Origin of the sequence: Lysinibacillus sp. OL1 (genome assembly GCF_004332175.1) — a bacterium.
GTDB classification, from domain to species: Bacteria; Bacillota; Bacilli; order Bacillales_A; family Planococcaceae; genus Lysinibacillus; species Lysinibacillus capsici.
On the sequence record NZ_SJDS01000001.1, the window covers coordinates 115343 to 346028 of the forward strand.

228 protein-coding genes, 3 pseudogenes and 3 riboswitches (1 of these 234 only partly in view) are annotated in these 230686 nt (G+C 37.6%); of the genes and pseudogenes, 154 read left to right on the forward strand and 77 right to left on the reverse strand.

Features of this window, described 5'->3' with window-relative positions:
- Nucleotides 1-20 precede the first annotated feature (20 nt).
- On the forward strand, nt 21-902 hold the full coding sequence (locus EW028_RS00615) for a glutathionylspermidine synthase family protein (RefSeq protein WP_250783422.1): 882 nt from the start codon (nt 21-23) through the stop codon (nt 900-902).
- Nucleotides 903-1425: 523 nt separating this feature from the next.
- Here the strand turns inward: EW028_RS00615 and EW028_RS00620 are convergent.
- Nucleotides 1426-1899 (reverse strand): YbaK/EbsC family protein, encoded by a 474-nt coding sequence (locus tag EW028_RS00620; RefSeq protein ID WP_131519560.1) that lies wholly within the window; start codon nt 1897-1899, stop codon nt 1426-1428.
- A gap of 204 nt (nt 1900-2103) precedes the next feature.
- Between EW028_RS00620 and EW028_RS00625 the strand changes: the two genes are divergently transcribed.
- From EW028_RS00625 to EW028_RS00635, 3 genes are all read left to right on the forward strand, one after another.
- Nucleotides 2104-3246 (forward strand): PstS family phosphate ABC transporter substrate-binding protein, encoded by a 1143-nt coding sequence (locus EW028_RS00625; protein ID WP_131519561.1) that lies wholly within the window; start codon nt 2104-2106, stop codon nt 3244-3246.
- Between the two features lie 30 nt (nt 3247-3276).
- Nucleotides 3277-3373: riboswitch (guanidine-I (ykkC/yxkD leader) on the forward strand.
- A 126-nt stretch (nt 3374-3499) separates the two neighbouring features.
- The gene (locus EW028_RS00630) at nt 3500-3841 is read left to right on the forward strand and encodes a DMT family transporter (RefSeq protein ID WP_131519562.1); all 342 of its coding nucleotides are present in this window, start codon (nt 3500-3502) and stop codon (nt 3839-3841) included.
- On the forward strand, nt 3841-4155 hold the full coding sequence (locus EW028_RS00635; protein ID WP_131519563.1) for a DMT family transporter: 315 nt from the start codon (nt 3841-3843) through the stop codon (nt 4153-4155). Before EW028_RS00630 ends, EW028_RS00635 begins: the two co-directional genes overlap by 1 nt.
- 42 nt (nt 4156-4197) lie before the next feature.
- Here EW028_RS00635 and EW028_RS00640 read toward each other — a convergent pair whose 3' ends face one another.
- The 4 genes from EW028_RS00640 to EW028_RS00655 all read right to left on the reverse strand — a co-directional run bounded on the left by EW028_RS00640 (nt 4198) and on the right by EW028_RS00655 (nt 8002).
- Nucleotides 4198-5082 (reverse strand): glycine betaine ABC transporter substrate-binding protein, encoded by an 885-nt coding sequence (locus tag EW028_RS00640; RefSeq protein WP_131519564.1) that lies wholly within the window; start codon nt 5080-5082, stop codon nt 4198-4200.
- A 79-nt stretch (nt 5083-5161) separates the two neighbouring features.
- Entirely contained in the window at nt 5162-6016 is an 855-nt protein-coding gene (locus EW028_RS00645) for an ABC transporter permease (RefSeq protein WP_016991840.1), read from the reverse strand.
- Nucleotides 6009-7208 (reverse strand): quaternary amine ABC transporter ATP-binding protein, encoded by a 1200-nt coding sequence (locus tag EW028_RS00650; protein WP_004232299.1) that lies wholly within the window; start codon nt 7206-7208, stop codon nt 6009-6011. Before EW028_RS00650 ends, EW028_RS00645 begins: the two co-directional genes overlap by 8 nt.
- A 158-nt stretch (nt 7209-7366) precedes the next feature.
- Nucleotides 7367-8002, reverse strand: coding sequence for a GntR family transcriptional regulator (locus EW028_RS00655; RefSeq protein ID WP_131519565.1), 636 nt, complete (start codon nt 8000-8002; stop codon nt 7367-7369).
- A gap of 269 nt (nt 8003-8271) precedes the next feature.
- Here EW028_RS00655 and EW028_RS00660 point away from each other — a divergent pair, with 269 nt between their 5' ends.
- From EW028_RS00660 to EW028_RS00675, 4 genes are read left to right on the forward strand one after another with little or no spacing between them, the layout of a single operon-like run.
- Nucleotides 8272-9000 carry a GTP cyclohydrolase II gene (locus EW028_RS00660; protein ID WP_131519566.1) on the forward strand — a complete coding sequence of 243 codons (729 nt, stop codon included), beginning with the start codon at nt 8272-8274 and terminating at the stop codon, nt 8998-9000.
- Nucleotides 9001-9015: 15 nt separating this feature from the next.
- Nucleotides 9016-10128, forward strand: a complete 1113-nt coding sequence (gene ribD, locus EW028_RS00665) for a bifunctional diaminohydroxyphosphoribosylaminopyrimidine deaminase/5-amino-6-(5-phosphoribosylamino)uracil reductase RibD (protein WP_131519567.1) — start codon at nt 9016-9018, stop codon at nt 10126-10128.
- A complete protein-coding gene (locus tag EW028_RS00670; protein ID WP_131519568.1) occupies nt 10125-11210 on the forward strand; it encodes an FAD-dependent monooxygenase in 1086 nt (361 codons plus the stop codon). Before ribD ends, EW028_RS00670 begins: the two co-directional genes overlap by 4 nt.
- Before the next feature lie 16 nt (nt 11211-11226).
- Nucleotides 11227-11790, forward strand: coding sequence for a 5' nucleotidase, NT5C type (locus EW028_RS00675; protein WP_131519569.1), 564 nt, complete (start codon nt 11227-11229; stop codon nt 11788-11790).
- Nucleotides 11791-11833: 43 nt separating this feature from the next.
- Here the strand turns inward: EW028_RS00675 and solA are convergent, their stop codons facing one another.
- The 4 genes from solA to EW028_RS00695 all read right to left on the reverse strand — a co-directional run bounded on the left by solA (nt 11834) and on the right by EW028_RS00695 (nt 16930).
- Nucleotides 11834-12949, reverse strand: a complete 1116-nt coding sequence (gene solA, locus EW028_RS00680; protein ID WP_131519570.1) for an N-methyl-L-tryptophan oxidase — start codon at nt 12947-12949, stop codon at nt 11834-11836.
- A gap of 127 nt (nt 12950-13076) precedes the next feature.
- On the reverse strand, nt 13077-14426 hold the full coding sequence (locus EW028_RS00685; RefSeq protein ID WP_131519571.1) for a uracil-xanthine permease family protein: 1350 nt from the start codon (nt 14424-14426) through the stop codon (nt 13077-13079).
- A 51-nt stretch (nt 14427-14477) separates the two neighbouring features.
- Nucleotides 14478-15845, reverse strand: coding sequence for a guanine deaminase (guaD, locus tag EW028_RS00690; RefSeq protein WP_131519572.1), 1368 nt, complete (start codon nt 15843-15845; stop codon nt 14478-14480).
- 194 nt (nt 15846-16039) lie between these two features.
- Nucleotides 16040-16930 (reverse strand): LysR family transcriptional regulator, encoded by an 891-nt coding sequence (locus tag EW028_RS00695; protein ID WP_131519573.1) that lies wholly within the window; start codon nt 16928-16930, stop codon nt 16040-16042.
- Between the two features lie 117 nt (nt 16931-17047).
- On the opposite strand from EW028_RS00695, the gene EW028_RS00700 reads away from it, so the two are divergent.
- The 3 genes from EW028_RS00700 (at nt 17048) to EW028_RS00710 (ending at nt 19687) form a co-directional block, all read left to right on the forward strand.
- A complete protein-coding gene (locus tag EW028_RS00700) occupies nt 17048-18232 on the forward strand; it encodes a YbfB/YjiJ family MFS transporter (protein WP_048391235.1) in 1185 nt (394 codons plus the stop codon).
- Nucleotides 18233-18417: 185 nt separating this feature from the next.
- Nucleotides 18418-19158 (forward strand): class I SAM-dependent methyltransferase, encoded by a 741-nt coding sequence (locus EW028_RS00705; protein WP_131519574.1) that lies wholly within the window; start codon nt 18418-18420, stop codon nt 19156-19158.
- A gap of 13 nt (nt 19159-19171) precedes the next feature.
- Entirely contained in the window at nt 19172-19687 is a 516-nt protein-coding gene (locus tag EW028_RS00710; protein WP_131519575.1) for a DUF6886 family protein, read from the forward strand.
- A 48-nt stretch (nt 19688-19735) separates the two neighbouring features.
- On the opposite strand, the gene EW028_RS00715 is transcribed toward EW028_RS00710, so the two are convergent.
- Nucleotides 19736-20221, reverse strand: a complete 486-nt coding sequence (locus EW028_RS00715; RefSeq protein ID WP_131519576.1) for an NUDIX hydrolase — start codon at nt 20219-20221, stop codon at nt 19736-19738.
- Between the two features lie 104 nt (nt 20222-20325).
- Nucleotides 20326-20757: a GrpB family protein gene (locus EW028_RS00720; RefSeq protein ID WP_227744824.1), complete on the reverse strand. Its 432-nt coding sequence runs from the start codon at nt 20755-20757 to the stop codon at nt 20326-20328.
- 84 nt (nt 20758-20841) lie between these two features.
- On the opposite strand from EW028_RS00720, the gene EW028_RS00725 reads away from it, so the two are divergent.
- Entirely contained in the window at nt 20842-21291 is a 450-nt protein-coding gene (locus EW028_RS00725; RefSeq protein ID WP_066036629.1) for a 2-thiouracil desulfurase family protein, read from the forward strand.
- 36 nt (nt 21292-21327) lie between these two features.
- Here EW028_RS00725 and EW028_RS00730 read toward each other — a convergent pair whose 3' ends face one another.
- Complete coding sequence (locus EW028_RS00730; RefSeq protein ID WP_131519577.1) at nt 21328-23712, reverse strand: ABC transporter permease; 2385 nt, start codon at nt 23710-23712, stop codon at nt 21328-21330.
- 3 nt (nt 23713-23715) lie between these two features.
- Nucleotides 23716-24474 (reverse strand): ABC transporter ATP-binding protein, encoded by a 759-nt coding sequence (locus EW028_RS00735; RefSeq protein ID WP_131519578.1) that lies wholly within the window; start codon nt 24472-24474, stop codon nt 23716-23718.
- Between the two features lie 159 nt (nt 24475-24633).
- On the opposite strand from EW028_RS00735, the gene EW028_RS00740 reads away from it, so the two are divergent.
- Entirely contained in the window at nt 24634-25392 is a 759-nt protein-coding gene (locus EW028_RS00740; RefSeq protein WP_131519579.1) for a DUF4184 family protein, read from the forward strand.
- 13 nt (nt 25393-25405) lie between these two features.
- On the opposite strand, the gene EW028_RS00745 is transcribed toward EW028_RS00740, so the two are convergent.
- The 6 genes from EW028_RS00745 to EW028_RS00770 form a co-directional block, all read right to left on the reverse strand.
- On the reverse strand, nt 25406-26830 hold the full coding sequence (locus EW028_RS00745) for a sensor histidine kinase (RefSeq protein WP_227744825.1): 1425 nt from the start codon (nt 26828-26830) through the stop codon (nt 25406-25408).
- A 27-nt stretch (nt 26831-26857) separates the two neighbouring features.
- Nucleotides 26858-27577, reverse strand: a complete 720-nt coding sequence (locus tag EW028_RS00750) for a response regulator transcription factor (protein WP_115673491.1) — start codon at nt 27575-27577, stop codon at nt 26858-26860.
- A 32-nt stretch (nt 27578-27609) separates the two neighbouring features.
- Nucleotides 27610-28308 carry an ABC transporter permease gene (locus tag EW028_RS00755; RefSeq protein ID WP_112117598.1) on the reverse strand — a complete coding sequence of 233 codons (699 nt, stop codon included), beginning with the start codon at nt 28306-28308 and terminating at the stop codon, nt 27610-27612.
- Nucleotides 28309-28326: 18 nt separating this feature from the next.
- On the reverse strand, nt 28327-29199 hold the full coding sequence (locus tag EW028_RS00760; protein ID WP_131519581.1) for an ABC transporter ATP-binding protein: 873 nt from the start codon (nt 29197-29199) through the stop codon (nt 28327-28329).
- 159 nt (nt 29200-29358) lie between these two features.
- Nucleotides 29359-30375, reverse strand: a complete 1017-nt coding sequence (locus tag EW028_RS00765; protein WP_131519582.1) for an ABC transporter permease — start codon at nt 30373-30375, stop codon at nt 29359-29361.
- Nucleotides 30372-31100, reverse strand: a complete 729-nt coding sequence (locus EW028_RS00770) for an ABC transporter ATP-binding protein (RefSeq protein WP_131519583.1) — start codon at nt 31098-31100, stop codon at nt 30372-30374. The genes EW028_RS00765 and EW028_RS00770 overlap by 4 nt, the downstream gene beginning before the upstream one ends.
- A 116-nt stretch (nt 31101-31216) precedes the next feature.
- On the opposite strand from EW028_RS00770, the gene EW028_RS00775 reads away from it, so the two are divergent.
- Nucleotides 31217-31813: a TetR/AcrR family transcriptional regulator gene (locus EW028_RS00775; RefSeq protein WP_131519584.1), complete on the forward strand. Its 597-nt coding sequence runs from the start codon at nt 31217-31219 to the stop codon at nt 31811-31813.
- Between the two features lie 39 nt (nt 31814-31852).
- Here EW028_RS00775 and EW028_RS00780 read toward each other — a convergent pair whose 3' ends face one another.
- The 4 genes from EW028_RS00780 to EW028_RS00795 all read right to left on the reverse strand — a co-directional run bounded on the left by EW028_RS00780 (nt 31853) and on the right by EW028_RS00795 (nt 35228).
- Nucleotides 31853-32650, reverse strand: a complete 798-nt coding sequence (locus EW028_RS00780; RefSeq protein WP_193767296.1) for an ABC transporter permease subunit — start codon at nt 32648-32650, stop codon at nt 31853-31855.
- A 2-nt stretch (nt 32651-32652) separates the two neighbouring features.
- Nucleotides 32653-33540 carry an ABC transporter ATP-binding protein gene (locus EW028_RS00785; protein WP_131519586.1) on the reverse strand — a complete coding sequence of 296 codons (888 nt, stop codon included), beginning with the start codon at nt 33538-33540 and terminating at the stop codon, nt 32653-32655.
- Nucleotides 33541-33555: 15 nt separating this feature from the next.
- Nucleotides 33556-34191, reverse strand: coding sequence for a TetR/AcrR family transcriptional regulator (locus EW028_RS00790; RefSeq protein WP_131519587.1), 636 nt, complete (start codon nt 34189-34191; stop codon nt 33556-33558).
- 137 nt (nt 34192-34328) lie between these two features.
- Nucleotides 34329-35228, reverse strand: a complete 900-nt coding sequence (locus tag EW028_RS00795) for a hypothetical protein (RefSeq protein WP_131519588.1) — start codon at nt 35226-35228, stop codon at nt 34329-34331.
- 1104 nt (nt 35229-36332) lie between these two features.
- Between EW028_RS00795 and EW028_RS00805 the strand changes: the two genes are divergently transcribed.
- The 4 genes from EW028_RS00805 to EW028_RS00820 are packed head-to-tail and all read left to right on the forward strand — an operon-like array spanning nt 36333 to nt 39742.
- The gene (locus EW028_RS00805) at nt 36333-36905 is read left to right on the forward strand and encodes a class I SAM-dependent methyltransferase (protein ID WP_131519589.1); all 573 of its coding nucleotides are present in this window, start codon (nt 36333-36335) and stop codon (nt 36903-36905) included.
- The gene (locus EW028_RS00810; protein ID WP_131519590.1) at nt 36905-37492 is read left to right on the forward strand and encodes a DedA family protein; all 588 of its coding nucleotides are present in this window, start codon (nt 36905-36907) and stop codon (nt 37490-37492) included. Before EW028_RS00805 ends, EW028_RS00810 begins: the two co-directional genes overlap by 1 nt.
- A 53-nt stretch (nt 37493-37545) precedes the next feature.
- Complete coding sequence (locus EW028_RS00815; RefSeq protein WP_131519591.1) at nt 37546-38247, forward strand: response regulator transcription factor; 702 nt, start codon at nt 37546-37548, stop codon at nt 38245-38247.
- Nucleotides 38231-39742: a sensor histidine kinase gene (locus EW028_RS00820; RefSeq protein ID WP_131519592.1), complete on the forward strand. Its 1512-nt coding sequence runs from the start codon at nt 38231-38233 to the stop codon at nt 39740-39742. Before EW028_RS00815 ends, EW028_RS00820 begins: the two co-directional genes overlap by 17 nt.
- Before the next feature lie 4 nt (nt 39743-39746).
- On the opposite strand, the gene EW028_RS00825 is transcribed toward EW028_RS00820, so the two are convergent.
- The gene (locus EW028_RS00825; protein ID WP_131519593.1) at nt 39747-40052 is read right to left on the reverse strand and encodes a hypothetical protein; all 306 of its coding nucleotides are present in this window, start codon (nt 40050-40052) and stop codon (nt 39747-39749) included.
- A gap of 278 nt (nt 40053-40330) precedes the next feature.
- Here EW028_RS00825 and EW028_RS00830 point away from each other — a divergent pair, with 278 nt between their 5' ends.
- Complete coding sequence (locus EW028_RS00830; RefSeq protein WP_193767297.1) at nt 40331-41932, forward strand: Na/Pi cotransporter family protein; 1602 nt, start codon at nt 40331-40333, stop codon at nt 41930-41932.
- 85 nt (nt 41933-42017) lie between these two features.
- Here EW028_RS00830 and EW028_RS00835 read toward each other — a convergent pair whose 3' ends face one another.
- The gene (locus EW028_RS00835) at nt 42018-42896 is read right to left on the reverse strand and encodes a LysR family transcriptional regulator (RefSeq protein WP_131519595.1); all 879 of its coding nucleotides are present in this window, start codon (nt 42894-42896) and stop codon (nt 42018-42020) included.
- 100 nt (nt 42897-42996) lie between these two features.
- Here EW028_RS00835 and EW028_RS00840 point away from each other — a divergent pair, with 100 nt between their 5' ends.
- The gene (locus tag EW028_RS00840) at nt 42997-44163 is read left to right on the forward strand and encodes a YbfB/YjiJ family MFS transporter (protein WP_131519596.1); all 1167 of its coding nucleotides are present in this window, start codon (nt 42997-42999) and stop codon (nt 44161-44163) included.
- Between the two features lie 40 nt (nt 44164-44203).
- Here EW028_RS00840 and EW028_RS00845 read toward each other — a convergent pair whose 3' ends face one another.
- Both EW028_RS00845 and EW028_RS00850 read right to left on the reverse strand, forming a co-directional pair.
- Entirely contained in the window at nt 44204-45064 is an 861-nt protein-coding gene (locus tag EW028_RS00845) for a YitT family protein (RefSeq protein ID WP_004232402.1), read from the reverse strand.
- Between the two features lie 32 nt (nt 45065-45096).
- Nucleotides 45097-45636, reverse strand: coding sequence for a transcriptional regulator (locus EW028_RS00850; RefSeq protein WP_048391183.1), 540 nt, complete (start codon nt 45634-45636; stop codon nt 45097-45099).
- Nucleotides 45637-45820: 184 nt separating this feature from the next.
- Between EW028_RS00850 and EW028_RS00855 the strand changes: the two genes are divergently transcribed.
- Genes EW028_RS00855 through EW028_RS00870 form a run of 4 tightly spaced genes read left to right on the forward strand, consistent with a single transcriptional unit; the run spans nt 45821 to nt 48164 of the window.
- Nucleotides 45821-46072 carry a PLD nuclease N-terminal domain-containing protein gene (locus EW028_RS00855; RefSeq protein WP_131519597.1) on the forward strand — a complete coding sequence of 84 codons (252 nt, stop codon included), beginning with the start codon at nt 45821-45823 and terminating at the stop codon, nt 46070-46072.
- The gene (locus EW028_RS00860) at nt 46056-46958 is read left to right on the forward strand and encodes an ABC transporter ATP-binding protein (protein ID WP_131519598.1); all 903 of its coding nucleotides are present in this window, start codon (nt 46056-46058) and stop codon (nt 46956-46958) included. Before EW028_RS00855 ends, EW028_RS00860 begins: the two co-directional genes overlap by 17 nt.
- Nucleotides 46959-46964: 6 nt before the next feature.
- Nucleotides 46965-47744 (forward strand): ABC transporter permease, encoded by a 780-nt coding sequence (locus EW028_RS00865; RefSeq protein ID WP_131519599.1) that lies wholly within the window; start codon nt 46965-46967, stop codon nt 47742-47744.
- Between the two features lie 21 nt (nt 47745-47765).
- Nucleotides 47766-48164 carry a GntR family transcriptional regulator gene (locus tag EW028_RS00870; protein WP_131519600.1) on the forward strand — a complete coding sequence of 133 codons (399 nt, stop codon included), beginning with the start codon at nt 47766-47768 and terminating at the stop codon, nt 48162-48164.
- A 35-nt stretch (nt 48165-48199) separates the two neighbouring features.
- On the opposite strand, the pseudogene EW028_RS00875 reads toward EW028_RS00870, so the two are convergent.
- Nucleotides 48200-49123: pseudogene (locus EW028_RS00875) on the reverse strand (hypothetical protein); the annotation flags it as partial.
- Nucleotides 49124-49480: 357 nt separating this feature from the next.
- On the opposite strand from EW028_RS00875, the gene EW028_RS00880 reads away from it, so the two are divergent.
- Complete coding sequence (locus tag EW028_RS00880) at nt 49481-51070, forward strand: hypothetical protein (protein WP_131519601.1); 1590 nt, start codon at nt 49481-49483, stop codon at nt 51068-51070.
- Nucleotides 51071-51547: 477 nt separating this feature from the next.
- Here the strand turns inward: EW028_RS00880 and EW028_RS00885 are convergent, their stop codons facing one another.
- Nucleotides 51548-53068 (reverse strand): recombinase family protein, encoded by a 1521-nt coding sequence (locus EW028_RS00885; protein ID WP_131519602.1) that lies wholly within the window; start codon nt 53066-53068, stop codon nt 51548-51550.
- Between the two features lie 64 nt (nt 53069-53132).
- Nucleotides 53133-53624, reverse strand: a pseudogene (locus tag EW028_RS00890) (hypothetical protein); the annotation flags it as partial.
- A 294-nt stretch (nt 53625-53918) separates the two neighbouring features.
- Here EW028_RS00890 and EW028_RS00895 point away from each other — a divergent pair.
- From EW028_RS00895 to EW028_RS00910, 4 genes are all read left to right on the forward strand, one after another.
- Nucleotides 53919-54500 (forward strand): TetR/AcrR family transcriptional regulator, encoded by a 582-nt coding sequence (locus EW028_RS00895; RefSeq protein ID WP_131520012.1) that lies wholly within the window; start codon nt 53919-53921, stop codon nt 54498-54500.
- Between the two features lie 91 nt (nt 54501-54591).
- Nucleotides 54592-55569, forward strand: coding sequence for a serine hydrolase domain-containing protein (locus EW028_RS00900; protein ID WP_131519603.1), 978 nt, complete (start codon nt 54592-54594; stop codon nt 55567-55569).
- 665 nt (nt 55570-56234) lie between these two features.
- Nucleotides 56235-56873 carry a GntR family transcriptional regulator gene (locus tag EW028_RS00905; protein ID WP_048391171.1) on the forward strand — a complete coding sequence of 213 codons (639 nt, stop codon included), beginning with the start codon at nt 56235-56237 and terminating at the stop codon, nt 56871-56873.
- 19 nt (nt 56874-56892) lie between these two features.
- Entirely contained in the window at nt 56893-57942 is a 1050-nt protein-coding gene (locus EW028_RS00910; RefSeq protein WP_131519604.1) for a 2,3-butanediol dehydrogenase, read from the forward strand.
- A gap of 119 nt (nt 57943-58061) precedes the next feature.
- Here EW028_RS00910 and yiaA read toward each other — a convergent pair whose 3' ends face one another.
- Nucleotides 58062-58532 carry an inner membrane protein YiaA gene (gene yiaA, locus EW028_RS00915; RefSeq protein ID WP_131519605.1) on the reverse strand — a complete coding sequence of 157 codons (471 nt, stop codon included), beginning with the start codon at nt 58530-58532 and terminating at the stop codon, nt 58062-58064.
- Nucleotides 58533-58963: 431 nt separating this feature from the next.
- Nucleotides 58964-60382 carry an aminotransferase-like domain-containing protein gene (locus EW028_RS00920; protein WP_131519606.1) on the reverse strand — a complete coding sequence of 473 codons (1419 nt, stop codon included), beginning with the start codon at nt 60380-60382 and terminating at the stop codon, nt 58964-58966.
- Between the two features lie 113 nt (nt 60383-60495).
- Here EW028_RS00920 and EW028_RS00925 point away from each other — a divergent pair, with 113 nt between their 5' ends.
- The 5 genes from EW028_RS00925 to EW028_RS00945 all read left to right on the forward strand — a co-directional run bounded on the left by EW028_RS00925 (nt 60496) and on the right by EW028_RS00945 (nt 65065).
- Nucleotides 60496-61419: a DMT family transporter gene (locus EW028_RS00925; protein WP_131519607.1), complete on the forward strand. Its 924-nt coding sequence runs from the start codon at nt 60496-60498 to the stop codon at nt 61417-61419.
- A 29-nt stretch (nt 61420-61448) separates the two neighbouring features.
- Entirely contained in the window at nt 61449-62102 is a 654-nt protein-coding gene (locus EW028_RS00930; protein WP_131520013.1) for an MBL fold metallo-hydrolase, read from the forward strand.
- Nucleotides 62103-62325: 223 nt separating this feature from the next.
- Nucleotides 62326-62535 (forward strand): hypothetical protein, encoded by a 210-nt coding sequence (locus tag EW028_RS00935; RefSeq protein ID WP_131519608.1) that lies wholly within the window; start codon nt 62326-62328, stop codon nt 62533-62535.
- Between the two features lie 383 nt (nt 62536-62918).
- Nucleotides 62919-63851, forward strand: coding sequence for an EamA family transporter (locus EW028_RS00940; protein ID WP_131519609.1), 933 nt, complete (start codon nt 62919-62921; stop codon nt 63849-63851).
- Nucleotides 63852-64060: 209 nt separating this feature from the next.
- The gene (locus tag EW028_RS00945) at nt 64061-65065 is read left to right on the forward strand and encodes an alpha/beta fold hydrolase (RefSeq protein ID WP_131519610.1); all 1005 of its coding nucleotides are present in this window, start codon (nt 64061-64063) and stop codon (nt 65063-65065) included.
- A gap of 189 nt (nt 65066-65254) precedes the next feature.
- Here the strand turns inward: EW028_RS00945 and EW028_RS00950 are convergent, their stop codons facing one another.
- Nucleotides 65255-65875: a flavin reductase family protein gene (locus EW028_RS00950; protein WP_131519611.1), complete on the reverse strand. Its 621-nt coding sequence runs from the start codon at nt 65873-65875 to the stop codon at nt 65255-65257.
- A gap of 72 nt (nt 65876-65947) precedes the next feature.
- Between EW028_RS00950 and EW028_RS00955 the strand changes: the two genes are divergently transcribed.
- The 5 genes from EW028_RS00955 to EW028_RS00975 all read left to right on the forward strand — a co-directional run bounded on the left by EW028_RS00955 (nt 65948) and on the right by EW028_RS00975 (nt 71859).
- A complete protein-coding gene (locus EW028_RS00955; protein WP_227744826.1) occupies nt 65948-66211 on the forward strand; it encodes an opine metallophore biosynthesis dehydrogenase in 264 nt (87 codons plus the stop codon).
- Nucleotides 66212-66481: 270 nt separating this feature from the next.
- Nucleotides 66482-67309: a helix-turn-helix transcriptional regulator gene (locus EW028_RS00960; RefSeq protein WP_131519612.1), complete on the forward strand. Its 828-nt coding sequence runs from the start codon at nt 66482-66484 to the stop codon at nt 67307-67309.
- An 82-nt stretch (nt 67310-67391) separates the two neighbouring features.
- Complete coding sequence (locus EW028_RS00965) at nt 67392-68378, forward strand: ABC transporter substrate-binding protein (protein WP_131519613.1); 987 nt, start codon at nt 67392-67394, stop codon at nt 68376-68378.
- A gap of 41 nt (nt 68379-68419) precedes the next feature.
- Nucleotides 68420-68758 carry a cupin domain-containing protein gene (locus EW028_RS00970; RefSeq protein WP_131519614.1) on the forward strand — a complete coding sequence of 113 codons (339 nt, stop codon included), beginning with the start codon at nt 68420-68422 and terminating at the stop codon, nt 68756-68758.
- 629 nt (nt 68759-69387) lie between these two features.
- Nucleotides 69388-71859 (forward strand): S-layer homology domain-containing protein, encoded by a 2472-nt coding sequence (locus tag EW028_RS00975; RefSeq protein ID WP_131519615.1) that lies wholly within the window; start codon nt 69388-69390, stop codon nt 71857-71859.
- A gap of 189 nt (nt 71860-72048) precedes the next feature.
- Here EW028_RS00975 and EW028_RS00980 read toward each other — a convergent pair whose 3' ends face one another.
- Together EW028_RS00980 and EW028_RS00985 are read right to left on the reverse strand one after the other, a co-directional pair.
- The gene (locus tag EW028_RS00980) at nt 72049-73176 is read right to left on the reverse strand and encodes an acyltransferase (protein ID WP_131519616.1); all 1128 of its coding nucleotides are present in this window, start codon (nt 73174-73176) and stop codon (nt 72049-72051) included.
- 287 nt (nt 73177-73463) lie between these two features.
- On the reverse strand, nt 73464-74456 hold the full coding sequence (locus EW028_RS00985) for an NADPH:quinone oxidoreductase family protein (protein WP_131519617.1): 993 nt from the start codon (nt 74454-74456) through the stop codon (nt 73464-73466).
- A gap of 126 nt (nt 74457-74582) precedes the next feature.
- Between EW028_RS00985 and EW028_RS00990 the strand changes: the two genes are divergently transcribed.
- From EW028_RS00990 to EW028_RS01035, 10 genes are all read left to right on the forward strand, one after another.
- Nucleotides 74583-75170: a TetR/AcrR family transcriptional regulator gene (locus EW028_RS00990; protein WP_131519618.1), complete on the forward strand. Its 588-nt coding sequence runs from the start codon at nt 74583-74585 to the stop codon at nt 75168-75170.
- Between the two features lie 376 nt (nt 75171-75546).
- Nucleotides 75547-76452, forward strand: coding sequence for an arginase (gene rocF / locus EW028_RS00995; RefSeq protein WP_131519619.1), 906 nt, complete (start codon nt 75547-75549; stop codon nt 76450-76452).
- Nucleotides 76453-76720: 268 nt separating this feature from the next.
- Nucleotides 76721-78148, forward strand: a complete 1428-nt coding sequence (locus EW028_RS01000) for an amino acid permease (protein ID WP_131519620.1) — start codon at nt 76721-76723, stop codon at nt 78146-78148.
- A gap of 203 nt (nt 78149-78351) precedes the next feature.
- Nucleotides 78352-79152, forward strand: a complete 801-nt coding sequence (locus tag EW028_RS01005) for a DUF817 domain-containing protein (RefSeq protein ID WP_054550667.1) — start codon at nt 78352-78354, stop codon at nt 79150-79152.
- Between the two features lie 159 nt (nt 79153-79311).
- Nucleotides 79312-79851, forward strand: coding sequence for a pyridoxamine 5'-phosphate oxidase family protein (locus EW028_RS01010; RefSeq protein WP_131519621.1), 540 nt, complete (start codon nt 79312-79314; stop codon nt 79849-79851).
- 268 nt (nt 79852-80119) lie between these two features.
- On the forward strand, nt 80120-80812 hold the full coding sequence (vanR, locus tag EW028_RS01015) for a VanR-ABDEGLN family response regulator transcription factor (protein WP_199768326.1): 693 nt from the start codon (nt 80120-80122) through the stop codon (nt 80810-80812).
- Nucleotides 80748-81929 carry a sensor histidine kinase gene (locus EW028_RS01020; RefSeq protein WP_227744827.1) on the forward strand — a complete coding sequence of 394 codons (1182 nt, stop codon included), beginning with the start codon at nt 80748-80750 and terminating at the stop codon, nt 81927-81929. The genes vanR and EW028_RS01020 overlap by 65 nt, the downstream gene beginning before the upstream one ends.
- 88 nt (nt 81930-82017) lie before the next feature.
- Nucleotides 82018-82935, forward strand: a complete 918-nt coding sequence (locus EW028_RS01025; protein WP_131519623.1) for a D-alanyl-D-alanine carboxypeptidase family protein — start codon at nt 82018-82020, stop codon at nt 82933-82935.
- A 219-nt stretch (nt 82936-83154) separates the two neighbouring features.
- The gene (locus tag EW028_RS01030; RefSeq protein WP_131519624.1) at nt 83155-83550 is read left to right on the forward strand and encodes a VOC family protein; all 396 of its coding nucleotides are present in this window, start codon (nt 83155-83157) and stop codon (nt 83548-83550) included.
- Between the two features lie 281 nt (nt 83551-83831).
- On the forward strand, nt 83832-84962 hold the full coding sequence (locus tag EW028_RS01035) for a CamS family sex pheromone protein (RefSeq protein WP_131519625.1): 1131 nt from the start codon (nt 83832-83834) through the stop codon (nt 84960-84962).
- A gap of 31 nt (nt 84963-84993) precedes the next feature.
- Here the strand turns inward: EW028_RS01035 and EW028_RS01040 are convergent, their stop codons facing one another.
- On the reverse strand, nt 84994-85464 hold the full coding sequence (locus tag EW028_RS01040) for a hypothetical protein (protein WP_131519626.1): 471 nt from the start codon (nt 85462-85464) through the stop codon (nt 84994-84996).
- Nucleotides 85465-85683: 219 nt separating this feature from the next.
- Between EW028_RS01040 and EW028_RS01045 the strand changes: the two genes are divergently transcribed.
- The gene (locus EW028_RS01045) at nt 85684-86946 is read left to right on the forward strand and encodes an NtaA/DmoA family FMN-dependent monooxygenase (RefSeq protein WP_227744858.1); all 1263 of its coding nucleotides are present in this window, start codon (nt 85684-85686) and stop codon (nt 86944-86946) included.
- Nucleotides 86947-86980: 34 nt separating this feature from the next.
- On the opposite strand, the gene EW028_RS01050 is transcribed toward EW028_RS01045, so the two are convergent.
- The 3 genes from EW028_RS01050 to EW028_RS01060 all read right to left on the reverse strand — a co-directional run bounded on the left by EW028_RS01050 (nt 86981) and on the right by EW028_RS01060 (nt 90233).
- Entirely contained in the window at nt 86981-87907 is a 927-nt protein-coding gene (locus EW028_RS01050; RefSeq protein ID WP_131519628.1) for a TIGR03943 family putative permease subunit, read from the reverse strand.
- 11 nt (nt 87908-87918) lie between these two features.
- Complete coding sequence (locus tag EW028_RS01055) at nt 87919-88917, reverse strand: permease (protein WP_131519629.1); 999 nt, start codon at nt 88915-88917, stop codon at nt 87919-87921.
- 134 nt (nt 88918-89051) lie between these two features.
- On the reverse strand, nt 89052-90233 hold the full coding sequence (locus EW028_RS01060) for an AraC family transcriptional regulator (protein WP_048389681.1): 1182 nt from the start codon (nt 90231-90233) through the stop codon (nt 89052-89054).
- A 164-nt stretch (nt 90234-90397) separates the two neighbouring features.
- On the opposite strand from EW028_RS01060, the gene EW028_RS01065 reads away from it, so the two are divergent.
- Complete coding sequence (locus tag EW028_RS01065; protein WP_103117696.1) at nt 90398-91156, forward strand: SDR family NAD(P)-dependent oxidoreductase; 759 nt, start codon at nt 90398-90400, stop codon at nt 91154-91156.
- A 598-nt stretch (nt 91157-91754) separates the two neighbouring features.
- On the opposite strand, the gene EW028_RS01075 is transcribed toward EW028_RS01065, so the two are convergent.
- The 6 genes from EW028_RS01075 to EW028_RS01100 form a co-directional block, all read right to left on the reverse strand.
- Nucleotides 91755-93416 carry a methyl-accepting chemotaxis protein gene (locus EW028_RS01075; RefSeq protein ID WP_131519630.1) on the reverse strand — a complete coding sequence of 554 codons (1662 nt, stop codon included), beginning with the start codon at nt 93414-93416 and terminating at the stop codon, nt 91755-91757.
- Nucleotides 93413-94399 carry a BMP family lipoprotein gene (locus tag EW028_RS01080; protein WP_131519631.1) on the reverse strand — a complete coding sequence of 329 codons (987 nt, stop codon included), beginning with the start codon at nt 94397-94399 and terminating at the stop codon, nt 93413-93415. Before EW028_RS01080 ends, EW028_RS01075 begins: the two co-directional genes overlap by 4 nt.
- 251 nt (nt 94400-94650) lie before the next feature.
- A complete protein-coding gene (locus EW028_RS01085; protein WP_066037585.1) occupies nt 94651-95919 on the reverse strand; it encodes a PTS ascorbate transporter subunit IIC in 1269 nt (422 codons plus the stop codon).
- A 33-nt stretch (nt 95920-95952) separates the two neighbouring features.
- Complete coding sequence (locus tag EW028_RS01090) at nt 95953-96216, reverse strand: PTS sugar transporter subunit IIB (RefSeq protein WP_004232490.1); 264 nt, start codon at nt 96214-96216, stop codon at nt 95953-95955.
- Nucleotides 96213-96671, reverse strand: a complete 459-nt coding sequence (locus EW028_RS01095) for a PTS sugar transporter subunit IIA (RefSeq protein ID WP_131519632.1) — start codon at nt 96669-96671, stop codon at nt 96213-96215. The genes EW028_RS01090 and EW028_RS01095 overlap by 4 nt, the downstream gene beginning before the upstream one ends.
- A gap of 61 nt (nt 96672-96732) precedes the next feature.
- Entirely contained in the window at nt 96733-97644 is a 912-nt protein-coding gene (locus EW028_RS01100; RefSeq protein ID WP_131519633.1) for a LysR family transcriptional regulator, read from the reverse strand.
- 138 nt (nt 97645-97782) lie between these two features.
- Between EW028_RS01100 and EW028_RS01105 the strand changes: the two genes are divergently transcribed.
- From EW028_RS01105 to EW028_RS01140, 8 genes are all read left to right on the forward strand, one after another.
- Complete coding sequence (locus EW028_RS01105) at nt 97783-98748, forward strand: ABC transporter ATP-binding protein (protein WP_131519634.1); 966 nt, start codon at nt 97783-97785, stop codon at nt 98746-98748.
- Complete coding sequence (locus EW028_RS01110; RefSeq protein ID WP_131519635.1) at nt 98745-99770, forward strand: ABC transporter substrate-binding protein; 1026 nt, start codon at nt 98745-98747, stop codon at nt 99768-99770. Before EW028_RS01105 ends, EW028_RS01110 begins: the two co-directional genes overlap by 4 nt.
- A 57-nt stretch (nt 99771-99827) precedes the next feature.
- Nucleotides 99828-101489, forward strand: a complete 1662-nt coding sequence (locus EW028_RS01115) for an ABC transporter permease (RefSeq protein WP_131519636.1) — start codon at nt 99828-99830, stop codon at nt 101487-101489.
- On the forward strand, nt 101482-102552 hold the full coding sequence (locus EW028_RS01120) for an MBL fold metallo-hydrolase (protein ID WP_131519637.1): 1071 nt from the start codon (nt 101482-101484) through the stop codon (nt 102550-102552). Before EW028_RS01115 ends, EW028_RS01120 begins: the two co-directional genes overlap by 8 nt.
- Nucleotides 102545-103351, forward strand: coding sequence for a hypothetical protein (locus tag EW028_RS01125; RefSeq protein WP_131519638.1), 807 nt, complete (start codon nt 102545-102547; stop codon nt 103349-103351). Before EW028_RS01120 ends, EW028_RS01125 begins: the two co-directional genes overlap by 8 nt.
- Before the next feature lie 157 nt (nt 103352-103508).
- Nucleotides 103509-104807, forward strand: coding sequence for a M48 family metallopeptidase (locus EW028_RS01130; protein ID WP_305036168.1), 1299 nt, complete (start codon nt 103509-103511; stop codon nt 104805-104807).
- An 87-nt stretch (nt 104808-104894) separates the two neighbouring features.
- Nucleotides 104895-105713 (forward strand): YitT family protein, encoded by an 819-nt coding sequence (locus EW028_RS01135; RefSeq protein ID WP_004232517.1) that lies wholly within the window; start codon nt 104895-104897, stop codon nt 105711-105713.
- 81 nt (nt 105714-105794) lie between these two features.
- Nucleotides 105795-106175: an MmcQ/YjbR family DNA-binding protein gene (locus EW028_RS01140; protein ID WP_131519640.1), complete on the forward strand. Its 381-nt coding sequence runs from the start codon at nt 105795-105797 to the stop codon at nt 106173-106175.
- Between the two features lie 39 nt (nt 106176-106214).
- Here EW028_RS01140 and EW028_RS01145 read toward each other — a convergent pair whose 3' ends face one another.
- From EW028_RS01145 to EW028_RS01170, 6 genes are all read right to left on the reverse strand, one after another.
- Nucleotides 106215-106556, reverse strand: a complete 342-nt coding sequence (locus tag EW028_RS01145) for a GIY-YIG nuclease family protein (RefSeq protein ID WP_131519641.1) — start codon at nt 106554-106556, stop codon at nt 106215-106217.
- Between the two features lie 18 nt (nt 106557-106574).
- Nucleotides 106575-107330, reverse strand: a complete 756-nt coding sequence (locus EW028_RS01150; protein WP_131519642.1) for a DUF2087 domain-containing protein — start codon at nt 107328-107330, stop codon at nt 106575-106577.
- A gap of 135 nt (nt 107331-107465) precedes the next feature.
- Nucleotides 107466-108341 (reverse strand): ABC transporter permease, encoded by an 876-nt coding sequence (locus tag EW028_RS01155; protein WP_131519643.1) that lies wholly within the window; start codon nt 108339-108341, stop codon nt 107466-107468.
- Nucleotides 108341-109261, reverse strand: coding sequence for an ABC transporter ATP-binding protein (locus EW028_RS01160; protein WP_131519644.1), 921 nt, complete (start codon nt 109259-109261; stop codon nt 108341-108343). The genes EW028_RS01155 and EW028_RS01160 overlap by 1 nt, the downstream gene beginning before the upstream one ends.
- Nucleotides 109262-109267: 6 nt before the next feature.
- The gene (locus tag EW028_RS01165) at nt 109268-109669 is read right to left on the reverse strand and encodes a DUF3021 domain-containing protein (protein WP_131519645.1); all 402 of its coding nucleotides are present in this window, start codon (nt 109667-109669) and stop codon (nt 109268-109270) included.
- Between the two features lies 1 nt (nt 109670).
- Entirely contained in the window at nt 109671-110120 is a 450-nt protein-coding gene (locus EW028_RS01170; RefSeq protein ID WP_131519646.1) for a LytTR family DNA-binding domain-containing protein, read from the reverse strand.
- 205 nt (nt 110121-110325) lie between these two features.
- Between EW028_RS01170 and EW028_RS01175 the strand changes: the two genes are divergently transcribed.
- From EW028_RS01175 to EW028_RS01190, 5 genes are all read left to right on the forward strand, one after another.
- The gene (locus EW028_RS01175; RefSeq protein WP_131519647.1) at nt 110326-111354 is read left to right on the forward strand and encodes an AbrB family transcriptional regulator; all 1029 of its coding nucleotides are present in this window, start codon (nt 110326-110328) and stop codon (nt 111352-111354) included.
- 155 nt (nt 111355-111509) lie between these two features.
- Nucleotides 111510-111650: an RAxF-45 family protein gene (locus tag EW028_RS25060; protein WP_004232534.1), complete on the forward strand. Its 141-nt coding sequence runs from the start codon at nt 111510-111512 to the stop codon at nt 111648-111650.
- 104 nt (nt 111651-111754) lie between these two features.
- A complete protein-coding gene (abc-f, locus tag EW028_RS01180) occupies nt 111755-113554 on the forward strand; it encodes a ribosomal protection-like ABC-F family protein (RefSeq protein WP_131519648.1) in 1800 nt (599 codons plus the stop codon).
- Nucleotides 113547-114338 carry a GNAT family N-acetyltransferase gene (locus EW028_RS01185; protein ID WP_131519649.1) on the forward strand — a complete coding sequence of 264 codons (792 nt, stop codon included), beginning with the start codon at nt 113547-113549 and terminating at the stop codon, nt 114336-114338. The genes abc-f and EW028_RS01185 overlap by 8 nt, the downstream gene beginning before the upstream one ends.
- A 571-nt stretch (nt 114339-114909) precedes the next feature.
- The gene (locus EW028_RS01190) at nt 114910-115644 is read left to right on the forward strand and encodes a hypothetical protein (protein ID WP_131519650.1); all 735 of its coding nucleotides are present in this window, start codon (nt 114910-114912) and stop codon (nt 115642-115644) included.
- Nucleotides 115645-115770: 126 nt separating this feature from the next.
- Here the strand turns inward: EW028_RS01190 and EW028_RS01195 are convergent, their stop codons facing one another.
- Nucleotides 115771-116148, reverse strand: a complete 378-nt coding sequence (locus tag EW028_RS01195) for a hypothetical protein (RefSeq protein ID WP_131519651.1) — start codon at nt 116146-116148, stop codon at nt 115771-115773.
- A gap of 154 nt (nt 116149-116302) precedes the next feature.
- On the opposite strand from EW028_RS01195, the gene EW028_RS01200 reads away from it, so the two are divergent.
- Both EW028_RS01200 and EW028_RS01205 read left to right on the forward strand, forming a co-directional pair.
- Nucleotides 116303-116833, forward strand: a complete 531-nt coding sequence (locus EW028_RS01200; protein ID WP_131519652.1) for an NfeD family membrane protein — start codon at nt 116303-116305, stop codon at nt 116831-116833.
- A 15-nt stretch (nt 116834-116848) separates the two neighbouring features.
- Nucleotides 116849-118393, forward strand: a complete 1545-nt coding sequence (locus EW028_RS01205) for a flotillin lipid rafts scaffold protein FloT (protein ID WP_004232547.1) — start codon at nt 116849-116851, stop codon at nt 118391-118393.
- Between the two features lie 36 nt (nt 118394-118429).
- Here EW028_RS01205 and EW028_RS01210 read toward each other — a convergent pair whose 3' ends face one another.
- Together EW028_RS01210 and EW028_RS01215 are read right to left on the reverse strand one after the other, a co-directional pair.
- Entirely contained in the window at nt 118430-118975 is a 546-nt protein-coding gene (locus EW028_RS01210; protein ID WP_131519653.1) for a GNAT family N-acetyltransferase, read from the reverse strand.
- Nucleotides 118976-118992: 17 nt separating this feature from the next.
- Nucleotides 118993-119817 (reverse strand): methyl-accepting chemotaxis protein, encoded by an 825-nt coding sequence (locus tag EW028_RS01215; RefSeq protein ID WP_048389774.1) that lies wholly within the window; start codon nt 119815-119817, stop codon nt 118993-118995.
- 299 nt (nt 119818-120116) lie between these two features.
- On the opposite strand from EW028_RS01215, the gene EW028_RS01220 reads away from it, so the two are divergent.
- Together EW028_RS01220 and EW028_RS01225 are read left to right on the forward strand one after the other, a co-directional pair.
- Nucleotides 120117-121316 (forward strand): MFS transporter, encoded by a 1200-nt coding sequence (locus EW028_RS01220; protein ID WP_131519654.1) that lies wholly within the window; start codon nt 120117-120119, stop codon nt 121314-121316.
- A 14-nt stretch (nt 121317-121330) separates the two neighbouring features.
- Nucleotides 121331-122059: a sulfite exporter TauE/SafE family protein gene (locus EW028_RS01225; RefSeq protein ID WP_048389779.1), complete on the forward strand. Its 729-nt coding sequence runs from the start codon at nt 121331-121333 to the stop codon at nt 122057-122059.
- Between the two features lie 52 nt (nt 122060-122111).
- Here EW028_RS01225 and EW028_RS01230 read toward each other — a convergent pair whose 3' ends face one another.
- The 3 genes from EW028_RS01230 to EW028_RS01240 all read right to left on the reverse strand — a co-directional run bounded on the left by EW028_RS01230 (nt 122112) and on the right by EW028_RS01240 (nt 124038).
- A complete protein-coding gene (locus EW028_RS01230) occupies nt 122112-122894 on the reverse strand; it encodes an enoyl-ACP reductase FabI (protein WP_004232559.1) in 783 nt (260 codons plus the stop codon).
- Between the two features lie 164 nt (nt 122895-123058).
- Nucleotides 123059-123652 carry a hypothetical protein gene (locus EW028_RS01235; protein ID WP_048389781.1) on the reverse strand — a complete coding sequence of 198 codons (594 nt, stop codon included), beginning with the start codon at nt 123650-123652 and terminating at the stop codon, nt 123059-123061.
- Nucleotides 123653-123789: 137 nt separating this feature from the next.
- A complete protein-coding gene (locus EW028_RS01240; protein ID WP_004232564.1) occupies nt 123790-124038 on the reverse strand; it encodes a ferredoxin in 249 nt (82 codons plus the stop codon).
- A gap of 106 nt (nt 124039-124144) precedes the next feature.
- On the opposite strand from EW028_RS01240, the gene EW028_RS01245 reads away from it, so the two are divergent.
- The 7 genes from EW028_RS01245 to EW028_RS01275 all read left to right on the forward strand — a co-directional run bounded on the left by EW028_RS01245 (nt 124145) and on the right by EW028_RS01275 (nt 131614).
- Nucleotides 124145-125176: a YpbB family protein gene (locus EW028_RS01245; RefSeq protein ID WP_048389783.1), complete on the forward strand. Its 1032-nt coding sequence runs from the start codon at nt 124145-124147 to the stop codon at nt 125174-125176.
- Nucleotides 125177-126619 carry a RecQ family ATP-dependent DNA helicase gene (locus EW028_RS01250; protein ID WP_131519655.1) on the forward strand — a complete coding sequence of 481 codons (1443 nt, stop codon included), beginning with the start codon at nt 125177-125179 and terminating at the stop codon, nt 126617-126619.
- An 86-nt stretch (nt 126620-126705) separates the two neighbouring features.
- Entirely contained in the window at nt 126706-127443 is a 738-nt protein-coding gene (locus tag EW028_RS01255; protein ID WP_131519656.1) for a LysM peptidoglycan-binding domain-containing protein, read from the forward strand.
- Nucleotides 127444-127586: 143 nt separating this feature from the next.
- Complete coding sequence (locus EW028_RS01260; RefSeq protein ID WP_131519657.1) at nt 127587-128345, forward strand: metallophosphoesterase; 759 nt, start codon at nt 127587-127589, stop codon at nt 128343-128345.
- Between the two features lie 113 nt (nt 128346-128458).
- Entirely contained in the window at nt 128459-129424 is a 966-nt protein-coding gene (locus tag EW028_RS01265) for a YpdA family putative bacillithiol disulfide reductase (RefSeq protein ID WP_054550702.1), read from the forward strand.
- A gap of 58 nt (nt 129425-129482) precedes the next feature.
- On the forward strand, nt 129483-130043 hold the full coding sequence (locus tag EW028_RS01270) for a glycerol-3-phosphate acyltransferase (protein ID WP_112117657.1): 561 nt from the start codon (nt 129483-129485) through the stop codon (nt 130041-130043).
- Between the two features lie 5 nt (nt 130044-130048).
- The gene (locus EW028_RS01275; RefSeq protein ID WP_103119058.1) at nt 130049-131614 is read left to right on the forward strand and encodes an aminotransferase class V-fold PLP-dependent enzyme; all 1566 of its coding nucleotides are present in this window, start codon (nt 130049-130051) and stop codon (nt 131612-131614) included.
- On the opposite strand, the gene EW028_RS01280 is transcribed toward EW028_RS01275, so the two are convergent.
- Nucleotides 131594-132562, reverse strand: coding sequence for an asparaginase (locus EW028_RS01280; protein WP_066037611.1), 969 nt, complete (start codon nt 132560-132562; stop codon nt 131594-131596). The genes EW028_RS01275 and EW028_RS01280 overlap by 21 nt on opposite strands.
- A gap of 84 nt (nt 132563-132646) precedes the next feature.
- Here EW028_RS01280 and prsW point away from each other — a divergent pair, with 84 nt between their 5' ends.
- From prsW to EW028_RS01465, 37 genes are all read left to right on the forward strand, one after another.
- Nucleotides 132647-133321: a glutamic-type intramembrane protease PrsW gene (prsW, locus tag EW028_RS01285; protein WP_004232588.1), complete on the forward strand. Its 675-nt coding sequence runs from the start codon at nt 132647-132649 to the stop codon at nt 133319-133321.
- Between the two features lie 100 nt (nt 133322-133421).
- Nucleotides 133422-134237, forward strand: a complete 816-nt coding sequence (gene sleB, locus EW028_RS01290) for a spore cortex-lytic enzyme (RefSeq protein WP_048389795.1) — start codon at nt 133422-133424, stop codon at nt 134235-134237.
- Between the two features lie 15 nt (nt 134238-134252).
- A complete protein-coding gene (locus tag EW028_RS01295; protein WP_048389800.1) occupies nt 134253-135536 on the forward strand; it encodes a PepSY1/2 domain-containing protein in 1284 nt (427 codons plus the stop codon).
- Between the two features lie 114 nt (nt 135537-135650).
- Nucleotides 135651-136310, forward strand: a complete 660-nt coding sequence (locus EW028_RS01300; RefSeq protein WP_066037612.1) for a flagellar brake protein — start codon at nt 135651-135653, stop codon at nt 136308-136310.
- Between the two features lie 95 nt (nt 136311-136405).
- On the forward strand, nt 136406-137080 hold the full coding sequence (gene cmk, locus EW028_RS01305) for a (d)CMP kinase (RefSeq protein WP_048389802.1): 675 nt from the start codon (nt 136406-136408) through the stop codon (nt 137078-137080).
- A 102-nt stretch (nt 137081-137182) separates the two neighbouring features.
- The gene (rpsA, locus tag EW028_RS01310; RefSeq protein WP_112117659.1) at nt 137183-138319 is read left to right on the forward strand and encodes a 30S ribosomal protein S1; all 1137 of its coding nucleotides are present in this window, start codon (nt 137183-137185) and stop codon (nt 138317-138319) included.
- Between the two features lie 404 nt (nt 138320-138723).
- On the forward strand, nt 138724-140034 hold the full coding sequence (gene der / locus EW028_RS01315) for a ribosome biogenesis GTPase Der (protein WP_103117717.1): 1311 nt from the start codon (nt 138724-138726) through the stop codon (nt 140032-140034).
- Nucleotides 140035-140144: 110 nt separating this feature from the next.
- Nucleotides 140145-141161 carry an NAD(P)H-dependent glycerol-3-phosphate dehydrogenase gene (locus tag EW028_RS01320; protein WP_016993349.1) on the forward strand — a complete coding sequence of 339 codons (1017 nt, stop codon included), beginning with the start codon at nt 140145-140147 and terminating at the stop codon, nt 141159-141161.
- A gap of 223 nt (nt 141162-141384) precedes the next feature.
- Nucleotides 141385-141597 carry a DUF2768 domain-containing protein gene (locus EW028_RS01325; protein ID WP_004232605.1) on the forward strand — a complete coding sequence of 71 codons (213 nt, stop codon included), beginning with the start codon at nt 141385-141387 and terminating at the stop codon, nt 141595-141597.
- Nucleotides 141598-141619: 22 nt separating this feature from the next.
- Nucleotides 141620-142402: a hypothetical protein gene (locus tag EW028_RS01330; RefSeq protein ID WP_054550706.1), complete on the forward strand. Its 783-nt coding sequence runs from the start codon at nt 141620-141622 to the stop codon at nt 142400-142402.
- 92 nt (nt 142403-142494) lie between these two features.
- A complete protein-coding gene (gene spoIVA, locus EW028_RS01335; protein WP_048389809.1) occupies nt 142495-143973 on the forward strand; it encodes a stage IV sporulation protein A in 1479 nt (492 codons plus the stop codon).
- 198 nt (nt 143974-144171) lie between these two features.
- Nucleotides 144172-144444 carry an HU family DNA-binding protein gene (locus EW028_RS01340; protein ID WP_004232618.1) on the forward strand — a complete coding sequence of 91 codons (273 nt, stop codon included), beginning with the start codon at nt 144172-144174 and terminating at the stop codon, nt 144442-144444.
- A gap of 219 nt (nt 144445-144663) precedes the next feature.
- Complete coding sequence (folE, locus tag EW028_RS01345; RefSeq protein WP_131519658.1) at nt 144664-145233, forward strand: GTP cyclohydrolase I FolE; 570 nt, start codon at nt 144664-144666, stop codon at nt 145231-145233.
- Nucleotides 145234-145295: 62 nt separating this feature from the next.
- Nucleotides 145296-145514 carry a trp RNA-binding attenuation protein MtrB gene (gene mtrB, locus EW028_RS01350; RefSeq protein WP_004232621.1) on the forward strand — a complete coding sequence of 73 codons (219 nt, stop codon included), beginning with the start codon at nt 145296-145298 and terminating at the stop codon, nt 145512-145514.
- Between the two features lie 263 nt (nt 145515-145777).
- On the forward strand, nt 145778-146545 hold the full coding sequence (locus tag EW028_RS01355) for a heptaprenyl diphosphate synthase component 1 (protein WP_131519659.1): 768 nt from the start codon (nt 145778-145780) through the stop codon (nt 146543-146545).
- Between the two features lie 15 nt (nt 146546-146560).
- On the forward strand, nt 146561-147265 hold the full coding sequence (locus EW028_RS01360) for a demethylmenaquinone methyltransferase (protein WP_004232623.1): 705 nt from the start codon (nt 146561-146563) through the stop codon (nt 147263-147265).
- A gap of 19 nt (nt 147266-147284) precedes the next feature.
- Nucleotides 147285-148259: a heptaprenyl diphosphate synthase component II gene (gene hepT, locus EW028_RS01365; RefSeq protein WP_054550708.1), complete on the forward strand. Its 975-nt coding sequence runs from the start codon at nt 147285-147287 to the stop codon at nt 148257-148259.
- 86 nt (nt 148260-148345) lie between these two features.
- Nucleotides 148346-148762, forward strand: coding sequence for a nucleoside-diphosphate kinase (ndk, locus tag EW028_RS01370; RefSeq protein WP_131519660.1), 417 nt, complete (start codon nt 148346-148348; stop codon nt 148760-148762).
- A gap of 227 nt (nt 148763-148989) precedes the next feature.
- Entirely contained in the window at nt 148990-150138 is a 1149-nt protein-coding gene (locus tag EW028_RS01375; RefSeq protein WP_131519661.1) for a thiolase family protein, read from the forward strand.
- Between the two features lie 15 nt (nt 150139-150153).
- A complete protein-coding gene (locus EW028_RS01380) occupies nt 150154-150921 on the forward strand; it encodes a 3-hydroxyacyl-CoA dehydrogenase (RefSeq protein ID WP_131519662.1) in 768 nt (255 codons plus the stop codon).
- 70 nt (nt 150922-150991) lie between these two features.
- Nucleotides 150992-152617 (forward strand): long-chain fatty acid--CoA ligase, encoded by a 1626-nt coding sequence (locus EW028_RS01385; protein WP_131519663.1) that lies wholly within the window; start codon nt 150992-150994, stop codon nt 152615-152617.
- Between the two features lie 125 nt (nt 152618-152742).
- A complete protein-coding gene (locus EW028_RS01390; protein WP_131519664.1) occupies nt 152743-152973 on the forward strand; it encodes a hypothetical protein in 231 nt (76 codons plus the stop codon).
- A gap of 84 nt (nt 152974-153057) precedes the next feature.
- Complete coding sequence (locus tag EW028_RS01395; protein WP_131519665.1) at nt 153058-153831, forward strand: CheR family methyltransferase; 774 nt, start codon at nt 153058-153060, stop codon at nt 153829-153831.
- A gap of 281 nt (nt 153832-154112) precedes the next feature.
- Nucleotides 154113-155294 (forward strand): chorismate synthase, encoded by a 1182-nt coding sequence (gene aroC / locus EW028_RS01400; protein WP_131519666.1) that lies wholly within the window; start codon nt 154113-154115, stop codon nt 155292-155294.
- A gap of 3 nt (nt 155295-155297) precedes the next feature.
- A complete protein-coding gene (aroB, locus tag EW028_RS01405) occupies nt 155298-156389 on the forward strand; it encodes a 3-dehydroquinate synthase (protein WP_131519667.1) in 1092 nt (363 codons plus the stop codon).
- Nucleotides 156386-156754: a chorismate mutase gene (gene aroH / locus EW028_RS01410; RefSeq protein WP_004232646.1), complete on the forward strand. Its 369-nt coding sequence runs from the start codon at nt 156386-156388 to the stop codon at nt 156752-156754. Before aroB ends, aroH begins: the two co-directional genes overlap by 4 nt.
- An 18-nt stretch (nt 156755-156772) precedes the next feature.
- Complete coding sequence (hisC, locus tag EW028_RS01415) at nt 156773-157873, forward strand: histidinol-phosphate transaminase (protein WP_131519668.1); 1101 nt, start codon at nt 156773-156775, stop codon at nt 157871-157873.
- Nucleotides 157870-158967, forward strand: coding sequence for a prephenate dehydrogenase (locus EW028_RS01420; RefSeq protein WP_131519669.1), 1098 nt, complete (start codon nt 157870-157872; stop codon nt 158965-158967). The genes hisC and EW028_RS01420 overlap by 4 nt, the downstream gene beginning before the upstream one ends.
- A 59-nt stretch (nt 158968-159026) precedes the next feature.
- Nucleotides 159027-160313, forward strand: a complete 1287-nt coding sequence (gene aroA, locus EW028_RS01425; RefSeq protein ID WP_131519670.1) for a 3-phosphoshikimate 1-carboxyvinyltransferase — start codon at nt 159027-159029, stop codon at nt 160311-160313.
- Between the two features lie 96 nt (nt 160314-160409).
- On the forward strand, nt 160410-161678 hold the full coding sequence (locus tag EW028_RS01430; RefSeq protein WP_004232654.1) for a tetratricopeptide repeat protein: 1269 nt from the start codon (nt 160410-160412) through the stop codon (nt 161676-161678).
- 14 nt (nt 161679-161692) lie between these two features.
- On the forward strand, nt 161693-162250 hold the full coding sequence (locus EW028_RS01435; protein WP_048389838.1) for a ReoY family proteolytic degradation factor: 558 nt from the start codon (nt 161693-161695) through the stop codon (nt 162248-162250).
- Between the two features lie 141 nt (nt 162251-162391).
- Nucleotides 162392-162841, forward strand: a complete 450-nt coding sequence (locus EW028_RS01440; protein ID WP_131519671.1) for a DUF2487 family protein — start codon at nt 162392-162394, stop codon at nt 162839-162841.
- A gap of 154 nt (nt 162842-162995) precedes the next feature.
- Complete coding sequence (locus tag EW028_RS01445) at nt 162996-163502, forward strand: QcrA and Rieske domain-containing protein (protein ID WP_004232660.1); 507 nt, start codon at nt 162996-162998, stop codon at nt 163500-163502.
- Between the two features lie 19 nt (nt 163503-163521).
- Entirely contained in the window at nt 163522-164196 is a 675-nt protein-coding gene (gene qcrB / locus EW028_RS01450; protein ID WP_004232663.1) for a menaquinol-cytochrome c reductase cytochrome b subunit, read from the forward strand.
- 41 nt (nt 164197-164237) lie between these two features.
- Nucleotides 164238-165005 carry a menaquinol-cytochrome c reductase cytochrome b/c subunit gene (locus tag EW028_RS01455; RefSeq protein WP_004232669.1) on the forward strand — a complete coding sequence of 256 codons (768 nt, stop codon included), beginning with the start codon at nt 164238-164240 and terminating at the stop codon, nt 165003-165005.
- 263 nt (nt 165006-165268) lie between these two features.
- Nucleotides 165269-165865, forward strand: a complete 597-nt coding sequence (lhaT, locus tag EW028_RS01460) for a lipoprotein heptaprenylglyceryl N-acetyltransferase LhaT (protein WP_131519672.1) — start codon at nt 165269-165271, stop codon at nt 165863-165865.
- Between the two features lie 60 nt (nt 165866-165925).
- Nucleotides 165926-166600 carry a zinc metallopeptidase gene (locus EW028_RS01465; protein ID WP_036077718.1) on the forward strand — a complete coding sequence of 225 codons (675 nt, stop codon included), beginning with the start codon at nt 165926-165928 and terminating at the stop codon, nt 166598-166600.
- A gap of 56 nt (nt 166601-166656) precedes the next feature.
- Here the strand turns inward: EW028_RS01465 and EW028_RS01470 are convergent, their stop codons facing one another.
- Entirely contained in the window at nt 166657-167526 is an 870-nt protein-coding gene (locus tag EW028_RS01470) for a YitT family protein (RefSeq protein WP_131519673.1), read from the reverse strand.
- 115 nt (nt 167527-167641) lie between these two features.
- On the opposite strand from EW028_RS01470, the gene EW028_RS01475 reads away from it, so the two are divergent.
- The 6 genes from EW028_RS01475 (at nt 167642) to EW028_RS01500 (ending at nt 172675) form a co-directional block, all read left to right on the forward strand.
- A complete protein-coding gene (locus tag EW028_RS01475) occupies nt 167642-167977 on the forward strand; it encodes a nucleotide pyrophosphohydrolase (protein WP_054550714.1) in 336 nt (111 codons plus the stop codon).
- Complete coding sequence (gene dapB, locus EW028_RS01480) at nt 167977-168774, forward strand: 4-hydroxy-tetrahydrodipicolinate reductase (RefSeq protein WP_131519674.1); 798 nt, start codon at nt 167977-167979, stop codon at nt 168772-168774. Before EW028_RS01475 ends, dapB begins: the two co-directional genes overlap by 1 nt.
- A 19-nt stretch (nt 168775-168793) precedes the next feature.
- Nucleotides 168794-169198, forward strand: a complete 405-nt coding sequence (mgsA, locus tag EW028_RS01485; RefSeq protein WP_131519675.1) for a methylglyoxal synthase — start codon at nt 168794-168796, stop codon at nt 169196-169198.
- A 33-nt stretch (nt 169199-169231) separates the two neighbouring features.
- Nucleotides 169232-170377, forward strand: a complete 1146-nt coding sequence (gene bshA / locus EW028_RS01490) for an N-acetyl-alpha-D-glucosaminyl L-malate synthase BshA (protein WP_004232695.1) — start codon at nt 169232-169234, stop codon at nt 170375-170377.
- Nucleotides 170364-171536: a CCA tRNA nucleotidyltransferase gene (locus EW028_RS01495; RefSeq protein WP_131519676.1), complete on the forward strand. Its 1173-nt coding sequence runs from the start codon at nt 170364-170366 to the stop codon at nt 171534-171536. Before bshA ends, EW028_RS01495 begins: the two co-directional genes overlap by 14 nt.
- Before the next feature lie 155 nt (nt 171537-171691).
- Complete coding sequence (locus EW028_RS01500; RefSeq protein ID WP_131519677.1) at nt 171692-172675, forward strand: biotin--[acetyl-CoA-carboxylase] ligase; 984 nt, start codon at nt 171692-171694, stop codon at nt 172673-172675.
- A 607-nt stretch (nt 172676-173282) separates the two neighbouring features.
- Here the strand turns inward: EW028_RS01500 and EW028_RS01510 are convergent.
- From EW028_RS01510 to EW028_RS01520, 3 genes are read right to left on the reverse strand one after another with little or no spacing between them, the layout of a single operon-like run.
- Nucleotides 173283-174119, reverse strand: a complete 837-nt coding sequence (locus EW028_RS01510) for a DUF4097 family beta strand repeat-containing protein (RefSeq protein WP_131519678.1) — start codon at nt 174117-174119, stop codon at nt 173283-173285.
- The gene (locus tag EW028_RS01515; RefSeq protein ID WP_131519679.1) at nt 174120-174725 is read right to left on the reverse strand and encodes a DUF1700 domain-containing protein; all 606 of its coding nucleotides are present in this window, start codon (nt 174723-174725) and stop codon (nt 174120-174122) included.
- Nucleotides 174718-175038 (reverse strand): PadR family transcriptional regulator, encoded by a 321-nt coding sequence (locus EW028_RS01520; protein WP_131519680.1) that lies wholly within the window; start codon nt 175036-175038, stop codon nt 174718-174720. Before EW028_RS01520 ends, EW028_RS01515 begins: the two co-directional genes overlap by 8 nt.
- Before the next feature lie 427 nt (nt 175039-175465).
- Between EW028_RS01520 and panB the strand changes: the two genes are divergently transcribed.
- The 10 genes and pseudogenes from panB (at nt 175466) to EW028_RS01575 (ending at nt 186222) form a co-directional block, all read left to right on the forward strand.
- Nucleotides 175466-176302 (forward strand): 3-methyl-2-oxobutanoate hydroxymethyltransferase, encoded by an 837-nt coding sequence (gene panB, locus EW028_RS01525; RefSeq protein WP_131519681.1) that lies wholly within the window; start codon nt 175466-175468, stop codon nt 176300-176302.
- Nucleotides 176302-177156 carry a pantoate--beta-alanine ligase gene (gene panC / locus EW028_RS01530; RefSeq protein WP_054550960.1) on the forward strand — a complete coding sequence of 285 codons (855 nt, stop codon included), beginning with the start codon at nt 176302-176304 and terminating at the stop codon, nt 177154-177156. The genes panB and panC overlap by 1 nt, the downstream gene beginning before the upstream one ends.
- Nucleotide 177157: 1 nt before the next feature.
- Nucleotides 177158-177541 carry an aspartate 1-decarboxylase gene (gene panD / locus EW028_RS01535; protein ID WP_131519682.1) on the forward strand — a complete coding sequence of 128 codons (384 nt, stop codon included), beginning with the start codon at nt 177158-177160 and terminating at the stop codon, nt 177539-177541.
- A 228-nt stretch (nt 177542-177769) separates the two neighbouring features.
- Complete coding sequence (locus EW028_RS01540; protein ID WP_131519683.1) at nt 177770-179902, forward strand: 5'-nucleotidase C-terminal domain-containing protein; 2133 nt, start codon at nt 177770-177772, stop codon at nt 179900-179902.
- Nucleotides 179903-180084: 182 nt separating this feature from the next.
- Nucleotides 180085-182856, forward strand: coding sequence for an ATP-dependent DNA helicase DinG (gene dinG, locus EW028_RS01545; RefSeq protein ID WP_131519684.1), 2772 nt, complete (start codon nt 180085-180087; stop codon nt 182854-182856).
- A gap of 669 nt (nt 182857-183525) precedes the next feature.
- Nucleotides 183526-183732, forward strand: a pseudogene (locus EW028_RS01555) (isocitrate lyase/PEP mutase family protein); the annotation flags it as partial.
- 25 nt (nt 183733-183757) lie between these two features.
- Nucleotides 183758-184321 (forward strand): bifunctional transcriptional activator/DNA repair enzyme AdaA, encoded by a 564-nt coding sequence (locus EW028_RS01560; protein ID WP_131519685.1) that lies wholly within the window; start codon nt 183758-183760, stop codon nt 184319-184321.
- Nucleotides 184322-184335: 14 nt separating this feature from the next.
- Entirely contained in the window at nt 184336-185250 is a 915-nt protein-coding gene (locus tag EW028_RS01565) for a DNA-3-methyladenine glycosylase family protein (RefSeq protein ID WP_131519686.1), read from the forward strand.
- On the forward strand, nt 185237-185722 hold the full coding sequence (locus EW028_RS01570) for a methylated-DNA--[protein]-cysteine S-methyltransferase (RefSeq protein WP_131519687.1): 486 nt from the start codon (nt 185237-185239) through the stop codon (nt 185720-185722). Before EW028_RS01565 ends, EW028_RS01570 begins: the two co-directional genes overlap by 14 nt.
- Before the next feature lie 182 nt (nt 185723-185904).
- The gene (locus EW028_RS01575; protein WP_048389879.1) at nt 185905-186222 is read left to right on the forward strand and encodes a DUF378 domain-containing protein; all 318 of its coding nucleotides are present in this window, start codon (nt 185905-185907) and stop codon (nt 186220-186222) included.
- Between the two features lie 92 nt (nt 186223-186314).
- Here EW028_RS01575 and EW028_RS01580 read toward each other — a convergent pair whose 3' ends face one another.
- From EW028_RS01580 to EW028_RS01590, 3 genes are all read right to left on the reverse strand, one after another.
- Nucleotides 186315-187835 carry a CoA-acylating methylmalonate-semialdehyde dehydrogenase gene (locus EW028_RS01580; protein WP_131519688.1) on the reverse strand — a complete coding sequence of 507 codons (1521 nt, stop codon included), beginning with the start codon at nt 187833-187835 and terminating at the stop codon, nt 186315-186317.
- A gap of 13 nt (nt 187836-187848) precedes the next feature.
- A complete protein-coding gene (locus EW028_RS01585) occupies nt 187849-189210 on the reverse strand; it encodes an aspartate aminotransferase family protein (protein ID WP_048389882.1) in 1362 nt (453 codons plus the stop codon).
- Between the two features lie 172 nt (nt 189211-189382).
- The gene (locus tag EW028_RS01590; protein WP_131519689.1) at nt 189383-190552 is read right to left on the reverse strand and encodes a PucR family transcriptional regulator; all 1170 of its coding nucleotides are present in this window, start codon (nt 190550-190552) and stop codon (nt 189383-189385) included.
- Between the two features lie 140 nt (nt 190553-190692).
- On the opposite strand from EW028_RS01590, the gene EW028_RS01595 reads away from it, so the two are divergent.
- From EW028_RS01595 to EW028_RS01640, 10 genes are all read left to right on the forward strand, one after another.
- Nucleotides 190693-191937, forward strand: coding sequence for a Zn-dependent hydrolase (locus tag EW028_RS01595; RefSeq protein WP_131519690.1), 1245 nt, complete (start codon nt 190693-190695; stop codon nt 191935-191937).
- A 44-nt stretch (nt 191938-191981) separates the two neighbouring features.
- Nucleotides 191982-193385 (forward strand): dihydropyrimidinase, encoded by a 1404-nt coding sequence (gene hydA / locus EW028_RS01600; protein WP_131519691.1) that lies wholly within the window; start codon nt 191982-191984, stop codon nt 193383-193385.
- Between the two features lie 98 nt (nt 193386-193483).
- Nucleotides 193484-194851: an NAD(P)-dependent oxidoreductase gene (locus tag EW028_RS01605; protein ID WP_131519692.1), complete on the forward strand. Its 1368-nt coding sequence runs from the start codon at nt 193484-193486 to the stop codon at nt 194849-194851.
- Nucleotides 194852-195045: 194 nt separating this feature from the next.
- Nucleotides 195046-196308, forward strand: a complete 1263-nt coding sequence (preA, locus tag EW028_RS01610) for an NAD-dependent dihydropyrimidine dehydrogenase subunit PreA (RefSeq protein WP_048389894.1) — start codon at nt 195046-195048, stop codon at nt 196306-196308.
- Between the two features lie 124 nt (nt 196309-196432).
- The gene (locus tag EW028_RS01615) at nt 196433-197947 is read left to right on the forward strand and encodes an NCS1 family transporter (RefSeq protein ID WP_131519693.1); all 1515 of its coding nucleotides are present in this window, start codon (nt 196433-196435) and stop codon (nt 197945-197947) included.
- Between the two features lie 45 nt (nt 197948-197992).
- Nucleotides 197993-198202, forward strand: a complete 210-nt coding sequence (locus EW028_RS01620) for a hypothetical protein (protein WP_131519694.1) — start codon at nt 197993-197995, stop codon at nt 198200-198202.
- 257 nt (nt 198203-198459) lie between these two features.
- Nucleotides 198460-199833, forward strand: a complete 1374-nt coding sequence (locus EW028_RS01625; protein WP_131519695.1) for an amino acid permease — start codon at nt 198460-198462, stop codon at nt 199831-199833.
- 153 nt (nt 199834-199986) lie between these two features.
- Nucleotides 199987-201381, forward strand: coding sequence for a spore germination protein (locus EW028_RS01630; protein WP_053075663.1), 1395 nt, complete (start codon nt 199987-199989; stop codon nt 201379-201381).
- A gap of 28 nt (nt 201382-201409) precedes the next feature.
- Nucleotides 201410-202492, forward strand: coding sequence for a GerAB/ArcD/ProY family transporter (locus tag EW028_RS01635; RefSeq protein ID WP_131519696.1), 1083 nt, complete (start codon nt 201410-201412; stop codon nt 202490-202492).
- Nucleotides 202489-203601, forward strand: coding sequence for a Ger(x)C family spore germination protein (locus EW028_RS01640; protein ID WP_131519697.1), 1113 nt, complete (start codon nt 202489-202491; stop codon nt 203599-203601). Before EW028_RS01635 ends, EW028_RS01640 begins: the two co-directional genes overlap by 4 nt.
- 36 nt (nt 203602-203637) lie before the next feature.
- Here EW028_RS01640 and pgeF read toward each other — a convergent pair whose 3' ends face one another.
- Nucleotides 203638-204402, reverse strand: a complete 765-nt coding sequence (pgeF, locus tag EW028_RS01645; RefSeq protein ID WP_131519698.1) for a peptidoglycan editing factor PgeF — start codon at nt 204400-204402, stop codon at nt 203638-203640.
- A 158-nt stretch (nt 204403-204560) separates the two neighbouring features.
- Between pgeF and EW028_RS01650 the strand changes: the two genes are divergently transcribed.
- From EW028_RS01650 to EW028_RS01665, 4 genes are all read left to right on the forward strand, one after another.
- Nucleotides 204561-205190: a transmembrane-type terpene cyclase gene (locus EW028_RS01650; protein ID WP_131519699.1), complete on the forward strand. Its 630-nt coding sequence runs from the start codon at nt 204561-204563 to the stop codon at nt 205188-205190.
- A gap of 231 nt (nt 205191-205421) precedes the next feature.
- Nucleotides 205422-206030 carry a CAP domain-containing protein gene (locus EW028_RS01655; RefSeq protein WP_112117691.1) on the forward strand — a complete coding sequence of 203 codons (609 nt, stop codon included), beginning with the start codon at nt 205422-205424 and terminating at the stop codon, nt 206028-206030.
- 301 nt (nt 206031-206331) lie between these two features.
- Nucleotides 206332-207312: a VanW family protein gene (locus EW028_RS01660; protein ID WP_131519700.1), complete on the forward strand. Its 981-nt coding sequence runs from the start codon at nt 206332-206334 to the stop codon at nt 207310-207312.
- A gap of 97 nt (nt 207313-207409) precedes the next feature.
- The gene (locus EW028_RS01665) at nt 207410-208234 is read left to right on the forward strand and encodes a methyl-accepting chemotaxis protein (RefSeq protein WP_131519701.1); all 825 of its coding nucleotides are present in this window, start codon (nt 207410-207412) and stop codon (nt 208232-208234) included.
- Between the two features lie 46 nt (nt 208235-208280).
- Here EW028_RS01665 and EW028_RS01670 read toward each other — a convergent pair whose 3' ends face one another.
- From EW028_RS01670 to EW028_RS01680, 3 genes are all read right to left on the reverse strand, one after another.
- The gene (locus tag EW028_RS01670) at nt 208281-208898 is read right to left on the reverse strand and encodes an HAD-IA family hydrolase (RefSeq protein WP_131519702.1); all 618 of its coding nucleotides are present in this window, start codon (nt 208896-208898) and stop codon (nt 208281-208283) included.
- 241 nt (nt 208899-209139) lie between these two features.
- Nucleotides 209140-209916, reverse strand: a complete 777-nt coding sequence (locus EW028_RS01675; RefSeq protein WP_131519703.1) for a YibE/F family protein — start codon at nt 209914-209916, stop codon at nt 209140-209142.
- Nucleotides 209913-211037: a YibE/F family protein gene (locus tag EW028_RS01680; protein WP_131519704.1), complete on the reverse strand. Its 1125-nt coding sequence runs from the start codon at nt 211035-211037 to the stop codon at nt 209913-209915. Before EW028_RS01680 ends, EW028_RS01675 begins: the two co-directional genes overlap by 4 nt.
- A 221-nt stretch (nt 211038-211258) precedes the next feature.
- A riboswitch (FMN riboswitch) is annotated at nt 211259-211384 on the forward strand.
- Between the two features lie 115 nt (nt 211385-211499).
- A riboswitch (FMN riboswitch) is annotated at nt 211500-211625 on the forward strand.
- 199 nt (nt 211626-211824) lie between these two features.
- On the opposite strand from EW028_RS01680, the gene ribE reads away from it, so the two are divergent.
- The 7 genes from ribE to EW028_RS01715 all read left to right on the forward strand — a co-directional run bounded on the left by ribE (nt 211825) and on the right by EW028_RS01715 (nt 218327).
- Nucleotides 211825-212463, forward strand: a complete 639-nt coding sequence (gene ribE, locus EW028_RS01685) for a riboflavin synthase (RefSeq protein WP_131519705.1) — start codon at nt 211825-211827, stop codon at nt 212461-212463.
- A 24-nt stretch (nt 212464-212487) separates the two neighbouring features.
- Nucleotides 212488-213117, forward strand: a complete 630-nt coding sequence (gene ribB / locus EW028_RS01690; protein ID WP_131519706.1) for a 3,4-dihydroxy-2-butanone-4-phosphate synthase — start codon at nt 212488-212490, stop codon at nt 213115-213117.
- Nucleotides 213118-213132: 15 nt separating this feature from the next.
- Nucleotides 213133-213615 (forward strand): 6,7-dimethyl-8-ribityllumazine synthase, encoded by a 483-nt coding sequence (gene ribH, locus EW028_RS01695; RefSeq protein ID WP_131519707.1) that lies wholly within the window; start codon nt 213133-213135, stop codon nt 213613-213615.
- 137 nt (nt 213616-213752) lie between these two features.
- Nucleotides 213753-215192: a spore germination protein gene (locus EW028_RS01700; RefSeq protein WP_131519708.1), complete on the forward strand. Its 1440-nt coding sequence runs from the start codon at nt 213753-213755 to the stop codon at nt 215190-215192.
- 321 nt (nt 215193-215513) lie between these two features.
- Entirely contained in the window at nt 215514-216821 is a 1308-nt protein-coding gene (locus tag EW028_RS01705; protein ID WP_103117740.1) for an ATP-binding protein, read from the forward strand.
- A gap of 98 nt (nt 216822-216919) precedes the next feature.
- Nucleotides 216920-217468 carry a histidine phosphatase family protein gene (locus EW028_RS01710; RefSeq protein ID WP_131519709.1) on the forward strand — a complete coding sequence of 183 codons (549 nt, stop codon included), beginning with the start codon at nt 216920-216922 and terminating at the stop codon, nt 217466-217468.
- A 13-nt stretch (nt 217469-217481) separates the two neighbouring features.
- Complete coding sequence (locus tag EW028_RS01715; RefSeq protein ID WP_131519710.1) at nt 217482-218327, forward strand: GNAT family N-acetyltransferase; 846 nt, start codon at nt 217482-217484, stop codon at nt 218325-218327.
- Between the two features lie 130 nt (nt 218328-218457).
- On the opposite strand, the gene EW028_RS01720 is transcribed toward EW028_RS01715, so the two are convergent.
- Nucleotides 218458-219801, reverse strand: a complete 1344-nt coding sequence (locus EW028_RS01720; protein ID WP_131519711.1) for a TldD/PmbA family protein — start codon at nt 219799-219801, stop codon at nt 218458-218460.
- Nucleotides 219802-219804: 3 nt separating this feature from the next.
- On the reverse strand, nt 219805-221193 hold the full coding sequence (locus EW028_RS01725; protein ID WP_131519712.1) for a TldD/PmbA family protein: 1389 nt from the start codon (nt 221191-221193) through the stop codon (nt 219805-219807).
- Between the two features lie 178 nt (nt 221194-221371).
- Here EW028_RS01725 and EW028_RS01730 point away from each other — a divergent pair, with 178 nt between their 5' ends.
- Complete coding sequence (locus tag EW028_RS01730; protein ID WP_004232790.1) at nt 221372-221596, forward strand: transcriptional regulator SplA domain-containing protein; 225 nt, start codon at nt 221372-221374, stop codon at nt 221594-221596.
- Nucleotides 221597-221608: 12 nt separating this feature from the next.
- The gene (splB, locus tag EW028_RS01735; RefSeq protein WP_131519713.1) at nt 221609-222637 is read left to right on the forward strand and encodes a spore photoproduct lyase; all 1029 of its coding nucleotides are present in this window, start codon (nt 221609-221611) and stop codon (nt 222635-222637) included.
- A gap of 281 nt (nt 222638-222918) precedes the next feature.
- Here the strand turns inward: splB and EW028_RS25490 are convergent, their stop codons facing one another.
- Nucleotides 222919-223047 carry an NUDIX domain-containing protein gene (locus EW028_RS25490; RefSeq protein WP_227744828.1) on the reverse strand — a complete coding sequence of 43 codons (129 nt, stop codon included), beginning with the start codon at nt 223045-223047 and terminating at the stop codon, nt 222919-222921.
- A 187-nt stretch (nt 223048-223234) separates the two neighbouring features.
- On the opposite strand from EW028_RS25490, the gene EW028_RS01745 reads away from it, so the two are divergent.
- Both EW028_RS01745 and EW028_RS01750 read left to right on the forward strand, forming a co-directional pair.
- The gene (locus EW028_RS01745) at nt 223235-224170 is read left to right on the forward strand and encodes an arginine deiminase family protein (RefSeq protein WP_131519714.1); all 936 of its coding nucleotides are present in this window, start codon (nt 223235-223237) and stop codon (nt 224168-224170) included.
- A gap of 17 nt (nt 224171-224187) precedes the next feature.
- Nucleotides 224188-225501: an amino acid permease gene (locus EW028_RS01750; protein ID WP_131519715.1), complete on the forward strand. Its 1314-nt coding sequence runs from the start codon at nt 224188-224190 to the stop codon at nt 225499-225501.
- Here the strand turns inward: EW028_RS01750 and EW028_RS01755 are convergent.
- A complete protein-coding gene (locus EW028_RS01755) occupies nt 225448-226254 on the reverse strand; it encodes a YqcI/YcgG family protein (protein ID WP_131519716.1) in 807 nt (268 codons plus the stop codon). The genes EW028_RS01750 and EW028_RS01755 overlap by 54 nt on opposite strands.
- A 523-nt stretch (nt 226255-226777) precedes the next feature.
- Nucleotides 226778-227215, reverse strand: a complete 438-nt coding sequence (locus EW028_RS01760) for a MarR family winged helix-turn-helix transcriptional regulator (RefSeq protein ID WP_131519717.1) — start codon at nt 227213-227215, stop codon at nt 226778-226780.
- 121 nt (nt 227216-227336) lie between these two features.
- On the opposite strand from EW028_RS01760, the gene EW028_RS01765 reads away from it, so the two are divergent.
- Nucleotides 227337-227924: an NAD(P)H-dependent oxidoreductase gene (locus tag EW028_RS01765; RefSeq protein ID WP_054550751.1), complete on the forward strand. Its 588-nt coding sequence runs from the start codon at nt 227337-227339 to the stop codon at nt 227922-227924.
- 24 nt (nt 227925-227948) lie between these two features.
- On the opposite strand, the gene EW028_RS01770 is transcribed toward EW028_RS01765, so the two are convergent.
- The 3 genes in view from EW028_RS01770 to EW028_RS01780 are tightly spaced (at most 14 nt apart) and all read right to left on the reverse strand, a layout consistent with a single transcriptional unit that may run on beyond the window.
- Nucleotides 227949-229022 carry a sensor histidine kinase gene (locus EW028_RS01770; protein WP_193767299.1) on the reverse strand — a complete coding sequence of 358 codons (1074 nt, stop codon included), beginning with the start codon at nt 229020-229022 and terminating at the stop codon, nt 227949-227951.
- Nucleotides 229019-229696, reverse strand: a complete 678-nt coding sequence (locus EW028_RS01775; protein ID WP_131519718.1) for a response regulator transcription factor — start codon at nt 229694-229696, stop codon at nt 229019-229021. The genes EW028_RS01770 and EW028_RS01775 overlap by 4 nt, the downstream gene beginning before the upstream one ends.
- Nucleotides 229697-229710: 14 nt before the next feature.
- Nucleotides 229711-230686 carry the 3' portion of an ABC transporter ATP-binding protein gene (locus tag EW028_RS01780; RefSeq protein WP_131519719.1) on the reverse strand. The gene runs 782 nt beyond the window's last position, so the window shows 976 of its 1758 coding nt (coding positions 783-1758); its start codon lies off the right edge, out of view; its stop codon occupies nt 229711-229713.

Genomic DNA, 230686 nt, shown 5'->3' on the forward strand with positions numbered 1-230686 from the left:
TTATTCAAGAAACCTTCAAGATGAATGAAGCACTATGTCAGCATTTTGGCTTTAAAAATCCCAATGATGTAACAGCCTTACAAAAAGCATTGTCGGGCGCTCTTTTTGATGCCATTCAATATTTACATCATGTCAAAAAGCCAAAGATTGTCATCACAGGAAAAACAGCAAAAGAGGACTACGAAGAGTATTGCCAGGTACAGTTTATCAAGTCCTGTATTCCTTTTACCATTGAGTATGTACCTATTCAAGAACTTATCATCTTTTCTAAGGACACGTCTGAGGTAGCACAAGGTCTATATACACCTACAATGGAGAAAATTGATATTTTATTTAGACCCGCACATCCTGTAGAGTTTTTAATAGATGATGTGGCAGCAGATGGTGATCGCATTGGCTTGCATCTTTTAGAGCTTGTCAAAAAACGAAAGCTAGCAATTATTAATCCACCTGCTGCCTATGTATTACAATCGAAAATCTTATTATGGTTAATATGGGAGCGGAGAAATGATCCATTGCTCTTTACTTCCGAGGAACGAGCAGCTATTTTGCAATATATGCTTCCTACATACCTTACAGCAGAACCATTTATTCGAGATGATGTACCCTATGTCAAGAAGCCTGTTTATTCTCGTGAGGGAAATACAGTAGAAATTTATGCAGGAAGTGGGCGGAGAGTAAATGCTTCCACATCCAAACACTATGATGATAATTTGTTTATTTACCAACAGTATGTGGAGATGCCTAGCAGAACAGTGCAGTTAAAAGAAGGATATCACGCTAAGAAGTGGCTAATTGGCTCATTTGTTGCTGATAATTGTGCATGTGGTTTAAGCTGTCGGGTAGGCAATCAAATTACAGAATGGGATTCACATTGGTTAGCCGTTGGTTACAAGGAATAGCAAATCTATAGTGCTGAAAAACAAAACCACCCACAAAATTTTTTTAGAAGGTGAAAATGGATTGCCGTTGCAGGCTACTTGCTTTCCTGTGGGCGAGCGCCGAACCGCTTCCTTCGCTCCGCTCCGTGCAGGGTTTCGCCTGACTCGCTATCCACGGGAGTCAATTAGCCTTCCACTCCAACCTACAAAAGTGTTATCTTTTTAGCAAAGGTTTTCAAATAAAGTGAAGGTGTTCACTTCTTGTCACTCATCACTTCTCCACATTGAAAATAAGAGCTTATCCCCTCTATGAATACAGATAATGGGCGATTTTATTACTATGCTACTATTAAAAAAGTAAAGACACTTTGCAGAATGGTTGATTGGAGAGGAGCGGCTCATTGGACGCCCCCTGGAAAGGACGCTGACGGAACGGAAATCAACCCTTACCTTGCCAAAAGGTATTATTTCTCCTAGCGATATTATCTTTTTTCAACAACATGAATTGGCGAGACTTTTAAAAGTCTCGCCAATCGTTTGGTCCTTATTCATTCCAGCCTTTACAGACATCAATCCATTCTTTATAGGGAGCATATGTTTCAAGTTCTGAAATGGTTACCTCAATGGCTGAATTACTACTACCGCACGCTGGAAATACTGTAGTAAAACGTTTTAAAGATTCATCTAAATAAATGGCTACGCCCTCGTTCACACCAAAAGGACATACACCCCCGACATCATGGCCGATCATCGTCTCCACATCATCTTTGGATAACATCTTTGCCTTCGTACCAAATACAGCTTTATATTTTGCATTATCGATTTTTGCATCACCAGCAGCCACAATTAAGATCGCTCCATCATTTATAAGAAAAGATAAAGATTTTGCTATGCGCTCTGGCTCACAGCCAAGCGCCTGTGCTGCTAATTCAACTGTTGCGGAGCTTTCTTCTAATTCTTGTATTTTGTGTTCTACGTGCCATTGTGCTAAATGGCGACGTACTTTTTCAATTGCCATATGTACATCCTCCTACTTGTATTTTGAGATTTTCGTAAAGATTCCTTTTCTATAGTTGGTATACCACCTTCATACAAAAAGCATTCATTAAAATCAAGACAAAATTAATTTTACCATAATTTTCAGAATATATAGTTGTGAATGCTTTAACTTTCGGGTACCATTGGTGTAAGGAGTGTAAAATTACACTAGGGAGGTCTTTGTATGCTTAAGTTTATACAAATAGTATCGATACTAATTGGTTTGTCCGTTGTGACATTAATGGTTGCATTCATTATCACATTAAGTGGTGGGCTGCATTTAATTAATTTGGTCTTTACTATACCCGTTTGTTTATTTATCTGGATTGTTTGTAGCATGTTTAAATGGACCAACACAAAAAAACGAAGGGGCTTGCTATTTGGTGTCATGGGAATCGCCCTGTTGATTGCAGCCATTAAACCGATTCAACATTATTATAAAATGAGTATTCCCACTGTTGATGCGGAAATTGATGTAACAGTCTATCAGCCATTTGTCCCTGGCAATGAAGTAGTGAAAAATAAAGCTTCCTTACAATTGACAGAGTCATTACCACGGTTAGATGGAGCAACAGCCATGTACCCTTTATATGCGGCTTTTGTGGAGGCTACGTATCCCAAAGGGGAATATCCTCCATATAATAGTAGAGTTCAAGTAAGCCGTACACCAGAGGCCTATCAAAATTTAATAGCTGGAGATGTTGATTTAATTTTTGTGGCAGCCCCGTCCACCTCACAAGAATGGCAGGCAGAAAAGGAAGGACTTACATTTGATATGACGCCAATTGGTCGAGAGGCATTTGTCTTTTTTGTGCACCGTAAAAATAAAATCGATAATTTAACACTTGAGCAGGTCAAAAAAATATATGCTGGAGAAATAACTAATTGGCGTGAAGTGGGTGGGGAGGGTGAGGCCATTCGTGCTTTTCAACGCCCAGCAGATAGTGGAAGCCAAACGACACTAGAAAAGCTGATGGGCAATACGCCAATCATGGAGGCACCCACTGAAGATGTTGCATCAGGGATGGGCGGAATCATTCGGGAAGTGTCGCAATATCGAAATTATAAAAATGCCTTGGGCTTTACGTTTAGATATTATTCTACAGAGATGGTTGGTAACAAAAAGATCAAATTACTATCCATTGACGGAGTAGCACCAACAAAAGAGAATATTCAAAATGGTACATATCCTTTAGTGTCTGAATTTTATGCCATCACAGCAGGAACGGAAAATCAAAATGTACAGAAACTGATTGATTGGATACTTTCTGAGGAAGGGCAGGCAATGGTAGAAAAGGTCGGCTACGTACCAGTGGAAAATCATTGAATAGTTTGCTATACTAAGAGTAATAATCGAATAAAAGTTTTCTAGGGTTCCGTAGCGCTTGCTAGTCTGGTCCGAGAGAAAACCACAAATTGATTTTGTGACACGGAAGGATAAAAGCCTGGGAGATACTGTTTAAAGACAGTTTCTTCAGGCTTTTTTTGTTTGGCTAAAATCGAGTCATTTGGCGAATGCTGAAAAAGTAGTTGGATCATCCAATTAGTCGGCCGTGTCTTATAAAATGGAGGGATTTATGATGAATAAACAATGGATCAGCGTCATTATAGCGGCTTGCTTTGAAGTTGGCTGGGTCATTGGGTTAAAGCATGCAACAAGTGTACTGGAATGGATTGGTACAGCAATTGCCATTTTTATTAGTTTTTATTTGCTCATTAAAGCAGGTGAGCATCTACCAGTTGGGACCGTCTATGCAATCTTTGTCGGATTAGGGACAGCTGGTACTGTATGTGCGGATAGCTTGCTATTTGGAGAGCCGTGGAAATTAGCAAAAATCGTATGTATTGTTGTGTTACTTGCAGGAGTTGTAGGCTTAAAGCTTGTAACGGGAGAGCCTAAGGAACAAGAGGTGAGTGAATAATGGCATGGATGGCATTAGTTGTTGCAGGGTTATGTGAGATGATGGGTGTATATATGATTAGTAAATATAATAAGGCGAAGAGTATGAAAAATTTAGGACTGTTGATTGGTGCATTCACCTTAAGTTTTGCAGGCCTTGCCTATGCGATGGAAACATTACCGATGGGTACTGCCTATGCGATCTGGACAGGGATTGGTGCAGCTGGGGGAGCACTGCTAGGTATGCTGTTTTTTAATGAATCTAAGGACTGGCGACGCATTGTTTGTATTGTCCTTGTATTAGGAGCAGCAATCATGTTGAAATTGCTATCATAATTAAACAGGCACTCCTCTTATGCAGGAGTGCCTGTTTTTATATTATTTTTTTACGTCTTTTGTCCATTCAGCCACTTTATCTGGATTAGCATCAACCCATTCTTTCGCAGCGTCTTTTGGATCTTTACCATCCATTACTTCTAACATAACACTTTCTAAATCTTCTGCTGTCCAGTGGAAGTTATCGAGTACTGAATATACATCTGGTAAATCTTCTTTTAAGCCTTTACGTACGAATGTATTAATCGTTTCTTCTCCACCATATACACCCTTTGGATCTTCTAAGTATTTAAGATCATATTTCGCAAATTTCCAGTGTGGTGACCAGCCTGTGACAATAATCTCTTCCTTATCTTTCAGTGCTTTTGATAATGCAGTTGTCATCGCACCAGAAGAAGAAGTAATAAAGTTCCAATCTGCTAAATTATCATATTCTTCTAATGCTTTTTCTGTAGCAGCAGTAATGCCCGCACCTGGCTCAATACCAGTGATTGTATGATCTGCTTCATTAGATAAATCTTCAATAGAATTGACATCCATATAGCTTGGTACAACTAAACCGATTTTTGCACCAGCAAGGTTTTCACCTAGCTCATCTAAATCAGCTTTATATTTTTCATATTGTGAAGCATGTGTATGTGGTAGCCAAGCAGCAACCATTCCATCAGCCTCTCCTTTCGAGACAGCCTCCCACATGATCGCATTATCCAAAGGAGTTAATGTTACATCATAACCTAATTCTTCGAGTACCTGCCCAACAACATTTGTTGAGGCAATTTCTGTATCCCACTCAACATAGGCTAGGTTTACCTCCTTAGAATCACTGTTTTTTCCAGAACTTGAGCCAGAGTCGCCTCCACTACATGCAGCAAGCATGAAGCCTAGACCTAGAGCCATTCCTAACTTTGATAGTGTTTTCAGTTTCATCGAATCTCCCTTTCTCTTCATCATTTTGTATCAAACTGCCGACATCCATCGGAGGATGGTAGCTAGAAAGATGATATTTTTATAATGCTTTCTTTTTATTAAAGCTTTGTGTTAAACGGTCAATAATAATCGCGAAAATAACTAAACCTAAACCTGCAACGAAGCCATTCCCAACTTGGGTACGTTGTAGAGCTGTTAATACTTCACGTCCTAGACCAGGAGCCCCGATCATAGAGGCAATAACTACCATAGAAAGTGACAGCATAACGGTTTGGTTAATCCCTGCCATAATGGTTGATTTAGCAAGGGGAATTTCTACTTTAAATAATTTTTGGCTAGCTGTACTACCATAGGAGTCTGCAGCTTCCACTAATTCTTTTGGTACTTGACGAATACCGAGGTTTGTCATACGTACAGTTGGGGGTAAAGCAAAGATAACGGATGCAAAGACACCAGGTACAATACCAATGCCAAAAAAGGCAACAGCTGGAATTAAATAGACAAAGCCAGGCATTGTTTGCATGAAATCTAGTATTGGTTTAATAATGTTTTCAGCTACCGTTGATTTTGACATTAAGATACCTAGTGGAATACCGATGATGATGGATATAATACTGGAAAAGATCACAAGCGTGGTTGTTTCCATAAGATGAGTCCATAATCCTTGGTTATAAATAAACAACAAGCCGATTAATGAGAATGCAGCAAGCCCTAACTTTTTGCCTGAAACGAAGAAGGCAAATATCACGACAAGAAGTATAAGAATAATGGCTGGGATACTAATTAATAAATCAGTGACCTGATTCATGAGTAGTTTTCCGAATTGCTGAATAGAGTTAAAGAACGCTGAAAAATTACTCGTCAACCAGTCCATAGCTGATTCTACCCACGGAGCTAGTGGTAATGTTGGAATATTATCTAAAAAGTTATTCATGTGCTTCGGCCTCCTCATCGCTAGTTGACAGTGCTTGGATGACAACGCCCCTAATTAGTACACCAAGCAAGCGACCATCTTTCACAACGGCAATAGGAGTAGGAGAATTATAAATCATCCCTAAAATATCCTGTAGTAGCATATCTGGTGGAACTGTTAACACTTCCGATTGCACAATAGAATGGACGGTTTGCTCTTGCTTCTTCGCTGCAGCCAGTGCATCGTCTGCAGTGATATAGCCTTTTAAATGTCTATTTTTATCAACAGCCATTAATAAACTAACAGCCTCTTGACGCATACGCTTTAGTGCCACTTTAGGGCCATCTAGGTCTGTATTGACATAAACTGGACGTACCATGACATTTTCAGCTGTCAATACTTTAGAACGATCCACATCTTCCACGAATGTCTTGACATAATCATTTGCTGGGTTGGTTAATATTTCTTCTCCCGTACCAATCTGAATGATAGAGCCATCCTTCATAATGGCAATGCGATCTCCAATGCGTAATGCTTCATTTAAATCATGTGTGATAAATAAAATTGTTTTTTTCAATGTTTGTTGTAGATCGAGTAGCTCATCTTGCATTTCCTTGCGAATCAATGGATCAAGTGCTGAAAATGCTTCATCCATTAGTAATATTTCAGGATCATTAGCAAGGGCTCGTGCTAAACCAACACGCTGCTGCATACCACCTGATAACTGATTTGGATACTGGTCTTTATAAGCGAGTAATCCGGCATTTTCTAAAGCCTGTTCAGCTTTCGCTTGCCGTTCTTCTTTTGAAATACCTCGAATTTCAAGGCCATATTCGGTATTTTGAAGTAATGTACGATGGGGGAATAAACCGAAGTTTTGGAAAACCATGCTCATTTTGTTTCTTCGTACAGACCGTAGACTTTCTTTTCCCATAGTAGAAATATTTTCTCCATCGATATATATATTTCCGCTCGTTGGTTCAATTAGGCGGTTTAAAAGCCGTATAAGCGTGGATTTGCCACTTCCTGACAATCCCATAATAACGAAGATTTCTCCTTCGTTGACAGTAAAGCTTGCATCGTATACACCAACAGTTGCACCTGTTTCTTTTAAGATATCAGTCTTACTTTTTTGTTGCTTGACGAGTTCTAGTGCTTGGGGAATATGTTTGCCAAACACTTTTGATACGTGTTCTATTTTAATTTTTTCCATAGAAGCACTCCTTTCGTAGATTATTACTATGTGAGGATAATGATACCCAAAAATAAACAAGTAACAACCTTACTGTAACAAAGGGTTGTTACTTTTGTCAAATCGACAAATAAGAAAAAATCCGTTTAAACGCTGTTATATCAGCGCTTAAACGGATTTTAATTTGGGTATAAAAAGCTTTGAACTCTAGCGAAACTTTCATCATTTCCAACAAAATAAATTATGTCCCCTTCTTCAAATGAGACATAAGGACCAGGGGATAATAATAATTCATTGCCACGTCGAATACCAACGATGGTACTAGAAGTATTTTGCCAAAAGTTTAAAGCTTGTACAGTTTGATGGATGCATGGACTCTCAGCTGTCATTTCTAATTGATAGGGAATGAACGGATTGACTGATCGGTAATGCTCTGTGCGGCTAATTAGTTGCTTTGCCTTGTCTTGTAAATTAATCAATTCATGATGTTGCTTTTGAATACTTGTCAAAAGCTCATTTTGTATTTCATGAATCGATTGTACATCATGAAACTGTCTGACGAATTGAGCCGCTTTTTCATACGATTTTATAATTACGCCGCTACCTTTTGAAGCTTCAACAATTTCTAAGTCTTGCAAAACGGCAATTGCTCTTCTTGCAGTCTCAGCAGAAACATTATATTGACTGGCAAGAGAGGATCTTGCATATATTTTATCGCCAATGCTGTATTTTCTTTCAACAATCTTGGAGGCGAGATCAATGGCTATTTGTTGATATTTTGGTTGCTTTAGTTGAACATTTTTTTCTAAGTTCATGTTAAACTTCCTTTCGTCATTACAGTACCACAGCTTATTATAGACTAGCCTGCACAGAAAAAATAGCATCTCCATAAGCTAGTAGTATATGATGAAAAAGTAATAATAAAATTATCATCTCTAATAATTATAATGAAAGAGTAATAGCTGTCGATTGACACTTTTTAGTTATTATTATAAACTAAGTTACGTTATGTAAGTAATGTGAAAATACAAGTGTTCAGTTGGTGAATTTAGCCAACTATTTCTATAGAAGGTTGGAGATTAATATGACAATTACAACTAAAGTGATGGACTTAGTAAAAGATAAAATGACATTAATAAAGCATACAAATACAGAGAATATTTGCCTAGTTGGACCAGTGAAATTACCTGTAAAACAAGGCGATTTTTCTGCAACTTTTCAGTGGTATAACTGGCTTAAAATTGATGCGAATTTAACTAAAGAAGAAATCATTGATGGATTAGCCGCTGCTAATTTAGCATTTTTACAACAATCCTCTGTGCTTGTATATGGTGATTTTACCCATTCAGAAGAGGCTTTAATCCGAATGCATAGTATTTGTCACACAGGCGACATATTTGGCAGCCAGCGTTGTGATTGTGGCTACCAGTTGCACGAGTCTATGAAAATGATTGTTGAGCATGGTTGTGGTGCTATATTTTATTTAGCTGATCATGAAGGTCGTGGAATTGGACTATTCTCTAAATCTCTTGCTTATTTATTGCAAGAGGAAGGGCTCGATACAGTTGAAGCAAACCATGCACTTGGCTTCCCAGATGATACACGATCTTATGACGAAGCACTTGCGGTATTAGCGACACTGCGTACCAAACCTGTAACACTCATTACAAATAATCCGAAGAAATTGGCTGCATTACAGGCTCGTGGCATGGCTGCGGAAGGGCATGTTCCTTTATGGGGCGGTTTGACAGAGACGAATCGTTTTTATTTAGAAACGAAAGTTGAAAAATCTGGACATATACTTGAAAAGTAATAGGTGGAGGTTGCGATGATGAATATAGATGAAAAGTATATGCAACTGGCTTTGGATTTAGCAGCTAGTGCTAAAGGAAATACGAACCCTAATCCACTTGTTGGGGCTGTAATCGTGAAGAACGGTGTGATTGTAGGCACAGGTTTACACAGAAAAGCAGGGGAACCACATGCTGAAGTGCATGCTTTTCGAATGGCTGGAGAGCATGCACTGGGTGCTACGTTATATGTAACGTTAGAGCCTTGTTCACATTACGGTAAGACACCTCCTTGTGCCAATTTAGTGAAGGAATCTGGTGTCAGTCGAGTGGTAGTTGCTATGCAGGATCCAAATCCAGCTGTAGCAGGTCGTGGCATCCAATTGCTACAAGATGCAGGAATAGTGGTGGAAGTAGGGGTTTTAGAGCAACAAGCGCGCCGTTTAAATGAGCGTTTTATTCACAATATGCTTACGCACCGTCCTTTTGTTATTTCAAAATTTGCTATGACTTTAGATGGGAAAATTGCTACGCATACAGGACATTCAAAATGGGTAACTGGAGAGGTTGCCCGTGAGGATGTTCACAATATTCGTCATGAAGTAGATGGAATTCTAGTTGGTGTGGGCACAGTCATTGCTGATAATCCTTCTTTAACAACAAGGCTTAAGGAAGGATATGGAAAAAATCCGACACGTATTATTATGGATAGTTCTCTACGTACACCTGACAATGCGAATGTCTTGAATACAGAGGATGCACCAACGATTCTTGTTTGTAGTGACGACGTAAGCCAAGAAAAGATTCATTTATTTACAGAAAAAGGTGTTACAGTTTTACCGGTACAAAAAAATGAATATGGATTACAGATTGATGAAATGCTTGAAAAGCTTTATATACATGGCATAACAGATATTTTGCTAGAAGGTGGAAGTAAAATGAATGCTTCCTTTTTACAGCAAGGTGCAATCGATAAATATGTAGTATATATAGCGCCTAAAGTTTTGGGTGGAAATCTATCGTTAACGCCGTTTGCTGGCTATAATCCCTCTCTCATGCATGAGGCATGGAATGTTGAGTTTGCTTCATTTGATAAAATAGGCGAGGATTTGCGTATTATTGCTTATCCAAAGCAGGGTGAAGCAAAATGAACTATCAAGCAGATGTCTGTATAGTAGGGGCAGGGCCTGCTGGTGCATTATTATCCTACCTACTTGCTAAAAATGGGCTGTCAGTGATTTTATTAGAGCAAAATGTAGCGCTTGGTCAGGCATTTCGTGGCGAGCATTTAAATGAGGAAGGGGAGGCTGTTTTAAAAAGCCACCATCTTTTCGAAGCAGTTGAGGCACTCGGTATATTACGAATGGAGAAGCTTGAGTATTATGCTGGTGGCAGAGCATTTAAAACAATTCTTCCAGATGAAGCCGTAGGACATTTAGGCATTCATGTACCACAGGCAAATTTATTAAAAGGAATTTTACAAAAAGCACAGCTGTTTCCTAACTTTACATGTCTGCTACATACAAAGGTTACAAAGCTGATTGCGGATGCTACTGGTCATTATAGGGGCGTTATGGCGATAAAAAACGGAGACTCTATAAAAATCGATAGTCAGTTAATTATCGGTGCGGATGGTCGTTATTCTACGATTCGTAAGCAAGCACATATAGATGTTCAGAAACAGAAGCATGGCTTTGATTTACTGTGGGCTAAAATTCCTGCACCAGCAGATTGGGAACCATCTATAAAAATGGCACTCATCGATAATAAGCAGCTGTCATTGTTTACACAAGTTGGTGGTTATCTTCAAATAGGCTGGAATATTGAGCAAGGTAGTTTCCCTCAGCTTCGAAAACTAGCATTTACACCCTTTATCCAGCAGCTTGTGGAGGCATTTCCAGCATTAACGAAGACAGTGCAGGCACAGATAACTTCCTGGCAGGATTTTGTTTTGCTTGATGTCTTTAGTAGCCATTGTAATAGTTGGGGGACAAAGGGCCTTGTCTTACTAGGAGACGCCGTTCACACAATGACACCAACAGGCGCGTTTGGGCTGAATAGTGCACTAAAAGATGCAGATTGTCTTGCATCATTGCTAAAAAAAGACACATTAGCACAATTTAACGTACAATATTTTCAACAAATGCGTGAGCAAGCCATTGAGGAAGTATTAGCAAAACAAATTGAAAAAGAGCAGACATTTGCTTCTAACTTTATAAATAAGGCTTCGTGAAAGGACGAACAACTAGATGAAGTTTGGCTTTGATATAGATGACACATTAATTGATTTACGAGCACATGCCTTTTCACTTTATAATAAAAAGCTTGGCAAAAAGGTTTCCTTTGAAACCTTTCAAGCAATACAACGAGTAGAAATTCATGAACCATTTGGATTAACAAACGAGGAAGGTTCTGCCATGTGGAATAGCGTATTGGAAGAGATCTATTTTACGGATTGTCCATCTTTTGATGGTGCTTTAAAAGCCCTCCAAGCTTTAGCAGAGCAGGGACATGACATTTACTATATCACATCTCGTCCAAAACAATATTGTGGGCAAACAAAAGCTTGGATGGAAGCACAGGGCTTTCCAATAACAGACAGTCATTTTTTTTGTGGCATGCAAGATGCAGAAAAAGTAGCCATTATAAAAGAGCTGGCTTTAGATATTTATGTAGATGATAAACCAGCAGTACTTGAGACACTTCATGATGTGACAACTAAGGTAATCTTAAAGAATCAATCTTATAATCAGCATGTAAATCTTCCACGTTTATATGATTGGCAAGAGTTTCAAACGATGTTATCAAAATAAAGGATTGGTGCAACGACTAACCGTTGTACCAATCCTTTTTTTGCTAAAATCGACTAAGTTGAAAGGTAGATAAATCTTGTTTACTTTTGCCTTCTACAATTAAATCTGCAAGAGCTTCCCCAACGGCACTACTAAATTTAAAGCCATGACCAGAAAAACCTGCAGCAATCACAATATTCTGATGTTCAGGTAAAAAGTCGATAATGAAATCTTCATCTGGTGTCATCGAATACTTACATGTTTTTCCATATTTAAGCGTTCCATGCTGAGGCATAAACTGATCAATAAAGTTTTGTAAGTCAACAGCATCAGATGCATCAAACGGACGTAGAGGATCGTTTGGATTAACCACATCACCACCATCGTGTCGTCCAAGCTTTAACCCCGCTCCATTAATACTTGGAAAACCGTAGTAGGTTGAATCGGCAAATTCAAAGCAGTAGGCTGGGAAAACTTCATCACGATACAGCTGCTCATCTGCCTCAAACCATGCAAAGGTTTTCCGCGTTGGTGTGACGGGTATGCTCACGTCTACTGTTTGTAGTAACTCTGTTGCCCATGCACCCGCCGTTACTATTAATTGCTTTGCTTTATAGCTATTATGTATTGTTTGTACCTGTACAATATCACCAGCTTGGATAGCCAATACTTTTTCATTGGCTCGGAGGCTTGCCCCTGCCTCTAAGGCTAATTTTTTATAGGCTTGGATACATGCTTCAACACGAAGGACACCAGCTGTAGGTTCAAAGCAAGCAACTAAATTATTTGGCAAGTATAACCCTGGCCATTTGTTCATCGCTTCAGCAGGTGAATAGTGTTCAAGTGCTAAATTATAGAGCGCAGCACTAGCCTTCACATTTTGAATGAAGGCACATGTTGGCTCTCCAATATTAACTACACCAGTTTGTATAAATAAGCTTTCATTTGCTAAAGACTCTAGCTCTTGCCAAAGCTCGCCAGCTCTTTTTACAAAAGGTACATAGCTAGCTCCCTCACCATAAGCAAAGCGAATGATTCTTGTATCCCCATGATGACTACCTTCTTCATGTGGTGGCGTAAAGGCATCTAGCATAAGTACATTTTTTCCTTCCTTTGCTAAATAGTAACCAGCCGCCATCCCCATGGAGCCAGCACCAACTATTATGACATCATAGTCCATTCTAATCCCTACTTTTTTGCTCTAGTATAACAGATTTATAGGGAAGGAAACAGAAATTTTAGAAAATAAATAGACACAGCACCTACAATCCGAATGGACTAAAGATGCTGTGCGTTGTAGATAGCTACTATTTTGAGCGTGGTAAAATTTTATTAAGGACAATCGCTACGAGCGCAGCGGTTGCAATAGGCGAACCAAATAAATACTGCACGGTTGTAGGTAAGGAATACAGGAAATCGTCAGGCAATAATGTCAATGCTAACGTTAAAATAACAGGAATCGCGATGACATACATTTCCTTTTCGCCAATATGTTCATTTTTCATGACCTGTAAACCACTAATAGCTATTATGCCGCAGACGATCACAAATACACCACCAATAACAGCTGAAGGAATTGCTGAGATGAGTGCTGCTAGTTTACCAGAGAAGCCGAAGACGATAAACCAAATACCTGCTGCTATAAAGACACGACGGCTCGCAATCCCAGTGATAGAGATCACACCTGCATTAGTAGAATAACCAGTAACAGGAGTGGAGCCAAGTAAAGAAGCAATAAAGCAGCCAATTCCTTCACCAATCACACCACGGTTAATTTGTTTATTTGTTAAAGGTTGGTCGATGACATTGCTAATGGCAAACCATGTACCTGTTGTTTCAGCCATTAAGACAATATATATAATGACCATGGTGATAATAGCAGAAAAATTAAAGCTAAAACTAAAATCTGCAAATGGAATTTGTGGCATGCTAAACCATTTAGCTTGCGATACAGGAGATAAATCTAAAACACCCATGATATTTGCTGCGATACTACCAGCAATTAAGGCGATGATGACAGAAGCAATTCGGAATAGACGTCCTTTTTGATGGAAGACTGTACCTAACATGACACAAATAATTAACACGAATGCTGAGATCAGGGCTAAATAAATGTTTTGATTTATGGATGCACCTGCTCCATTAAAAATATTATCACTTAAACCAACAGGCATTAAGGACAGTCCAACCACAAAGATAATCGTTCCACCAACAATTGGTGGAATAAATGTTTGGACAATTTTATTGAAGATACCTGTATAGCCTAAAATAATAACCAAAATGGCTCCAATTAAACTAGCACCTAGCACAGTACTCCAACCTAAATCTCCACTACCACTTGCTGCATAGATCCCAACAATGGCACCAAGTGGAACATAGGATGGACCTTGTGCCATCGGTAATTTCATACAAAAATGTGTTTGCACAATCGTCGCGACCCCAGCTGCAATAAAGGTTGATTGAATCAAGGCGCTTGCCTGACCAGTTTGTAGACCGATTAGCATGGCAATTAAAAAGGGCACCACATAAACATCCATAGCCATAACATGCTGTAAACCGAGTAGAGCAGACTGACCAAACGAAATTTTTTCATCTGGTAACACGGTTAATTGTGTTTGTTTTGTTTGATTAGTTAGTTTTCTATGTTGTGTTTCCACGAAGTTGTACACCTCAAAATAATAGATTTTTATTAGAGAATAAGAGAATGATTAGCCTCTCGTATGAACTTTATTTCCTTGCACCCATACCTCGCGGATATTTTCTGGGCGTACAAGATACATGATTTTTTGGAATATATCGTGTAAATCTTCATTTGGATCAAAAATCGGAAGCCTAGCAGTAGGAATTTTTGTATCGATAATTTGTACATCCCATGTATAGTTTTCCTGTAAACGGCCAATTGGAAGACTTAAGCTTTCTCCACCACTAGCTGTCGCAAGATAGAAGGCCTCATTTATTGTAATGCGTGAATTTGGGACACCACGTTTTTCGGCGGAAATGGTTGTATCTACACCATCCTCTAGCATTCTTGATGACATAACAGCTTGTCTTGCATTATCAAAAAGACTTGGAGAAAATCCGCCTGAAACATCTGAACCTAGTCCAATATCAACGCCCATTGCATGAAAGCGGGCGATTGGAATCACGCTGTTAGCAAAATAGGCATTAGAGATTGGACAATGGCCTATGGCAGTGCCAGTTTCAGCAAATAATCTGGCATCCTCATCGCTTAAGAAATTACAATGAGCCATGACAGATTTATCACCTAACAAACCAAAGTCATGTAAGGCGGCGGCATCATTTTTGTTGAATCGTTCTTTGACGTAGCTGTGCTCCCAGTCACTTTCACTACAGTGTGATTGAATATGTGTATCATATTTCGCAGCTAATTCACCCAAACCCTTTAAGGCACCGTCTGTACAGCTTGGAATAAAGCGGGGAGTGACAACAGGATAAACACCCTGTTTAGTCGTTTTGGCTAAATTTTTTACAGCTAAAATAAATTCCTCCGTATCCTCTAATGCGGTTTTTGTGTTTTCATCTCGATAAAAATCAGGATTCTGTTCAGGATCGTCCATGACTACTTTTCCGACTAATCCTCGCTGTCCCTTTTCAGCACAGATTTTCGCTAAAAGTACACTGGCCTCCTTATGAACCGTCGCAAAATATAATGTTGTAGTTGTACCATTGGCAAGTAGTGTGCTTACTAAATCCTCATAAACTTCTTGAGCAAATGCTAAATCGGAGAATTTTGATTCGATAGGGAAAGTATATGTGTTTAACCAATCGTAAAGAGGAATGTCTAAAGCTGTCCCAGATTGTGCCCATTGAGGTGCATGTACATGCAAATCGACAAATCCCGGTAGGAAATATTGCCCTTCAGCTAATACATGGAAGTTATTTTGATCTTGATATGTAATTAAGAGTTGTTGGTAATCAGCTTGTTCAGGAGCGACAGTTTTAACAATCATGCCGTCAGCATTAATGAAAAATAAATAATCTTTTAAAATGTGAACGTCAGTAGCAGATTTACTAGTAAAAGCTGTTCCTTTGAAAATATGCGTATATTCAGACATAAAAACCACCTTAATGTTCGTTTATTGATAATAACACGGATTATTATAGGCTATAAAAACTATTAAGTCTACAAAAAAACGAATATTAGTATGGTGACTAAAGAAACATATGCACCTTTTTAACTACATTTTTACAGCTTTGACAAGCGTTGATAGATAATAAAAGAAGGCACCTATTTGAGAGTGCCTTCTTTCTATATGATCGATTCATTGATGATGTGAAGAAAATTATTAAAGGATGTGGAGTGATGCAATTCATTTTTTCTTGTACAAAGGTAAATCGGTCGTTGAATATCAATGTCCTTAATAAAAACGCGGGCAACTTGCTGCTGTAGAATAAAGCTAGAAGCTGCTATGGATGGTGCTAGCATTGTACCAAAACCTGCCGCAATGGCATGTATGGATTCATTAATCCCGTCTAGTTGTAAACCTACTTTCGGTGGAGGAATTTTATGCACTTTACATAGGGCATTTAAGTATTCTTTTGTGGAACTACCATCCTCTCTTGTGACGAAGGGCTGCTGCATAAGTTCTGCAAGGGACACTGTTTGACCTGCCAGATGATGATTGTACGGCACAATAAACCAATAATCCAAATTCATTAGAAATTGATAATTAATATCAGCATGATGTCCATCTTCTTTGACGATAAAAGCTAAATCAGCTTTATAATGGAGTAAATCCTCAATCACTTGCTGGGAATTGGCGGTCTTTAAATGAATATGTGTTGCTGGATAAACTTGTTTAAATTGAGCTAACCATTTAGGTAGTAAAAAATGGGAGGGAACATGCGTGGAGGCAATTTGCAGTTCTTCATTGCCCGTATTTTTAAGCTGTTCAACTTTATTTTCAATATCAGATTCTAGATCAAATAAGCGCTGTGCCTGTTTGTATAAAAAAGTACCATTTTGTGTTAGCGAAATGCCCCTACCTTTGGCTTCTAGCAGTGTCAAGCCTAGTTCTTTCTCTAAATTTCGAATTTGAATGGTTACAGCAGGCTGACTAATCATAAGTGTCTGTGCCGCTTTGGAAACACTATTGAGTTCAGCCACCTTTGTAAATAAACGTAGAGCATGTAAATTCATGTCATTACACCTTTCATAAATTTTTTTTATGATTTTATATACATTATATATTAGATTTATTAATTTGCGCTCTGTATCCTTTTAATTACAATAGAATATATGAGAGGGGGGTTCATCATGAATCGACAACATGTAGGAATTGTCTTTGGAGGAATTTTGTTATTGGTTGTTGCAATGGGGATTAGTCGATTTGCCTTCACACCGATTCTACCCTTTATGCGTCATGATGTAGGATTTTCATTGGAAGTGGCTGGGTTTTTAGCTTCAAGCAATTATATTGGTTATTTCATTGGCGCATTATGGGCAGGGTTCATTTATCGACAACGTAAAAATGTTTTAATGGCAAGTGTTGTTACCAATGTCCTATCTGTTATATTAATGGGCTTAATAGAAGTGTATAGTGTCTGGCTAGTTCTGCGTTTAATTGCGGGCATTACAGGGGGCCTTATTTTTGTGTTAACATCGAGTATTATTATGGATTACTTGGCGAAGCATTCATTATCACGATGGTCTGGCTATGTATTTAGTGGAATAGGCTTAGGGATTGCTATTTCAGGTTTATGTGTACCTGCTATAGAAGCAAGATTTGCTTGGCAGGGTGCATGGTTAGGCTTAGGGATTTTATCAGCAATTTTTTTATTTATTACCTCTTATTTATGGAGAAGTTTAGTGGTGCAGGACAGCACAAAAGTTACGAAATCTCTTGATACAAAAATGACAAAGGGTTTTATGCCATGGTTGATTTTATCCTATGGCTTAGAGGGGTTAGGCTATATTATTACAGGTACTTTTTTAGTCGATATTATTCATAATATTCCTTCTCTTCAAGCTTACTCTTCCTATAGCTGGGTCATTGTGGGGCTAGCGGCTATCCCATCAGCTCCTGTTTGGACGGTCTTATTAGAGAAGTTTTCAGCTATAAAAATTTTGTTTGTGGCGTACATACTGCAAGTGGTTGGTATCCTGTTACCTGTTTTTGCACAAACGGTATGGAGCGTTTTACTAGCATCGTTTTTATTCGGTCTAACCTTTGTAGGTATTGTCACGCTAACTACTTCCTATGCACGACAGCTATTCCCGACAAAGAGCGGATTCGTTGTTTCTTTATTAACAACCTTTTATGCTTTTGGACAAATTATCGGACCGATCATCGCAGGAAAACTGGTTGAAGTTTATAGTAGCTATAAAGCAGCACTTATATTTGCTGGTGTCATTGTGTTTCTTGCATTGCTCGTTATGGTAATTGGTAGATGGTTAACTGTAAAAAAAGAAGCTGTTGCTGAACATACAATTTCTATATAATGCATAAAAGCCAGAAATCCTATTTGGATTTCTGGCTTTATCATTTACTTAAAGAAGACGTGCCTCTATCTACATGATATTAAAAAATAAAATAAAAGTCTATATATTTTTTTCTTTATATGGAAAAATAGACAAGTGCACACAGGACGTAACGTTACGATTTTACTTTGAAATGGGGACTGTAAATGAACACAGAACAAGCTATTCAACGCTGGAATCGATATGCGGAAAGGTATACAGCAAACTACGATGAGCAGGGGGATATTCATCGTGTCGTACTGTTAAATCCAACCATCTTTTCTTTGCTAGGTGAGATAGATGGAAACCATCTATTAGATGCAGGATGTGGAGAAGGCTATTTAAGCAGATTACTGGTAAAGAAGGGTGCAAGAGTAACAGCTGTTGATTTTTCACAAAAAATGCTAGACATTGCTATGGAAAGAACACCACAGCAGGAAGCTATTCAATTTTTACACGGGAATTGTGAAAATTTATCCTTTTTAGCAGATGAACAATTTGATGGTATTGTTTCAAATATGGTTCTCCAAGATTTAGAGGATTATCAGGCTGCTCTATGTGAGATGTTTCGATTATTAAAACCTAATAGCACTTTTATTTTTTCGATTTTACACCCATGCTTTGTGACACCAAATAGTGGATGGATGAGACATGAGCAGCTAGATCAACAATACTGGAAAGTCCAACGTTATTTTTATGAAGGGGAGTATCACCAGCTAGATGCTGACCCACCGATAGTTCTATACCATCGAACATTAACAAGCTATGTGCAAGCAATTAGGCAAGCTGGATTTACGATTGATGCTATGGAAGAGCCCAAGCCATCACAAGACATGCTAAAGAAGTATCCTCAATTTGTGGAAGATTTGCATTGTGCAGATTTTATTGTTTTTAAATTAAGGAAATAAAGGAGAAGTACCCATGCGTTTATTTCATGTCAGTGAAGACCCTACTATTATGATTTTTCATCCTCGACTGCCTGAGCGACCAGATTTAGATGCCAAAAAAGGGCTAGTATGGGCAATCAACGAAAAATGCCTGCCAAACTATTTAACGCCAAGAGATTGTCCGCGTGTCTGCTTTCATGCAGGAGATCAAACAACAGAGCAGGACAGACAGCAATATCTATCTCAAGCTTCACATGTAGTGGTCATAGAAAAAAAGTGGTTGGAAGTATTGAAAACTACAAGTCTTTACCTATATGAGTTTGATAGTAAAGGATTCACTTTACAGGATGATATTGCGGGCTATTATACGAGTGAAATAACACAAATACCCATCCATGTCTCAGAGATCAATGATATAGCTAAAGCATTATTGGAGCGCAATGTTGAATTGCGAATCGTGGATAGCTTATGGGAAATACATGATAAAATCCAAACTACAAGCTTAAATTGGTCGATGTGCAGAATGCGCTTTGCACAACCAAGATTCTAAAAACAAGCCTCGTTATGCACCTATTGCATGGACGAGGCTTATTTATTATTAGACAGTCGATGTTTGTTCAATTGGTGCTGAAGAAATATTGACTAATTTCTTATCTTGATATGTAAAAATATAATCATAGTTTGCTGTTTCATTGAGCATCTTAGGTAAATAATATTTTAAGTCCGCAATACCTACATTTTCAGGGTGGAAAATCCAAGTAAGCTCCTTCCAATCAAGAATGCCCTCAGCAACCTTTATCGGTGTTACATAGGGAAAAGATTCAGGTAGTTCCGCTATAAACGCATACATACAGCCATAGTTAACAACCCCATCTGTCCAGGTTATTTTACCCTTATAGGTAATATCCTCAACCGTAATGCCTGTTTCTTCTTTAATTTCTCGTAAGGCACCAGCTAATGGTGTTTCATCCTGTTCAATTTTGCCACCAACACCATTCCATGCGCCCATCCACTGAGGCTTATCTCTATTCAATAAAAGGATATAATCTCCCTTCCTCAGAAAACAAATTGTAAATTCAGCCAAGTTTGTTCCTCCCTTTTCTTTAGTTATCTGAATTGGCAGGAGACCAGCCAGTCTGCTGGCTCCAATGATTTGCTTGTTTTAAAATTTCCCATATAATCGGTTCTTTAAAATTTCTTAGCCAATTCATATTTTACCTGCTCATAGCGATGACAGTAATCTGGATGACAGCGCAAAAAATCTCGAAATAATAGGGCTAGCTGCTCTGCCCAACTACCAGCCTGTCGAACATGAATATGTACTCGTCTATCTCCTAGAGCCTCTCGAAAATAGCGTTTAGACTTGTCTGTATTTTCTGCTCGATAACTAAAACCTAGAGATTCTAATGGAATTTTAAATGCTGCCAATGGTGTAAACGATGCAACGGATATTTGTATATCAATTACAGGTTTTGCTGCTAACCCTGCTACAGCGGTTGAGCCAATATGATCAATTCTCAGCGCTCTATTTCCTAAGGCCTCCCGCAATTGACAGCCTATGCTATGAAATTCCTTAGCCCATTCATCTGTATAAGGTAAAATCAAAATAGGATCAGGCATTCTATCTCCTCCCTTGGTCTTCATAAAATTATTGTAGCATGCGTGTTATAGTGGAATAAAGATAGTAGAGGGAGTGAGAAAACGATGATTTTAATAAGTGCTTGCTTAGCAGGTTTAAATGTTCGTTATAATGGCACAAACAGTCTAGATGAAAAAATACAAAAGCTCGTGTTAGAAAATAAAGCTGTCACGGTTTGCCCAGAGCTGATGGGAGGCTTTTCAACGCCCCGCGAACCGGCTGAAATTGTAGGTGGCAATGGACAAGATGTACTTGATGGCAACGCAACAGTGGTTGAAAGTTCTGGACGAGATGTCACAGATTTATATCTGAAGGGAGCCTATGCAACCTTACAAAAAGCACTTGAGGTAGGGGCAACTCATGTCATTTTAAAGGAATATAGCCCATCCTGTGGCAGTGCAAAGATTTATAACGGTGCGTTTAATGGAACAAAATTAGCTGGCGAAGGAGTAACTACGGCATTGCTTCGAAGAAACAATATCGTCGTGCTATCTGAAGAGAATTTTTTTGAATGATTAAAAGGCCCCTAAACTAGTAGGGGCCAAATTTATTTATTCAACAATTAATATGCGAGGCGACGTTTTAGCGATTATTTTGGTCGAAATCCAGCCGCCAAAAATGGCAGCTATTACACTTACAAAGCTTATACCGATACTTGTTGGCCAGTTTATAACAAGCGGTAGTTCGAGTAAGCCATAATCTAAAATAATTGACTGAAGTGCAAGAGGAATTAATTTTATCCCGATAAAGATTCCTGCTAATGCACCCATTATGGATAGAAGTAAAATACCGATTGTAATCGACCATCTAATATTTGTTGAGGTCATTCCAATTGATTTATAAATGCCATACGTGCTACTTTCTTTTCTAACATTAATTCGTGATACACTAAAAATAATGATGCAGGTTACGATGATAAATAAAATACCAACGATTGAAAGGGGAATGACTAAAACGGCCACGACTTCTTTAAAGACGGCATCTAATAATAGCTGTTGTGTGACAGCTGATACTGAACTTTTAAAGTGCGTATTTAAATCCTCAACGAATGGCGTAGCGATTGTTTCATCTAAAAGATTAATCATACTTACTTCTGAAGTAGTGTAGGTAGTATTATAAACTTTAATAACCTCTGCTGTAATCCTTGCTGAATTCGACATATTTGCTATCGATTGATAGATTCCGGTCACAATAAGAAAATGCGGTTTCCCCTCAAGATAAACTTCTACCATATCGCCTATATTTTTATTTAAAGCGCGAGCGACATTGAGTCCAATCGCGATTTCGTTCTTACTGATTGGATTACGGCCAGACATTGTCACATAGCCAGCGCCATCAAAGCTACCCTCAATCACATTGACATTAATATTTAATGGGGGATGGCTGTCATTAGGAAGTATGCCTGTGAATTGATCAAGCCATGCATGATCTTTAACCCGTTCATCAGCCATTAAAAAATCTTCAAATTGTTGTTTTGTAAAGGTTTCTTTATTAGATACAGTTACGACTACATGTGAGGCATCATATCCCCATGAAGGAGATGTTTCTTTGATGGAAATAAAGCTATTTAATATGACTACACTAAAGACTAGTATGGCAGACGTAATGGAAGTAAGTGCAATAACAAGAATGGAACTTTTTATGTTTTTTGTGATACTTTTTAGACCAATTTGAAGTTGAATCGGTAGACTGCTTAATCGAAATAATCTATTCGAGCTGTTTCTGCGCCGATTCATTTTACTATTTGCACTTTCTGACATCCCATATTTGATGGCTTGAACAGGCTCTACATTTCGCGCCTTGTGTGAGTAGAAATAGGCAGTGAGTAGCACAATGCCAAATAAGATGAGAGCAATCACTATGTTAAGTAGAGTATCTTGATGTATGGTTAAATGATTTCCTGCCTTCATATAAGATAAGGAGCTTTCTATAATTATTCTGGAAAGGAATTTACTAATGATGATGCCAGGTATAATCGCGACAGCAGATAACAAGCCGAATTGTAATACGTAAGTGATACTTATCTCTCGAGAAGAAAGACCCAATGATTTGATAACGCCTATTGTTCTGTAATTCGTTAAAATGGCATCGGAAATGCTAAAACCAATAACAAACAAGGAAACCAAAAGCATAGCTATACCAAAGGCGATCATAATAAAGCCAATGATTTTATTAATGATCAAATAAAAAGAAGCTATTTCTTCATATTCCATTTTAGATTCAAGATAAGGTCCCTGCAGATACTTTTCAAAATCACCCCAATAATTGGTGTTTTGCTGATAGTCATTAAAGCGTAATGCCATCATGTACTGATCAGAACCTGTCATGGTTGCTAAATGCTGTTGATAATCAGTATTGTTCATCCAGATACGAGCATTTGTTGTAAAAGGGCCTCCGTATGGCATATCAACCACAATACCTGACACTGTTAAATTAAACGTGCTCTCACCTGTATGAAATTCAATTGCATCACCGAGCGAAATGGTAGCGCTTGATGCCAATGATGTGGGAATCCAAATGGTACCCTTAGGAGGAGAGAGTTGCTTTTCACCCTCAGAAAATAGTAATTGATCAATCATAAACGGTGTATTTGGCGTATTCATCATAAATAAATAGATATTGGATATTTCTTTCCCATTGAAGGTAAATCTAGATAAATTTCTATAGGGTATGAGACTAGAAGTAGTCACGCCTGGTTGCTCCTGCCACCATTCGTTTACAGCAATCGGGTTATGAATATTGTTACCCATTGTTAAAATTTGATGGGCACCATTTGAATCATGATGGGCTTTTTCAAAAATATTGTTTGTATTGGTCAGTATAGTGACAGAAGTCGCCAGTAAAAGTGTTGATAAAAAAATAAGGACAACCATCAGTCCATTTTGTATTTTCCGTTTTCTTATATAGGAAGAGCAAAGGGTTATAATCGCGTACATTTTTTACTCCTTCCCGGCAACATAAGAAAAGATAATGTGTTCCCGTTCTTGTATGCTGGTATGTTCATATTTTTCAAAGTTTAAGATCCCATCTATTTTTCCATCCTGAATGATGATTAGACGATTCGCACGACAAGCTGCCTTCATATCATGTGTAATCATGACAATGGATTGCCCATTTCTATTTAAATTCGTTAAGGTATCTAATACTGCTACACCTTGATCAAAATTTAAACTACCCGTAGGCTCATCTGCAAATAACACTTCAGGATTGTTGACCAACGCTCTAGCAATGGCAGCTCTTTGTTGCTGTCCACCTGATGTTTGAGAGGGTAATCGATTTCGTTGCTTTTCAAGTCCCATTAAACTTAGTAGTTGCTCCGCTTTTTGTATGACTTCCTTTTTATTTTTTTTCGCGATGTATCCAGGAAGAGCAATATTCTCTAGTAGCGTCATATCTGGAATGAGATTGCTACTTTGATAGATATAGCCAACCTTCTGTGAACGCAAAGTAGCTAACTTTCGTTCAGAAAAGGTATCAAGTTTTTCTCCTTGAAAATAAACTTCACCTGCTGTAAGGGCATCAAGCCCACTTAAAAGATAAAGAAGCGTTGATTTACCAGAACCAGAATTCCCCATAATAACGGTGAAATCCCCTTTATAAATGTCGACATTCATATTCTTAATAGCATGGAATTGTTCGCTGCCGGTTGCATAGGTTTTACATAAATTTTGGGCTCGAATCAGTATCTCTTTTTCCATGATAAGGCCTCCTTAACTCATTTTCTTTAGTGTAATATGTAATTATTAGTAAGTCCTTATGAAATTATTAATAAATTCTTACAGACAGAGTAACCTTTCTTAATAGTAAACGTTATAATATGCGATTTAATAGATGTAATAAATAAGGAGGTTTGAGATATGCCCTTAACATTTGCTCATCCAGCGGCAGTCTTACCTTTTTCTCGAAAAAGTAAATATATTCATTTTTCTGCATTAGTTTTAGGAAGTATGGCTCCAGATTTTGAATATTTTTTAAGAGGTCGGCCGATAGGGGAGATTGGTCATACCTTTGCAGGGTTCTTTTTATTCAATCTGCCACTCGTTCTTTTCATCTATTTGATTTATCAACGGTTTATCCAACAGCCAATCATGAGTCATTTACCAGAGTTTTTACAAGCTACAGAAAGCCATCAAATTGCAGGAAATAACATATGGAAAGTATTTGTTTTTGGCTACTCTGCATTGCTGGGCATGTTAACACATGTCATATGGGATTCATTTACACATCAAAATGGGCTTATGGTGACAAAACTTCGAGTTCTTACTCAAACATATACTTTCTTTGGCTATCAAATACCGATTTATAAATTTCTACAACACGGGAGTACCTTGTTTGGCATTGTGTTAATCTTTGGATATGTATATTACAGAGCAACTTTAAGCAAAGATAAAAAAATACCAGCTATATCGCCACGGAAAAAACTCATCTTTTGGAGTTTACTAGCTGTTTTAACGCTCGGATATGTATGTCTATGGCAGCTTATTAACGGCATTCCTTTAAGAAGTTATGGAATATGGGTTGTCCGTATTATCGATTCATTTTTTGGTAGTATACTTACCCTTTCTTTCTTTTTAGCATATAAGAAAAGAACGTTGAAAGAAAAAAAGACTTCCTAAAACGGGAGTCTTTTTACGAGATGGGGAGTATAAGTGTAAAGGTAGTGCCTTCATTAGGCTTACTATGAAATGAAATGGACCCATGGTGCGCTTCCATAATATGCTGACAAATGGATAGGCCAAGTCCTGCGCCTTCATTTTTAATGACTGATTCACTTCCAGGCTGCCGACCTCTAAAGTAACGTTCAAAAATAAATGGCATATCTTCGGGAAGCATTCCATTACCAGTATCTATTACTTGGATATAGAGTGATTGATTTTCGATATAGGTAGTAATGGTGATGGTATCTTCATGAGAAGAATGCTTTAACGCATTGGTAATAAGGTTGGAGATCACCTGCTCTAGTCGATCAGCATCTACTAGAATAAGGACATTAGGAATCCTAGTAGGTCTTATAAAATGAATATTTGTTGTTTGGACATAATATTGAATTGGTTTCAGAATGTTTGTAAGAACGTCTTGGCTATATTGCTCTTTTAAATGGATCGGGATATGACCAAGCTCCTTTAAGGTATGAATAAATAAATCATCAACTAGCCTCGACATCTTATCCGTATTGGACTGCATGATTTGAATATAGGCCATAAGCGAGTCTTCATCTCGACAAATCCCCTCTGAAATAGCGTCTAAATATGCTTTGATTGTGGTTAAGGGAGTTCTTACTTCATGAGATATATTAGAAATGAGCTTCTTTTGAGTTTGCTCTTGTTCATTGTGCTGGATGGCTAACTGTTTAATCTCTACTCGCATTTGATCAAATACTGCATACAATTCACCAATCTCATCCATTTTCGAGTGGATGGTAATTTGTTCGTAATTTCCTTTTACAATTTCCTCTGTGTTGTCCTTTAGCTCATCTAAAGGCTTTAAAATATCTTTATGAACTTTCCTTACTATGAATAGGGCAAGGCAAATGATCAAAAGGCTCAAGAAGCCAATAAAGACGAATAAAAGAATCGAGTTGGAATTCGTCTGTTTTAAAGGAAAGAGAATGTCCTTGTTCAGGGAAAAAATAGCATTACCTATCTGTTCATTACTTTCTCCATTCATAATCGGAAAGGCTATATTAATCTTTCCAGGCTCTTGTTGTGAGGTAAATAAATCATAATGTATATCATGTTTAATATGAATAGTAGTTGAAACATCATTCTTAATTGAAGTGTAACTTACTGTTCCATCTAGTTGAACTACTGTAATATCAATATTCTTGTCATCACTCATTTGTTGTAGCGTGCTACGTACAGCTGAATTTAATGCGAAATTTGGAAAATGATCTTCTATGTACAATAATAATGGATTTACTGATAAACGAATTTGATTAATAACATATTTATCTTGTGATTCTTCTTGAGAAGTTTCTGCTGCAAAGTATAGTGAAAGGACAACGATAAACAATAGTACAACACAGATTAATAGGGCCCATAACCACTTATTCATCCAATTTTTTAGGTGCATTTGATTCTCCTATGAGTGATTGGGTGTACTGAATTTATAACCGACTCCCCAAACCGTTTGAAGATAAACAGGATGAGAAGGGCTGACTTCAATTTTTTCTCGAAGCCTTCTAATATAAACTGTAATTGTATTTTCATCTCCATAGGTCTCATAACCCCAAACGGCATCAAGTAACTGACCTTTAGAGAAAACTTGATTTCTATTTTTAGCTAGGAAAAATAGCAGTTCAAACTCTTTTGCTGACAGTGGTATTGGCTTGCTATCACGTAAAAAAATATATTCCTGTTTATTTATGACCATATTATCTATGTGAATGACATCTCCTCCCATATGCCGTCCATTATGCTGAAGCCATCTATCCTGTCTTCGTAAATGAGCGTTAATTCTTGCGACAAGTTCACTTAGAGAGAACGGTTTTGTCATATAATCATCTGCTCCAAAACCTAATCCCAGTACTTTATCTGTATCACTTCCTCGAGCACTTAAAATAAGAATGGCAACATTGCTGTTTTCACGGATTTTACGACATATTTCAATGCCATCACAATCGGGTAGAGAAAGATCAAGGATAATGAAATCAGGTTTAGATTCTTGCAAATAATGGATTGCTTCATGACCTGTTCGAACAATATGTGAATCGAACTGATTAACACTTAAGTAGTCCCTTATAATATTAGCTATATCATTTTCGTCTTCAACAATTAGTACTTTGATGTTCCCGTTGCTCATACATACTATCTCTCCTTAGTAAGATGTCTAAATCATTTTCTTCGGTTGACTAGGAAAAAAAACAAAACAATGATAAGGAATGCATAAATTATAATCCATGTGTATTGCCAATAAAAAACGTTGGGTATAACTTCAATTTGATCGCCCACACTCATCATTTCTAATGAAAAATGAAGAGGAGGAAGTAACCAAAGAAGTCCAGTTAGAATAGAATCTTTTAAAGTAGCGATCACGACAGAAATAATAAGGATGCCTATTACACCCCACCACGTATTTCGCCTATTTTTCACGAGTTCCCTAGTAAATAAAGCAGTGAGTGCAATGGCAAGTAACGATAAACTAAAATGAGACAAGAAACCTAGTAAAATATGTAATAGTTTGGGCTTCTCAAAAAATGCCTCTATTAGGATTGGATAGATGACAGAAACACAGCTTAGGCTAAAGGCAAGCAGCCCACAAATGATGAATATCCCTAAATTGTAGTCTATTGTTTTTCTCGTATGAAGGGTAGTAATCATTTTTTGTCCTTCATCTTCAGCATGAAATAATGTAACAGTAAACCAGCCCATTAAAAAAAAGAGCACAAGAGATGTAAATGAATAACTATCTAATATTGGGTTAGGGACAAAAGTATAATTAACGATAAGACATAGAATGAAGATTGTAAAAGGTGGAACGTAGTGATAGGTTCTTAAATAATTTATCAATTGATAACGTACTAAACTGCTCATCTTTTTCGATTCCTCCTTTCAAAAATGAGAAGAGAATTGTTCTTTTTTGTAGTGGACAGTCGCTAAATATTTAATTGAAGCATTGTGTTGTAATAATTTCAGTAAAATTTGATCTGAATCCTTTGCTGGAACAATCGTCACTATTTCATAATGTCCATTCACTAAAAGTTGTTTTTGTTGAATCTCCATAGAAGGTATGATTTCATCGAGTAATGACAGGCTAGCAATCTCAAAAATTAATCGATGTGTTGGATTACGATCGAATTCCTTTATCTGAATGATCGCATTCTCTTGAATAAGTAAAACGGAGTCTACAAGCTTTTCAAGTAATTTGGTTTCATGACAGGTTAAGAGGATACTGAGACCTTTGCTTCTTACTTTAGCTAAGATTTGTTCGAAATCATTTTGTGCCTTGGCATCAAGTCCTGACAATGGTTCATCCATTATCAGTAGATCAGTTTCTTCTAGCATCGCCTGCATAATCATCACCTTTTGCTTCATCCCTTTAGAGAAATGGACAATCCTTGTATTTTTTTCCTCTTTTAGTTGAAACATCTCAAGTAATTCTTCTATCTTCTGCAAAAGCTGCTTTTTAGCCATACCTCGTATACAGCCCATGTGATAAAGATATTCTTGAGGTGTAAATAAAATATGAGAAGGAGTTATTTCTGGTACATAGCCAACTTTTAAAGACGTTTTATGCTTCACAATAGAACCACTGTCTGGTTTAATGAATGCTGCAATAATCTTGAGTAAGGTGCTTTTTCCAGAACCGTTTTTCCCCACTAGAGCAATGATTTGATTGGACGCAATTGAAAACGATACATTCTCTAAAATTGTTTTCCCATTGTATTGTTTACAGATGTTTTGTACTTCCAAAATAGTAGTCATCTTCACACACCTTTATTTTTGGATAATTCTTCTCCATAAAATAATTATAATGAAAATCGACCATTCACTTCAATTAAATTGGTTATATTTCCTGTTTTTAGTTATTTCAGTTACATAAAAAAGTTCTGCTTTTCAAATAGCAGAACTTTTAAGGATTGATTACAACGAACGATATTTTTTTAAACTGATCATATTTAATGTAATGAAAACAATGGCAAAACAAGTAAGAATGCTGAGATTCACTATAATATCAGAAAGTGAATAACCTTTATACATCACACCATTCAATGCGTCCGCAGCATAGTATAGAGGCATGATACGCCCAATGTTTTGAAGCCATTCCGCCATACTATCCAGCGGGAAAATACCCGAAAAGAACACTTGAGGAACAATAACAAGCGGAATAAATTGCATCATTTGAAATTCTGAAGCAGCAAAGCTAGATAGCAACGCACCTAAGGATAACGAGACAAGAGCAACCATCATATTGATGAGTAGGACAAGCCAGATGGAGCCTACATGGACAATATCGAGCACATAAATACCAAACAAGACGATAATAATTGTTTGCAGGAACGCAAATAAACCATAGCCAACCATATAGCCTGCTACAATTTCTGAACGTTTAATCGGTGTTGCTAGTAAACGCTCCAATGTGCCAGAAGTACGCTCCTTTAATAAGGCAATGCCCGTAATTAAAAAAACAAAGAAAAAAACAAAGAAGCCAATGAGCATAGGACTAAATATATCAAAAATAGCCGTATCCTGATCACCATAAACATAGTCCGTTTTCATACTGCCTATAGAGGCTTGTGTAGGCTGTAAGATTTGAGCAAGTTGCATCGTTAAAGCCTTTGCCAGAGAAGGATCATCATTTAATAAAGTTAACTTCCTAACATTTTGCTCTACTGCTAGCCAAGCATTATACTCTTTATCTTGTAGCTGTTTTTTTGAAAAATCATTGTCCACGATAATGGTAAAATCAGTCTCTTTTAATTTGTCGATCAATGGGGCGGGCGCATTAGAGACCACAAGTGTGACGGAAGCCTCTTCACTATTGAAAATAAAATACATTAAGGATAAGACAAGAAGTGGGGCTAAAAACAATAAAGCAAGAGTCCGTCTATCTCTTTTCATTTGTTGGATGATTCTTGTGATGATAGCACCTATTCTCATTGAACGTCACCTCCAGCTTTTACAAACACCTCATCAAAGTCTTTTGCTTGATAATGATCTTTTAACTCTTGTGGGGTACCCTGTGCAATAATATGTCCACTTCTCAGCATGGCCAATTGATCACATCTTTCCGCTTCATCCATCGCATGCGTCGTCACTAAAATGGTTTTTTGTTCTTGATCTTTTAAACGAATCAGTTCTTGCCAAATTTCCTTTTTTAAGACAGGATCTATCCCCACCGTTGGTTCATCCAAAATGAGTAGTTTAGGATTTTGAATAAGGGCAATAGCAAGAGATAATCGACGTTTCATTCCCCCTGAATAATTTTCTACTTTTAGTCGTAAGTCATCTGTTAAACGAACGAGGCTTGCCGCATAGGCTACTCTTTCTATTCGTTCCGCTTTAGATAGTGAATAAAGCTTTGCAAAAAAATGTAGATTTTCTTCTCCAGTTAAATCTGTATAAAGTGCATCTGATTGTGCCATATAGCCAATGTCATTTAATAATTGTTTATGAGGAACATTCAAATCTAATACTTGAATAGCACCACGATCAGGTTTCAGCATGCCCATAATCATTTTGATTAGTGTTGTTTTACCACAGCCTGACGGACCGAGTAAGCCCATTAACTGTCCCTTAGGAACATCCAAAGAAAGGGGGGCAATAACTTGCTTATGTTGAAATCGTTTTTCGAGAGACTTAATAGAGATTGCCTGGTTGCCCATATGGTCCTCACTCCTTCACTGAACACAATGTTGATTTGATAAAAATTTTACGGTAGCATGTGAGCAAATACAATCAACAGTTTGCCAGCAAGTGTTAAGTAAATGGAGGGAAATATGTGTCTGTACATGAAAAAATGAATTTTGAAACGAAGCAAGCCATTAAAAATGCTTTTATCCAACAAGTAGAGGAGGTAGGCTTTGAGCGTGTGACTGTAAAGAATTTAGCGTTTGTAGCTGAAATTAATCGTGGCACGTTTTACTTACATTATTCAGATAAATATGATGTGATGGAGGATTTGCAGCAAGAGCTATTAATGGAGTTAGAGCGCTATGTCAAACATGTTCAGCCGTTGGATGCTTTTCAAACCTTAAAAATGGGGCAACTCTATCAGCCATTTATCAAGGTGATAACATGTATAAAAGAGCATGCACCAGTTTTTCGTATGTTATTAGGAGAGCAGGGGAGCCCCAGCTTTACACAAAAGGTGAAAATGATCTTTGGGAGTCATATTTTGGACAGATTATCGCTTATACGCAAGGAAGCACAGGATCCAGAGTTTCAACAATACTTACAAGCCTTTATAGCATCTGCCATTTTAGGGGTCATTCAGGAGTGGTTGGACAAGGGGAACGAGAACTTAACGGTAGAAGAAATGGTCGCTCTACATTTTCGATTAATACGTTTTTTAGGAAATGTAGTAGGTACTATTTAATGAAAACCGCTACAGCACTGGAACTGTAGCGGCTAGAAATTAGAGATGTAAATCTCGTTTTACAAAAAAACGAATTGCTAGACTATAGCAAAGCAAGCCAATGAGGAAAAGTGTACCTAGCATCCACCAGCAAGAGCTATTTTGTTGGATTAATTGAACGGAATCGAACAATGAATAGATTGTAATGTATTGTAATTTGTCTAGTGAACCACCCATATTGCTTAGTGCCTCAATCAGATAAAAGGCAATGGGAATGCCAGCACTATAGGCATAGGATGTTCTTAAATCTTTCGTGCTGCAGGACATAAGAAAGCAAAACCCACTAATGGCAAAGTGTAATAAAAATAGCCCGAAATTTAACAGCAGTAGGGCCGTTATGTCCAGCTCATTAGGGAATAATATTTCTGCAAAGACAATCATGACCAATGTAGTAACAGCAAGGAGTGTAAAAAGACTGATGATCAAAAATAGTGCTTGTGTAAAGACAATTTTAAAACGTGTATTCGGTGTAGCGATTAAGTATGCCATCGAACCATTATCAATATAGCCCATGATGAGCTTATTGGCTAACATAATAGAAAATACCATAGGAAGAATCATTAATAAAAATCCATATAAATAGGTGGAGAGAAATTCTATCAAGGTATCGCCAATGCTGGTCATACCAAAGGCTGCCATCATCTCAGGCATTGTTTCTGTTAATTTTTTTAGTGTATCCGTCATTTCTGGGTTATACATATAAATTACACTGACAATATATAGCATTAGTACACCGATAATAATAGTGAATAGTTTAAGAGAGGCAAATAACTCATGCTTGAATAAGGTAAAATTCATGATTAAGCACCTCCACTTTCATAATAATGCATAAAAATATCTTCTAGTGACTGGGAAATAACGTCTAAGTCTATAATTTTATAGTTAGATAGCGTATGGAGAAATAATTGAAGGTCTCCCATTATAGTAATCATAACTTTTGTAGAAGAGATACGTTCAAGTACATATTCCTCATCAAGGAAGCGAGTGAGCTCTTGCTCATCTTGAAACTCAAGCATGTATTTTTTAGATTTACGTTTCTTTAGATCTGTAATGGTTTCAGTCGCCACGATTTTACCTGCATTAATAATCGCTACACGATCACAAGTTTTCTCTACTTCTTCAATCATATGAGAGGACATGAAAATGGTCGTTCCTTTATCCTTTTCAGCTAAAATGAATTCAATAAATTTTGTTTGCATGAGCGGGTCTAAACCACTAGTAGGTTCATCTAGAATGACAATTTCGGGATGATGCATGAAGGCACAAACTAAGCCAACCTTCTGCTTCATACCTTTCGACATTTTTTTGATGAGCCCAGAAGCATCTAATTCAAAGAAATGCATTAATTCCTCGGCATGGGTGTAATCATTCATCCCTCTTAACTTAGCAATAAAGTGAATAAATTGCTTACCCGTCATTTTATCAATAAACGCAATTTCTCCAGGTAAATAGCCAACAACTTGTTGAATGGTTGCAGATGCCTCCCGACAATTTAAACCGTTAATGAAACAAGAGCCCTCAGTTGGCTGTAAAAAACCCATTAAATGGCGTATGGTTGTGGATTTTCCTGCCCCATTTGGTCCTAAAAAACCGAACACTTCACCCTTTGGAATTTGTAGATGTACATTTTGTATACTATAAAAATCGCCAAACTTTTTAGTTAAATGGTTTACTTCAATCATGGACATGTCACTCACCCCATTTTATTGATACAATAATGTTTTCAAAAATAGAAAATATTCACTAGCCTCTTCCATACATTGCTCGACTGTTTCGTTAAAGAGCTCTTGATTATCTGCATGCGCTTTTAATCTTTCCTCATAACGATGACTGATGCCATCTGTTACCCATTGAATAGTATCAATTGCCTTTTTTGTATCCAAATTTTCACCGAATAAACTCGTATCAATTCCTTCAAATGCTCTTGCATAAGCATTTTTTTGAAAAGCGGCATTATAATGATTTAGTTCATCTCGTACCTCAGAGCTTGTTTCAGCATAGGCCTTTTTCAAAAAATCAAACAGCGCATGATATTGCTTCATGAGTTCAATTTTAATTTTCATAATCTGTTCATAACGCTTAAAAATATCAGGCTCTGCTAAATCAATTTGGCGATTAAGAGCCTCGGAGAATATAGTAGTTGTATAGTCATATAAGAAAAGATATAAATTTTTTTTACTACCAAAATAGTGATATAAAATGCCTTTTGAAATATTGGCATTGCTCACAATTTTGTTTGTTGAAGCGGTAGCATAGTTATTGAGCGAAAATTCCCTTAAGGCAGCATTAATAATTGCTTGGCGCTTTTCTTCGGTTAAATTCATAAAAGCTTGATACAATTTTTTACTCCTTTCCGTCATATTTTATGCCATTATATAGAAATTGACTACTGTGGTCAATGTGATTTGGGAAAATAAAAAAGAACATGATTGTGACCATTTCCAATAGTCTCACTCATGCTCTCCATGGCTTCAGTTTACTTATCATAATAATTGTTCAATGCAATTTCTAAACGTTCTTCTAAATGCTTTGAAATATAGCTTAGAACGAATTGCTCTTTGTCCATTTCAATTTGTGCGGACTTAAAAAATTTGGTGAAAAAACCGACTTTATGATTTTGGGAATATTGCTGTAATGCTTCTGTACGTAATGTAGAAACGATTTCATTTTCTATATGACGCTCTCTAATCTTTTGGACAATGTCCTTCACGCTATTTTCTTGCAGCTCGGTAATTTGATTTTGTAGATGCTCATTTTCCTGCTTTAGCTCCAACGTTTCTTTTTGAATTTCTTCCACTTGAAGGACAGAATCGGTCGAAAGACGTTGAATGTTTTTGTCAAGAAAGTCCTGATTAATGTTAACTTGTAACGTCCCTTGCTCTTCATTCGGCAAAATCTGAAAAAGACCTGTTTGAATCATTTGCTGTAGGACGTTTCCAAGCAAATCGATTTTATGTGATAAATCCTCAGAATCCATGGTCGTTGCGGTAATTTGGTGTTTCAGCAGTTGACCGTTATCATCAATACCTAGCAATAATTTAATCCCCCTCACACGATACTCATCCTTCAATAATAAAATCATGCGCAATCTCAATATAGCAGGTAGGTTTAAACGAATATTACTATTTGTATTGGGCGAAGCATTGTCAAAAATATACTGTTCAAACGGTTTTAAATAGTAGCGAAGCATGGCGTCTGTAATATCAAACCAGCCCGCGACTTCTGCAATTGTATAGTGTTTCGATTCATCGATCTCTGCTAAATACCCATCATTATAGAGGTTTTCCTCTAAAGGTGTATGTTGCAGTGCAACATACAATGGGTCATCTTGCACAATTTCAAGTACCATTTCTTTTGCATCATTTACTTTAAGCATCCTTACACACCCCACTTTATTTTTCCCATGACTAAATGTACTCTATATAGGTTTCTATTCGATTGGCAGCAATTGTATGCCTATTTTATGTAGGAAATAGTCATTAGAACGAAGTACCTTTTAATCTTTTATGAATCTTAAAGGAAATTGTACTGATGTTCAGAAGGAAGTTCATACAGAAGAATCACCGTTCTATACATTTTATTTTTTATAGATAAAAGATTATTTTTAGTGTAAAATTACAATTAAATAATCATATTATAATTTTTGAGGTGTAGCTGAAATGAAAAGATTTATTCAAAGTATGTTGTCACTATTTCCATTTCCGTTTTTATTTCATTTTTACGAGTATAATAGTCACCTCTCAAACCAAGAGGCTAGCTTCTTATTTCCGTTATTTCTTTTTTTCATCATTGGAGTTGGCATAGTGTCTAGAAATGTTCATCTACCTTTGTTCATTGTCCTAAATTTTTAATGACTGCTTTGTCTTTAATGTTAGGCCATTTTTTTATAGATGATGATGGAAGTTGGTTTAAGCCTTTTGGAAGAGACGGAGCCATTATCTTTGTTTCATTTTTTTATGTTTTAGGGCAATTAATTATAAGAGGGAGTATAAACGGAATCATGAGACATAGAGTAAAAGATTAACATTACAATAAGTCGTATAAGAAAGGACCATGCCTTTATAAGAAGAGAGGAAAATATGGTCATTACTATTGATACAGCTAAAAATGAAGATTATATTGCGATTGCGATCAATCATCTTGGGGAAACGGTTACTTGAACGTGGTAAAGAATGGGGGGCTACATCTATAGAATTAACTGTGTAAGTTCAATACCAATGAAATTGAATTTTACGAGCATTTAGGGATGAAGAGTGTAAACGGAAAAATGGAGATAAATATAGAAATCAAGCAATTAAGTCACTCATGAAATGAAAATGAGCGACTTTTTTTGTTTTCACCCTATAAAGATCGTGTTGATCTACTAACTAAATAATGTCAATTATTAAGAAAAAGTTAAGAATTCTCCTTGCAAATCTTTAAGAAAGTCTCTTTATAGTTAAAAACACCAATAAAGAAAGCAAAGCGAGGAGACAACTAAATGCAGCTTATTACCTTCCTTACTGAATTTATAAAGCATCCAAAAACAATAGGCGCCATATCACCTAGTTCTAAGAAATTAGCGCATAAAATGGTACAGCCTATTTGCTTTGAAACGGCTCAATGCATTATAGAGCTTGGTCCTGGGATGGGGGCCTTTACAAAGGAGCTTGTGAAAAGAAAAAAGTCAGCTACATTGCTTGTTCTCATTGAACATAATGCGATTTTTTGTGAGAAACTGCGTAGGCAATTTGCTCATGTAGCCAATGTTGTAGTGATCCATGGTTCAGCAGAAAATTTGAAGCAATATTTGACGGATTTGAATATCGAAAAAGTAGATTATGTTATTTCTGGACTGCCATTTACATCGTTAAAGGCGGAAGTATCGTGCTGTATTTTAAGAAATGTGAAGGATTGTTTGTACAATGGAAAATTCATTACCTTCCAATACTCACTTGTGAAAAAATCATTTTTTCAAACCTATTTTCAGGATATTTCACATGAGAAAGTATGGATTAATATGCCACCAGCCTATGTATTGAGCTGTAGGCTAGGAAATACGAGGGCCAGCTAATGGAGCTAAAGGATCTTTTATTATTTATTGAACAATATGGCTATTTTGCTTTGTTTTTTAGTTTATGGCTAGGGATCATAGGCATGCCGTTACCAGATGAAATGATTGTCATGAGTGGTGGTTTTCTATCGTCGCTAGGAAAATTGGACATATGGAAATCTTTCTTACTTACTTATTTAGGCGTTGTTTCAGGGCTTTCTCTAGGATTTATACTTGGAAAACTATTTGGTCATCGTGTACTTGATAAGCTTGTGAAAAAGAAAAGGGCAAAGTACTTATCCAAATCAAAAGAATTGTTAGATCAATATGGACACTTTGCATTAGTCCCGAGTTACTTTATTCCAATTGTTCGACATATCCTCCCTTACTTGGTGGGAATGAATAAGATGCCTTTTAAAACATATGCCTTATTTTCCTATACAACAGGTTTCGTTTGGACATTGATTTATTTTACACTAGGTTTATTATTCGGCAGTCAAATTGAATATATTTCTTTGATTGCTACGAAATATGGTATTTACTTTGGGTTATTCATCGTGATTGTTAGCTGTATTTATTATTTTTATATACGGAAAATAAAAAAATAGCTAAAATGGAAGAACATTATGAATGATAAATATTTGATTAATGGTGGGATTCGATGAGTAATGAAACAATTTTAATTGTAGATGATGAAAAAGAGATAAGAAATCTGATAGGCATTTATTTGAAAAATGAGGGGTTTCATGTGTTAGAGGCATGTGATGGAGAAGAGGGCTTACAGTTAGTAAAAAAGCATAAAGTACATTTAATCGTACTGGATTTAATGATGCCTAAAGTAGATGGCATTAAAATGTGTATGAAGGTAAGAGAAATAGCAGAAATGCCTATTATTATGCTAACGGCCAAATCTCAAGATATGGATAAGATTGGTGGATTAACAATAGGTGCTGATGATTATGTGACTAAGCCCTTTAATCCGTTAGAGCTAATTGCCCGCATTAAATCACAGCTTCGTCGCTATCTGAAAATGAGTGGCATAAATAGCAGCAATAAAGAGGAGCTGGAAGTTGGGGATCTACGGATCAATACAGCGACACATGAAGTTTTTGTTAACAATGAAAGAGTAAAGCTGACACCTAGGGAGTTTGCTATTTTGGAATTGCTTGTTAGTAACCCTGGCATTGTCATGAGTGCAGAGCAAATCTATGAAAAAGTTTGGAAAGAGGAAGCATTTCAATCAGAAAATACTGTAATGGTACATATTCGAAAAATTAGAGAGCGAATTGAGGCAAATCCAAGGAATCCACAATATATTAAAACCGTATGGGGAGTAGGGTATAAAGTTGAAAAAGTTCTTTAGGCTTTTAAAGTTCCCAAGGTTTCTGAAATATATTGGTGCGAAAATAAAAATTAATATTCAACATAGCATTCGCATTCAACTATTTACAACGTTTTTATTATGTGCACTTGGCAGTTTTTTAGTGGCTCGTGCAGTAGTGCCATTTTTTGAGAATATCAATGAGACCGTGATTGTGAATTATAGTGGTAGTATGAAGATGATGTATTATCATGCACAGGATACAGCAGCATTGGCAACCCAAGAAAATAGTGTTGAAGCATTAAGAGAATTGATCAATCAAGAAAATGGAAAAATAGAAAATGAGGATAATGCATTAAAAATTGTCGTCACAGATGAAACAGGGAAGATCTTATATAAAACAAAGCAGGTAAAGGAGCAACAAATCGATTTGCATGAAGAAATAAGGCATGTCATGGACCTTACAATGAATCAACCTTTTGAAAATGCCCATCATGTGATCGAAACTTCTCGTAAGGAGTTTACTACATTAGTGCCACTAACTTTACAAGATAAAAATTATTATTTCTTTGTTAGTGGGCTTCCACAAGGAGAAGCCATCACCAGTACGAATGAAGGCCCCATACCTTTTTTCATTGGTGTTATGTTGTTTATCGTATCATTTTTCTCTATAACAAAACGCAAAATGGATCAAATTGAGGCATTAGCGGAGGGGGTTATGGAAATTGCAAAAGGAAATTTAGCCTTTCGTATTGAGAAAAAAGGCCAGGATGAAATTGCTTTACTAACGGATAATGTTAATCAAATGGCAGAAGAAATTATGACAAGTATCGAGATGGAGAGAAAAATTGAGCAACAGAAAAACGAGCTCATTACTAATGTTTCACATGACCTTAGAACACCTCTTACCTCAATTATGGGTTATTTACGTTTATTAAGTGAAGAGAAGTATGAGACGAAAAAGCAATATGACGAATATTTGAAAATAGCCTTTTCTAAATCCGAGCAATTAAAAAATTTAATAGACGATTTATTTGAATATACTAAGCTCACGAATGATAAAAATACTTTAATGCGACAACAAGTTTGTGTAAATGAGCTGCTCGAACAACTAATGGAGGAATTAGTGCCATTAGCGGAGGAGAAACAACGTATTTTTATAAAACATTTTCCAGAGAGACGTTTTTTTGCTGCGCTGGATTCGGAAAAGATTGTCCGAGTATTTGATAATCTACTCATCAATGCGATCAATTATAGTACAGCTGAAGGAAAAATTATGGTTTCCCTTGAAGGACAAGCAAATCATGTACGTATTTGTGTAGCGAATCAAAGTGATGCCTTTACATCGGTAGAGCTTGCTAGTTTATTTGAGAGATTTTATAAAAAAGATCAATCGAGAACAAATGTAACCGAGGGCTCAGGGCTTGGACTAGCGATTGCGAAAAGCATAGTGGAGCTTCACGGAGGAACGATTCACGCAAAATACAAAAACGAGACACTGTACTTTATTATCACATTGCCATTAACAGCTTCATAACAGACTACAATGGAAGAATAGTAATAGCATGTTGTGTTTGTTTATGTTGTGAAAGTATGTCTTGCAGGGTTACAAGGGTGGCTGTGTTTCTGATTAATAATTGGATTTCAGTATGCTTGTATTGTCGTTGAAAGTCCATAATATAATCTGCAATGATATGTAAATTATATTGATTTTTAATCTCTACCTCAACGAAAAATGGCAGTGTTAAATCTGGCAGCTTAATACTGCCACCACGTCGAATCCAAATTGCTTCCTGCACATAGTAGCGGATCGGTAATTGGCGGTTACTAGCGATAAAAATATCCATAGAAAACTCCCTTCAGTGTCTAAGTACAGCCTAATGGAAATGCATTCAGTCGTCAAAAGAAAACATGTGAAAATCTGATTGAAGATTTTTTCATGTTTTTTTGTTTGTTTTTTGTTGAATTTGATTTGAATATGTCCGTTTTTTGGACTAATTGTAAAGGGTGTGTAAACATTAATTTAATCCATTGTAAATGATATGTACAGCTAGCTTAAAACTATTAATAATAAAGTCTGACAACAAGGAAAGGGTTGAATGGATTGGCTATCAATGTACAGGAGATGATTTTCCAATTTCTTGGAGGGTTAGGCTTATTTCTTTTCGCTATTAAATTTATGGGAGATGGCTTGCAGAGGGCTGCAGGTGATCGACTAAGAGATATTTTAGATAAATTTACAACAAACCCATTGATGGGTGTACTAGTTGGTATTGTGGTTACAGTTCTCATACAATCAAGTTCAGGTACAACTGTTATTACCGTTGGACTAGTGAGCGCAGGACTTATGAAATTGCGTCAAGCAATAGGCGTTATTATGGGAGCTAATATTGGGACAACCATTACAGCATTTATTATAGGAATAGATGTGGGTGCTTATGCATATCCAATTATGGCAGTGGGCGCAATATGTTTATTTTTCTTTAAGAAAAGTTTCATTCAAAATATGGGGCAAGTATTATTTGGCTTTGCAGGTTTATTTATTGGTTTAGAGCTTATGAGTGGTGGAATGAAGCCGCTTAGAGATTGGCAACCATTTTTAGATTTGACTGTACAAATGTCTGATGTGCCGATCTTAGGCGTATTAGTAGGAACAATATTCACCCTGATTGTTCAATCTTCCTCAGCTACAGTAGGAATATTACAAGGGCTTTATGCTGAAGATTTAATAACTTTACACGGGGCATTACCTGTCTTGTTTGGAGATAATATTGGTACAACGATTACAGCAATTCTAGCCGCTTTAGGTGCTTCTATTGCAGCAAAACGAGCAGCTGCCACTCATTTGCTATTTAATGTAGTGGGTACAATTATCTTTATGCTCATATTGGGATTATTTACGAACTATGTGGAATGGATTGCAGGGGTGCTCAATTTAGAGCCGAAAATGCAAATAGCCTTTGCACATGGAACGTTTAATGTCATCAATACAATCATTCAGTTACCATTCATAGGTGTTTGGGCTTATGTCGTAACGAAACTAATTCCAGGCGAAGATTCAGTTATTGAATACAAACCAAAATTTTTGGATAAAAATTTGCTTATCAAATCACCATCAGTGGCATTAGGTCAAGCAAAAATGGAAGTAGTTCGCATGGGCGAGTATAGTATTCAAGGTCTAGAAGAAACGTTAACGATTTTGAAAACGGATGATGCTAAGTTAATCGGCAAGGTCGGCCAATTGGAAGAAGCCATTAATAATTTAGATCGCAAATCAACGGAATATTTAGTGGAGTTATCAAAACAATCTTTATCAACCCATGATTCCCAAGTGCACCATGCCTTATTTGAAAATATTCGTGATATCGAACGAATTGGTGATCATGTAGAAAATATAATTGAGCTTCTGCAATACAAGGATAGTAATCGCGTTCGTTTAAGTGAACAAGCGATGAAGGAATTAGAAGATATGTTTGTTTTTACATTAGATACTGTGAAAATGTCTATCGAATCCCTTGATAAGCGTGATCTTTCATTAGCACAGCAAGTGATAGAAAAAGAAAATGAAATTGATAATATGGAGAGACGTTTACGTAAATTGCATATTAAGCGATTAAATGAAGGAGTTTGCTCAGGTTCAGCAGGTATTGTATTTGCGGATATTGTGAGTAATTTAGAAAGAATCGGTGATCATGCTTCTAACATAGCGGAAACCGTTATTGCTTAATATAAAGCTGTTCAGTGGAGATAATCTACTGAACAGCTTTTTTATTAGGGGAAGGATAGAATTGTTAAAATGACGGATAGAACCCTCAAACTGTCGGATAGTCATAAGCTTCTATGGCTTCTAAAAAATAAGTTAGGATGGGGGATTGTACTTCGTCCTTACGATAAATAAACCATGTAGGAATATGTGCTTGCTTGTTCTTTATCTTGTGCAATGTTAATGCTTGTGTTGCCATATATTTTTCCGCAATGGCACGTGGTAGCAAGGTAATGCCTAACTCAGCAGCAACACAGCCAATAATACCGTCAAGCGTACCAAGCTCCATTCGATTTTGTGGTCGAATCCCTTCTTCATGTAACCAATGTTCTAAGATGGCTCGATAGGAACAGCCATGGCGGAATGTAATCACGGTGCTTCCCTCTAAATCTTTGAGATGCTTAATAGGTTTATGCTTGCTAGAAGTGAGAATAACAAGCTCTTCACAGATAAACTCTTTCTTCATTATATTTTCTCTATAAATAGGTCCAGTAACAAATGCGCCATCAAGTTCATAGTTTTCAACCCGTTCAATATTGTGCTGAGAAGGGCTTGTTAATATGGTGATATCCACTTGTTCATATGCTTGATGAAATGTGCTTAACAAAGTTGGTAAATGTAAGGCAGCAGTTGTTTCCATTGAACCAATTCGTAAAACGCCTCGTTGTTCTTCTGTATCATGTATGATCTCAAAGGTTTTTTCATAGAGATGAAGCATTTTTAGGACTAACTCGTAGAATTGTTCTCCTTTTGGTGTTAGCCGTATTCCTCGATGTCCACGATAAAAAAAGGTTGTATCGTAGAGTGCCTCAAGACTTTGTATTTTCATAGAGATGTTGGATTGAGTGTAATTAAGTGCTGTGGCAGCTTTAGAAAAGCTACCTGTTTGGACGACTGTTCGAAAAATCGTTAAATCATTAATATTCATATGCCCTCCAGTTATCAATTTTATTGATACTTATTATAAAGAATTAGATCTATTTGTGATACCTAGATGTTCGATATAGTGAAATAGAAGGAGTGATGATATGCACAAGCAAACCGTACGCTATTTAATCGGGGGCATTTTTGCTTTAGTTATTGCTATGGGCATCGGACGTTTTTCGTATACGGTTATTTTACCTTATATGCAAGAAGCTTTTGAATTTAGCCGAGCGACAGCAGGTTACTTAGCAACGAGTAATTACTTGGGCTATTTGATTGGAGCCTGGGTGGCAGGCCGTTTACCAATAGGGAATAAACGTATTCTCTTTTTGCAAATTACCCTTGTTATCAGCATTTTAACAACAGCCTTCATGGGCTTTACAAGTGTAATCATCATTTGGTATTTATTACGATTTATATCGGGTGTTGTGAGTGCTTTTATTTTTGTTGTTATAACAAGCCTTATACTAGACCAGTTAGCCAGCAGTAGTCATATGCATCTATCGGGGCTGTTCTATAGTGGGGTAGGAATAGGGATTGCATTAAGTGCGGTAATTGTTTCACCAATCCAAGCTGTTTTCCATTGGAATGGAACTTGGATCGTATTAGCTTTATTTAGTATTGTATTGTTTGTCTTGATTGTACTATTCATTAAGCCTATTACACCAAGTAAACAACTAGTGGAAAGCCAGATAATTTCACAGAAAACGCCTCCTCAGTCTTGGATGAAATGGTTAATCATCGCTTATAGCTTAGAGGGGCTTGGCTATATTGTCACAGGCACATTTATTGTATCAATTGCACAGGAGTCGACAAGCTTTCATGGAGATGCAGCCTTTGTATGGTTTGTTGTGGGTGTTGCAGCAATTCCCTCATGTATCGTTTGGTCTAAGCTAGCACAGCGCTATGGCCATGTGAAAATTTTGCTCATCTCTATGCTACTGCAAGCGATAGGTATTGTTTTACCTGCGCTAGCTACAAATTCGATGACCCTTTATGCTAGTGCCTTCATTTTTGGGGCAACCTTTATGGGAATTACAACACTTTGTACAACATTAGCGAGGAAGCTTGCACCAATTAATAGTCATCAAATGATAGGGTATTTAACAGCTGGCTATGCGCTTGGACAAATGATTGGTCCATCCATTGCTGGAACACTTGCAAGTTACACAAATAGCTATCAGTATGCCTTAGTTGGGGCTTCCTTAGTAGTAATGCTGGGAGGATTATGTTTAATAGGTGGCGTAAAATATGAAGCGGCAACTAAATAAAAAAGTAAGTAAGGTATGATGCGCCTTACTTACTTTGAAATTAATGGATATCGCGTTTCTTAAAGTTACCACCACGAACTTCTGACACGTCAGAAATGACAACAAAAGCGCCTTCGTCGATGTCTTTAATAATCGAAACTAATTTATTTTCTTCCATACGGTTAATGACACAGTTTAAGATTTCTGTTGGTTCATTGGAGAAACCACCACGTCCATGTGTATAGGTAACACCACGTCCTAAGCGGGCTTGAATAGCGTCTCCAATCTCCTCGGATTTTCCACTAACCACACGAACTTCTTTTGATTTTTCTAAACCAACTTGGATTATATCGATAACATTTTTGGCAATATAGTAAGTTAACGCTGAGTAAAGAGCACTCTCTAAGCCAAAGATAAAGCTTGCCCCTATGAAAATAAAGGCATTGATAAATAATATAATATCGCCGACTGAAAATGGAATCTTACGTGACAATAGTACAGCTAAAACCTCTGAGCCATCTAAAGCGCCACCATTTCGTAGGACAATACCAATCCCCACACCAAGGAGCATACCACCAGATAAAACAATTAGGAGGGGATCATTTGGGCCTAAAATGGTTTTGACGTCATGTAAAAGCACTGTAGAAATCGATAAAGCTGCAATACCAGCACTACTCATTAAGGCAAAGGTTTTTCCAACTTGCTTGTAGCCGATATAAATGAACGGAATATTTAATACAAAGAGCAGTACGCCTAATGGGATACCGAAGAGGTGCGCACCCATAATACTAAGACCTGTTACACCGCCATCAATGACAGCATTCGGAATTAACACGGCCTCTAGTCCGTAAGCGGCTATAACTGCACCAATAATGATCATAATTAATTTTCGTATATTTTCTAGTGACTTTCCTTTTTTCATAAATCTTCTCCATTTCTCTACGTCAATAGTACCTAAGGTTTTGGAATAATATTTAAAGCAATTGTTTTAGTCTCCAAACCTTTATTTGAGTCGGTCATATTATAGTATTTAGTTAATAAATCGTTTAATTCATTTTCAAAGTTTTTGAATTGATCGTCTGTTAACGTTAAGTCGATTAAAGAAAAAGTTGCTAAATCTGTTGTGCTTTCTTTTTCATCAAGTGAATGCAAATAATTTTGATATTGAGATAGTAAAGCCAATTGATAGTAGGAAATATAATTTAATTTTTGCTTGGTTGTGAGTTGAGTCCAATCCTCCTTACTAAGTTTTGCTGCTCCTTCATTTAATGCATAAAACTTCTCTGTAACTGAACGAACTTTTCGCTCTTTCACAATTTTTATAATATTTTCATCGACTAAAATTTGGATATGACGATATAGAGTGGCTTGTGGTACATCTTTAATGACAGAAATCATCTCCAATGTGCTTAAACCCTCTTCTTTATTGTGCATCAGAGCTTGTAAAATTTTCATTCTCACAGGGTGCATTAATACCTCTGCTTTATTACGCATAAACCGATCCTCCTACCAGAAAATGAGATAGTATCAAGGGAAGCATTCAAATGTTATCAATTTGAGAACATTATCAAAAAATATATTATAGCGTTTTTTTAAAGATGTACAGTAAAAAGGTAATGAAATTTTTTCATTCTTTTGTTATCATTATTGATAATGATAATGAAAGGGGTTATAAAAAATGAAATTACACTATGGTTTTGAAGACTTAAATCAAATTGATTGGGCAAGCATATTACCCATTCTTTTACCATTTGTACTCGTAGGTTTTTTACTTATCACTATTGCACTAATAGATTTATATAAACACAGAGCTAGTAGAGAAAACATACTAATGTGGGCCATTATTATTTTGTTCTTTAATACAATTGGTTCTGTTCTATACTTCGTGATGGGTAGAAAGGATGTCAATAAACGTGCGCTTAGAAATTAAAAATATTACGAAAAAATTTAAACAGAAAACGGCAGTAAGTAGTTTTTCAATGGTGATAGATTCGAATGAATGTGTAGGACTTATTGGACCAAATGGGGCAGGGAAATCCACATTAATTCAGATCATTGCTGATATTCTTTATGCAGATGAAGGGGACATTGTACTTGATGGGCAAAAAATTTCAAAGATGAAAAATCATATTGGTTATTTACCACAGTATCCTAATTTCTTCTCGTGGATGACAGCATCTGAAACTTTAGCCTTTATGGGGACACTTTCGGGTATTTCGAAAGATCAATTACAAAAAGATATCCCGATTCTTCTGGAAAAGGTGGGCTTAGGAAAAGAAGCACATGCTCATGTTGGAACATTTTCAGGAGGTATGAAACAGCGTCTTGGAATCGCACAAGCTTTATTACACAAGCCAGCTTTCATCATTATGGATGAACCAGTTTCAGCCTTAGATCCAATCGGTAGACGTGAAGTGCTGAATCTATTAAAAGACATAAAAAAAGAAACGACCATATTACTTTCTACACATATTTTAGGCGATGCGGAGGAAGTTTGTGAGCGCTTTGTGGTCATTAAAAATGGTTACAAAATAGAAGATGCAACAAAATTAGAGTTACTTAATCGCTATCAAGATTCAGCTATCTTTTTAGCGGTTCAAAAGAAAGATGTTAAGTGGCTAACAACGATTGAACATTTACCTTATGTAAAGAGAATCGAAAATTGTGGGGATGGTTTTAAAGTATATGTCAATCACTTGGAAGAGGACGCCCATCGATTGCTCAAGTACGGATTGGATTCAAATGTACTATTTACAAAGTTTGATCTTGGCCTTCAAGAAAGCTTAGAAGAAATATTTTTAGAATTGGTGGTGTAATTTGAAGTGAATACATTTATCGCACTAAGTAAAAAAGAAATGAATCAAATGACAAAGGAATATAAAGTCGTTTGGCTACCAATCGTCTATATCCTTCTAGGTTTAACTCAGCCGATTACGATGTATTTTTTGCCTGCTATTTTACAATCAATGGGTGGTATAGAAGGGATTATAATTGATCCAACAATGGCAAAGCCAGGGGGAGAAGAAGTGCTTGCTTCAACCCTTAATTCGCAATTTGACCAATTAGGTATAATCATCCTTGCTATTGCAACGATGGGTATAATTCAAGGAGAAAAAGCCAATGGAATGATGGCCTTCATTTTAACAAGGCCAGTATCAATCACATCCTACTTAAACAGTAAACTCCTTACGCATTATGCTTTAGCTGTCCTATGTATTACGCTTGGCTATGCAATGTCTCTTGGCTATACATCTTATTTATTTACCTCTGTACCGATAACACGCGCATTGATAGCTCTAGCATTTTATTGTATTTGGCTGTTGTTTGTCATTACATTTGTTGCCATGATGAGTACATTTTTTAATAGTACACCATTTATTGCGTTAATTAGTATTGGTGTCTTATTTATTTGTCGTTTTTGTGCTGGCTTACATCCATTCTTAGATGTCATAAATCCAGCTAGTAATAGTTTGTATGCTACAACGATAATAATGACAGGTGACATTGAAAAATGGTATAGCTTTAATATAATTGTCACACTGTTACTTGTACTATTCATGATGGCTATCATGCATCATTTTATTGCCAAAAAGAAATTTTAATATGGAGGAAATCCTCGACAAATGAATGTAAAAGTAAATCGAAGAAGCAAAATTCCATATTATCAACAACTAACACAGCAGTTGCTTTTATCCATAGCGACTGGAAGCTTAAAAAAGGGGGACCATTTGCCTTCAATTCGCCAGCTAGCGGCACAAACAAACCTCAATCTGCATACAGTTCATAAAAGCTACAAAGAGCTTCAAAAAAAGGGGATCATCACCAATAAGCCTCAGTCTAGAGCATTTGTTATCGTAGATCCTAATAAAGCAACGACTATTTCATGTCACCAAATAGCTATGAAAGTGGAGCAATTATTGATAGAGGCTTATATTTTAGGCATGAAAAAATCTCAACTAAAAGAAATGTTTTATGACATTTTACAAAAGTATTATACGGAGAGTGAAAGAGATGGCTACTGATAACCTAGTGACCATCTCTTACTATTTTTATTAAATTAAATTAAAAACACAGCAACTATCGTTGTCACAATCAGTCCAATGACTACAGGAATTAAATTTCGTCTTGCCAGCTCAAATGGGCTGACATTACAAATAGCAGCTGCTGGGATTAATGCCCAAGGAATTAGTGTACCACCACCAACCCAAATCGCTGTGATTTGCCCTAAAGCTGTTAAAGTTGCAGTTCCTTCACCAATAGCATTACCGAACAAACTGCCAACAGAGCCAGCAAGAGAAATTCCTGAAAAGCCAGAACCATCTAATCCTGTAATAGCGCCAACAACTGCTAGCGTGACAACAGCAATTTCCTTTGTTAACGGAACTATTGCTGCAAGACCGACACCCAGATCATTGACAATCCCGTGTGAAGTAGCGGGGAGGTGATCTCCAAGAATTTGTGTAAAGCCAGCATCTCCAAGATAGAAGAAAGCAGCAATTGGAATTACGGGTCCGAAGACTTTAAAGCCGAATTGAAATCCTTGAATCAAATAACTTGTTGTCTTTTCTAACCCCGCTGATTTATGAGCAACCATACTAAGCAACAATAAAATAAAAACAGAGGTTCCACCGATTAAAGCCGTTGCATCGCCGCCCGTTAAATTGAATACCGACATAGCGATAACGTCTAAGATAAAGGCAATAGGAATAAGTACGGCGAAGAATCGTTTTTGCCCATTTGACAGTAAGTTTTCCGCAGTTTCTTGTTCACTATCCTCTTCCTCATGGTTGCCAGTATTTAAAAGTAGTGTTCCTCGTTTCATATCACGTCGTAAAAAAATATAAGCAACAATTGTCGTTACAACGCCCATGGTGATAACCATTGGAATACTGGCTGAAACAACATCTCCAACAGGGATACCAGCAGCATCAGCCGTTAATTTTGGAGCCCCTTGAATGACAAAATCACTAGATAAAGCTAACAATACACATTAAAAAGCGTATATGAATTTAAAGTTTTTCTGTTAGTAAAGCCCATGTTAAAGCAAAATAAGCATTTACGAAAATGAATTTTGTATTGAAACATATCATTCCTACGTAGAGGAAGAAGGAATGACAAAACTTTATTTGATATACAAATTTTGTATAATTTGGTATTGTATTAATATGCATTATCGGAAGTATGATAATTTTGCATAAATATAAATTAATGGTACTAGTATCATTTTGTTACAGAAAGGAAGGTGGTTCAATGGTTATGTGATATTTTTATAGAACATTTTACCTTATGTTGGATTTTTTAGTTGGATGAAAAATTTTTTTAGAAAGAAGGAATCTTAATGAAAATTAGACGGTCTTTAATATCTGGCCTAGCTGTTACCATGCTGTTTAGCGTAGGTTCAGTATCTTATGCTTCAAATGATACTCAATTATCTAATACCGAAGTAAGTGAGTATACAAACGACACCGACCTGACCTTAGAAAATGTGCCACAAAGCATAGACACTATTACGGGTATTGATTTGAGTAATGTTGTTGAGAACGCTCTTCAAGTGGAGAATATAACTGCATTAGAAAACGAGTTATCAACAGAAGCAACTAATGCTACTCCTGTTACAAAATCAACAATGAACCACGAAGCAGTTACAGATGATTATGTTCTTCCTAAGTCTTTTTTAGAAAACATTGACGCTGGTAAGGCTATGACTACATTCAAGGGTGACACTATTAAAAACAACGATACTGCGGGAATGAGCCGTGCTGTTGGCAACAATTCACCTGATACAGCTATATTTTTAGATGAAACATACTATGACCAACCTTTAAACGACTACATTATCGGGGACGGAGTGCCAAATTGGTATTATGTTTATGCGCCTACTACTTCAAAAATCAACTTTTATTTATCACAGGCTACAAACCAAGATACTGATGTATATGTATACAATCTGAATTTAACTACGGGCGTACTTTCGTTGGTAGATTATTCGATAAATGATGGGCAATTGTCCGAATCAATCGGTTATATGGCAGACGCGGGTTATTATTTCTTCCGTGTGGAGCCAAACGGTACAACAAATAGTAATGCTTACACCTTTTTGACAAATCTAAACAATACTTACGATCAGTATGAGAAAAACGACAGTCCAAATGACAATTTAACACTTTTCACTGGCAAAATGGATGTCAATGCAAATATTGATTTTATGTTTGATTCTGATTGGTACTTATTCAAACCATCAAGTGCAGGCAAACATTATGTTAGTTTAAACAATGTTCCGTCCGACGCTCAATATGCTTTTTACATTTATAATGAAAATTTGGGTAGTATGGGTAGTTTTTTAAGTAGCGGTAACGAATCCAGATGGTTAGAATTGGAATCGAATAAGAGCTACTACATAAGAGTGGAATCCTATGATGGTAAATATACTCCACAATCTCCATATAATGTTACCGTAGTCAAAGCACCTCCTGCACCTCCGTCTATTACTGCTGATACCTATGATGTTTATGTAAACGGACAAGCCATTGATATTAAATGGGAATATCAATTTGCTTCAAAACCTAATAATGGATATTATTCAAGAAATGAAAGTACCTTGTTAAACAGGAACGGCACGTCAACAATTGGTAATGTATATAAAGGTACATTTAAAGGTTTTAACAAAACCATTCAAAATGCTTTGTTGATAGAAGCGAATTACGTTGGGTTTTACGATTACATGTATCGATTTGGCAATATTACTGCCCCATCAGGCGAGCCTACCAGAAATCAGTGGCACTATTCGGATGGGACATATGCTAATATCGGCACTTTTATTTACAATATCGACACGGGTAAAATCGAAGATAACTTAGGAAGTTACCCTTATTCATATCGTGGGGTAGATTGGAGCTTCAATGCAACCCAACAAATAAAAAGTCGGTAAGGGTTTTTTGTAACGGATCGCACTATATAACAGAAATATGCAATAACATGTTATATAAGTATTGAGCGTACGTTAGAATGACATCCTATAAGAAAAATTTTAAAGACTTCACAAAAAGGTGATCCCAAACCATTAATCTTAAATGGTTTGGGATTTTTGGGTCTTCAAAAAAATTTTTAATTTTTTGTGTTGCTATAAAGCTTTTCAAACAAAGCGAAATGCGACTCTTTTCAGACAAAACATAACAGATTTAAGTAATAGGACAAATCTTATTATTCATACTATATTTTGAACCAAATTTTACATCCAAGAATTTTGTTGTTAAGCCCTTTTGAAATTAAAAGGAGGATGAATATGAAAAACAACAAAGTAACAAAAGCGCCAGAAATTATTATCACGAAAGCAAAAAATCCGAATTATAAAGCAGTAGCCCAAGCACTAATTAAATATGCTTCAAAAAAATAAAGACACAATCCCTTACATGGATGTGTCTTTTTCTATTAATTCAATTGAAAATTTATCGTCAGTATTAATTAAAACAATTTTTTCAAAAAGTAGACTAAACTGTCTATTTTGCTCTTCAGTTTCAATACCTTCGTATGTTGTTAAAAAATCTAAAGCTTTTTTCTTCAGATCAACAGTGCTTTCTTCACTCATTGTTTCTAATCTATTATTTGTTTCTATAAGTAAAGAATTTAATTCTTTCAATTCTTTTTCTAATTGTGGCATTATCTTCACATATTTAGTTTCTTTTAGGATACCTTTAATCAGAAACATATCAGTATTTTCGATTTCTTCTTCTTTTTCTTTTATCTTCTGATTTAACCTTTTTATATCTTGCAGGATAGCAATTTTTTTATCATTAGTATTATAAATTGGAGCGTTTAAAATTTCTTCTCTAATAGCCTCTTTATATTTATTAATAGCTTTATAAAAATAGGGCAATAAGAAGTTCAAACTAACAGATTTATGAGGACACTTATGTTCAAAGTTCTCACCATATGAATTTTTACAATTACTGATTTGATAAGAAATGATACCTTCTTTATTTTCATATGATTTATGGATGGGTAAGCGATGCCCACAAATACCACAATATATCAATCTGTCTAAAGGTGTGTTTATTTTTGTGTAACGTATGCCTTGTTTATTTCTTGAACGAGAATCTATCATCTTTTTAATTTTATGATACTCTTCTATAGTCATCAAAGGTTCGTGAGTATCTGTTATAATAACGTCTTCTCCAAACATTTGACTATGGTAATGTGATTCCCCTAAATACACTCTATTTTCAAAGAGTCGAGTAATTGTAGTAGCAGCTTTGAATTTTTTCCCCTGCTTTGTAGTATATCCTCTTAAATTTAATTCGAGTATAACTTCGTTAATTGTAAAACCCTCAATAATCTTTTCAACGATCAATCTAAACGCTTTACTTTCAACTGGGTGCGGTAGTAATTTATTTTTCACTTTTATATAACCAAATGGAATTTTATTTACATATGAACCATTTTTAGCGGTTTGAAGCTTTGTTTGATTCATACGGTGGGCATAGTTATGTAATTCGTGTTCATTCACTGCACCACGTACAATATTTGCCAAAAATTGCGTTCTATCATTGGGGTTAATAATGCCTTCTCTATCAGAAAAAATCACTATGTTAGTGCCCTTTAAATCCTCATATACGTTCGTTTGTTCATATACAGTACGATACAGTCGTGATTCTTCTAAAACTACAATCATATCATGCTGGCCTTGTAAGCAAGCATTTAACATTTTTCTATATTCTATACGGTCTAGTTTAGTGGATTTAGCAACAAAATCATTATAAATGACATAATCACTAATTTCGTTCTTTTTACAAAAATCCAATAATCTTTGCATATTGGATTCTAAAGTTTCTTCTTCTGTTTTACCTTTTTTCTTTTTAGACTTCCTTAAATACAACGCTTTAGGCTTATTAGATTGAAGTATGACATGTTTTTCAAATGGTCTATACACAAATAAACCTCCTGTTAGTCCACGATAGGTGATTATTTCTAAATTCTTTAGAATAGTGAACTTTTTCACTCGATAACGCAATACCATGCCCAAATAAGTTCATCGCCATGGCAACCCCCAGTGCTGGGAGGCCCGCCCGAATCGCAACAGGCAAGAGCACTGCTCCTAATAGCGCTACTGCAGGTGATGGCCAGAAAAACCAAGAAATAAACATCATTAAGAGTCCAATCGTCCAATAAGCGAGTGCGGGTGTTTTAATGATCTTTGTGAAAGGGGCTATCATAACCTCATTAATACCGGAAGACATCATGACCCGACTCATCGCCACGATAATCGAAATAATAAGAATCGTTGATAGCAGCTCAGTTATGGCATAAATAAAGCTGTTAAACACACCACTTATGGACGAGGTAAAATCACCAGTTGCAACAATCGCTAGCATAAAGATGCCTACTACACAAATGAGGGTGGTATCACGACGTTTAACCATAAATCCGATGATGAGCACAATAAAAACCACATAAATCCAATGGAGAGCTGTGAATTCAATCCCCATACGTTTCCCCCTCAATATTCTGATTCTATAGAATATGAAGAGAAAAAAAGAAGGTGATGATTTTAAAAAATTTTAATCTAGGTGAAAAGCAGTCTGAATTATTGGTAATTTAAAAATTTTCTGAGTAGAACAACTAATCATGAAAGGAGAGGAATTAGAGTTAATGTACTAACTTTAAACGAGTAAAGGGAAAGCTATAATCAGTTCTATTGACTTTATAATCTCAACAATTTATTATATAGACCAGTCATTATAATTCTGGAGGGGAAAATGCCTAGAAATCAAGAAAGTAAAATGAAAATTTTATCGACCGCGTCAACACTGTTTCAAAAACAAGGGTACCATGCTACTGGATTAAATCAAATTATTAAAGAGTCGGGTTGTCCAAAAGGTTCGCTTTATTATTATTTTCCTGAAGGCAAGGAGCAATTAGCGACAGAGGCAATTAACAGAACAAAAGATTTTGCTGCTCAAGCGTTGAGAAATTTATTTTCACAGCAGGATGATGTAATAAAAGCTTTAGAGTGTTTTTTTGGTCAATGTTTAAGCTTTAATCCAAAAATTGCACATGATGGAATTCCACTAGCACTTATTTCTTTGGAAACTTGGCATATGAGTGAGCAACTTCGTTTAGCATGCAAGAATGCCTATGAAGAACTTATCATGATAGTAAGAGAAAAGTTTATCCAGTCAAATTGGCCCCCTGAGGAAGCTACAGAAATGGCATATTTAGTTTTTAGCATGATAGAAGGTGGTAGTATTATCGTACTCACTTACAAATCAAATGAGTCACTTAAAAGAATCTGTAAAAGTATCATAGAATTAATAAAGTTAAAGCAAAAGGAAATTCGCACGAATCTTAGAAATGAGCTTTAATCTCTCGTAAAGTTCGAAAGGAGGAAGTAGGTAAATGCCATTGGATAACATTTCAAGTAACTTATAGTACAAAATAAGGAGTGCTTGAAATTTGCTAAAATCATATATTCATTCATTTTTAAACTCAAAAGACGAGGGATTTAGTGGAAATATCATAGTGGTTGAACAAGGAGAAACAATATATAAAGAATCATTTGGAAAAGCCAATTATGAATGGGATATACCAAATACTGCTATTACAAAGTTTCGTATTGGATCTGTAACTAAAATCTTTACTGCCATTGCAATTTTAATATTAGTTGAAGAGCAAAAGTTGCAGTTGCATAATACTGTAGATAATTTTATTCCTAATTTTCCAAAGGGTGACCAAATTATGATCGAACATTTATTAACTCATACATCTGGCATTGGTAATATTACTGAACAACCTGATTTTTTATTAAAATCTTATCAGTTACAATCACCAGATGATTTAATAAATTGGATTATTTCTTGTTCATTCAAATCTATACCAGGGAAAGAGTTTAATTATTCTAATTCAGGATACATTGTATTAGGTAAGATTATAGAAATGATAAGTGGTTTAAGGTATGAAGAATTCCTTAAACAAAAGATTTTTCAGCCTTTATCGATGTTAAACACTGGTCTTGATTATAACGTGGCTATTCAAAAGTATAAAGCAAGCGGTTATGAGTTAGAAAAAAATAATATTTATCATGCTAGTTTCATCAATATGTCTAACACCTATTCAGCTGGAGGGTTAGTTTCTACAGTAGAAGATTTACAATTACTTGATGATGCAATTAAAAATAATTGTTTATTATCGAAAACTATAACAACTCAGATGCTTTCACCAGGTCGTTTTGGCAACGGATATGGATGGAACATTACTAAGACAAAAAAGAATAATACGCTCATTTTTCATCATGGGGGGATTAATGGTTTTACTTCCTCCTATTTAAGATTGATAGAAAGTGACGCAACAATTATTGTTTTAAGTAATATATCAACATTGTTAACATCAACTGTTGCCAATGAAATTGTTAGTTATATAGAGAATAGAGGCTAGGGGCACAGACCCTTTTTCATTTAAAGCTATTAAACTAGTACATCATCATATCATATGAGAAGAAACACAATAACTTCTTAGGAGCTATGCCTAAGTCTTTTTGAAATAGTGTTAATGAAAGAAAAGTTATATATGTTCCTTTGGTTGCATTTCGGTATGCAAAGTGTTGGTAAGCCCATATGAATTGCAACAGATAAGCTTAGTGGCTCACAAAGCGCGACAGCCGTTAATGACCCAAAAACCTAGAAATATACATCATTAATAGACAAATCGCCCAAACTTTATGGTCTAATCAATACCCAGAACAATCGAATCAAATCACTATAAAATGAATGGCACACAAATTGTGAGACAATAACTAGCAATTTGTGTGCATTTTTTATGGGTTAGTATTGAGTAACTCATATCGCAAATTATCTCCATATACCAATCTGATCAACTTAACACCATCTTTTTTGCATTTATAAATTTTCTCTTAAAAGGTACTTGATATTATTTAGTTACCTACCCAAAACAAGATATTTGAAAGAAATGAGTTTATAGATTAAAATACTTTTATAGATTATCGATAATCTATAATCCATAATATATAACGCTTTTAGCTAATCACCCTATACACTGAACTATGTTAAAATAAAAGGATATAAATTTATTGGAGTGGTTTAATGGGGTTTGATGAAAATTCAATTTCAAAAAAAACAATTTCTGAGCAAATAGCTGAACGATTATTATTCCGCATATTTTCTGGTTACTATGAACAAGGTCAGCGCTTAATAGAGGCAGAAATTGCAAAGGAGTTACAAGTAAGTCATGCACCTGTCCGTGAGGCCCTTTATCTTTTACAAAAAGATGGGGTAGTTGAAAAAGTACAACATAAAGGTGTAAGAGTGAAGATTATAACGGATCAGGAATTAAAGGATTATTTGGAAGCGCTTTATCATCTATTGGATATTGCACTCACTAAGTGTGAATCTAAATGGACTGCCGATTTGCAAAATGAGCTATTATTTCGATTTGAAGCTATGAAACAAAGAAAGTCTGCTGAAAATATTTATGAATATGTTGTTTCGTTTGCCCACTTGTTACAATTGTTTTTTGATGTTACAGGAAATATTGCTATGCTACGATTCTTTAAAGAAACAATATTTGTTACAAATGTAGCTGCACAAACCAAATGGAAGATGAATCTAGTTGAATCCTATCATATGTCCATCAATACTTTTATCAAGTGTATAGAAGTGTCGGATTTTGATCATGCACGAGTAGCTATTAAGGATGTTATTTTATGGTACCAATTTAAATAATTTTATGGGGGTAACATAAATGAAAGCTGCAGTTTGGCATGGTGTGAAAGATATTAGAGTTGAAGAGGTTGAATTACGCGCTTTAAGAGAAGAAGAAGTGAAAGTAAAAGTAGCGTGGGCTGGTATTTGTGGAAGTGATTTGCATGAATACGAAGAAGGTCCGGTTTTCGTACCAGTTGATGAAAAAGCTGAATTAACAGGTGAAGTGGCCCCACTTACAATGGGACATGAATTTGCTGGTATCATCGAAGAAGTTGGCGCTAAGGTTACTGACTTTAAGGCTGGGGACCGAGTTGTCATCAATCCTACATTAACATATAGAAATAAACATGAAGAAGTCGATCGTTATGATGGATTTAACTTCATCGGTTTACATGGAAACGGTGGATTTGCAGAATATGTTAATGTCCCTGTAACGAATATACATCGTTTAGCAGATAACTTAACATTACAAGATGGTGCACTAGTAGAACCAATGGCTGTTGCTGTACAAGCTGTCAAAGATGCAGGGGTTACATTAGGTGATTCTGTTGCTGTATTTGGAGCTGGACCAATTGGATTATTAACAGTAATCGCTGCAAAAGCATCAGGTGCTAGTAAAGTTATCGTATTAGATTTATCCGATGATCGATTAGAAAAGGCAAAAGAATTAGGTGCAACCCATGCTATTAATTCAGGTAAAGAAAATCCTGTACAAGCAGTTCGTGCGATTGTTGCAGATGGGGTTGATGTATCCTTTGAGGTGGCAGGAGTTGCTCCTACCTTTAAACAAGCAATTGATGTAACAAAACCTCGTGGTAACATGATGATTGTGTCGATTTTTGCAAGACCAATCGAATGGAATCCAATGCAACTTACAAACACAGGTGTTAATGTATTATCATCCATTGTTTATACACCGTCAATTTTCCAAAGAACAATTGATGCAATGAGCGCTGGTCAACTAAATCCACAAGGAATCATCACAAGTCAAATTGAACTAGATGAGATTGTTGAAAAAGGATTCAAAACGTTAACAAATGACAAAACACAATCTAAAATTTTAGTCGAAATAAGCGGAGAAAAATAAAATTGAGAGGAGTATGGCTGATGACAGCCATGCTCTTTTTTTATAGTCTGGAGGCGTATGGAGCTTAAGAAAAAATGACAAAAGGAATCGAGAATGAACTTCTCGACTCTTTCAGTAACTTAATCTCTTTCCCTAGCTCTCTGTGTGTCTCTAATATTCTTTTGAACCGTGATGGATGCAAATAAACTTAGAACAAATGACATACCATAGAACCCTTTTTCGCTTAAAACAATACTTCCAGCATTATATAACCCAATGCCCATTAATGAAATAGATACAATAAGTGCAACCCAGCTAATACCATAATAAATACTAGTAACTGGTATTCCCTCTTCTTTATCTCTTACTGCTTTTTGTAAGGATATTGCTGAATAGAGTCCAAATATTAAAACAGCTAGGTAATATCCTTTTTCGTTTAGTTGCATCGTTGCATTAAACAAGCCTATAAAATATGCCGTAACACCTACTAACAATGCGCCCCAGGAAGCCCCCTTGAAAGCAGCAGTTGGTTCCCCCTCTTTTCTTTCTACTTTAACTTTCGGATCAGGCTGCTTTTCCTTATCTAATGAAGCCTCATTTTGATTAGACAATATCTTTCTCCTCCTTCTATCACTGTATAAAAACATTCTATCATTCTACAGGGAGGTTATGAGAATAGAAATTTTTCTAAATCTCTCTCTTCAATAATAATTTGGCTGTTATTTTTACTGGAATATAGAGTTAATATGGCTTTCTTAAATCTGAAAGCACTCTTATCATTCCTTGGTCAAATTGTGTTCTACACCGAGAACAAATTTTTCCTGTGATTTGCTGCAATTCTTTTGAACAGATAAGAGCTAGGTGTATAACTTTTTTTCATATTATTCAAATAGACAGCTGAATATGTTAGGTGTATATGTCTGCCTGTTGTTGCTATGTCTACCGCTTATTACGATTCGTGCCACCGATGAAAAAATAATTGAAATGGTTGATAAAGCTGTGAATACCACCGTTTATAGATTTAATTAAATCGCTAGTCCGATCACTTAGAAAGCGATTGCGCCACTGTAACCAACTTTTTTACTCCTTCTCTTAGCTGTTTTTCGTTTGCATAGGAATAGCTTAAACGTATCCAAGAGGATAATTGTTTTAATGGATCACAAACTTGACCTGGCACAAAGGAGATCGATTGTTCGATGCTTCTAGATAATAATAATTCAGTTGGAAGATCGTCTGGGAGCTGTACCCATAAATTTAGACCGCCTTTTGGACTGTTCCATCGCCAGCCTGTTACAGCTAGCTCTTCCTCCATAATTTCCTTTCGAATCTGTAGGGCAATCCGGATTTTCTCCAAATGTTGTTGCAATCTTAGTGAGGAGAAGTAATGGAGAAAAATTTTTTGATTGAGAAGTGGTGAGCCATTATCAGCTAGCGATTTTTCTGTTAATAGTGATTTCATTAATGATGATGGACAAATAACAGTTGCAATTCTCAAACCAGGAGAGATGTATTTGCAAAAGCTTCGGATATAAATGACTGTCCCAACACTATCAAATGTATAAATTGGAGGTGGTGGGGCTTGGTCAAAATAAATGTCGTGATAGGCATCGTCTTCTATTATTAGAAACCGATAGTGCTCAGCTAATTCCACTAATCTTTTGCGCTGCTCGACAGAAATCGTATAACCAGTTGGATTATGGAAGGTAGGGTTGAGATAAAATAGGCGTGGCTTGTATTTTTTAATATAGTATTCGACCTGTTCTAAATCGTAGCCCTCAGGGTGGATATCCACCGTAACTATCTGTGCTCCTTGTGCTTTAAAAATATCAATCGCAGCACTATAGCTTGGACGTTCAAATAAAACGACGTCTCTTGGCTTAATAAAAGCTTGAGCAATTAAGTGAATGGCTTGCTGTGAGCCAGACGTTATTAACAGTTCATCTGCACTCAAATGTGTTTTATAGTGGTTGATAAAATATTGGGTCAGTGTCTCACGTAGCTCTAAATCACCTTGCACCGTTGAGTAGGTTGCCAATACTTTCGGATATAGGTCAAACACTTCCTTCACGTAATTTGAAAAATAGTGATTAGGCAAAAGATTGGGATCAATCAATGCCTGAGAAAAATGATAGGAAACAGATGGCTGATGGATTTCTGATAAATGATTTTTTTTTACGTATGCTGAAACAATGGGATTGTCCTGATCTAAACATTCAATATATTTTGTTACAATTGATTGGACAAAATAGCCTGATTTATCTTTTACATAAACTTTGTCATGCTGTTTTAATAGTTGATAAGCTTTTAATACCGTTAGCCGATGGACATTCATTTCAGATGCTAATTGCCGGACGGAGGGAAGCTTTTCATGTTCTTTCCATTCTTTACGCTCTATTCGGTCCAGTACATCATCATAGACTTTCTTAAAAAGATAATCTTCATTTTGATTTACTTTGCCCACATCGATTCCTCCTATTCAAACCGATTGTACCACGAACCAAATTGATCTGTTCTATCCTTTTTAATCTGTTCTATCCTACTTCTTTTATGATAGAAAAAGAGGAGGAGTTTGATATGGTAATGATTAATTATTTCTTTATGTGTTTGATTTTTGGGACAACATTTTTAGCAATTAAAGTTGGTGTTGATGCAGGAGTTCCTCCGTTTTTATCAGCTGGTCTTCGTTTTTTCATTGCCGGTTTACTACTATTTAGTTTTATGGTTTGGCGCGAAAAAACGACAATCCGGTTATTATTTCGAAAAGAAATGTTTTTTACAGGAGTGGCCTTAACCTTTGGAACGTTTGCCACATTATATTGGGCAGAACAGTATGTGACATCTGGAATCGCAGCTGTCTTATCTGCTACAGGTCCAATGATGATTATTGTTATTCAGACATTTATATTGAAGCAAAAAGGAGACCGAAAATCATTTATTGGTTGTGTTGTCGGAGTCATTGGTGTTACGTTCTTAATCTTACCTAGCTTTGCAATGGAGATTAGTCCCTTCTGGATGGTTGGTTGTTTCGCTATTATTTTAGGAGAAGTTTTCTACGCATCTGGAACGATTTATACGAAGCATATCATCCAAAAATTTGGAACAACATCTCCAATTGCTTTAAATGCAGCACAAATGATGCATGGAGGTATTTTATTAATCATTTTGTCACTTTTTACTGAGAACATTCAGCTTCATTATCTTTTAAGTCCAGCTTCAATTGGTTCTCTTTTTTATTTGATTATTTTTGGTTCAATGATTGGTCACAGCATTTATTATTGGCTTGTGTCACGAACAAATCCTGTTTTTCCGTCCACATGGCTGTATATCTCACCAGTAATTGCCGTTATATTAGGTGTTACCTTCTATCATGAATATATTTCGTGGTTAACAGGAATAGGTACTCTGACGATTATTGTTGGAACGATTCTAGTCAATTTTGAAACATTGAGAGAGTTGCTTTGGCGGAAGAGGACTGTTCTTCAGGATATAAAAGAATAATAAAATCTAATCATAAAGGGGAAGAAATGATGAAAATTTCTAGGGGAGTAGAGATTCTGGAGCTTAAATTTAACGGAGCCTTCATTCATCCAACGCTTTTATGGGATCAGGAGATGGCTGTTTTAATTGATACTGGATGTTCAGGCCAAATGGGAGATTTACGTAAGGCAATGGAAGATGTAGGCGTGTCGTTCAACCAATTAAAAGTTGTGATTTTGACACATCAGGATATCGATCATATAGGCAGTCTTCCTGAAATATTGCAAAATTGCGGTAGTCATATAAAAATTTATGCGCACGAACTAGATAAGCCTTATATTCAGGGGGATTTACCGCTTTTGAAAGACGGGCACATAGAGAATCCACCCAAGGGGAAAGTGGATGAGACCTTGAAAGACGGTCAAGAACTACCATATTGTGGGGGAATACGAGTTATCCATACGCCAGGACATACGCCTGGCCATATTAGTTTATATTTGAAGCAAAGTAAAACGCTTGTTGCCGGCGATTCGATGTATAGTGTAAATGGTATATTGGGAGGGATTCATGTTCCAACCACTTTAGATATAGAGGTTGCTCAACAATCTTTAAAAAAATATGTAGACCTAGACATTGAATCGGTGATTTGTTATCACGGAGGATTATGCACGGTGGATATTAAAGAGCAGATACAAAAGCTTTGAATCTTAAAAATATTGATTAAAGATGAAGGTTCCTTAGAATTCCAAGTATTGGGAGGCAGCATGCAAGAGTATCACCACTAACACTAGTCAAAGGCTTGTCAAACATCTATTTTATTGTGAGCCAGGTCATGTTATAATGAGGCACTTAAGATACTTAAGCTCTTTTTATAACGGATGCCAAGAAAAGCCTCCGCGGAACGATTAAATATGGAGGTGTAAGGAAATGAATAAACGTTGGACGATTGGTGAAATTCAGAAATTTGTTGAGAACAATTCAGAAAGTAAGTTGCTAACGACTGAATACCATGGTTTTTCTCAAAAGCTACTATTTAAATGTGCATGTGGTACTAACTTTGAAAAAACATTTACGAAATTTAAAAATAAAAACCAACGAAAATGCGATATATGCCAACCGCCAAAAGAGTCACGTTAAACGTTTGCGGCCATTCTAATAATAGTAGTAAACAGTAAAAACATCTCACTTCTATGTTCTTTATAGAGGGGGATGTTTTTTTGATTGGATTATTACAGTATAAGATTTATGCTGAAGGAAATTGAGATAAAACATTCAATTTAACATTCTTTATTAATGAAATACAAAGATAAAAGCCAAACTCTTGAAACATGTGGGTTTTGGCTTTTTTATCATTTGTTAAAATTAGGTTTTCCTCTACGAGAGGATTCATTATTAACGAAAAAAAGATTGTAAAATAACAATCTGTGATATATATTGGAGATTATGATTTTTTTCGACATCTCAAAATCATAAACAAAATTTCATCAAGACAAGTTTTGAGAGGGAAGTGAATAATCAAGATGTATCTTTATCCCCTATTAGTAGTGATTGCAGCTAGTAGTTTTGGTATCGTTTCAACTATTATAAAACTGGCAATGCGTAGTGGCTTTTCTGTATCTGAGGCAGTTACAAGTCAGTTTTTTATCGGCTTTTGTATAGCAGTATGTATTTCCTTAGTTACAAATAGATCAAATTTTAGCTTTAAAGGCGTTAAAATCCTTCTGTTTGCAGGCATGTTAACAGGGTTAACAAATATTTTATATGGTCATTCTTTAAACTTTTTGCCTGCTTCCTTGGCAGTAGTATTACTGTTCCAATTTACATGGATTGGTATGCTGATTTCTTGTATCACAAAACGGCAATTTCCAAGTAGAATTGAATTCATCTCTTTAATTATATTAGTAGCTGGAACCATACCAGCTGCAGGCATAATTGATGTTGATTTGTCTCAAATACCTTTTCAAGGGTGGTTATGGGGTTTAGCAGCTGCTCTTTGTTACTCCTTATTTTTATATGTAAACGGAAAGACAACCGCAAGTATGACAACCTCTAATCGCTTAGTATTGGTTTCTTTCTTCGCTTTCATGACGACTGCGGCTTTTCAGTCTCCAGAAATTATTTGGAATGGCACTTTGTTTAACGAAGGACTGTGGATTTATGGTTTAGCATTGGGGTTATTTGGCATGATTATACCAGTTTTCTTATTCACAATTGCAGTGCCTAAAGTGGGATTAGGTATGTCATCCATATTGAGTGCTGTTGAATTGCCAATCGCGGTGATGGTATCAGTTATCCTCTTAAGCGAAACGGTTACAACTTTGCAAATAGCAGGTATTGTCATAATCGTTATCGGTATCAGTTTACCAACTTTGCTTGATAGAGATGGATTGTTAGGAAACGTTAAGACTAAATATAAAAAATCCGACAAAGTAGCAAAAGGATCTTCGATTTGAAGATCCTTTTTTTCATGTCAATTAAGCAATGTCATAGCAAAAGAATTATTGGGTCCTTTCTGTATTTATTTAATGACGTACTATTTTTTTGTTCATACGCTGTTCATATTGTTGTCATAGGCAGTACACCTTCATTGTATAAGCTATCCTTAGCGGTTTATAAAAGTAGCCGAGATAGATTGATAGGGTGAAGAGTATGAAAGGGAGGTGTGGCACGAGAAGAAAGGAAAATACAGTTATCGCTTGCTGTTCTATACCCTCGTGTCAATATAATGAAAAAAACGATAACCTTTATAAGTAAAATAGTAGTAGGTTTAATTATAGCCATATTACTTTTATTAGCGGTTGTTTTCCTTGTTCATATTGTTTGTAGCAAAATGGAGCAAGGAAAACTAGAAACTTATGGTCAGTCTGTCACCGTAGATGGGAAAAAAATGAATGTCCTTATCCAGGGAGAAGGAGAAGAAACTGTCGTACTCTTACCTGGTTATGGAACAGCAGCACCAGCACTTGATTTTCAACTACTAGTAGATGAACTATCTCCATTTTACAAGGTTGTAGTCATTGAGCCTTTTGGTTATGGATTAAGTGCTCTTACGGAAAAAGAAAGAAGCACTGAGAATATTGTTAGTGAAATCCATGAAGCATTACAGCGTCTTCAAATTGAGCGTTATATTCTAATGGGTCACTCCATTTCAGGCCTTTACGGATTGGATTATGTGAACAAATATCCAAACGAAGTAAGTGCATTTGTCGGGCTGGATAGTAGTGTTCCAACGATAAGTGAAAGAAAGATTGAATCTTCAGTAATAACTACTTTAAAACTACTAAAAAAATCAGGTTTAGCTAGATTGCAGGTGAAGCTTAGCGATGACCCATATGCTGAACTACCCTATGATGAGAAAACAAAAGAACAAATGAAAATTCTTAAGCACAAAAATATGTATAATCTCAGCCAGTTAAATGAAGCTGAAATGATGTATGCTAACTTTAAAGCGGCTGAAAGTTTAACATTCCCCAAAAATCTTCCAGTTATTTTCTTTATACAAGAGAAGCATCCAGTAACGGACAGATGGATACCAGAGCATAAAAAACAAATAGCTAATTCTGTCCATGGGAAAGTGATGACATTTGAAGGGGATCATTACTTATATCGTACAAAAGCAAAAGAAATCGTTGAAGACTTTAGAGAATTTATGAAAGAGATAAAGTGAATGTTCTAAGAAAGATTTTTCATTTCTAAATGGAAAAAACAGATTTCATTATTGTATTGCTTAATAGTGAAGTATTTTGTGCATATGAGCAGCAAGCATATTATTATAGACCTAATTATTAACAAATAACCAGGCGCTCAAATGAGAACCTGGTCTTTTTTTGTGAACCATATGTTTTAATCCCAATGTTTAGATCTCAGAGCGGAAGTTATTTCCAAGGTTGCTACCCAAACCAAAATAATGACGAAAATTATAAATTAGTGGACTCCATTTATTTGGATCAATATGATTTTCGTCAATAATTATTTCTTCGTGGGCATGTACTTGTGTCGTTTGGGTCTCGACGATAGCAAAATTAGGAGAATAATCTGGAATGCGAATATGTTTTACCTTTGCTTCGATTTGAATAGGACACTCCATAATTCGAGTAGGAATAACCGTTGTGGACTCAATAGGTGTTAAGCAACTAAGATCATATTTCTCTTTTCTAAATGTAAAACCGATCTGTTTTTTAAAATCTGGAACTGGATTTTTTCCTGTGTAAGGAGCTAACTGTTCCACGTTTTCCCAGAGAGAGGGGTCTGGGATATTTATGACACATGCAGGATGATGTTCTAAGTTTTCAATTGCCTTTCCTCCAAGACCAATCCCTAAAATAATGCAGTCTCCTAATACCCAAGAAGAAGATAAAGGGCTAATATTTACTGTTCCATCCTCATTTAACGTACTTAGTAAAATTACAGGAAATCCATAATATAAAATTTTAGGATTTATTTTTTTTGTATTTGGCATTTGTTTTATTATTTTCATTTTTAGTTCCTCCCATAAATGTTTTCACTGTCAGACTCATTGTAAAATATAAACATTTCGACGTTCATCGAAGTGTTGATTACAAAATTGATACTTCAATCTATAATGTTGAGCAAAGGTATAGTTTCAAGTCTCCCTATTGCGAAAGTCCTGAAAGTAACCAGTCCGACGCTTGATCATTTTGTACAAACTTATGAAGAAAAATTGTTACAAGTAGTAGCTTTATCTGAGAATCAAAGGCTTTCAGAAGCCTTCCAAATAAAATCTTTCTCACAAGAAATAGAGATAATTTGCAAGAAATTGCTTTTAGGAAGAGGACAAAAGATAGAGAAATGAAATGAGTGAGGTTGATGGATCTTTGGGTATAAGAGGGAGGCTTCAACTTAATTGACAATGATAATCGTTATCGATAAGGTAGGGGTAGGCGAGAGCCGTCATCCCTACCTTTTTATATTTTTAGTAATGAATAAGATGAAAACTATAATTCAATCCAACTACCGAGGACTACACCTTGAAAAAGCAGTAACTTATTGTGGTACGTGCAGTTTGCTGTATGACAAATATTGGTTTTCCAAACGAATGATTATTGAAATGAGGTATATAAGTATGAAAATCGACGTAAATCAGCTTGCAGAGCATTTAGCAAACACTCCTTTCCAAGTAAAGGGAATCTATCGATATTCTAGAAATACAGGTGTACCTTCCGCTGATTATACAGATTCTTTTCCAGGATTTGTTTTTCCCCTTTCTGGAAAAATAGAATTTCAATTTAATGGGACCCCTTACATCTTTTCGCCAGGAAAAGTTGTACATGGGGGAGCGAAGATGAAATTAAATCAAAAAAATTTTGATGATGCAAATTGGGAATATATTCTGGTTTTGTACAGGATATGTACGGAGAATTTAGCAGAGACAAGCTTTTCACATCAGCATTTTGAATTACCGATAGGACAATCTCCTCGTCTAATCGAGTTAATTATGCGTCTATGGCATGTATATAATCAGCGTGGAGGTATATCAATGTTTCAGACAGAAATGCTATTTCGTGATGTACTGAATGAAGCATTATTATGTGTGGCTAATCGACAGAATAGCTGTGCGTCACACACTCTATTCGAACGAATAACTACTTATATTCATGAAAACTATCATCAAAGCCTTTCCATTACCTCTCTTGCCGAACAATATAACGTTAATCGAAATCGATTATCTTATATATTTAGAAAGCATGCAGGGTTGGGTCCAGCAGAATATGTATTAAACTATCGTATAAACATGGCTCAAAAAATGCTATTTACAAGTGATGTGCCTGTACAACAAATTGCAGAAACGGTGGGAATTACTGACCCCTTTTATTTTAGTAGAGTATTCAAGAAGCAATATGGTATCTCTCCTACTGAATATCGAGATAAGTTCATCAATAATCCATGCTAAGTTCACCAAGCATCCATTCTCCGCCAAACATGACTTTACTATACTAAGTGTATATCAGAGATTTTATGTTGGAGGAATTTCAATGCAAAAGATTAATGGACTGCTATTTTTAATGCTACTACTAGCAGGTATATTGGGAGGTTGTCATAAATCGCCTGCCGAAAGTAAGGGGTTAACTACAGAAGACATATCTTCATCAGCAGCTAATGTAGAAGAAACTGCTTGGCCTAGAACAATTAAAGATGCCCTAGGTAAGGAATTTGTCATCGAGAAAGAACCAGAAAAAATTGTTTCATTATGGTATTTTTACCCTGAAATTTTAGTTGCATTAGGTGAGCCACCTACAGCTTCTACTGATAAAGAATATTTATCCACTTTGTCTTATTTAAACGGTAAGCTAGATTCAACAGAGGAATTAGGCGATAAATTGTCTCCTAGTATTGAAAAAACGCTATCGATTGGTCCTGATTATATTTTAGCAACAGAACATCATGAAAAATTGTATGAATCCCTAGAAAAAATCGCCCCAGTCATTACGTTGCAATCACAGGACATCTACGAAGACTGGCAATACGGACTTCGTACAGTAGCCGAGATTATCGGAAAAGACGATGAGGCGGAAAAAGTAATTGATAAAATGATGAAAGATATCTCAGCAGGACGTGAAGCATTAAAGTCAATTCAAGGGGAGTCTGTAGCACTTATTTTGTCTTGGGACGGAAAAACGTTTAATGTTCTTGGTGAAGATAACCCTGTTTATACACTTGCTTTTGATAAAGAAAAGGGCTTGGGTCTAACACCAGATCATACATTTAAGGGGAACAATAATCAATTTGCTGCATTTGAAGGCATCTCAACTATTCAAGCAGACCATATTTTCCTTATCGGTGATATTACAAAAAAGGAAGCACTAATGAGTGAGTTAAATCAAAGCAATGTCTGGAAGAATATGAATGCCGTAAAAAAAGGGAATATTCATCTAATGGATACTTCTGCTATTACTGGAGGTCCATTAGCTATCGAGTACGCTTTGCAAAATATAACAGAAGCCTTACAAAAGGACGAATAATAGGAAAAACCTTTTCCAAAAGTAAATAAGGAGAGATGAATATGCAAGATCAAGCTATCAATATAAATGAGAAATTAGCCGAATTAAAGGAGCTTTGGTCACCGAAAATTATTGGTGAGATACACGATTTTCAATTCAAAGTGGTGAAGATTGCTGGGGATTTTATATGGCATGAACATCAAGGGGCTGATAAGGTATTTATTGTGCTCGAAGGGGAGATGTTTATTGCTTTTCGGGATGGTCAGGTGAAAATATCCAAAGGTGAGATGTTTATTGTTCCTGGAGGAGCGGAACACATGCCCTTTGCTGAAAAGGAATGTCATATTATGCTTGTAGAGCCTAAAGTTGCAGTAATGGCAACTGATATAGAGCCCGAATAACCAATGGCGGAAGAGACTAGTATTTTGTTTTTCCAACCAATAAAACAAAGGAGATCGTTTAGGAGATGTAAACGATCTTCTTTTGCTGTTCCTAAACTGGGATCTGTGTTATGCATTAATATTTTCTTCTATGCTATTATTTAATCTAATTTCCTTTAAGATGTAGTTCGTCTATAAAATTAATTGCTTTATCAGAGTGCTAGATGAAACTTTATAGGAAAAAAATATTATTATATCAAAAAAACAACAGAAGAAGATTTGAATAAAAATGTTGTTGTTTGTAAAACGCATCCAAATGGGTAGTTTTGTCGCTCTTCGTACTATTATTTCCTTATTTTAGAATTTTTTTATGAAAAGATTCCCTATATAACCAATGCAGTATTAAAATTACCTTATTTTTAGCGTTTATTTATTGGTAATGAAGTTATATTATTGTCTTGTAAAGCAAATTACAGTTTGATTGGGATATTTAATCATGGAAAATTTAGAAGATTGCTTTACATATAATTGGTTGAATTATTATTTGTGGGAACGATTTATACATATTTTTATAATTTTATAATTAAATAGCGCGATAATATTGTTCTCACAGAATAATATAATTTATTAAAATTCTGGAGGAATATACTATGACAAAACAAAACAAAGGTCGTAAATTTTTCGCAACTACAGCTACAGCAGCGCTTGTAGCATCAGCAATCGTACCAGTAGCATCAGCTGCAGAATTTCAAGATGCAGCTAGCATTTCATCTTGGGCAAAAGAAGCTGTACAATTTTTAACTGATAAAGGCTACATCCAAGGCGATGAAAAAGGAAACTTCAATCCAGCTGGTACACTTACTCGTGCAGAAGCGGCTGAAATTTTATCAAAAGCATTAGATTTAAAAGCTACTGGCACTGAAGATTTTTCTGATGTTAGTGAAAATGATTGGTTCTATAATGCAGTACTTGCAACTTCACCAGAATTATTTGATGGTATGGGCAATGGTAAATTTGAGCCTAAAGCTCAATTAACAAGAGAACAAGCTGCTAAAGTTATCGTTCAAGGCTACCAATTAACAGGTAAAGCAGATCTTAGCCAATTTGCAGATGCTTCTAAAGCTTCTAAATGGGCTGTATCTTACTTAGAAACAGCTGTAGAAAATGGTGTAATCAATGGTAAAGGCTCATTATTAGCACCACAAGATAAAATTAGCCGCGAAGAATTCGCTACAATGGTAAAACGTACGATTGATGCAGTTCAAGAAGTAACACCAGCTGTAGAAGCTGTAAAAGGGCTTAATGCAAAAGAACTTGAAGTGAAATTTAACACAGCTGTTGATGCAAAAGATGCAGCAATCACAACAAAATATGCTGTTGAAGGTGTAGCAATCACGAACGCAGTAGTATCTGAAGACGGTATGACAGTTACGTTAACAACTGACAAAGAAGTAAAATTAACAAATGGTAAAGTAACTGTAAAACCAATTAAAACAAAAGCGGATGCTAAAGTTCTAACTGAAGAGTTCAACAAATTAATCACATTTGCAGATACGACTCCTGTAAGCGTTAATTCTGTAGAAGCTAAAGGTACTACAGCTGTTATCACTTTCGACGAGCCTGTACAAAGTGAAGGAACAATCAGCTTAAATGGTACAGAACTATCAAAAGATCGCTATACTTTATCTGGTAAGAAATTAACAATTACTGGATTAACAGCAGAACAATCTTACAAAGTAGACATTGTTGGTGCAACTGACTTCGCTAATAATATCGCAAATCCTATCGCAGTTAACTTCACAGTTTTGAAAGCAGACGTTGATAATTCAAAACCAACTGTTTCTACAGCAGTGAATGGTACAGAAATTACGTTTGATTTCTCTGAAGAATTAATGAAACAAAATCTTAATGCAGATGCAGAAACTAAAGAATATGCAAAAGTAACAGTAGGATCAACTGTATTCTATTTAACTGATGCTGATATTAAAGATACAGAGGATAAAACTGTATTCACGATTGATGCTAAATCTGCTTTGGGTACAGCTACATTCATTAATACAAACATTAAAGTAGAAGGACAAAAAGATTTAGCTGGTAATGCAGGTGATGCATTTGAGTTCAATGCTATTCTTTCAAAAGATTTAACACCTGCTACACTTGTTTCTACTGCTACTAAAATGTTAGTAGCTGATGATGTAAATGCTACTACAGATGTTGATGCATTATACCTTACTTTTAGTGAGCCAGTAAAAGTAGAAGGGAAATTAACTGTTAAAACACAAAATGGTATTGCTTACACTACTGGAAAAGAAACAGCAGTAAAAGCAGATGCTGGTTTCGATGTAGATGGTAACGGTAAAATCGAGGGTGCAGAGAAAAACACTGTAAAAGTTGACATTGATCTAGATAGCAATTCAACATATACTTTCGAGTTATCTGCTAAAGCAGTAACAGATTTAGCTGGCAATGTAACTGCTGATACTGTTACTTTCAATGTAACAACAGGCGTATTTGAAGCTACACCTGAAACACCAACAGATTCATTAGTATTCGGAGCTACTCCAGTTGTTGTAATTGACAATAACGTATTTACAGTTGAGTATGCTAAAGATGTGACAGCAACAGCAACAAATGCTGCTAACTACACACTTGGAGGAAAAGAACTTCCTGCAGGTACACAACTTCAGTTTGTAGATGGTACGAAGAAAGTAAGATTCACTTTACCAGAAGGTTCTATCACAGCTAATGGTAATTATGTACTTGAAGCTAGCAATGTAGTAGATACAAAAGGTAACACGCTTAAAGGTGGAAAAGTGACAGCTCAAGTAGCACTTAAAGAAAATATTGTTCCTGTTGCTACTAAAGTAACTGCAGTAGATAGCAAAACATTTACAGTAGATTTCTCTGAAAATATTGCTGATCAAGCTGCTCCAACAGGTGTTACTGTTAAAATTGCAGGATCAACTGTAGAACTTGCTTCTATTACAGTAGCTGGTGGTAAACTTACTGCGACAACTAAAGCTGACTATGCATTAACAGACAGCATTGTAGTTGAATTCAAATCAACAAACCTAGTTGATGCTAATAACAATAAAGTAAAAGACGGTTCTATTGCAAAATAATTAAATCGTTCATTGAAAAGCCCTGTGGAGAGTTCTCTACAGGGCTTTTTTATTAGTATCTTCTTAATTTAATGATATACCCCTGAAGAAACCCAAATTTTTTAAACAATTGAGCAAAGGTAAATACGCAAATAAATACACAGCCAGTTGACGGAAACAAATCGACGACTGGCTGTGCATATTGAACGGCTATTTGTAAGGGAATTTGCTCGGGATAGGTCCAAAGGCAATCCAATGGTACTTAAGGAATCTGCCCATCAATAGCACGACCATCCATGGAACGAAGAGGGCAAAGATAAAGCCCCCAATGCTCCAAAGATGATACAGAATACTATTACCGCCAGTACTTAATTGTCTATAAAGGAAAAGGAAAAAAGGATGTAGTAGATAGATGCCAAACGATACTGTTCCCAGATTGATCAAGCGATTTACAACAGTTTGGTTCCATTTATCATAGATCCAGAAAGAAAGCTGTAATAAGACAATACAGGCTGTTAAAGATTGTAGCTGAAAAACTAGCTCAAATATTGTGCTGTTCACTATATAGGTTTGTGATGTATAAACAAAGTAATATAAATAAACATTATATATAGTAGAAATTAGCCATATACACCACACAAAAAGTATCTTGATAGGAAAATTTTCTTTTTTTAGTTGTAGCCATCCTTTGTATTTTTCAAAATAAATTCCTAAAAATGCCCCTGCTAAGAAATAAAAAAGATAGGAAAAAGCGATACTCCCTCTATAGGGATACTGCCATAACTCAGCGTTTAATAAAATAAAGACCCATTGAAGAACGAACCCAATCCAAATTAAATAAGGAGATAGTGCTGGTTTTTTCTTTAAAATATATAGGAATAATGGGAACATAAGATAGAATTGAACAATAATAAAAATATAGTATAGATGCGTATACGCTTTGCCTAATAAAAGTTTTTCTAGAAATTCGATACTAAATAGAGAACGCCATGTGTCTACTAAATCATGTGTCACATAAAATTGCATTGCTGCATAATAAAAAATAGAAAAAAAGAGATAAGGAATGAGTATTTGGGTCACTCTTTTTTTATAAAAATGAATGATAAGCTCCTTTGTTAAATCCTTTTGTATATAATTGTAAAATAATACAAAGCCACTTAAAAAAATAAAAGCAGGGACAGCGAATTTAGGGGAGATATTGAAAAATACATAAAATGGATATAATTTTGAGTCACTAGATAAAGCCGTTACAGGTGTACTAGTAGAATGAATAAGAAGAACAGCTAGAATGGCTAAAGCCCGTGTAATAGCTAATTCATTAATATGTGCTCGCTTCATACGATCATCTCCAAAGTATTAATTATAGTATTGAATTCCCAGAATACGGCCTACATACTCTATTGGTATGCTTGTTAGTACAAATTTAGACAAGCTTTGTTGCCTAAATTTGTCTAAAGGAAACAAGTGGGTTGTTCATGAGCTACTATAAAGCGCTTATATGTCAGGGAGATGTCAACAATAAAAAAGCTACCACGCTCGCTTTGCGTAGTAGCTGTATGTTGTTATTTGCCAACTAGAATTATTTTCTGGGAAATAGAATAAAGAAGGAAGCTTAATTAAACTCCTTATAATGCAACAAGGATTCTACCTCTTGCTTGACCCTTCAGTAAAATAGGTAAAACATCAGGAAGTTGTTGTAGTGTTACCTCTTGCTGAATAAAATCATTAAGGTTTGCTGGTTTGAAATCAGTCGCTAGTCGATGCCAAATGTTCAATCGAATGTCCATTGGGCAATAAACAGAATCAACTCCAAGTAAACTCACGCCTCTTAAAATGAAGGGAAATACACTTGTAGGAAGCTGTGTACCTGCCGTTAAACCACTACATGCAACAGCCCCACCATATTGAATTTGGCTTAATAATGAGGCAAGTGTCTCTCCACCAACAGAATCAACAGCACCAGCCCATTTTTGTTTGCCTAATGCTTTAATTTTTCCATCATAAACCTCTTCACGATTTACTATTGTAGTAGCCCCGAGTGATTGTAAATATTCATGTTCAGATTCTTTTCCTGTGCTCGCTTCAACTTGATAACCCAGTGTTGAAAGAATAGATACGGCAAAGCTACCTACACCTCCTGTAGCCCCTGTCACAAGAATTTTCCCCTTTTCAGGATGAATACCATTTTCCTCTAACTTTTGAACAGATAATGCAGCTGTAAATCCTGCAGTACCAATTACCATAGCCTCTTTGAGGGAAAGCCCTTTTGGAAGCGGTACAATCCATTGTGCTGGGATGCGGGCATATTCACTAAAGCCACCAAAATGGGAAACACCTATTTCATAGCTAGTCGCAATGACCTCGTCACCAATTTTAAAGCGAGAATCCTCAGAAGAAACAACAGTCCCCGCTAAATCAATGCCAGGAACAAAAGGATAAGACGTAACGATTTTACCATCAGGAATAGAGGCAAGACTATCTTTATAATTAATACCTGAATAACTAACTTTAATTAATACCTCACCCTTTGGTAGATCTTCTAAAGTTAACGTGTTCACTTTCACTGTAAATGCATCATCTTTATTGACTACTAACGCACTAAAATTTTCTGCCGTCATCGTAAACGTCCCCCTACAATTTTATTCCATTAAACAGTATCAAAATTATTCTGACCGGTCAATATAAAATTGGATTGTTGCTACTCTTCATGTATAATAACTTCTATCAAGTCATCGGAGGCTCCTATGAAAAAGAAAGAGGAAGAACGTAAAAAACAGATTATGAAAGCAGCCTTTAACGCTGTTTCACAATTAGGTTATGATAAGGTTACACTACAAGACATAGCCAATCATGCCAGTGTCTCAAAAGGGGTAGTTCACTACTACTTTACAAGCAAACAAAACATTTTATTAGAATTACTTGAATCCACTACGAACAAAATCTACAGCTATGAAATACAAGAAATAGGCAAGCATCAAACAGCTATAGACAAGCTTCATGCCTACTTAAATGCTGTATTTGTATCGCCTATAGAAAATAAAAAATTTTACAGGGTTTATTTAGATTTTTTAGCTCAGGCAAATAGCAATGAAGAGTACAAAAGAATTAACTTAAAATTTTATGAGAATTGCTGGGGAATTGGGCAAGAAATTATTGAATTAGGAAAAAGAGAAGGTGTCTTTAGTTCAGACATTGATTCCTTAACCTATGCAAAAATGATGCGGGCAATGATTGATGGTTCATTAATTCAGTGGTTAACCTGCGATTTAGAAGAACAACATAAATTTTATAAAGAAACCTGTTTGACTAGTATTGTGCGATTATTAAAATAGGTATTTGAAAAGCCTTATTTACTATTGTAGTAAGGCTTTTTTTTACCGTTAAAAAGAAGAATAATTGAATGATTTTGGAAAATATTTATTAACATATTGCATTTATAGATAAAATTACCGTCAAAATTTTCGGAAAAAACTATAAAAAAAGAACAGTTTTAATATTTTGTTTAGTAATTTTTTACAAAAATACGCACTTAAAAGGGAAAAAATGTTTTGTTATGCAGTGAAATAGCGTTTATGCATTCGTTTATACAAGAAAAAATCTATGTTTTTAATAATTTAAACTGTATAAAAATTTAAAATAATGTCGAGTTGAGTCAATGTTGCAATTTCTTTATACTGTGAAAGTAATTATTGGAGAGGAGAAAACATCATGAATAAAGAAGTGACAATTATTGGGGTGCCCATGGATTTAGGTCAAACAAGAAGAGGCGTAGACATGGGACCAAGTGCTATCAGATATGCAGGGGTAACAGAACGACTTGAGAGCCTTGGTTATTCGATTTACGACGAAGGGGATTTAACTATTGACTTCGTACACGAAGATAAAGACGCAGAAGGAAAGACAAACTTAAAAAATTTAAAAACTGTCACAGAAAGTAACGAGAAGCTAGGCCAAAAAGTAGACCATGAAATTTCTTTAAACCGTTTTCCTTTAGTATTAGGTGGAGACCATAGTATTGCTATTGGAACATTAGCAGGAGTTTCCAAGCATTATGAGAAACTAGGTGTCATTTGGTATGATGCCCATGGCGATTTAAATACTGGTGAAACATCTCCTTCAGGAAATATCCATGGCATGTCTTTAGCTGTAAGCTTGGGCCTTGGACATCCAGCACTTACAAATATCGGAGGCTATGTGCCAAAGGTAAAGCCTGAAAACGTTGTTATCATTGGTGCGCGTGATTTAGATCCAGGAGAAAAAAAGCTTATTAAGGAAATTGGTATGAAGGTATACACGATGCATGAAATTGATCGTTTAGGAATGACGAAAGTAATGTCAGAAACGATTGACTATTTAAAGGAGCGCACAGACGGTGTTCACCTATCATTAGATTTAGATGGACTGGATCCAAATGATGCACCAGGTGTAGGCACGCCAGTAGCAGGTGGTATTAGCTATCGTGAAAGTCATTTAGCTATGGAAATGCTGTCAGAAGCAAATATTATTACTTCAGCAGAATTTGTTGAGACAAACCCTGTATTAGATCAATACAATAAAACGGCTATTGCTGCGGTAGCTTTAATCAGCTCACTATTTGGCGATACATTACTTTAAGCCATGAATAGAAGTCATTTTGTATCCCAGAAGGAAGAACTTTTCTTAAAAAATTAGGTCGCGACAACCAACTATAAGAAAGTAGCTCTCCCTATAGTAAGTTTACAATACAATTTAGCTATTCAATAGCCTTTATTTTGTCAGAAAATTGACAGTTCATAAAATATATAAAACAGTTTATCTATTAACATTCAAATTTTAGATTGTTATCTGTTTTGTACGAAAAAAAGAAAGTGCTTACACAGATAATGAATGTAAGGAGTTTTTTATGGCAGCAGAACAATATGAATTAAAAAGAAGTATGAAAGCAAGACACTTATTTATGATTTCACTTGGTGGATGTATTGGAACTGGTTTCTTTCTTGGATCAGGCTACACGATTAACCAAGCTGGGCCAACTGGTGCCATCCTAGCTTACTTAGTAGGCGGAGCAGTTATGTATTTAACAATGCTATGTTTGGGTGAATTGTCTGTTGCTATGCCGGTATCAGGTTCATTCCAAACGTACACAACGAAATTTATCGGTCCTGCTACTGGTTTTGCCGTTGGATGGCTATACTGGCTAGGTTGGGCAGTAACTGTTGCTCTTGAGTTTTTAGGGGCTGGACAACTAATGCAAAGATGGTTTCCTGATTCACCAGTATGGATGTGGTGCCTAATATTTGCAGCACTACTCTTTGTATTGAATGGTTTATCAGCAAAAGCATTTGGTGAAGCAGAATTTGTCTTCTCCAGCATTAAGATATTGGCAATTATTATGTTCCTTGCGGTTGGTGGAGCAGCTATGTTTGGGCTAATCGATATGAAAGATGGAACAAATGCCCCATTCCTTACTCATTTTTATGAGGGTGGATTGTTTCCTAATGGTGTAACAGCACTGCTTATTACAATGATTACCGTGAATTTTTCATTCCAGGGTACAGAATTGATTGGTATTGCTGCTGGGGAGAGTGAAAATCCTGAAAAGACTATACCTAAATCTATTAAGCAAACTGTTTGGCGTACGCTGTTCTTCTTTGTGTTATCCGTATTTGTACTTGCAGCAATGATACCAATGGATAAAGCAGGGGTGGTGGAAAGTCCATTTGTAGTCGTATTAGATAGCATAGGTATTCCATATGCAGCAGATATTATGAATTTTGTTATCCTAACAGCCTTATTATCTGTCGCAAACTCGGGTCTTTATGCTGCAACACGTATGCTGTTTTCACTATCTGTCGAAAAGATGGCAAGTCCCCTTTTAGGGAAAGTTAATAAAAGAGGTATCCCAATGAATGCATTACTAATCACACTCGCTGTAGCAGGTCTGTCTTTACTGTCAAGTGTATTTGCTGCTAATACAGTCTTTGTGTGGTTATTATCTCTAGCAGGCTTAGGTGCACAAATTGGTTGGATTGCGATTACAGCATCTCAAATTGCATTTAGACGCTCCTATATACGCCAAGGAGGAAAAGTAGAGGATTTAAAATTCAAAGCGCCGCTGTATCCAGTGATCCCTATTTTAGGTTTATTAGCGAACTGTATTGTTATGGCAAGCTTGGCTTTTGATCCAGCTCAACGTTTAGCACTCTACTGTGGTGGAGCATTCTTCATTGGTTGTTATATCGTTTATTATTTAAAAGTGAAAAAAGTGACGAATTTAGAAATAAACCAACAAGAAGTCCAATTAAAATTAAATCAAAAAATATATCTTTAATATCAAAGAGTAGCTACTTACATGGCTACTCTTTTCTTCATAGAGAAGCAACAACAAAGACGTATTTAACAAAGAATAGTTCCAATAATAAGAGAAAAAATTTATTGTTTTTCGATAAATAAATATTGAAATAAGATAATTTATCATTTATTCTTCATACAAGAAGCAATTTAATTATGAACAAGTTCATTTGAGGTGGATTCATGTTGAAGAATTTTATTAAAGACTTAGGAGTCTTTACGTATCATCAATCATTATCTTGTATTTTTCCCGTTGTGATATTTGCTACACTTGCACTCTCTAAAGCCATTCAAATACCTGGGGTAGGAAGATATGACTTTATTCTGGCAATCTGTCTATTGACTCAGTACTTGATGTATAAATTTGGTTTAGAAACAAAGGATGAAATAAAAGTCATTTGCTTGTTTCATATTATTGGGCTCGTGCTCGAACTATATAAAGTGAATTTCAATTCATGGTCATATCCTGAAGAGGCGTGGACAAAAATAGGGGGTGTGCCTTTATATAGCGGATTTATGTATGCGAGTGTAGCAAGTTATATTTGCCAAGCCTGGCGTAGGTTTGATTTAAAAATTGTAAGCTGGCCAAAAAGTTATGTAGCTATTCCACTTGGAGCCATTATCTACTTGAATTTTTTCACACACCATTTTATTTATGATTTTAGATGGCTGTTAATGGCACTACTATTTATTGTGTTTTATCGTACTGTTGTAAAATTTACAGTACGGAACAAAGTCTTTAAAATGCCCATCGTTGTATCGTTCTTTTTGATTGGCTTTTTCATTTGGATTGCTGAAAATATTGCAACGTTCTTTGGAGCATGGTCCTATCCAAATCAAGAGGTGTCTTGGTCGATTGTTCATTTTGGTAAAATCAGTTCATGGTTTTTACTTGTAGTCATTAGCATTATGATTGTTGCGCAACTTAAACTATTCTATCGTAATGTAGGTGAAAATTTGGAGAAGAAATCATTCAATATATGACATTCATTTGTAGAACTAGAGAACTTCTAAGAAAATAGTATGGGCTTTTGATAAACTAGTATTTTTACCTTGTACCCATGCCCTTTCATCAAACTGTCCCTTTTTTAACGTGCAATACTGCTGTAGACTCCTTTTTAGAAGAGGATAGGGGGAATGATAATGGTAACAGATATTCGGATGATAAATAGAGCTTGTACAGATGAAAAACAAATTAAACAATTATTAGAAGGCGCACAAACTGCATTTCTTGGTTTGGTAGATCAACATATGCCATATGTTATTCCGCTAAATTATGTTTACAAAGACGGAAGTTTTTATTTTCATGGTGCCAACGAAGGAAGAAAAATAGATATTCTAACAAATAATCGGAATGCATGTATCACAATAAGTGAAAATTATGGAACAATGGTAGACCCTATTCCTGCTAAGACTGATACGGCTTATATAAGTGTAGTAGCAAATGGTTTGGTGGAATTTGTTACTGATTTAAATGAAGCTACTGCTGCTATGCAGGCAATGCTTGATAAATATGTACCAGATTATTACCAAGCACCTTTATCAAAAAAGCATATCGAAAAATATCAGTCATCTTTAGGGAGCAAAACGCTTGTTCTCAAAGTGAAACCGACCAGTATAACTGTAAAAGAGAATAAATTAAATAAACAAATGCTATATTACGCAGGTAGAGTGGTAACATAGGATATGAGTCGAAAATCTACTACTACAGCAATCAATCCAACAAATTAATTACCAGAAAATGCGAGGCTTGGGATATAACCTAAGCCTATTTTTGATGTAGTAATAGTTCATTATGAAGCTATCTATGATTTTGTTAATATAAACCTATTAAAAGTAGAGCTGGAAAGATGTTTTCATCTAACTACCCTAATAATAGATATAGTCATGCGTAAGTGCTATAATGCCTGTGAAAAATCATTGGAAAACAAGCGGGGAGAAGGAGAGGGCAATACAGTTGAATATATTAGTTGTTGACGATGAAAAGGAAATTGCAGATTTAATAGAACTTTACTTAAAAAATGAAAACTATCATGTATTTAAGTTTTATACGGCTCAAGAGGCTTTGGCATGTATTGAGCATGAGAAAGTAGATTTAGCTGTTCTGGATATTATGATGCCTGATATAGATGGGTTTACTATTTTACGAAAAATCCGAGAAACACTAAATTTTCCAGTGATAATGCTTACGGCAAAGGAAGAAGAAATCGATAAAATAAATGGATTTTCTCTGGGAGCAGATGATTATATAACAAAGCCATTTCGTCCATTAGAGTTGGTTGCTCGTGTAAAGGCACAAATACGAAGGTTTACTTTCTACAACCAAGGTTCGAAGCAACAGGAAGATATCATTGATTTTGCTGGCTTGGTGATTAATAAAAACACACGACAAGTCTTTTTAAATGAAAGGTCCATATCCCTTACACCTACGGAGTTCGCTATTCTTTGGTATTTATGTGCAAATCGAGGGACAGTTATTAGCTCAGAGCAATTATTCCAAGAAATTTGGGGGGAAAAGTACTTTAGCAGCAATAACACGGTAATGGTTCACATTCGACATTTACGGGAAAAAATGAAGGATGCTGCGGAGAACCCAAAGTATATTAAAACGGTTTGGGGAGTGGGGTATACCATTGAAAAATGAGTTTGGCAAACTGAAAAGGAAAATGGTTCTACAAATTATTTCGATACTTGTCATCGCTAGCATCATAGGCTTTTTTATTAATTTTGCATTTATTGATGGGGTCTTACAAGCTCCCTTTGCAGATGCTTTTATTGCTTTTTGTGAAAATGTCTTGCAACTTGATTATTATGCTGCAAGCAATGCCTATCATGTGTTATTTCGACAAAATAAATCGCTTTGGCTTGCGATAGGATTTATTTTCTTATTATTGATTATTTTCTATATCGCCTTGTCTCGATTTACCCGATATTTTCATCAAATTAGTTCAAGTATTACCATGCTTGCTGATGAGTCAGGGAAGGAAATTGAGCTCCCAGCTGAACTCGATTTTTTGGAGAAAAAATTAAATAACGTGAAATATAAATTAGAAAAGCGTGCAAGGGATGCACAAGAAGCTGAGCAACGAAAGAATGATTTAGTTGTCTATTTAGCGCATGATATTAAAACACCTTTAACATCCATTATTGGCTACTTAAGTCTTTTAGATGAAGCGAGGGATATGCCGGTAGAGCAGAAAGAAAAATATGTGACGATTACATTAGATAAATCTTATAGACTGGAACAACTAATCAATGAATTTTTTGAAATAACCAGGTTTAATTTACAATCCATCATTTTAGAGAAAGATTCTATTCCTTTACAACATATGTTAATGCAAGTGGCCGACGAGTTTTATCCATTACTGGCACCAAAGGGTCAAAAAGCCATCGTCAAATTAGATGAAGATATTACTATCTATGCAGACGGTAATAAGATAGCAAGGGTATTTAATAATATTTTAAAAAATGCAATTGCCTACAGTGATCCAAATAGTACAATTGAAATTAGTGCGCAATGCGAAAATAATCAGACATTTATTTCGTTTACGAATACAGGGAAGACGATCCCTCCTGAAAAATTAAAAATGATATTTGAAAAGTTTTACCGCTTAGATAGTGCAAGGTCTACCCAAACAGGAGGTGCTGGGCTTGGTTTAGCCATTTCTAATGAAATTGTACAGGCCCATGGCGGAACCATTACCGCAACTTCTAGTAATGATACAACCGTATTCACGGTGATGATTCCAACCAATTCTTAAGAAACCTTAAGAATTCACTAATAGTAAATTAAAAATAAGCTCCTTTTTTTATGGTTGAATAAAAGCATAAAGAGAAGGAGTTGTTTTTATGTTCAAGAGAAAAGGTATATTGAGTTTATTGTTCTTATCCATACTGATTTTCGTTTATTTACTATTGAAAGAATCGCCAATGACTTTACGTCAGGAAATAGATCATGCACCAAAAGTAGTACAAACAGCCAGTCAGCATATGCTCGATCTTGATATGTACAGTTCGAATGCAATTTTAGTGAATTTGGATGAAAATCAAATTGTTTTAGATAAAAAAAGTGAGGAAAAGATTTATCCTGCTTCTTTGACAAAAATGATGACGGTTTTAGTCGCGATTGAGCAGATTTCCAATTTACAAGAAGAAATCATTTTACCTAAACATATCTTTCGGGATTTATTAGAGGAAAATGCGTCAGTGGCGGGCTTTCTCCCAAATGAAAAGCTGACAGTAGAAGATTTGTTGTATGGCTCTATGTTACCATCAGGTGCAGAGGCATCACTAGGTTTAGCTGAATATGTTGCGGGGTCAGAACGTGGATTCGTGAAACTGATGAACGAAAAGGCGCAGCAGCTAGGCATGAAAAATACGCACTTTGTGAATACAACTGGACTCCACCATTCAGATCATTATACAACTGTAAAGGATATGTCTTTACTTTTACAATACGCCTTAACAAACGATGATTTTCGAAATGTTTATACAGCAGAAAGATATTCTATAAAATCAACAAACCTTCATCCGGAAGGCATTACTTTTACCAGTCGAATGTTTCAGCATATGACGTCAAGTGCATTGCCAGGAGGGGAAATTTTAGGTGGAAAAACTGGCTATACAGAAGATGCAGGCTTATGTTTAGCAAGCTTAGCCCTCATAAATGGACAAGAATATGTGCTAGTGACAGTAGGAGCGGACGGCAGCCCTAGAACGGAGCAATATAATATTACCGATGCCATTTCGGTATATAGTCAATTATAACTAGCCCTAATAGTATGTGATTAGAGAATAATTCATTTTCTAGTCACACTTTTTTGTAGTTGTAAAAATAATAGAATTGAATAATAGATGGGAGATTCCATATAAGTCTCTATAACCAACATGTTGTTGGTATGGCAGAAATAATTTATTAATTTTAATCTTCAGAAAAATGATATATAGTAAATATGATCAAATACATTCATCTTTAAGGAGGATACTATGGGGAGAATAGTTCATTTTGAAATTCATGTAAGTGATATGGATCGGGCTAAGGATTTTTATGGGGAAGTTTTTGGATGGTCATTTCAGGACTGGAGTGAATATGCAGGCATGCCTTACTTCGGTGCCGTGACAGGTGAAGATGGTGAACTTGGCATTAACGGTGCTTTAATGCAACGCCAAGGGCCTCCACCAGAAACAAACCAAGCGTTGAATGGCTTTGCTTGTACAATGGGTGTTGAAAGTTATGATGTAACGGAAGCAAAAATTCTTGAAAACGGGGGCAAAGTAGCCATGCCAAAGTACGCATTACCAGGAATGGCATGGCAAGGCTATTATATTGATACGGAAGGCAATGTATTTGGTATTCACCAGCCCGATAAAAATGCCAAATAGTATTGAGGATAAATCGCTCTAAGAAGGTGGGAACCCGCCCCTAAAGAAGCGAAAACCCGCTCTTAAAAGTGTGAGAGCCGCTCCAATGTAGTGAAAAACCCACTCATTAGCAGTTGAAAGCAGTAAGACCTATGTTCGAGAAAACGAGCATAGGTCTTTTTTGATTATCTGATAGGTAAATGGGGAGATTTGTAAATATATAATGTTTTATTTTGGTAAATTTGGTATCGTTGAATGAGGTAATTTATCAAATGATACATAGTATGCAAGGAGAAATAGCAATGAAAAAAAGAAGCTTTATGTTATTTTTATTCGCACCAATATTGATTTTAGCATCTTGTAGTAGTGAGGACGAAAGTGTTACTGCTAATGAGAAAAAGTATATTTCATCGATACAGAAAAAGGAGGTCTATGAGATTCAACAGCCTGCAAAAGTCAATATTGCTAGAGGTTCAATCATCAATAATATGAATAATGCTTTAAATATTAATGAAATTGAAAGAGGACTCATGAATTTATCGGTGAATCATTTCTCAACTGACAAGTTTTATATGCAGGAAGGTCAATATCTGGAAGAGAAAATGATCAGCCAATGGTTAAGTAGAAAAACAGATGAAGGTATTGGGTTAAATCCAGCCATTGAAACTAGAAGTGACAATGTGCTAGAGGATGAAAAAAAGTATCCTTTGATTCTCTCACATGTGTTAGAACAAAATTTTATTAATAAAGAAAATAACAAAGTAGAGGGACTATCGATCGCGATCTCGTTAAATGAATTTTATGATATACGAGTTTCCGATGCCAATGGTTTAATTTACACAGGCCAAGTGAAAGTAGACCAAAATGATGATGATATCAACGATGTTAAAAATTATGGGAAGGAAGTAGCTAAAAGGATTCTTGAGGATATTAGAAAAAATGAAAAATATCCGAGAGTCCCTATTTATTTAACTTTATATCAAGAATCTAATATCAACGATATTATTCCAGGCATATTTTTAGCTGAAACCTTTATTCCTAAAGATGCAGATACCATAACAAAATGGTTTGATATAGATAAAAAGCATTATATATTCCCATCAGATGCTTTATATAGTTTGGACCAAAATATGTATAATAAATTATTAATTTTTAAAGAGGATATTCAAGGTGGATTTAAACATTTAAATCCTAAAATCATGGGAAAACTTCGTTATGAAGATGGCAAATTAACAGATATTAATCTAGAAATACATGTACCACTGGTTAATGATATTGAATTAATTGGCTTGTTACAGCTCACTAGTACAAAAATAAATACAATTTTATTTGACTATATCCCCATCACCATTCGGGTAATCGATCAGAAGCAGGATGTTGGAATTGTTCTCTGGGACCCAACGGAAAAACAAATTTTTGCATCACCTATTTGAATAGAAAAAAGCTAAAGGGTGAAGCTCCATATTAAATTTCGTAACTTGTATTTATATCTACTGTAATTGAAGAACCATCATTATTATCAAATTTCATGAACCATTGACCAGCTTGGCTTGCATCCAACTCGTAAGTTGAAGTAAATGATTGTCCAGATTTAATGATTTCTCCGTCTATCCAAAGCGTTCCATTAGGTGCAGTTAATATAAATCTAATAGATTGTGAGCTGTTATTTTTCACATAAATTTGAATTGTATCAGTGCCATTACTAGGTGCTTTAAAATTAAAGCTCATCGAACCCTGACCAGTTGGAAAGGTAGAAGACGTTGTAAGAAGGGAATCATCACTTTTTTCAGCTGTGGGGGTAGAATAAGATTCCTCACCAGAAGCACCTAGGTTCGGCGGAATAGATGGTTGGAGTATAGGATCTTCTATAAAAGATGCTCCACCAATTGGAAATATAAAAAGAGTAACTATAAATAAAGAGGGAAATTTTCTCATGATTCCTCCGCTTAAATATATTTGAATTATCTCAATGATACCTTTATTTAACTTTATAGTAAATATTAGTTTGGTTGCTTATTTTTCATTTGTAGAGGACCTTCAAAAACTTAATAGTATTTCATTGCAATCTCTGCCATGAATGATTATTATGAAAATGATAATCGTTATCAATTAAAAAGAAGGAGAGTAGCCATGAAAAGACACCTTATTATTGGAATGCATTTAGCTGTTTACGGTAATCATGGCAAACAGGGTGCCTTGATAGAAGAACATATTGCATTTGCGCAGCGTGCTGAAGCAGCGAAATTAGATTTTGTATTTAAGGCGGATTATTTAACAGCTCATCCAGAATTAATAGCTAAAATGAAAGGAACAGTTGGCTTAGACCCTAACTTTTTAATGGCGATGGTGGCAAGAGAAACGAAACAGATTGGCTTAGTAACAACGATTTCCACATCCTTTACGCCACCTTATCTGATTGCGCGTCAATTGCAGTCCTTAAATTGGATTAGCGAAGGACGAGTTGGATGGAATATCGTAACCTCTATAGATGGCGCTCATAATTTCAGCAATGAGCCCATGCCTTCTTCCGAGGAGCGTTATGCTAAAGCTGCAGAATGTACAGCGGTGGTCAAGCAGCTATGGCATAGTTATCCCTATGAAACATTAGAAATGGATGGGAATTTAGAGAAAATAAAAGAGCTTGTTAAGCCAATTGAGCATAAAGGAGAATTTTTCCATATAAAAGGTCCCTTAAATCTCCCAATGCATCCAGCAGGAGAGATTCCACTCTTCCAAGCAGGAGCGTCGGATGTTGGGCGGCAATTTGCGGCTACTGTTTCCAATGCGATTTTTGCGGCTACACCAGCCATGGAGGTGGGTATTGAGATGCGTAATGATTTGCGTCAGCAGGCTATAGAAGTAGGTCGTTCAGCCGACGATATTCGCTTATTACCTGGACTCTATTTCTTTATAGGGGATACATATGAAGAAGCACTCGAAATGCACCGACAAGCACATGCACATTTAACACTTGAGCGGCGCTACAGTGCTTTAGAATCTGTGATTGGCATGGATGTTCGTCATTTGGCACTTGAAGATCAGGTGACGGTTGATATGCTGCCATCAAAAGATCAACAAGTACATAGTAAAACACATGCAGATTTGGTACGTCGTTATATTGTAAACAATGAACCAACTGTCGCAGTATTGTTAGCACGTCCAGAGGTAATTGGCTCAGCTCACCTTGTAGCAATCGGTACACCACAGGATATTGTCGATCAAATCGTTACTTTTTATGAAGAGGGTGCATTGGATGGCTTTATTGCCATACCAGGCGGACCTGCGAAATCTTTGGATTTGTTCTTTAGCGACGTTATTCCCATGTTAGTAGAGCGGGGTTTATTCAGAGCTGAATATGAAGGCAGCACATTACGTTCCCATTTAGGCTTAGATGTGCGATCCCCCATTAATAGCTGAAAAAGGGCAAGCCATAAGCTTTGCCCTTTTATTGCTAGAAGCTCATTCGAATATTAATAGGATAAAGATAAGGTGATTCAGGTTGTTCGATTGTTACCCAATCATCAATATGGATAACAGGTAAGCTTGTACCCTCATATGTTGTTTGACTAATTGTACCGACCACTTCAATCCATGTATCTTCTGTGAGTGTAGGGACCTCAGGAAACTCTGTCAGAAAGCCGACGATACTGGCATCGGCGACGCAATGCGTAATAAGAAATCTTGAAATCACTAGTTGCTTTTCTGTAAAACTTTCTTCTTTTAAAACAAAGCCCTTCAACTGTATTTTCTTCCCCAAATAGTTAGCCAAATTTTGATTAATTTCTTCATAATAAATCGTGTAGTCCTCATCGGTCATTTTTAGCATGGATTGTTGGGATAGCTGTTGCTTTAATTGCTCATATTGTTTTCTTGTCATTTCCTGTTTTTCCTCCGTCAGTCGGGGATCAGCTTCATGTTCATCATAGATGTTTTCATCAATCGTTTCATTTGAAGTGAGGTAATCCTCTATTTTAGATGATTGATTTTGCTGGGTGAGAATAAATGCACCACCTTTTTTATCAGCGATGGATGCATCTAAAATTTTTGCTGGCACGAAGAAGCCTGTCATTATTGGTGTCATGATAATGAGGTAGGCTATCATTTTTTTTCGGGTAAAGGCTGTGTGACCATGGTCGTGATGGGAGCAGCATGCTTGTCCCGTTTGATCACATGAATGGGGAACCTTTGAAAAAGATATAATTCTTGTCACTTGAACAAGAAATAGTATAAAAAATAAAATGGCGGCTGTTTTACTCAGCCCTTCATATTTAGGGTTGATAAATTTTGTTAGTTCTCCGGTCCAATGCAGGTTGGCAATCATAGCCGAAAAGGCGAGTAACATGAAGGCTCTTAGCGCTTGTTGAACGTGAAATTCCATGGTTTTCCCCCTTAGAGATACGCTGAAAGAATCCATATACTAATGTAGACAACTGTAGCCACTAAGGCGATTAACCAAAAAACAAATTTTAAACGAAATACGCTCATCAACATAATGGTATTTTTCAAATCGATCATAGGGCCAAAAATAAGAAAGGCCAGAATGGATGGAGTGGAGAAAATAGCACTAAAGGATGCGCCAATAAAGGCATCTGCCTCAGAGCAAAGTGACAGAATGAAGGCTAAGCCCATCATAACTAGAATGGAGGAGGGTTCACCTTCTCCAATGGCTACGAGTGTTTTGGAAGATATATAGGTTTGTACAAAGGCAGCTAAAAATGCCCCGATAATTAAGTATTTACCCATATCAAAAAATTCATCGATGGCATGTTTGACCATATTTAATAATTTGGTGAAGAAGGATGTTTGTTGACTAGGGATTGTTAATGAGTAGGGCTGTAAAGAGCTCTTAAATTGGGAGCCTTTAAAAAATAAGCTGATAAGTAATGCTACTCCAATAGCGATGACAAAGCCAACAAGCATTCGAAGGCTCGCTATTCTTAAATCATTTCCAAATGCCATATAAGTAGAAAGAATAACAACGGGATTAATAAGTGGACCAGTTAACATAAAGCCTATAGCTGCATGTATAGGTACGCCTTTGACAATCAATCTTCTAACAATCGGAACAATCCCACATTCACAGGCTGGAAATAATGCACCTACAAGACAACTCATGATAACTGCCATCACAGGGTTTCGAGGAATCCACCTTTGGATATGTTCCTCTGTTATAAAAATCTGAATAAAGCCAGCAATCAGTATTCCAATTAAGACAAATGGTAATGCTTCAATTAAAATACTTAAAAATATCGTATTTAAATTGAGTAGAGAGGAACTAAGGTCGTTTAGAGCTGAGACGTTGAATAACAGTAGTGGTAGCATGCCTAGGAATAAAATGAAGAGCAACCAAAAATTCAATACATATTTAGAAAAATGGAGACGTTCCACATAGACCTCCTTAAAGTGTAATGGTTACGTTTTAATTCAAGATATGACATAGATGATATTGTTAGTACTTCAAAAAAGGAAAGAGAAAGTAAAAATTGATTTCTACCATCTTTTTACTTTCCCTCTATATCGAATTATTTATGAGAATACTTAGTTCTATATTGTTTAGGGGTAATCCCTGTAAATTTTTTGAAAACTTTAATGAAATAGCTTTGATCTGTGAAATTAAGTAATGAACCGATGTCTAGGATTGGATAGTTGGTAAATGTTAAGAGTTTTTTCGCCTCATCAATCCTTTGCTGCTGAATATATTCACTAAAGGAAGTACCTACTTCCTTTTTAAATAAGGAGGAAAGATAATTGGGGCTTAGGTGGCAAATTGCTGAAAGTTGGTCGAGTGTTAGATCCCCATACAACTCATTTTCAATAAAATGGATACAGGTAGTAATGGGTCCAGAATACTTCCTTGTATTTGCCTGTGATACACGGCTTGTATAGTCGTAAATAGCTTCCTCCATTAACGAAAGAATTTCGATTAAACTGTTTTGATCCTCTAGCTTTTGAATGTAAAAATCATTTAATGTAAAGGCTGTTTCTTCATTTAAACCACCCTCAATTGCTGCACGGCAAATAAGTGCAATTCCTGTAATCATCAAATATTGAACACTTCTTAAATTATTGCGTTTTGATAGTATTCCAAGTTCTGCTTGCTCAACAATGGAATAATTCAAAACTTCATTTAGTTTCTCTATACGCCCATTTTTCACATTGTCTAACAATATTTTTTCATAGTAAAGATTTGTATGAACAATATCATTTCTTCTTGCATAGGAGAGTTCAAGCGTAGTATTTTCCTCATGACGAATGAGAGGTCTTAATGCTTGGTTGTGATAAATGACAGCAGATTTATTTAATGTCTTTTGATAGATGGCGTAATACACAAATAAACTAATGGCTAAACTTTGTTGATAATGAAGAATAGGAATCAGCTCTTGATTAACACTTGTCTTTATGTCTTCCACTTCTGGCGAAAGGGAAGGGCCAACTACAATTGCACCTAAATATTGATCCTCTTGCTGCACATTAATATAGAAAAAATTAAACTCAGCATAAGAGAAAAAAATTGGATAGGCATTAGAATCTTTATGGTAAGGATGTGTTTTCAACTGTTCCTTTAAAGAAATGTAAGATGGATTATTTGTTGATGAATAGTCAAAGATTATTTTTCCTAATGAATTAATATAAGTGACTGGAAGATGATGTGTTTCATAGATTAATTGGCTGATGTATTGAAGATCAATAGTGTTAATTTTCATGTTCCTACACTCCAGTTCGTAATAATTCTATTAAAATGAAAGCATTTACATTTTTATTGGATAGACATTGAGAAAGTACTATTTTGTGTAGAATAATACAATAAATAAAGGAGAAGTAGCAATAAAATAGACAGTGACTTTAAAATGTTAGGGAGGAATAGAAGATGGATCTTTTGAATAAAATTGCAGTTGTAACAGGCGCAGGAAGCGGAATTGGAAGAGCTAGCAGCTTGAAACTTGCTAGCAATGGTGCAAAAGTGGTAGTAGTGGATTTCAACAAAGAAACAGGGGAAGAAACAGTAAGCTTGATTAGAGAACAAGGCGGGGAAGGTATTTTCGTTCAGGCAGACGTTTCAAAAAGTGAAGACGTTCAGAAATATGTCAATACTGCTGTTGATACGTACGGACGTATTGATGTATTTTTCAATAATGCTGGGGTTATTCAGAAAATTTCTCCACTAACAGAGATTGAAGATGCAGAATATGACCGTATTATGTCGATCAATGTGAAGGGTGTATTCCTTGGCTTAAAATATGTTTTAAAAGTAATGGAGGGACAAGGAAGCGGTTCAATTATAAATACAGCTTCTACAGCAGGAGTTCGCAGTGAGCACAGTATGGCTGTCTATTCTGCAAGTAAGCATGCAGTAGTGGGTTTAACAAAATCAGCTTCTTTGGAGTATGTAAAAAAAGGTATTCGGATCAATGGTATCTGTCCAGGGGGAGTAGAAACGGCATTAACAAACAGTGTAACTGCGATGTTTGAAACAGGTGGCTATGTGCCAGAGGAGATTCCAAATATGAGAATGGGACGCTATGCAAAACCAGAGGAATTAGCAGAAATGGTTGTGTTCCTAGCATCGGACAAAGCAAGCTATATGACAGGCTCTATTGTGTTAGTAGATGGCGGTTTAACTTTATAATAAAAGAAGAAATCCAGTGAATCATTTCACTGGATTTCTTCTTGTTGTTGAAAAAGATGATGTCAAAGGTAGAAAAAGGAACTTTGCAAGGTGAGAGGTTGATTTCCGTTCCGCCAGCGTCCTTTCCAGGGGGCGTCTGATGAGCCGCTTCATTCACTTGCGTTCGCTCCAGGGTCTCACCTGTGACGCTAAATCCCCTAGGCGTGACGCTGGCTCCAATCCAATCAACTAGTAGCATAGCGATCAAATAGCCTATTATCTGTATTCTTAGAGGGGATAAGCTCATATTTTCAATTCAACGTGGAGAAGCGATGAGTGACAACACCTCTTCATAAAGAGTAGAGAACCTTCGCGAAAAAGGTAACACTTTTGGAGGTTCAAATGGAAGGTTACTTGACTCCCATGTGATAGCGAAACAGGGGAGCCACTAATCGGAGCGGTAGCGGAGAAAAACGGCTCGGCGCTCGCCCAAAAGAAAGCAAGTAGCCTGCAACGGAAAACCATTTCTACCTTTAAATTGACTGTTTTGTTTTTCAACCCCTAAGAAAAAATCCAGTAAATCATTTCACTGGATTTTTTGCGGTAATGAATCGAATCACTATAGGGTGAATTTTTTGAGCTCATTCATCAACGTATTAGTCATAGCTTCAAGATCGTCTATCTTAGCACTAATTTTTTGGAAGGAAAGTAGCTGTTCTTGCGTTGATGCCGATATTTCTTCTGTGCCAGCAGCCGTTTCTTCTGTAATAGCAGAAATATTTTCAATGGTACTATTTACTTGCTGGCTCATTTGATTCGTTTGTGCCATTTCTCTTGTGAGGTTTTGTAAATCGCGATGGATATTTGTTATGTGCATGGTAATAACAGAGAATGATTGTTCTGTCTCTACCATGGATTGAGATTGCTCATTTGACAGCAGATAACCTCGTTCAGCCGTAGTAAGGATGTGCGTAATGCCATCTTGAATATGCGAGACCATTGAAGTGATTAAAATCGTAGCATTCTCCGTTTCAGAAGAGAGCTTTTTAACCTCCTCGGCAACAATGGCAAACCCTTTGCCTGCTTCTCCAGCTCTTGCAGCCTCGATAGCAGCATTTAGGGCTAATAAATTTGTTTGGCTAGCAATCGTATGGACAGCATTGGCTGCGCCTTCAATTTCCGAAGTGAATTGAGAAAATTGAGCTACAGCTTCCTTAATATCAAGTGATGTGGTTGATATATCCTTTGCAATGGAAGATTGTTTTTCTAATGAATATTGACCATTTTGAACAGCCTCCAGAGCTTGTTTACCAGTGTCAGCCGATTGCTCACTTGTACGCATTACATCCCTAAATTGATCTGCCATATTATTCATTTGGAGTGCCACTGATTGAATGTCTTCTGACATCGTATAGCTGCCTTTTGCTAATTCGTCGGTTGAGGTAGCGACTTGATTACTACTTTCATGAATATTGTTCATATGGCTCGTCACTTCTTGTGTAAACAAATTAACATCCTTTCCAATAGTATCAATGGATTGTACAGTACTTTTTAAATTATTCATCATGTCTGCAAAGCTTTTTGTTAATTGATCAATCTCATATCGACTGTTTGCTTGATAGGAAAGGGTAGAAGTATCCATTGTTAAGTTTCCTGTTGCTGCAGCCTGTGCGCAATCTACAATCTGATTAATGGGTTTGGTAATTCTTTTCGCAGCTACATAGGAATAAAGTATCGTAGCAATAATTAATAGCACACTACCTATGATGGTAGAGGTTGTAATGAAACCTATTTTTTGCTTCGTTACTTGGATCATTTCTTGATACCATTCGTTCGTTTCTTTTTTGAGCAAATACATATCGTTTAAAATTCCTTTAATTCTGATGGACTGCTTTTTAATTTCAGAGCGATTGTTTTCTTGAAACCCGCTTTCAGTCGCCTTTTCTAGATTTTCAAATTTACTAGCTATTTTTTCGACGATTGTCTGATGTTCAGGTATTCTCGTTAGAGAGGTTAATGCCTCTAAATTACCTTTTGTTTCTTGTAAAATAGCGAGCGCTTCGTTTTTATTGGCTTCACTATCCAGGTAGGTAAAATTATTTAAAGATTGGCTGGCAACAACTAAACTTTGCTCTAGTTCTTTCACTGTAAGTAAAAGTTTCGTATCATCCTGTGCTGTTGTTTGGATCGTGAATGTTTGTAGGATAATAAAGCCAATCATAGCCATAGCCAATACGATTGGAATCAATGTGTTCATAAATAATTTCTTACGTAGTGTCACTGGTCATTCCTCTTTTCCGCAGTAACTTTTATCGTACCTGAAATAATGGCTTCTTTGGCTTTTTCGATAGCAGTCTGTTGCTCAGCTGTCAGTTGAATTACACGAATATCTGCTAGTCCCACACCCTGATCCGCTAAACCTAATGCAAAGGATTTTTCGGAAATTTTTCCATTTTCTACTAATGTCTTAGCGAGTTGATAGACGGCTAGATCAACATTTTTAAGCATGGATGTGACAACTGTTTTTTCGGCAACAAAAAACTGATCGATATCAACACCTGCTGCATAGATCCCCATTTCCTCTGCCTTTTTTATCGCCCCAAAGCCAGTAAAGCCTGCTGCATGGTAAATAAAATCAACGTTATTTTTGATATACCTTTCTGCTATTGCTGCACCAGCCTGGGTATCGTCAAAGGTACCAGCATAGTCACTCATAATTTCAATCGATGGCTGTACATAACGTGCCCCTTCGATAAAACCATTTTCAAAGTGATGGATAACAGGAGCATCTGCTCCACCAATAAAGCCAACTTTTCCTGTTTTACTTGTCATAGCGGCAATCATGCCAACTAAAAAGCTACCTTCTTGTTCTTTAAAGGTAATCGAAATGATGTTGTTAATATCAGATTGCCCGTCAATCAGTATAAATTGCTGAGAGGGATTTTGTTTTGCAGTCTTTTCTAGTGCTTCTTGTACAGAGAACCCGAGACCAATGATGATATCATATTTTTCTGCTACAAGTTCATTCAGCTTTTCCTCGTATTTACCATCAGGAGCCTCTTTGTAATCAAACAAAATGCCTAGCTCATCGCGTGCTTTTTCTAAGCCTTTAAAAGCGGAATCATTAAATGATTCATCGCCTAGTCCTGCATCTGATAGTAAAATTCCTATCTTATATCCTTCAGTTGATGTTTCTGTCGGTGCTGAGGAACAGCCTGCTATCAACAGAGTGATCAAAAGAAAACTAGTGAATAATTTCTTCAAATTTTGTGTACCTCCTGTTGTGTATAAAATATATATCGGCAAAAACTTAATATTTTTAGTCTGATGTCAGACATCCTTGCAAAAAAATTTTAGGATGTCTAAGAATAATGAATCATTTCTATATACATAATAAGTTAATAATATAAAGCTAGATTACTAATAAAGTAATTGATTTATAAAAGTTTTCGTAGCACTTCTTGTATGTACAGCACTATAAAGCCTAACGCAAATAGCGTCAGGCTTTATATGTTCTAAACAGCGCCGAATAATTTTAATAAATTAATAATAATAATGCCGATTACCCCAAAGTCTGAATCTCCGAAGGTTGTACCTTCATAACCAATATCCCCCATAAAGATAAGGAGTATGGCTGGAATAAAGCTAATTAATAAACCATTGGCAAAGGCTCCGGACATCGCACCAATTCTACCGCCAGTAGCATTTCCAAAGACACCCGCCGCAGCACCTGTGAAGAAATGTGGAACAAGACCTGGCACGATGACTTTTAGTCCGATGAAGGGGAGTATAAACATGGAAACCAGCCCTGCTATAAAACTAAAAATGAAACCAATAATAACGGCATTTGGTGCAAAAGGAAAGATGGTTGGGCAATCAAGTGCTGGTTTTGTATTTGGTACAAGCTTATCTGCAATGCCTTTGAAGGCTGGAATAATTTCAGCAATTAACATCCGTACACCTGCTAAAATAATATAAACACCCGCTGCGAATGTAATCGCTTGCATAATAGCGAAAATAATAAAATTTGAGCCAGCTGATAATTGTGACTCAATATAGGAAGGGCCAGCAAAAAGGGCAACAATTACAAAGAACACACTCATTGTTAAAGAAATAGCAACTGAGGTATCTCGTAAAAAGCCTAATGCTTTCGGAACCTGTATATCTTCTGTGGATTTCATTTTATTACCGAAGAGCTTACCAATCTTTGCAGAAACATAATAGCCAACACTGCCAAAGTGACCAACAGCAAAGTCATCACTCCCTGTTATTTGTCGAACTGTCGGCTGTAAAATGGCAGGGAACACGACCATACAAAGTCCAAGAATGATAGACCCAACAAGAATAAGAGGTGTACCACTCATCCCTCCAACTGATAATGAAGCGGCGATTAAACAAGCCATAAATAATGTATGATGTCCAGTTAAAAAGATATATTTTAATGGCGTAAATCGCGCAAATAGTAGATTCATAATCATACCAAATACCATGATTAGTGCAGTAGCTGTACCAAAATTAGTCTGAGCAGCTGCCACGATGGCCTCATTGTTGGGAATGACTCCCTGTACTTGAAAGGCATGATCGAACATTTTACTAAAATGATCTAAAGAGCCAATTAAGACAGTGGCACCAGCTCCGAGGATGACAAAGCCCATTATCGTTTTTAAAGTACCTGACAGAACAGTGGAACTTGATTTTTTTTGAATAAGTAAACCAATAAAAGCGAATAGGCCGACTAATATAGCTGGTGTTCCTAAAATGTCATGCATGATAACATCTAACATACCAACACCTCATCCTATCCAAATTTTTAATGCTTAAAGCAACGGTTCAAGCTTTTCTTTTATTTCTGAAATACTCATCATATTTACGATGCTCACAATGATTCCTTTGTCTTTCGCTAATTCATTCACGATATCTGCTGCCCCTAAATAAATATCTGCTTTCTCCGCCTTGGCAGACGCTAAATCTGTATGCGTTACCTCTGCATCTTTCCCCAATACTTCTAATGCTTTTTTAACATTCAATTCTAAAATAAAGCTACTTCCTAAACCGCTTCCACACACGACTAAAATTTTCATTCTGTTGACTCCTTTGTCGTATATTGTTTGATTTTCTCCCATATCATGTCCGCATGTTGACAGGCGATTAGGTCATCAATCTGATCGGGTTCTTGTAAGACTAATGCCAAATCAGCCAACACCTGTAGATGTGAAGCATTGTCAATGGCAGCTAGCACAATCAGTAGGTAGACAGGCTGATTAGGGCTAAAAAAAACAGGCTTTTGTAATCGTAGCAAGCTTATGGCTAGTTCAAGAACCCCATCAGATGGCCGTGCATGAGGAATGGCTACTTTAGGTGTGATGACAACATAAGGACCATAGTGTTCAATCGATCGAATCATGGCTTCGACATAGTGCTGTTCAATTTTGTGTTGTTGTACTAATGGGCTAGCCGCTAAATGAATTGCTTCTTGCCATGATCGGACAAAGTTTGCAAGCTGTATACAATCTTTTGTCAACAGCTTGGTTAGCAAGGACAACCCTCCTTTCATAAAAATATCTTCCCATTCCATGTTATTACGACTGTATGTGGAATTATGTCATCGTAGAAGACATTTTTAATTGCTTTGCTATTTCATAAACCGACATTTTGACAAATTCATCCATTTTATGATCTAAGCGCGTTTTCGGATAAATCAATTGAATTTTTCTATTTAGTGTTACATCATGTAGATCTTTCTTCAGCAGTACACCTGATTTTAATTCTTCTTCTATTAAGGAAACAGATAGAAACGCCAAGTTTTTGCCAAAGGTCAGCATCTTTTTAATCGTGCTCACAGAATCCAGCTCAATTGTGTAAATAGAAGGCTGAAATGGGTCCATCCACTTTTCAATGAAGTGATTCGTGGAGCTAGAGGATGTATGCAACAATAGCTTGTATTTAAGAATATCTTCTTTGGTGATGTCTTTTTGTGCTGCTAGCTCGTGAGATGGGCTGAATGCCAATACAAGTGCATCTTCACCGATTGTTTCGTAATGAAGTAAAGGATTTTCCTGCTTAGTCTCCATGATGAGCCCAAAATCTAATTCTTGTAGTGCTACCTTTTTTTCAATTTCTGGTGCTGTTTTTACTTCTAATGAAATGCGAATCTCAGGATAGGTCGTTGAAACTTGATGAATTAAATCTGCCATAAAAATATGGGCAGGTAAGCCACTCGCCCCTAGTCGTAATGAACCGATATGGCCTGCTAAAAGATTTTCAATAAAACGATCCATATCCTTTTGAAGTTGAACCATTTGACGAGCGTAATGATACACACCTTCGCCCGCTTCTGTTAAACGGTATCCTCCAGCATTTGTTCGAAATAAATGAATACCGTATTCCTCCTCTATAGAGCGAATATGAAAGGATACGGTGGGGGCTGTAATGCCAAGTGCTTTGGCGACAGGGGCTAATTTTTTTAATTCTACAAGTAAGCAAAATGCCTGTAATTTACTATTGTTCATTTTATCCTCCTAAAGGAAATTAGAAAAAATCTTGTATTTGCTTTAGTTTATTAGATTTTTTTTAACGTGTTATTAATAGTAGATTAATATTTTCTAAATATCTGGAATTTATAGTTGTAAGTAACGAGGAGGATACTTATGAAAATCTCATTAAAAAATATCGAGAAAAAATATGGGCAGTCTCAAGCATTGTGGCCGATTGATGTGGAGTTAGATCAGCAATTTATTACGATTCTCGGACAATCAGGCTGTGGCAAAACAACCTTATTAAAGTTGATAGCTGGCCTTGAACAGCCATCAAAAGGAGAAATACGATTTGATGACACCCTCATTTATTCTTCGGTGTCTCGTAAAAATGTCAAACCAAATAAGCGTAATATTGCCATGGTTTTTCAAGATTTTGCTCTATGGCCACATATGACCATCTTCCAAAATATTGCCTTTGGCTTAAAGGGCATTATTCCTAAATCAGCTATTCCTGAACGAGTCGAGCATGTGATGCGATTGGTAAAAATGCAAGGCTATGAGAAACGGAAGCCAGGTGAATTATCGGGTGGACAACAGCAGCGAGTGGCATTAGCTAGAGCTTTAGCGACCAAACCGCAATTAATTTTATTTGATGAACCTTTATCCGCTCTCGATGCTGTTTTAAGAGAGCAAATGCAAGATGAAATCATGCACCTCATTCATGAGCTTAATTGCCAAGCCATTTTCGTAACACATGATCAAACAGAGGCCATGACAATGTCTGATCAAATTATCGTTATGGAGGCAGGGAGGATTGCTCAAATTGGCTCGCCTGAGGAAATTTATCGTGCACCAGCAACGCCCTATGTGGCAGATTTTATTGGCAAAGTGAATTGGCTTCACAATCGACAATCAATTGTGCGACCTGAGGGTGTTTCGAGAATATCGCGTCCTGGTACGATTGCCAAACAAGCGCAGATTGTGAAAAGTACATTTGTTGGCGATCGTTATCTCGTACAAGCACAGGTAGAAGGACAGTATTGGAGCTTTTATGAAAAGCAGCCATTAGAGCATGGAGAAAGATTGCAAGTTTTTATTGATGAAAAACAAATCTATCAATTGGAGGGTTTACATTGAAGAAACGACATTTTAAATTATGGGCAACTGCTGGCATTTTATTGGCCTTAGCATTAGCTGGCTGTGGTAATAAAGAGGCAAAAGAGACGAATGAAGCAAGTGCAAAGTCACAGGAGGAGAAAGTTCTGACAGTGTATTCTGCTGGGCCAGATGGTTTAGCTGCAAATATTCAGCAAGCATTTGAAGAAAAAACAGGGATTAAAGTGGAAATGTTTCAAGGAACTACGGGTAAAATTCTCTCTCGTTTAGAAGCGGAAAAAAATAATCCTGTAGCTGACATTGTTGTGCTTGCCTCTGTTGCCTCAATGGATGGGTTAAAAGCAACAGATCAATTGCAAAGCTACGAAGCGGCTAAAAACAAGGACAAAATCAATAGTGATTGGTCGGATCAAGATGGATATTTTTATGGCTACAGTGCCTCTGCTTTAGGTATTGCCTATAATACGAAAAATACGACACAGGCCCCTACGGATTGGTCTGATTTAGCAAAAGCTGATTGGCAAAATAAAATGAATATACCAGATCCAAGTCTGTCAGGCTCTGCTGTTGATTTCTTATTTGGCTACACAGCAGCAGAAAAAACAGCTTGGAGTACGATTGATAGTTGGAAGAAAAATGGCTTACAAGTCAATGGTGCGAATAAAGAAGCCTTGGATGCGGTTATTACAGGCGAGAAAAATGCCACGATTGCAGGTGTAGATTATATGGCTTATAAAGCAAAAGCAGACGGTGAGCCAGTGGAAATTATCTATCCGACGAGTGGGACAGTAGTTAGTCCAAGAGCAGTAGGTATTTTAAAGGATGCACAACATGTAGAATCTGCACAAGCCTATGTTGATTTTTTATTGTCAGATGAAGGGCAAAAGCTAGTAGCAGATGCTTACTTATTACCAGGGAATAAAGATATTGCTGTGAAAAATCGTGCAGCATTAGATGACATTCCACAGTTAACAGTTGATTGGATGGGTGCGGAAGCGAAACAGCTGGAAGTACTAACAAAGTTTACGGATTTAATTCGCTAAATAAAGGGAGGTTGATATACCTCCTTCTAGTTTTCATAGAGAAGGGTTGACATCGTCATGATAATGGAAGGAAGACGAGCTTTTGGATTTTTACTGACAATTGTCATCATATTTGCTATCGCACCGTTGATGGCCATTTTATTTTATACCTTTATAAAAGAGGGACATGTTGATATATCACAGTTTAGTCGAATGTTTGCACACGATAGAATATGGAAAATACTTGGAAATTCGATGATTTTAGGAGTTTTCGTGATTATTGGGACAACAATTATCGCATTACCTATGGCTCTCATTCGCACGAAAACAAGTTTATATCAATATGAATGGCTCGATATAGTGTTAACGATTCCATTTATGACACCTCCCTATATTGGTTCAATGGGCTGGATTTTGTTTATGCAGCACAATGGTTTTTTACAGCAGCTTATTCCAAGTGCTGCTTGGATGACAGATTCCTTCTTTTCCTTATTTGGCATGGTAGTGATCATGAGCCTACACCTGTTTCCATTTTTGTATTTAATGCTGAAAAATACATTGCTTCGCATAAATGGCTCATTTTTAGATGCAGCGCTGATTTTTGGGCGAAGTTCTTCGCAAAATTGGCTAAAGGTTGTGTTACCTCTTTTGCTTTCGAGCTATGTTTTGGGAAGTCTCCTTATTTTTATTAAGACACTTGCTGAATTTGGAACGCCAGCTACATTCGGCAGTCGGATTGGGTTTCAAGTGTTTACAACCGAAATTCATTCCTATTTATCAAGATGGCCAGTTGATATTCGCATGGCAACCTCGCTATCCTTATTCTTATTGTCAGTTTGCTTAGTCATTTGGTATTTCCAAAATCTCATTGGACGCAAATATACATATGGTGTGCTATCAGGAAAAACACCTGCTAGACGTGAGATCAAGGACAAGTGGTATATAAGAACAGCTTCGTGGACTTTTGTAGGGCTTGTTTTATTGCTATCTATCGGCATTCCTTATTTCTCTATTATCGTGACCTCTTTGCAAAAGGTACGGGGAGATGGTTTACAGGCAGGGAATTTCAGTTTGGCTTCTTATCAAGAGGTCTTCACTAGTGGAAGTGCAGGATTGACAGCATTTTTAAATAGCATTGTTTTTTCTATCATGACGGCCTTGATAACCGCCATAATAGGTTTATTCATCGCTCTTTATATTAAAAAAGGAGAAACCAGAAAGCAGCAAATATTAGACTTCTTTAGTTTAATGCCTAATATTATTCCGGGGATTGTCTTTGTTGTAGGTTTAATTATGTTTTGGAATGCTCCCTGGCTTCCTGCAACAATTTATAACACAAAGGCAATGGTAGTAGTCACATACTGTGTACTGTTTTTACCTTATTCGGTGCAGTATATAAAGTCTTCGTTTTCACAATTAGATGCCTCTATTTTTCAATCAGCTGCTATTTTTGGACGTAGTAACATTGCGGTTTATCGTCGCATCATCCTACCACTTTTGATGCAGGGTATTTTAACAGGAATGATGATGACTTTTATTATTTCAATGCGAGAGCTTGTAGCTGGCCTTTTAATTTTGCCACCATCCGTAGAGACAGGGGCAACCTTTATCTATAGCCAATTTGAGCAAGGCAATGTAGGGGTTGGAATGGCAGTAGCTGTTATAACCGTCCTTATAACTGTTATTTTTATGTTCCTATTGGGTTGGCTACAAAAACGAGGAGGGCAGGCCAATGCTTAGTGTTGAAATTTTAGGTGGTGTAGGCGAATATGGGCGCAATTGTTTTTATATTGAAAATCAGACGCAGGCCATTTTATTGGATTGTGGCATTATGAAAAATACACAAAAAACGCCACCAAATATGACATCTAATCATATTGAAAAGCTAGCTGCTGTCTTTATTTCTCATTCGCATATTGATCATGTAGGGGCATTGCCATTACTACAGAACATGGGCTATACGGGACCGATACTAATGAGTCATACAACTGCTCAGCAGCTTCCACTGCCTATTCCACAAATCCGAACTTTCTATCCAGATACGATTGGAAAATGGATAGAGGTCAATGAATATCTTGCCTTTCAATGGGGATATAGTGGGCATTTAATTGGAAGCGTGTGGTACAAAATTCGTTTCTTTGATGAAATGATTTTTTTCTCTGGTGATTATGTAGTCGATTCGTATTTATTAAAGGCGACCTTACCAGAGGAGGATGGAACGGTTTATGATGTAGCGTTTATTGATAGTGGACATGCGGAAAAATGTATTCGAAACCTTGAGGTGTTACAGCAAATGGCTATGTATGTAAAGGCACATCCCAATCATTCATTTATATTCCCCTCCTCTTTTTCGGGAAAAACAGTCGATATTATGACGTATCTTTCAGAACATACAACTCGAGCGATTAGGATAGATGCCAAGCTACAACCTTTATTGGCGCATTATGATAAAGAACATGAAAATATTTGGCCAAATAAAGTGATGCTTTTAGAACGACTCAAGCAAAAACAGGACAGTGACCATGTACTGTATTTTGTCTCAGAGCAGGATGAGGCTCAAGTGGAGGAGCTTGCAAAGAATTATCCGACGGCAATTTTTGTTCATACAGGCTATTCTCGTCATGCTTACAATCCAGCTGGTTTAAAGCATTTCTCTGAGGAGTTCTTCTATAAAACACATCCAGACTATTGGGATTTAGTGGCACTGTCGCAGAGACTTCGTGCACGACAAACGATCTATTTTCACAGTACACATACAAATTTAACCACAACATTTCTGAAGGAGGAATTAAAGCGTGACTAAACTAAAAAAATGGGCATTTTATCTGTGTGTCGTGGGCTTGATAGTGATTAGTATGATTAGTGTGAATACAACACAAGCGAAAGCAGCCATTGAGCCAGGCCATGAAATTAAATTCAATATTAAACCTGAGATTTTTAATGAATCAATTATTCTCCAGGCTTTTCAAGCAACTAAAAAGAATGACGTAAAAGTTTATTTTTATGATACGCTTGACCAATCGTTTCTACGTGATGACTATATACACCGCTTACGTGTATATAAGGGTAGTAATAAAATGGATGTAACCTACAAAAAGCGTTTTTTAAACACACCTTTAAGTGAAGCAATGGCAGAAACAATGAATCATGGTTTTACTGGTTCTGAGTCAAATTATAAGTTTGAGCTAGATATTAAGGGAGATCATCGTACATTTACGATAAGCCGAAAGGAATCCTTGAAGACTTCTGCTGAGATCTCTTATGATTCAGTTGCTACAAATGTTGCGAAAAAACTCATTCTTGAAAATGCGCCAAAGAAAATTGTCAATTGGAATTCCGAAGCATGGTATAAAAATACGTTGTCTCAAGTTGTGGTATATGGGCCTGCTAATGCTACGACCTTTAAAGGAAGCTTTTTAGGACATGAAGCGGATATAGAGGTATGGCAGTACAAAGGAGACATTATGGTTGAACTTTCTACGAAGGTAGATGATGCGGCTCAAGCAGCTACTATAGAAAGGCAATGGTATGAGCAGCTATTATCCACTGGCTATCTAAGCGGGGATCAACGTGGTAAAACGGCATTTGTTATGGATAAATGAATAGGACGATAATGATTTCGCCTCATATAGAAATGAGGCGAAATTTTTCTTTGGCAACAGAGAGATTAAAAAAGTAGGTCCATGTTTGTTCTAACTTTGATAATTTCGCTTACACTTACTATAGGACGAACTTTGGGTGATATGAGGGGGAAATAACATAGCAAAAAAAATGGGCATTGTTACACTGCTACTTTTCGGTGTTTATGTGCTTTGTATGTACTGGTATATATTCCACAGCGGTGGTGGTAAAATACCAAGTGCCTTACAAGGAACGGCGGCAGATCCAGTGATGTTTATGTCTGGCAAGGAGCTTTTTTTAAGTGGTGAATATTCAAAAATAAGGAACTTTGTATTCTTTGTAGCCACACCTTTAGAATGGCTTATTTACTTCTTGATTTTACTATTGGGCGTATCTCGTTATTTTGAAAAAGTGACGACCTCCCAAACGAAGTGGAAGCTATTGCAAAATGCGGGTTACTTATTCCTATTATCTTTATTGCTCTATATTGTGCTATTCCCACTTGATTATTATCGCTATCATCTAAGCAAAAGCTATGGCATTAGTACACAAGCATTTGCATCTTGGATGAAGGATGGTGTCATTGATTTTTGGGTGAATTTTGGCACTAGCTTGATTATTGTTACGGTGATTTATTGGCTCATTAAAAAGAGCGAAAAAAGATGGTGGCTCTATGCTTGGCTTTTAACCATCCCTTTTACAATCTTTGTGATGTTCATTCAGCCTGTTGTCATTGATCCTTTATACAATGATTTTTATCCACTAAAAAATAAAGAGCTGGAAACAAAGATACTTACACTTGCTACACAGGCGAATATTCCTGCAGAGCATGTTTATGAGGTCAACATGGCAGAAAAGACTAATGCCTTAAACGCTTATGTGACAGGGATTGGGAGTAATTCGAGAATTGTGCTATGGGATACTACATTAAATAGACTAACAGACAATGAAATTTTGTTTATCATGGCACATGAAATGGGACATTATGTAGAAAAGCATATTTATTTTGGCATTGCAGGCTATTTATTCTTAATGTTAATAGGGCTATGGCTAACAGCGAAAATTATGCGTCGCCTGATTTCACGATATGGACAGGTTTTAAAAATTAATAAAATCAGTAGCATTCGTTCCTATCCATTATTTTTACTCATTACTTCTATTTTACTATTTGCTTCCAATCCAGTATCCAATTTTATATCGAGATATCAAGAAACGAGAGCCGATCAATATGCGATTAGCCTTATGAATGATCGAGAAGCGGCTGTAACAGCATTTCAAAAGCTAACGATTTCAGGCTTAAGTGAAGTGAACCCGCCACTCTTAGTGAAGTGGTTCCGTTATACACATCCACCGATGCTTGAGCGAATCTATAAAGTTGCGGATACAGGGGAACATAAACAAAATATGCCTTTAAAGGAAGAACAGAAGAAAAAGTAAGAGGATAGGTTTTTCAGGAGCGTAAATTGGGTAGTCTATGACAAAGATGTATCAAAAATTGGTCGTTGATTGATAGGGGATAGTATTATGCGAAATGTGATTATAATTACACTTTCTTCCATTTTAGTGGCCTTTGCCTATAATTATTTATTGATTCCCCATGAAATCTTGAGTGGTGGGTTGAGTGGTATTGCCATCATGCTTGGGATTATTACCCCTTTAAATACAGGCGTGTTAAATTTACTGCTTAACCTGCCTTTACTGATTTTAGGTGTGATGAAGCTCGGCAAGCGATTTATTAGCTACACCATTCTTTCGGTGGCTGTGTTGTCAGTGAGTTTATATATTATTCCAATACACAAAGCGACACAAGAGCCAATCCTCGCGTCCTTATTTGGTGGTGTTATTGTAGGGTTTGCAATGGGCATGATTTTTCGAGCAGCTGGCTCCTCAGGGGGCTTTGATATAATTGCTATGCTACTTAGTCGGAAACGTGATTTTCCGCTCGGTACGTTAATTGCCGCTATGAATGGAATCGTAGTGGCTGCTTCTGGCTTTGTCTTTAGCTGGGATGCGGCGTTGTTAACCCTTGTGTCCATTTATGCAACTGGAAAAGTAGTGGATACAATTCATACGAGCCATATTAAATTAACGCTGATGATTATTACGAGTAAAGGGGACGAGGTCAAACAGCAACTATTAGAAAAGCTACATCGTGGGGTAACGATTATCGATGCAAAGGGAGCATATTCAGGCGAGGGTCGGAAAGTATTAATTACTGTTATTACGCGTTACCAACTAGCTGATGTGAAAAGCACGATTAAGGAGACTGATCCAAAGTCGTTTGTGAATATTTTACAGACGACGGAAGTAATTGGGATGTTTGATCGTGGTACAACTAAATAATGCTATTCTCTACACACGTTTTAGGTGATACTTACCATAATCGAACGTGTGTTTTTATTTGAGGGGACGGGGATTGTAAAGATGGAAAAAGAAATAATTCATGCTTACTGTATACAGCTTCATGGAACAACGTATGACTATCAAGAGGAGTGGCAAGCAGATCGCTATCATATCGGTGGAAAAATGTATGCCATGCTTGGGGGAAATAGAACAGGTAAGCCTGTTCTTACATTGAAATGTGAGCCTGCTCGAGCGGAGGAATTACGAGAAGCCTATGCAAGCATTATACCTGGTTACTATATGAATAAAACCCATTGGAATTCCATTTATATGGGTGCTGAGGATGTCCCAAGGGATTTGGTAGAGAATCTTATCCAACATTCCTATGAGCTTGTTTTCAATAAACTAACGAAGAAAGCACAGCAGGAAATTCAATTAATTGGCAACCCATCAAACAAGTAATGAATAGCGCATTTACCTTTTTGGCAAATGCGCGAATGACTAATTATAACCACGCTCACCATAAGGCTTTAGTGTGTCAAGCCATTTTTGCTCCAGCTTTTCGAGCTCTTTTTTTTCATCGAAATAGCCTTCTTCTTTTTTCTTTAAATATTCAACGATTTCTACGTCAAAAGCTTCTTGACCATATAAATTGTAATCTGCCTGAAGCTTCTTGTTCGTATGTGTATTGGTTTTTAGCATAAATTGAAAGCCATTTAAACGCTTTAAATTATTAAAGCTCCCCACAAATACTTTGCCTGTTTGTGTATTGGTCATTGTAAAAACACCAGCTTCAATTTTCATCTCTTTATACATTTCTTTTAACTCTTTTTTATGATCCATTTTTATTAACCTACTTTCTTATTTTTTTACCCAATAGGCACTGCCATCTGCTTTGCGGTCAAGAAAACCGTATTCAATTAAGTAACGACGAATATGAACATAGTCCTCATATATCGGTTTAATCACTTCATTTAATTCTTTTTCAGTATAATGCTTTTCCTCGTCAAAAAGATTTGCTATTGCACGCAGCACTACAATTTTCTGTTTTTCCCGCTTTGGAAAGCGTATCAGTTCCTTGCCAACACCGTTTGGAAATAGCTTCTCTAATAATTGCTGTTCTTCTGTGAGGGTTACGTTATAGCGATCGTCAACCATAGTAGCTGTTTTATGAATAGGCACAAATGGTTCCTCCTTCTGATCTTGTTCTTTTAGTAACTCCATCATCACCATCAATGTTTTGGCTTGGCGTTCCTTTTCTTTCAAAGCAAAACGGTGATGGCGAATCGTTGTGGCACTGCCAATCTCTAATTCTTCTTTTATCTCCTGATCTGATTTTCCCTCATAAAATAAGCGTAAAATATGACTTTGATGTTCTGTTAAGCCTGTCATTTTTTTATTGAGACCGTTTAAATAATGAAAAACAGAATGATGAGCCGATGTAATATGATGTTGCATCATTTTCTCTGCTTCATATAATAAGCCCTCTTGAGGATAAATAATGCCTTTTTCTACTTTTTCACCGCATAGTAGGCAGGTGAAGTGTGCCGCTTGATCGATATATCCCTTTTTTAGATCATCGATAGGAGCTTGCCAAAATAATTCATTTACATCCATTGCAACCCCTCCTTGATAAAACAAACGAATTTATGATTTGTTTGCTATTTAATATTTAAAATAACAAAATGTTTGTTTTAATGCAATAAAAAACACATCGTATTCTAAACGATGTGTAAAATTGCTGGCTCATATTTAGTTATACTTTCTCTTAAATAAGATCATAGATGCTAGAGAAAGAACTACAATTGTACAGACAATCACAATTAGACTTGTTGTGGAGCTAAGTATATGTCCATTTAGTTCATAAACAATGCCATAATTCATTTTATAATCTTCCACATAAGAAGCGGGCACACCATCAAAGACATTTGCAATAGAGCTCTCCATAAATGCATTGCGTAATAATAGTGTTGTATGGCTAATTGGAAAGTACATGATTATATGTTGTGCAAAGCTTGGTAGAGCTCCAAGAGGTACATAAACACCACATAAAAATCCAAGTAATGTACCAACAATTGTGCCGAGTGTTGAGAAAGCATTTTGGGTCGACACAAATAACGAAAGAAATAAATTAAAAACACTCGCAAGCAAGACAGATAAAAACAGTATGCTCAATACCTGAATAAAATCCCCAAAACTTAGAAGCTTACCTCCCGTTGTGACAATAAAGATTTCACAGCCAAGGAGCGCAATAAAGGAAAAAATACAGCCGATAATAAATGCATTGAGCACATAGCTCAACTGAATAGTTGCACGAGAAAGGGGAGCTGTTAAAAAGTCGGCTTGTACTTTGGATTCTTGGTCTTTAACAGCGATACCATAGGCACCAAGTGTTGTCGAAACAGCAATCATGGATAGTAAACCTGCTACTAGCCACTCATTGACCATGGTGATCAATTCAGGTGTAGCTTCTGTTAGTTGTTCAATGGCATCTACCTGCATTTTTTGGAGAAAGACAGCGTACAACACAATGACAATAATGACTGACAGCAGGGAGAAGAACACCTGTGTTTTATCCCGTCTAAATATTTTATTATTACGCAGAACTAAGCTAATTAATGCTTCCACTACGCAACCTCCTCCTCTGCGATAATATGAAGAAAGACATCATCCATTGATCCTTTAATGACTTCGAAGGAGGCGATAAGTGGCTCAGCTTTTTTTAAAAGGGGAAGTGCTTGTAAGGTAGACGTTAAACGGATGGTGTATATCCCTTGATTCTCCGTGTAGGAGATCGCATTTTCCTCAAGAAACTTTACACCCTCCTGTGCATTTTGAAAAACGAGAGCCATTGAATCATAGGCATATTTTGTTTTTAGTGCATCGGGTGTTCCCTGTGCGACAATTTTACCTTGCTTTAAGACAGTGACTTGGTGAGCGACTGCCGCTTCCTCCATATAATGGGTCGTTAAAAAAACTGTCATATTGGTTTCCAGTTGAAGTTGCTTAATCGCCTGCCAAACAAATTGACGTGTTTGTGGATCTAAACCCGTTGTAGGCTCATCCAAAAATAAAATACTTGGACGATGAATGAGTGCACGAGCAATATCTGCTCGCCTTTTTTGTCCCCCTGATAATGTGCCATATTTTTTCTTTTCAATATCCTCTAGATGCAAATAGGTGGAAACAAATTGATAGTTATCGGTAAGCTGTGCTTTCGATAAACCATATGTTTTCCCTCGATGTAGGATATTTTCACGTACAGTTAAGCGCTCATCTAATAGACTTTGCTGGAAAACGACACCAATAGATTTACGGATATCCGCGTTATCATTGCTTGCGTCGAGTGTGAAACCATTAATAGTTACTTGACCACTCGATTTTTTTAGTAAAGTACAAAGTATTTCAATCGTTGTAGATTTACCTGCACCGTTTTCACCTAAAAAAGCGAATAGGGTGCCTTGTTCGACTGTAAAAGAAATGCCTTTGACAGCTTGCTGTTTTCCATATTGTTTACATAAATTTTCAACTTTTATCGCAAAAGTCATAGGTGGTTAATCCCTTCTCTTTTGAATTTCTTTATTGATTTTTTCAATATCATTTAATTGAAAAACATATAGAATACACCAAACAATCAAGTAAATAATGGCTTCCGCAATAAGTACGTACCATATACCTGAATCAAACCAATTACCAAAATAGCCTGCGGTTAGCACACATGCTGTCACCGCTACTAAGTGTAGAAGAAGCTGAACTGTAAAAGGCAATTGCTCCAAATCAAAAATGACGGATAGCAAACCAATGGCAATACCAAGAATGCTCGCGATCACAATTTGCTCCAATAATTCTGTTCCTGACGCCACCGCATTATTTGATAGGACGCTAAGTGTCACTAAGACATAAGAGGAGCTAAGGGAAATGAGTAGACCGATAATCATCATGCGTACATACTTCATGCTATGAATCCCTCCCAATACCTAGGTGTCTCTTTAATTCTTTTAAATATTTTCGGCTGACATGAATGGCTACGTCATTTTCAAGTAATAGCTGTGTAGTGCCGATTTTGCCCATTTGAATAGAGGATATTTTATGGATATTGACGAGTGTAGACTTACTTACGCGCACAAAATCTTTGGCTAGCTGAGCCTCAAGCTCATATAATTTTCGCTTGGACTCAAACTCTTGCTCATCTGTCTGTAAAAAAACCTTGGCATCCTCTGCGTAAATGGAATAAATATCCGAAATTTTTAAGAGATGAATTTCTTGTTGGTCATACCCATCTAGCATCGTAGTTTGCGATGCTTGAAGCTGTCTCATCAATCTTTCAATTTGCTCATTATAGTCCTTGGCATGAATATGAACCTCAGTTTCCTCAAGCTCATGATTGATGGTTAAATGAATTTTCATAGGAGGCCTCCTTTAAAAACGCTGAATCAGGTATTACTAATGTAGCATAGAAAATTTTCACAGGGATAAATTGTTCGATAAGAGGTTTTATTTGCTGGATAACAGGTTCTTTTTCAGCGATAGCAAACAGCTCAAAAGTCGGTCCAGTAGAAAAAGCGGTTTATAAAGGTCATAATAGGCTTATCGAGTTGAAGGGGTTGCTACCATGTTTATTTTTGATAAGCATATGTTCATCACATTATGCATTGGTTTAATAGGTGCTGTAGTTTTTCAATTTTTCCATATACCGATGCCTTGGCTGTTAGGAGCGATTACAGCGGTGCTCATCGTGCAGCTATCCACCAATGTCCAATTAAAATGGCATCATGCTTTCCGCAATTTTGGTTTAGTCGTAGCAGGTTATTCTATCGGCTATGCCTTTACACCAGAAGCTGTACAGGACATCAAGCTTTTTTTAGGAAGCATGGTCGTGTTAAATATCATATTTATTTTGTTGTTTTTTGCGGTAAGTTTCCTTGTTGCCAAGCGTACAGATTTAGATTTTGCGACTGCCTTAACGTGCTGTGTTCCTGGGGGCATGTCGCAGGTTGTGGCATTTGCGGAAGAGCAACAAGAGATGGATATGGTGGTCATCACATTCTTTCAAATCCTTCGCGTTCTTTTAATCGTTGGCTTTGTTCCTTTAATGGTGGCAGGGGCAGGTGGCAATAGTTCTATGATTGATGGAACATACACATGGAACCTTGTTAGCATACTTGTGGTATGTGGTGGCGCAGGGTGGCTAGCACAAAAGCTAAAAATTCCAACAGGCTATATGCTAGGCCCAGTGTTTTTACTAATGGGCGTTAATATGGCAGGGATAGATGTACCAAAATTACCATTATCACTTCTGCATATTGCCCAACTCATGCTAGGAATTTATATCGGATTATTATTGAAAAAAGAGGATTTACATTTATCGAAGAAGCATATCTTTTATGCGTTTGTTTCAGCGGGCATTTTTATTGGGGCAGCCTATGGTTTAACATTTGTGATGGCAGCGTTGTACAGCCTTGATTTTAGGACGAGCTTTTTAAGTATTGTTCCTGGTGGTCTTGATCAAATGGGGATTATTGCCGCTTCGGTCCATGCAAATGTCACGATTGTCACGGCCTTTCAGCTTTTTCGTGTACTAGTTGTCTCGATTTTTCTTGTGCCTGTGGTAAAAATATTTGTGAAAAAAGTGAAAACATGAGGGGGCTATGAATCAACCTCTCATGTTTTTCTTTGTGCAAATTTCCATTAAATAGAACTTTTGAATAATGATAAATGAACGTTAAATTTTCCCTTTCCAAATAATCCGAAAAATGTTATGATAGCCATAACTACTATGAACGGAGGTGAGAAGGAATGAATAAAAACGCTACGAAAACATGTGTAAAAGTGGATACGGCTATGTATTTTGCACGTGTAATTACTTTCGATTTTGCGAACAACGGGATAGGTCTGTCCATTTTTAAGCAAAATCAAATAACAAACGTAGCGAATTAACCATTCTTTTTCACACATTTAATTGAGAAGAGGACTGCTTGTTAATGAGCAGTCTTTTTTGTGTTCAAAAGATGTTTTCGCACGTTTCATTGGAGGAAAAAACGATGCAAATGAAAGCTGAACAAATCCAAAAAATTATGGGTGGCAATATATTATTCGAGAACTTACAGCTAGAGGTAAATAGTGGTGAACATGTGGCGATTGTTGGTGTAAATGGCAGTGGAAAAACGACTTTATTACAACTGCTTGCAGGGGTAGAGATACCTGACAAGGGACGAATAATTAAAAGTAAAGAAGCAACGATTGGCTATTTACATCAGATTCCACATTATCCACTCCATGCCGTAAAAGAAGTGCTAGAGGAAGCATTTGCGGATATTTATGCAATAAAGGCAAAAATGACAGCACTTGAGCAAGAGATGCAGTCGACGGTCACGGATAAAATATTACTGCAATATGGGCAATTGCAGGAGCAATTTATGCTATTAGGGGGCTATGAAGTAGATGCACAGCTAGCAATGATTGCAAATGGACTGGGTATTTCAGATATGCTAGAGCAGCCATTTAGTAGTTTAAGTGGTGGTGAAAAAACAAAGGTTATGCTTGGACAAATTTTATTGAAAAAGCCCTCTATTTTGTTATTGGATGAACCAACGAACCATCTGGATATGCAAGCTATTGAGTGGCTTGAACATTATGTGCGAAACTTTGAGGGGATTGTCATTGTCGTATCTCATGATCGTCAATTCATGAATCAAGTAGCCCAAAAGATTATTGAAATTGAGGATGGGGAGGCTTTTACGTATAACGGCCATTATGATGCTTTTATAGCACAAAAAGAAGCAAAAATTGAGCAACAGTTTGCAAATTATGAAGAGCAGCAAAAGAAAATTAAAAAGATGCAAGAGACAATTAAACGATTAAAGCAGTGGGCAAATGAGGCGAATCCACCAAACGCATCGATGCATCGACGTGCTAAGAGTATGGAAAAAGCATTAGCACGTATCGAGCGAGTAAAGAAGCCCCTTACTAAAAAGAAAATGAATTTAGCGTTAACGATGGCTGAACGCAGTGGTAAAGAGGTCGTGCTATTGCAAGCCATTGATCATAGCTTTGATAAGCCTTTATTGAAGGACAGCAATCTAGCTATTTATTTTGGCGAAAGATTAGCGATTGTTGGGAGCAATGGTAGTGGAAAATCAACATTATTAAAAATGATGTTAGGTGAAATCATTCCTAATCAGGGAGTGTGTCAAATTGGAAGCAATGTGAAATTTGGCTACCTTTCCCAGCAATTTGAACATCCAAATCCTGCTATACGATTAATTGATGCCTTTCGTGAAAGTGTCGCCGTGTCAGAGGCGGAAGCTCGCCATATACTCGCACGATTTTTGTTCTATGGCTATGATGTCTTTAAAAAAGTGAAGGACCTAAGTGGTGGAGAAAAAATGCGTCTTCGTTTAGCACAATTAATGCATGAGGATATCAATGTTTTAATCTTAGATGAGCCAACAAACCATTTAGATATTGAAGCAAGGGAAGTATTGGAAGAGACACTAGAATCCTTTGAAGGTACGATTATTGGGGTGTCACATGACCGTTATTTCTTACAGAAAATTTTTACGAAAACGGCGTGGATTGAAAACCAGGCTATTCAGGTTTTTGAGGGAGATTATGAGTGGGCTAGAGGAAAACGACAGGAACTTGCAATGAAAACGATTGATAAACAACCAGTAAATAAAACGCAGTCACCTAAAAAGGAATTACCGATTGAACAGCAAATTGAAAAATTAGAGACAAAACTACAACAACCATCGCTTGCTAAAGAACAACGGCAGAAGCTTGAACTTCAATTAGAAAATTTATATGAAAGATGGTTAGAAGGGGGCACAGAGCATGTTTAATTTAGAACGCATTATGCAGCTTGATATAGAGTATGTGAAGAGTTTCAGTGAAGTGGAGGTTTGTAAGGAGGGGGTCCTATTTTACAATCAGGCTATCCCAACCTATTATGATGCAAATCATGCACAGATTTGGCGAAAGATTGAACAACCTGATTTATTTTTACAAGACATCAAAGACTTCTACCAATCAAAGTCTCTGATCCCGCGGATTTATTTATATAATCTAGAAGAAAATCAGCTATGTATAGAGGCATTAGAGACGCACGGCTTTCAATATGAGCATTTTGTTAATGAAATTCAGTACTGGGACGGTGAATATGCGATACTTCCACCTAATCCTGCCATTCAAATTGAGCGTGTAACGGATGCAAATAAGGAGGAAGCATTAGCAGTAGAAATGAGCATTTCTGCATTTGGGGAGCCTTCATTAATAAAAAAGGCATTTGAGGAAACCTATCATTCTTCACATTTTACGTATTATCTATTAAGACTAGATGGGGTGGCGTGCTGCTCAGCAACTATTTTTGTGTCAGGAAATCAAGGAAGGATTGAAAGTGTTGCAACAACTGAAAGCTATCGTGGTCGTGGTTTAATCGGCTATATGCTGCAGCATATCCAACAGCAATCAGTCAAGCTGGGATTGAACGATCTTTGGATATTACCAATTAGTGAACAGGTTGCCAAAGTCTATGAGAAGGCAAATTTTAAATCGGTGGGCTCCATTGCATCGATTCATGCGTTTACTGAAGGGAAGAGCATTCAAGACATCCGCCAACAGGCTTAAATAGCTACACATAAAGGTCGCCAAATTCCTGTAGTGCTTACAAGGAATTTGGCAATTTTTTAGAACTGTACTTGGCAATTTTGATTACAAGTGCTTTGATGAAGGGGTGCTTTAAAATATAATCAGCAAAAATTATTTCCTGCTCCTGTAGCAAGATAGCTGCTCATTACGACATCAAATTCCTCAGGCCTCAGTTAACAGTATCCATTGTCAGCTATCGCTTTGATATGAATTTGCGAGATGGAACTATACCTGCTTAGCAGGAGCTGGTGGACCATTCATTTTTGCGATGAATGCCTATAAATGGAGGTGGGAGCTGTTTTATTGGAGCTTCTGTTACTTATTTTAATCGTGTAGTATATGTCTAATAGTTTGCGAATGAAACTTGTTAAAGGATAAGTAGGAAAGAATGGAAACTAGTAAAATCCTGAATAGTATCGACTATTCGCGTTTTTTGTTTTATTGTTAAAAAGAAGGATTTTCAATTATTAAAAGTTTTTTACTTGAAAAAATGTCGTATTCGATTTATTGTCTTTAGAGATACTTGTTTAATGGACTTGGAGGATATGAAATGCACGGAATTTATATACGCTATAATGTCTCAGATGAAACCCAAGCAGCACAATGGCCCAAAAAAATGGATGCATTTGCGTATGTTCAACGAGAAAAACCACAACAAGACAATGATAACTTGCTGTCAAAAGAAGAGCTAAAAAACCATGCCATTCGCTATATTAAAAGCTTGAAAGACAATGCAAGTGTCCATTTAGTAGAGCAGCGCAACGGTGAAATTGAACATTTTGATCGACGCTACATGGAGTCATTAAAGTTAAAGGAAAGCATCGATTCCCAACTTATTAATCTAGAAGAAATACGCTTATTATTGCAATTAATGAATGTCTTGAATTTATCCCATGCTTTTGGAGAAAATGCTGGCAAGCTACTTCGTCAAATAACGCCATATGCCAAAGAGGTAGAGCATCCAACATTCCAAACAACACGCGTTGAGCGCCATTTTTATTCGGAACTAATAGAACAAATAGAAATGGTTTATGCACGAATTATGCGTCAGCACAACCCATCGACAACGGAAATGCAGCAATCAGAAAAGCTCTGGACAACAGTCTGTGAGCAAGCAATAGAAAAAGCAGAAGCACGAATCGAACGTCTATCTTCTATCAAGTTAAAGCATGAGAAAAATTTACTAGAGTTTGGTCACTTAAAACAGCAAAATATCGAAGCAAAGGAACGCTTAGATCTAGCTGTCCATGAACTGGACGCCATTTTAAATGTATTAGAATCATAAGAAAAGCATGTCTCCGTCAAAATCGGAGACATGCTTTTGTTGTTGTCGTCGGATAGAAGGACAAAAGTGACGGTTAGCAGTGCGAAAGTGGTAGATAGCTTCGTAAGATTGACGGATAGCTGTGCTTTACTTCGCTTTCTCCTCTGTTTGATCCCGCTTAGTTTGGCGTGAAAGGCGCAGTAAATCCAATCCAAGCAGCACAACAATGATATAGAATAGAGGACTTGTGAACGATAGGCCAATTTGTGACTGACCGCCAAGCAATGTTAAAACAATCCATAATCCAACTGTATACAAAGTTAATCCGATATAAGCCTTTTTTGATAATCTTTTATATCTACCCTTGTCGAAGGCTAGCTGAATGATGACAAGCCCAACTAATATAAGCAATATTATTTTTTTAGTCAGCATCGCAGCAATAGCTGTATCAGGGAAGAAATCATTAACGAATAATAACGTGAAAAATATTAAAATAACAAAATTTAAGATTGTCGAAAGCTTCATGCCATTTCTCCTTAGTTGTCAGAATACTTTTCTATTGTAACATGGTTCTAATGAAAGCAAAAAATAATACTTTAAAGAAGAGTTTGAAAAATTTTGAAACTTTTCCTGAGGTACATCCGTATAGTAGGTAATATGATGAAAAGGGGTGAGCAACTTGACGCTATTTGGCTATTCACTCGAGCAGATCTTTTTGGTGGTTTTGATTTTCGCTGGCCTTGCCACAGTATTGGTTATGTTTTTTGGTGATGCAGTCGAAGGTATTGGGGAAGGACTGCCCATTTTTAATCCGAGTGTCATTCTATCTTTCATTACGTTGATGTCAGCAGCAGGTTTTATTTTAGAAAAACTAGCCTGGTTCTCTAGCTTTTGGAACATCATTGCTGCATGTATCATCGGTGCTATTTTAAGTTCCATCTTTTATTTATTTGTTCTCGTTCCGCTACGTTCCGCTGATGTTTCTTTAGCTTACACAGAGGAATCGCTAGGCGGGCAATTAGGAAGAGTTATTGTGCCAATTCCAGTAGATGGTTTTGGCGAGGTTGTTATCGAAACGACAAGTGGCATGATTTCAAAACGGGCAACGGGCTATGATAATGAAGCCATTGACTATGATGAAACCGTACTTGTTGTGGATGTGAAGGACGGAACACTTTTTGTTAGAACGTACGAGAAAAAATTTGTTTAAAGGAGAGATATGTCTATGTCAACCGATATCTTAATTGTTTTAGGAATTGTAGCATTTGTATTAATTGCCCTAGTCGGCTTATATGTGACAAAGTATCGTACGGCTGGTCCTGATGAAGCACTGATTGTGACAGGTAGCTATCTCGGCTCCAAAAATGTACATAAGGATGAGTCGGGGAATCGCATTAAAATCATTCGTGGGGGCGGTACATTTGTATTCCCTATTTTCCAGCAAGCACAGCCGTTAAGCTTACTTTCTAGTAAACTAGAAGTGACAACGCCTGAGGTGTATACAGAGCAAGGTGTTCCTGTTATGGCAGATGGTACAGCCATTATTAAAATTGGCGGTTCCATTTCAGAAATTGCGACAGCAGCAGAGCAGTTTTTAGGCAAGCAAAAAGCAGAGCGCGAAGGGGAAGCACGTGAAGTATTAGAAGGTCATTTACGTTCCATTTTAGGATCTATGACGGTTGAAGAAATCTACAAAAACCGCGATAAATTCTCACAGGAAGTTCAACGTGTTGCTTCACAAGATTTAGCAAAGATGGGTCTTGTCATTGTATCCTTCACGATCAAGGATGTACGAGATAAAAATGGCTATTTAGACTCACTAGGGAAACCGAGAATCGCACAGGTAAAGCGAGATGCTGATATTGCGACAGCAGATGCAGAAAAAGAAACACGTATTAAACGTGCAGAAGCGTCTAAGGAAGCACAAAAGGCAGAACTAGAGCGTGCGACGGAAATTGCAGAAGCAGAAAAAGAAAATCAATTAAAAGTAGCTGAGTTCCGACGTGAGCAGGATATTGCCAAAGCGCGTGCTGACCAAGCGTATGAGCTTGAAACTGCTCGTGCTAAGCAGGAAGTAACGGAGCAAGAAATGCAAATTCGCATTATCGAGCGTCAAAAGCAAATTGAATTAGAAGAAAAAGAGATTTTACGTAGAGAAAAGCAATATGACTCTGAGGTTAAAAAGAAAGCAGATGCAGATCGCTATGCAGTGGAGCAAAATGCCGCAGCCGAAAAAATGCGTGAGCTTGCACAGGCTGATGCGGAAAAATATCGTATTGAATCATTAGCAAAAGCAGAGGCAGAGAAAATTCGTTTGGATGGTCTTGCCAAAGCTGATGCAGAGCGAGCACAAGGGGAGACGGAGGCTGATATCATTCGTCTACGTGGTCTGGCTGAAGCTGAAGCTAAACGTAAGATTGCCGAAGCCTTTGAATACTATGGTCAAGCAGCTGTACTGGATATGGTTGTACGCATGATGCCAGAGTATGCAAAAGAGCTTGCAAGTCCACTTGGCAATATCGATAAGATTACAGTGGTCGATACTGGTGGTGGAGAGGGAAGTGGTGCGAATAAGGTGACATCTTACGCAACCAATTTAATGTCTACACTTCAAGAAACATTAAAAGAAACTTCTGGTCTCGATGTAAAAGAGCTGATCGAGAGCTATGCTGGGAAGCACACATTGCGTCCAGAATTAGAGCAGATTGCTTTAGGACTTGAAAAAAAGCAAGCACCTGAAGAAACGAAAGAAGCGGTAGAACAATCCTAACAAAAAACGACCTGATGATCTCATCAGGTCGTTTTTTTATAGTTGTTGCTGCCATTCACTTACAAGCATGCCATAAATAACGTGATTTACATAATGATCGTAGAGCCATTCTGCAGCTCGAATGGTTCCTTCTTGCATGAATCCAATACGTTCTGGGATTGCGCGACTTTTGTGATTCGCTTCAGCAACACGAATTTCAACTTTATGAAGCTTCAATGTTTCAAAGGCATATTGCAGTAAAGCTTTTACCGTTTTCGTCATGATGCCATGTCCTTGTGCTCCTTCGCTCAACCAATAGCCAATAGTGCCGATTTTATTGCTCGGGTTAATTGCGTTAAAGCCTGCAATGCCAACAATTTCATTTTTAAAGAGAATGACTAGGGAGAGGCTACTGTTCGCTTCATGTCCCTTAATACAGCCCTCAATATAGGCTTTTGTATCCGCCAGTTCTTTTGTAAAATCTAGCCATGGTAGCCATTCTTTCAGATATTCCCTCGAGGCATCCGTTAATGCAAAAACCTTCTCTGCATCTTCAGGTGCGATCATCCGTAAAGCTAAATCTTGGTTAATGGTAATTTGCATTATTGTTCACCTCATTATTATTTTAACGCATTGTGCATAAAGCCTTTCATTTCTCGGCTAAGTAAAGTTAATTCTTCTATAATTTCGCTGAAATCCTGTACGAGCTGTGCTTGCTCATTTGTTGCATCATTGATTTGTCCCATATTTTGCTTTAGATTATCTAGATTTCTATTGATATTCCGTAATGATGATTCTATATTTTCGGTAGCACTAGACGTCTCAAAGGACAGCTTTCGAACTTCCTGTGCCACAATATTAAAGCCAGCGCCGTGCTGTCCAGCACGTGCAGCCTCGATGGATGCGTTTAAACCTAGTAAATTAGTTTGGCGAGATATACTTTTAATTAAATCTGTCACGGCATTTGTTTTTTCAGAGTCCTCTAGGGCATGCTGTGCCTGCTTATTAATTTCCTCACTAGTGGCCGCTAATTCCTCAGAATGGGAAGCGATTGTATGTACTTTATCCTGTAGACTGTTGACGATCTTATCCATCGTAGCCATATAATCTTCAAGTTTGAGCTCATTATCTATTGGTAAGCCAAAAGCTAATGCACCTACTACTTGACCATTTTCACGAATGGGGAATGAAAAAGCATTGATTGCTACACCGTAAACATCCTCTGGTATCACCACATCTGCATTTTGTCCATTAAAGGCGATGAAAACATTTTGGTCATTGGCGTTAACTTTTTGTCCATCATGGTAGCCGGAATCCACACGTTTACCTGCTAAGTATTTAACGACTGTTTCATTTTCCTTTTCAACAACAGCTACAATGGCTTCTTGTTTTAATGCTAGATGAATATAAGGTGTTGCGAGGGCTAAAGCTTCAATAATTTTCATAAAAATTCCTCCAAGTCTCGTCAATGAAAATGGTTGTGTCATCTGTCTTCATTGTGACAATGGTTCTAGATGATTACTTTTACTGTAGCACAATATTTGCCAAGTCAAAATAGCTATTTATATTTTTTATTAAAAGAAGAACATACAAATCCGAAGTGCTTTTATTTGTCAATTATTATTTTTTTGCAGCGGTGAAAATGAAGGCCTTTTTGTCTATTTTTTGACAAGGAGACGTGTGTTTTGCGAAATATTGTATTAGAATAATAGTAGCATGTGGAAGAAGTTAAGGAGAGAGTTTCATGGACTATATACAAAAGGGTACGAGGGCGTTTCATAAAGCGAATTGGGCCTTATTTTTAGCAGGCTTTATTACGTTTGCTAACCTATATGTAACGCAGCCATTACTACCAACATTTTCAGAAGCATTTCACGTCTCACCAGCTGTAGCAAGTTTATCTCTTTCAGTAACTACCTTTGCATTAGCGGTGAGTTTAATAATTGTCAGTTCGTTATCAGAAGCATGGGGAAGAAAATCATTGATGACGATTTCTATTTTTGCAGCTTCTGTCCTGACACTAGCTCTTGCATTTTCACCTAACTTTGAAACAATTTTAGTTTTACGTGTTGTACAAGGCATCGTTTTTGCAGGTTTACCAGCAATCGCTATGGCTTATTTGGGAGAAGAGATGGAACCAGCAAGCTTAGGGGTTGCCATGGGCTTATATATTAGCGGTAATTCAGTAGGGGGACTTAGTGGACGAGTTATTATTGGTACCTTAACGGACCATTATAACTGGCATACAGGCATGATGGTACTAGGAGGAATCAGCCTGCTAGTTAGTTTATTGTTTGTCTGGATGTTACCAAGCTCCAAACATTTCAGCGCGCGACCTTTACAATTAATAGCATTGACCAAAACCCTACTGCAACATTTAAGAGATCCTTCTATGCTGTGTCTTTATGGGATGGGGTTTCTTTTAATGGGAAGCTTTGTCACACTTTATAATTATATTGGCTTTAAACTAATGGCACCTCCCTATAATTTAAGTGCCACAATTGTAGGTTGGATATTTGTCATTTATTTAGTTGGGACATTTAGCTCGGCATGGTTTGGCAGTTTAGCCGATCGTTATGGTCGCCAACGAATGCTCTTACTGGCCATTGCCATTATGCTAGCTGGAGCTATAGTAACGCTCAATGGGCTACTTACTTTAAAGATTATAGGGATAACCGTTTTTACCTTTGGCTTTTTTGCAGCTCATTCAATCGCAAGTGGCTGGGTGAGCAAACGAGCATCCCACGATAAAGCACAAGCATCTTCTCTCTATTTATTTTTCTATTATTTTGGTTCAAGTGTTGGAGGAACAGTAGGAGGCGTTTTTTGGATGAAATATGGGTGGATGGGTGTTATAGTGATGATCGCTCTGTTTTTATTCATTGCTTGTGTCCTATCATTTTTATTAAAAAAATTCATTGTTAGACAACGTATCACAACATGATGTGAGGTGTCATTTTGCAGGAATTACTTTTCTATTTTTTCATTATCCTAGCAGCTTCTATTTTACAAACCAGTACAGGTTTTGGTTTTTCCGTTATGGCTACGCCTTTTTTACTGTTGCTTTTTACACCACAAGAGGCGATGCAAATAAATATAATACTGTCCCTTGTTATTTCATTTTCACTCATATGGAAGGTGAGACATGATATTGATGTAGCGTTGCTTAAAAAGGTGATGATCGGTAGTGTTGCAGGTGCTCCTTTTGGTAGTATACTATTTGCCTTAGTCGATGTGACGACATTTAAGCTGCTCATCGCTATCCTTCTTATAGGGCTTACGATTCTATTGATTAAAAATTTCTCTATTCAACAAACAAGGAGTAGAGATTATGGCGTTGGTTTTATATCAGGTATGTTCACAACAAGTATTGGGATGGCTGGACCACCACTGTTGCTCTATTTTGCGAGCACACATAGAAATAAAGAAACCATTAGAGCTGTTTCACTAGCCTACTATATATTTATCTATCTAATTAGCTTACTTTCTCAAGTCATTTTTGAGGGTACAAGTAAAATGGTTTGGATATATAGTATGTATGCTTTGCCAATTGTTTTCTTAGGACTTATTTTTGGACAAATGCTATTTACGCGATTAAATCAAAAATTGTTTAAAATCTTAATTTATTTTCTATTAGTAGCAGCAGGCTTAATTTTGTTGATCCAAAGTTTATGGACAATGCTATAAACAACAAAAAGAAGTATGGAAGGATAATACATCCTCCCATACTTCTTTATTGTTAACCCATAATATTGTAGCCAGCGTCGATGTAGATCGTCTCACCAGTCACACCACGTGATAGGTGAGATAGCATAACAATCGTCATATCTGCTACTTCGTCTTGTTGAACATTACGTTTTAAAGGAGCTGTTTCTTCAATTTTGTGTAAGATTGTGTTAAAAGAAGGAACACCTTTTGCAGCGAGTGTACGAATAGCACCAGCTGAGATAGCATTGACGCGAATATTATCTTGGCCAATATCAGCAGCAAGATAGCGCATAGAAGCCTCTAATGCAGCTTTTGCAACGCCCATCACATTGTAGCCATCAAGTACTCGTTCTGCACCTAAGTAACTCATTGTAACGATAGAGCCACCCTCTGTCATGTATGGATGAGCTGCTTTTGCAGTGGAAATAAGTGAATAGGCACTTGTATCTTGTGCGAATGCATAGCCTTCTCGAGTTGTTTCAAGGAAGCGGTTGTGTAAATCTTCTGCATGCGCAAAAGCCACTGAATGTACAATCCCATGAATAACACCAACCTTTGAGCCGATTTCTTCAAAAGCTGCTTTTGTGCTGTCGTCACTATTCACATCACATTGAACAACAAGAGAATCGGATTGTCCGATATTTTCTAATTGTTTTTGTAATTTTTTTAATGAACGTTCTTGACGATACGTGAAGATGACATTTGCACCAACGTCAAATAAACGTTTAGCAATGCCCCAAGCAATACTGCGATCATTTGCTACGCCCATGACAACAATGTTCTTATCTTTTAATTGTAATAAATTATCCATCATTATGAAGAACTCCTTTGTGAGATAATATCTGTTATTAGTACCAACTACTAAAATCTTATCATACATAAAATAACGTTGCAATAACAAGATGAAAAGAGAAGTAGTTTAGAGAGCAAAAAAAATTCATCTCTTTACAGTAGAGACGAATTAAAAAGTGTGCTATTTTATTTTGTTACATAATGATCATACATATCTACTGCTCGATTAACAGCACTACTGACAGTGATTCTAAAGCAATTTTGTGACCGAATGACCTGTGCCAATATTTTGATTGCTCTTGTTTGATTTTTATGGAATAAAGCATTGTCTGTTTGAAAATCATCGTCTAAAAAGGCAAGATAATAAGGTATTCGATTTTGTGGTTTTAACAAATCAGATTCTGCACTTTTTTCAAGTGTATCGTACACCCATAAATCGATGGCATTTCCTAAGTGGAAGGCCGCAAAATACTGAAAATCATCATTCTCACATTCTTTTACTTTTTGAATTATTTGAATTTTTTGGAGCTCATCTAATAAGAATGTATTGATGGAATAATAGATGGCTTTAGAAGGATTTAGAATGAGCTCATCGGTCTGCTGCGATTTTAAGAAAACCCAGTTATTTAACACGTTTGCCCATGCGTCCACAGTATTCAAACATTTCGCACAAACATCTGGAAATATTGATTGCCACTTTGCAGCAAGATTTTTAAATCTATTCATATGGTCTTGATCAATATAAAATAAACTATGCTCAACTTGTAACTGCTCAAACATTCACATTCCTCCAATAGATTGGTATGTATAGCAATGGACCATATGCCTATTATCTTGATGCAAAAGATAGCCAATATTTTAATCAATAAGAAGGCATCCCCTGAAGGATGCCTTTTAAGATATACATCAACGGAAGACTATTCAAATTTTAATGAGTCACCATCGAATGTTTCATCTGCTACTTTGATAGAGTCTGTTGGACAACCTTCAAAAGCGTCTTGCATATCTTCCAATAGATCCTCTGGAACTTCAGCAGTTCCCATGTTATCATCTAAAATAACGAAGGCAATGCCTTCATCATCATAATCATAAATGTCTGGCGCTGCGGCTCCACATGCGCCACAAGCGATGCATGTATCTTTATCAACTATTGTGTATTTAGCCATTTTATTCTCTCCTTTAACGATGTTCCTACAAAGCTTCATACTCATTTTAAAGATGTTTATCTTACATTTCAACTTAAATACTATTAAATTGGAGGAATTTGCGTCAATGTTTCATCAAATTTTATTGCAAATCTTTCAAAAACTCAATAAAGAGCGGACGATTTCGGCTGCCTATCATGTCCTAAGAGGGAAGCGTTCAGGCCAGACGATTCAAGATATTGGTCTTTTTCAACTGCATCAATATTTTGGCCTCTTGCCAAAACTATCTCGTACTACATTTGATGAGGCTGTAAACTTATTTATGCAGAATAGTTGGTTAAATGTGCAGGAATCTGGTCATTTTTACATGGAAACGCTAGGATTACAACGTGCACAACAAACGCCAACCTTTTTCTTTGATGGTTGGCACTATCGGGGAAATGAGCATGTGTTTTTTGCGAGGCTCTCTCTCATTGTACAAAGTTTGTCACATCAAGCCGCAGCCGTTCGTACCTTTTCACCGATTAGTAGAGATACAATGATTCAAGCGTGGGTGCGAACTTTTTTACAGGCACATCATTATAAGGAAGGTCATTTACAGCAGCAATTATTGACAGAATGTAATCATGTGCTAACTATTCTCCCTGTGTCAGATGCAAGCAAACAGCTTGTTCTGTATCGTTTAAGTGGTTATCAATTACCAGGATGGACGTGGCAACAGCTTGCAGATGAACGGAAGGAAACTGTACTGGATAGTCAATTAGCTTTTATTGAAACCCTACATATATTATTAAATGAAGTGCATCAAAAAATAGATGATTACCCATTGCTAGGGCATGTGGCAGAAGGATTAAAAGTTAAAATATTGCTAACAGATTCTGCACAACAAACCGCACAATTATATGAACAAGGTTATTCGATGGAGCAAATTGTTCAAATGAGAAAACTAAAACAAAGTACAATTGAGGATCATTTTGTGGAATTAGCTATGTATGAACCGAACTTTTCTATTGGCCCATTCGTCTCCTATGATGAAGCCCAAAAAGTGTGGCAGGCATCGAAGCAGTATCAAACAAAAAAATTGAAAATATTACATGAAGCTTTAAACGATATGAGTTATTTTCAATTAAGGCTTGTCCTTGCGAAAGGAGAAGTATAAATGGAACTTGAACAATTATTGCATAAGCATTTTGGTTATTCATCATTTCGGCCAGGACAGAAAGAAGTCATTGAGGCATTACTACAAGAACAAGATGTTATTGCCTTATTGCCAACAGGAATGGGAAAATCACTCTGCTACCAGCTACCAGCCTATACATTAGAGAAACCTGTACTAATTGTTTCACCCTTACTGTCATTAATGCAGGATCAAGTAGAAGAGCTGAAGCGTTTTGGGGAAAAGAGGGTGGTAGCTTTAAATTCCTTTTTATCACTAACAGAGAAACGTTATGTATTACATTATTTAGAGCAATATCGTTTTATTTTTACTTCCCCAGAGATGCTGCTCCAGCAACAGGTACAAGAGAAACTGGCGCAGATGAAGCTAGGTTTAATCGTAGTAGATGAGGCACATTGTATCTCACAATGGGGCTTTGATTTTCGACCAGATTATTTACGAATAGGTGACTGGCTATCGAGAGAAAATCGTCCGCCAATTTTGGCATTATCTGCTACGGCAACAAAGAAGGTTGTTCGAGATATACGGGAAACTTTATCTCTCAAAGCTCCCTTCGAGTTTATGTATAATGTTGACCGCCCGAATATTCATTTAGGTTGTGTAGTAGTGGAGGATAAGGCTGATAAAGCTAGATGGCTCATGCACAATATTATGGAAACAGCAGGGCCTGGTATTTTATATGTTTCCTCACGTAAACGTGCGCAACAATATAGCGAAGCCTTATTACAAGAGGGCGTTCGTGTTGCTGCCTATCATGCTGGCTATGGGGTGGAGGACCGTCAATTTATTCAACAGCAATTTATAGCTGGTGAACTTGATTGGATTGTTGCAACAAACGCTTTTGGTATGGGCATTAATAAGCTTGATATACGGCAGGTCATTCATGAATCAATGCCTGCCAATATAGCGAATTATATGCAGGAGATCGGACGTGCAGGGCGGGATGGTCACTCTGCACTTGCTATATTACTATATGCTGAAGGTGATGAGGAGCTGGCTAAATTTGTTGTGACAGGCGATTTACCAACTTTACATCATGTTGACCGCTATCAGGAGCTGCTATCTCAGCAAATACAGCCCATCCAAATGCTGAAAAATGGGGAGTTAAGTGAGACAGCCTTCCGTGTGTTAGACTATTGGCTGCAACGAGAGTCTTCGGAACAAGTGAAGGTCCGATTAAATCATTTAGCACTAGAGAAATACAATGCAGTGAATGAAATGCTTCAAATCATACAGACAAAAGACTGTATTCGTGAACATTTAGTCGGGTATTTTGGGCAAAAATTGCAGAAAAAGCCGGAAAACTGTTGTGAAAATTGTGGAATCCATTATGATGTAATCAAGAAAGTACGCTTAAAAGAGAAAAAGAAAGTAGAAATGGCAACGTGGGAAAGTCGATTGCAACAATTATTAATGGGTAATTAGACTAAAACTGACGGTCATTTACTTTTTTCGTAAAATTCGTCATAATAGAGATGATAGAAAGCGTAGTAAGGTTGGGGGAAAGGCGAATGAATAAAGAAGATTATCGCGATAAAATAGAAGAGCATCGTCAATCGTTTGAAGATGAGCAAAAAGAACAGCAATCCTTATCAAGAGTTTCCAGAATGAATAAAAACGGTAATAAAAACAAAAAGCCAAAAAATTCGAAACGTAAGACACCGTTAATGACGATTCTGTTTGTTATTTTTATCTTGATACCATTAACAATTCTTATTTATTTTTGGAAATTTTATGAACCAGGAAAAACGATTGAACAAGCCGAAAAGGATACAGCTGAACAGGTTGTGGAATTAGATCCTTCAGAAGCATCTGCGTCAGATAAAGATAAGGAAAAAGATGATAAGGGTCAAGACGCTCAGGGAGATAAGAAGGCTCAAGAGCAATCTCAAAAAGATGCTGATAAATTAGCAGCGGAGCAAAAAGCTGCTGAAGAAGCGAAAAAGGCTCAAGAGGCGAAAAAGGCAGAGGAAGCAAAAAAAGCCGAAGAAGCTCAAAAAGCTGAAGAAGCAAGAATAGCTCAACAACAAGCAGAGGCAGCAAGAAAAGCAGAAGAGGCTAGAAAAGCGGAAGAAGCAAAACAAAATGCTAAAGCAACGACACATACTGTAAAAGCAAATGAGAACTTATACCGAATTGCATTAAATCACTATGGCGATGGCAGTGAAGCGACTTTAGCTAAAATTCGTGCTGCTAATGGGATGTCCTCTAATACTGTAATGGTTGGGCAAGTCATTAAGTTACCTTAATAGAATTTTTTATCGTTATATAGGTTTTCTAGTATAAAATTACAGACAAACGTTCACACCAAAACGTACGTCTGATTTAGCAAAAAGGCGATTCGTTTTTTAAGAAGAATCGCCTTTTTGCTGTCGTAAGGAGAAGTGAGAAAATGCTATATTTAGGGCTATTTCTTTTGGTAGTCATCGCCCCTCCACTTTATATGTGGAAGGTGGCACATGAAAATAATGTATTGTCTCACCAGCTTTCATTACAGGGTGAACAGGAGAAGGTACGATTATTTTTTATTTCAGATGTTCATTTACGTAAAATAAGTAAGAAAATGATTGCACAGTTACAGGGACATCATTTTGATGCAGTAATTATTGGCGGTGATTTTGCGGATAGCCGTACACCGATTGATCGTATTCATGAAAATTTATCATTATTAACGTCCCTTGGACCAACCTATTTTATTTGGGGCAATAATGACAGAGAAATTGGGGAAGAAAGACTGAAGGACATTTTACAGGCATACCATGTTCAAATTATTGTCAATGATGCCGTACAGCTTCCGCTTAAAAATAGCTTTTGGTTAAGTGCTATTGAGGATACAACTGTTAAAGAATATAGTTTTGAAAAAGCTTTTGCAAAGATAGGAGAGCAGGATTTAGTTGTTTTTATCGCCCATAATCCAGAGGTTTTTGCGAAAGTTCGGGCTAAATATCGTGCGGATTTAATGATGGGGGGACATTTACATGGAGGGCAAATCAGATTCGGTCCATATGGTGTCCATCCAAATGGTTCCTATCGTCGGCGTGATGGTGTCATGACTTTAGTAAGCAATGGCTATGGGACGACATTAGTACCTTTTCGATTTGGTGCAAAGCCCCAATGTCATATAATTGACATTGATATATCGAGTAAATAAACAACCAAAACGTGTGAGAAGGCGTATAATAAAAAAGTATCGTCTATTCTATGATAATGTGAAAGCATGGAGCAGCAATTTTTGCTGTTCAAATTCGATTGGAGTGTCAAGAAATGCAGCAAGCAGATGCAATTATTGTTGGAGGAGGCCCATGCGGCTTAGCAGCAGCAATAGCTTTGCAAAATATTGGTTTACAACCTATTGTGATTGAAAAAGGAAATATCGTCAATGCCATCTATCATTACCCTACACATCAAACATTTTTTAGTACGAGTGAACGGTTAGCCATTGGTGATGTACCATTTATTATTGAAGGACGTAAGCCGAAACGCAATCAAGCCCTTGTCTACTATCGAGAGGTCGTCCGTTTAAAAAATATACAAGTTAATCGCTTCGAAAAAGTACAAAGTGTTGTAAAAAATAATGATTTGTTCACGGTTACCTCCGATAAGGAAATATATGAAACGCCCTATGTTGTCATTGCAACAGGTTATTATGATCATCCGAATTATTTAAATATCCATGGTGAGGAGTTACCTAAAGTTTTCCATTACTTTAAAGAGGGCCATGAATTTTTTGATACGGATGTTCTAGTTATAGGCGGCAAAAATTCAGCGATAGATGCCGCGTTAGAATTAAATAAAGCCGGTGCTCGTGTAACCGTAGCCTATCGTGGCAGCGAATACTCTCCAAGCATCAAGCCATGGGTATTGCCCGAATTTGAAGGGGTAGTCAAAACTGGAGAAGTTGACATGCTTTTTAATACAAATGTATTGGAAATACGAGAGCACGAAGTTGTTTTAGAAGTAGAGGGCCAAGAGAAAATAGTAAAAAATGATTTCGTTTTTGCTATGACTGGCTATCATCCTGATCACTCCTTTATTAAAGCGATGGGAGTGGACATAGAGGAAGAAACGGGTCGTCCTTATGTTACGCCTGAAACGATGGAAACCAATGTTGAAGGACTATTCATTGCAGGTGTTATTGCAGCAGGAAATAATGCCAATGAAATTTTTATTGAAAATGGTCGTTTCCATGGCGAATGTATCGCTCGAACTATTGAGCAGAGAAAAAAATAATGATCGAGGCTGTATAGGCATGTAGCTTATACAGCCTTTTTAGCAAGGAGGCAACTCAATGATTGGCTTGTATTGGCTCTTGAGTTATTTAATAGGAAACATCTTGACGGCTTATTTCGTTGGTAAGATATACGGTGTCAATTTGCAGGAAGAGCGTAGTAAAAATTTAGGCGCTCGTAATGCGGGAAGTGTGATTGGGAAAACAGCGTTTATTTTGACTCTTCTTGGCGATTCATTAAAAGGTGTACTTGTTGTCGGGTTAGGACGCATGTGGCAATTGGATGAATGGGTCCTTATTGGCGGAGCTGCATGGGTGATAATAGGGCATCTATTTCCGATCTGGCTGAAATGGAATGGAGGGAAAGGTGTAGCTACTTTTATTGGTGTGGGCCTCGCCTTATCGCCAAGTCTTTTTTTATGGATGATTATTGGTACAGCACTTATATCTGCATTTACTAGAAGTCTGACACTTGGCATGGTTGGGGGCTTTGTTTTTTATATAGCCGCAATTATTCAAGCAGGGAAATTAGAGCCATATGGACTTTTAATCATGGCAATCGTGTGTATGCTTATTAAGCATATGTCTAATATTCAGGAATCATTGAAAAGAGGGAAGTGAAGGAAATGTATTGGTGTAAAATTGCCAAGACAAATGAAGAATTTGAGGCGATTGCTCGATTGAATTATGAAACATTTGTAGAAGAAATTCCTCAGCATGAGGTAAATGCATCGCGAAAAAAAGTAGATCGATTTCATCAGGAGAATACCTATGTCGTTGTTTATAAGCAAACAGAATTAATTGGCATGGTGGCGTTTAGAGATCAACGACCATTTTCTATTGATGAAAAGATTGGTAAGGTCGAGCAGTATTTATCGAAGGAAAATTGTGAGAAGCTTTGTGAAATTCGTTTGCTTTCCGTGAAGAAAGGTTATCGAACGGGTCGAGTTCTATTGAAGCTTACTCAGGCCTTAACTACATTTGCCTACGAAAAAGGCTATTCTGCTGCAGTGATTTCAGGTACAACGAGAGAGGAAAAACTATATAAGCAGATGGGTTTTAAGCAGTTTGCACCAGCTGTCGGGGAAGAGGGTGCGATGTTTTTACCGATGGTGCTCACTAGACATGAATTTGAACAATCATTACAACATAGACTAACGACGGAACCCTCTACATTTTATCCTGGGCCGGTGAGGCAATTAGAGACAATTGCTCATTCAGATTTATCACATCGTTCATTACCTTTTTATGCGCTTTATGAACGAGTGCAGAAGAGGTTACTGCATTTATCGAAGTCCAATCATGTTGGTGTAATCGTAGGAACGGGAACGCTAGCAAATGAAGTAATGCTTGCACAACTAAAGGCACAGCAATTAGGAAAAGGGCTTATTCTCACAAATGGAGAATTCGGTGAACGTTTACAGAAGCAAGCCGCTCGTTGGTCATTACATTATGATGTGGTAGAAAAAGAATGGGGAACAGTATTTGATGACAAAGAACTGGCTTCACAGCTTGAGACGGGGTCTTATCAGTGGATGTTGGCAGTACATGGTGAGACTTCCACGGGAACTTGTAATAACTTAGATATTCTTAAAAAGCTTGCTAAACAATACAATGTAAAGTTATGTATAGATTGTATTAGTTCGTTCGGTGCCATGCCGTTCTCTTTACAGGACTGCTATTTAGCTACGGCTGTGAGTGGTAAGGCCATTGGTGCGTTAAGTGGGCTAGCATTTGTATTTTCGCAATCACTTGCACCCCCATCTGCCAATCTACCCGCTTATCTTGATTTAGCAAATTATCAGCAAGGTGTCATACCATTTACATTACCTGCTGTATTACTGAGCAATGTGGAGACTGCATTGCAAGCCTATCCAGCACGTTATGAGCAGCTACAGCAACGCTTTCAATCACTGCTGCAGCTACCAATCATGCAATTTCAATATCCAACTACTCAATATCCGATGCTGATAACTGTTCAATTGCCTAATAATTATGCCAACCTACTTATTGATTTAGCATTAAACGGGCTATTCGTTCATGGTGAAAGCCAGTATTTACGCCAAAAGAATTTCATTCAATTTTCTGTGATACAGCCAGATTTTGATGAAGCTTTGGCTCGACTTAGCGAGATACTGGGCTATTATGAACAGGTGATCGAGACTTTAGCGTTACAAGAAAAAGTCCTTTAAATTTAAAGGCGAGCCAGTTGTGTTAAGGCCTATTAATAATTTTAAGCGTGCCTTTTGACCATTAATACCTGTGGCGAATATGGCGCCTAAGTCTTCTAGCATTTTACCGCCGCCCATATAGCCATAAACACCTTCTGCAATTCCATTAAAGCAGCGGGAAACAAGTACAACTGGGATGTCTCGCTGTATAAGGCTTTCAATTCCCTTTACAACAGATGGCGGGACATTCCCTTGACCTAGTCCTTCTAGCACAACACCATCATATTTACATGCAAGCACGACATCCAATAAATCTTCTTCCATTCCAGCGTACACTTTTAGCATTGCGACACGCTTAGTTAAATTGTTAACATCTACATATTGTCGACGAATTGGTGCGTGATGGAATAAGATTCTGGATTTTGTAATAAGGCCAATCGGTCCATATTGTGGAGATTGGAAAGTATTTACAGAACTTGTGCTTGTTTTTGTTGTATTTACAGCAAGATGAACCTCATCATTCATCACAACAAGCACACCTTTATCACGTGCTTCTTCATCAACAGCTACTCGGACTGCCTCTACTAAATTATAAATCCCATCTGCTCCAAGTTCGTTAGATGAACGCATTGCTCCTGTTAGCACAATCGGAATGGCTAAGTTCGTAGTTAGCTCTAAGAAATAGGCGGTTTCTTCCAATGTATCCGTACCGTGGGTGATGACCACACCGTCAATTGGCTGTGCGTCAATTTGTTCCAAAATCAAGTTACGCAATAAAAGCATCTCTTTCGGTGTAATATGTGGAGAAGGAAGGTTAAAAGCTTCTATTTCGATAATGCTTGCTAGTGAAGCCAGTTTATTACTTTCCTTCATTAGAGGATTTTCCTTATTAGGCATGACCGCTCCTTCAGCACTCATCGCCATGGAGATTGTGCCGCCAGTATGAATTAATAAAATTGTTTTTTTCATAAAAAAATAAATCTCCTTTTAAAAAGTTTTTTTGTCATTACATGGTATAATAATAGCAGTCTATTGTTGAAAGGAGCCGGCATCATGATCATTTTATTATCTGCTGCCATTGCTCCCGGTCTAGCGCTTTTTAGTTATTTCTATTTGCGCAATCAGATGGCTACGGAGCCAAGAAGAACTTTACTACAAACGTTTTTATACGGCGCATTTTTAACGTTCCCAATCATGTTTTTACAGTATGTATTAACAGAGGAAGGGGTTTTTCGATATCTTTATCTTCAAGACGTACTATTTTCGAGTGTCATTGAAGAATTTTTTAAATGGTTTGTGCTATTAATTGCCATCTATAATCATATAGAATTTGATGACCCTTACGATGGTATATTGTACGGGGCAAGCATTTCACTTGGCTTTGCTACGATTGAAAATGTTCTTTATTTACTTTCATTTGGCTTAGACACGGCATTTATGCGAGCCTTATTACCAGTATCGAGTCATGCTTTGTTCGGTGTCGTAATGGGCTATTATTATGGACGGGCTAAGTTTTCGAAACTTGTTAAGACAAAAGAGATGATTGCTATGGCGCTTTGTGCACCAGTCGTACTTCACATTCTATACAATACAATATTATCATTCAAAGGTCACTGGGTTTATTTAATGATTCCTTTTATGTTGTTTTTATGGTGGTTTGGCTTGCGTAAAGTGAAGCTTGCACATTATCATCTGGTGCAGCATCTTCATATGCAAAAGAAAATATAAAGCGTAGAAATCGTCAAAGATTTCTACGCTTTATTTCATTTTTTATCATGTATAAATTACTCCTTTTGTTTCAAGCTATAAAAAAAAAGGAGTGATAAAAGTGCGTTTAGTAAGCATACTTTTTGCTTTAATATTAGGAATTAGTATAATTGCGATTCCTCAAAATGATGCGAATGCATTTAGCGATCAGCAAATTACTCGGGGTGCCTATGGAGATGATGTCGTTGAATTGCAAGCGAGGCTACAATACTTAGGTTTTTATAAGAGTAAAATTGATGGCAAATTTGGCTACAACACATACTGGGCTTTACGTAATTTCCAAGAAAATTATGGGTTACCAGTAGACGGAATTGCAGGCGCTAAGACAAAGAAAGCGTTAACGGGCAATTCAGATTATGACGAAAAATGGGTGAAAGCTCAATTAAATGCAGGAAATCAATTTACTTATTATGGTGGGCAGCCACTTGATCAGCAAGTGAAAAAGAATACTAGTGGTGGCAGTAGCAATAGTAGTGGAAGTAGTAATAATAATGGAACACAGACACAAGTTCCTCCCAAATATACAGAGCGTGATTTACAGCTAATGGCGAATGCGGTATATGGAGAGGCAAGGGGAGAACCATATGAAGGACAAGTAGCGGTTGCCGCAGTTATTTTAAATCGTTTGGAAAGCCCAGATTTCCCGAATACTATTTCAGGTATCATTTTCCAACCGTTAGCATTTACGGCCGTTGCAGATGGGCAAATTTGGCTTGAGCCAAATGAGCGAGCGAAAGAAGCGGTTATTGATGCCATGAACGGCTGGGACCCTTCTGAAAATGCATTGTATTATTTCAATCCAAAAACTGCAACGAGCAAATGGATTTGGTCACGTCCACAAATTAAACAAATTGGAGAGCATATTTTCTGTTCATAGAAAGGAGGAACCTAGATGAAAACTTGGCTCGTGGTCTTAACGATTGCCGTTATTGGGTTAGGGGCATACAGCATTGATTTACATGGAGATAAAGAAGATTTACAACGTACCGTGCTAGCACAATATACAGATAAGTTAACGGATGCATCTGAAAAACTTTCCCATCTTCAACGCTCAGTATCACAATCCCTGTTGTTTCAAGACGAGCAGGCGATTCACAATGAACTAGATTCGGTTTGGCGTTTAAGCTCAGAAGTTCGTTCTTCAATTGCGAATATTCCAATAGGACAAGAACTATCAAGTGAATGGATGAACTATCTAGGGCGACTTGGCGATGAAGCAAAAAGGACAGCGAAAACAGGGGATTATGAAGCTTGGCGTGAAAAAATGCCCCAGGTTTCAACGAATTTACAATCTCTTTCCGATGAATGGACAGCTGCAACCGTCGATTTCTATAAGCATGATGGGAAAATGGATGTTTGGCTACAGCAAGTAGATAATAAAAATCCAAATAGCCAATTTGATACTGTAAAAGATACATTAAAGGGCTACGGCGAAAAGGATTTCCCGTTAACTTTATCTGAATCTGATTGGCAGAAAAAAATTGAGTTAAAGGCATTACAGGATGCAGTTATTACCGAAAAAGAAGCACTAGAGAAGGTGAAATACTTATTCCCAGTCATTAAAGATGCTACATTTACAGTTACAAAAAGTAGTGATACAGCACCATATCCTTTTTATCATATCCAATTCCACCAAGGGATTCGATTAGGCTATGTTGATTTAACAGAAAAGGGTGGACATTTATTATCCTATTTAGTAGAACGTCCTGTGGATGAAGCCAAGTTATCACAAGAGGAAATCATGAAAAAAGCGCAGGAATATGTGAAGAAATTAGGTATGAAAGATGTAGCCTATGTGGAATCACGAGAAAATCATCAAGCTTGGCATGTGACATTTGCTCGTGTCCATCCTGGAGATAATGCGTTAATCTACGCTGATGGTGTTCAATTGAAAGTGGCGAAAGATACAGGTGAGCTGTTAGGTGCAAATGCAATGGAATATATTCAAGAAGAAAATATTAAAAAGCAAACAGCTAAGCCGATTGATTGGAAAACGTTCTTCCAAGACGATATCCAAGTACAAGAGGTAAAAAATATCTACACAGATAATGGACAATTTGAGCAACGTCTTTGCTATGAGGTCATTGCATTGCGTGATGGTAATACGCAGGAAACATTTAGAATTGTTATTGATGCGGAAAACCATAATGTATTAAAAGTGGAATATCTAACTTAATCAATGATGCTTCCGCTCTGTATCAACTTGACATGAAAATACTACCAATTTTTATAGCCAAAATAAGCTTCTCATGAGATAATTAAACTATATTTTTCGCACGGGGAGATGCTCATGGAAATAAAAATTGGTACACAATTACAACTTGAACCAACTTATACAGAGCGTTTGGAGAAATTCCGCTGTAAAGTTGTAGAGCAAAAAGATAATATTCTATATATTGATTATCCGGTTAATATGGTAACAAAGAAAACGGCATTTTTAATAGATGGCTCAGAATTTAGAGCAACTTTTCGTACCGAGGATAAGCAATCCTTTGCCTTTAATACAGAGGTAGTTGGCCGTAAAGCAGGTAATATCCCAATGATTATGTTGCATTGCCCAACACCAGAGGAGTTTATAAAAATTCAGCGACGAGAATACGTTCGTGTGGAGACACAAGTAGACGTTGCTATTCAGTTGAAAGATTATAAATATCAGCTTGTGACTGTGGATATTAGTGCAGGAGGCCTAGCAGTCATGTTGAAAGGTCAAGTAGCTTTTACTGAGGGTGATGAAGTAAAACTAACTATTGTATTGCCATTTGCAAATGGAGATGTCAAGTATGTCATTACGGAAGCGCTGATCGTACGTATTTTTGAAAAAGAGGATAAACGCATTGCAACAATCCAACTAACAGATACAGATGATGTCGATCAACAGCATATTGTCCGTTTTTGCTTTGAACGTCAATTAGTCAATCGACGTAAAGAAATGAACCCTTTTAATGTTTAAAATCCTTTATGAATATTTTGATGAAGCCCTCTCCTAGTAGAGGGCTTTTTTGAGGTTATATGATACAATAAGAGGTGCAGAAAGTAGGGAAGAATATGAAGAAAAACATTCAAATTGCGATAGACGGGCCTGCTGGTGCTGGCAAAAGTACAATCGCGAAAATTGTTGCTGAAGCACTTGGCTTTACTTACATTGACACAGGGGCAATGTATCGAGCAGTTACGTATAAAGCGATGCAACAAAACATACATTTAGATGATGAAGCAAAATTAGCAGAGATGCTTGAAGTAAGCACAATTGAATTAAAACCATCACCTCAGGGACAGCTTGTTTTTTTAGATGGTCACAATGTGTCAGCGGAAATACGCTCTAATGAGGTCACTTCATCAGTCTCACAAGTAGCTGCCCATGCAAAGGTTCGTGAGCTATTAGTTGCTCAACAGCAAAAACTTGCAGCTAATGGCGGTGTTGTCATGGATGGCCGCGATATTGCTACACATGTCTTAAAGGATGCAGAACTAAAGGTTTTCATGTCTGCAACAGTAGAGGAGCGTGCTAGACGACGCTTGATTGATAATCAAAAAAGAGGAATTGAGTCCTCTCTTGAAAAACTTCAGGAAGAAATAGCGCTACGTGATAAAAAGGATAGTGAGCGTGAAGCATCGCCACTGATTCAAGCTGAAGATGCGATTTTTTTAGATACAACAGCATTGTCCATTGATGATGCAGCACAAGCTATTTTAAAATTAGCAGAAGAAAAAATGCTATAAATCCTAAAATTTCAGACATTTTTAGAATTTAAAGGATTTATTTTTGTCTTTGTCTTCAATATCGAATAAAATAGTAAGGGAAGATGCGAAGGAGGGTTACATATGTCTGAAGAAATGAACTATGCAGAACAAACGTTTAACGAGGGTGATATCGTCAAAGGCATTGCCGCGCAAGTTGATGAAAAGGCAGTATCTGTATCAATTCCAGGTGCTCCGTTTGATGGTATTGTACCGATTAGTGAATTATCAAGCTTACACATTGAGAAAGCGTCTGATGTCATCTCAGTTGGAGATGAATTAGAATTGATGATTACAAAGGTTGAAGAAGAAAACTTTGTCCTATCAAAACGTAAAGTGGATGCTCTAAAAGCATGGGATACACTGGAGCAGCAATTTGCCGCTGAGGAAATCTTTGAAGCGGAAGTAAAGGATATTGTTAAAGGTGGTCTTGTCGTAGATTTAGGTGTACGTGGCTTTGTACCAGCATCGCTTGTAGAGGACTATTTTGTTGATGATTTTGAAGGCTATAAAGGGCAAACATTAAGCTTTAAAATTGTTGAGCTTGATAAGGATAAGAATCGCCTTATTTTATCTCACCGAGCAGTGGTTGAAGCAGAGAAAGCTTCACAAAAGAAAAATGTGATTAATCAAATAAAAGCTGGCGATGTATTGGATGGTAAAGTACAGCGTCTCGCGTCATTTGGTGCATTTATCGACCTAGGTGGTATTGATGGTCTTGTACACATCTCGCAAGTATCACATGAGCATGTGAGTGATGTGAGTGAGGTTTTAGCTGAAGGACAAGATGTAAAAGTAAAAGTTCTATCAGTGGACCCAGAAAATGAACGTATTTCTTTATCTATTAAGGAAACAATTCCTGGACCATGGTCTAATATTGAAGAACGTGCCGCTAAAGGCACTATTTTAGACGGTAGAGTGAAGCGACTTACTTCATTTGGCGCATTTGTGGAAGTATTCCCAGGCGTTGAAGGTTTAGTGCATATATCGCAAATTGCGCATAAGCACATTAACACCCCTCATGAAGCACTAAAAGAGGGACAAGAAGTACAGGTAAAGGTTCTTGAAGTCAACGCTGACGAAGGCCGTCTAGCTCTTAGTATTAAAGAATTATTAGAAAATCCTGAAGCAGAAGAAGTAATCGACTATGAATTACCTGAAGAGAATACAGGCTTCTCATTCGGTGATGTGATTGGCGATAAACTAAAAAACTTTAAATAATGTATAAAGCGAGGATGCATAATTGTATCCTCGCTATTTTTATGGTTGATAGGATTTTGAAAGTGAAGGATAGCGATTGAGGAGTGGATAAAATCTTTGAATTGCAGGATACAACTTTAAAAGTAGCGGATAAGATTTCAGAAGTGAAGGATAGCAAATAAGAAGAGGATAAAATCTTTGAATTGAAGGATAAAACTCTAAAAGTAGCGGATAAGATTCTCAAAATAAAGGATAGGAATTAAAAAGGCGATAGAACCTTTATAACATCTGATAGAGCGCTTAAAAAAATGAGGTAACACCTTTTATCACCATACATAGCGTTCTACATTATGGATATGATATGATATAATGGCATTTTTCGTGTATAATAGCGAAAGACAAGAAGTTGGAAGGATGAAGTACAGATGACGAAACCAGTAGTAGCCATCGTAGGTCGTCCGAACGTAGGTAAGTCGACGATTTTTAATCGTATCGTTGGAGAACGTGTTTCGATTGTGGAGGATATCCCAGGCGTAACACGTGACCGTATTTATAGTTCGGCAGAGTGGTTAACACACGATTTTAATATTATTGATACAGGTGGCATTGAAATTGGAGACGAGCCGTTTTTAGAACAAATTCGTCAACAAGCTGAAATCGCTATTGATGAAGCAGACGTTATTATTTTCATGACAAATGGTCGTGAAGGGGTAACGGCAGCAGATGAGCAAGTTGCTAAAATTCTATACAAAACAAAAAAACCAGTCGTATTAGCGGTCAATAAAATTGATAATCCTGATATGCGTGAAATGATTTATGATTTTTATGCCCTTGGCTTCGGTGAACCTTGGCCTATTTCAGGTTCCCACGGTTTAGGTTTAGGGGATTTATTGGACGAATGTGCGAAACATTTCCCGAAAGAAGATGAAGAACAATACGGTGATGATGTCATTAAATTCTCTTTAATTGGTCGCCCGAATGTTGGGAAATCCTCTTTAGTGAATGCTTTCCTAGGGCAGGAACGTGTTATTGTTAGTAATATTGCAGGGACAACACGTGATGCGATTGATACGCCTTATGCATATGATGGACAGGAATATGTCATTATTGATACGGCGGGTATGCGTAAAAAAGGAAAGATCTATGAAACAACCGAGAAATATTCTGTGTTACGTGCGCTACGTGCTATTGAACGCTCAGACGTTGTTTTAGTAGTGCTGAATGCAGAAGAAGGTATTCAGGAGCAAGATAAAAAAATCGCTGGCTATGCACATGAGGCTGGAAAAGCTGTGATCATTGTTGTGAATAAATGGGATGCCATTGAAAAAGATGAAAAAACAATGAATGTCTTTACACACCAAATTCGTGAGCATTTCCTATTTTTAGATTATGCCCCAATTATTTTTGTATCGGCGAATACAAAACAGCGTGTGCATCAAATTTTACCGATTATCCAACGTGTCAGCGAGAATCATGCGATGCGTATTCAGTCCTCTATTTTAAATGAAGTGATTGAGGACTCAGTGGCTCGTAATCCAGCACCGACAGATAAAGGTCGTCGTTTACGTATTTACTATGCTACTCAGGTAGCGATTAAGCCACCAACATTCGTTGTTTTTGTGAATGAACCTGAGCTTATGCATTTTTCATACGAACGCTTCTTAGAAAATCGCATCCGCGAAACATTTGACTTTGAAGGGACGCCAATCCGTTTAATTACACGTGCGCGTGCTTAAGGCAATAGCTATAGACATACAATACGCCAACCCGACATTATTGTTGGGTGGCGTCTTTTTACAAGAAAGAACTTACTTTATAGACAACCCAACAAAGGGAGGATTTTGTTATGGAAAAAGTTTGTGTGTTAGGGGCAGGCTCATGGGGTACTGCACTGGCAATGGTACTAGCGGAAAATGGACATGATACGCTTGTATGGACACATAGAGCTGAGCAGGCAGAAGAAATCAATCAACTGCATACGAATAAAAAATATTTACCAGAAACCATTCTACCTGTAAATTTACATGCGACGAGTGATATGGCGCAGGTAGCTACTCATGCAGAAACCATTGTTGTGGCTGTTCCAACAAAAGCGATTCGTGAAGTATGCGAGAAACTAACGGCTGAATTAACAAAAAAAGTGTTGTTTGTCCATGTTTCGAAAGGAATTGAGCCTGACTCATTAAAACGAATATCTGAGATTTTAGCAGAAAGCTTACCAGCAATGTATGTGGAAGAAATTGTTGTTCTTTCTGGGCCAAGTCATGCAGAAGAAGTGGTACTGCATCATCCTACAACGGTTACTGCAGCTTGTGCTAATATTGATGCTGCTGAAAAGGTACAGGATTTATTTATGAATCAGTTCTTCCGCGTCTATACAAATGAGGATATCATTGGTGTAGAAATAGGAGGAGCGTTGAAAAACGTTATCGCTTTAGCGGCAGGTATTACTGATGGCTTAAATTATGGAGACAATGCAAAAGCGGCACTTATTACGCGAGGTCTTGCAGAAATTTCACGGTTAGGTGTAAAAATGGGTGGTAATCCATTTACGTTCTCAGGGCTTACAGGTATGGGGGACTTAATTGTAACCTGTACAAGTGTCCACTCGCGAAACTGGCGTGCAGGTAATATGTTAGGGCAAGGTATGAAGCTACAAGAAGTGCTGGATCAAATGGGCATGGTCGTAGAAGGTGTCCGTACCACGAAGGCAGCCTATCAATTAGCAGAGAAATATGATGTCGCCATGCCGATTTCCACAGAGCTCTATAGTGTGCTATTTAATGATGTTGAACCGAAAGTGGCAGTAGATGCCTTAATGATGCGTATGAAAAAACGAGAAATAGACGATATGAAGCATTAATATTAATTTTTTGATTAGACTTGTCATTAAATGGACATAAATAAGGTGTCTCAACGAATCTGTTGAGACGCCTTATTGTGTGCCACTAGTTGAATAGAAATACATGCTAAAAGAGTTGTCCATTTCTTGATAGTTATGGGACAACTATTTCTTTTTAGCAAAAGCACATAGTATAATATACTTTGATTGTGTCTTGACATTCAAAGAAAGGTGGTTTTTTGAAATGGGCCCGTTAGCTCATATGCCTGCGCTTGATGTAATGTGGGTGTCGTTTTATTGCATCGCATTTATGATTATATCAGTCGGCTTAATTTATTTAGCGCGAAATAAGATTTCAAATGTATTTTTACGAACAGTCGTAAATTTATGTGCATACATACTGTTTGGACTTGGCACATTTTTAATGGTACTTGTAGTTGCCACTTGGCCAGCATAAATAATAATGAGGTGTCAGTAACATGAAAAAACTAAGTGCTTTGCTGTTGGTATTTGCAACCGCCATACTGTTAGTAGGATGTGCGTACCCAGAAGAAGAAAAAAGGGCTAAGGTCACGCCTGATGTCGATCAACTAGCGGCAGTTCAACGTGCTGTGGATGAATACCGTGAAGCAACAGGTGGACTAGTACCAATTAAAAATAGCGAGCTAGATACGGATATCTATATCAAATATTTAATCGATTTTGAAAAACTTATGCCGAAGTATTTGACGACAATTCCTGGAAATGCCTATGAAAAAGGTGGTATATATCAATATATCATTTGGGACCCTGAAAATGAGGCATCGGTCAAATTAGTAGATTTAAACGCGGCTGAGCGTATACGTGAAATAGGTATTCGTAAACTATCTACACAGTATTTACCAATAAAAGGGTCAATTTCAGATAATGTTTATCAGATCAACTATAAAGATTTGGGTTATAAAACAGAGGTAACTGTAAAAAGTCCCTATTCTGGCGTCGAGTTACCGCTTTTCATGACTGGTGATGGTGAATTACATGTAGACTATGCTGTGGATTTAGGCCAGCTTTTAAAAGAGGATAAGCCGAATGTAAAGCCAGGTGATGATATTCGCCAACTGCTTGTCGACAAATTTCCAGTGGTGCCTGCCTATTCTATTCCATATACAGTTGACGAGAATGGAGAGCCTATCTATGATATGAAAACGTATAATGCGGATGTCAAAAAAGCGAAAGAATTACAAAAACAAGAGGCAGAAGCCGCCGAGAAAAAAGAGAAATAGCAAACAAGCTCCTTACATTTGTGAGGGGCTTTTTCATATTTGTCTACAGGCTCGCATATAGTGAAAAAGCGTAGATAAAGGAGGCAGAAACCTTGAGTGAAGCAGTATTTAGAGAAATTGCAGAGCGCACAAATGGCGATGTTTATATTGGTGTTGTCGGTCCAGTACGTGTAGGTAAATCAACATTTGTAAAAAAGGTAATGGAATCAGTCGTGTTACCAAACATTGTGGATGAAACGGAAAGAATGCGAGCACAAGATGAGTTGCCACAAAGTTCTCCGGGGCCAGTCATTATGACTGCTGAGCCGAAGTTTGTGCCTGCCCAAGCAACCCGTATTGTGGTCGGTGAAGATGAAATGCCATTCCAAATTCGATTAGCAGATTGTGTTGGTTATATTATCGATGGGACAAAAGGCTATGAGGATGAAAATGGACCAAAATTTGTTCATACGCCTTGGCATACGGAGCCAATTCCATTTCAGGAAGCCGCTAAAATTGGCACAGATAAGGTGATTCGCGATCATGCGAATATTGGTATTGTCGTAACGACTGATGGTACAGTGAACGGAATCAGTCGACGAGCAGCAGAGAAGGCAGAAGAGGAAATTGTAGAGCAATTAAAAGACATCGGCAAACCATTTGTCATCTTACTCAATTGCCAAATGCCTGCGAGAGAAGAAACGGTTCAGCTTCGCAATGAATTGTTTGAACGTTACAATGTCCCTGTTATTGCGATGTCCATTGATCAAATGAGAGAAACGGATATTCAATATATTTTACAAGAGGCGTTATTTGAATTCCCAATTCGTACCATTGAGGTAGAAAAACCAGACTGGCTGGATGTATTAGATGCTACACATCCATTAAATGTTGCATTGATTGATTCGATGGAGGAAGTCCTTTCTTCTGTTATGAAAATTCGAGATGTGCAACAGGCGTCAGATGCCTTTAAAGCCATTGACTTTATTGACCAAAGTGAAGTTGTTCATGTAGATGCAGGTGTAGGAACAGCTGTAATTCGGGTATCCCTACAGGGTGAATTGTATAAATCAGTTTGTAATGAATGGCTAGAAGAACCAATTGAAACGAAAAAAGATTGGTTACTCTTTATCAAAGAGGCGGCAGAGGCAAAAGAGGCCCAAAAACGCTTTAAAAGTGCTATTCACGATGCTGATACGACAGGCTATGGCGTGACATTGCCAATGATGCAGGAATTTGAGCCAACAGCCCCAGAGCTCATTAAACAGAATAATTTCTTCGGCGTACGAATGAAGGCAAAAGCGCCATCCTATCATATTATCCGAGTTGATATGGAGTCAGAATTTGCACCGTTAATTGGCTCAGAGTTCCATAGTCAGCAACTTCTAAAAGATTTAAATCATGCTTATTTACATGATCGTGATGCCTTATGGAATACACAATTATTTGGCACACCATTGCATGAAGTATTAAAAGAGGGAATTCGTTATAAAATGGATGCAGTTCCATCTACTGCCAAAAAACGTATGCGTCAGACGATTGAACGTATGGTTAACGAAGGAGATCGTGGTTTAGTAACATTTATTTTATAGTGATAAAATTCAGAAAAAATGCAAAAAATATACGCAGGGCTTTTCGTTTTTATGCGAAAAGTCCTTTTATTTTTGTTTTTTGGGTGAAAAACTGATTTTTTGGTTATAATCATGTATGAATACAGTTGCGTAGCGGTTTTCTATGTGTTACTCTTTTTACAGAATTGGTTCATGACCCTTTGAGAGGAGGTGAATGGTGTGAATAAAACAGAATTAGTAAACTCTGTTGCTGAAGCTGCAGGTCTTTCTAAAAAAGACGCTTCTAAAGCAGTTGAAGCTGTATTTGATACAATTCAAGATGCTCTTGCAAAGGGTGACAAAGTACAATTAATTGGTTTTGGTAACTTTGAAGTACGTGAACGTGCGGCTCGTAAAGGTCGTAACCCACAAACTGGTAAAGAAATCGAAATCGCTGCTAGCAAGGTGCCTGCTTTCAAACCAGGTAAAGCGCTTAAAGACGCGGTAAAATAATACACGTCTAGTAGTTACATAGAGCAGTCTTCATGTTAACGAACATGAAGGCTGCTCTTTTTAACTTCAAATTTGAATTTTACATAATAATATACAGTGATTTTCTTATCTAGAAGCGAATTTCTGATGAATCAGGTAAGTCATTTTGCGCTTACCTTTTGGATGTGCTACGATGCATAGGGAAATGTGTAATGTTTTGATATGCAGGAGGGTTTTTTGATGTCGAATATTGATTTATTAAAAATAGAAGAAGCGGTAAAAATGATTTTAGAAGCGGTAGGTGAAGATGTAAATCGTGAAGGTTTATTGGAAACGCCCAAGCGTGTAGCAAAAATGTATGCCGAAATGTTCAGCGGCTTGCATGAGGATGCTAAAGATTATTTTAAAACGGTATTTCATGAGGATCATGAAGAACTAGTGCTTGTCAAAGATATACCTTTTTATTCGATGTGTGAGCATCATCTAGTACCTTTCTATGGCAAAGCACATGTTGCATACATACCAAATGACGGCGTTGTTGCTGGACTGAGTAAGTTAGGACGTGCAGTGGAGACGATTGCTCGCAGACCACAACTACAAGAGCGTATTACCTCTTCAGTAGCGGACACAATTATGGAGATGCTTTCGCCAAAAGGTGTTTATGTTGTGATCGAGGCTGAGCATATGTGTATGACAATGCGTGGATTAAAAAAACCTGGTTCTAAAACGGTGACATCTGTTGCACGCGGTATTTATGAGGAAGATGAAGTGAAACGTAGAGAAGTACTATCATTTATTCAAATGTCTTAAATTGCGTGTCTAATTATGTTATGATGAACTAAGAATTTGTCGGATTTAAGGAGTGTACAAAGATGTCACAAGATTATATTGTTATTCAAGCAGAAGAAGATGGTGTACATGTCATTGGATTAACACGTGGAACTGATACGAAATTCCATCATTCAGAGAAATTAGATGCCGGCGAAGTAATGATTGCTCAATTTACAGAACACACGTCTGCCATGAAAATACGCGGTAAAGCGCAAATTCATACAGCACATGGCGTGATCAATAGCGAAGCGAAAAAATAAGAAATTTTGTTTCTGACGATAGGTTTTAATGCTGTTCAACGTTCTACAGCACATATAAAAACACTAGATGTGAAAAACTTAGTATAAGGTCTATGGGCAGTTAGCATTCCAACATTCAATTATGGGAGAGCTTTACTGCCTGTGCTATGAAGAAAGCAAATTTTTTTTATTCCGCATCGTTGCGTATGCTATAATGACTCAGTAAGCAAGCGTTTGGCCTTGTATAGGGCTAACGTATCTGAAAGTGAAATGGAGTAAGGTCTATGAATGCAACATACATTCAAAATTCAATTGCACAGTTAAAAACAGAGATTTTCATGGATGTTCGTCATAGAACTTTGCAAAAATACACAGGTGTACCTGTGCTAGATGAAAATCAACTGTTTTATTTGTTAATCCCGTTTTTGAATGGTGAAGAATGGCAACAAGAGCAACAAGAGGCTGCAATTACTGTTGGCATAGTATACGCAGCATTAGCGGCTCACGATCATATAAAAGAATTAGACGCAACATCAAAAGAACAGCAGCTTACCGTTTTAGCTGGGGATTTTTATAGTGGTCGTTATTATGAAATATTAGCAATGTCAGGAAATGTTGCATTGATTCGAAATTTGTCACAAGGTATTGTGGCACGATGTGAAAACCAAATTAAGGTTTATGAAAATAAACAACGAACAATGGAACAGTGGTATACGTCGATGAGTACGATAGAATCCGGGTTAATTGCTCAATTTTTTGATCTTTATTCTTTCGGTGAATATATACCACTTATAGAAAAAAGCTTATTAATCTTACGTTTAGAAAAAGAATGGACAGCTTATCAACGTGGGCAAATGTCTTTAATGGGTAAGGCACTAGAAGAAAGTGTCAGACGTAATGGCGCAACCTTTAATAGCGTCATCCAAGGGAAAATTGTGCATTTAAAAACAGAGCTATCACAGCTCATTAATCAGGCATCCTTTTTACAAAGTGATATCAAACAAGCTTTACATGCACATGTAGAGGCATCCATTGCTTCTACTAACGGATAAGAGAGGTTTTTCAAAATGGCTAAAACGAAAGAAGAGCACGTTCACGAAGTATTTGAAAGTATTTCGGAAAACTACGATAAAATGAATGGTGTAATTAGTTTCCAGATGCATGTTGGCTGGCGTAACGATACGATGAAGCACATGGCTGTAAAACCTGGATCAAAAGCACTTGATGTATGCTGCGGCACTGCAGACTGGACAATTGCATTGGCAGAGGCTGTTGGTGAAAGTGGAGAAGTAAAAGGGCTAGACTTTAGTCAAAACATGCTGAAAGTTGGCGAAAAAAAGGTAGAGCCATACCCACAAATTGAACTAGTTCATGGAAATGCGATGGAGTTGCCTTTTCCAGATGATACGTTTGATTATGTGACAATCGGCTTTGGTCTTCGCAATGTACCTGATTATTTACAAGTTTTGAAGGAAATGCATCGTGTTGTTAAACCAGGTGGAATGGTGGTTTGTTTAGAAACATCTCAATCTGAAATTCCTGGTTATCGTCAGCTGTTCCGTTTTTATTTTAAATATATAATGCCGATATTTGGTAAAATATTTGCGAAAAGCTATAAGGAGTATTCTTGGCTTCAGGAATCTGCGAATGATTTCCCAGGTATGAAAAGGTTAGCGGCATTGTTTGAGCAGGCAGGATTAGAAAAAGTAACGTACAAAGCATACAGTGGCGGGGCTGCGGCAATGCATATGGGCTTTAAAAAGATACGTTAATGGGGGAAGGTTTTCACACGTGGAAAAGATGAAGTTAAAACTACTCTATTCCGATTTGAAATCAGATATCGAAATCATTGAACAAGAGTTAGAAAAAGCGGTGGACTCGTCTTCATATTTGATCAACGATGCTTCTCTCCATTTATTACAAGCTGGTGGCAAACGGATAAGACCAATTTTTGTGTTACTAGGCGCAAAATTTGGTGATTATGACATTGAGAAGATGAAGGATGTAGCAGTACCTTTAGAACTCATTCATATGGCATCGCTTGTACATGATGATGTCATTGACGACTCCAATATGCGAAGAGGGCGCCCGACTGTCAAATCACAGTGGAATAACAGGGTAGCAATGTACACAGGCGATTTTATTTTCGCACGTGCGCTGGAATATATAACAAAGTTAGAAGACCCACTTGTTCATCAAATTTTAGCCCGTACGATGGTGGAGATTTGTAACGGTGAAGTCATTCAAATTGAAGATAAATTTAGATTAGATCAAGGTTTAAAAGATTATTTTAGAAGAATCAAACGCAAAACAGCATTACTTATTTCCTCAAGCTGTGAGCTAGGAGCTGTGGCAGCGGGGGTTGATGCTAAAACAGTTCGGCATTTAAAGCGCTTCGGCTACTTTGTAGGCATGAGCTTCCAAATTATTGATGATGTTTTAGATATTATGGCAACCGATAAAGAACTAGGGAAGCCAGCAGGTAGTGACTTACTACAGGGCAATATTACTTTACCGATTTTATTATTGAAAGATGACCCGGAGATGCAACCATACTTAGTTAAAGTGTTTGCAGGCACATTAACAGAATCGGAACGTCAAAATATGTTGCAATATGTGCGTAAATCTCATGCAATTGAGCAAGCTAATCGTATGAGTGATAAATATTTGAAAAAAGCCTTACAGGAAATTGATGCTTTACCAAAACATCCCGTTAAGAAAAAATTACGTGATGTAGCATTGTTCATGGGTAAGCGCAAATTCTAGCTTTTTGTTGTACAAAAGCTCATTTTTTGTTAATATTTATCGGTAGGTGTAAAACCTGTTAGACGAATTTAAGGAGTGTTTTAAACATGGCAATTGAACAAACTTTTTTAATGGTTAAGCCTGACGGCGTTGAACGTCAAGTAATTGGAGATATCGTTGATCGTTTCGAACGTCGCGGTTTTGTAATGAAAGGTGCTAAATTAATGGTAATTCCTAAAGAATTAGCAGAAAAGCACTATGCTGAGCATGCTGAGCGTCCATTCTTTGGTGAATTAGTTGATTTCATCACTTCTGGTCCTGTATTCGCTATGGTATGGGAAGGCGAGAACGTAATCAAGCTTGCACGTACAATGATGGGTGCAACGAAACCTGAAGAATCTAACCCAGGTACAATCCGTGGAGACTACGCAACAACTGTTTCTCACAACATCATCCACGGTTCTGACTCTCTTGCTTCTGCAGAGCGCGAAATCGGCTTATTCTTCGGTGAAGAGTTAGTTTAATTTCGAATAGATCAAGCAATCTCAATTTTTTGAGATTGCTTTTTTATTGCGCAAAAAAAGGGGAGGGATCATTCCGACGAATAATCTCTTACTAGAAACATATAGAATTGTTAAAAACTTCTTAGTCATGTACAATAAATAATGTAATATTCTGATAATTAAGTGAGGAATAGTTGAGTAGACTCGTCAATAAACTAAGAGGATGACGAGGAAAAGGGGTTATGGACATGAGAGAAGTGGTGATTGTAGCAGCAGTGAGAACTGCTATAGGAAGAAGTAAGGGCGCATTAAGTCAAGTTCGAGCAGATGAGTTAGCAGCTGATATATTACAGGAGGTTGTAAAGCGTGCAGGCATTGGTAAGGAACAAGTAGACGATGTCATTTTGGGGTGTGTGACGCAAACAGCTGAACAAGGGGCAAATATTGCGAGGACCTCTTTATTAATGGCTGGTTTCCCAGAGAGTGTGCCAGGTGTAACCATTGATCGTCAGTGTGGTTCAAGCCAACAAGCCGTGCACTTCGCAGCACAGGCAATTTTAGCGGGGGATATGGACATTGTCATTGCTGGTGGGGTAGAAAGTATGTCAAGAGTACCAATGGGCTCAAACATGCAACATGCCCATGCTAGTAACCGCTTACAGGAAAGATATGATATTATCCATCAAGGATTATCAGCAGAGAAAATCGCTTCCCAATGGTCTTTATCGAAAGAACAGCTAAATAGCTATGCTTATCAAAGCCATCAACGGGCGATTTCCGCCATTAGAGCGGGTCATTTCCAAGCTGAAATACTACCCATTCAAGTTCCACAAGAGGATGGCTCAGTGACAACATTTGCGGTAGATGAGGGTCCTCGTGCAGAAACTACCGTTGACATTTTAAATGGATTAAAAACTGTCTTTCAAGAGAATGGCGCGATTACTGCGGGCAATGCGAGCCAAATGAGTGATGGGGCCTCAGCTGTAGTCGTAATGGCATTGGATAAAGCGAGAGAACTAGGCATTCAACCACTCGCTAAAATTGTGACAAGAGTGGTTGTGGGCTCTGATCCGACATTAATGCTGACAGGGCCAATAGAAGCTACTAGAAAAGCATTAGAACGGTCAGGCCTCAACATTGAGGATATCGACACATATGAGGTAAATGAAGCCTTTGCACCTGTGCCGCTCGTATGGCTGCATGAAATAGGAGGAGACCCACAGAAGCTCAATCCTGATGGTGGAGCCATTGCACTGGGACATCCATTAGGGGCAACAGGTACGAAATTGTTAACGACTATGCTTTATCGAATGGAGCGAGAGAATTATCGTTACGGCTTGTTGGCGATTTGTGAGGGAATGGGAATGGCCAATGCCACGATTATTGAAAAAATGTAAAAGGGGATATGTCTGATGAAGGAACATGAAGTGGTGGCAGTCGTAACAGGGGGTGCCTCTGGTTTAGGAGAGGCAACCGTTCGGAAATTAATAGGACAGGGTGGCAAAGCAATTATTTTTGATGTCAATGATGAGCGTGGACAAGCTCTAGTGGAAGAATTAGGTCAAAATGTCCTTTATGCACGAGTAGACGTCACAAAGGAAGAGGAGGTGGCGACTGGCCTTGAGCAGGCTAATGCAGCTTTTGGCAAGATCAATGTTGCAGTGAACTGTGCTGGCATTGCAGATGCGAGTAAAGTTATTTCGAAGCGTGGTATACACGCCCTTGCGTTATTTGAAAAAGTGATTGCTGTTAATTTAGTTGGCACGTTTAATGTCATCCGTCTAGTGGCAGAAAAAATGCAACATAATGAGCCAAATGAGGATGGACAGCGTGGCGTCATTATTAATACCGCGTCTGTGGCTGCATTTGATGGGCAAATCGGACAAGCTGCTTATAGCGCGTCAAAAGGTGGCGTAGCAGCCATGACGTTGCCAATTGCAAGAGAGCTTGCGGAAATCGGTGTCCGAGTGATGACCATAGCGCCAGGATTAATTGAAACACCAATGTTTGCTTCGTTACCTGAGCCTGCACGAACAGCTCTTGCTCAAATGACACCATTCCCTAAACGACTTGGTAAACCTTCGGAATATGCTCTTTTGGTTGAAAGTATTATCCACAATGGCTTGTTAAATGGAGAGGTCATTCGACTAGATGGTGCCATTCGCATGCAACCGAGGTAACGGCAAAATCTAGTTCAAATAGTTTTTGTTTTGATTGTTTCTAAAATCGTAGATGAAGGGAAGCGGTATCATGCATATGATGGATACACCTTTATTATTAACAAGTTTTTTGAATCGTGCAGAACGATTTTTTCACTCAAAGAAAATCTATTCTCGAACAAGTGCCACTACTATTCACGAATTTACGTATAAAGAATATGTCAAACGGACTCGCCGATTAGCCGATGCTTTGACGAAACTAGGGATGGATCGAGGAATGAAGGTGGGCACATTTGCTTGGAATCACCATCGCCATTTGGAAGCCTATTTTGCTGTACCATGTGCAGGAGCAGTATTGCATATGATTAATATTCGATTATCCCCTGAGCATATTGCCTATGTCATCAATCATGCCGAGGATGAAATATTATTAATAGATGATAATCTGGTGCCACTAATTGCACCTATCGTCTCTCAGCTGAAAACGGTAAAGCATTATATCATTATGGGTGATGCTGTTGCAGTAGAAACTTTACCGATTCCAAATGCTCTTTCCTATGAATCGCTACTTGCGGAGGCAGATGAACATTTCACATTCCCAGAAGATTTAGATGAAAATACACCTGCAGGCATGTGCTATACAAGTGCAACGACGGGCATGCCAAAGGGAGTAGTCTATACACATCGCAGTATTGTACTTCATAGTTTAACAGCTGGTCTCGCTGACAGTATTGCAATTTGTGAGTCGGATGTGGTGTTACCTGTTGTCCCAATGTTCCATGCGAATGCATGGGGATTACCATTTGCCAGTGTAGCATTTGGTTCTACACAGGTCTTACCGGGACCTATGTTTACACCACAGCTATTGCTAGAATTATTTGATGTATATAAAGTTACATTGACAGCAGGTGTACCGACTATATGGCTGGGCGTTCTACAGGAGCAGCGTCAAAATCCTCGTGACCTATCGTCTATGCGATTAATTGTTTGTGGAGGTTCTGCTTCACCAATTGGTCTTGTCCGAGGCTTTGAGCAAGAACTTAATATCCCGTACATGACAGGTTACGGTATGACGGAAACCTCACCTCTTGTAAGCCTATCCACGTATTTAACACATATGCAGGACTACACGGCTGATGAAAAAATGAATGTTCGGATTACACAAGGTATGACGATGCCACTTATTGATACAAGGATTGTCAATGAAAATGGTGAAGTGCCTTGGGATGGCAAAACGATGGGAGAGCTTACGATTAGAGGACCTTGGATTGCTAATGAGTATTATCAGGATGAACGAACGGAAGAGGCCTTTAAAGACGGCTGGCTCTATACAGGCGATATTGCTGTGATGACAACAGATGGCTATATTAAAATTACCGACCGTACAAAGGATTTAATTAAGAGTGGTGGCGAATGGATTTCTTCAGTAGAGCTTGAAAATGCATTAATGTCCCATCCAAAGGTCTTTGAGGCGGCTGTTATTGCCATTCCACATGAAAAGTGGTTGGAGCGACCATTAGCTTGTGTCGTAGCAAAGCCAGAGTTTAAGGGTACGATTACAAAAGAAGAGTTACTAGAGAGTCTACAGCACCAATTCCATAAATCATGGGTTCCTGATGATATTGTCTTCATTGACGAGGTACCAAAAACGTCTGTAGGTAAATTCTTGAAGGCTAAATTACGAGAAGATTTAAAAGAGTATCGCATACAAGTCTAACGATAATGGATAGAATGAGGGTGGTGAAAAACTACCTTCATTTTTTATTGGAATAAATTCCTGAAAAATGAAACTATTTTTTCCATTTTGCCGTATAATCAAAATAACGAAAGGAAGTGAACGGATTGTCAATTGCCATTGTAGCGATAATTGGGGGCGTCATTATTTCTCTAGCTGGAATTTTTACAGACGCTCGTACTAGACAACAAAAAATAAAACTGAAGGCTGTTGAAAAAGAAGTAGAATTAGAAAAGCTTAGGTTAGAAACTTATACGATTGAAACAGAAAAAATGAGACTTGAATTAGAACAGTCGAAAATATTACTTTTAGAGGAAAAACAAAACGTAAGAAAGTAGATTTGCATACATGAGAAAGACTATTTCAGGATTGGGACTTTTCCGCTATAATGGTAATACGACGCTAGAGGGGAAGATGACCATATGTCTGATTATGAACAGTTTATAGAAGGTATTAAGCGCAAAACAGGAATAGATTTAGCGTTATATAAAGAAGCGCAAATGAAAAGACGATTAACCTCTCTTTATGAGAAAAAGGGCTATCGTAATTTTGTAGACTTTCTAAAGGCACTCGAACAAGATCGTGATTTAATGAATGAATTCTTAGATCGTATGACGATCAATGTTTCTGAATTTTATCGCAATGGAAAGCGCTGGGAAGTATTACAAAAGAAAATATTTCCGAAACTTTTACAAACTAATAAGCGTTTAAAAATTTGGAGTGCGGCTTGTTCGACAGGAGAAGAACCATATTCTTTAGTAATGGTATTATCTCAATTGGTGCCTTTATCTCAAATTCAAATTATTGCCACTGATTTAGATGAGAATGTGATACAAAAGGCGAAGTTAGGTGTCTACCCTGAACGCTCTTTAGCCGAGGTCCCAAGTGATATTAAAGCAAAGTATTTTGAACAAGAAGGCTCCTTCTATCGCGTGAAGGATGAGATTAAGCGTTGTGTAACCTTTAAGAAACATAATTTATTGAATGATGCTTATGACAGCAATTATGATTTAATTGTTTGCCGCAATGTCATGATTTATTTTACAGAGGAAGCGAAAGATCAAATTTATACTAATTTTAGTAAAGCATTGCGCAAGGATGGCGTTTTATTTGTTGGATCGACAGAGCAAATTTTTAATCCAGCTCGTTATGAATTTGATGTAGAAGACACGTTCTTCTATCGTAAAAATAATTAATAATATGGATGAAAAGCTTTGTACAAAAGATACAATTGTACATAAAGTTGACCAAGCATTAAACATAGATAATTCATACGCTTTTCGCTTATCATAAGCAAAGGCGTATTTTTTATAAAATTTAGCTAGGTGTTTTTTATAACTTTCATTCAGAATATTCACATTTAGACCTATGAAAATGGTAACTACTTAAAAGACATTCGTAAAAGGACTGTTTTTTTAAAGAATATATGTTATAGTGAAAAATACATACTTTAGCGAGTTGAAGGGAGAAAGTGTTTATGCGTTACTTAACAGCAGGTGAGTCTCATGGACCCCAATTAACGACAATTATTGAGGGTTTACCGTCACTCTTACCCATTACAGCAGAAAAAATTAATCACGATTTAAAACGTCGCCAAGGAGGTCATGGACGTGGGCGCCGCATGCAAATCGAAACAGATACAGTGGAGATTGTAGCTGGTGTTCGTCATGGTCAGACACTTGGATCTCCTGTTGCACTCGTTGTCACAAATGATGACTGGAAGCACTGGACTAAAATTATGGGAGCAGAGCCATTAGCTGATGATATCAATCCTGAAGATATCAAGCGTCAAATCTCACGTCCTCGTCCAGGTCATGCAGATTTAGTTGGAGGCATGAAATATGGTCACCGCGATTTAAGGAATGTATTAGAGCGCTCCTCTGCGCGTGAAACAACTGTACGAGTAGCAGTTGGGTCTGTGGCAAAGGCGTTACTTAATGAACTAGGCATTTCCATTGTTGCGCATGTTACAGAGATAGTGGGAATTAAAGCCGATACTTCTTTAATAGAAGGAAAAACAACAGAAGAAATTCGTGCAATTGTCGAAGCGGATGCTTGCTACTGTGTAGATCCAATCGCCTCTGCGAAAATGGTTGAGGCAATTGATGAAGCGAAAAAGGCCGGCGATTCGATCGGTGGTGTTGTAGAAGTCATTGTAGAAGGCATGCCAGCAGGTGTAGGTTCTTATGTACATTATGATCGTAAGCTGGATGCAAAGCTTGCTGCTGCTATGCTATCTATTAATGCATTTAAAGGAGTAGAGTTTGGACTTGGCTTTGAAATGGCACGTCGAAAAGGTTCTGAAGTACACGATGAAATCATCTGGTCTGAAGAAGAAGGTTATACTCGTGCAACCAATCGACTTGGTGGTTTAGAAGGCGGTATGTCAACAGGTATGCCAATTGTTGTACGTGGTGTGATGAAGCCAATTCCTACTTTATATAAACCATTACAAAGTGTAGATATTGAAACAAAAGAGCCGTTTAAAGCGAGTGTTGAGCGCTCTGATAGCTGTGCAGTACCAGCAGCGTCTGTAGTTGCAGAACATGTTATTGCCTGGGAAATAGCGAATGCAATTTTAGAGCAATTCCATAGTGATCAACTACCACAATTACAAGCTCAAATTGACGAGCATCGTCAATATACAAAGGGGTTCTAAGTTATGCGTGTACCAGTAGCAACAAAATCGCATCAATATGAAGTTGTTCTTGGGCATCAATTTCTAACTGAAGCTGTGGAGGCATTTGCTGATAAACTTCAAAAAGCGGATAAGCTCTTTGTGTTTACAGATGTCAATGTTTGGGCAGCACAGGGAGAGTACTTCAAAGCAAATTTCCCGTACCACTTTGAGGTCTTTATTTTGCCAGGTGGAGAAGCGTGCAAAACCTTTGATCAATACAACGCTGCTCAAACATTTCTATTAGAGCAAAAATGCTCCCGAAAATCCTTCATTTTTGCTTTTGGAGGAGGAGCAGTTGGTGATTTAACAGGTTTTGTTGCGGCAACCTATATGCGTGGGATTCCGTTTATTCAAATTCCAACAACTATTCTAGCGCATGATTCGGCAGTCGGTGGAAAAACGGCCATTAATCATCCACTAGGAAAAAATATGATTGGTGCATTTTATCAGCCAGAGGGTGTGATATATGATACAGCTCTTTTAGAAAGTTTATCAGAGCGTGAGGTACGTTCAGGAACAGCAGAGTTAATTAAGCATGCCATGATTTCTGACCCGAACTGGCTGGAGGAATTAATGACAGGAGATTCGGTGATCCATTTTAATCAAAATGAACTAGCAAAGCAACTAAAAAAAGGAATTGAAGTGAAAGCACAAATTGTTGCTGAGGATGAAACAGAGCAATCCGTTCGAAAGTTTTTAAACCTAGGCCATACATATGGACATGCCATTGAGGCAGCTGCGGGTTATGGCAAAGTGGCTCATGGTGAGGCGGTTATGATTGGACTCGTCTATTGTCTTCTATTGAGTGAACGATATGGAGAAATTGATCGAACGTTCACCCAATCCTTTTTACAGTTTGCGATAAAAAACGGCTATCCTTTTAAGGCTGTGAGTGATTATTCATTTGAACAATTATCTAGCTACCTAATGAAAGATAAAAAAGCGGAATATGGCATTTTACAATTTGTTCTTTTGGAGAAAATTGGAAATCCTTTTGTCAAAGCTATTGATTTAGAAGAATGTCAAGAAATAGATGCTGAATATAGACAGTTATTAGCGGAGGTGCTTGTATGATTCGTGGACTTAGAGGAGCAATAACAATTGAATCTGACAAGCCAGAGCTTGTATGGGATGAGACAGCAAGATTAGTGCGTGAGGTTGTGGCAGCAAATAATGTGGACATTGATGATATCGCATCGATCCTCATTTCAACAACGCCAGATATTACCTCAGCATTTCCTGCTCGTGCAGTACGCTTGATGGATGGCTGGCAATATGTCCCTGTTATGTGTACACATGAAATGGATGTGCCAGAAGCATTACCATTATGTATTCGTGTATTAATACATGCAAATGTAGAGGTTGCCCAAAAAGATGTAAAGCACTTGTATCTCAATGATGCAGTGAAATTAAGACCAGATTTGGCTCAGGCTAAATAAGTAGAGGAGATGTTTTAGATGAAGTGGAAACAACAATTGGACGGTATGCAAGCATATAAGCCAGGTAAACCAATTGAAGAAGTGCAACGTGAATATGGCTTAAAGGAAGTTATTAAATTGGCATCGAATGAAAATCCATTCGGGTGCTCACCTAAGGTAACAGCTTATTTACAAAATAATGCAGTGAATCATGCACTTTATCCAGATGGCTATGCACAAAACCTACGTACTGCTGTGGCAAATCATCTAGGTGTGAAAGAGACACAGCTTCTTTTTGGTAACGGCTCTGATGACATCATTGCTATTATTACTCGTGCTCTGTTGTATCCAGGGGTAAACACGGTTATGGCCGACCCTTCCTTCTCTCAATACTGGCACAATGCTGAAATTGAAGGTGCTGAAGTACGTAAAGTGCCTTGTCAAGATGGAGCACATGATCTAGAGGCAATGTTGGCTGCAATTGATGACCAAACTTCTATTGTTTGGGTATGTAGTCCCAATAATCCTACAGGAGTTGTCATTCCTGATGCTGCATTGCGTGCCTTTCTTGCAAAGGTTCCAAGCGATGTCCTTGTCGTGCTTGATGAGGCATACATTGAATATGTTACACATCCAGACCACAAGGATACGTTACCAATCATTGATGAATATGCGAATGTTCTTTTATTGCGTACATTCTCTAAAGCATATGGCTTAGCTTCGTTCCGCGTTGGCTATGCTATTGGTCAACCTGATGTTATTGCTAAGCTTGATCCTGTGCGTGCACCATTCAATAATACAATCTTAAGTCAAGCTGTTGCTGCCATTGCACTTAGTGACCAAGATTATATTGAAGCCTGCCGTGAAGCCAATGAAAAAGGCAAAAAACAATATGTAGAATTTTGTGACAAGCATAATTTAAAATACTTCCCATCTGATACAAACTTTATTTTCTTTGATACCCATGCTGATAGTGATGTTGTTTTCCAAGAGCTGATGAAAAGAGGCTTTATCGTGCGCAGTGGTAATGCATTAGGCTTACCAGGATTTATCCGTGTGACAATTGGAACAGAGGCTCAAAATGCAGCATTGCTTAGCCAACTTGATGAAGTGTTAAAACAACAAGGGGTATTTGCATGACACGCAAAGTACTCGTGATAGGGCTAGGATTGATCGGAGGTTCTATTGCCCTTGCTTTGCAAAAAGCACCGGAAACAAAAATTATTGGCTATGACATGGACGCTCAAACACGCGAGCATGCGAAAACATTAAATATTGTGCATGAGATTGTCGCAGATCCACTGGCTGTTGCGGCTGATGTTGATGTTATTATCTTCGGGACGCCCGTTAATGCAACACTGGATTGGATGGAGCAATTAAAATCATGGCCATTGAAAAATAAAGTCATTGTAACAGATACAGGGAGTACAAAAAAATTAATTATGCAAAAAGCCAGCGAATTACGAGAACTTGGCATAACGTTTATTGGTGGACATCCAATGGCGGGGTCTCATAAAAGTGGTGTGCTGGCTGCAAAGGCGCATCTTTTTGAAAATGCATATTACATGCTTACACCGCTTGCTGGAGAAGAAATTATTCATATGGCACAGCTTGAAAGTTTGCTAAAATTTACACATGCAAAAGTAGTCAGTGTATCTGCCAGTGAACATGATCACATGACTGCTGTGGTGAGTCATTTCCCACATGTTATTGCTGCCTCACTTGTCCATCAATTAGGTGGAGAGAATGGCGAGTACCCAATGACACGTTCTCTTGCAGCAGGAGGTTTCCGTGATGTGACACGAATCGCCTCTTCGAATCCCATTTTATGGCGAGATATTACGCTGCAAAATCGCGAGGAGCTACTCACGCAATTAGATGGCTGGGAAAAAGAAATGACACGCATTAAGGAACTGCTGACAGATGGTTCTTCACAGGATATTGAAAACTATTTTGCTGTTGCCAAAGAACTGAGAGATGAATTACCGATTAGTGCAGGGGCTATGTATACACCCTTCGACTTATATGTTGATGTTCCTGACTATCCAGGTGTTATTTCAGAAGTGACAGGCTTTTTAGCAGATGAAGCAATTAGTATTACGAATCTACGCATCGTCGAATCACGAGAAGATGTTTTCGGTATTCTAGTCATTAGCTTCCAAAGTGAAAATGATCGCGAACGTGCTGCAGCATGTATTCAAAAACGAGCAAATTTCGAAACGTATATTTCTTAGCATAAGAAAGCGTCGGTATTTCGGCGCTTTCTATCTTCATATTGGAGGGAATAAAGTTCATGAGTGAAAAAGTATTGCAATACAACAAACCTTCTTTACAGGGCGCTTTAACCATTCCAGGCGATAAATCTGTATCTCATCGCTCCGTGATGTTTGGGGCCATTGCTAGTGGGACAACGACAGTAGAGGGCTTTTTATTAGGTGAAGATTGTTTAAGCACAATCGATTGCTTCCAGAAACTTGGCGTTCAAATTGAGGTGGAAGGAACAAATGTAACCATTCATAGTCCAGGAATCAATGGTTGGCTGGAGCCGACAGAAGTGTTGTATACGGGTAACTCTGGTACTACAACACGCTTAATGCTAGGCATTTTAGCTGGTTCTAATGTTCATTCAGTCATGACTGGTGATGCATCCATCGGAAAGCGACCAATGCGACGTGTTATAGATCCACTGCGTCAGATGGGTGCACAAATTACAGGGCGTGCAGACGGGCAATATACACCGCTAGCCATTCAAGGTACAAAATTACAAGCCATTGATTACAAGATGCCTGTAGCAAGTGCACAGGTGAAATCTGCTATTTTACTAGCGGGCTTGCGTGCTGAAGGAACAACTATTGTTAGAGAAATGGATGTTTCGAGAGATCATACAGAGCGAATGCTGCGTCAATTTGGTGCACATGTAGAAGTAGATAATGGCGTAGTATCGATAGAAGGAGGACAAGCTCTCAATGGGACGCATGTTTCTGTGCCAGGAGATATATCATCGGCTGCCTTTTTCTTAGTGGCAGGAGCCATTTGCAAAAATAGTCAGCTAACACTAAATAATGTGGGTATTAATCCAACACGTGATGGCATTATTGAGGTGCTGCAAAAAATGGGTGCCACGATGACACTAACACCAAATGATGATAATCAAGCTGAACCAACAGCAACAATCCAAATCGCCACATCTTCTTTAACTGGTACAATAATTGAAGGAGATATTATTCCTCGTTTAATTGACGAAATTCCAATTCTTGCATTACTCGCTACGCAAGCACATGGTCAAACGATCATTAAAGATGCCGAGGAGCTAAAGGTGAAGGAGACTGACCGTATCACGGCTGTTGTGACTGAATTGAAGAAACTTGGTGCCCAGATTGAAGCAACAGAAGATGGTATGATTATTGAGGGACCAACGCCTTTAAAAGGAGCAAACCTTCAAACCTATGGCGATCATCGTATCGGCATGATGGGAGCTGTTGCAGCTTTACTAACAGACGGAGCTGTTACACTAGATGATGCACAATGCATTGCTGTATCCTACCCATCGTTCTTTGAGCATATTGAGGCAGTGAAGTAACAATTAAAGAGAGGCTCTCCAAGCTTTTGGGGAGTTTTTTCTTGTTTCAGAGGTAAATGTTTTGTAGCATAAAGGTATCAACGAAAGAATAGGTGAATGACTGTGAACAATGCGATGACTGAAATGATGCAAGCACTTGAACAAGGGGATTTAGCATTAATAGATCAGCTACTAGAATCATTTTTAATGAAGGAGCTACCCGAGGAGATCTATGCACTTGCTGAGATTTTTATGCAGTATGGGTACATGAAGGAAGCTGACCGTGTGCTGGAGCATTTACAATTTTTATTCCCAGAAGAAGCACAGTTAAAAATAGATCGTGCCAATGTCCTAATGGAGCTTGGTAATGAAGATGAAGCATTAGATTTATTATTAGAAATTGAAGAAACCTCACCAGAATATCCACAGGCATTATTGGTATTAGCTGATTATTATCAAATGCAAGGGTTATTTGAGGTTGCAGAAAAGCGTATAAATGAAGCATTAGCGATTTTACCAGACGAGCCATTATTACATTTTGCGAAAGCAGAACTTTTATTTGAAACAGGTCGTTTTTTAGAGGCAGCAAGACTGTATGAGGACTTATATGAGCAGCAAAATGAATTTGCTGGTATTCAACTTGTTGAACGACTAGCGGAGGTTTATCGTGCAGGTGCAGCCTATGAGACGGCATTCGATTATTATGTCAAAGCCCTTGAAGATGAAGTAAAGCCCGATATTTTATTTGGAGCTGCTTATTCAGCCTTCCAGTCACAAAAATACGAGATGGCTATTAAACAACTAGAGGAATTGAAAGAATTAGATCCTGATTACTTCTCAGCCTATTTATTGCTTGCGGAAAGCTATGCAATGACAGAGGATAATCAAAAAGCCTATGCTGCCATTCAAGAGGGGTTAAAGCGTGATGAATATGATAAATCGCTTTATTTATTCGCTGGTAAAATGGCATTGAAAAATGGTTTGCCAGAAGAAGCTGAGCAACATCTGAGAGAAGCTATAGCGCTCGATCCTGAATATATGGAAGCGGTACTAGCACTTATTTCAGTGTTTGGACAACAGGAGCGCCATGAGGATGTAATCGAGTTATTTGAGACATTACAGCAAAATGATTTTGAATGGAGCACTTTATATCCTTTTGCGGCAGAGGCATATGAAAATTTAGAATTGTACGACCGTGCATACGAATTTTACCGTTTGGCATATAATGATTTTAAGGAAGACGCAACATTTTTAGAAAAATATGTTTACTTCTTATTAGAAGAAGGAAAGCGTTCAGAGGCAAAAGAGGTTCTTGGACAATTAATCAACATTCAACCGGGTGAACCAGAGTGGCAGGAGAAGTTAGAAACCTTAGAATTTGAGTAAAGGAGGGAGTGGGTATGACTGCTTCTGTATCAGTTGTTGATAAAAAAGCATTTGTTCGATGGTTTTTAAAAAATTATCAATTGAAACGTCGTGAGTGTGTATGGATTTTAAATTACCTATTAAGTAATGATGACTTGTTAAAAAGAATCCGTTTTGTGGAAGAAGCTCACTATTGTCCTAGGGCAATGGTGATGTCAACAGTAGACTCAACAGGTGTGCCTTTTCGTTTCTATAAAGGCAATGTGATGACGGCAGATGCTGAGAAGTCTTTCCATGATTTACGCTTACATGAACAAGAAGATATGTATATACAATTGAATTTTCCTAATATACCACCAAGTGCACAATACTTAGCAGTTCTTGAAGAAAACCCTTATATGCCAGAAACACTGCTCGTCAGTGAAAAAGATCGTGTACTGGCAGAAGAGCTGCTTTCCAATAGCTTACTCGTATTCCAAGAAGAGAAATTACTTGCACAAATTGATGAAGCCCTCGACCAGGGAGATGAAGTGCGATTTTATGAATTGTCTAATTTGTTACAAGCATTGAAGGAAACGGCTAATTTACGTTAATTATAGGTAAAAATTGAATGTCCTTTATCCATTTCAATATGGTAACATTACTAGTGAATGATTGTTTTCACTTTTAATTGGGTATCCTATTGAAGAGTGGAAAAGGACATTTTTATTTTGCGATAAAAGGAGGTTTGTTGAATGTATTTTAATGCAAACGATGTAACATCGTTTATGGCACAAAAAGATTTTATTGATACCGCGGTTGTTCCACTTGTATCCATTGATCTCTCTTCTGAAAAAATGAAACAAAGTGGTGCCGAGGTAGATTTTGTCATGTCTTTAACTTCTTTTATAGAGCAGCAGTTTAAAGGTCGACTACTAGTCATGCCACCATTTTCTTATATGACAACTTTAAAAAACGATGATTTACCACAGCAATTAGAAGCACAATTACATAATGCTGGATTTAAGCATGTGTTCTTCATTACTTGTGACCATTATTGGACAAAGAGTGGAGAGATAGTCAATATGATTTGGTTACCAGCGATTCCTTTAGAAAGTATGGATGTCAGTGTGAAAAAATCCATTCTAGAAGATCAATTGCGACAAGTGATTCCAATGCTTTCGACTAAATGGGCACAGATTTAACAATTAGTTTCAATAAATGTTCACATTCTCCAGCTTTCCACAGAATGCTATATTGACCAAGCTATGGACTTGATATATCATATATATGTCCTAGTATTACTATTTGTAAAAGTATGTCCGTTGGACTGACCTTTAAGTTAGAGGGGGGAAAATAATGAGTAATAATCGAGTTTCACGTCGTCAATTTCTAAGTTATACTCTTACTGGTGTAGGTGGATTTATGGCGGCAGGTATGCTAATGCCAATGCTTCGCTTTGCAATTGATCCTGTGCTACAAAAGCATGAGGGTGGGGATTTTGTAAAAACAGAGCATAAAATCGCTGACTTGACTGAAGAGCCTGTAAAAGTGGACTTTTCATATGAACAAGTGGATGCATGGTATAAATCACAGGTTACAGATGTAGCTTGGGTTTATAAAAGTGGCGATCAAATCATTGCCCTTTCACCTGTTTGTAAGCATTTAGGATGTATGGTTGACTGGAATGGAGATTCTGCACACCCAGGTCAATTCTTCTGTCCATGCCACGCAGGACGTTATGAGAAAAACGGGAAAAACATTGCAGGTACACCGCCTCTAGGTCCGTTGGATGAATTTGAAGTACAAGAACAAGATGGCTATTTAATGATTGGTCCAGCTAAAGCAAATTCTCTAGTTAAATAAGTAAGGGGGTACGACAACAGTGCTAAATAAAATTTATGATTGGGTCGATGAACGCCTAGATATTACACCGATTTGGCGTGATATTGCCGACCACGAAGTGCCAGAGCACGTTAACCCTGCACATCATTTTTCAGCATTCGTTTACTGCTTTGGTGGATTAACATTCTTCATCACAGTAATTCAAATTCTATCTGGTATGTTCTTAACAATGTACTATGTACCAGACGTTGTGAATGCCTGGAAATCAGTTTATTATTTACAAAACGAAGTAGCATTTGGTGAAATCGTACGCGGTATGCACCACTGGGGAGCTTCATTAGTTATCGTAATGATGTTCTTACATACACTTCGTGTATTCTTCACAGGTTCTTATAAAAAACCTCGTGAGTTAAACTGGATGGTTGGTGTAGGTATTTTTGGTGTAATGATGGGTCTTGGATTTACAGGATACTTATTACCATGGGATATGAAAGCATTATTCGCTACTAAAGTAGGTATCGAAATTGCAGCATCTGTACCGTTTATCGGTGGGATGATTAAAGTATTATTAGCGGGTGACACAACGATTCTTGGTGCTCAAACGTTAACTCGATTCTTTGCGATTCATGTATTCTTCTTACCTGCAGTATTGTTTGGGTTACTTGCAGCGCACTTTATCATGATTCGTCGTCAAGGAATTTCAGGACCGTTGTAATTGTCTTGACGGTTCGATGATCTTTAAAAGGAGGGGACACTATGCATCGCGGAAAAGGAATGAAATTTGTCGGCGATTCTCGTATTAAAGCGAATCACAGAATGCCGAATGTTCCAAAGGATTATTCCGAATATCCAGGTAAGACGGAAGCTTTCTGGCCGAACTTCTTACTGAAGGAATGGATGGTAGGTGCTGTATTTTTAATTGGATACTTATTATTAACTGTCGCTCACCCGTCACCACTTGAAGGGCCGGCAGATCCAACTAGAGCATATACACCACTACCGGACTGGTACTTCTTATTTATGTATCAACTTTTAAAATACTCATTTGCTTCTGGTCCATACAATGTAATCGGAGCTATTGTAATTCCAGGTCTTGCATTTGGAGCGCTATTATTAATGCCATTTTTAGACAAGGGTCCAGAACGTCGTCCATCTAAACGTCCATTGCCAACAGCGTTTATGTTATTAACTTTAGCTGCTATGTTCTACCTAACTTGGGAGTCAGTTGTTAACCATGACTGGGAAGCTCAAAAAGCTATGGGTGCAATCGTAGAAACAGTTGAATTCGATAAAGAATCGGAAGGTTATAAACTATACGCTGGTTCTGCATGTATTACATGTCACGGTGAAGGCTTAGAAGGTGGAGCAGGTGCGCCGTCTCTAATGAACACAGGTTTAACAGCTGATGAGATTAAGGACATTGCTCATAATGGTCGCGGTAACATGCCACCAGGATTATGGACAGGTTCAGATGAAGATCTTCAAAAACTTGCTGAATTCATCGAAAGCTTAAAAGCAGAGTAGTAGTAAAAGAGTCAGGAAACTGGCTCTTTTTTTTCTACCTTGTTATACTATTGGGACTGGAAGCCATACAAAAAGGTTCCCTTGTATAAAGGATTTTTAGCGAAAGATGTCGAAAAAACATGTATTCCTGAAACAAGTAAGCGAATTAAAACAATAAAATAACACATATTGATGGTGAGATACAATTGAAAGGTAGAGTAAAACTCTAGAATTTCAGACCATACATAAATAATGGATTGTTTTTATCGGAAGGAGTTAACATCATGCAACTAACAAGAGCAAATATTTGGTACCTTCTGACCCATAAATCATTCTTGATTGCACTACTAATTGTTAATCTACTAGGTACAATTTATGGCTATTATTGGTATGGGTGGCAGCTTGCTATCACAGAGCCTATTTTTTATATTTTTGTTCCAGATAGCCCGACAGCCAGTTTATTCTTTTGTTTTGTGTTAATAGCTTGGATTATGGGGAAAAGCTGGCCACTGATGGAAGTACTTGCCCTTGTTACGTTGGTGAAATATGGCTTATGGGCAGATGTGATGAATATTTGGACATTAATTGAAACAGGTTCTATTGGCTGGCAGGGGTGGATGTTAGTTGGTTCACATTTTGCCATGGCCGTACAAGCTGTACTATATATGAAGAAATATGTCTTCACTTATTGGCATGTTGTAATAGCTGCTGTTTGGACATTGCATAATGATGTCATTGACTATGTATTTGGGCAAATGCCTATGTATCGAGATTTAGCCAATTACACAAACTATATTGGTTACTTTACATTCTGGTTATCAATTGCATGTATTTTACTTGCCATTTTCTCAATTAGGTGGCGCAAATATTTGCCGAATTAGGGTATAAATTATAGAATTATAGTATCGAGGTAGAAAGGGGTTAGAAAATTGTCAACGAGCATGTATATTGTTTATTTTGTGATTATTATGCTGCTTCCACTTTATGCTCAAATGAAGGTAAAGGGTACGTATAATAAATTTGCAAAGCAACGTACAATGAAGGGGCAAACTGGTGCAGAGGTAGCGCGTGCGATTTTAGATGCAAACGGCTTATATGATGTACGAGTTGTGCCAACACAAGGTGTGTTGTCTGATCATTATAATCCGGCAACCAAAACTGTGGCTTTATCAGAAAGTAACTTTTATGAAGCAAGTGTTGCAGGTGCTGCGGTTGCTGCCCATGAGGTAGGTCACGCCATCCAACATAAAGAAGCTTATTCCATGCTTACATTACGTAGTAAGCTAGTCCCAGTGGCAAATATTTCTTCAAATGCGTCTTGGATTTTTGTCATGATTGGTATTTTTGCGAGTAGTACGAATTTCTTGCTATTAGGTATCATATTATTAGCAGCAGGTGTTGTTTTCCAATTAGTGACACTTCCGGTGGAGTTTGATGCCTCAAAGCGAGCATTAGTTCAAATGAATTCACTTGGCATTATTACAAATGAAGAAGAACGCCCAGCACGAAAAGTATTAAGTGCTGCAGCATTAACATATGTAGCAGCGGCAGCGGTAGCTGTACTAGAGTTATTGCGTTTAATTTTAATTTTTACCAATATGCGTAGCGACGACTAAGAAAAAAACTTGTTATAGTGGTACACCACTATAGCAAGTTTTTTATCTTCGTATGCTTAATGAAGGGGCTGCTTTTGATCGTCTAGTGTGAAGCCTTCTCCTGCCACATCTCGTACTTCAATGATGGAAACAAATGCGTGCGGATCAACTTCATGCACAATAGATTTTAACCGTACAACTTCATTGCGGCCAATTACACAATAAATCACCTCTTTAGGTTGTTTCGTAAAATGACCATGTCCTTCTAAAATGGTGATACCACGCTCCATTCGAAGAGCGATTGTTTCAGCAATGTCTCCAGACTTTTCTGATATGATAAGCGCACCACGAGCCGCATAAGCACCTTCTTGTACAAAGTCAATGACACGGGCTCCAACAAATACGGCTACTAATGTATACATCATGGAACGAGCATCCAAGAACGTCAGCCAAGAAAGAATGATGACGATGGCATCGAAGACAAACATGGTTTTCCCCATACTCCAGCCAAAATATTTATGCCCTAGTCGTGCCAAAATATCGACACCACCTGTAGTGCCACCGAAACGAAAGACAATCCCAAGTCCCAATCCAACAAAGACACCAGCAAAAAGTGCTACAAGTAACATGTCATCCTCTAAATGGATGGTAAATTGATATTTTTGGAAAATCTTTAGAAAAAGAGATACGGATAAAGTGCCGACAAGCGTATAGACAAATGATTTTTTTCCAAGTAATCGATAACCTATGATAAACATGGGAATATTTAATAACAGGTTCATTAAGGCGGGGTCCCATCCTAATGTAAAATATAGTATGAGTGTAATCCCACTTAGTCCACCTTCACCCAGTTGATTTTGGATGTTGAAGTGAACAAAGCCGAAGCTGAAAACTGCTGCTCCGAGCATAATCGCGATAATATTACGTATTTTAATCTGTTTTAGCATTTGACCTCCTGTAGTTCCAAACAAATGAAGTAGTGTTATCTATTATCTGACATTTTATTGGTTTTGACAACAATGGTGTAAATTTTATACGATGGTAAATAGGAGTGTGATTTTTATGGCAGATCAACTAACAATGCAAGCTTTACAACAGCGTGTCGATGACTATATAGGACAATTTAAAGAAGGCTATTTTCCACCATTTGAATTACTTGCACGTCTAACAGAAGAATTAGGCGAACTTTCACGCGAAGTACAGGATGTCTATGGACAGAAAAAGAAAAAGAGTACAGAGGATATAAACAGTATTGAAGAGGAATTAGGAGACTTTTTCTTTGTACTAGTCTGTTTTGCAAATGCCCAAGGTATTAAACTAGATGAAGCACTTTTACGCGTCATACATAAATTTGAAACTAGAGATAAGGATCGCTGGACTAGAAAGGATGAAGAATGATGTCGATTCGTGTAGCAATTGCGGGAGCAAGAGGAAAAATGGGAGCTGAGGCTGTACATACGGTCATGAAACATGACAAAATGGAATTAGTAGCTGTACTAGATTATAAGGAAGTAGGAAAAACTTTAGCTGATTTAGATATGTTTCCAGCAAGCTATACAGTGCCTATATTTACAGAAATGCATGATCTTGTAGAAGCAACTGCACCAGATGTATTAGTGGATTTAACTAATCCACATGCAGTCTACAAACATACAAAGGAAGCACTGAATTTAAATGTACGACCTGTAATTGGTACAACAGGATTTACAGATGCACAACTAGAGGAATTATCAGCCATGGCCAAAGAAAAAGAGTTAGGTTGCATTATTGCACCAAACTTTGCGATTGGTGCTATCCTAATGATGAAGTTTGCAAAAGAAGCAGCCAAATACTTACCAGATGTAGAGATTATAGAAATGCACCATGATCAGAAGCTTGATGCACCATCTGGGACAGCGGTGAAAACGGCACAGTTAATACAAGAGGTCCGTACGCCAAAGGCACAAGGACATCTAGAAGAGCAAGAAACCATTAAAGGTGCAAGAGGTGGAGATTTTGACGGTATGCGCATTCACTCCGTACGTTTACCTGGTTTAGTGGCACACCAGCAAGTATTATTTGGAGGGGATGGGCAGCTACTAACGATTCGCCATGATTCATTAAACCGTAATTCTTTTATGTCGGGTGTTGCATTTTGCATAGAAGAGGTTATGAAAATGGATCAGCTTGTTTATGGTTTAGAAAACATCATCTAAAGATTGGGATGGAAGCTATATGAAAATCGCATTGATTGCACATGATCGTAAAAAAGATAATTTAGTACAGTTTGCTATTGCTTACCAAAATATTTTAAAAGAACACACACTATATGCTACAGGCACAACAGGACAACGTGTCATCGAAGCTACTGGTTTGGAAGTTACACGTTTTCGTTCAGGGCCACTTGGTGGCGATCAACAAATTGGCGCAATGATTGCCAATAATGATATGGACATGGTGATATTTTTCCGTGATCCTTTAACAGCACAACCACATGAGCCAGATGTTTCTGCACTAATCCGTCTTTGTGATGTTTACCAAGTGCCACTGGCAACAAATATGGGAACAGCAGAAATATTACTAAAAGGCCTACAGGAAGGCTTTGTGGATTGGAGACTGATACAAGAAAGACGCAATTAACAAAAGACGTGATTCAGAAAGGATGATCATCGAATGAAAAAGCTAAAAATAGGCATTACCTGTTATCCTACAGTTGGTGGCTCTGGTGTCATTGCAACAGAATTAGGCAAAATGCTTGCAGAAAGAGGACATGAAATTCATTTCATCACCTCAAGCGTACCATTTCGATTGAATAAAATTTATCCAACCGTCTTTTTCCATGAAGTCGAAGTTAATAATTATTCAGTATTTCAATATTCTCCATACGATATTGCATTAGCGAGTAAAATGGCAGACGTCATCAAGGATGAAGAGTTGGATGTGCTACATGTGCATTATGCCATCCCACATGCAGTATGTGCGGTGCTAGCACGTGAAATGAGCGGCCGAGATATTGGCATCGTTACAACCCTTCATGGCACAGATATATCGGTGCTTGGGCAAGATTCCACGCTCTCACAGGCCATTAAGTATGGGATTGATAAATCTGACATTGTGACAACCGTGTCACAGGCATTAAAAGAACAAACCTATGAACTGATTGATACAGTAAAACCAATTGAAACAATTTATAACTTTGTGGACGAACGCGAATACTTCCCACGAAATTCAGGAAACTTAAAAGAGCAATTTGGTATTCAAGAAGATGAAAAAGTCCTCATTCATGTATCAAACTTCCGTAAAATAAAGAACCTTCCACACATTGTAGACGCCTTTATGAAAATCCGTGCCAACATGAAAGCAAAGCTCTTATTAGTAGGTGATGGCCCAGAAAAGCATCGTGTCATGGACCAAGTAAAAGGAAGTCCGTATATGAAGGATGTTTTATTTTTAGGGAAACAAGAAAACTTAGCTGAACTGTATGCGATTAGTGACCTTAAGCTATTATTATCACAGCAAGAATCGTTTGGACTGGTGTTATTAGAGGCAATGGCTTGTGGTGTACCTTGTATTGGAACAAATGTAGGTGGTATTCCAGAAGTCATTGAGCATGGTGTAGACGGCTATATCGTGGAATTAGGGGATACAGAGGCAGTTGCGGCGTATGCAACCCATTTACTGCAAGATGAAGAACAATTACTGCGCTTCCGAGAAGCGGCCATCCGTGCAGTAAGTGAAAAATTCCACTCATCCAAAATTGTGGAACAATATGAAAATCTGTACGAGAAGGTTGCGGAAAGAAATCATGCAAAACAATAAAGAATGGCAAGCAGCCTATTCAGTCATTGAACAATTAGAACAGGCAGGATTTGAAGCAGTTATTGTTGGTGGAGCTGTAAGAGATGCTTTACTCGATCGTCCTGCCCATGATGTAGATGTGGCTACAAATGCCTTGCCTGAAGAAGTAAAAACTGTGTTTCAGAAGACTGTAGATATTGGGATTCAGCATGGGACGGTACTTGTTATCGTACCCGCTGGACCTGTGGAAGTGACCACTTATCGGACAGATGGGGAATATACAGATCATCGAAGACCACAAAATGTCCATTTCGTTCGATCTCTAAAAGAGGATTTACAACGCCGAGATTTTACAATGAACGCCATTGCCATGCGTCGTGATGGCTCTTTTGTAGATTATTATGGTGGACAACAAGATATTGAAAAGCGCGTTATACGAGCGGTAGGAGAGGCAGAAAAACGGTTTGCAGAAGATGCTTTAAGGATGCTGCGAGCGATTCGCTTCTCTGCACAGCTTGATTTTACAATCGAGGCGAATACATTCGCAGCCATCCAGCAAAGGGCTGCTGATTTGGGCTTTATTGCAAAAGAACGCATTAAAGCAGAGCTTGATAAGCTTTGGGTAGGACAAACAGTTTTTGGGGGTATACAAAAACTAGAGGACAGTGGATTAACGGCCTATTTAACAGGTGATTTTCAAACTGCTCAATGGCATAATTTCCAAACAAAAGATGCCCTTCTTGGCTGGGCATACTTTGCCTTACTACAAGGAACAGCATGGCGTGAGGTAGTGCGCGATTATCGATTATCGAATAAGGAAATGGCGTTTATTAATTCCGTTTTAACCGCTTATGACGCTTTAAAAGATGGTTGGACAAATCGCCATTATTTTTATTACACAGAGCAAGAACTAGAGGCTGCACAATATTTTGCCCAACTTCGCCAATTAGACGCTTCGATACCTCAACAATCTATCCGAGAATTACAGGCAAAGCTACCGATTCAACATAAGCAAGAATTAGTGGTGAATGGGGCTGATTTACTGAAATGGTCTGGCAAAAAGGGTGGGCCGTGGGTAAAAGCCGCATTGGAAGATCTGCTGACAGCCATTCTTCATCATGAACTTCAAAATGATCGACAACAGATTAAAAGCTGGCTGGAGCAACAGGATCTTACTTAAAGCCGAATACATGATAGGTGAAAGCCGTCTCCCGAAAAGGGAGACGGCTTCATTAAATTCCTATCGTTGGTGGTCATTTACGTTAATTTACAGTATGATTAAGACAAAATAAGTTACATAACAAGAGTACAGTTAACTAAAGGATTGATGTGAAGATGACAATTTCCATGAAGGACGAAATTTTAAAAAGAATATTGGCTGCTGATGGAGAAGCGGTTTCAGGTCAGGAATTAGCAGATTCTCTTGGTGTCTCAAGAACCGCTGTTTGGAAGCATATGCAAACATTACAAGAGGAAGGGTATACATTTGATACAATTAAGAAAAAGGGGTATGTATTGACAGGTGTACCAAATAGCTTGAGCCCCACACAGATTAAGCTTTTTTTAAAGACAGAGCATTTTGGACGTGAGATCCATTATTACGATGTAGTTGATTCAACACAAACAATTGCGCATAAGCTTGCACAGGAAGGAGCTCCACACGGTACAATTATTATTGGTGAGGAGCAAACAGCGGGGCGTGGTCGTATGGCTCGTCCTTGGGAGTCTGCACATGGGACAGGTATTTGGATGACCGTTATCGTTCGGCCAGATGTTACGCCCCAACAGGCCTCATCCTATACACTTGTGGTGGCAGTAGCTGTCACAATGGCCATTAAAACCTTATATAAAGATGTAGAGCCAGCGATTAAATGGCCCAATGATTTATTGATTAATGGCAAAAAATGTACGGGGATTTTAACCGAGATGCAAGCAGAGGCGGATCTTGTGCAAGCTTTACTTGTTGGAATTGGCATAAATGCGAACCAAGCAGCAGCTGACTTTTCACCTGATATTGCGGATATTGCCACTTCATTACGATTAGAAGCTGGGGAAGAAATCAATCGTGCAGCACTTGTGGCCTCTATCTTACACTATTTAGAACAATTTACAGAACTATACGTTAAAGAAGGTTTTGCGAGTCTAAAGACACTATGGCAGCAAATGTCTTGTACAATTGGTCAACGTATAGAGGTAACGACGATACGCGAACGTTTTGAAGGGGTTGCCAGTGGCATTACAGACGATGGTGTTCTGCAACTGACACAGGACGATGGAACGGTTCGAACGATCTATGCGGGAGATATCAAAATATTATAAAAAAGAAGCTGCAAGTAATGTCCTGTACTTGCAGCTTCTCATGTTGTTGCAAAAAGATGATGTCAACGGTAGAAAAAGCAACTTTGCAAGGTGAGGGGTTGATTTCCGTTCCGCCAGCATCCTTTCCAGGGGGCGTCCGATGAGCCGCTTCACTCACTTACGTTCGCTCCAGGGTCTCATCTGTGACGCTAAATCCCCTAGGAGTGACGCTGGCTCCACTCCAATCAACCAATCTGCAAAAGTGTCTTTGCTTTATCTTTCATACTGGCCGTAGCGAACAAAATAATCCATTATTTGTATTATTAGAGAATCGATAGACTCTTATTTTCAATGTGGGGAAGTCATGCGTAACAGCACCTCTTCATAAAGAGTCGTGAACACCTTCACTTTATTTGAAAACCTTTGCTAAAAGGTAACACTTTTGTAGGTTGAAGTGGAAGGCTACTTGACTCCCGTGGGATCGGCGCTCGCCCACAGGAAAGCAAGTAGCCTGCAACGGAAACCATTTTCACCTTTCACAAAAATTCTATTAATGGTTTTGTTTTTCAACAATATGAGAAGCTGCAAGTAATGTCCTATACTTGCAGCTTCTTTTACTGTCTATTCTTTATTTTAGTGACACATCTATATCACCATGTGATAAGGAAACATTCAGTTGGTGCTCATCCTTCGTTACCTGAGTCACGGTGCCACTTTGTTCTTCATCATTAATGGTCACATCACCGAAGTCTGTTTTGAGAGCATAGCCTACATCACTTTGTTTGTTTTGTAAGTGAAGCGTTGTATCGCCAAAACTAGAGGTAATGGTTGTTTGCCCATTTAATGTGCCATCTATATCGATATCTCCATGCTCGCTCTCAATAGTGAAGCCGTTACTAGTAAGTTGCTGAAGCGTCAAATCACCAAAGGACTGCCTAATCTCTGTTTTGTCACCCGTCGTGCTGTTGAAAGTAATATCCCCATAATCCTGGATGAGATTAAGCTGCTGATACTGGAGCCCATGAATGGCTGTATCGCCAAACTTACTTTCTATCACAATCGCCTCTATTTTTGTATCTTTTGGGACATAGAGTTTGATTGAAGGGGAAGAGAGGTTACCGAAGCCAAATTGAAAACCATCCTTTTTCTTTGCCATTGTTTCAATGGTTAAAGTTCCGTTATCAATATGATATGTTACATCTTCTTGCTCAAGGACCATTGTGTCTAATTTATAGTCACTATCACTTGCAACAATCTCCACATCTCCATAATCATTTACGATATTAATACTTGTGAATGCATCTAAAGCATAAGACTGACTTACTAATTTAGTATTACTTGGGACATAGAGACCCTCTGAATCTTTTAGAATCAGCCAGCGCCCCCCTGAAAAATAGCCAATCAATGCGAGTAGAATGCCTAATGCAATCATTGTCATGGCAATAAGGGTATTTTTTGACGTCATTTAGAAGTCCCCCTTTTTACGTTTCTTTGTCATTTTGTGAAATAGTCGGCCGAGTGTTTCAACAGAGACAACAACGGTTTTCTTGATAACACGAGCAACAACTGGGAACAGTAGGACTCCCAAACCCGTGACGATTAACCCGACACCCATAAAGAGCAGTGCGGTCGGCCAATGCTCTGTTAAAATTAAGAAACCTGAAATGATCGCCACAACGCCACCAGCAAATATACTAATAACAGTTGCGACAATAGCAAAGATTAAGCTGATAATGACTGCGCCAAATGAAAAAATGAGTGCAATGGCTGTTGCAAGTAATGGCAATGAAAGGGGCGCAGACAGTATAGCTAGAATAATGAGCCAAATGGCAGACATATTCTTTTTTGTTGATTTTGCCGAGGAGGTTTCTAAATCCTTTAATGCGAAATCAGCTAATATTTGTGAAGCGACATGTGAAGGAGAGCCAAGTTGTGAAATGACCTGATGCTCATTTTCCTCTCCAGCTTCCTCAAAGTATTCTTCATAATAGGCAAGCGCAGCGTCTAACTCATGCGCAGGAAGCCGACGTAATTTTCCTCGTAGCTGTTTCAAATAGCTTGCTCTATCCATCTAAATTCCCTCCTAAAAGTACACAATCAACCTTTTCCTTATACATTTTCCATTCTTTTAATAGCTCTAATAATCGTATACGTCCTTGCTCTGTAATTTGATAATAGCGTCTATTTCTACCTTGATAAGGCTGATCGTACGTTGTTAAGTAATGCGCTTTTTGTAAGCGGCGTAATACAGGATACAGTGTAGACTCTGAAATCTCCATGACTGATTGTACCTGCTGTGTTAAAGAATAACCGTAGGCGTCCTCTTTCTCAACAATAGCCAGTACACAAGCATCAAGTAAAGCTGAACCAAGCTGAAATGTCATCTTTTCACCTCACATGTAATACCTATACTTCATTTTATATTATATGGCATATAGTATGTGGATAGTATATGACGTATAACATTGATTGTCAATTCTAAAAGAAAATTTTTTCCAATGTTGTTAGACGAAGATATTGTAAGAAAATAATATTTGAAGATTAATAGGAAAATCTGTTATAGTATGTGCGAAGGGCAGTATCCATTGTGAACGGCACCTTCAAAAACGCAATAGACTATACTATCAAATATCTGCCTTGATCTTTTAGACAGGGACGGAAGAAAACGATACGTTCAAATATAGCTTTCATTTTGTAAGCTATTGCCTCTTTCAGGGGTCTTTTTATCATTGAACGACACACTACCCTTCTGTCTGTTTTCGGCCAGAAGGGTTTTTCTGTTTTCTTCCTTTAAAAAAGGAGGACTACAAAATGAAAACGACAACAGATTTTTTAAAGATGAAAGCAGCAGGCGAGAAAATCGTGATGGTGACGGCCTATGATTATCCAGCTGCTAAATTCGCGGAAGAAGCTGGCGTTGAGATGATACTAGTCGGGGATTCACTTGGAATGGTCGTGCTTGGCTATGATTCTACAATGCCTGTAACTGTAGCTGATATGGTTCATCATGCAAAAGCAGTAAGACGAGGGGCAAAGGATACGTTTATAGTCGTTGATATGCCCTTTGGTTCTTATCATGGCGATGTCAATGAGACACTCAAAACAGCCATTGGGATGATGCAACAAACAGGAGCAGATGCTGTAAAGGTTGAGGGGGCAGGTGAAGTTATACCTGTCATTCGTAAATTAACGTCAGCTGGTATTCCAGTAGTAGCTCACTTAGGCTTGTTGCCTCAATCAGCGGGAGTGCTTGGTGGTTATAAGGTACAAGGAAAAACAGCTGAACAGGCTGCTACACTGCTTGAAGAAGCAAAACAATGCGAAGCGGCTGGAGCATGTGCAGTCGTGTTGGAATGTATCCCTCATCAGCTGACAGAAATTGTTTCAGCTAGTCTTGTTATTCCAACCATTGGCATAGGCGCTGGTATTGAGGCTGATGGACAAGTGCTGGTGTATCATGACATGCTAAGCTACGGTTCGCACCATGTACCGAAATTTGTTCAACAATTTGCTGATATGGGCAAAGAAGCAAGCGCGGGGATGATGGGTTACGTAGAAGCAGTGAAAGCGGGTACTTTCCCAGCTCCAAAGCATTTCTTCACAATGAAAGAGGAAGCATTAGATCAGCTATATGGAGGCGTTAAATGATGAAAGTCATCACGACCATACAGGCATTAGCCACAGAAATTCAAGCAGCTAAGCATGCTCAAAAAACGATTGGACTTGTTCCGACAATGGGCTATTTACATGAAGGTCATTTAACATTAGCACAAACAGCTCGTGTAGAAAATGATGTCGTTGTGATGAGTATATTTGTCAACCCAACACAATTTGGGCCAAATGAGGATTTTGAAAGTTATCCTCGTGATTTGCCTAGAGATACTGCATTAGCTGAATCTGTGGGCGTTGATATTGTGTTCGCACCAAGTGTGGAAGAAATGTATCCTCAAGATGGAGGGATTCGTCTACATGCAGGTGAGCAGGCTACCATTCTTTGTGGTGCAAGTCGTCCTGGTCATTTTGATGGTGTTTTACAGGTTGTCTCTAAATTATTTCATTTAACACTGCCAACAAGAGCTTATTTCGGTCAAAAAGATGCACAGCAGGTTGCGATTATTGCGACAATGGTACGTGATTTTAATTTCCCTTTAGAAATGCGTGTTGTCCCAATTGTACGCGAGGAGGACGGTTTAGCGAAATCTTCTCGTAATGTCTATTTAAGTGAGTCAGAGCGACAAGAGGCTCCGGCGATCAATGAAGCATTACAGTTGGCTCGCGATAGCTTTTTGGCGAATGGTGATGCTGATAAAGCACTTGCAAAAGCAAAAGCTCATATTCATGCAAGAACACATGGCCGCATTGATTATATTGAATTATTAACATATCCAGATTTAACACCAGTGACAACTGCAACTCAGCAAGTTCTGTTGGCAGCAGCTGTTTATATAGGTAAAACACGTTTAATCGATAATTGTATTTTTACTGTGAAAGAGGGACTATAGTATGTTACGTATGATGATGAATAGTAAAATCCACCGTGGAACAGTGACACAGGCAGATTTAAACTATGTAGGCTCCATAACAATAGATGAAGATATTTTAGATGCAGTAGGTATGCTGGCAAACGAAAAAGTACATGTTGTTAATAACAATAATGGCGCTCGTTTTGAAACATATATTATAGCTGGTGAACGAGGATCAGGTGTCATTTGTGTTAATGGCGCAGCAGCAAGACTTGTGCAGCGTGGTGATATTGTCATTATTATTTCCTATGTGTATGTGGATAATCATGAGGCAAAAGATCATCAACCAACTGTAGCCATCATGGGAGAGGGCAATACAATTAAGGAAATGATCGCACACGAGCCAGAAGCAACTGTGATGTGAATTCAGTAATAGTATCAATTAATACTAGAGAGGAGGATGGCAAAGTATAGCCTATCCTCCTTTTTTGCGATTACGTTTATACCAAAAGTTACTGGCAAAAATTTGCTTTTATTACTATTAAACTAGTTAACATAATTATAATTTTACAAATGTTCTAGTATTTTGCGTCATATTTATGTAGAATTTAGTTGTTAGTACATCATTTTACTAGTGGAGGTATCATTTGTCATGGAAAATAAACGTAACAAATTTTTAACAGTAACTGCAGCAGCATTGGCTGTAACAGCGGTAGCGGTAGTACCAGCATCAGCAGCAAGTCCTTTTTCGGATGTAAAGGAAAGTCATGCAGATTTTGAAGGCATTTCTACACTTTATGCAGCAGGGATTATTAGTGGTTACCCAGATGGTACATTCAAACCAGATACAAATGTCACACGTGGACAAGCGGCAAAAATGATTGCAGGCGCATTAAAATTGGATACAAAAGAAGTAGAGGATCCAAAATTTACGGATATTAGTGCATCAAATCCTTATTATGGCTCAATTGCAGCCCTTGTAGGATTAAATGTCATTACAGGCTATGGAGATAATACTTTCCGTCCAAACCAAACAATTACTCATGGTGATTTAGCAAAAATTTTAGCATCTATTCCAACATTACCAGAGCTAGAAAGTGCAAAAAATCATGAGGCTAGTGAAAAAGTTACACGTGGACAACTGGCAACATTCATTGCAGAGGCTCTAACAAAATCAAACCCAGAAACTCCAGAGACTCCTGAAACACCAGAAGATGCATTCTCATTATCGATTTTACATGTGAATGATACACATGCTCGTGCAAATGAATTACCTAAATTGGCGACAGCTGTAAAAGAACAAAGGGAAGCAAAGAAAAATGTTTTAACATTACATGCTGGCGATGCATTCAATGGTACATTATATTTCAATGAATTCCATGGACAAGCAGATCTAGCGCTATTAAATGAAATTGGCTTTGATGCAATGGTATTTGGTAACCATGAATTTGATTTAGGTGCCTCTCCTGAAGGTCATCAAGCATTAGCGGATTTTGTTAAAGGGGCTAAATTCCCATTTGTAGATGCTAATACTGATTTCTCAGCAGATGCTAAATTCACAGGCTTATTTACTGATTTAATTTCAAGTGAACCTGAGAATGGTAAAATTTATTCTGGTATTGTAAAAGAAATTGATGGAGAAAAAGTAGGTATTTTCGGCTTAACGACTGAGGAAACGGCTGATATTGCTTCTCCTGATAAAGTAACATTTACAAATTATATAGAGGAAGCGAAAAAAGCAGTGGCAGCCTTTGAAGGAATGGGTGTCAACAAAATTATCGCTTTAACACATATTGGCTACAATGATAATCCGAATGTTGATAATGATATTTTACTTGCTAAAAATGTGCCAGGCATTGATGTCATTGTTGGCGCACATGATCATACAAAATTAGACGAACCATTCGTTGTTGATACAAATACAGTAGGTGAAGCAAAGGATGCTACATTAATTGTACAGGCCAATGAGTATGTAAAATACTTAGGTACGCTTGATGTAACATTTGATGGAGATGGTGTAGTTACTGAATATGGTGGCGAATTAATCGACCTTGGTAAGGTAGCTGAAGACGAAACATTAGTGAAATTACTAGCACCTTATAAAGCAAAAGTAGATGAAGTGAACAACAAAGAAATTGGTGTAACATTAAAAGAAGCTTTAGCTAACCCACGTGCAAGTGAAACAAGTCTTGAAAGTGTGCGTAGTAATGAAACAGCCCTAGGTAATATCATTACAGACGGTATGCTAGCAAAGGCACAAAAATATACTGATAAAACGGTTGTAATGGCATTACAAAATGGCGGTGGTATTCGAGAAGCAATTCCAGCTGGGAATATTACAGTTGGTCAAGTAATTACAGTATTACCATTCGGTAATACATTAGCATTAATGGATGCAACAGGTGCTGAGCTAAAAGCAGCATTTGAAGTGTCCTTGAAAAATGCACCTAAAGAAAATGGTGGCTTCTTACACATTGCTGGAGCGAAATTACAATATGATTCGTCAAAAGAAGTAGGCTCACGTGTTGTATCTATCGAATATTTAGATAAAGCAACAGGTAAATATGTTGCTATTGAAGATGGTAAAACTTACACAGTAGCTACAAATGCCTATACTGCTAAAGGTGGAGATGGCCTAGATATGTTTGCTAAAGCATATGAAGAAGGTCGTGTTACAGATTTAGGCTTATCTGATTGGGAAAACCTTCAAGAGCAATTACTATCACTTAAAGAAGTGAAAACAACAACAGAGGGTCGTATTGTTGATGTAGCAAAAAAACAATAAGCGTAACGTTGTTTGAGTAAGCACTCCATAACGATTCCACAACGCAACCTTAGGGGATTGATTTCTCCAAGGTTGCGTTTTTTGTATGGATGCGGTGATTCAACAAAGAGGAGAAAGGATGCCGCAGAGCCAATAATATGATAAAATTCAACTTATCTAATGTGAACTGTGAGTTGAGATGTATGATGGAAAGTCAAAAATATGCAATTGTAGATTTGGAGACAACTGGTCATTCACCAGCCAATGGGGACCGGATGATTCAAATTGCCATTGTTATTATGAAGGATTGGGAAATTGAGCGTACCTATACGAAGTTCATAAATCCGGGGAAAGCTATTCCAACTTTCATTCAAGATTTAACGCATATAACGAATGAGGATGTAAAGGATGCCTTCCCATTTGAAGCGCATGCGGATTACATATATGAGCTACTTGCTGACTGTGTATTTGTTGCACATAATGCAGATTTTGACTTATCCTTTTTACAAGCAGAGTTTAAACGTGCTGGACTACCGAAATGGCAAGGTAAAAAAATGGATACGGTGGAGCTAGCTAAAATTTTGTTCCCTATGTCCCTTGGTTTTAAGCTAGGGGATTTAGCGGCCGATTTAAATATTGAGTTAGCAAATGCACATCGAGCGGATGACGATGCTCGCGCGACAGCAGAGCTATTCAAGCATTGCTGGAAGGAGCTACTAAGTTTACCACAGCTTACACTTGAACAGATGCATAAGCGTTCCTTTCGCTTAAAATCAAATATTTCTCAGCTTTTTTTTGAGGCGTTGCAAATTAAGCGCCAGCATACGATGGGCCGCGAAAAAGTACACTATTACCGTAATTTTGCGATTGGCAATGGCCGAAATAAGCATGAGCATGTGACAGAAACGATTGCCTACCCTCAATCAGTAGATGAGAAAATAACTTTAATGTCAAAGGCACTGCCAAATTTTGAGGAACGTCCTGCACAATTTGACATGATGGACACGATTTGGCGGGCATTACATGAACAACAGGAGTGCGTGATTGAAGCTTCTACAGGTATTGGTAAAACTGCTGGCTATTTACTTCCAGCCATCTTATTTGCCCGTGCTGTTAATAAAAAGATTGCCATCAGTACGTATACTTCCTATTTACAAGAACAGCTTGTAGAAGAAGAGCTACCAAAGATCGAAAAAATCCTTGGGACAAAGGTGAATTTGTGTGTGCTGAAGGGAATGCAGCATTATATTGATCTCGATCGCTTTGAGCAATGTATGGCATATGCTGATGAATCCTATGATGATACATTTACTATCTTACAAATACTTGTGTGGTTGACCAAAACAGAGACTGGTGTGTTGAGCGAGCTCAATGTTTCTGGTGGAGGACAACTGTTTTTAGAGAAAATCCGAAAAATACCGAATGACAAGCCTTCAAAGGGCTTTGATTTCTATGAGCAAGCTTTAAAGAACAGTGCAGTTGCTGACTGTATTGTAACGAATCACGCCATGGTTTTAAGTGATTTAGTGCGTCAAACACCACTCTTTACAGAAATAGATGGCTGGATTATTGACGAGGCGCATCAATTTATTCAGGCTGCAATGCAGCAGGATGAAGTAGTCTTCTCCTATACACAATGGAAGTATATTTTTGGACAAATTGGTACGATGGAAGACACGGCTTTATTTCAACAGTTTTGCCAGGCAGCGAAGAAAAAACAGCGAGTAGCCATGCAAAATTTACAGCATCTTGATGCACAATTTATACGTTTGCAGCGGACATTTGATGAAACAATTCAGAGAACTATTCAAAAATTGCAACAGCAAACGAAAGGGAAACAAGCAGGTAGTAAATGCACCTTGTTTTTAGAGGATGTTTCATTTGCGAAAGAAACGTTTGCACAAGTAAGCAAACTAACCCAGCAATGGCTGGATCTCGCTACTAGCATTACGCAGTCCTTCGAAAATGCGATTGAGCAGCTAGATAAAAACGATCAATATGTATTATCTGAATGGCAATATTGGATTCGAGAAGTGAAGATAAAAATAGCTGAATGGGACGATATTTTTCTGTCTCCACAGGAAGGCAATTCGGTTTGGTTAGAATTTGATGTACGAAGTGTCCCTGGCAGTCTCCATGTCTTTAAGAAGCCTGTCAATGTAACGCCGATAATTGAACAAGTATTAGCACCATTACGTCAGCAAGCAAGTATTGTTTGGACATCTGGCACATTAACGGTACCAGGCAATGAGCGCTTTGTTACACGCCAGCTAGGCATTTCTGATAATGTTGAAGTCTTGAAACTACAAGCTCCGCCAGCCTATTATGCTGGGGCTAAGGCATTTATCGTCACTGATATGCCAGATATTCAGCATGTCAGCCAAGAAGAATACATTGAGGCTGTTGCCCATGCAATTACGCGGACTGTTCGAATGACAGAAGGGCGTTGCTTTGTACTCTTTACAGCACAGGATATGCTACGAAAAACAGTCGAGCTTATCCAAGATAGTGAACTATTAGATGATTACATGCTATTTGCACAAGGTGTTACAGGTGGTAGCCGTATGCGCATTCTAAAATCCTTCCAAAAATTTAGTCATGCCGTACTATTTGGTACAAACAGTTTTTGGGAGGGGGTAGATGTTCCAGGAGATGCACTTGCCTCTGTTATTGTCGTACGATTACCATTTTCTTCACCAGAAGAGCCTGTTTTTAAGGCGAGGGCAAAGCATCTAACTACTCAAGGCCGCAATTCCTTTACGGAGCTTTCCTTACCAGAAGCGATCATGAGGTTTAAGCAAGGCTTTGGTCGATTAATACGTTCTTCGCAGGATAAAGGAGCTTTTATTGTCCTAGACCGACGAATTACTAGTAAGTCATATGGGAAAGAGTTTATTAAGGCATTACCACCTATCGATGTAAAGAAATTGCAGCTACCCGAATTGTTAAAGGAACTAAATCATTGGCAAAAATAGCAGAAACCCCTTTTAGCATTGCTAGAAGGGGTTTTTACGTATTGTTGAAGCCATTAAAGAATAGCAATGTTATCTTACTAGTATGATTCTCGTTGCTTGTTTTTAGTTTGCTCATCAAAAAGATTAGCATTACGAACGATTTCTGTAATATAGTTCATAGTGATTGCCGTTGCTTGTTTGGCATCATAACTTTTGCGATTATTCAATAGGTTTGTAAACATACCTTGGCATTAATTAAATGTATATATTTACCTTATTGTAGCTAATTTAAACTTATTATAGCATAACAATTTTAATTATCTTCTTTCATTATAATACGATTGATTACTAGCCACAAAAGAATGTTCATGGACATCACTCAATATATCTTCGATGGAGACCATTTTGGAATTAAATGCTGTCCTAACACAAGAGGATCTAGCAGCTTATCTGTTGGGCTATTGCGCTAACAGGGGGGGATGAGAGCGAACATAACTAGGATAATAAGTGTGAATAAATTTATTCTTCTGACTATTGTATTTTCCATGTACGGGTCATAGCTCCTATTCTATAGTTACTAGATTATATGTAAACAATCGAATAGCCTATTACAAGCTATTTGCTAAAACATTATTATAGACCATAACAGCAAGATTGAGGACGAAATAAAAGGGTGGTTCCTGATAATATAATGAAATAAGCGCGATGACTCGTAATATAAATGCGCCCATTAATCTTCTTTCTTTACCTAATTTAACGAATGTCAAGCTACTAAAAGAATTAGGGGTGAAACGCTTTAGCTTTGGAAATGCACTTTCAGATAAAATAATTGCGCATTTAACACCGTATGCTACACAATTATTAAAAGACCAAGATACTTCTGCGTTATATATATAGTCGATGGGAATGAGGTGAGATAATCGTGGACAATGCAATCAATATCAATTTATCTTTTGAGGAAAAGTGGGAAAAGATTATAACATGTGATCAAACCTATGATGGGCTTTTTTATACAGCGGTTAAAACTACTAAGATTTATTGCCGTCCTTCCTGTAAATCCAGAAAGCCGAAAAAGATGAATGTTGAATTTTATGAAGATATCCAAAAGGTAGAGGCGGCTGGCTATCGGGCATGTAAACGATGTCAGCCTGAAATCGAACATTCCCCACACACGCAATTGATAAAAAATGTCACGACTTTTATTATGAAGGAATATAAACAAAAAGTGACTTTACAGGATATGGCGGAGCATGTTGGCCTCAGTCCCTTTCACCTTGAACGACTATTTAAACAAGAGACTGCTGAGACGCCCCGAACGTATTTAGAGAAAATCAGAATTGATAAGGCTGCCCATCTATTAAAACATACCGACTTTACAAATTTAGAAATATGTTATGAAGCTGGCTTTCAAAGCCCATCTAATTTTTATAAAGTTTTTCGACGGCTGAAAAATTGTTCGCCTACAGAATACCGTAACCTATCGTAGCAGGAGGACATGATATGAAATGGACAAACGATGTTGGCTATTTAGTTATCGAGTTACCACAGGCATTTAATTATAGAGAGTGTTTGCAGTTCTTAAAGCGCTCACATCACGAAATACTTCACTATATAAAGGATGATGTGCTCTACAAATTATTAAAGATTGATGAACAATTTATTTTATGTGAAATAACTGAACAAGCACATAAAATAATAGTAATATTTCCAATGAAACAGCCAGCTAGCCATGAACAGGCGATCATCGCACAATATATCGCAGAGTGGTTTGATTTAACAAAGGATTTGCAGGGGTATTACCAGATGGCTGAAAACGATCAAATCCTAAAGCCACTTGTGAAGAAATATAACGGATTACGGTTAATCGGGATTCCTGATTTATTTGAAGCATTAGTTTGGGCAATTATTGGTCAACAAATAAATTTAACTTTTGCCTATATGTTAAAAAAGAGATTTGTCGAGCATTTTGGAGAATATGTTTACTTTGAGGGGCAAAGCTACTGGCTGTTTCCAACGCCAGAGAGAATAGCCGTTATTGAGGTAGATGATTTGATCCACCTCCAATTTACACGGAGGAAATCAGAATACATTATTGATATTGCCAAAATTATCGTAAGCGGACAATTGACAAAAAATTTGCTGTGGCAACAAGAGGACTACGAAGCCATGAAAAAACGATTAATGGACATTCGAGGAATTGGTGCATGGACAGCAGATTATGTGCTTATGAAATGTCTGCAACAACCGACAGCATTTCCTATAGCAGATGTAGGTCTACATAATGCTTTAAAAATACAACTAGCATTAGAACGAAAACCAACAATTGAAGAATTAAAGAACTATGCGGAACATTGGCAAGGCTGGCAAGCTTATGCCACCTTTTATTTATGGAGGTCACTGTATGAAACGGTATAAATTAGATTATTCATCACCAATTGGGATTATAGAAGTTGAGGGAAGTGATACAGCAATTGATGCCATTAACTTTGCAGAGCGAGAGCAGATCGTCAATGCTCCTCAGCAAGACACACCTGAAGTTTTACTGGAATGTGTTAAGCAATTGCATGAGTATTTTCTAGGTGATCGTCAGGAGTTTTCATTTCCTTATGTTTTTCGAGGTACAGATTTTCAACAAGCTGTTTGGCATGTTTTACCGAGTGTAGGATTTGGTGAAACGGCTTCATACAAGGATATCGCCATTGCTATTAACAATGAAAAAGCTGTAAGGGCTGTTGGTAGTGCGAATGGTAAAAATAATATCAGCATTGTTGTGCCATGTCATCGAATTATCGGCTCCAATGGAACGCTGACAGGTTATGGAGGCGGGATGTGGCGCAAAGAATGGCTGCTTCAGCATGAGCAGACACATAAAAATTTATCCAAGTAACCCCATTCATCAGAGTACGTCATTTCGCTATTTGTACACAGTATAAAAAAGAGGTTATTGCAAAAAATAAGACCGTCAAAATGGCGGTTGTAATGACTAGTCTTTGTCATTTTATCGCTTCTTATGACACCTCCCTGCTAAGAAATATAGCTTGGAGTATTGAAAATAAAGGAGGTGTACACATGAGCGTGCTTTATAGAATCGCCTTAGTACTAGTTATTATAGGTGCAATCAACTGGGGACTCATTGGATTCTTTAGATTTGATTTAGTGGCTTATTTATTTGGTGGACAAACGGCGGTCTTATCTCGTTGGGTTTATGCACTCGTTGGTCTTGCTGGGCTAATTTCGATTCCAATTCTTGTAAAGCGATTTGAAGACGAGGATGATGTAGATACATTTACTCGTATGGATAGAAATCCTAGCTATGGCATGGAGGCTGGAGAAGAAACAGATTTCTCAGAAGTAAGAAAAACGGAAGAGAAAAAAGAGAACAAATAGTTAAACTGTAAAAACTAGTGACCATGTTGTCGCGTCAGTTTTTCAAAATATTCGCGTAGCTATTGACTACGCGAATATTTATTTTTTTAGGATTAGTCCTGATTACTTGGAAATGCAAAGGAAGAGGTAATGTCATTTCCTTGTTCTATCCATTTTTCTGAAATGGTTTTCGCTTTTGTGAAGAAACGAACTTGGTCAGGTCCAAACATATGCCCCTCACCAAATCTTGATCGTTTCCAGCCACCAAAGTTATGATAGCCTACTGGAATAGGAATGGGTACATTGACACCTACCATACCTACTTCAATTTCAGTGGTAAACTTTCGAGCTGCTGCACCATTGTTCGTAAAGATGGTTACACCATTTCCTAATTCATGGGCATTAATAAGGGCTATAGCTTCCTCTAATGATGCCACGCGGACGACATTACGTGCAGGTCCAAAAACCTCTTGTTCATAAATTTCCATTCCAGGCTTTACATGATCGAGTAATGTAGGTCCAAGATAGAAACCATTCGATTGTTTGGAAATTTCCGGATTTCGCCCATCGCAGACCAATGTTGCGCCTTCTTCTAGGCTACGATCGATATAGCCAATGATGGCATCCTTTGATTGCTGAGTAATGACTGGTCCAAAATCAACTTCGGCATCTGTATAGGGACCCACTTTTAATTTGGCAATTTTATCGGCAAGAATACCCACTAATTTATTGGCTGTATCCTCCCCAACAGGAATAATGGTTGACAGTGCCATACAACGCTGGGAGGCAGCTCCATAGGCAGCCCCTAAAAAGGCATTTGCTACATGCTCTAAGTCAGCATCTGGCATAACCACCATATTATTTTTACCTCCCCCAAGTGCTGTGACACGCTTCCCATGTTTAGAGGCTGTAGCATAAATGGCTTCTGCAACTGGCGTAGAGCCTACAAAGGAAATCGCTTCAATGGCTGGATGGCATAACAGCTCATTAACAGCATCTTTGTCTCCATTAATAACAGTCCAAACCCCATCTGGTAAGCCTGCCTCTTTCCACAGCTCTGATAAAAATAATGCTGAGCAAGGAACCCGCTCTGACGGCTTCAGAATCACACAGTTTCCTACAGCCACCGCCATGCTTGTAATTGCTAGCGGTACCATGACAGGGAAATTAAATGGGGAAATAGCCGCTACTATGCCTAATGGTTCTTTCAGAGAATAGGCATTGATATGACCACCAACATTCACTGAATACTCTCCTTTAAGTAAATGGGGGGCATTGATAGCTAAATCAACAGATTCTAAACCGCGAGTAATTTCGCCCTTGGCATCCTCAATCGTTTTGCCACTCTCTGTACAAATCATATCAATTAGTTCATCGATATTTTCTGTTATGAGTTGGCGGAATCTAAGGATAATTTCAGCTCGTTTACCAACTGATAAGCCACGCCAAGCAGGAAAAGCCGCTTGGGCAGCAGCAATCGCTTCCTGTACCTCTTGTTTTGTTGCCAAAGGTACACGAGCAATGACAGTACCTGTGCTTGGATTGTAAACATCTGAAAACTGACCGCTTTTCCCTAGAACTGTTTGTCCATTGATAAAATGACCTAAATCCTGTATGTCTGTATTTGTTACCATCTAGCTATTCCTCCTACAGTTTAATAGAATGTAAGGCTTGTACAAATTTTTCAACAATGAAATTCGTCTCGTCTGAGGAAATAATCAGAGGAGGAGATAAGGTTAACACATTATTGAAACCTGCCACGGTTACCCCATTTTTCCCAATGAGTAACCCTTGTTCCTTACATTGTGTGATCACTTTGTTCACAAGTGTCATGTCGAGCGGTGTTTTGCTATCTTTATCTTGTACTAGCTCTACGCCAATTAATAAGCCTTTCCCACGAATATCCCCAACATTCGGGTGCTCCTTTAATTGCTCCTGTAATGTAGTGAGTAATGTAGCACCTAGTGCAGCCGAGTGGGCAAATAAATTTTCCTTTTCCATTATTTCAATATTTTTTAATGCGACGGCACATGCTGCTGGTGATCCACCGAATGTGTTGACATGACGGAAAAAGTCATATTCCTCAGTTCCAGCAAACGCCTCATAAATTTCACGACGAACAGCTGTAGCAGACAGTGGCATATAAGCGCTTGTTAAGCCTTTTGCCATAGTCACAATATCAGGCTGGATGCCGTAGTTTTGGAATCCAAAAGCTTTGCCTGTACGACCAAAACCACAAATGACTTCATCGACAATGAGTAGTGCGCCATGCTTCTCACAAACAGCTTTAACTCCCTGTAAGTAGCTGTCGTGGGGCATAATTACACCACCGCCAGTAATAATAGGCTCCATAATGACTGCTGCTATGGAATCTGACATTTCCCAAGTCATGACATGATCGATTGCTTGGACGGATGGTAATGCACAAGGGTCCTTACTTTGAATATGGTCTTCATTGGCACGATAAGCGTCAGGTGGAGTGACATGTATAAAACCTGGTGCCAGTGGCTCATATTTATACTTTCGTTGAGCTTGTCCAGTAGCTGCAAGAGCACCCATCGAGCTACCATGATAGGCCCGGTAACGAGAAATAATTTTCGTTCGATTGACGTGACCTTTTTGTTGATGATATTGTCTAGCTATTTTGAAGGCTGCCTCATTTGCCTCTGAGCCACTATTGGAGAAGAAGACGACATAATCATCCCCTAAAAGCTCATTAATTTTTTCACTTAATTGAATAGCAGGGATATGCCCAACAGATAATGGGGTATACGTATTTTCTAGCAATTGCTCATAGGCAGCTTTGGCAATCTCCTCACGTCCATAGCCAACGTTCACACACCATAAACCTGCCATTGCATCTAAATAGCGCTTGCCTTCAATGTCAGTAATCCATGCTCCTTTAGAGGATTGGACGATCATTGTTGCATTTGGATTGTAGGGCTTCATAGAATGCCATACGAATTGTTCATCTTTTACTTGCCAATTGGGACTTGTTACATTTGTCACGAAGCTTCACTCCTTCTAAACAGGTAGTTGATTAGCATGCATATGTTTTCCTCAGATGTGGACAACAAAAATGCGCAGTCGCCCCCATTTGTACTTTATATGTATGCTTCAAGAATTTTAGAAGGAGTATTTAATGAGAAAGATAATTCAGTTAATTTAATGTTGTGACAGGCTATTGATGCATCAAGACATCCTCAATTAAAAAGGCAATATACAAATTAGTCTTCGTAAAGGGATTGCTTAAGTCCATATCTAATAGCATTTCAATTTTCTTAATTTTATAGAGGACGGTGTTTCGATGTATAAATTGACGTTCACTAATCCTGCTTGTACTGCCATTTTCCTCAACAAAAATACGTAAAAAAGGTACATAGTCTGTCCCATGTAGTTCATCATAGTGATAAAGCTGTCCTAAAATATCCTGACTAAACGATTTCATTAGGGGCTGATTTTTCACAGCCATCAATATTTTATAGGCACCGATTTCTTTGTATTTATACAAATAACGATTGTTATGAAGCTGTGCTAAATGGATGACGGTTAAGGACTCATCATAGCTTTGGTGAACATTTTCTAGCTCTTTATGAAAGTTACCTTTGCCGATAATAATATCCAAGTAACCATTTTTTAGCGTGATTTTTTCATAGATTTCTTCTACAACTTTTGAGAAGGGTATATTAGGTGTATTGATTTGTGCTTTATCAATTAAAAAGATGAGGTGATTTTTATGCTTTAATTTTAAGAAGCGTTGATAGCGATTTTGAAAAGCGAATTGGATCATGACCTCATAACGGTCAATAGCTGCTTTGGAGCCAATGGTTGTACAAGTTATGATCGCTAATTCTCTTCCTTGAGGAAATCCTAGCTGTGCTAGTTGATCTTTCATTGTGTTAGTGTTTTGTTTGTAATGAAATAGTAGATTGAAAAGAACCTTTTCTTCGATAGAAAGCTCTTGATGGTGATTGGCAATAAATTGAAAGGTAGTTTTTAATAGATCAGCAATGCGATAATTCCATGGCATTTGAAAAATTGGGAAATCATGTTGATTGGCAAAAGAGATGACGGCTTCTGGAATGCTAGGAATGAATGGTCCTGTATTAATGATAAAGCCAGCTACTTTTTTCGTGTATGCCTGTTTGACAAGATGTTCCAAGGAGTCTTGCTGCGCATCTAAATTAATACCTGTTGTGACGACTAATTCATTGGGTCTACAAAACATGATTAAATGACTGCTTTCCACAACATTAATACCAGTAACTCTGCGATACGTACCACTATGTCCAGCGACTAATGTGAGCATTGGGAAATGAACTCCCTCTACAATTTTACGAATCGTCCCCATACGTTCCCCCCTTAATTATGAACATAACTTACCATATATGATGTGCAGTTGCACATATTTTTTTAGTTTACTATCCATATCTCACAAATTTTATCTATTTTAGAATGTTTATTAACTACTGTGAAAGAGAGGACTTGCATATGTATAAATGTAATAGTAGACGATTGCAAGAGTTAATTGAACAATTTAGTCAATTTGGGGCCACCGAAAATGGTGGCGTCACACGTTTGTCTCTTTCGAATGAGGATGTATTAGCAAGAAACTATTTTTGTGAGTGTTGCAAAACGTTAGGAATGGATATTCAGGTGGACGATATGGGCAACATTTACGCCACTCTTCCTGGTAAAAAGAATGTGCCACCCATTGTCATGGGTTCCCATCTAGATTCAGTAGAAAAAGGTGGAAAATTTGATGGTGTGTTAGGTGTACTAACAGCGATCGAGGCCATTCGAACAATAAAGGAAAATGATATCGAAGTGGACATTCCTCTTACGATTGTCAATTTCACGAATGAAGAAGGGGCACGTTTTGATCCAGCCATGATGAGTTCAGGCGTCATTACCTCAAAATTTGACAAAGAAAAAATGCTACAATCTACAGATAAAAACGGCATTCGTTTTCAACAAGCTTTACAAGCAAGTGGCTATGAGGGAGAGCAAGCCAATCGTCTGAAGGAGGCACTTGCTTATATCGAATTGCATATTGAACAAGGGCCAGTATTAGAAGCAAAACAGCAGGAAATTGGTGTTGTTGAAGGTGTGCTAGGCATGGTCTGCTATGAAATTACAATTAGTGGGCAATCAAACCATGCAGGTACAACCCCAATGCCAATGCGTAAAGACCCAATGATTGTGGCATCAACTATCATTAAAGAGCTATATGAACAATTAGGAAAAATTGACGAACAACTTGTTTTTACTTTTGGTCGTATGAATGTTTCCCCGAATATTCATACCGTTATCCCAAATAAGGTGACATTTACAATTGATTCACGTCATCAAAAGCCAGAGGTCATGCAACAGGTTGAGGATATTCTCAACGCGCTTCCTGAGACAGCGGGCGGATGCCATATTCAGCCTGTCAAGTTATGGGGCAGAGATACCGTGTATTTTGATAGTGCGATTTGCAATGAAGTAGAAAGAGCTTGTCAAAGCTTTGGCTATTCATCTCATCGTATGTTTAGTGGCGCTGGACATGATGCACAGTATATGGCAAGTATGGTTCCTTCCGCGATGATTTTTGTTCCAAGTATTGAAGGGAAGAGTCATTGTGAAGAAGAGGAAACAGCCTTTGAAGATTGTGCAAAGGGCGCAGATATTCTATTGGAAACGGTGTTAACGCTACAAACGAAGTTTAGTATGGGCGAAACATATACACTGCATTAACTATCAAGCATTCTCTAATTTTGTGATGAAGGGTGAGAGGCATAGTGAAAAAAATCATTAAAGGTGGACGAGTAGCAACTGCTGCTGATGTATTTGAGGCAGATATTTTAATTGAGAACGGGAAAATTGTTCAAATTGGACAAAATTTAACGGATGCTGGCGCCGAAATTATTGATGCTACAGGCAAGTACGTATTGCCTGGAGGCATTGATCCCCATACGCATTTAGACATGCCATTCAATAACACGGTGACGGATGATGATTGGAAATCAGGCACCATTGCAGCGGCTTTTGGTGGGACAACTACTATTTTAGATTTCTGTTTAACAGCAGGAGAAGAAAAATTAGCAACAGCCGTAGAGAAATGGCATGACAAGGCAAAAGGAAAATCTGCTATTGACTATGGCTTCCACTTGATGATTGGTGATCTAACACCTGAAACCGAAGCTGAATTACCACAATTGTTGGAGCAAGAGGGCATTACTTCTGTTAAGGTCTTCATGGCTTATGCAAAAGAATTCCAAGCAACAGATCGTACACTATTTAAAGCCTTTAAAATCGCTAAGGATCTTGGTGCGATAGTGATGGTCCATTGTGAAAATGGCTCTGTTATAGATGAGCTAGTAGAGGAGGCAAGACGTGCTGGACATAAGGAACCGATCTATCATGCACTAACTCGTCCAGCGGAATTGGAAGGAGAGGCAACAAAGCGTGCTATCGAATTAGCGCATATAGCTGGTGCGAAGCTCTATGTGGTGCATGTGACATGTAAAGAAGCGGTAGATGAAATTATTGCCGCTCGTGAAAAGGGCTATGATGTTTATGGTGAAACTTGTCCACCATATTTAACACTCGATCAATCCGCATTAGCGCAACCAGGCTTTGAAGGAGCCAAATATGTTTGGTCACCGCCACTTCGTCCTAAATATCATCAAGAACATTTATGGAATGCCTTAAAGGCAAAACAGCTACAGACGATTGGCTCAGATCAATGCTCCTTTAGCTTTAAAGGTAAAAAGCAATTAGGCTTAAATGATTTCTCGAAAATTCCAAATGGCGGACCATTCATTGAAGACCGCTTCAGTATTTTATACTCTGAGGGCGTGGCAAAAGGCAGAATTTCCATCCATGAATTTGTTGATATGATCTCTACTAGTGCCGCAAAAATATTTGGCTTATTCCCGCAAAAAGGAACGATTGCAATTGGTTCAGATGCGGATATCGTCATTTTTGACCCAGAGGCACAGCGTCAAATTTCAGCTAAAACACATCATATGAATGTGGACTATAACCCATATGAAGGCTGGGAGGTAACAGGTGAGCCTGTTAGTGTACTCGTACGTGGGGAATATGTCATTAAAAATAAAGAATTTGTAGGTGTACTTGGCAGTGGACGATACATTAAACGTCCATTAAAAACAGTAACTGCGGAAGCTCTAAACATTTAGCTTCCTACAGGATAGACCGATTGTTTTGACTGGAGAGCAAAACAATCGGTTTCGTAATTAGGGTACGGAAAAAATGAACACATGAGGGGGATGTGGAAATGGTTCCGATTCAAGAAAATGCAATGACCGTGCAGCTTAGACGTAATTTTGTGGAATTAAAAGGTAAGATGACAAAGAATGAGGCTATTGAGGAAGCCAATCGTTGTTTGTATTGCTATGACGCACCATGTATTAAAGCATGTCCAACAAGTATTCAAATACCAAATTTCATAAAAAAAATTGCATCTGGTAATATGAAGGGTTCTGCTACGACTATATTAGAAGCAAACCCAATTGGTGCAAGCTGTGCAAGAGTTTGTCCAACGGAAGAACTGTGTGAAGGGGCGTGTGTCTTAAATTCTTCAACAAAGCCAATTAAAATTGGTGAGTTACAACGTTATGCAACGGATTGGGCAATGGAAACCAATGCTCAGCTATTTAAGGCAGGTCCACATAATGGACAGAAAATAGCCATTGTAGGGGCAGGTCCTGCTGGTTTGTCGGCAGCTCGTGAGCTCAGTCGTTTAGGCTATCAAGTAACTATTTATGAGGCTGAAGCGAAGGCAGGGGGCTTAGGAAGCTATGGGATTGTAGCATTCCGATTACCAAATGATGTCGTAGATTGGGAAGTAGAGCAGATTGAACAGCTCGGTGTGGACATTCAAACGAATACAGCTGTAGGTGTGGATATTTCTGCTGATGAAATTTTGGCTCAGTATGACAGTGTGATTTTAGCTGTCGGTATGGGTGCTGTCCCAAATTTGGGCATTGATGGGGAAGAATTAGAAGGGGTACATGATGCCATTGAGTTTATTCGAAAAACAAAAATGGGACCGCTTACAAATGATATTGTAGGGAAACGAGTAGCCGTAATCGGTGCTGGAAACACGGCGATAGACGGTGCTACAAGTGCGGTGCGTTTAGGCGCAGATAATGTACAAATTCTCTATCGTAGAACAGAAAAAGAAATGACAGCATACAAATTTGAATATGAATTTGCCAAGCAGGATGGTGTGGCATTTAAATGGCTAACTGCACCTAAAAAAATTATTGGCAATGAAGCAGGAAAGGTGACAGGCATTGAATGTGTGAAAATGAAGCTTGGTGAGGCAGGTCCTGATGGTCGACAACGCCCTGAAGAAGTAAAGGGCTCCAATTTTATCATTGAAGTGGATGCTGTTATTAAAGCCATCGGGCAAACTCGTTTTGTATCGTTAATTGAAGCCTTTGGTTTAGCTCATACAAATGGTGTCGTAGACATTGATGAGACAACAATGCAAACGTCCAATGACAAAGTATTTGCATGTGGAGATGTTGTCTTTGGTAATGGACAGGGTGAAGCGATGGTAGTGACCGCTGTACAGCAAGGAAAAGATGCAGCATATAAGATTCATGAACGTTTAAGAAAACCAAGTGAGATTGCATAAAGTGAACCTTCAATCAGTGGAGGCTCTTTCTCGACTGATTGTTAGATTCACCAATCGAGTTTATACAGGCTGTTAATCCCCCACCTGAATGATTACATTAGCCTATGTTTTGAAATGGTGGTCATACAGCCTGTATCTGGCACTATGCTTTCAGTTGACAAAAGATTGTTAGTACGGATAGAGGGGGAACTTATATGGCAGACTTACGCATTAATTTAGCGGGCATCAAATCGCCGAATCCATTTTGGCTAGCATCTGCTCCACCAACGAATTCAGGCTATCAAGTCCAACGTGCATTTGAAGCTGGCTGGGGTGGCGCAGTTTGGAAAACGTTAGGAGAACCGATTTTAAATGTGTCTTCCCGTTTTGCAGCAGTTAGCTATAATGGCCAACGTGTGGCAGGCTTTAACAATATTGAATTAATTACGGATCGACCATTAGAAGTGAATTTACAAGAAATTTATGAGACGAAAAAGAAATTTCCTAATCACGCAATTATTGCCTCGTTAATGGTGGAACCAAAGCAAGAAAAATGGCATGAAATTGTCAAACGAGTAGAAGATGTGGGGGTTGATGGTCTTGAGCTTAACTTTGGTTGTCCACATGGGATGGCAGAACGAGGCATGGGTTCTGCCTCTGGTCAAGTCCCTGAATTGGTGGAAAAACAAACGTACTGGGTAAAGGAAGCGGCGCGTACACCTGTTATTGTTAAACTAACGCCCAACATTACGGATATTACCGTGACGGCGGAAGCGGCAACACGAGGTGGAGCAGATGCTGTGAGTATGATTAATACGATTAACAGTTTAGCTGGTGTTGATTTAGATTCTTGGAATACAGTACCACATGTGGCTGGAAAAGGAGCTCATGGGGGCTATTGTGGTCCAGCAGTTAAACCAATTGCACTGAACATGGTTGCAGAATGTGCTCGTAATCCATTAGTCAATGTACCGATTTCGGGCATTGGGGGGATCTCCAATTGGCAGGATGCAGCGGAATTTATTTTAATGGGTGCGACAGGCGTACAGGTATGTACAGCAGCAATGCATCATGGCTTTAGTATTGTGGAGGATATGATTGATGGGCTGAATAACTACTTAGATGATAAAGGTCTAGCTTCCGTCATGGATTTAGTTGGTCGCTCTGTACAAAGGTATTCAAACTGGGGTGATTTAGATTTAAATTATAAAATTGTCGCAGAAATTAATAATGATGTTTGTATTAATTGCAATAAGTGTCATATTGCTTGCGAGGATACATCCCATCAATGTATTGACCTTTATACGGAGGATGGTCGCCCAATGCTAAAGGTTCGTGAGGAAGACTGCGTAGGCTGTAATTTATGCTCAATTGTTTGTCCTGTCGATGGAGCCATTTCAATGGTTGAACGCCCATCTACAATTCCGCCAATGACATGGAATGAACGCCAATCACTTCTTAGCAGTCTATCAAAATAAAGGACCGTTGTTCATTTTTGAATAAAGATTAAAATCGAAATTCCACCTTCCTTCAGCATTTTGGGTGAAGGAAGGCACTTCAAGTAGGTTGTCACGGAAATTAGAAAAAAAGGAGAGAAACATTATGGAACGTGAAGGGAATTATTTAAAATCCCCAGATTTGCTTCCAGTGACACATCAACAAAGAAATATTGGAACATTTGGTTTTGCGGTGATTTGGATAGGAATGGCAATTGTATTAGCGGCTTTTGCCATTGGTGGTTCGGCTATTATGAATTTATCCTTACCAATGGTGATTGTGGCAACATTGGTAGGTTCTTGTTTAATTGGCGTCTTTATGACGTTAATTGGTGACATCGGAATAGAGCATGGATTATCTTTCCCTGTTTATATGCGTGCACCATTTGGCACATTTGGTACTCATATACCTTCTCTTGTACGTGGTGTTACAGCTGCCTGTTGGTTTGGTTTGAATACGTATTTTGGTGCATTAGCGATAAACGGAATTTTAAATTTATTGTTTGACTTTGATAATTGGTTTATCTGCTTCCTTGTGTTTGCAGCGCTTCAACTCTTTAATACATCTCTTGGTATTAAATCCATTGAGCGTTTTGCTGATTTAGCAGCCCCTGTCATTATTTTAATTTCTTGTTGGATGTATTACACATTGGCAGATAATGCAACATCTCAGGGAAAAAATATTTGGACGTGGGTGGAAACCCCAACAACAGGCTTCGCTGCTTTTACCGCCTTCATGGTAGTGGTGATGGCAAATATGGGCTTTTGGGCAACCTTAGCAGCAGATATGCCATCCTTGTCCCGCTTCTTTAAAGCACCCAAAAATGAGCGTAATTGGTTCAAGCGTAATAAAACACAGCTTGTAGGCTCTTTAATTGTCATGCCCATTACAAACACATTCATTGTTACGATTGGTGCAGTTTGCTATATGGCAGTTGCCTCGGCAGACCCAATTAATGCCTTACAGCAAAGTGCAAGCGGCTTTATTCTTGGAATTCTATTGCTGATGATTGTATTAGCACAATGGTCGACAAATACCTCTGCCAACGTTGTACCAGCAGCTACTATTTTCTCTAATATCGGTGGACCGAAAGTGCCATTCTGGGTAGGGGTAGTTATTGCAGGGATTATTGGTATTCTTGCACAGCCCTGGAGTCTATTTGATGTCATGGTCAATGTCCTATTAATCATTGGCGGTATTTTAACAGCAATTGTAGGTATTTTATTTGCTGATTACTACCTGATTCGTAAACGGCGTGTACATGTCAAAGAGCTTTATGAATTAGATGGGCAATTTAAATATTATAAGGGCTTTAATATGGCTGGATTAATCGCTTGGGTAATCGGTGGTGCAGTTGCCAATATATTTTCAACTTACTCTTCTTTAGTAGGGTTCGCTGTAGGCGCGATTGTATATTATGTATTAGCGAAGTATTGGTGGTTTAAAAAGTATCCACAAGCTGAGCTAGATGATCCAAGTGATGCCAAATATTTAGGTATTACTGTCGGACATAATTTAGATGAAATATTTGGCCAACCAACAGCTCCAACGACTCTCCCAGATGAAGATGAACTGGTGGAGCAACCAGATCCTCTGTTAGAGATGAAGGGTGCCGAGTAAGTGAGACAACATCAAGACATTTTCAAAAGAAGGTGAGGTGATGGCATGTCTGAATTCCAACAAAGCACAAAGGAAATTCAAAAAGTAGATCATTATTTAGATAGTGGCTTTAAAATCAAATATGTCTACGAAAATTTAAGTGGGATGTTTGTAGAATTTGCACGTCAAGAAGAAGTGACTTTGCTACAAATTCTAACAGCAGATGCACGTAAATACTTCTCTGCTAAATTACACGAACAAACTTTATTACAATAACGAAGCAAACTCTATTCCTTTCGACTTGAATGGAATAGAGTTTTTTTGAATTTTCTGATTTAAATTATGTTGAAGTAACACCATATTTCGTACAAACATCAATTAAATCGTCGTTATTACCTATTTTTTGTTATTCTATTAAAATATCAATATTTTTTGTTTTTCCTAAAAATACATTTGTCTTTTTTAGAAAAATTGATTATTATTTTAAAGTAAAAACATCGTAGAAAGAACAACAGGAAAAGAGGCGTTATGGAGTGGCCAATAAGGAATTGAAAAGAGGATTAGAAGCACGTCATATTCAAATGATTGCACTTGGCGGTACGATTGGTGTTGGGCTATTTATGGGCTCAGCAAGTGCTATTCAATGGACAGGACCTTCTGTACTCCTTGCCTATGGTATTGCAGGTATTTTTATTTTTTTCATTATGAGGGCAATGGGTGAGATGCTTTATATGGAGCCAAGTACAGGCTCTTTTGCCACATTTGGCTATAAATATATTCATCCTTTAGCAGGGTATTTAACAGCGTGGAGTAACTGGTTCCAGTGGGTTATTGTTGGGATGTCTGAAATTATAGCAGTAGGAACGTATATGCAATATTGGTATCCAGAATTACCAGCTTGGATACCTGGTCTAATTGCAATGGTGATTTTGGGTGTGGCAAACTTCATTTCTGTCAAATCTTTTGGAGAATTTGAATTCTGGTTTGCGATGATTAAAATTGTTACGATTATTTTAATGATTATTGCTGGGGTCGGACTTATCTTCTTTGGCTTTGGCAATGATGGAATAGCAATTGGCTTATCCAATCTTTGGAGTCACGGTGGCTTCTTTACAGGTGGCTGGACAGGATTTTTCTTTGCCTTATCTTTAGTCGTTGCTGCCTATCAAGGGGTGGAGCTCATTGGGATTACAGCAGGAGAAGCAAAAAATCCTCAACAAACGATTACGAATGCCATCCAAAGCATTATTTGGCGTATTTTAATTTTCTATATCGGTGCAATCTTTGTCATTGTTACAGTGTATCCTTGGGATGAGCTTGGCACAATTGGTAGTCCTTTCGTTGCGACATTTGCTAAGGTAGGTATCACAGCTGCTGCAGGTATTATTAATTTCGTCGTCATCACAGCTGCAATGTCAGGGTGTAACAGTGGAATCTATAGTGCTGGACGTATGTTATATACACTTGCTATGAATGGACAAGCACCAAAATTTTTCGCTAAGCTTTCTAGTAATGGCGTGCCTTTATTTGGAACAGCGGGCGTATTAGTTGGCTTAGTCGTTGGGGTTATTTTAAGTTATATTGCCCCTGAAAACTTATTTGTTTATGTGTATAGTGCAAGTGTTTTACCAGGGATGATTCCATGGTTTATCATTTTAATCAGTCAAATTCGTTTTAGAAAAGCAAAGGGAGCGCAGCTAGCAAAGCATCCTTTTAAAATGCCGTTCGCACCGATTACAAACTATGTAACAATCATCTTTTTAATCATGGTACTAGTCGGCATGTGGTTCAATGATGATACACGCGTGTCATTAATAGTGGGCATTATTTTCTTGATTCTCGTAACCATTAGCTACTACGTATTTGGTATTGGTAAAAACCGATACAGCAAAGATTCTATAGAATAACCTTTAAGGATGTATCTCTAATTGGGATGCATCCTTTTTGTATGGCTATTTTTGCTAGCACAATTTTTACATAATTAAATGAAAAAAAGACAAACTACTAAAAACTGAGTGATATGGACTGGTATTTATCGGAACAAAAGGGGTGGAGCGAAAATGAACGAGATACCCGAGCAGATTGTCGCTAAATTAAAGCAAGAGATTAACGAAGTCGATGACGTAAAACTGAAAATGATCGCTACAGAAGAAGGGGATGTGACGGTCATTTATTTCTCCTCACTCATCGAAAAAATGACTTTACAAACCATGGTGACGATTCCACTAGCTAATAATTTGAAACAAATTCATCAAATGGCTCAATATGTGGACCCGAAGGATGTGAAGGGTGTCGTTAAAAAATTGAATGCTGGGCAAACCCTTCTTTTTTTTCACGAAACCAACGCCCTATTAAGCGTCGACACGTATAGCGCGCCTACAAGAGCCATTACGGATACGGAAACAGAGTCGACTGTAATTGGTCCACAGGATGCATTTACAGAATCACTGGAAACGAATATATCGTTAGTGAGAAGACGGATTCAAAGCTCCATGCTAAAAAATGAAAACCGAATTGTTGGGTCAGAAGCCAATATTAAAATATCGATTATGTATATGGATAATATCGTGAGCCATGAAAATTTAGATGATTTAAGAAACCGTATTGACCAGGTAGATTATCCGTTATTTACGGATATATCCGTGTTGAAGCAATTAATTGAGGATAATCCATTATCGCCCTTTCCTCAATATTACATGACAGTCCGTCCAGATAGTATTTGCCGTTATCTGCTGGATGGTAGAATCGTCGTTTTTATGGATAATAGTCAACTAGCTATTGTCTGTCCCACATCTTTTTTTGAAATGTTCGTGTCAATTGAGGATTACTACAACCGTTGGACAACAGCATCTTTATTAAGGATGCTGCGCTTTTTTGGTTTTTTCTTAACGATCATGATTACACCAATGTATATATCAGCCTTAACCTTCCACCCAGAAATTTTGCCATATGAATTATTACTAAATCTTCAAGAATCAAGAAGTAAGGTACCTTTTCCACCACTGATTGAGGTATTATTTATCGAGCTTATTATTGAAGTGTTGCGAGAAGCAGGTTCCCGAATGCCTGCCAAAGTCGGACAAACCATTGGTATCGTAGGAGGTATTGTAATTGGTACAGCTGCCGTAGAAGCTGGATTACTCAGTAATATACTCATTGTATTAGTTGCTACCTCAGCACTACTTTCCTTCTTACCGCCCATTTTCTTAATGAGTAATACTAGCCGATTTATCCGTTATATTTTTATCTTATCAGCAGGTTTATTTGGCTTGTTTGGACAGATGCTCGCCTTTGCGTGGTTAATCCACCATCTATTAAGTCTCAAATCCTTAGGGACGCATTATATGACACCTGCCATTCCAAGAAAGCCAAGCGATTTATTGGATAGTGTCATCCGATTTCCAACTAAATATATAAGAAGTAAGACTGGTATTTCAAAAGTACAGAAAAAATAGTGTCAGAATGAGAATGAGGTGGTTAACTTTGAATACAACAAAAGGAAAGGTCTTAAATCGTTATCATGTCATCTTCTTAGCGCAAAGTATTATGATTGGTACCGGTATCCTTTCGCTCCCTCAGAAAATAAGTCCTATGGGCTACACACAATCATTTATGCCTCTTCTCTTTGGTGTGATTGCTAGCCTGACACTATTTGCGATGGTATGGCTTTGTTCGAAGTTTCCCAATGATGATTTATTTCGAATGAATGAAATATTATTGGGAAAATGGCTCGGAAAATTTATAAATCTACTCGTCATTATTCAATTTATTGTTTTTAGTGCAGGGATTATTAGTAATTATATGCACTTAATTCAAAGTACAGCATTGCAGGAACAAACCATCACCTTGCCTGTACTTTGCTTTTTACTGCTACTTATTTATATTGTAAGTGGGGGTATTAAATCTATTGCACGATTTTGTATAATGACATTTTTTATTACCATTGGATTATTCTATTTTACGCGCTGGGCCATTGAAAAAGGTGATCCAAGTCATTTTTTGCCTCTCTTTAATTTTACGCCTCAGGAATTTTATGAAGCGTTAAAGCAAGGATATTTTTCTATCCTTGGTTACGAATTAATTCTATTTTATTTTCCATATATCATCGATCAAAAAAAGGCATTTCGTCATTCCTTAATCGGTATTTGGATTAGTATATTTTTATGCTTTATCACAACAGCTATTAGCGTCATGTATTATTCAGAGTGGCAGTTAAAAAATGTAGAGTTTTCAGTATTAAACCTATTTAAGGCAGGAGAATTTACCTTTATTGAGCGAATCGATATCATTGGCATTACGCTTTGGGTTTTTCTAATCTTATCCTCGATTACAGCCTATGTATGGTGTGCAAAAAGGGGGATGGATACCTTCCTTAAAAAGAAAAAGCAAAGTTATCAGTTGTATATCATCGCCTTGATCATTTTCTTTATTGTAAAAATGCCCTTTTCGCGTGAATTCCAAGAAAAATTATTTATGGCAAGTAACTATGTAGGCTATGTGCTTGTAAGCTGGCCAGTGTTTTTAATCCTGATATATGTTATTCGAAAAAAGCAGGTGCAGGTATGAAAAATAAACATCTATGCATCATTTCTTTTTTGATTTTCGTTTTACTTACAGGCTGTTCTAAAAAAGAATTAAAAGTTCCTCTAGAAGATGTTGGGATGGTAGACTCGATGGCTTTTGACTATATCGATGAGAACCAGATGAGACTCACAGTAGCGATCCCCCAATATTCTCCAGACGCAGAAAAAGACACACAAACTTTTTCTATCACAACAGATTTAGTATCAAGCGGCATCGTGGAAATAGAAAAGCAATCCGATAAAAAAATAGTCTTCAATCAATTGCGAGTTGTCTTAGTAAACGAAGATTTTGCGCGGAAAGGGAATGTTCGAAAAATTGTTCAGCACTTATATCGCAATGCGGAAGTAGGTAATAAAGTATTGATAGCTGTTGTGAAGGATAATGCGGAAGCGATTTTAAAAGGGGATTACCCTGATAAGCCAAGTATTAATTTTTATTTGAACAATCTATTAGAGCCGAGTATCAATACTGCTTTTAATCCCAATACAAATATTCATGATTTTATGTATTCGATTACCAATCCAGTAGTTGATGTAGTATTACCCTATGTTGAAAAACGAGGGGAGAAATTAGAGATTAAAGGCGTTGCCATATTTAAAGGGAATCAGATGCATGAATTAATTAAACCTGAGGAAGCACTAGTTATTCAAGCTTTAAGTGGACAGAAAAATCTTGCTCCATTGCATCTTGATTTAAATGCAGGACATGGAGAAGAAAAGGTAATGATTGATTTAATCGAGAGCAGTGTGAAAAAAGAGAGTAATAAAAATATGGAATCACCCAAATTAACGATTTTCTTAAAAATAAAGGGTACTTTAAGCGAATATAAGGGAGAAAGAGAATCACATTTATTTACAGTTGAAAGCATTAGTGATCTGGAAAAAGATGTGAATAAACAGTTGGAACAGGATATTAGTGAATTTTTAGCACGATTAAATAAAACAGAGGTAGATCCAGCTGGCTTAAGTGAAGAATTTAGAATGTATCATCATGGAAAATGGACATCGAAAAAAACAAGAGAGCTTATTAGAAAATTAGACGTGAAGATCCATGTAGAAACGTCCATTATTAGTACAGGTACTTTAAAATAACAGCAAAGACCCATTCGATAAGAAGGGTCTTTGCTGTTAGTGTGTTTTTCGCATAATAAAGCTTAAATGTCTTCCAGCTTGTTTATCTTGACGATAAGAAAAGCCATCGGGACTAAGGAATGTACAGGTTTCATCAATTTGTATTTGATTCACTGGAATACCCGCAAGCTCACATTGCTTTTTGACTGTCTGCTGATTATCAATGTGGTATTTTTTCGTTTCTGCATTGTAATACATAAATTCTTCGGCATAACCAAGACTGTGAAATTTTTCATATACATCTGCGTCTACCTCAAATTTCTGCTGACTCAGTGCCATACCGATTTGAACATGAAAGTCCTCAGGTCGACACTGTTCTTCATTCATAAGATGCTGAAACAGTTTGGGTGTTATTTCTTTGACTGTTCCTTGCCATCCCGAATGAATCACACCGACAAGTCCATTCACAGCATTATAAAAAATAACGGGCACGCAATCTGCCGTAAAACTACATAATAGTAAGTTAGGCTCAACTGTATAAAGCGCGTCTGTATTCTTCACCGCTGTATCCATTTGTGCAGCTCCTCGTCCTTGATCAGCTAATGTGACTTTATGAAAGTTCGCACTATGTGTTTGCTCTGTACAAATAAAATTTTGTAAATCACAGTTCAATGTCGCAGCTAAATGCTGACGATTGTTAATGATAGCTTGAACATCATGGCAACTATGCAAAGCCATATTATTGTGTTCAATCTCCATCTCATCTTTTAAGGTCGTTCCTGCGATAAATTGCTCATTCTCTATATACATTTTTATTTTCATTTAATCACCTCGTTTTACTATATAGGATCGCTTGTGGAATGTATAGGTTGCCGTTTTTTACTATTTAGCTACTCCTTTACCCGTCTATCAAACTTTTAGACATAAAGAATCGATTTCCTCATATAGTAGAAGGAATGCTAGAGAGGGGGAGAGCGTGAATGTTGAGTGAACAAGACATATTATTCATTTGCCAAGTAGGAATGGGTCTTTTTTGGATTTTTACATATATACTTGTTATTTACAAAGGATGGCAAGATAAAACCTATGGCATGCCTATGGTCGCTATTTGTGCCAATATTTCATGGGAATTTATCTTTGCCTTTTTCTACCCACAAAATGACCTGCAACGCTATATTACGCTGATTTGGTTTGTATTGGATGTCTTTATTTTGATGCAATTTTTACGTTATGCGCCAAATGAATATCGAAAGATGCTATCAAAAAAGCTATTGTATTTCTCCTTTTTGATCACGTTAATCTTTAGCATGCTGATCATTTTAGGTATAGTCTATGAATTTCAAGATTTTGAAGGAAAGTACGTAGCATTCTTTCAAAATCTTATGATGTCAGGTCTATTTATTGCTTTACTCTTGCAAAGAGGGAATTTAGCTGGTCAATCCATGGGGATAGCAGTTTGTAAGATGGTGGGTACATTATTTGCAGCGGTAGGCTTTTATCTATACTTCCGCACACCTTTAATTACCGTTATTTCTGTAGCAACGCTCTTTTATGATTGGCTCTATATTCTCTTAATTTATCGATTACAGCGTAAGCAATTAGCAAAATAGGATATTTTGTGCAGCAATTGATCACTGAATCTATTAGTAATGTATGCCAATTACAAACATATTGCAACTTGATGACAATTCCAATGGGAAAGAATAGCGAGAGAAAGGGCTTTAACTAAACATATGGCGAGCTTGTCATACAATTGTAAAAATCCTTCCAAATATTTTGTGATGATTATGGCTCAAAAACTATTTACGATAATGGTAGAGCAATTAGGAAGGGTGATTAACATGTTTAAAAAAATAAAAAAAGTAGCACTAGCTTCAGTAGTAGCAACTTCATTATTAGTGCCAGTTGCGGCAATGGCCGCCGAATCCTATACAGTGACATCTGGTGATACGCTATGGAAAATAGCATTAAAAACAGAAACGGGTGTACAGGAATTAATTGATGCCAACCCACAACTCGCTAACCCAAATCAAATTTCTCCAGGTCAAAAAATTAATGTCCCTGTAAAAGAACAGGCAACAGTTGAACAAGAGGTTGTGAAACTTGTCAATGCAGAACGGGCAAAAGCAGGTCTTCCAGCATTGCAAGAAGATTGGGAGCTATCAAGGGTTGCTAAATATAAGTCGCAAGATATGCAGGATAAAAATTACTTTGACCACACAAGTCCAACGTATGGTACACCTTTTACCATGATGAAAAACTTCGGTATTACGTATAAATCTGCTGGTGAAAATATCGCGAAGGGCCAACGCTCCGCACAGGAAGTTGTAACGGCCTGGATGAACAGTGAAGGACACCGTGCCAATATCCTTAATAAAAGCTACACACATATTGGTGTAGGCTATGTACAGGAAGGTAATTACTGGACACAAATGTTTATTCAAAAATAAAAAAAGAAAGAGTATCTATTGGCTTTTGTGATAGCTAGTAGATGCTCTTTTTCGCGTTAAATTCTAAAGTATACCGTATTGGAAGCGTATATTACTTCTTCTAGAATTAATCCCCCTAAATCATTAAAAGGTTAATTAACTACAAGAATACACATCAAACTATCTTTAGATATGTCAGGCTAAGGATAATGTAGCCTGTTTTTGCTATCTTGACAAATAAAAATAACCAAAAAACAACACACTATGAGCAATAGACGAATAAGATGTCTCTGTAGTATGAAGATAGAGGTGGTGTTTATGGTTGAAAAAGAAGTGGTTAGCTACATGTTGCGTTATCTGTATGACGGGTCTCGTAGGTTGTGAAAAAACAGCAGTCCCTGATAACAAGCTAGAACAAAAAATTCAACAACGTGAGGAAATACAGCAACCTGTTACATATGAACAAGAACAAATGATTGATCCTATTGTAGAGGTTGTTGATCCAACTACGAGTAAGGTACTTAAAACAATATCTCCAAAGGAATTTGGCTTCGATACGGACCCACAAGCCTATCAAAAGCATATCGAACAATTAGCAAGGGAATGGGCGAGAGGAACGGACACATCAAATGGCTATGATCAGCGTATGATGCTTGATCGATTGGATGAAAACGGGCAAGTGATCAAGGGGAAGCCGCAAATCATTTTAAAGGAAAGTGAGCTAGTGGAGCGTATTATCGAAGCTTCTGCGACTGGCGGTCAGGTAGAAATGCCGCTCTATATAACAGAAAGTGGCTATTATTTTGAGGATCTTCCTTTATTAGAGGAAGTGGTTGTTGCATCTTATACAACTTATTTCAATCGTGCTGATTTAGGAAGAAATAAAAATATTGAGCTCTCTGCTAGAGCCATTCATAATGTGATTGTAGGCAGTGGCGATTATTTTTCTTTTAATACAATTGTGGGTCCAAGAGATGAGGCAAATGGCTATCAACCCGCACCTGAAATTATTAATAAGAAGGTAGTCATGGGAATTGGTGGTGGAATCTGTCAAACTTCTTCAACCTTGTTTAATGCAGTAGACCAAATTCCCGTCAAATATGTTGAGCGCCATCATCATTCGTTAGATGTAGGATATGTCCCAAAAGGAAGAGATGCTACGGTTTCTTATGATACGTTAGATTTTAGGTTTCAAAACTCAAATGATGTACCATTTTTAATTAAGGCAAGCTATGGAGAGAATTCTCTAACAATTGAAATTCGAACGGCAGAAAAATATGTAGAATTATTGAAAAAACCATAATGTTGTAAGGAGACACCACTGGACGTTGGTGTCTTTTTTCGGATCGCATGATATAGTTAAATTGATACAATTCAGAAAATTTTAGGGGGAAAAGACAATGCATCCTAAACTACAAGCAACGATTGATTCGATTGATTTATACCAAGCAACTTACCCAGAGGATGCTTGTGTCATCGTGGCAGATACGGAAAAAGTGCTTGCCTACAAACCAGGAAAAAAGGTTGACTTAAAAGTTGGGGTTGGTGACCCAGTACATAAATATCGAGGTACAGCAACAGAAATAGCGTTAAGTTCAGGAAAATTTGTGAAAGAGGAGCGTAGCGCAGAAGGTTTTGGTATGGCCTATATCGCCTCTGCCCAGCCTATTTTTGAAGGAGGACGTATTATTGGCGTAGTAAGTGCCATTATTTCGAACGAAAAAATGGATAGTATGCGTCTATTGGCAACTGAGCTTTCGAGTGCCGTAGAAGAAATGACAGCTACAAATGATGGATTAGCCACTGCCAGTAAGGATGTATCCAATCGTTTGGAAGAGCTATCTAATTTCGCGGAATCGATGACAGGCGATATTGAACAAATTAATGTGATTGTCCATTTAGTAAAAGATTTAGCTATGAAATCGAGAATTCTTGGTCTAAACGCATCGATAGAAGCAGCACGTTCAGGTGAGCATGGGCGTGGCTTTGCGGTGGTCGCTTCTGAAATACAAAAAATGTCCCAGAGTAGCACAGAAAGTGCTGATAGCATAACTGTGCAACTAGAAAATATTAAACAATCCATCGATCAGGTCAATGCATCAACAAATCAAATTGCTGCGTTTACACAGCAGTTTGCTGCGAGTATGCATGAATTAACAGATGCCTACAAAGGGGTTAATAGTACAGCAGAAAAGCTAATGCAAATTAGTGACATCAAAGGATAGGCATATAAAAAGGATAATAGACAAGTGCTATTATCCTTTTTCATGATTAAATGATCTCTAAAATTTCCTGCGGTGTTGAGACACTGTATTCAGGTTCGTCATTTTGCACGACTTCTTTGGCATCATAGCCCCATTCCACCCAAATAATTGGTATACCGGCTTTCTTACAAGCAACAATATCCCTTTGCTCGTCTCCAATGTATACGACGTTAGACGAGTCGACATTTGCTTCCTTTAAAAACTTTTTCATTACTTTGTCCTTACCAAAAATGCGGTTGGAGCAAAGTACATCTGCTACACAATGAATACCATTCATTTTAAGAAATTCTAAAATATTCTCTTTAGAGTTTGAGGAAATAATCAGGATTTTATAGCCTCTTTTATCAATCTCTATTAATAGTTCCTTCATTCCATCGAAAAGATGCACATCATTTAATGATTGACGATACAATTTATAAAATTGCGGTAAAATCATAGGTAACTTATACATTGGGAAGTCGAATAATTTACTGCGTTCTGAAATTGATAATTTTTTTAATGTATCAATTTCCTTCAATTCAATGCCTTTAAATTTATATTTTTGGGCTAAAGTATTCCATGCTGATGCAAACACAGCAGTAGAATTTGCAAGCGTCCCATCAAAATCAAAGATAATATGCTTCATTGCAAACTTTCTCCTTTTTCATCTCGTTGTATTGACGTTCTATGCTAAAAAATGTTACATGGAATGGGCAATCTAGTATTCTTGAAATAACAACCATTTTGAGCGTACGTAAACATCTTATGGTAAATATTATCAGAAAATACGGCGATTGCAATGAAAATGGTACAACAAAAGGAGGTGTCTTAAAAGTCCATTGAGACACCTCGGCTTTATTGTGTTTTATGATAGGTACTGGTAATTATTATAAAAGTTTTTCTGTTTTTTCGCGTGTTCGAATTAAATAAAAGGCATTGATGCAGGCGGCAATCGGAATAATCAATGCAATGCCGATTCCTGCACAAAAAATGGTTGTCATTTCGGCACTAAAAACCTTGGAGTTAACAATTTCCCCAATCGAATAGGAGAGGTCCTTGAACCAGATTAATAAGCTTAAATAGCCACCAAAGAAAGCAAAAAATAACGTATTAGTATCGGTTCCTAATATATCTCTTCCTATATTTAAGCCAGCTGCAAATAGTTTTTTTCTACTCATCGAAGGATTGCGATAAAAAATCTCATGCATAGAGGTAGCGATGGAAATGGCTACATCCATAATGGCACCTATCGTACTCATAATGATGACTGATGCACCTATCTGCACAAAATTAACACCGACGTAGAGAGAAAAGATGCTGATTTCTTCAGTTGATTCTTCGCCAAACCCTTGGATCATCGACTTTTCCGTTACAAAGGTAATAAAGAGTAGTAACACAACTATCGTTATCATCGTCGAGATAAAGGCTGTAATGGTTTTACTGTTTGTTTTATTGATATAGAAAAGACTAATACAGCTAATGACCGTACATGCAATAAACGTCAAGATGATAGGGCTATTTTTAGGGTTTGTCATTAAAAAAATGGTGACAAAGAGCACACCAAAGTTTAGGAATAAAGAAAGAAATGAGCGTATCCCCTGTCTACCGCCGACAAGTACCATTAACACGCATAATATAACTGCTAATAAGACGACAACATTCATCCTCGAACCCTCTTTCGATTAATGAAAAATATAGCGGTATACTGACTGATAGGAATCGTAAGGACAACACCAATACCCCCTGCTAAGGCACGGGCTAATTCTAAAGAAAGATTTAAGGACAATGTAAGCCCTAATGTGGAAGAATTTTTTAAATAGAGAATAATCATAGGTATGGAGCCGCAAAGGTAGGCAAAGAATAAGATACTTGTAATGGTACCCATAATATCTTTACCGATTTCATGTCCCGAAGATTTCAGAGCCTTGACAGAGATTGTAGGATCTTGCTCGTATAAAGCAAAAATCGAGGAAGCCATTGTAATAGAAACATCCATTACTGCCCCGAGTGAGCCAATAAATAAACCTGCCATAAAGACGGTACGATAGGGACGTGTTAAAAATTGCATTTCTTCATAACGAAGACCATTTTCACCTGTCAACCACATTACAATAGAGCTTATGATAAGCGCTATAACAGTGCCTAAAAGTGTGGACACGATGGCTACATATGTTTTTGTATGCAATCCACTAATAAGTAGTAGCGAAATAATCGTAAATAGCAGGGCGCAAATGCCGCTGACTAATAACAGGCTTACGCCCCCATGCTTCACATAAAGATCTAATGCGAATGATAGAATCACAGCATTGACACCCAAGCTAATGATAGAAAATAAGCCTTGTCTTTTACCTATAATAAGTAGGGCAAAAATAAAAATCCATGCAATTATTACCATGGTTTGATCTCGTTTTAAATCGAGAATGGTTCCTGTTAAAACTGATTGTGTTGTGCGATCATCTAGCGTGACAAAGATTTCATTGCCTACATGATATTCTTGATCAAAAGCACCAGATGAAGAATAGTCATTCGTCAAATGAATGAATTGCCCCTTATGCTGACCATTTTTGATAATGGCCATCATCTCCTGTGTAAACAAAAAATCCTCATTTTCATACATATCTGTCATCGGTTCGGATTCTATTACATCCACTTGCGTTATTTCTGCTATCGGTCGATCATAAAATTGTTCGTTATGACTTACGAAAACAATCGAAACCCCACAACAGAGTGCTAATAGGGCATAGAAAACAGCTTGTTTAAAAGGTATATTTTTTAAAAATGTCAAATTAATGACCTCCAAACGGCCTAGACTGAATAGTCACTTGTAAAGGAACGTTTTGTTGATTAAGAAGTTCCATAAACAGGTTAAATGACATCATTTTATTAACATCTTTTACATTTTTCAAGTCTCGTCAGAGCTGTTTAAAATTTATGCTTCGAAAAAAATTTAAAAAGAAGGATGGATAATATAATAAAATAGTGTTATCGTAAGACTAGCTAAATAAAAATATTCTTCGGGGTAGGGTGAAATTCCCGATCGGCGGTGATGAAGCAATTCAAAGTCCGTGAGCGCAAGCTGATTTGGTGCAAATCCAAAACCGACAGTTACAGTCTGGATGGGAGAAGGGTAAAAATGCGAACTTTTTAAATTGATTCTAATTTAGAAGGTTTATTTGACTATGCATTTACTACAAATCTTCCCAATCATCTTGTGGGAAGTTTTTTTATTTAGCACAATTGAATAGAAGATGTTCTTCGGGGTAGGGTGAAATTCCCAATCGGCGGTGATGAAGCAATTCAAAGTCCGTGAGCGCAAGCTGATTTGGTGCAAATCCAAAACCGACAGTGATAGTCTGGATGGGAGAAGAACGAATGAGATGACAGTCTATGAAAAATTTGTTTTCAAATAGGCTTATTTGTTGATGTCTTATACTCCCAAAACCCCTTTGATGTAAAGGGGTTTTTATTTTTTATTGCTAACGAGAGAAGGGAGAAGGATAAGACACAAAAACAGATGGATAAACTGTAAAAGTAAAGGATAGAAGTGCTAATAAAGTAGAGTAGGTGATGGAATGTTTACAGGACTTGTAGAGGATATTGGTATCATAAAAGCCGTGCAAAGCGATCGGGACAGTATGGAAATTACGGTTCAATCAGCTAAGATAACAGAGGATGTCAAGCTTGGTGACAGTATAGCGGTCAATGGAGTTTGTTTAACTGTGACAAATTTCACACAACAGCAGCTTACGATGGATGTTATGCCTGAAACAGTCAAAGCAACAAATCTACAGCAGCTGGCAATAGGTGATTCTGTTAATTTGGAGCGTGCCATGCCTGCTAATGGGCGATTTGGTGGCCATTTTGTTGCTGGTCATGTTGATGGAGTCGGCAAAATTTTGCGAAAACGTCCAGTAGCAAACGCCGTTTATATTGATATCGAATTGTCAGAGGAACTAACCAACTTCTGTATTCCAAAGGGTTCCATAACAATTGATGGCACAAGCTTAACCCTTTTTCATGTTGAAGCCAAGAGTGTCACAATTTCACTTATTCCTCATACTTACAAAGAAACCGTTTTAGGTATGAAGAGGGTTGGAGCAATCGTTAATATCGAAACCGATTTAGTTGGAAAATACATTATAGGGCAATTAAAAAAGGGGCAAACAACGCCAGCTATTACAAGAGATTATTTAGCACAACATGGTTTTTAAATCACAGAATAGGAGTTGATCATCGTGCTACATTCAATTGAAGAAGCCATAGAGGATTTAAGGCAGGGCAATATGATTGTGGTGGTTGATGATGAGGATCGAGAAAATGAAGGAGATCTTCTGGCACTCGCTGAATTCATCACACCAGCAACAATCAACTTTATGGCAACCAATGGTAGAGGTTTAATTTGTACGCCGATTTCACAGCAGCTTGCACAAAAGCTAGATTTATATCCAATGGTTCAGCACAATACAGATAACCATCAAACCGCATTTACGGTAAGTATCGATCATGTAGAAACAACGACAGGGATTAGCGCCTTTGAGCGTGCGCTAACGATACAAAGGATGGTAGAAAAGCAAGCTAAGCCAACTGATTTTCGTCGACCAGGCCATATTTTTCCGTTGATTGCGAAAGAGCAAGGCGTGCTGGAACGGAGAGGACACACGGAGGCCACTATTGATCTAGCGAAGCTTTGTCATAGCGTACCTGCAGGTGTTATTTGCGAAATTATGGGTGATGATGGGCACATGCTTCGGTTTGAAGAACTAACAAATTACGCTGCACATCATGGCTTAAAAATGATCTCGATAGAAGCATTGGTTGCTTATCGTCAACAATTATCCACTAATAAAACTAAAATTTCTATGTAAAAAGGAGAAGGAACAATGGGTCAAACATTTGAAGCACAATTAATTGGAACGGATTTGAAAATTGCAGTAGTAGTGGGTCGTTTTAATGAGTTTATTACTAGCAAATTATTGGATGGGGCAATGGATGGTTTAACTCGTCATGGGGTTAATTCTGCATCTATTGATGTTGCATGGGTGCCAGGAGCTTTTGAAGTTCCTTTTATAGCGAAACAACTGGCAGAAACCAAGAAATATGATGCTATTATTGGTTTAGGTACTGTTATTCGTGGCTCTACAACACACTATGACTATGTTTGTAATGAATCGGCAAAAGGCATTGCCAATGTGTCATTGTCAACGAATGTACCTGTTATTTTTGGAATTGTTACTACCGAAAATATTGAACAGGCAATTGAACGTGCAGGAACGAAATCTGGTAATAAAGGCTATGATGCTGCAATGTCTGCAATTGAGATGGCAAATCTAAAGAAAATGATTGGATCAGGACAATTTGAATAGTCGTCACAACATTTGTTTCTTTGAATATTTTGAACAACCATGGGAAAAATATGCTTAAGTGTATTTATTGAAGGTGATTGTTTCATAAATGTACTAATCTTGAGCTGGCTCAGTAGGAGATGAGAAGTATTTCATCAATGGAACAAATTAATTTGAAAATGTTGAAATCACTATTTCAACGCTCTGCTGATGTGATTTTCCAACAATATAATTTTCAGCAATATACAGTACATTTGATTACTTGTGATGCAATGGTCAATGAGCAAATACTTCAAACTGTGGTTGTTCAACGTGTTCAATCTTTGTTATGCAATGTCACGGAGGACATGCTAGAGGAAGAAATTGAACAGCATTTACACATTCCCTATTTACAAAAGATTTTATCGAAAGAGGATGCGGTAACTAGGGTCTATAAAGGCCATGTTTTACTGTATTTTGAAGAAAATCAATTACTTTATTCTAGTGATATTTCAAAAAGACCCAATCGAGAGCCTGGGGAAACAACATTAGAACTAGTAGTAAAGGGACCTAGAGATGACTTTATTGAAGATGTTTTTATTAATATTGCTTTATTAAGAAAGCGATTACCGACTAATTCTTTTAGTATAGAGACATTAGAAATTGGTAAGCGTTCTAAAACAACCGTAGCCATACTATATATGGAAGACATTGTGAATTTAAATATGCTGGAACAAATTCGACTTCAATTACAAAAAATTGATACGGATATTGTTATCAATGGCGACTTATTAATGGAAAAAATTGAAAAGACAGCGACAATTCTTCCAAGACATGATTATACAGGAAGACCTGATTTTGCTATGCAGGCCTTAATTAGAGGAAGAATACTCTTAATGATTGATGGTGTGTCCTATGCCATAATTACACCTGCGAATATTATGTTGCTCTTTAAATCAGCAGAGGATAATGAGTACCCACTCATTGTTAGCTCGATGGAACGATTACTCAGAATTGTCGGGATATTAATAAGTATGCTACTGCCAGGTTTTTGGCTTGCATTGACGACATATCATCAAGAACAGCTTCCATTTTTACTACTGGCAACGGTTGTCGAATCGAGAACGGGATTGCCTTTCCCAACCATTCTAGAAATTTTAATGATGCTATTTATGTTTGAATTGTTTCGTGAAGCCAACTTACGTCTTCCGAGTGCCGTCAGTGGCTCCGTTAGTGTGGTAGGAGGACTAATTATTGGGGATGCAGCGATTAAAGCAGGTGTTACAAGCCCCTCAATGATTGTTGTGATTGCCATTTCTAGTATCGCTGCATTTACATTGGTCAATCAATCCTTTGTGACGGCTATGAGTATTTTTCGATTAATCATTATTATGGCTTCGGCATTTTTTGGTTTATTTGGTTTTTTTATATCCGTGTTTTTCATCCTTTTATACACTGCGAATATGAGAGTCTTGGGAGTGCCGTACGTAAACTTTAGTGCCGATTTTGAAAAGGGCAATATACGTAAGTCCCTATTGCGACTATCTCCAAAGGGCTATAGTAAACGACCTACCTTTCTAAAGCCGCAAGATCAAACACGGACTTCAAGTAAAAAATAAGCATATTGTGATGAGATCAGGTATTGTTGATACCTGATCTTTTTTTGTTACCTTTGCTTTAGTGGTTTTTTTAATTTTCCATTTAAATAGGAAATGAGACATAAAAAGTTATTACTTATCTTTTTAGTTTACTTTCTTGTCAAGGATTATTAAACTATTTGTTACAGTGTGTAATTTTGGGTATGAATAAAATAAAAATTGATTTTGTGTTTTAATTTATGTAGGATATACAAGCAATGTTTGCTTTACAAACAAAAAATAGAGTTAATTATAATATAATAATATTCTAGAATATTTATAGATGAGGAAGTACCGTTTTTTATGAAAAATAGAAAAATAAAACTAATATTAATTCTATCAACGATTTTATTATGTTTGTTTACAAGTTTAAACATCTTTACATCCTATGTAAAAATAAAAAAGACCGTTGAAGAGTCGATTGCCAATCAAAGCTTAGAGGCAGCCCATTCTATTGCTGCATCCATAGATACGGATGCCTATCAGCAATTTTTAAATAATCCACAGGAAAATGATTATTATTGGAAAGTAAGAAATTATTTAAACGATGCAAGGATAAAATTAGGTGCACTATTTGTTTACACCTTAAAGGTGGACAATCCTGAAGTATCTATAGCCATGATTACAGGAATGCCAAAAGAAATGAAAGAGGGCTTCGGTATTGGCGTGGTTTGTACTGTTCCTGCAAAGCATGTTGAAAAGGCCTATAATGGTGAAACCTATGTTACAGAGGTAATTCATGATTCTGAACATGGGTCTTATTTATCTGTTGGTGCACCCATCAAAGATGATAATGGAACAATTATCGGGTATTTAGGCATTGACATTAGTGCAGATACGCTAAATGGTATTAAGGGTAAAGTCATTGAAGACAACCTATTTAATTTTATTTTTAATGGTGTACTTATTTTAATTGTCATCGGTTCTTTTTTATTTTTACAAAGATGGTATCAAAAAGAGGTAGCGAAGGAAGTTGGCGCTACAGAGGACACATATCTAGCAGAAATCAAAACATTGATTACTTCGGTGTCGTCCCTACGTCATGATTTTACGAACCATATCCAAGTGTTACATGGTTTATTACAATTAGAAAAAACAGATCAGGCGAGACAATATTTATCCTCACTATCAAAAGAAGTTCAGGCGATTAAGTCATTAAAATTAAATATTGATCATCCAGGTTTGTCCATCTTATTGCAAACGAAGAAATTAACGGCTCAAAATCATCATATTGATATGGATTTTACGCTTTCTCAAAATGACTTTAATAAGATTAAAACGACAGATTTAATCAAGATTCTATCCAATTTAATTGATAATGCGATTGACGCTGCTGTTGAATTACCTGAGGAACAACGTAAGATTAAGATTTGCTGTACAGCAGATGAATCTCAGTATGAATTTAAAATTACCAACACTGGGCCAAATATTGCGAATCCCGATCACATATTCAAACAAGGATTTTCAACGAAAAAACATGAGAATGGTAGACTAAGAGGGCAAGGCTTATTTATTGTCAAAGAAATTGTCACTAAATATAATGGTCATATTTCAATTGACTCATCAAAACATTTAGAAACGACTGCTATTGTCAGAATTCCAATAAAATAACAAAAAAAGCTTCCTACAAAAAGTTGTGGGGAGCTTTTTTCTATGTACAGCACATACATTACAAAGTAGAAAGTGATATGATGAAGGAGATGAAGAAAATGGAAAAGGGTCTCCTAGCGTTATTGAGAAAAGGTGGGCTAACCTTATATGCAAGACACGGAACAGCAACTATTGGTGTAGATCAAGCATATGGTACATTTCAAAGTTGTCAAAATCAACGGAATTTATCCGATCAAGGTCGTAGGGAGGCAATTTATTATGGTCAAATGCTACGCTATTGGCAAATTCCCATCCTTTCCACTATCACTACCAGTCCTTTTTGTCGGACCATTGAAACAGCACGTTTGGCATTTCCAAACAGCAATCTCCAAATTGACCCCTTCTTGTTTGAAATCTTTATGTTAGGTGGCAATCTTCCTACAGTAGTGCAAAGCAGTATAGTAACGATTTCTACATCGATGCTGGAAATCATCCCACCCGAGGGCATAAACAACATAATCATTGGGCATAGCTTTCCAAGAAATGTGGGGCTGGGCATCATTTCGAATATGGGGACGGTTGTCATAAAACCTAAAGGTCAAGGAAATGGTTATGAGATTGTGAGAAAACTAACCTTAGAAAATCTAGCAGCATTAGATTCCATTTGAAAAGAGGGATTGTATGAAGATTAAAACAGTTGCACAATGTACATTAGATGAAGTATTGAAAGCATGGAACAAAGGCTTTGAAGGTTATTTTATTGAAATTAATATGACAGCAGAAATGTTTTTACAGCGACTAGTGGGGGAGGGGTTATCTCCTGAGCATTCTATTGTCGTTTTTGATCAAGAGGAACCGATTGCCATTGTGATGAATGGCTTTCGTACCATCGATGGCCAAAAAACAGCTTGGAATGGTGGGACTGGTATTTCTCCAGCATATCGTGGTAAGGGTGTCTCGCGCCTATTAATGGAGGAAACCCTAGCTATCTATAAGCGAGAAAATGTAGAATTGGGTACGTTAGAAGCCATTAAGGAAAATCAGGTAGCCGTTGCCTTATATGAAAAATATGGCTATGTGGTTGCCAATCAATTATTATTTTTAAGCGGCGAGTATGAAGCAAAGGTAACATCTACAGTAGCCCTTCATATTGCGATTATTCGCCCAGAGCAGCTAGCACATCTATCTTTCTATCGGGAAAATGTTCCTTGGCAGTGTAACTGGCAGAGCGTGAAGCATGGGGAAGCAAAGGTGTTTTATAATGATAACAATGAACCACTTGGCTATATGCTATACAAAACATTGTGGAATGAATATGGTGAGGTGGAGCGTATTCTACTTTATCAAATGGTAATACTAGAGGAAAGTAATGTAGAGTTAATAACACAGTTTTTAGCAAGTATTACAACACATAAAGTCCTTTTGACGACAGTGAATTTCTTAGCGAGCAATCCAGCAACGAGCTATTTGTTAAAGCATGGATTAAAGGTGACAACAGAGCAGGTACAGATGACAAAGCAACTATAAGCCAGGCTTTTCATCTTATAATTATCCAGCGAAGCATAGTTATGTGAAGCTATTTGATCAAACCTAACATGATGAGGAATTTTTAATTAATGAGCGAGCCTCCATTTATTGGAGGCTCGCTTTTCTATGATTATTCAACGGTTACAGCAAGTTCTTTCACAATGATTGATGGGGAACCATGACCACTTGGTAAAAAGTAAAGATCAGAGCTAATAGCTTCTATATTTTTAAGCAAACTAAAGAAATTACCCGCAATGGTCATTTGCCTCACGGGTGATGCAAGTTTGCCATCTTGAATATGAAACCCTTGTGCAGCAACAGAGAAGTCGCCTGAAATACTATTTGTACCAGAATGAAGTCCGGATAAATTGGTTACAAGTACTCCTTCTGATAAAGAGGAGATTAATGTGTCCTGTGTATCTTGGCCAGGTGCAATATATATGTTTTGAGGCGCAATGGACAAGGTATCTTTATAGGATTCTCTTTTTGCATGACCTGTTGTCTCACAGCCATCTTTAGCAGCTGTTTTCCGATTATGCAAAAGTGTTTGTAATGTCCCCTCAGTAATAATGGCCTGATGTTTTGTCGCAACCCCCTCACCATCAAAGTTCCCACCAGATAACGCATCGGGATGATAAGGAACATTGAGGAGTGTGACTCCTTTAGAAGCGACTTGCTGTCCCATTTTTCCTTTTAATAATGATTGATTTTTTTGTGCATTTTCAGCAGAAAAAATGGGCATAAAAGTATTAAGTAGTGAGGCTGCCGCATCATGACGAAGAAGGATTGGATATTTACTAGAAGGGATGGACTGTTCACCTAAGTTTGCAAGTGCCTCCTCAGCCACCCTCTTGGCAATAGTATCTACATCAAGTGCATGGAAATCCCTTGTTGTTTTTAAATAATCACCTGTTTTTAGCTCGTCGCCTTCTTTGACCACTGTCGAAAGGTAAAGGATTAAGCCATTTTCTTTATGAGATAAAGACAATTTTTTACTATTCGCTAATGTTCGTTCCGTCGAATAGTATTGTAGTATACAATAATCAAGTGTAACGATGCGAGGGTCGTAAGCTCGGATTTTCTGTTCGATAGCACGTAAGAACTCGATTTTTTCAGGAATACTAACTGCAGCTAGCTCTTCATTGTAAAAAGAGTGCTCAGCATATTCCAGGCTACCTTCAAAAATGGAAAGGTCTTCATACTCATCTAATACATCTGCATTGGCTTTTACATAGTCAATTAAAAAAGAAATGGAATCCTCATCTACTTTTTCCGTATAAGCATAGCCCATCTTACCATTGTAGACACCACGAAGGCTAAGTCCACCATCCTCTGATGTTTCATAGCTATCTAATTCACCCTCATACAGTGTGCATTGGAAAGAAGTTTTCTGTTCATAATAGACTTCTGCTTCCGTTAGCCCAGCCAGTGCGGCTTCTTGTAAAAGTTTATTTTGGAACTGTGTGATACTCATAGTCTATTCCCCCTTTGTTCCACCAACTGTTATTTCACTTACGCGAATCATCGGCTGTCCGACATTGACAGGAAGGCTACCACTAAGTGATCCACACATACCTGCTCCATGAGCGAGATTATTCCCAACTCGATCTACTAGTTGTAATGTCTTGGCACCATTGCCAATGAGCGTGGCGCCTCGCACAGGATGGTCTATTTTGCCATCTTTGACAATATAGGCTTCCATCACTGCAAAATTATAATCACCAGTTGCAGGGGAAACTTGTCCCCCACCCATATATTTTGCATAAATCCCATACTCAGTTGAGGCAATTATGTCTGCTGGCGTAGATGTGCCCGGTGCAATGTAAGTATTCGTCATACGAGAGGTTGGATTAAATCGATAAGATTGTCGACGTGAAGAGCCTGTTGGTTGTGCATTCATGCGTCGAGCATTGAATTTGTCAATTAGGTAACCTTTTAAAATGCCATTTTCAATTAAAACATTTCTTCTTGTTTGTTCTCCCTCATCGTCAATGTTGAGAGAACCCCATTCATTCGGAAGTGTGCCATCATCTATATAAGTAACAATTTCAGGAGCTACTCTTTCACCAATACGATTGGCAAAAACAGAATTGTTTTTGGCAACAGCCGTAGCCTCTAAACCATGACCACAAGCTTCATGGAAAATAACACCACCAAATTCATTATCGATAATGACAGGGAATTTACCACTTGGACATTCATCTGCATGCAGCATCGTCACAGCAATACGTGCAGCTTCTCCTGCATAGTGGTTTAAATCTAGTTGCTCAATAAATTCAAAGCCTGCATGTGCACCAGGTCCATAAAAGCCTGTTTGGACTTCAGTGCCTTCTGTAGCTGTTGCTTGTATGCTGAGCCTACTGTGAACACGTGTATCCTCCACAAATTTGCCTTCTGAATTAGCTATTAAAACGTTTTGTTGTTCGTCTAAATAGCGAACTCTGGCTTGGTTAATCCGAGAATCGTAATTTCTTGCTATGGAATCTGCTTGACGCATAATAGCTATTTTACTTGTGTGCTCCACTGTATTAGGCATACGGAGGATTTGATGAATAGGTGTGATGATCTCTTTTTGGAGTGGATGAATAGTTCCTGTTGCTCCACCTTTAATCGCTATTGCTGCTCTTTTGGCCGCTGCTAGTAAACCTTCCTCTGAAAAGTCATTCGTATAGGTATATATACTTTGAAATCCTGAAAAAATTCGGATGCCAATACCGAAATCACGTCCAGCAATACTTTGTTCAATTTTCTCGCTCTGTAATAGGAATTCATTGGTGTACTTATCTTCAATGAAGATTTCAGAAAAATCACCGCCTGTTGCAAGAGCCGCTTCAAGTACATTTTCTATAATAGATTGTTTTAGCATGTATCTTCCTCCTTTTCTTGATTATACCAAATTATTAAAAAATTCTGTATTATGCTATTTTCCTAGATACCTGATGAAATAACCGCACGACTGTATGTATATTACCAACTAAATTTTTTATGACATATTTTTTGTACACTTTCACCAAACTAATGGAAAGGCAGAGGAAGGTGAAGAGATGCAACAACCATTTGATGTGGGTGATATTGTTTATATTTTTTACCGCAATCCACATATTCAAGATGTAACGAATATACAGGAAGCGGCAGTCGTTTATCATCCAGAAAAACCAGAGGAGCTAGCGCTATTTTTATTTGAAACCTATTATCCAATCACAAATGACATGGTAATTTTTGCAAGCGAGATGGCGGCTGAACAGGCCTATCACCAGTATTTTCATTAAGGGAGGATTCACATGATGAAGCCATTTACCCCTCAGCTTGTTTATTTTGAGCCAGATGCCCTCCAGTATCCATTAGGTCAGGAGCTAAAAGATAAGTTTGAGCAGATGGGAATTGAAATTCGCTATACAACTTCCCATAATCAAGTGAGAAACCTTCCTGGAGACAATGATTTTCAAAAGTATCGGGTAGCAAAATCGACCTTAGTAGTGGGTATTCGAAAAACATTAAAGTTTGATACATCTAAGCCATCAGCGGAATATGCCATCCCATTTGCGACTGGCTGTATGGGGCATTGTCATTATTGCTATTTACAAACAACAATGGGCAGCAAACCTTATATTAGGACCTATGTCAATGTCGATGAAATCCTAGAACAGGCCGATCACTATATGGCTGAACGAGCACCTGACATCACTCGCTTTGAGGCATCCTGTACTTCTGATATTGTAGGAATTGATCATCTTACACATACCTTAAAGCGAGCCATTGAGCATTTTGGACAAAGTGAGCTAGGTCAGTTACGATTTGTAACGAAATTCCATCATGTGGATCATTTATTAGATGCCAAGCATAATGGTCGTACAAGGTTTCGTTTTAGTGTCAATGCTGATTATGTGATTAAGCACTTTGAGCCAGGTACATCACCATTGGAAAAGCGCATTGAGGCTGCGGGGAAAGTGGCAAGAGCTGGATACCCACTCGGATTTATTGTTGCGCCAATCTATCTTCATGATGGCTGGCAGGAGGGCTATTATCATATGTTTGAGCGATTGGACGCTGAATTGCCAAAGGATGTGCGCGATGACATCACCTTTGAATTTATTCAACATCGCTTTACAAAGCCTGCAAAGCGTGTGATTGAAAAAAATTATCCAATGACGAAGCTAGAGCTCGACGAGACGGTAAGACGATATAAATGGGGCAAATATGGGATAGGTAAATACATTTATCAAAAAGAGGAAGAAGAAGACATTAAGGAACATTTGTATGGCTATATGCAGAAGTTTTTCCCTCAAGCAAAATTAGAATATTTTACATGACAATAAGAGAGAAAACGGCATGTTTTCTCTCTAAATTAATTGTGCGATATATGGTTCAATAAATCGACGATCTTTTAAATTGTTTGGCAAATGGAAAAGGGAGAAATATTGCATAGTCTCTGATTCATTGTAATCAATCACTAAATTACCAAGCACATTTCTTGTAGAGAAGACTGCTGTAACGGCGTATAATTCGTCCCCATTCGAAACTTTAGGTAACAATCCGGGCCAGAAAAAACACCTAGTAACTGTAAATCTGTGATGGCTAGTCCTGTCTCTTCTTATACCTCTCTTTTGGCCGTATCCTCTAAGCTCTCGCCTAATTCCATTAATCCTTCAGGAAGCCCCCAACCACCATCATCTCTTTTTTGTAGTAATATTTCGTTTTCAGTACTAAGAATGAGAACCACCGAACCAGGTAAAAATAATGGGTTGGTGTCCTACATACTGTCTTAAAAATTTATAGTATTCCATAATGACACCCCTTTCTCTAAATGATTCTAATTGGTAAATTCTTCTTAATTATGGTCCTTGTATAATCTGAAAGTCAATGGTAACGCTAACAGAGATTGTTGTGAAGAAGGAGAGAATACTTGAATGGATTCATTTCAACTAAATTGTTGGTCAGAATATGGCGAACTGAAAGTAGTGATGCTTTGTGCACCTTCACTCGTAGATGTAACGGATTTAACAATAGCAGAGCAGGTTGGTTGGAGTGATACGGTCAACCATCAGAAGGCTATGGATAATTTCATGGCATTAAAGACAACATTCGAAAACGCAGGGGTACATGTACTTGATTATGCAAGAGAACTAGCCCACGATCAGCAGCTATTAAGTGAGCAGCTCCTCAATCGTTATTTTGTGCGTGACCTAGCCTGTGTCATTGGGAATCGGCTTTTACTTGGAAATGCTGGAAGTTCACTTAGAAAACCAGAGTACCCTCTTGCACATTCACTATTAGAAAAATGGTTACCACAACAATGGAAAGCTAATTTGCAGCCGCTTCATTCCTTCGAATGTGGAGATTTGTTAATTTTAAATAAAGATGCTGTGCTTATTAATCTTGGAATGAGAACATCGATAGAAGCTATCGAAGGCTTAAAGGAAGGCATTTTTCAAGAGGGGTTTTCTGAAATTGCCATAATTGATTTACCGAAAAGCAATGATACGCTGCATTTAGATATGAATTGTAATGTTGTAAACGCAAATCTGGTTGTTGCTAAAAGCTTTGTACGCCATTTTCCTATTCAGGTGTTAACAGCTCAAAGCAGTCGTTTTGATATGCTAGAGTCATTTTTAAAGCGTCATGGTTTGGATGTTTACTGGCTGAACTCGTATAAGACCATTCCAGACATCAACTTTATTAACCTGAATCCTGAAACACTGTTGATAAGCAAGCAGGCAACACAACAACAATTATTGGCGCATCCACTGCTGAAGAATAAAAACTTGCTTGAAGTTGATGTCACTGAGCTTGAAAAAGGCGGTGGTGGCATTCGATGTATGACATTGCCATTGGTAAGAACGTAACGAAGGGTTGAGAACAAATGACTTCAAAATCAGCTAAAGGAAGTATGGCCTGGTGGCAGCTTTCGCTTCTTGGAATCGGTTGTACTTTGGGAACGGGCTTTTTTCTTGGGACAAGTATGGCCATTCATAAAAGTGGGCCTGCGGTATTGATTCCTTTTTTATTAGCGGCCATTTGTACGTATATCGTGTATGATGCACTTGTTAAAATGTCTGTGGAAAATCCAGATAAAGGCTCTTTTCGTACCTATGCCAAGCAAGCCTTTGGACGCTGGGCAGGATTTAGCAATGGCTGGGTGTACTTGATTTCTGAGCTATTAATCATGGGAAGCCAGCTGATGGCGCTCGGCATTTTTACGAAATTTTGGTTTCCGGTGCTGCCCCTGTGGATTGCTGCATCGATTTATGCTGCTATTGGTTTAGTCGTTATTCTCACAGGCATGAAGGGCTTTGAAAATTTCCAAAATATCTTCGGTGCCTTAAAGGCAGCTGCCATCATTATGTTCATTATTGTAGCAGTGGTCATCATCATGAGAGGTACACCATCTACTACAATGGCTTCTCTTCAGACTAATTATGAAGCATTTTTTTCACAAGGACTAAAAGGTATTTGGCTCGGATTACTTTATGCCTTTTATGCCTACGGAGGAATTGAAGTGATGGGTTTAATGGTCATCGATTTGAAAAATCCAAAAGAGGCGCAAAAAGCGGGGAGAATTATGCTGATCGTGATTACCGTTATTTTTATCATGGCCATCGCCCTTGCATTAGTACTCGTTTCGTGGAAAGACTTTTCGATTGATGAAAGTCCTTTTATTACAGCGCTTCAAGGACACCATATCCCTTTTGTGGCAGATATCTTTAATGGTGTGCTAATCATTGCTGGTTTTTCAACGATGGTGGCCTCGCTTTACGCGGTGATCACCATTCTCACTACACTTGCAGAGGATCATGATGCACCGGCAGTCCTTGCAAAGAAAGGAAAAATGAAAGTTCCTTTTCCAGCCTTTTTATTTTTAACGAGTGGGCTAGTAATGACGATTGTAATTGGTTTTTTGATGCCAGAAAAAATCTTTGAATATTTGATTACAGCGGCGGGTTTAATGTTGATCTATAATTGGCTTTTTATTTTAGTGACCTACTGGAAGCTCATGGAGTTAACTAAGTGGGGGCATGTAAAGAATGCTATGGGGATGTTGCTCATTGCTGTGACGGTATCTGGAACTTTAGGTGAAAAAACAAGCAGACTCGGTTTTTATGTGAGCCTGCTCTTTATAGCCTTAATCAGTGTGGCGACCTGGATTGTTGTGAAAAGGCAAAAAAACATTACGTAATGAACCGTTTTCCTGAGACATCCTTAAAAAAGGACATTTGGATGGACTATGGTTATCATCACTTAAGAAGTACTGCTTCCATTCATAACTATCTTCTTGCCCATACCATTTCAAATCTGGATGTCCTGGGACTGTGTCGTAGTCTGCAATCCGCTGACGAATGAGCTTTTTGATTTTTCGCCCAAAGGCTGTGGTGTCGTTTATATCATCGAATATCCAACGGGGTTGAATGGCCATTAATAAAGTGGAAAAATGACGACTTTTTCGCAATTTATGGGCTGGTGTTGCACAAGAGATAAAATAGGGTTCACCATGAAAGCAAAACTCCCATTCATGCTGAGTAGGCTCCATTGGTATTCCTTCAGGCCAATTCATCTCATCCAAATTGGTTAAATTATTTAATATGGACCAAAATAACTGCTGATAATCTGCTACCTCAAAGCTATCTTGCATATCGTGAGGGGTATGAAAGAACACAGTAAGAGTTGTATACTTCCCGAAAGTTCGTGATGCTTTCGTATAGTCCTTTAAGCATTGTGCTAACATTTTAATCGATTGCTCTTCCCGTGGATCCCCGACAAAACTATATCGCAAATGGTTTGATAAAAAGCCCATTCTTGCTGGTATACACGGAAACGTATTTGCTTCATCCGCAATCGTGGCAGCAAAATCTGTATAGGCTGACCGTTGCCATAATGGAAGTGTATCAAACTGTTCTTCAATCCACTCCCGATCAAACACTACTACTTCCACTTGAGACTCCTCCTTCTACTCACCTTTATACTATTAAAGAAAAGACAAAGTGGTTACGAATCTGTGGTGCGTGACACTAAAGATTTTTAATGATTCAAGTCAAATTACGGCTAACCTTTTTGCGTGTAAGATGAATCATTCCATAAAGAAGAATGAGCAGTTTTGATTTAGAAGTGATCACTTCGAGCAAGGAGATGATCAATTTGAAGTAAAAGAGAGCGCTTCGAACCAGGGAAAGAGCGGCTTTGCATGAAAAGAGAGTGCTTCAAGCCAATAAAAGAGCGGCTTTGAATCAGAAGCGAGCACTTTAAACCAAAGAAAGAGCGGTAGCGATTGAAAAGTGATCACTTAGAGCAAAGGAAAGAGCGGTTTTGAACAAAAATAATCACTTCGAGCAAAGAAAAGATCGGTTTTGAAAAAAATGATCACTTCAAACAAAAGCAAGAGCAATTTCAGTCAAAAAAGATCTCGCCTCCTGCTTCTCCAATAGTAGCGATCACCACACCCGAAAAGCAGCATGGTCTTAGCCGTTTTGCTGTAAAACCTTTTCCTCTAAAATGGTTAGAGCATGTTGGATGTCCTTTAGATCATCCTGGGTTGCGTGTTGAATAAGCTGTAAAAAGCGTTCTTCGATACAGGCAAATGCCTCCTCCATCATTTTTTCACCCTCTTTGGATAAACGGACATACTGTTTTCTGCGGTCGACTGTGTCGTTAAATTTTTCGATTAGCTGCCGTTCCTGCAATTTCCGAAGTTCACGGCTTGTGTTGGGTAAGGACATATGCTGACATTCACTGATTTCGGTTGGTGTGACAGGTTGGCTTACTTTAATATATTCAAGAATTTTATATTGTAGCGGTGTGATATTCGCAGCGGTAACATTTTGTGTGAGATCATGTGTCACTTGATGGATTGTGGCTGTAAAAGCTACAAACTGATGAAATAAAGCGCTTTTATTCAATGGGATCACCTCTTACTGTCAAGATAACAAATAACTTGTCCTAAAACAATTATCATTTGACAACTAAAATGAACTGAACTATTATTTTATTATCAAATGATAAGTAATGAGGAGGCGCACAATGAAAACGTTAATTGTTTATACATATCCCAACCATAAAAGTTTAAATTATGCTTTTTTACAAGAAGTGATAAAGGGGTGTCGAGAGAATCCTACCATCGAGGAGATTCAGATACTAGATTTATATGAAGAAGAGTTCGATCCACGCTTAATTTTCCATGAACATAAACGACGTCGTGATATGTATCGGGATCCGAAAATGGAAAAATACCGCCAACAGCTCTCTTGGGCAGATCAAATTGTATTTGTTTATCCGATCTGGTGGGGGAGACCTCCAGCCATGCTGTTAGGATATATCGACCAATTATTTGCAGCAAATTTTGCTTATCGAGATACAAAGGGGTTATTTCCAGAGGGTCTTTTAAAAGGGAAATCTGTAGTCTGTGTGTCCACGATGAAGGGGCCAACCAATTATCCATTTTTATGGTTGAACAATGCACATAAAATTTTAATGAAAAGGGCGTTGTTTAAATTTGTTGGAATGAAAAAAGTGAAGTTTTTTGAGTTTGGTAATATGGAAAGTAAAAAGGGGAAGCAACAGCAGAAACTAAATAAAGTATATCGATACTTTAGTAAAGTAGCATACTAGAAAAAATAACTCATGCAGACGGGGTTAGTCGTTTGCATGAGTTGGCGTACTGTCGATGGGGACAGTAATCAAAAATCTTGTATATTCTGCTATTTTGCTTTCTACAGCAATGGTTCCATGATGCATCTCAATTATTTTTTTGACAATGGCTAGCCCTAATCCGCTACCGCCATCTCCAGCAGTTCGCGATTGATCGGCCTTATAAAATCTTTCAAAAATATGCTTTTGTTGTTCTTCGGTTAAGCCAATACCAGTATCTTGGACCATCACGGTTATCGTGTCGAACTGCTTTTTCATAGATAATGAGATGGTTCCATTGGTAGGTGTAAACTTAATACTGTTTGTCAGTAAATTCATCCAGACTTGATTCATCAAATCCTCATCTGCAGTGATGCTCAGGTTATCAAGATCGAGATCAAAGTCAATCTGTTTGGCTAACCAATTCGGTTCTAGTGCCAGCACAACATTGCGTAGTTGTTTATCGAGTCGATAAGTTATAGGCTCAAATGGATGATGCTGCGATTCTAAGGAAGTTAGCTTGAGTAAATTGTCGCTAATTTTTGATAAACGATTACTTTCTAATTCAATTATAGCTAAATAATGCTGACGTTTTTCTTCAGGCAGGTTAATATTTTTCAAAGCCTTGGCAAAGCCATTAATAGACGTTAAAGGTGATTGAATTTCATGGGAGACATTGGAAATGAACTCCTGACGCATTCTTTCCAGTTCACCTAGCTCAACAGCCATATGATTAATACCATGAATCAATTGCCCAAATTGATCCTCCTCATCTGCTCTCAAATCCAGCTGAACATCAAAATCACCTTTTGCCATGCGGCTTAATGCATCTACAATCGTATCCCAATAGTTACGTTGTCGATTTAGTCCGATTAAAAAGATAATGGCAGCTGAACAGGCAAAAAGTGCAAACACCCCAATCACTGTTGCTAGTTGTAGCCAAAATCCATGAGGCTCAGTTCCTAACCGTCCATACAGCCATGAAGTTACATGATAGGAAATAAAAGCGAAAACAGTGTTTGCAATCAGAAACAGGCAAAAGACCATCGCTAATCTTAACAAGAATCTTCGTTTTCTCATGTGCCTAGTTCCAAGCGGTAACCAAGGCCCCGAATGGTGCGAATGACAAAGCCACTCGTCTCCTGTGGAAAGCGTTCTCGTATTCTTTTGATATGGACATCAACTGTTCGTTCATCTCCCTCATAGTCGTAGCCCCAGATTTCTTCGATTAATTGTTCACGGGAAAAGGTTTTACCAATATAGCTTGCAAGTGTAAATAATAGCTCGAACTCCTTCAAACGAAGTAGAATCGTCTCGCCGTTCATTTCCACTTCATGTGTATGGCGATTTAATTTGACATTTCCAGCCTCTACAACTTGAGAAAGAGAAATACGATATCTTTTTAAAATAGACTTAACACGTACGATTAGCTCGGCAGGCTCGAATGGCTTCACAAGATAATCATCTGTCCCTAAATGAAAGCCCTTGATTTTTTGAGAGGTTTCTCCTTTAGCTGTTAGCATAAGGATTGGTAGATCTGTATTGAATGAACGTATTTCCTCACATAATGCCCAGCCATCCATGTTGGGCATCATAATATCCATCACGACCATATCAACTTTCTCAGTGTCTAATTTAGACAGTGCATCGACACCATCGATAGCCTCTATTACTTCTAAGCCCTCGTTTTGTAGAAACACTTTTACCAATTCGCGAATATGTGCATCATCATCCACGACTAATAGTTTTGTCATCTCAACAAACCCCTTTATTCAACATCTTTAATGCGTAATTGCTGCATGGCAAACTCACGATACATAGCATGTGTTTTAAAGAGTGTTTCGTGTGTACCACAGCCTGTAATATGCCCTTTCTCCATAAACAATATTTGATCGGCATCTACCACTGTCGATAAACGGTGCGCAATGACTAGTGTTGTGCGTCCTTGCATTAAGTTATCTAATGCTTTTTGTACATAAATTTCTGATTTACTATCTAAGCTTGATGTTGCCTCATCCAGCATTAATATTTGCGGATTACGTAAGAGCGCTCTTGCGATAGAGATACGCTGACGTTGTCCTCCTGAAAGCTTGATGCCTCGTTCTCCAACTTCAGTATCGAACTTGTCTGGAAGCTCGTTAATAAATTGATCTGCATAGGCCATTTTAGCCACTTTTTCTAGCTCATCATCTTGTACTTCACGGTCTATACCATAGCAAATGTTTTCTCGAATCGTACCTGAGAGCAGGGCACTTTCCTGCGCTACATAGCCGATTTGACTGCGCCAAGAGTGGAGTGAGAAAGTTTCGATTGGTATATCTCCTAGTGTGATACTGCCGTTCGTTGGCTGATAATATCGTTCTAGCAGTGAAAATGTGGTTGTTTTACCACCACCACTTGGTCCAACGATGGCTGTTACTTTGCCTGGTTCAATTGTGAAATTAATATTGGATAAAATGGGCTCCTCACCATAAGAAAAATCAACATTTTTAACATAAATGGGTTGATCTACTTTTTCTACTGTTAAGCCTTCATCAATATGTTCTTCCTCATATTCAAGCAATGCACTAATTCGTTCTGTAGCACCCATGGCTTTTTGGAGCTGGGTAAAGAACATCGTTAATTGCGTCATTGGCATAATGATTTGGATTAAATATAAAATAAATGCCACCATATCGCCAGCCGTCAGCTCTCCAGAGGAAACACGGACACCACCATAGCCAATAATAGCTACAAGCACAGAC

Bases quoted from the DNA above. Each gene is read 5' to 3' on its own strand.
- EW028_RS00615 (WP_250783422.1), top strand. From the start codon at position 21: ATGAATGAAGCACTATGTCAGCATTTTGGCTTTAAAAATCCCAATGAT.
- EW028_RS00620 (WP_131519560.1), bottom strand. From the start codon at position 1,899: ATGGCAATTGAAAAAGTACGTCGCCATTTAGCACAATGGCACGTAGAA.
- EW028_RS00625 (WP_131519561.1), top strand. From the start codon at position 2,104: ATGCTTAAGTTTATACAAATAGTATCGATACTAATTGGTTTGTCCGTT.
- EW028_RS00630 (WP_131519562.1), top strand. From the start codon at position 3,500: ATGAATAAACAATGGATCAGCGTCATTATAGCGGCTTGCTTTGAAGTT.
- EW028_RS00635 (WP_131519563.1), top strand. From the start codon at position 3,841: ATGGCATGGATGGCATTAGTTGTTGCAGGGTTATGTGAGATGATGGGT.
- EW028_RS00640 (WP_131519564.1), bottom strand. From the start codon at position 5,082: ATGAAACTGAAAACACTATCAAAGTTAGGAATGGCTCTAGGTCTAGGC.
- EW028_RS00645 (WP_016991840.1), bottom strand. From the start codon at position 6,016: ATGAATAACTTTTTAGATAATATTCCAACATTACCACTAGCTCCGTGG.
- EW028_RS00650 (WP_004232299.1), bottom strand. From the start codon at position 7,208: ATGGAAAAAATTAAAATAGAACACGTATCAAAAGTGTTTGGCAAACAT.
- EW028_RS00655 (WP_131519565.1), bottom strand. From the start codon at position 8,002: ATGAACTTAGAAAAAAATGTTCAACTAAAGCAACCAAAATATCAACAA.
- EW028_RS00660 (WP_131519566.1), top strand. From the start codon at position 8,272: ATGACAATTACAACTAAAGTGATGGACTTAGTAAAAGATAAAATGACA.
- ribD (WP_131519567.1), top strand. From the start codon at position 9,016: ATGATGAATATAGATGAAAAGTATATGCAACTGGCTTTGGATTTAGCA.
- EW028_RS00670 (WP_131519568.1), top strand. From the start codon at position 10,125: ATGAACTATCAAGCAGATGTCTGTATAGTAGGGGCAGGGCCTGCTGGT.
- EW028_RS00675 (WP_131519569.1), top strand. From the start codon at position 11,227: ATGAAGTTTGGCTTTGATATAGATGACACATTAATTGATTTACGAGCA.
- solA (WP_131519570.1), bottom strand. From the start codon at position 12,949: ATGGACTATGATGTCATAATAGTTGGTGCTGGCTCCATGGGGATGGCG.
- guaD (WP_131519572.1), bottom strand. From the start codon at position 15,845: ATGTCTGAATATACGCATATTTTCAAAGGAACAGCTTTTACTAGTAAA.
- EW028_RS00695 (WP_131519573.1), bottom strand. From the start codon at position 16,930: ATGAATTTACATGCTCTACGTTTATTTACAAAGGTGGCTGAACTCAAT.
- EW028_RS00700 (WP_048391235.1), top strand. From the start codon at position 17,048: ATGAATCGACAACATGTAGGAATTGTCTTTGGAGGAATTTTGTTATTG.
- EW028_RS00705 (WP_131519574.1), top strand. From the start codon at position 18,418: ATGAACACAGAACAAGCTATTCAACGCTGGAATCGATATGCGGAAAGG.
- EW028_RS00710 (WP_131519575.1), top strand. From the start codon at position 19,172: ATGCGTTTATTTCATGTCAGTGAAGACCCTACTATTATGATTTTTCAT.
- EW028_RS00720 (WP_227744824.1), bottom strand. From the start codon at position 20,757: ATGCCTGATCCTATTTTGATTTTACCTTATACAGATGAATGGGCTAAG.
- EW028_RS00725 (WP_066036629.1), top strand. From the start codon at position 20,842: ATGATTTTAATAAGTGCTTGCTTAGCAGGTTTAAATGTTCGTTATAAT.
- EW028_RS00730 (WP_131519577.1), bottom strand. From the start codon at position 23,712: ATGTACGCGATTATAACCCTTTGCTCTTCCTATATAAGAAAACGGAAA.
- EW028_RS00735 (WP_131519578.1), bottom strand. From the start codon at position 24,474: ATGGAAAAAGAGATACTGATTCGAGCCCAAAATTTATGTAAAACCTAT.
- EW028_RS00740 (WP_131519579.1), top strand. From the start codon at position 24,634: ATGCCCTTAACATTTGCTCATCCAGCGGCAGTCTTACCTTTTTCTCGA.
- EW028_RS00745 (WP_227744825.1), bottom strand. From the start codon at position 26,830: ATGAATAAGTGGTTATGGGCCCTATTAATCTGTGTTGTACTATTGTTT.
- EW028_RS00750 (WP_115673491.1), bottom strand. From the start codon at position 27,577: ATGAGCAACGGGAACATCAAAGTACTAATTGTTGAAGACGAAAATGAT.
- EW028_RS00755 (WP_112117598.1), bottom strand. From the start codon at position 28,308: ATGAGCAGTTTAGTACGTTATCAATTGATAAATTATTTAAGAACCTAT.
- EW028_RS00760 (WP_131519581.1), bottom strand. From the start codon at position 29,199: ATGACTACTATTTTGGAAGTACAAAACATCTGTAAACAATACAATGGG.
- EW028_RS00765 (WP_131519582.1), bottom strand. From the start codon at position 30,375: ATGAGAATAGGTGCTATCATCACAAGAATCATCCAACAAATGAAAAGA.
- EW028_RS00770 (WP_131519583.1), bottom strand. From the start codon at position 31,100: ATGGGCAACCAGGCAATCTCTATTAAGTCTCTCGAAAAACGATTTCAA.
- EW028_RS00780 (WP_193767296.1), bottom strand. From the start codon at position 32,650: ATGAATTTTACCTTATTCAAGCATGAGTTATTTGCCTCTCTTAAACTA.
- EW028_RS00785 (WP_131519586.1), bottom strand. From the start codon at position 33,540: ATGTCCATGATTGAAGTAAACCATTTAACTAAAAAGTTTGGCGATTTT.
- EW028_RS00795 (WP_131519588.1), bottom strand. From the start codon at position 35,228: ATGCTTAAAGTAAATGATGCAAAAGAAATGGTACTTGAAATTGTGCAA.
- EW028_RS00805 (WP_131519589.1), top strand. From the start codon at position 36,333: ATGCAGCTTATTACCTTCCTTACTGAATTTATAAAGCATCCAAAAACA.
- EW028_RS00810 (WP_131519590.1), top strand. From the start codon at position 36,905: ATGGAGCTAAAGGATCTTTTATTATTTATTGAACAATATGGCTATTTT.
- EW028_RS00815 (WP_131519591.1), top strand. From the start codon at position 37,546: ATGAGTAATGAAACAATTTTAATTGTAGATGATGAAAAAGAGATAAGA.
- EW028_RS00825 (WP_131519593.1), bottom strand. From the start codon at position 40,052: ATGGATATTTTTATCGCTAGTAACCGCCAATTACCGATCCGCTACTAT.
- EW028_RS00830 (WP_193767297.1), top strand. From the start codon at position 40,331: ATGATTTTCCAATTTCTTGGAGGGTTAGGCTTATTTCTTTTCGCTATT.
- EW028_RS00835 (WP_131519595.1), bottom strand. From the start codon at position 42,896: ATGAATATTAATGATTTAACGATTTTTCGAACAGTCGTCCAAACAGGT.
- EW028_RS00840 (WP_131519596.1), top strand. From the start codon at position 42,997: ATGCACAAGCAAACCGTACGCTATTTAATCGGGGGCATTTTTGCTTTA.
- EW028_RS00845 (WP_004232402.1), bottom strand. From the start codon at position 45,064: ATGAAAAAAGGAAAGTCACTAGAAAATATACGAAAATTAATTATGATC.
- EW028_RS00850 (WP_048391183.1), bottom strand. From the start codon at position 45,636: ATGCGTAATAAAGCAGAGGTATTAATGCACCCTGTGAGAATGAAAATT.
- EW028_RS00855 (WP_131519597.1), top strand. From the start codon at position 45,821: ATGAAATTACACTATGGTTTTGAAGACTTAAATCAAATTGATTGGGCA.
- EW028_RS00870 (WP_131519600.1), top strand. From the start codon at position 47,766: ATGAATGTAAAAGTAAATCGAAGAAGCAAAATTCCATATTATCAACAA.
- EW028_RS00880 (WP_131519601.1), top strand. From the start codon at position 49,481: ATGAAAATTAGACGGTCTTTAATATCTGGCCTAGCTGTTACCATGCTG.
- EW028_RS00895 (WP_131520012.1), top strand. From the start codon at position 53,919: ATGAAAATTTTATCGACCGCGTCAACACTGTTTCAAAAACAAGGGTAC.
- EW028_RS00905 (WP_048391171.1), top strand. From the start codon at position 56,235: ATGGGGTTTGATGAAAATTCAATTTCAAAAAAAACAATTTCTGAGCAA.
- EW028_RS00910 (WP_131519604.1), top strand. From the start codon at position 56,893: ATGAAAGCTGCAGTTTGGCATGGTGTGAAAGATATTAGAGTTGAAGAG.
- EW028_RS00925 (WP_131519607.1), top strand. From the start codon at position 60,496: ATGGTAATGATTAATTATTTCTTTATGTGTTTGATTTTTGGGACAACA.
- EW028_RS00930 (WP_131520013.1), top strand. From the start codon at position 61,449: ATGAAAATTTCTAGGGGAGTAGAGATTCTGGAGCTTAAATTTAACGGA.
- EW028_RS00935 (WP_131519608.1), top strand. From the start codon at position 62,326: ATGAATAAACGTTGGACGATTGGTGAAATTCAGAAATTTGTTGAGAAC.
- EW028_RS00940 (WP_131519609.1), top strand. From the start codon at position 62,919: ATGTATCTTTATCCCCTATTAGTAGTGATTGCAGCTAGTAGTTTTGGT.
- EW028_RS00950 (WP_131519611.1), bottom strand. From the start codon at position 65,875: ATGAAAATAATAAAACAAATGCCAAATACAAAAAAAATAAATCCTAAA.
- EW028_RS00960 (WP_131519612.1), top strand. From the start codon at position 66,482: ATGAAAATCGACGTAAATCAGCTTGCAGAGCATTTAGCAAACACTCCT.
- EW028_RS00965 (WP_131519613.1), top strand. From the start codon at position 67,392: ATGCAAAAGATTAATGGACTGCTATTTTTAATGCTACTACTAGCAGGT.
- EW028_RS00970 (WP_131519614.1), top strand. From the start codon at position 68,420: ATGCAAGATCAAGCTATCAATATAAATGAGAAATTAGCCGAATTAAAG.
- EW028_RS00975 (WP_131519615.1), top strand. From the start codon at position 69,388: ATGACAAAACAAAACAAAGGTCGTAAATTTTTCGCAACTACAGCTACA.
- EW028_RS00980 (WP_131519616.1), bottom strand. From the start codon at position 73,176: ATGAAGCGAGCACATATTAATGAATTAGCTATTACACGGGCTTTAGCC.
- EW028_RS00985 (WP_131519617.1), bottom strand. From the start codon at position 74,456: ATGACGGCAGAAAATTTTAGTGCGTTAGTAGTCAATAAAGATGATGCA.
- EW028_RS00990 (WP_131519618.1), top strand. From the start codon at position 74,583: ATGAAAAAGAAAGAGGAAGAACGTAAAAAACAGATTATGAAAGCAGCC.
- rocF (WP_131519619.1), top strand. From the start codon at position 75,547: ATGAATAAAGAAGTGACAATTATTGGGGTGCCCATGGATTTAGGTCAA.
- EW028_RS01000 (WP_131519620.1), top strand. From the start codon at position 76,721: ATGGCAGCAGAACAATATGAATTAAAAAGAAGTATGAAAGCAAGACAC.
- EW028_RS01005 (WP_054550667.1), top strand. From the start codon at position 78,352: ATGTTGAAGAATTTTATTAAAGACTTAGGAGTCTTTACGTATCATCAA.
- EW028_RS01010 (WP_131519621.1), top strand. From the start codon at position 79,312: ATGGTAACAGATATTCGGATGATAAATAGAGCTTGTACAGATGAAAAA.
- EW028_RS01020 (WP_227744827.1), top strand. From the start codon at position 80,748: ATGCTGCGGAGAACCCAAAGTATATTAAAACGGTTTGGGGAGTGGGGT.
- EW028_RS01025 (WP_131519623.1), top strand. From the start codon at position 82,018: ATGTTCAAGAGAAAAGGTATATTGAGTTTATTGTTCTTATCCATACTG.
- EW028_RS01030 (WP_131519624.1), top strand. From the start codon at position 83,155: ATGGGGAGAATAGTTCATTTTGAAATTCATGTAAGTGATATGGATCGG.
- EW028_RS01035 (WP_131519625.1), top strand. From the start codon at position 83,832: ATGAAAAAAAGAAGCTTTATGTTATTTTTATTCGCACCAATATTGATT.
- EW028_RS01040 (WP_131519626.1), bottom strand. From the start codon at position 85,464: ATGAGAAAATTTCCCTCTTTATTTATAGTTACTCTTTTTATATTTCCA.
- EW028_RS01045 (WP_227744858.1), top strand. From the start codon at position 85,684: ATGCATTTAGCTGTTTACGGTAATCATGGCAAACAGGGTGCCTTGATA.
- EW028_RS01050 (WP_131519628.1), bottom strand. From the start codon at position 87,907: ATGGAATTTCACGTTCAACAAGCGCTAAGAGCCTTCATGTTACTCGCC.
- EW028_RS01060 (WP_048389681.1), bottom strand. From the start codon at position 90,233: ATGAAAATTAACACTATTGATCTTCAATACATCAGCCAATTAATCTAT.
- EW028_RS01065 (WP_103117696.1), top strand. From the start codon at position 90,398: ATGGATCTTTTGAATAAAATTGCAGTTGTAACAGGCGCAGGAAGCGGA.
- EW028_RS01085 (WP_066037585.1), bottom strand. From the start codon at position 95,919: ATGTTAGATGTTATCATGCATGACATTTTAGGAACACCAGCTATATTA.
- EW028_RS01090 (WP_004232490.1), bottom strand. From the start codon at position 96,216: ATGAAAATTTTAGTCGTGTGTGGAAGCGGTTTAGGAAGTAGCTTTATT.
- EW028_RS01100 (WP_131519633.1), bottom strand. From the start codon at position 97,644: ATGAACAATAGTAAATTACAGGCATTTTGCTTACTTGTAGAATTAAAA.
- EW028_RS01105 (WP_131519634.1), top strand. From the start codon at position 97,783: ATGAAAATCTCATTAAAAAATATCGAGAAAAAATATGGGCAGTCTCAA.
- EW028_RS01115 (WP_131519636.1), top strand. From the start codon at position 99,828: ATGATAATGGAAGGAAGACGAGCTTTTGGATTTTTACTGACAATTGTC.
- EW028_RS01120 (WP_131519637.1), top strand. From the start codon at position 101,482: ATGCTTAGTGTTGAAATTTTAGGTGGTGTAGGCGAATATGGGCGCAAT.
- EW028_RS01135 (WP_004232517.1), top strand. From the start codon at position 104,895: ATGCGAAATGTGATTATAATTACACTTTCTTCCATTTTAGTGGCCTTT.
- EW028_RS01140 (WP_131519640.1), top strand. From the start codon at position 105,795: ATGGAAAAAGAAATAATTCATGCTTACTGTATACAGCTTCATGGAACA.
- EW028_RS01145 (WP_131519641.1), bottom strand. From the start codon at position 106,556: ATGGATCATAAAAAAGAGTTAAAAGAAATGTATAAAGAGATGAAAATT.
- EW028_RS01150 (WP_131519642.1), bottom strand. From the start codon at position 107,330: ATGGATGTAAATGAATTATTTTGGCAAGCTCCTATCGATGATCTAAAA.
- EW028_RS01160 (WP_131519644.1), bottom strand. From the start codon at position 109,261: ATGACTTTTGCGATAAAAGTTGAAAATTTATGTAAACAATATGGAAAA.
- EW028_RS01165 (WP_131519645.1), bottom strand. From the start codon at position 109,669: ATGAAGTATGTACGCATGATGATTATCGGTCTACTCATTTCCCTTAGC.
- EW028_RS01170 (WP_131519646.1), bottom strand. From the start codon at position 110,120: ATGAAAATTCATTTAACCATCAATCATGAGCTTGAGGAAACTGAGGTT.
- EW028_RS01175 (WP_131519647.1), top strand. From the start codon at position 110,326: ATGTTTATTTTTGATAAGCATATGTTCATCACATTATGCATTGGTTTA.
- EW028_RS25060 (WP_004232534.1), top strand. From the start codon at position 111,510: ATGAATAAAAACGCTACGAAAACATGTGTAAAAGTGGATACGGCTATG.
- abc-f (WP_131519648.1), top strand. From the start codon at position 111,755: ATGCAAATGAAAGCTGAACAAATCCAAAAAATTATGGGTGGCAATATA.
- EW028_RS01185 (WP_131519649.1), top strand. From the start codon at position 113,547: ATGTTTAATTTAGAACGCATTATGCAGCTTGATATAGAGTATGTGAAG.
- EW028_RS01190 (WP_131519650.1), top strand. From the start codon at position 114,910: ATGCACGGAATTTATATACGCTATAATGTCTCAGATGAAACCCAAGCA.
- EW028_RS01195 (WP_131519651.1), bottom strand. From the start codon at position 116,148: ATGAAGCTTTCGACAATCTTAAATTTTGTTATTTTAATATTTTTCACG.
- EW028_RS01205 (WP_004232547.1), top strand. From the start codon at position 116,849: ATGTCAACCGATATCTTAATTGTTTTAGGAATTGTAGCATTTGTATTA.
- EW028_RS01210 (WP_131519653.1), bottom strand. From the start codon at position 118,975: ATGCAAATTACCATTAACCAAGATTTAGCTTTACGGATGATCGCACCT.
- EW028_RS01215 (WP_048389774.1), bottom strand. From the start codon at position 119,817: ATGAAAATTATTGAAGCTTTAGCCCTCGCAACACCTTATATTCATCTA.
- EW028_RS01220 (WP_131519654.1), top strand. From the start codon at position 120,117: ATGGACTATATACAAAAGGGTACGAGGGCGTTTCATAAAGCGAATTGG.
- EW028_RS01230 (WP_004232559.1), bottom strand. From the start codon at position 122,894: ATGATGGATAATTTATTACAATTAAAAGATAAGAACATTGTTGTCATG.
- EW028_RS01235 (WP_048389781.1), bottom strand. From the start codon at position 123,652: ATGTTTGAGCAGTTACAAGTTGAGCATAGTTTATTTTATATTGATCAA.
- EW028_RS01240 (WP_004232564.1), bottom strand. From the start codon at position 124,038: ATGGCTAAATACACAATAGTTGATAAAGATACATGCATCGCTTGTGGC.
- EW028_RS01245 (WP_048389783.1), top strand. From the start codon at position 124,145: ATGTTTCATCAAATTTTATTGCAAATCTTTCAAAAACTCAATAAAGAG.
- EW028_RS01250 (WP_131519655.1), top strand. From the start codon at position 125,177: ATGGAACTTGAACAATTATTGCATAAGCATTTTGGTTATTCATCATTT.
- EW028_RS01255 (WP_131519656.1), top strand. From the start codon at position 126,706: ATGAATAAAGAAGATTATCGCGATAAAATAGAAGAGCATCGTCAATCG.
- EW028_RS01260 (WP_131519657.1), top strand. From the start codon at position 127,587: ATGCTATATTTAGGGCTATTTCTTTTGGTAGTCATCGCCCCTCCACTT.
- EW028_RS01265 (WP_054550702.1), top strand. From the start codon at position 128,459: ATGCAGCAAGCAGATGCAATTATTGTTGGAGGAGGCCCATGCGGCTTA.
- EW028_RS01270 (WP_112117657.1), top strand. From the start codon at position 129,483: ATGATTGGCTTGTATTGGCTCTTGAGTTATTTAATAGGAAACATCTTG.
- EW028_RS01275 (WP_103119058.1), top strand. From the start codon at position 130,049: ATGTATTGGTGTAAAATTGCCAAGACAAATGAAGAATTTGAGGCGATT.
- EW028_RS01280 (WP_066037611.1), bottom strand. From the start codon at position 132,562: ATGAAAAAAACAATTTTATTAATTCATACTGGCGGCACAATCTCCATG.
- prsW (WP_004232588.1), top strand. From the start codon at position 132,647: ATGATCATTTTATTATCTGCTGCCATTGCTCCCGGTCTAGCGCTTTTT.
- EW028_RS01295 (WP_048389800.1), top strand. From the start codon at position 134,253: ATGAAAACTTGGCTCGTGGTCTTAACGATTGCCGTTATTGGGTTAGGG.
- EW028_RS01300 (WP_066037612.1), top strand. From the start codon at position 135,651: ATGGAAATAAAAATTGGTACACAATTACAACTTGAACCAACTTATACA.
- cmk (WP_048389802.1), top strand. From the start codon at position 136,406: ATGAAGAAAAACATTCAAATTGCGATAGACGGGCCTGCTGGTGCTGGC.
- rpsA (WP_112117659.1), top strand. From the start codon at position 137,183: ATGTCTGAAGAAATGAACTATGCAGAACAAACGTTTAACGAGGGTGAT.
- der (WP_103117717.1), top strand. From the start codon at position 138,724: ATGACGAAACCAGTAGTAGCCATCGTAGGTCGTCCGAACGTAGGTAAG.
- EW028_RS01320 (WP_016993349.1), top strand. From the start codon at position 140,145: ATGGAAAAAGTTTGTGTGTTAGGGGCAGGCTCATGGGGTACTGCACTG.
- EW028_RS01325 (WP_004232605.1), top strand. From the start codon at position 141,385: ATGGGCCCGTTAGCTCATATGCCTGCGCTTGATGTAATGTGGGTGTCG.
- EW028_RS01330 (WP_054550706.1), top strand. From the start codon at position 141,620: ATGAAAAAACTAAGTGCTTTGCTGTTGGTATTTGCAACCGCCATACTG.
- folE (WP_131519658.1), top strand. From the start codon at position 144,664: ATGTCGAATATTGATTTATTAAAAATAGAAGAAGCGGTAAAAATGATT.
- mtrB (WP_004232621.1), top strand. From the start codon at position 145,296: ATGTCACAAGATTATATTGTTATTCAAGCAGAAGAAGATGGTGTACAT.
- EW028_RS01355 (WP_131519659.1), top strand. From the start codon at position 145,778: ATGAATGCAACATACATTCAAAATTCAATTGCACAGTTAAAAACAGAG.
- EW028_RS01360 (WP_004232623.1), top strand. From the start codon at position 146,561: ATGGCTAAAACGAAAGAAGAGCACGTTCACGAAGTATTTGAAAGTATT.
- ndk (WP_131519660.1), top strand. From the start codon at position 148,346: ATGGCAATTGAACAAACTTTTTTAATGGTTAAGCCTGACGGCGTTGAA.
- EW028_RS01375 (WP_131519661.1), top strand. From the start codon at position 148,990: ATGAGAGAAGTGGTGATTGTAGCAGCAGTGAGAACTGCTATAGGAAGA.
- EW028_RS01380 (WP_131519662.1), top strand. From the start codon at position 150,154: ATGAAGGAACATGAAGTGGTGGCAGTCGTAACAGGGGGTGCCTCTGGT.
- EW028_RS01385 (WP_131519663.1), top strand. From the start codon at position 150,992: ATGCATATGATGGATACACCTTTATTATTAACAAGTTTTTTGAATCGT.
- EW028_RS01395 (WP_131519665.1), top strand. From the start codon at position 153,058: ATGTCTGATTATGAACAGTTTATAGAAGGTATTAAGCGCAAAACAGGA.
- aroC (WP_131519666.1), top strand. From the start codon at position 154,113: ATGCGTTACTTAACAGCAGGTGAGTCTCATGGACCCCAATTAACGACA.
- aroB (WP_131519667.1), top strand. From the start codon at position 155,298: ATGCGTGTACCAGTAGCAACAAAATCGCATCAATATGAAGTTGTTCTT.
- aroH (WP_004232646.1), top strand. From the start codon at position 156,386: ATGATTCGTGGACTTAGAGGAGCAATAACAATTGAATCTGACAAGCCA.
- hisC (WP_131519668.1), top strand. From the start codon at position 156,773: ATGAAGTGGAAACAACAATTGGACGGTATGCAAGCATATAAGCCAGGT.
- EW028_RS01420 (WP_131519669.1), top strand. From the start codon at position 157,870: ATGACACGCAAAGTACTCGTGATAGGGCTAGGATTGATCGGAGGTTCT.
- aroA (WP_131519670.1), top strand. From the start codon at position 159,027: ATGAGTGAAAAAGTATTGCAATACAACAAACCTTCTTTACAGGGCGCT.
- EW028_RS01430 (WP_004232654.1), top strand. From the start codon at position 160,410: ATGACTGTGAACAATGCGATGACTGAAATGATGCAAGCACTTGAACAA.
- EW028_RS01435 (WP_048389838.1), top strand. From the start codon at position 161,693: ATGACTGCTTCTGTATCAGTTGTTGATAAAAAAGCATTTGTTCGATGG.
- EW028_RS01440 (WP_131519671.1), top strand. From the start codon at position 162,392: ATGTATTTTAATGCAAACGATGTAACATCGTTTATGGCACAAAAAGAT.
- EW028_RS01445 (WP_004232660.1), top strand. From the start codon at position 162,996: ATGAGTAATAATCGAGTTTCACGTCGTCAATTTCTAAGTTATACTCTT.
- EW028_RS01455 (WP_004232669.1), top strand. From the start codon at position 164,238: ATGCATCGCGGAAAAGGAATGAAATTTGTCGGCGATTCTCGTATTAAA.
- lhaT (WP_131519672.1), top strand. From the start codon at position 165,269: ATGCAACTAACAAGAGCAAATATTTGGTACCTTCTGACCCATAAATCA.
- EW028_RS01465 (WP_036077718.1), top strand. From the start codon at position 165,926: ATGTATATTGTTTATTTTGTGATTATTATGCTGCTTCCACTTTATGCT.
- EW028_RS01470 (WP_131519673.1), bottom strand. From the start codon at position 167,526: ATGCTAAAACAGATTAAAATACGTAATATTATCGCGATTATGCTCGGA.
- EW028_RS01475 (WP_054550714.1), top strand. From the start codon at position 167,642: ATGGCAGATCAACTAACAATGCAAGCTTTACAACAGCGTGTCGATGAC.
- dapB (WP_131519674.1), top strand. From the start codon at position 167,977: ATGTCGATTCGTGTAGCAATTGCGGGAGCAAGAGGAAAAATGGGAGCT.
- mgsA (WP_131519675.1), top strand. From the start codon at position 168,794: ATGAAAATCGCATTGATTGCACATGATCGTAAAAAAGATAATTTAGTA.
- bshA (WP_004232695.1), top strand. From the start codon at position 169,232: ATGAAAAAGCTAAAAATAGGCATTACCTGTTATCCTACAGTTGGTGGC.
- EW028_RS01495 (WP_131519676.1), top strand. From the start codon at position 170,364: ATGCAAAACAATAAAGAATGGCAAGCAGCCTATTCAGTCATTGAACAA.
- EW028_RS01500 (WP_131519677.1), top strand. From the start codon at position 171,692: ATGACAATTTCCATGAAGGACGAAATTTTAAAAAGAATATTGGCTGCT.
- EW028_RS01510 (WP_131519678.1), bottom strand. From the start codon at position 174,119: ATGACGTCAAAAAATACCCTTATTGCCATGACAATGATTGCATTAGGC.
- EW028_RS01515 (WP_131519679.1), bottom strand. From the start codon at position 174,725: ATGGATAGAGCAAGCTATTTGAAACAGCTACGAGGAAAATTACGTCGG.
- EW028_RS01520 (WP_131519680.1), bottom strand. From the start codon at position 175,038: ATGACATTTCAGCTTGGTTCAGCTTTACTTGATGCTTGTGTACTGGCT.
- panB (WP_131519681.1), top strand. From the start codon at position 175,466: ATGAAAACGACAACAGATTTTTTAAAGATGAAAGCAGCAGGCGAGAAA.
- panC (WP_054550960.1), top strand. From the start codon at position 176,302: ATGAAAGTCATCACGACCATACAGGCATTAGCCACAGAAATTCAAGCA.
- panD (WP_131519682.1), top strand. From the start codon at position 177,158: ATGTTACGTATGATGATGAATAGTAAAATCCACCGTGGAACAGTGACA.
- EW028_RS01540 (WP_131519683.1), top strand. From the start codon at position 177,770: ATGGAAAATAAACGTAACAAATTTTTAACAGTAACTGCAGCAGCATTG.
- dinG (WP_131519684.1), top strand. From the start codon at position 180,085: ATGATGGAAAGTCAAAAATATGCAATTGTAGATTTGGAGACAACTGGT.
- EW028_RS01565 (WP_131519686.1), top strand. From the start codon at position 184,336: ATGAAATGGACAAACGATGTTGGCTATTTAGTTATCGAGTTACCACAG.
- EW028_RS01570 (WP_131519687.1), top strand. From the start codon at position 185,237: ATGAAACGGTATAAATTAGATTATTCATCACCAATTGGGATTATAGAA.
- EW028_RS01575 (WP_048389879.1), top strand. From the start codon at position 185,905: ATGAGCGTGCTTTATAGAATCGCCTTAGTACTAGTTATTATAGGTGCA.
- EW028_RS01580 (WP_131519688.1), bottom strand. From the start codon at position 187,835: ATGGTAACAAATACAGACATACAGGATTTAGGTCATTTTATCAATGGA.
- EW028_RS01590 (WP_131519689.1), bottom strand. From the start codon at position 190,552: ATGGGGACGATTCGTAAAATTGTAGAGGGAGTTCATTTCCCAATGCTC.
- EW028_RS01595 (WP_131519690.1), top strand. From the start codon at position 190,693: ATGTATAAATGTAATAGTAGACGATTGCAAGAGTTAATTGAACAATTT.
- EW028_RS01605 (WP_131519692.1), top strand. From the start codon at position 193,484: ATGGTTCCGATTCAAGAAAATGCAATGACCGTGCAGCTTAGACGTAAT.
- preA (WP_048389894.1), top strand. From the start codon at position 195,046: ATGGCAGACTTACGCATTAATTTAGCGGGCATCAAATCGCCGAATCCA.
- EW028_RS01615 (WP_131519693.1), top strand. From the start codon at position 196,433: ATGGAACGTGAAGGGAATTATTTAAAATCCCCAGATTTGCTTCCAGTG.
- EW028_RS01620 (WP_131519694.1), top strand. From the start codon at position 197,993: ATGTCTGAATTCCAACAAAGCACAAAGGAAATTCAAAAAGTAGATCAT.
- EW028_RS01630 (WP_053075663.1), top strand. From the start codon at position 199,987: ATGAACGAGATACCCGAGCAGATTGTCGCTAAATTAAAGCAAGAGATT.
- EW028_RS01640 (WP_131519697.1), top strand. From the start codon at position 202,489: ATGAAAAATAAACATCTATGCATCATTTCTTTTTTGATTTTCGTTTTA.
- pgeF (WP_131519698.1), bottom strand. From the start codon at position 204,402: ATGAAAATAAAAATGTATATAGAGAATGAGCAATTTATCGCAGGAACG.
- EW028_RS01650 (WP_131519699.1), top strand. From the start codon at position 204,561: ATGTTGAGTGAACAAGACATATTATTCATTTGCCAAGTAGGAATGGGT.
- EW028_RS01655 (WP_112117691.1), top strand. From the start codon at position 205,422: ATGTTTAAAAAAATAAAAAAAGTAGCACTAGCTTCAGTAGTAGCAACT.
- EW028_RS01665 (WP_131519701.1), top strand. From the start codon at position 207,410: ATGCATCCTAAACTACAAGCAACGATTGATTCGATTGATTTATACCAA.
- EW028_RS01670 (WP_131519702.1), bottom strand. From the start codon at position 208,898: ATGAAGCATATTATCTTTGATTTTGATGGGACGCTTGCAAATTCTACT.
- EW028_RS01675 (WP_131519703.1), bottom strand. From the start codon at position 209,916: ATGAATGTTGTCGTCTTATTAGCAGTTATATTATGCGTGTTAATGGTA.
- ribE (WP_131519705.1), top strand. From the start codon at position 211,825: ATGTTTACAGGACTTGTAGAGGATATTGGTATCATAAAAGCCGTGCAA.
- ribH (WP_131519707.1), top strand. From the start codon at position 213,133: ATGGGTCAAACATTTGAAGCACAATTAATTGGAACGGATTTGAAAATT.
- EW028_RS01700 (WP_131519708.1), top strand. From the start codon at position 213,753: ATGGAACAAATTAATTTGAAAATGTTGAAATCACTATTTCAACGCTCT.
- EW028_RS01705 (WP_103117740.1), top strand. From the start codon at position 215,514: ATGAAAAATAGAAAAATAAAACTAATATTAATTCTATCAACGATTTTA.
- EW028_RS01710 (WP_131519709.1), top strand. From the start codon at position 216,920: ATGGAAAAGGGTCTCCTAGCGTTATTGAGAAAAGGTGGGCTAACCTTA.
- EW028_RS01715 (WP_131519710.1), top strand. From the start codon at position 217,482: ATGAAGATTAAAACAGTTGCACAATGTACATTAGATGAAGTATTGAAA.
- EW028_RS01720 (WP_131519711.1), bottom strand. From the start codon at position 219,801: ATGAGTATCACACAGTTCCAAAATAAACTTTTACAAGAAGCCGCACTG.
- EW028_RS01725 (WP_131519712.1), bottom strand. From the start codon at position 221,193: ATGCTAAAACAATCTATTATAGAAAATGTACTTGAAGCGGCTCTTGCA.
- EW028_RS01730 (WP_004232790.1), top strand. From the start codon at position 221,372: ATGCAACAACCATTTGATGTGGGTGATATTGTTTATATTTTTTACCGC.
- splB (WP_131519713.1), top strand. From the start codon at position 221,609: ATGATGAAGCCATTTACCCCTCAGCTTGTTTATTTTGAGCCAGATGCC.
- EW028_RS01745 (WP_131519714.1), top strand. From the start codon at position 223,235: ATGGATTCATTTCAACTAAATTGTTGGTCAGAATATGGCGAACTGAAA.
- EW028_RS01750 (WP_131519715.1), top strand. From the start codon at position 224,188: ATGACTTCAAAATCAGCTAAAGGAAGTATGGCCTGGTGGCAGCTTTCG.
- EW028_RS01765 (WP_054550751.1), top strand. From the start codon at position 227,337: ATGAAAACGTTAATTGTTTATACATATCCCAACCATAAAAGTTTAAAT.
- EW028_RS01770 (WP_193767299.1), bottom strand. From the start codon at position 229,022: ATGAGAAAACGAAGATTCTTGTTAAGATTAGCGATGGTCTTTTGCCTG.
- EW028_RS01775 (WP_131519718.1), bottom strand. From the start codon at position 229,696: ATGACAAAACTATTAGTCGTGGATGATGATGCACATATTCGCGAATTG.